Origin of the sequence: Bradyrhizobium sp. USDA 4541 (assembly GCF_024171085.1) — a bacterium.
Taxonomy (GTDB): Bacteria; Pseudomonadota; Alphaproteobacteria; order Rhizobiales; family Xanthobacteraceae; genus Bradyrhizobium; species Bradyrhizobium australafricanum.
Genome location: NZ_JALJZF010000001.1, coordinates 5,159,792 through 5,384,390, shown reverse-complemented (window position 1 = coordinate 5,384,390; position 224,599 = coordinate 5,159,792). Strand labels below are relative to the sequence as shown.

Annotated in this window: 224 protein-coding genes, 4 tRNA genes and 2 pseudogenes (1 of these 230 only partly in view); 79 read left to right on the top strand and 151 right to left on the bottom strand. The window is 63.5% G+C overall.

What is annotated here, in order from left to right; all coding sequences use genetic code 11:
* Nucleotides 1-130: 130 nt before the first annotated feature.
* Nucleotides 131-1,489 carry a PLP-dependent aminotransferase family protein gene (locus J2R80_RS25450; protein ID WP_253641032.1) on the top strand — a complete coding sequence of 453 codons (1,359 nt, stop codon included), beginning with the start codon at nt 131-133 and terminating at the stop codon, nt 1,487-1,489.
* Between the two features lie 176 nt (nt 1,490-1,665).
* Here the strand turns inward: J2R80_RS25450 and J2R80_RS25445 are convergent, their stop codons facing one another.
* The 5 genes from J2R80_RS25445 to J2R80_RS25425 all read right to left on the bottom strand — a co-directional run bounded on the left by J2R80_RS25445 (nt 1,666) and on the right by J2R80_RS25425 (nt 6,042).
* Complete coding sequence (locus J2R80_RS25445) at nt 1,666-2,322, bottom strand: carboxymuconolactone decarboxylase family protein (protein ID WP_028335490.1); 657 nt, start codon at nt 2,320-2,322, stop codon at nt 1,666-1,668.
* A gap of 80 nt (nt 2,323-2,402) precedes the next feature.
* Entirely contained in the window at nt 2,403-3,215 is an 813-nt protein-coding gene (blaOXA, locus tag J2R80_RS25440) for a class D beta-lactamase (RefSeq protein WP_141340976.1), read from the bottom strand.
* A gap of 133 nt (nt 3,216-3,348) precedes the next feature.
* The gene (locus J2R80_RS25435; protein ID WP_028335488.1) at nt 3,349-3,612 is read right to left on the bottom strand and encodes an EscU/YscU/HrcU family type III secretion system export apparatus switch protein; all 264 of its coding nucleotides are present in this window, start codon (nt 3,610-3,612) and stop codon (nt 3,349-3,351) included.
* On the bottom strand, nt 3,609-5,192 hold the full coding sequence (locus J2R80_RS25430) for a flagellar hook-length control protein FliK (protein ID WP_253639644.1): 1,584 nt from the start codon (nt 5,190-5,192) through the stop codon (nt 3,609-3,611). Before J2R80_RS25430 ends, J2R80_RS25435 begins: the two co-directional genes overlap by 4 nt.
* Before the next feature lie 64 nt (nt 5,193-5,256).
* Nucleotides 5,257-6,042: an ATP12 family chaperone protein gene (locus J2R80_RS25425; protein ID WP_253639643.1), complete on the bottom strand. Its 786-nt coding sequence runs from the start codon at nt 6,040-6,042 to the stop codon at nt 5,257-5,259.
* A gap of 70 nt (nt 6,043-6,112) precedes the next feature.
* On the opposite strand from J2R80_RS25425, the gene J2R80_RS25420 reads away from it, so the two are divergent.
* Nucleotides 6,113-6,568, top strand: coding sequence for a hypothetical protein (locus tag J2R80_RS25420; RefSeq protein WP_057015498.1), 456 nt, complete (start codon nt 6,113-6,115; stop codon nt 6,566-6,568).
* A gap of 114 nt (nt 6,569-6,682) precedes the next feature.
* Here the strand turns inward: J2R80_RS25420 and J2R80_RS25415 are convergent, their stop codons facing one another.
* From J2R80_RS25415 to J2R80_RS25385, 7 genes are all read right to left on the bottom strand, one after another.
* Nucleotides 6,683-7,990 carry an amidohydrolase family protein gene (locus J2R80_RS25415; RefSeq protein ID WP_375162661.1) on the bottom strand — a complete coding sequence of 436 codons (1,308 nt, stop codon included), beginning with the start codon at nt 7,988-7,990 and terminating at the stop codon, nt 6,683-6,685.
* Nucleotides 7,991-8,156: 166 nt separating this feature from the next.
* Nucleotides 8,157-8,720, bottom strand: coding sequence for an HdeD family acid-resistance protein (locus tag J2R80_RS25410; RefSeq protein ID WP_092090157.1), 564 nt, complete (start codon nt 8,718-8,720; stop codon nt 8,157-8,159).
* Nucleotides 8,721-8,816: 96 nt separating this feature from the next.
* Nucleotides 8,817-10,469, bottom strand: a complete 1,653-nt coding sequence (locus J2R80_RS25405; protein WP_253639641.1) for an MFS transporter — start codon at nt 10,467-10,469, stop codon at nt 8,817-8,819.
* A 70-nt stretch (nt 10,470-10,539) separates the two neighbouring features.
* On the bottom strand, nt 10,540-11,538 hold the full coding sequence (gene glsA, locus J2R80_RS25400) for a glutaminase A (RefSeq protein ID WP_253639640.1): 999 nt from the start codon (nt 11,536-11,538) through the stop codon (nt 10,540-10,542).
* Between the two features lie 783 nt (nt 11,539-12,321).
* Entirely contained in the window at nt 12,322-12,624 is a 303-nt protein-coding gene (locus J2R80_RS25395; protein WP_253639639.1) for a hypothetical protein, read from the bottom strand.
* Nucleotides 12,625-12,712: 88 nt separating this feature from the next.
* Nucleotides 12,713-13,927 carry an amidohydrolase family protein gene (locus J2R80_RS25390; protein WP_253639638.1) on the bottom strand — a complete coding sequence of 405 codons (1,215 nt, stop codon included), beginning with the start codon at nt 13,925-13,927 and terminating at the stop codon, nt 12,713-12,715.
* A 116-nt stretch (nt 13,928-14,043) separates the two neighbouring features.
* Nucleotides 14,044-15,336: an RluA family pseudouridine synthase gene (locus J2R80_RS25385; RefSeq protein WP_253639637.1), complete on the bottom strand. Its 1,293-nt coding sequence runs from the start codon at nt 15,334-15,336 to the stop codon at nt 14,044-14,046.
* Between the two features lie 167 nt (nt 15,337-15,503).
* Between J2R80_RS25385 and J2R80_RS25380 the strand changes: the two genes are divergently transcribed.
* Complete coding sequence (locus tag J2R80_RS25380; RefSeq protein WP_246786891.1) at nt 15,504-16,421, top strand: alpha/beta hydrolase; 918 nt, start codon at nt 15,504-15,506, stop codon at nt 16,419-16,421.
* A 292-nt stretch (nt 16,422-16,713) separates the two neighbouring features.
* On the opposite strand, the gene J2R80_RS25375 is transcribed toward J2R80_RS25380, so the two are convergent.
* Both J2R80_RS25375 and J2R80_RS25370 read right to left on the bottom strand, forming a co-directional pair.
* Complete coding sequence (locus J2R80_RS25375) at nt 16,714-18,048, bottom strand: replication-associated recombination protein A (RefSeq protein WP_141343263.1); 1,335 nt, start codon at nt 18,046-18,048, stop codon at nt 16,714-16,716.
* Nucleotides 18,045-19,403: a DegQ family serine endoprotease gene (locus J2R80_RS25370; protein WP_092090135.1), complete on the bottom strand. Its 1,359-nt coding sequence runs from the start codon at nt 19,401-19,403 to the stop codon at nt 18,045-18,047. The genes J2R80_RS25375 and J2R80_RS25370 overlap by 4 nt, the downstream gene beginning before the upstream one ends.
* 345 nt (nt 19,404-19,748) lie before the next feature.
* Between J2R80_RS25370 and J2R80_RS25365 the strand changes: the two genes are divergently transcribed.
* On the top strand, nt 19,749-21,347 hold the full coding sequence (locus J2R80_RS25365; RefSeq protein WP_253639636.1) for an OprO/OprP family phosphate-selective porin: 1,599 nt from the start codon (nt 19,749-19,751) through the stop codon (nt 21,345-21,347).
* 352 nt (nt 21,348-21,699) lie between these two features.
* Here the strand turns inward: J2R80_RS25365 and J2R80_RS25360 are convergent, their stop codons facing one another.
* Nucleotides 21,700-22,080 carry a helix-turn-helix domain-containing protein gene (locus J2R80_RS25360; RefSeq protein WP_253639635.1) on the bottom strand — a complete coding sequence of 127 codons (381 nt, stop codon included), beginning with the start codon at nt 22,078-22,080 and terminating at the stop codon, nt 21,700-21,702.
* 118 nt (nt 22,081-22,198) lie between these two features.
* Here J2R80_RS25360 and J2R80_RS25355 point away from each other — a divergent pair, with 118 nt between their 5' ends.
* The 3 genes from J2R80_RS25355 to J2R80_RS25345 all read left to right on the top strand — a co-directional run bounded on the left by J2R80_RS25355 (nt 22,199) and on the right by J2R80_RS25345 (nt 25,661).
* Complete coding sequence (locus J2R80_RS25355; protein ID WP_141343264.1) at nt 22,199-23,212, top strand: zinc-binding alcohol dehydrogenase family protein; 1,014 nt, start codon at nt 22,199-22,201, stop codon at nt 23,210-23,212.
* 188 nt (nt 23,213-23,400) lie between these two features.
* On the top strand, nt 23,401-24,480 hold the full coding sequence (locus tag J2R80_RS25350; RefSeq protein ID WP_076831366.1) for a phosphotransferase: 1,080 nt from the start codon (nt 23,401-23,403) through the stop codon (nt 24,478-24,480).
* A 53-nt stretch (nt 24,481-24,533) separates the two neighbouring features.
* Nucleotides 24,534-25,661 carry a hypothetical protein gene (locus J2R80_RS25345; protein WP_253639634.1) on the top strand — a complete coding sequence of 376 codons (1,128 nt, stop codon included), beginning with the start codon at nt 24,534-24,536 and terminating at the stop codon, nt 25,659-25,661.
* 102 nt (nt 25,662-25,763) lie between these two features.
* On the opposite strand, the gene J2R80_RS25340 is transcribed toward J2R80_RS25345, so the two are convergent.
* The 33 genes from J2R80_RS25340 to rpsL form a co-directional block, all read right to left on the bottom strand.
* A complete protein-coding gene (locus J2R80_RS25340) occupies nt 25,764-26,060 on the bottom strand; it encodes a DUF1330 domain-containing protein (RefSeq protein WP_253639633.1) in 297 nt (98 codons plus the stop codon).
* 6 nt (nt 26,061-26,066) lie between these two features.
* Nucleotides 26,067-26,861 (bottom strand): SDR family NAD(P)-dependent oxidoreductase, encoded by a 795-nt coding sequence (locus J2R80_RS25335; RefSeq protein ID WP_253639632.1) that lies wholly within the window; start codon nt 26,859-26,861, stop codon nt 26,067-26,069.
* Nucleotides 26,862-27,152: 291 nt separating this feature from the next.
* Nucleotides 27,153-27,569, bottom strand: coding sequence for a 50S ribosomal protein L17 (gene rplQ, locus J2R80_RS25330; RefSeq protein ID WP_016843769.1), 417 nt, complete (start codon nt 27,567-27,569; stop codon nt 27,153-27,155).
* Nucleotides 27,570-27,779: 210 nt separating this feature from the next.
* On the bottom strand, nt 27,780-28,811 hold the full coding sequence (locus tag J2R80_RS25325) for a DNA-directed RNA polymerase subunit alpha (protein ID WP_035631062.1): 1,032 nt from the start codon (nt 28,809-28,811) through the stop codon (nt 27,780-27,782).
* A gap of 119 nt (nt 28,812-28,930) precedes the next feature.
* Nucleotides 28,931-29,320: a 30S ribosomal protein S11 gene (rpsK, locus tag J2R80_RS25320; protein WP_006021048.1), complete on the bottom strand. Its 390-nt coding sequence runs from the start codon at nt 29,318-29,320 to the stop codon at nt 28,931-28,933.
* A 114-nt stretch (nt 29,321-29,434) separates the two neighbouring features.
* Nucleotides 29,435-29,803, bottom strand: a complete 369-nt coding sequence (gene rpsM, locus J2R80_RS25315) for a 30S ribosomal protein S13 (protein WP_057019544.1) — start codon at nt 29,801-29,803, stop codon at nt 29,435-29,437.
* A gap of 189 nt (nt 29,804-29,992) precedes the next feature.
* Entirely contained in the window at nt 29,993-30,877 is an 885-nt protein-coding gene (locus J2R80_RS25310) for an adenylate kinase (RefSeq protein ID WP_253639631.1), read from the bottom strand.
* A gap of 71 nt (nt 30,878-30,948) precedes the next feature.
* On the bottom strand, nt 30,949-32,283 hold the full coding sequence (gene secY, locus J2R80_RS25305) for a preprotein translocase subunit SecY (protein ID WP_016843764.1): 1,335 nt from the start codon (nt 32,281-32,283) through the stop codon (nt 30,949-30,951).
* A gap of 155 nt (nt 32,284-32,438) precedes the next feature.
* Nucleotides 32,439-32,924: a 50S ribosomal protein L15 gene (rplO, locus tag J2R80_RS25300; protein ID WP_092082428.1), complete on the bottom strand. Its 486-nt coding sequence runs from the start codon at nt 32,922-32,924 to the stop codon at nt 32,439-32,441.
* A 21-nt stretch (nt 32,925-32,945) separates the two neighbouring features.
* Nucleotides 32,946-33,137, bottom strand: a complete 192-nt coding sequence (gene rpmD / locus J2R80_RS25295) for a 50S ribosomal protein L30 (protein ID WP_028335461.1) — start codon at nt 33,135-33,137, stop codon at nt 32,946-32,948.
* A 39-nt stretch (nt 33,138-33,176) separates the two neighbouring features.
* Nucleotides 33,177-33,752: a 30S ribosomal protein S5 gene (gene rpsE, locus J2R80_RS25290; protein WP_016843761.1), complete on the bottom strand. Its 576-nt coding sequence runs from the start codon at nt 33,750-33,752 to the stop codon at nt 33,177-33,179.
* A gap of 58 nt (nt 33,753-33,810) precedes the next feature.
* Nucleotides 33,811-34,170, bottom strand: a complete 360-nt coding sequence (gene rplR / locus J2R80_RS25285) for a 50S ribosomal protein L18 (protein ID WP_016843760.1) — start codon at nt 34,168-34,170, stop codon at nt 33,811-33,813.
* 11 nt (nt 34,171-34,181) lie between these two features.
* A complete protein-coding gene (gene rplF / locus J2R80_RS25280) occupies nt 34,182-34,715 on the bottom strand; it encodes a 50S ribosomal protein L6 (RefSeq protein ID WP_092114986.1) in 534 nt (177 codons plus the stop codon).
* A 14-nt stretch (nt 34,716-34,729) separates the two neighbouring features.
* Nucleotides 34,730-35,128 carry a 30S ribosomal protein S8 gene (rpsH, locus tag J2R80_RS25275; RefSeq protein ID WP_018272133.1) on the bottom strand — a complete coding sequence of 133 codons (399 nt, stop codon included), beginning with the start codon at nt 35,126-35,128 and terminating at the stop codon, nt 34,730-34,732.
* Between the two features lie 15 nt (nt 35,129-35,143).
* Entirely contained in the window at nt 35,144-35,449 is a 306-nt protein-coding gene (gene rpsN, locus J2R80_RS25270; RefSeq protein WP_016843757.1) for a 30S ribosomal protein S14, read from the bottom strand.
* 46 nt (nt 35,450-35,495) lie between these two features.
* On the bottom strand, nt 35,496-36,053 hold the full coding sequence (gene rplE / locus J2R80_RS25265; protein ID WP_016843756.1) for a 50S ribosomal protein L5: 558 nt from the start codon (nt 36,051-36,053) through the stop codon (nt 35,496-35,498).
* On the bottom strand, nt 36,046-36,360 hold the full coding sequence (rplX, locus tag J2R80_RS25260; RefSeq protein WP_016843755.1) for a 50S ribosomal protein L24: 315 nt from the start codon (nt 36,358-36,360) through the stop codon (nt 36,046-36,048). The genes rplE and rplX overlap by 8 nt, the downstream gene beginning before the upstream one ends.
* Entirely contained in the window at nt 36,360-36,728 is a 369-nt protein-coding gene (gene rplN, locus J2R80_RS25255) for a 50S ribosomal protein L14 (RefSeq protein ID WP_011473865.1), read from the bottom strand. Before rplN ends, rplX begins: the two co-directional genes overlap by 1 nt.
* Nucleotides 36,729-36,803: 75 nt before the next feature.
* Entirely contained in the window at nt 36,804-37,052 is a 249-nt protein-coding gene (gene rpsQ / locus J2R80_RS25250) for a 30S ribosomal protein S17 (RefSeq protein WP_016843754.1), read from the bottom strand.
* Nucleotides 37,053-37,062: 10 nt separating this feature from the next.
* A complete protein-coding gene (gene rpmC / locus J2R80_RS25245; protein WP_016843753.1) occupies nt 37,063-37,269 on the bottom strand; it encodes a 50S ribosomal protein L29 in 207 nt (68 codons plus the stop codon).
* Nucleotides 37,270-37,274: 5 nt separating this feature from the next.
* Nucleotides 37,275-37,688: a 50S ribosomal protein L16 gene (gene rplP / locus J2R80_RS25240; RefSeq protein WP_016843752.1), complete on the bottom strand. Its 414-nt coding sequence runs from the start codon at nt 37,686-37,688 to the stop codon at nt 37,275-37,277.
* A gap of 30 nt (nt 37,689-37,718) precedes the next feature.
* Nucleotides 37,719-38,420 carry a 30S ribosomal protein S3 gene (gene rpsC, locus J2R80_RS25235; RefSeq protein ID WP_016843751.1) on the bottom strand — a complete coding sequence of 234 codons (702 nt, stop codon included), beginning with the start codon at nt 38,418-38,420 and terminating at the stop codon, nt 37,719-37,721.
* Nucleotides 38,421-38,440: 20 nt separating this feature from the next.
* Entirely contained in the window at nt 38,441-38,827 is a 387-nt protein-coding gene (rplV, locus tag J2R80_RS25230; RefSeq protein WP_016843750.1) for a 50S ribosomal protein L22, read from the bottom strand.
* Between the two features lie 10 nt (nt 38,828-38,837).
* The gene (rpsS, locus tag J2R80_RS25225; protein ID WP_028335459.1) at nt 38,838-39,116 is read right to left on the bottom strand and encodes a 30S ribosomal protein S19; all 279 of its coding nucleotides are present in this window, start codon (nt 39,114-39,116) and stop codon (nt 38,838-38,840) included.
* Nucleotides 39,117-39,128: 12 nt separating this feature from the next.
* On the bottom strand, nt 39,129-39,962 hold the full coding sequence (rplB, locus tag J2R80_RS25220; protein WP_021081655.1) for a 50S ribosomal protein L2: 834 nt from the start codon (nt 39,960-39,962) through the stop codon (nt 39,129-39,131).
* A 12-nt stretch (nt 39,963-39,974) separates the two neighbouring features.
* Complete coding sequence (locus J2R80_RS25215; RefSeq protein WP_028339313.1) at nt 39,975-40,274, bottom strand: 50S ribosomal protein L23; 300 nt, start codon at nt 40,272-40,274, stop codon at nt 39,975-39,977.
* Nucleotides 40,271-40,891: a 50S ribosomal protein L4 gene (gene rplD / locus J2R80_RS25210; protein ID WP_016843745.1), complete on the bottom strand. Its 621-nt coding sequence runs from the start codon at nt 40,889-40,891 to the stop codon at nt 40,271-40,273. The genes J2R80_RS25215 and rplD overlap by 4 nt, the downstream gene beginning before the upstream one ends.
* Nucleotide 40,892: 1 nt before the next feature.
* Nucleotides 40,893-41,612 carry a 50S ribosomal protein L3 gene (gene rplC / locus J2R80_RS25205; RefSeq protein ID WP_057019547.1) on the bottom strand — a complete coding sequence of 240 codons (720 nt, stop codon included), beginning with the start codon at nt 41,610-41,612 and terminating at the stop codon, nt 40,893-40,895.
* 54 nt (nt 41,613-41,666) lie between these two features.
* On the bottom strand, nt 41,667-41,975 hold the full coding sequence (gene rpsJ, locus J2R80_RS25200) for a 30S ribosomal protein S10 (protein ID WP_002712302.1): 309 nt from the start codon (nt 41,973-41,975) through the stop codon (nt 41,667-41,669).
* A gap of 86 nt (nt 41,976-42,061) precedes the next feature.
* Nucleotides 42,062-43,252, bottom strand: coding sequence for an elongation factor Tu (tuf, locus tag J2R80_RS25195; protein WP_018272140.1), 1,191 nt, complete (start codon nt 43,250-43,252; stop codon nt 42,062-42,064).
* A 39-nt stretch (nt 43,253-43,291) separates the two neighbouring features.
* On the bottom strand, nt 43,292-45,364 hold the full coding sequence (fusA, locus tag J2R80_RS25190; RefSeq protein WP_057019548.1) for an elongation factor G: 2,073 nt from the start codon (nt 45,362-45,364) through the stop codon (nt 43,292-43,294).
* A gap of 30 nt (nt 45,365-45,394) precedes the next feature.
* On the bottom strand, nt 45,395-45,865 hold the full coding sequence (rpsG, locus tag J2R80_RS25185) for a 30S ribosomal protein S7 (RefSeq protein ID WP_016843741.1): 471 nt from the start codon (nt 45,863-45,865) through the stop codon (nt 45,395-45,397).
* Nucleotides 45,866-45,880: 15 nt separating this feature from the next.
* The gene (gene rpsL / locus J2R80_RS25180; RefSeq protein ID WP_006611834.1) at nt 45,881-46,252 is read right to left on the bottom strand and encodes a 30S ribosomal protein S12; all 372 of its coding nucleotides are present in this window, start codon (nt 46,250-46,252) and stop codon (nt 45,881-45,883) included.
* Between the two features lie 698 nt (nt 46,253-46,950).
* On the opposite strand from rpsL, the gene J2R80_RS25175 reads away from it, so the two are divergent.
* The gene (locus tag J2R80_RS25175; RefSeq protein ID WP_253639630.1) at nt 46,951-48,162 is read left to right on the top strand and encodes an NAD(P)/FAD-dependent oxidoreductase; all 1,212 of its coding nucleotides are present in this window, start codon (nt 46,951-46,953) and stop codon (nt 48,160-48,162) included.
* A gap of 40 nt (nt 48,163-48,202) precedes the next feature.
* Here the strand turns inward: J2R80_RS25175 and J2R80_RS25170 are convergent, their stop codons facing one another.
* From J2R80_RS25170 to rplJ, 6 genes are all read right to left on the bottom strand, one after another.
* Nucleotides 48,203-50,245 carry an ABC transporter ATP-binding protein gene (locus J2R80_RS25170; protein ID WP_253639629.1) on the bottom strand — a complete coding sequence of 681 codons (2,043 nt, stop codon included), beginning with the start codon at nt 50,243-50,245 and terminating at the stop codon, nt 48,203-48,205.
* A 226-nt stretch (nt 50,246-50,471) separates the two neighbouring features.
* Nucleotides 50,472-52,532 (bottom strand): FAD-dependent oxidoreductase, encoded by a 2,061-nt coding sequence (locus J2R80_RS25165; RefSeq protein ID WP_253639628.1) that lies wholly within the window; start codon nt 52,530-52,532, stop codon nt 50,472-50,474.
* Nucleotides 52,533-52,712: 180 nt separating this feature from the next.
* On the bottom strand, nt 52,713-56,915 hold the full coding sequence (rpoC, locus tag J2R80_RS25160; protein ID WP_057019552.1) for a DNA-directed RNA polymerase subunit beta': 4,203 nt from the start codon (nt 56,913-56,915) through the stop codon (nt 52,713-52,715).
* A gap of 127 nt (nt 56,916-57,042) precedes the next feature.
* A complete protein-coding gene (rpoB, locus tag J2R80_RS25155; protein ID WP_057019553.1) occupies nt 57,043-61,161 on the bottom strand; it encodes a DNA-directed RNA polymerase subunit beta in 4,119 nt (1,372 codons plus the stop codon).
* A gap of 441 nt (nt 61,162-61,602) precedes the next feature.
* Nucleotides 61,603-61,983, bottom strand: a complete 381-nt coding sequence (rplL, locus tag J2R80_RS25150) for a 50S ribosomal protein L7/L12 (RefSeq protein ID WP_028335453.1) — start codon at nt 61,981-61,983, stop codon at nt 61,603-61,605.
* A 52-nt stretch (nt 61,984-62,035) separates the two neighbouring features.
* Nucleotides 62,036-62,554, bottom strand: coding sequence for a 50S ribosomal protein L10 (rplJ, locus tag J2R80_RS25145; RefSeq protein ID WP_028335452.1), 519 nt, complete (start codon nt 62,552-62,554; stop codon nt 62,036-62,038).
* 407 nt (nt 62,555-62,961) lie between these two features.
* Between rplJ and J2R80_RS25140 the strand changes: the two genes are divergently transcribed.
* Genes J2R80_RS25140 through sigJ form a run of 3 tightly spaced genes read left to right on the top strand, consistent with a single transcriptional unit; the run spans nt 62,962 to nt 64,949 of the window.
* Nucleotides 62,962-63,549 (top strand): hypothetical protein, encoded by a 588-nt coding sequence (locus J2R80_RS25140; RefSeq protein ID WP_253639627.1) that lies wholly within the window; start codon nt 62,962-62,964, stop codon nt 63,547-63,549.
* Entirely contained in the window at nt 63,542-64,087 is a 546-nt protein-coding gene (locus tag J2R80_RS25135) for a hypothetical protein (RefSeq protein ID WP_253639626.1), read from the top strand. Before J2R80_RS25140 ends, J2R80_RS25135 begins: the two co-directional genes overlap by 8 nt.
* Complete coding sequence (gene sigJ / locus J2R80_RS25130) at nt 64,065-64,949, top strand: RNA polymerase sigma factor SigJ (RefSeq protein ID WP_253639625.1); 885 nt, start codon at nt 64,065-64,067, stop codon at nt 64,947-64,949. The genes J2R80_RS25135 and sigJ overlap by 23 nt, the downstream gene beginning before the upstream one ends.
* A gap of 8 nt (nt 64,950-64,957) precedes the next feature.
* Here the strand turns inward: sigJ and J2R80_RS25125 are convergent, their stop codons facing one another.
* The 7 genes and pseudogenes from J2R80_RS25125 to J2R80_RS25095 form a co-directional block, all read right to left on the bottom strand.
* Nucleotides 64,958-65,914: a 2-hydroxyacid dehydrogenase gene (locus J2R80_RS25125; protein ID WP_253639624.1), complete on the bottom strand. Its 957-nt coding sequence runs from the start codon at nt 65,912-65,914 to the stop codon at nt 64,958-64,960.
* A gap of 154 nt (nt 65,915-66,068) precedes the next feature.
* Entirely contained in the window at nt 66,069-66,761 is a 693-nt protein-coding gene (gene rplA, locus J2R80_RS25120) for a 50S ribosomal protein L1 (RefSeq protein WP_018272150.1), read from the bottom strand.
* Between the two features lie 6 nt (nt 66,762-66,767).
* Nucleotides 66,768-67,196, bottom strand: coding sequence for a 50S ribosomal protein L11 (gene rplK / locus J2R80_RS25115; RefSeq protein ID WP_016840552.1), 429 nt, complete (start codon nt 67,194-67,196; stop codon nt 66,768-66,770).
* 130 nt (nt 67,197-67,326) lie between these two features.
* On the bottom strand, nt 67,327-67,860 hold the full coding sequence (gene nusG / locus J2R80_RS25110; protein WP_021081670.1) for a transcription termination/antitermination protein NusG: 534 nt from the start codon (nt 67,858-67,860) through the stop codon (nt 67,327-67,329).
* Nucleotides 67,861-67,880: 20 nt separating this feature from the next.
* On the bottom strand, nt 67,881-68,072 hold the full coding sequence (gene secE / locus J2R80_RS25105) for a preprotein translocase subunit SecE (protein WP_028335448.1): 192 nt from the start codon (nt 68,070-68,072) through the stop codon (nt 67,881-67,883).
* A gap of 336 nt (nt 68,073-68,408) precedes the next feature.
* A complete protein-coding gene (locus J2R80_RS25100) occupies nt 68,409-69,476 on the bottom strand; it encodes an ATP-binding protein (protein WP_253639623.1) in 1,068 nt (355 codons plus the stop codon).
* Between the two features lie 264 nt (nt 69,477-69,740).
* A pseudogene (locus J2R80_RS25095) lies at nt 69,741-70,484 on the bottom strand (response regulator).
* A gap of 204 nt (nt 70,485-70,688) precedes the next feature.
* Between J2R80_RS25095 and J2R80_RS25090 the strand changes: the two are divergent.
* Complete coding sequence (locus J2R80_RS25090; protein WP_253639622.1) at nt 70,689-71,522, top strand: DUF3313 domain-containing protein; 834 nt, start codon at nt 70,689-70,691, stop codon at nt 71,520-71,522.
* Between the two features lie 5 nt (nt 71,523-71,527).
* Here the strand turns inward: J2R80_RS25090 and J2R80_RS25085 are convergent, their stop codons facing one another.
* Together J2R80_RS25085 and J2R80_RS25080 are read right to left on the bottom strand one after the other, a co-directional pair.
* Nucleotides 71,528-73,141 carry an acyl-CoA synthetase gene (locus tag J2R80_RS25085; RefSeq protein WP_253639621.1) on the bottom strand — a complete coding sequence of 538 codons (1,614 nt, stop codon included), beginning with the start codon at nt 73,139-73,141 and terminating at the stop codon, nt 71,528-71,530.
* 59 nt (nt 73,142-73,200) lie between these two features.
* On the bottom strand, nt 73,201-73,965 hold the full coding sequence (locus tag J2R80_RS25080; protein WP_253639620.1) for a FadR/GntR family transcriptional regulator: 765 nt from the start codon (nt 73,963-73,965) through the stop codon (nt 73,201-73,203).
* A 184-nt stretch (nt 73,966-74,149) separates the two neighbouring features.
* On the opposite strand from J2R80_RS25080, the gene J2R80_RS25075 reads away from it, so the two are divergent.
* The gene (locus J2R80_RS25075) at nt 74,150-75,355 is read left to right on the top strand and encodes an ABC transporter substrate-binding protein (protein WP_253608200.1); all 1,206 of its coding nucleotides are present in this window, start codon (nt 74,150-74,152) and stop codon (nt 75,353-75,355) included.
* 64 nt (nt 75,356-75,419) lie between these two features.
* On the opposite strand, the gene J2R80_RS25070 is transcribed toward J2R80_RS25075, so the two are convergent.
* A tRNA-Trp gene (locus J2R80_RS25070) sits at nt 75,420-75,495 on the bottom strand.
* 169 nt (nt 75,496-75,664) lie between these two features.
* On the opposite strand from J2R80_RS25070, the gene J2R80_RS25065 reads away from it, so the two are divergent.
* Nucleotides 75,665-76,888, top strand: a complete 1,224-nt coding sequence (locus tag J2R80_RS25065) for a serine hydrolase (protein ID WP_253639619.1) — start codon at nt 75,665-75,667, stop codon at nt 76,886-76,888.
* A gap of 116 nt (nt 76,889-77,004) precedes the next feature.
* Here J2R80_RS25065 and J2R80_RS25060 read toward each other — a convergent pair whose 3' ends face one another.
* Nucleotides 77,005-77,772, bottom strand: a complete 768-nt coding sequence (locus J2R80_RS25060; RefSeq protein ID WP_026192903.1) for an SDR family NAD(P)-dependent oxidoreductase — start codon at nt 77,770-77,772, stop codon at nt 77,005-77,007.
* Between the two features lie 76 nt (nt 77,773-77,848).
* Nucleotides 77,849-78,556: a histidine phosphatase family protein gene (locus J2R80_RS25055; RefSeq protein ID WP_057019561.1), complete on the bottom strand. Its 708-nt coding sequence runs from the start codon at nt 78,554-78,556 to the stop codon at nt 77,849-77,851.
* 152 nt (nt 78,557-78,708) lie between these two features.
* Here J2R80_RS25055 and J2R80_RS25050 point away from each other — a divergent pair, with 152 nt between their 5' ends.
* Together J2R80_RS25050 and argE are read left to right on the top strand one after the other, a co-directional pair.
* Nucleotides 78,709-79,494: an SDR family NAD(P)-dependent oxidoreductase gene (locus tag J2R80_RS25050; RefSeq protein WP_057019562.1), complete on the top strand. Its 786-nt coding sequence runs from the start codon at nt 78,709-78,711 to the stop codon at nt 79,492-79,494.
* Nucleotides 79,495-80,135: 641 nt separating this feature from the next.
* Complete coding sequence (argE, locus tag J2R80_RS25045) at nt 80,136-81,305, top strand: acetylornithine deacetylase (protein ID WP_253639618.1); 1,170 nt, start codon at nt 80,136-80,138, stop codon at nt 81,303-81,305.
* 32 nt (nt 81,306-81,337) lie between these two features.
* On the opposite strand, the gene J2R80_RS25040 is transcribed toward argE, so the two are convergent.
* The 3 genes from J2R80_RS25040 to J2R80_RS25030 all read right to left on the bottom strand — a co-directional run bounded on the left by J2R80_RS25040 (nt 81,338) and on the right by J2R80_RS25030 (nt 84,950).
* Nucleotides 81,338-82,252 (bottom strand): DMT family transporter, encoded by a 915-nt coding sequence (locus J2R80_RS25040; RefSeq protein WP_141342957.1) that lies wholly within the window; start codon nt 82,250-82,252, stop codon nt 81,338-81,340.
* Between the two features lie 271 nt (nt 82,253-82,523).
* A complete protein-coding gene (locus J2R80_RS25035) occupies nt 82,524-83,582 on the bottom strand; it encodes a phosphotransferase (RefSeq protein WP_253639617.1) in 1,059 nt (352 codons plus the stop codon).
* Between the two features lie 135 nt (nt 83,583-83,717).
* A complete protein-coding gene (locus tag J2R80_RS25030) occupies nt 83,718-84,950 on the bottom strand; it encodes an acyl-CoA dehydrogenase family protein (protein ID WP_168857056.1) in 1,233 nt (410 codons plus the stop codon).
* Nucleotides 84,951-85,279: 329 nt separating this feature from the next.
* Between J2R80_RS25030 and J2R80_RS25025 the strand changes: the two genes are divergently transcribed.
* Nucleotides 85,280-85,969: a TetR/AcrR family transcriptional regulator gene (locus J2R80_RS25025; protein ID WP_057019566.1), complete on the top strand. Its 690-nt coding sequence runs from the start codon at nt 85,280-85,282 to the stop codon at nt 85,967-85,969.
* A gap of 29 nt (nt 85,970-85,998) precedes the next feature.
* Here the strand turns inward: J2R80_RS25025 and J2R80_RS25020 are convergent, their stop codons facing one another.
* Both J2R80_RS25020 and J2R80_RS25015 read right to left on the bottom strand, forming a co-directional pair.
* Nucleotides 85,999-86,325: a RidA family protein gene (locus J2R80_RS25020; protein ID WP_253639616.1), complete on the bottom strand. Its 327-nt coding sequence runs from the start codon at nt 86,323-86,325 to the stop codon at nt 85,999-86,001.
* A gap of 246 nt (nt 86,326-86,571) precedes the next feature.
* Entirely contained in the window at nt 86,572-87,798 is a 1,227-nt protein-coding gene (locus tag J2R80_RS25015; RefSeq protein ID WP_253639615.1) for a CaiB/BaiF CoA-transferase family protein, read from the bottom strand.
* A 292-nt stretch (nt 87,799-88,090) separates the two neighbouring features.
* Between J2R80_RS25015 and J2R80_RS25010 the strand changes: the two genes are divergently transcribed.
* Nucleotides 88,091-88,342, top strand: coding sequence for a hypothetical protein (locus tag J2R80_RS25010; protein ID WP_253639614.1), 252 nt, complete (start codon nt 88,091-88,093; stop codon nt 88,340-88,342).
* On the opposite strand, the gene J2R80_RS25005 is transcribed toward J2R80_RS25010, so the two are convergent.
* From J2R80_RS25005 to J2R80_RS24985, 5 genes are all read right to left on the bottom strand, one after another.
* Nucleotides 88,339-89,394 carry an amidohydrolase gene (locus J2R80_RS25005; protein ID WP_253639613.1) on the bottom strand — a complete coding sequence of 352 codons (1,056 nt, stop codon included), beginning with the start codon at nt 89,392-89,394 and terminating at the stop codon, nt 88,339-88,341. The two genes, J2R80_RS25010 and J2R80_RS25005, sit on opposite strands and share 4 nt — an antisense overlap.
* A 97-nt stretch (nt 89,395-89,491) precedes the next feature.
* Nucleotides 89,492-92,155, bottom strand: coding sequence for a nitrate reductase (locus J2R80_RS25000; RefSeq protein ID WP_253639612.1), 2,664 nt, complete (start codon nt 92,153-92,155; stop codon nt 89,492-89,494).
* A gap of 11 nt (nt 92,156-92,166) precedes the next feature.
* On the bottom strand, nt 92,167-92,496 hold the full coding sequence (gene nirD, locus J2R80_RS24995) for a nitrite reductase small subunit NirD (protein WP_253639611.1): 330 nt from the start codon (nt 92,494-92,496) through the stop codon (nt 92,167-92,169).
* Nucleotides 92,493-94,952: a nitrite reductase large subunit NirB gene (nirB, locus tag J2R80_RS24990; protein WP_253639610.1), complete on the bottom strand. Its 2,460-nt coding sequence runs from the start codon at nt 94,950-94,952 to the stop codon at nt 92,493-92,495. Before nirB ends, nirD begins: the two co-directional genes overlap by 4 nt.
* Nucleotides 94,953-95,142: 190 nt before the next feature.
* Nucleotides 95,143-95,325, bottom strand: a complete 183-nt coding sequence (locus J2R80_RS24985; RefSeq protein WP_057019572.1) for a hypothetical protein — start codon at nt 95,323-95,325, stop codon at nt 95,143-95,145.
* A 261-nt stretch (nt 95,326-95,586) separates the two neighbouring features.
* On the opposite strand from J2R80_RS24985, the gene J2R80_RS24980 reads away from it, so the two are divergent.
* Together J2R80_RS24980 and J2R80_RS24975 are read left to right on the top strand one after the other, a co-directional pair.
* Nucleotides 95,587-96,846: an MFS transporter gene (locus J2R80_RS24980; RefSeq protein WP_076831717.1), complete on the top strand. Its 1,260-nt coding sequence runs from the start codon at nt 95,587-95,589 to the stop codon at nt 96,844-96,846.
* A gap of 63 nt (nt 96,847-96,909) precedes the next feature.
* Nucleotides 96,910-98,583 carry a protein kinase gene (locus J2R80_RS24975; protein WP_253639609.1) on the top strand — a complete coding sequence of 558 codons (1,674 nt, stop codon included), beginning with the start codon at nt 96,910-96,912 and terminating at the stop codon, nt 98,581-98,583.
* 162 nt (nt 98,584-98,745) lie between these two features.
* Here the strand turns inward: J2R80_RS24975 and J2R80_RS24970 are convergent, their stop codons facing one another.
* The 4 genes from J2R80_RS24970 to J2R80_RS24955 all read right to left on the bottom strand — a co-directional run bounded on the left by J2R80_RS24970 (nt 98,746) and on the right by J2R80_RS24955 (nt 102,376).
* Nucleotides 98,746-99,372, bottom strand: a complete 627-nt coding sequence (locus J2R80_RS24970) for a hypothetical protein (RefSeq protein ID WP_253639608.1) — start codon at nt 99,370-99,372, stop codon at nt 98,746-98,748.
* On the bottom strand, nt 99,369-99,863 hold the full coding sequence (locus J2R80_RS24965) for a c-type cytochrome (RefSeq protein WP_035631104.1): 495 nt from the start codon (nt 99,861-99,863) through the stop codon (nt 99,369-99,371). The genes J2R80_RS24970 and J2R80_RS24965 overlap by 4 nt, the downstream gene beginning before the upstream one ends.
* Before the next feature lie 134 nt (nt 99,864-99,997).
* Complete coding sequence (locus tag J2R80_RS24960) at nt 99,998-101,770, bottom strand: PQQ-dependent dehydrogenase, methanol/ethanol family (RefSeq protein ID WP_253639606.1); 1,773 nt, start codon at nt 101,768-101,770, stop codon at nt 99,998-100,000.
* Between the two features lie 135 nt (nt 101,771-101,905).
* Complete coding sequence (locus tag J2R80_RS24955) at nt 101,906-102,376, bottom strand: copper chaperone PCu(A)C (protein WP_253639605.1); 471 nt, start codon at nt 102,374-102,376, stop codon at nt 101,906-101,908.
* Nucleotides 102,377-102,656: 280 nt separating this feature from the next.
* Between J2R80_RS24955 and J2R80_RS24950 the strand changes: the two genes are divergently transcribed.
* Nucleotides 102,657-103,172 (top strand): phosphotransferase, encoded by a 516-nt coding sequence (locus tag J2R80_RS24950; protein WP_253639604.1) that lies wholly within the window; start codon nt 102,657-102,659, stop codon nt 103,170-103,172.
* 31 nt (nt 103,173-103,203) lie between these two features.
* Nucleotides 103,204-103,500: a hypothetical protein gene (locus J2R80_RS24945; RefSeq protein WP_253639603.1), complete on the top strand. Its 297-nt coding sequence runs from the start codon at nt 103,204-103,206 to the stop codon at nt 103,498-103,500.
* Between the two features lie 45 nt (nt 103,501-103,545).
* On the opposite strand, the gene J2R80_RS24940 is transcribed toward J2R80_RS24945, so the two are convergent.
* The 3 genes from J2R80_RS24940 to J2R80_RS24930 form a co-directional block, all read right to left on the bottom strand.
* Complete coding sequence (locus tag J2R80_RS24940; protein ID WP_168857061.1) at nt 103,546-103,728, bottom strand: hypothetical protein; 183 nt, start codon at nt 103,726-103,728, stop codon at nt 103,546-103,548.
* 88 nt (nt 103,729-103,816) lie between these two features.
* Nucleotides 103,817-104,272 carry a cupin domain-containing protein gene (locus tag J2R80_RS24935; RefSeq protein WP_253639602.1) on the bottom strand — a complete coding sequence of 152 codons (456 nt, stop codon included), beginning with the start codon at nt 104,270-104,272 and terminating at the stop codon, nt 103,817-103,819.
* A gap of 87 nt (nt 104,273-104,359) precedes the next feature.
* Entirely contained in the window at nt 104,360-104,917 is a 558-nt protein-coding gene (locus tag J2R80_RS24930; RefSeq protein ID WP_253639601.1) for a zinc-dependent metalloprotease, read from the bottom strand.
* A 621-nt stretch (nt 104,918-105,538) separates the two neighbouring features.
* On the opposite strand from J2R80_RS24930, the gene J2R80_RS24925 reads away from it, so the two are divergent.
* Nucleotides 105,539-107,377, top strand: a complete 1,839-nt coding sequence (locus J2R80_RS24925; protein ID WP_253639600.1) for a caspase family protein — start codon at nt 105,539-105,541, stop codon at nt 107,375-107,377.
* 178 nt (nt 107,378-107,555) lie between these two features.
* Here the strand turns inward: J2R80_RS24925 and J2R80_RS24920 are convergent, their stop codons facing one another.
* The 3 genes from J2R80_RS24920 to J2R80_RS24910 all read right to left on the bottom strand — a co-directional run bounded on the left by J2R80_RS24920 (nt 107,556) and on the right by J2R80_RS24910 (nt 111,869).
* Entirely contained in the window at nt 107,556-108,155 is a 600-nt protein-coding gene (locus J2R80_RS24920) for a DUF4384 domain-containing protein (RefSeq protein WP_253639599.1), read from the bottom strand.
* A 69-nt stretch (nt 108,156-108,224) separates the two neighbouring features.
* Nucleotides 108,225-110,003 (bottom strand): caspase family protein, encoded by a 1,779-nt coding sequence (locus tag J2R80_RS24915; RefSeq protein ID WP_253639598.1) that lies wholly within the window; start codon nt 110,001-110,003, stop codon nt 108,225-108,227.
* A gap of 141 nt (nt 110,004-110,144) precedes the next feature.
* The gene (locus tag J2R80_RS24910; RefSeq protein ID WP_076831460.1) at nt 110,145-111,869 is read right to left on the bottom strand and encodes a hypothetical protein; all 1,725 of its coding nucleotides are present in this window, start codon (nt 111,867-111,869) and stop codon (nt 110,145-110,147) included.
* 81 nt (nt 111,870-111,950) lie between these two features.
* Here J2R80_RS24910 and J2R80_RS24905 point away from each other — a divergent pair, with 81 nt between their 5' ends.
* Nucleotides 111,951-112,322, top strand: coding sequence for a hypothetical protein (locus J2R80_RS24905; RefSeq protein WP_233475560.1), 372 nt, complete (start codon nt 111,951-111,953; stop codon nt 112,320-112,322).
* 88 nt (nt 112,323-112,410) lie between these two features.
* Complete coding sequence (locus J2R80_RS24900) at nt 112,411-113,391, top strand: DUF4424 domain-containing protein (RefSeq protein WP_076831720.1); 981 nt, start codon at nt 112,411-112,413, stop codon at nt 113,389-113,391.
* Nucleotides 113,392-113,399: 8 nt separating this feature from the next.
* Here J2R80_RS24900 and J2R80_RS24895 read toward each other — a convergent pair whose 3' ends face one another.
* The 9 genes from J2R80_RS24895 to J2R80_RS24855 form a co-directional block, all read right to left on the bottom strand.
* A complete protein-coding gene (locus tag J2R80_RS24895) occupies nt 113,400-115,205 on the bottom strand; it encodes a serine/threonine-protein kinase (protein ID WP_253639597.1) in 1,806 nt (601 codons plus the stop codon).
* On the bottom strand, nt 115,202-115,978 hold the full coding sequence (locus J2R80_RS24890) for a PP2C family serine/threonine-protein phosphatase (RefSeq protein ID WP_253639596.1): 777 nt from the start codon (nt 115,976-115,978) through the stop codon (nt 115,202-115,204). Before J2R80_RS24890 ends, J2R80_RS24895 begins: the two co-directional genes overlap by 4 nt.
* A gap of 6 nt (nt 115,979-115,984) precedes the next feature.
* Nucleotides 115,985-116,686: a type VI secretion system-associated protein TagF gene (gene tagF / locus J2R80_RS24885; protein WP_168858792.1), complete on the bottom strand. Its 702-nt coding sequence runs from the start codon at nt 116,684-116,686 to the stop codon at nt 115,985-115,987.
* Complete coding sequence (gene tssM, locus J2R80_RS24880) at nt 116,683-120,234, bottom strand: type VI secretion system membrane subunit TssM (RefSeq protein ID WP_253639595.1); 3,552 nt, start codon at nt 120,232-120,234, stop codon at nt 116,683-116,685. Before tssM ends, tagF begins: the two co-directional genes overlap by 4 nt.
* Before the next feature lie 45 nt (nt 120,235-120,279).
* Nucleotides 120,280-121,515 carry a type VI secretion system protein TssL, long form gene (tssL, locus tag J2R80_RS24875; RefSeq protein ID WP_256527869.1) on the bottom strand — a complete coding sequence of 412 codons (1,236 nt, stop codon included), beginning with the start codon at nt 121,513-121,515 and terminating at the stop codon, nt 120,280-120,282.
* 287 nt (nt 121,516-121,802) lie between these two features.
* Complete coding sequence (tssK, locus tag J2R80_RS24870) at nt 121,803-123,140, bottom strand: type VI secretion system baseplate subunit TssK (protein ID WP_028335406.1); 1,338 nt, start codon at nt 123,138-123,140, stop codon at nt 121,803-121,805.
* A 48-nt stretch (nt 123,141-123,188) separates the two neighbouring features.
* Nucleotides 123,189-124,565 (bottom strand): type VI secretion system-associated FHA domain protein TagH, encoded by a 1,377-nt coding sequence (gene tagH / locus J2R80_RS24865; RefSeq protein WP_253639594.1) that lies wholly within the window; start codon nt 124,563-124,565, stop codon nt 123,189-123,191.
* A 12-nt stretch (nt 124,566-124,577) separates the two neighbouring features.
* Nucleotides 124,578-125,141, bottom strand: coding sequence for a DUF6931 family protein (locus J2R80_RS24860; RefSeq protein WP_253639593.1), 564 nt, complete (start codon nt 125,139-125,141; stop codon nt 124,578-124,580).
* 5 nt (nt 125,142-125,146) lie between these two features.
* Nucleotides 125,147-127,015, bottom strand: coding sequence for a type VI secretion system Vgr family protein (locus tag J2R80_RS24855; RefSeq protein WP_076831482.1), 1,869 nt, complete (start codon nt 127,013-127,015; stop codon nt 125,147-125,149).
* A gap of 348 nt (nt 127,016-127,363) precedes the next feature.
* On the opposite strand from J2R80_RS24855, the gene J2R80_RS24850 reads away from it, so the two are divergent.
* The 9 genes from J2R80_RS24850 (at nt 127,364) to J2R80_RS24810 (ending at nt 139,331) form a co-directional block, all read left to right on the top strand.
* A complete protein-coding gene (locus J2R80_RS24850; RefSeq protein WP_253639592.1) occupies nt 127,364-128,677 on the top strand; it encodes an ImpA family type VI secretion system protein in 1,314 nt (437 codons plus the stop codon).
* A gap of 128 nt (nt 128,678-128,805) precedes the next feature.
* Nucleotides 128,806-129,333 carry a type VI secretion system contractile sheath small subunit gene (gene tssB / locus J2R80_RS24845; protein ID WP_253639591.1) on the top strand — a complete coding sequence of 176 codons (528 nt, stop codon included), beginning with the start codon at nt 128,806-128,808 and terminating at the stop codon, nt 129,331-129,333.
* 17 nt (nt 129,334-129,350) lie between these two features.
* Nucleotides 129,351-130,853 carry a type VI secretion system contractile sheath large subunit gene (gene tssC / locus J2R80_RS24840; protein ID WP_057019596.1) on the top strand — a complete coding sequence of 501 codons (1,503 nt, stop codon included), beginning with the start codon at nt 129,351-129,353 and terminating at the stop codon, nt 130,851-130,853.
* Between the two features lie 52 nt (nt 130,854-130,905).
* Nucleotides 130,906-131,391, top strand: coding sequence for a type VI secretion system tube protein Hcp (locus J2R80_RS24835; protein WP_016843423.1), 486 nt, complete (start codon nt 130,906-130,908; stop codon nt 131,389-131,391).
* A gap of 68 nt (nt 131,392-131,459) precedes the next feature.
* Complete coding sequence (gene tssE / locus J2R80_RS24830; protein ID WP_092082332.1) at nt 131,460-132,008, top strand: type VI secretion system baseplate subunit TssE; 549 nt, start codon at nt 131,460-131,462, stop codon at nt 132,006-132,008.
* Nucleotide 132,009: 1 nt separating this feature from the next.
* Entirely contained in the window at nt 132,010-133,977 is a 1,968-nt protein-coding gene (tssF, locus tag J2R80_RS24825) for a type VI secretion system baseplate subunit TssF (RefSeq protein ID WP_253639590.1), read from the top strand.
* On the top strand, nt 133,941-135,005 hold the full coding sequence (gene tssG, locus J2R80_RS24820) for a type VI secretion system baseplate subunit TssG (protein ID WP_076831489.1): 1,065 nt from the start codon (nt 133,941-133,943) through the stop codon (nt 135,003-135,005). Before tssF ends, tssG begins: the two co-directional genes overlap by 37 nt.
* Before the next feature lie 97 nt (nt 135,006-135,102).
* The gene (gene tssH / locus J2R80_RS24815; protein WP_141339672.1) at nt 135,103-137,739 is read left to right on the top strand and encodes a type VI secretion system ATPase TssH; all 2,637 of its coding nucleotides are present in this window, start codon (nt 135,103-135,105) and stop codon (nt 137,737-137,739) included.
* 5 nt (nt 137,740-137,744) lie between these two features.
* Nucleotides 137,745-139,331, top strand: coding sequence for a class I SAM-dependent methyltransferase (locus tag J2R80_RS24810; protein WP_253639589.1), 1,587 nt, complete (start codon nt 137,745-137,747; stop codon nt 139,329-139,331).
* A gap of 56 nt (nt 139,332-139,387) precedes the next feature.
* Here J2R80_RS24810 and J2R80_RS24805 read toward each other — a convergent pair whose 3' ends face one another.
* Nucleotides 139,388-140,017 carry a hypothetical protein gene (locus J2R80_RS24805; protein WP_141339674.1) on the bottom strand — a complete coding sequence of 210 codons (630 nt, stop codon included), beginning with the start codon at nt 140,015-140,017 and terminating at the stop codon, nt 139,388-139,390.
* A 129-nt stretch (nt 140,018-140,146) separates the two neighbouring features.
* Between J2R80_RS24805 and J2R80_RS24800 the strand changes: the two genes are divergently transcribed.
* From J2R80_RS24800 to J2R80_RS24785, 4 genes are all read left to right on the top strand, one after another.
* Complete coding sequence (locus tag J2R80_RS24800; RefSeq protein WP_057019602.1) at nt 140,147-141,025, top strand: hypothetical protein; 879 nt, start codon at nt 140,147-140,149, stop codon at nt 141,023-141,025.
* A 126-nt stretch (nt 141,026-141,151) separates the two neighbouring features.
* Entirely contained in the window at nt 141,152-141,898 is a 747-nt protein-coding gene (locus J2R80_RS24795) for a type II toxin-antitoxin system VapC family toxin (protein WP_253639588.1), read from the top strand.
* A gap of 27 nt (nt 141,899-141,925) precedes the next feature.
* Nucleotides 141,926-142,237, top strand: a complete 312-nt coding sequence (locus J2R80_RS24790; protein ID WP_253639587.1) for a hypothetical protein — start codon at nt 141,926-141,928, stop codon at nt 142,235-142,237.
* A 27-nt stretch (nt 142,238-142,264) separates the two neighbouring features.
* Nucleotides 142,265-143,647 carry a hypothetical protein gene (locus J2R80_RS24785; RefSeq protein WP_253639586.1) on the top strand — a complete coding sequence of 461 codons (1,383 nt, stop codon included), beginning with the start codon at nt 142,265-142,267 and terminating at the stop codon, nt 143,645-143,647.
* A 17-nt stretch (nt 143,648-143,664) separates the two neighbouring features.
* Here the strand turns inward: J2R80_RS24785 and J2R80_RS24780 are convergent, their stop codons facing one another.
* A complete protein-coding gene (locus J2R80_RS24780) occupies nt 143,665-144,600 on the bottom strand; it encodes a hypothetical protein (RefSeq protein WP_253639585.1) in 936 nt (311 codons plus the stop codon).
* Nucleotides 144,601-144,704: 104 nt separating this feature from the next.
* Here J2R80_RS24780 and J2R80_RS24775 point away from each other — a divergent pair, with 104 nt between their 5' ends.
* The 11 genes from J2R80_RS24775 to J2R80_RS24725 all read left to right on the top strand — a co-directional run bounded on the left by J2R80_RS24775 (nt 144,705) and on the right by J2R80_RS24725 (nt 155,669).
* Nucleotides 144,705-144,992: a hypothetical protein gene (locus tag J2R80_RS24775; RefSeq protein ID WP_253639584.1), complete on the top strand. Its 288-nt coding sequence runs from the start codon at nt 144,705-144,707 to the stop codon at nt 144,990-144,992.
* A 426-nt stretch (nt 144,993-145,418) separates the two neighbouring features.
* The gene (locus J2R80_RS24770) at nt 145,419-146,366 is read left to right on the top strand and encodes a toprim domain-containing protein (protein ID WP_253639583.1); all 948 of its coding nucleotides are present in this window, start codon (nt 145,419-145,421) and stop codon (nt 146,364-146,366) included.
* Nucleotides 146,363-147,472 (top strand): AAA family ATPase, encoded by a 1,110-nt coding sequence (locus tag J2R80_RS24765; protein WP_253639582.1) that lies wholly within the window; start codon nt 146,363-146,365, stop codon nt 147,470-147,472. The genes J2R80_RS24770 and J2R80_RS24765 overlap by 4 nt, the downstream gene beginning before the upstream one ends.
* Nucleotides 147,473-147,747: 275 nt before the next feature.
* Nucleotides 147,748-148,542 carry a hypothetical protein gene (locus J2R80_RS24760; RefSeq protein WP_253639581.1) on the top strand — a complete coding sequence of 265 codons (795 nt, stop codon included), beginning with the start codon at nt 147,748-147,750 and terminating at the stop codon, nt 148,540-148,542.
* Between the two features lie 2 nt (nt 148,543-148,544).
* Nucleotides 148,545-149,495 carry a hypothetical protein gene (locus tag J2R80_RS24755; RefSeq protein WP_253639580.1) on the top strand — a complete coding sequence of 317 codons (951 nt, stop codon included), beginning with the start codon at nt 148,545-148,547 and terminating at the stop codon, nt 149,493-149,495.
* A 447-nt stretch (nt 149,496-149,942) separates the two neighbouring features.
* Nucleotides 149,943-150,311, top strand: coding sequence for a hypothetical protein (locus tag J2R80_RS24750; protein WP_253639579.1), 369 nt, complete (start codon nt 149,943-149,945; stop codon nt 150,309-150,311).
* Nucleotides 150,312-150,397: 86 nt separating this feature from the next.
* The gene (locus J2R80_RS24745; RefSeq protein ID WP_253639578.1) at nt 150,398-151,024 is read left to right on the top strand and encodes a hypothetical protein; all 627 of its coding nucleotides are present in this window, start codon (nt 150,398-150,400) and stop codon (nt 151,022-151,024) included.
* Nucleotides 151,021-151,281, top strand: a complete 261-nt coding sequence (locus tag J2R80_RS24740; RefSeq protein ID WP_253639577.1) for a hypothetical protein — start codon at nt 151,021-151,023, stop codon at nt 151,279-151,281. The genes J2R80_RS24745 and J2R80_RS24740 overlap by 4 nt, the downstream gene beginning before the upstream one ends.
* 9 nt (nt 151,282-151,290) lie before the next feature.
* Nucleotides 151,291-154,854, top strand: coding sequence for a hypothetical protein (locus tag J2R80_RS24735; RefSeq protein ID WP_253639576.1), 3,564 nt, complete (start codon nt 151,291-151,293; stop codon nt 154,852-154,854).
* A gap of 3 nt (nt 154,855-154,857) precedes the next feature.
* Nucleotides 154,858-155,190 carry a hypothetical protein gene (locus J2R80_RS24730; protein ID WP_253639575.1) on the top strand — a complete coding sequence of 111 codons (333 nt, stop codon included), beginning with the start codon at nt 154,858-154,860 and terminating at the stop codon, nt 155,188-155,190.
* A gap of 2 nt (nt 155,191-155,192) precedes the next feature.
* Nucleotides 155,193-155,669, top strand: a complete 477-nt coding sequence (locus J2R80_RS24725; RefSeq protein WP_253639574.1) for a DUF2513 domain-containing protein — start codon at nt 155,193-155,195, stop codon at nt 155,667-155,669.
* A gap of 21 nt (nt 155,670-155,690) precedes the next feature.
* Here the strand turns inward: J2R80_RS24725 and J2R80_RS24720 are convergent, their stop codons facing one another.
* The 7 genes from J2R80_RS24720 to J2R80_RS24695 form a co-directional block, all read right to left on the bottom strand.
* Nucleotides 155,691-156,317 (bottom strand): hypothetical protein, encoded by a 627-nt coding sequence (locus J2R80_RS24720; protein WP_253639573.1) that lies wholly within the window; start codon nt 156,315-156,317, stop codon nt 155,691-155,693.
* Between the two features lie 87 nt (nt 156,318-156,404).
* On the bottom strand, nt 156,405-156,986 hold the full coding sequence (locus J2R80_RS24715; RefSeq protein ID WP_253639572.1) for a hypothetical protein: 582 nt from the start codon (nt 156,984-156,986) through the stop codon (nt 156,405-156,407).
* Nucleotides 156,987-157,076: 90 nt separating this feature from the next.
* The gene (locus J2R80_RS24710; RefSeq protein WP_253604517.1) at nt 157,077-158,669 is read right to left on the bottom strand and encodes an IS66 family transposase; all 1,593 of its coding nucleotides are present in this window, start codon (nt 158,667-158,669) and stop codon (nt 157,077-157,079) included.
* A gap of 74 nt (nt 158,670-158,743) precedes the next feature.
* Entirely contained in the window at nt 158,744-159,088 is a 345-nt protein-coding gene (gene tnpB, locus J2R80_RS24705; protein ID WP_027583889.1) for an IS66 family insertion sequence element accessory protein TnpB, read from the bottom strand.
* Nucleotides 159,085-159,435 (bottom strand): transposase, encoded by a 351-nt coding sequence (locus J2R80_RS24700; RefSeq protein ID WP_253606702.1) that lies wholly within the window; start codon nt 159,433-159,435, stop codon nt 159,085-159,087. The genes tnpB and J2R80_RS24700 overlap by 4 nt, the downstream gene beginning before the upstream one ends.
* Nucleotides 159,436-159,554: 119 nt before the next feature.
* Nucleotides 159,555-159,752, bottom strand: a complete 198-nt coding sequence (locus tag J2R80_RS43775; RefSeq protein ID WP_375162660.1) for an HNH endonuclease — start codon at nt 159,750-159,752, stop codon at nt 159,555-159,557.
* Nucleotides 159,753-160,030: 278 nt separating this feature from the next.
* Nucleotides 160,031-160,300 carry a hypothetical protein gene (locus J2R80_RS24695; protein WP_253639571.1) on the bottom strand — a complete coding sequence of 90 codons (270 nt, stop codon included), beginning with the start codon at nt 160,298-160,300 and terminating at the stop codon, nt 160,031-160,033.
* Between the two features lie 160 nt (nt 160,301-160,460).
* Between J2R80_RS24695 and J2R80_RS24690 the strand changes: the two genes are divergently transcribed.
* Nucleotides 160,461-161,498 (top strand): hypothetical protein, encoded by a 1,038-nt coding sequence (locus tag J2R80_RS24690; RefSeq protein WP_253639570.1) that lies wholly within the window; start codon nt 160,461-160,463, stop codon nt 161,496-161,498.
* 89 nt (nt 161,499-161,587) lie between these two features.
* Here the strand turns inward: J2R80_RS24690 and J2R80_RS24685 are convergent, their stop codons facing one another.
* The 3 genes from J2R80_RS24685 to J2R80_RS24675 all read right to left on the bottom strand — a co-directional run bounded on the left by J2R80_RS24685 (nt 161,588) and on the right by J2R80_RS24675 (nt 164,924).
* Nucleotides 161,588-163,111, bottom strand: a complete 1,524-nt coding sequence (locus tag J2R80_RS24685) for a hypothetical protein (RefSeq protein WP_253639569.1) — start codon at nt 163,109-163,111, stop codon at nt 161,588-161,590.
* A gap of 167 nt (nt 163,112-163,278) precedes the next feature.
* Nucleotides 163,279-164,142, bottom strand: a complete 864-nt coding sequence (locus J2R80_RS24680; protein ID WP_253639568.1) for a hypothetical protein — start codon at nt 164,140-164,142, stop codon at nt 163,279-163,281.
* Nucleotides 164,143-164,144: 2 nt separating this feature from the next.
* Complete coding sequence (locus J2R80_RS24675; RefSeq protein WP_253639567.1) at nt 164,145-164,924, bottom strand: hypothetical protein; 780 nt, start codon at nt 164,922-164,924, stop codon at nt 164,145-164,147.
* 561 nt (nt 164,925-165,485) lie between these two features.
* Between J2R80_RS24675 and J2R80_RS24670 the strand changes: the two genes are divergently transcribed.
* The 4 genes from J2R80_RS24670 to J2R80_RS24655 all read left to right on the top strand — a co-directional run bounded on the left by J2R80_RS24670 (nt 165,486) and on the right by J2R80_RS24655 (nt 167,981).
* Nucleotides 165,486-165,722, top strand: coding sequence for a hypothetical protein (locus tag J2R80_RS24670; RefSeq protein WP_253639566.1), 237 nt, complete (start codon nt 165,486-165,488; stop codon nt 165,720-165,722).
* Nucleotides 165,719-165,988, top strand: a complete 270-nt coding sequence (locus tag J2R80_RS24665; protein WP_253639565.1) for a hypothetical protein — start codon at nt 165,719-165,721, stop codon at nt 165,986-165,988. Before J2R80_RS24670 ends, J2R80_RS24665 begins: the two co-directional genes overlap by 4 nt.
* A gap of 177 nt (nt 165,989-166,165) precedes the next feature.
* Nucleotides 166,166-166,744: a hypothetical protein gene (locus J2R80_RS24660; protein ID WP_253639564.1), complete on the top strand. Its 579-nt coding sequence runs from the start codon at nt 166,166-166,168 to the stop codon at nt 166,742-166,744.
* Between the two features lie 208 nt (nt 166,745-166,952).
* Nucleotides 166,953-167,981, top strand: a complete 1,029-nt coding sequence (locus J2R80_RS24655) for a site-specific integrase (protein ID WP_253639563.1) — start codon at nt 166,953-166,955, stop codon at nt 167,979-167,981.
* Between the two features lie 49 nt (nt 167,982-168,030).
* On the opposite strand, the gene J2R80_RS24650 is transcribed toward J2R80_RS24655, so the two are convergent.
* Nucleotides 168,031-168,104, bottom strand: a tRNA-Gly gene (locus J2R80_RS24650).
* 491 nt (nt 168,105-168,595) lie between these two features.
* Between J2R80_RS24650 and J2R80_RS24645 the strand changes: the two genes are divergently transcribed.
* A complete protein-coding gene (locus tag J2R80_RS24645) occupies nt 168,596-168,982 on the top strand; it encodes a YciI family protein (protein ID WP_076831500.1) in 387 nt (128 codons plus the stop codon).
* Between the two features lie 73 nt (nt 168,983-169,055).
* Here the strand turns inward: J2R80_RS24645 and J2R80_RS24640 are convergent, their stop codons facing one another.
* Nucleotides 169,056-169,463, bottom strand: coding sequence for a hypothetical protein (locus J2R80_RS24640; protein ID WP_026192921.1), 408 nt, complete (start codon nt 169,461-169,463; stop codon nt 169,056-169,058).
* 86 nt (nt 169,464-169,549) lie between these two features.
* Entirely contained in the window at nt 169,550-170,347 is a 798-nt protein-coding gene (locus J2R80_RS24635; protein WP_038383190.1) for a lytic transglycosylase domain-containing protein, read from the bottom strand.
* 345 nt (nt 170,348-170,692) lie between these two features.
* On the opposite strand from J2R80_RS24635, the gene J2R80_RS24630 reads away from it, so the two are divergent.
* The gene (locus J2R80_RS24630; RefSeq protein WP_253639562.1) at nt 170,693-170,923 is read left to right on the top strand and encodes a hypothetical protein; all 231 of its coding nucleotides are present in this window, start codon (nt 170,693-170,695) and stop codon (nt 170,921-170,923) included.
* A gap of 89 nt (nt 170,924-171,012) precedes the next feature.
* Here J2R80_RS24630 and J2R80_RS24625 read toward each other — a convergent pair whose 3' ends face one another.
* A complete protein-coding gene (locus J2R80_RS24625; protein ID WP_016843397.1) occupies nt 171,013-171,240 on the bottom strand; it encodes a hypothetical protein in 228 nt (75 codons plus the stop codon).
* 63 nt (nt 171,241-171,303) lie between these two features.
* Nucleotides 171,304-171,600, bottom strand: coding sequence for a hypothetical protein (locus J2R80_RS24620; RefSeq protein ID WP_076831506.1), 297 nt, complete (start codon nt 171,598-171,600; stop codon nt 171,304-171,306).
* 340 nt (nt 171,601-171,940) lie between these two features.
* Between J2R80_RS24620 and J2R80_RS24615 the strand changes: the two genes are divergently transcribed.
* From J2R80_RS24615 to J2R80_RS24600, 4 genes are all read left to right on the top strand, one after another.
* On the top strand, nt 171,941-172,336 hold the full coding sequence (locus tag J2R80_RS24615) for an NUDIX hydrolase (protein ID WP_026192922.1): 396 nt from the start codon (nt 171,941-171,943) through the stop codon (nt 172,334-172,336).
* A 141-nt stretch (nt 172,337-172,477) separates the two neighbouring features.
* Nucleotides 172,478-172,627 carry a hypothetical protein gene (locus J2R80_RS24610; RefSeq protein WP_253639561.1) on the top strand — a complete coding sequence of 50 codons (150 nt, stop codon included), beginning with the start codon at nt 172,478-172,480 and terminating at the stop codon, nt 172,625-172,627.
* An 861-nt stretch (nt 172,628-173,488) separates the two neighbouring features.
* Nucleotides 173,489-174,802 carry a chloride channel protein gene (locus tag J2R80_RS24605; protein WP_253639560.1) on the top strand — a complete coding sequence of 438 codons (1,314 nt, stop codon included), beginning with the start codon at nt 173,489-173,491 and terminating at the stop codon, nt 174,800-174,802.
* Nucleotides 174,803-175,142: 340 nt separating this feature from the next.
* Nucleotides 175,143-175,343 (top strand): hypothetical protein, encoded by a 201-nt coding sequence (locus J2R80_RS24600; RefSeq protein WP_253639559.1) that lies wholly within the window; start codon nt 175,143-175,145, stop codon nt 175,341-175,343.
* A 79-nt stretch (nt 175,344-175,422) separates the two neighbouring features.
* Here the strand turns inward: J2R80_RS24600 and J2R80_RS24595 are convergent, their stop codons facing one another.
* On the bottom strand, nt 175,423-176,613 hold the full coding sequence (locus J2R80_RS24595) for an adenylate/guanylate cyclase domain-containing protein (RefSeq protein WP_253639558.1): 1,191 nt from the start codon (nt 176,611-176,613) through the stop codon (nt 175,423-175,425).
* On the opposite strand from J2R80_RS24595, the gene J2R80_RS24590 reads away from it, so the two are divergent.
* The gene (locus J2R80_RS24590) at nt 176,612-176,758 is read left to right on the top strand and encodes a hypothetical protein (RefSeq protein ID WP_253639557.1); all 147 of its coding nucleotides are present in this window, start codon (nt 176,612-176,614) and stop codon (nt 176,756-176,758) included. The genes J2R80_RS24595 and J2R80_RS24590 overlap by 2 nt on opposite strands.
* Before the next feature lie 159 nt (nt 176,759-176,917).
* Here the strand turns inward: J2R80_RS24590 and J2R80_RS24585 are convergent, their stop codons facing one another.
* Together J2R80_RS24585 and J2R80_RS24580 are read right to left on the bottom strand one after the other, a co-directional pair.
* Nucleotides 176,918-178,162, bottom strand: a complete 1,245-nt coding sequence (locus J2R80_RS24585) for an amidohydrolase family protein (protein ID WP_253639556.1) — start codon at nt 178,160-178,162, stop codon at nt 176,918-176,920.
* A 22-nt stretch (nt 178,163-178,184) separates the two neighbouring features.
* Nucleotides 178,185-179,540 (bottom strand): MFS transporter, encoded by a 1,356-nt coding sequence (locus J2R80_RS24580; protein ID WP_253639555.1) that lies wholly within the window; start codon nt 179,538-179,540, stop codon nt 178,185-178,187.
* Nucleotides 179,541-179,657: 117 nt separating this feature from the next.
* Between J2R80_RS24580 and J2R80_RS24575 the strand changes: the two genes are divergently transcribed.
* Nucleotides 179,658-180,584, top strand: a complete 927-nt coding sequence (locus J2R80_RS24575; RefSeq protein WP_057019614.1) for a LysR family transcriptional regulator — start codon at nt 179,658-179,660, stop codon at nt 180,582-180,584.
* 165 nt (nt 180,585-180,749) lie between these two features.
* Entirely contained in the window at nt 180,750-181,610 is an 861-nt protein-coding gene (locus tag J2R80_RS24570; RefSeq protein WP_253639554.1) for a sterol desaturase family protein, read from the top strand.
* Nucleotides 181,611-181,650: 40 nt separating this feature from the next.
* On the opposite strand, the gene J2R80_RS24565 is transcribed toward J2R80_RS24570, so the two are convergent.
* Both J2R80_RS24565 and J2R80_RS24560 read right to left on the bottom strand, forming a co-directional pair.
* Nucleotides 181,651-182,886 (bottom strand): glycosyltransferase family 87 protein, encoded by a 1,236-nt coding sequence (locus J2R80_RS24565; RefSeq protein WP_253639553.1) that lies wholly within the window; start codon nt 182,884-182,886, stop codon nt 181,651-181,653.
* Nucleotides 182,887-183,331: 445 nt separating this feature from the next.
* Nucleotides 183,332-183,417, bottom strand: a tRNA-Tyr gene (locus J2R80_RS24560).
* A 308-nt stretch (nt 183,418-183,725) separates the two neighbouring features.
* Here J2R80_RS24560 and rlmB point away from each other — a divergent pair.
* Nucleotides 183,726-184,550, top strand: coding sequence for a 23S rRNA (guanosine(2251)-2'-O)-methyltransferase RlmB (rlmB, locus tag J2R80_RS24555; protein ID WP_229193471.1), 825 nt, complete (start codon nt 183,726-183,728; stop codon nt 184,548-184,550).
* A 704-nt stretch (nt 184,551-185,254) separates the two neighbouring features.
* Here the strand turns inward: rlmB and J2R80_RS24550 are convergent.
* From J2R80_RS24550 to J2R80_RS24540, 3 genes are all read right to left on the bottom strand, one after another.
* Entirely contained in the window at nt 185,255-185,674 is a 420-nt protein-coding gene (locus J2R80_RS24550) for a hypothetical protein (protein ID WP_253608096.1), read from the bottom strand.
* Between the two features lie 95 nt (nt 185,675-185,769).
* The gene (locus J2R80_RS24545) at nt 185,770-186,243 is read right to left on the bottom strand and encodes a hypothetical protein (RefSeq protein ID WP_057019618.1); all 474 of its coding nucleotides are present in this window, start codon (nt 186,241-186,243) and stop codon (nt 185,770-185,772) included.
* A 365-nt stretch (nt 186,244-186,608) separates the two neighbouring features.
* On the bottom strand, nt 186,609-187,349 hold the full coding sequence (locus J2R80_RS24540; protein ID WP_057019619.1) for an urease accessory protein: 741 nt from the start codon (nt 187,347-187,349) through the stop codon (nt 186,609-186,611).
* Between the two features lie 194 nt (nt 187,350-187,543).
* Between J2R80_RS24540 and J2R80_RS24535 the strand changes: the two genes are divergently transcribed.
* The 9 genes from J2R80_RS24535 (at nt 187,544) to J2R80_RS24495 (ending at nt 191,252) form a co-directional block, all read left to right on the top strand.
* Nucleotides 187,544-187,984, top strand: coding sequence for a hypothetical protein (locus tag J2R80_RS24535; RefSeq protein WP_168856707.1), 441 nt, complete (start codon nt 187,544-187,546; stop codon nt 187,982-187,984).
* A gap of 161 nt (nt 187,985-188,145) precedes the next feature.
* Nucleotides 188,146-188,220: transfer RNA gene (locus tag J2R80_RS24530), tRNA-Thr, on the top strand.
* A gap of 588 nt (nt 188,221-188,808) precedes the next feature.
* The gene (locus tag J2R80_RS24525) at nt 188,809-189,066 is read left to right on the top strand and encodes a hypothetical protein (RefSeq protein WP_253639552.1); all 258 of its coding nucleotides are present in this window, start codon (nt 188,809-188,811) and stop codon (nt 189,064-189,066) included.
* Between the two features lie 14 nt (nt 189,067-189,080).
* Entirely contained in the window at nt 189,081-189,314 is a 234-nt protein-coding gene (locus J2R80_RS24520; protein WP_253639551.1) for a hypothetical protein, read from the top strand.
* Nucleotides 189,315-189,382: 68 nt separating this feature from the next.
* Nucleotides 189,383-189,628 carry a hypothetical protein gene (locus J2R80_RS24515; protein ID WP_076831538.1) on the top strand — a complete coding sequence of 82 codons (246 nt, stop codon included), beginning with the start codon at nt 189,383-189,385 and terminating at the stop codon, nt 189,626-189,628.
* Nucleotides 189,629-189,803: 175 nt separating this feature from the next.
* Nucleotides 189,804-189,992, top strand: coding sequence for a hypothetical protein (locus J2R80_RS24510; RefSeq protein WP_057019624.1), 189 nt, complete (start codon nt 189,804-189,806; stop codon nt 189,990-189,992).
* Between the two features lie 55 nt (nt 189,993-190,047).
* Complete coding sequence (locus tag J2R80_RS24505) at nt 190,048-190,227, top strand: hypothetical protein (RefSeq protein ID WP_229193508.1); 180 nt, start codon at nt 190,048-190,050, stop codon at nt 190,225-190,227.
* Nucleotides 190,228-190,275: 48 nt separating this feature from the next.
* On the top strand, nt 190,276-190,584 hold the full coding sequence (locus J2R80_RS24500) for a hypothetical protein (protein WP_229193507.1): 309 nt from the start codon (nt 190,276-190,278) through the stop codon (nt 190,582-190,584).
* 134 nt (nt 190,585-190,718) lie between these two features.
* Nucleotides 190,719-191,252: a hypothetical protein gene (locus J2R80_RS24495; RefSeq protein WP_253639550.1), complete on the top strand. Its 534-nt coding sequence runs from the start codon at nt 190,719-190,721 to the stop codon at nt 191,250-191,252.
* Nucleotides 191,253-191,288: 36 nt separating this feature from the next.
* Here the strand turns inward: J2R80_RS24495 and J2R80_RS24490 are convergent, their stop codons facing one another.
* From J2R80_RS24490 to J2R80_RS24475, 4 genes and pseudogenes are all read right to left on the bottom strand, one after another.
* On the bottom strand, nt 191,289-192,449 hold the full coding sequence (locus J2R80_RS24490; protein WP_168856713.1) for a DUF2652 domain-containing protein: 1,161 nt from the start codon (nt 192,447-192,449) through the stop codon (nt 191,289-191,291).
* 118 nt (nt 192,450-192,567) lie between these two features.
* Nucleotides 192,568-193,328, bottom strand: a pseudogene (locus tag J2R80_RS24485) (IS5 family transposase).
* A 76-nt stretch (nt 193,329-193,404) separates the two neighbouring features.
* Nucleotides 193,405-194,253 (bottom strand): alpha/beta fold hydrolase, encoded by an 849-nt coding sequence (locus J2R80_RS24480; protein WP_253639549.1) that lies wholly within the window; start codon nt 194,251-194,253, stop codon nt 193,405-193,407.
* Nucleotides 194,250-194,618 carry a hypothetical protein gene (locus J2R80_RS24475; RefSeq protein WP_063790153.1) on the bottom strand — a complete coding sequence of 123 codons (369 nt, stop codon included), beginning with the start codon at nt 194,616-194,618 and terminating at the stop codon, nt 194,250-194,252. The genes J2R80_RS24480 and J2R80_RS24475 overlap by 4 nt, the downstream gene beginning before the upstream one ends.
* 510 nt (nt 194,619-195,128) lie before the next feature.
* Between J2R80_RS24475 and J2R80_RS24470 the strand changes: the two genes are divergently transcribed.
* Nucleotides 195,129-195,380 carry a hypothetical protein gene (locus J2R80_RS24470; protein WP_076831552.1) on the top strand — a complete coding sequence of 84 codons (252 nt, stop codon included), beginning with the start codon at nt 195,129-195,131 and terminating at the stop codon, nt 195,378-195,380.
* 65 nt (nt 195,381-195,445) lie between these two features.
* Here the strand turns inward: J2R80_RS24470 and J2R80_RS24465 are convergent, their stop codons facing one another.
* From J2R80_RS24465 to J2R80_RS24450, 4 genes are all read right to left on the bottom strand, one after another.
* Nucleotides 195,446-195,685, bottom strand: coding sequence for a DUF6719 family protein (locus J2R80_RS24465; RefSeq protein WP_057019632.1), 240 nt, complete (start codon nt 195,683-195,685; stop codon nt 195,446-195,448).
* 302 nt (nt 195,686-195,987) lie between these two features.
* Nucleotides 195,988-196,704 (bottom strand): outer membrane protein, encoded by a 717-nt coding sequence (locus J2R80_RS24460; RefSeq protein ID WP_253639548.1) that lies wholly within the window; start codon nt 196,702-196,704, stop codon nt 195,988-195,990.
* 361 nt (nt 196,705-197,065) lie between these two features.
* Nucleotides 197,066-197,491, bottom strand: a complete 426-nt coding sequence (locus J2R80_RS24455) for a hypothetical protein (RefSeq protein ID WP_057019634.1) — start codon at nt 197,489-197,491, stop codon at nt 197,066-197,068.
* Nucleotides 197,492-197,722: 231 nt separating this feature from the next.
* Entirely contained in the window at nt 197,723-198,043 is a 321-nt protein-coding gene (locus tag J2R80_RS24450; RefSeq protein WP_253639547.1) for a His-rich protein BRANT, read from the bottom strand.
* 283 nt (nt 198,044-198,326) lie between these two features.
* On the opposite strand from J2R80_RS24450, the gene J2R80_RS24445 reads away from it, so the two are divergent.
* The gene (locus J2R80_RS24445; RefSeq protein WP_057019636.1) at nt 198,327-198,875 is read left to right on the top strand and encodes a lipopolysaccharide assembly protein LapB; all 549 of its coding nucleotides are present in this window, start codon (nt 198,327-198,329) and stop codon (nt 198,873-198,875) included.
* Between the two features lie 181 nt (nt 198,876-199,056).
* Here the strand turns inward: J2R80_RS24445 and J2R80_RS24440 are convergent, their stop codons facing one another.
* The 14 genes from J2R80_RS24440 to J2R80_RS24375 all read right to left on the bottom strand — a co-directional run bounded on the left by J2R80_RS24440 (nt 199,057) and on the right by J2R80_RS24375 (nt 213,249).
* A complete protein-coding gene (locus J2R80_RS24440; RefSeq protein ID WP_057019637.1) occupies nt 199,057-199,335 on the bottom strand; it encodes a hypothetical protein in 279 nt (92 codons plus the stop codon).
* 148 nt (nt 199,336-199,483) lie between these two features.
* Entirely contained in the window at nt 199,484-200,233 is a 750-nt protein-coding gene (locus tag J2R80_RS24435; protein WP_253639546.1) for a cation transporter, read from the bottom strand.
* Nucleotides 200,234-200,384: 151 nt separating this feature from the next.
* Nucleotides 200,385-200,684: a copper-binding protein gene (locus J2R80_RS24430; RefSeq protein WP_253639545.1), complete on the bottom strand. Its 300-nt coding sequence runs from the start codon at nt 200,682-200,684 to the stop codon at nt 200,385-200,387.
* 29 nt (nt 200,685-200,713) lie between these two features.
* Entirely contained in the window at nt 200,714-201,187 is a 474-nt protein-coding gene (locus tag J2R80_RS24425) for a cupredoxin domain-containing protein (protein ID WP_253639544.1), read from the bottom strand.
* A 41-nt stretch (nt 201,188-201,228) separates the two neighbouring features.
* Nucleotides 201,229-202,584 carry a multicopper oxidase family protein gene (locus J2R80_RS24420; protein ID WP_253639543.1) on the bottom strand — a complete coding sequence of 452 codons (1,356 nt, stop codon included), beginning with the start codon at nt 202,582-202,584 and terminating at the stop codon, nt 201,229-201,231.
* Nucleotides 202,585-202,596: 12 nt separating this feature from the next.
* The gene (locus tag J2R80_RS24415) at nt 202,597-204,024 is read right to left on the bottom strand and encodes a TolC family protein (protein WP_253639542.1); all 1,428 of its coding nucleotides are present in this window, start codon (nt 204,022-204,024) and stop codon (nt 202,597-202,599) included.
* 9 nt (nt 204,025-204,033) lie between these two features.
* Nucleotides 204,034-204,345, bottom strand: coding sequence for a hypothetical protein (locus tag J2R80_RS24410; RefSeq protein WP_253639541.1), 312 nt, complete (start codon nt 204,343-204,345; stop codon nt 204,034-204,036).
* A gap of 77 nt (nt 204,346-204,422) precedes the next feature.
* Nucleotides 204,423-204,875 carry a hypothetical protein gene (locus J2R80_RS24405; protein WP_253639540.1) on the bottom strand — a complete coding sequence of 151 codons (453 nt, stop codon included), beginning with the start codon at nt 204,873-204,875 and terminating at the stop codon, nt 204,423-204,425.
* 123 nt (nt 204,876-204,998) lie between these two features.
* The gene (locus J2R80_RS24400; protein WP_253639539.1) at nt 204,999-208,166 is read right to left on the bottom strand and encodes an efflux RND transporter permease subunit; all 3,168 of its coding nucleotides are present in this window, start codon (nt 208,164-208,166) and stop codon (nt 204,999-205,001) included.
* Nucleotides 208,163-209,605, bottom strand: coding sequence for an efflux RND transporter periplasmic adaptor subunit (locus J2R80_RS24395; RefSeq protein ID WP_253639538.1), 1,443 nt, complete (start codon nt 209,603-209,605; stop codon nt 208,163-208,165). The genes J2R80_RS24400 and J2R80_RS24395 overlap by 4 nt, the downstream gene beginning before the upstream one ends.
* Nucleotides 209,606-209,616: 11 nt before the next feature.
* Entirely contained in the window at nt 209,617-210,018 is a 402-nt protein-coding gene (locus tag J2R80_RS24390; protein ID WP_253639537.1) for a FixH family protein, read from the bottom strand.
* Nucleotides 210,019-210,117: 99 nt separating this feature from the next.
* A complete protein-coding gene (locus tag J2R80_RS24385; protein WP_253639536.1) occupies nt 210,118-210,519 on the bottom strand; it encodes a hypothetical protein in 402 nt (133 codons plus the stop codon).
* Between the two features lie 87 nt (nt 210,520-210,606).
* Nucleotides 210,607-212,784, bottom strand: coding sequence for a xanthine dehydrogenase family protein molybdopterin-binding subunit (locus tag J2R80_RS24380; RefSeq protein WP_253639535.1), 2,178 nt, complete (start codon nt 212,782-212,784; stop codon nt 210,607-210,609).
* 3 nt (nt 212,785-212,787) lie between these two features.
* Entirely contained in the window at nt 212,788-213,249 is a 462-nt protein-coding gene (locus J2R80_RS24375; RefSeq protein ID WP_057019645.1) for a (2Fe-2S)-binding protein, read from the bottom strand.
* Nucleotides 213,250-213,430: 181 nt separating this feature from the next.
* Here J2R80_RS24375 and J2R80_RS24370 point away from each other — a divergent pair, with 181 nt between their 5' ends.
* The 3 genes from J2R80_RS24370 (at nt 213,431) to J2R80_RS24360 (ending at nt 215,187) form a co-directional block, all read left to right on the top strand.
* Nucleotides 213,431-214,312, top strand: coding sequence for a LysR substrate-binding domain-containing protein (locus J2R80_RS24370; RefSeq protein ID WP_092082252.1), 882 nt, complete (start codon nt 213,431-213,433; stop codon nt 214,310-214,312).
* A 134-nt stretch (nt 214,313-214,446) separates the two neighbouring features.
* Complete coding sequence (locus tag J2R80_RS24365; protein ID WP_253639534.1) at nt 214,447-214,656, top strand: hypothetical protein; 210 nt, start codon at nt 214,447-214,449, stop codon at nt 214,654-214,656.
* A gap of 24 nt (nt 214,657-214,680) precedes the next feature.
* A complete protein-coding gene (locus J2R80_RS24360; protein WP_253639533.1) occupies nt 214,681-215,187 on the top strand; it encodes a hypothetical protein in 507 nt (168 codons plus the stop codon).
* 78 nt (nt 215,188-215,265) lie between these two features.
* Here J2R80_RS24360 and J2R80_RS24355 read toward each other — a convergent pair whose 3' ends face one another.
* From J2R80_RS24355 to J2R80_RS24320, 8 genes are all read right to left on the bottom strand, one after another.
* Nucleotides 215,266-215,703, bottom strand: a complete 438-nt coding sequence (locus J2R80_RS24355) for a DUF5658 family protein (protein WP_057019648.1) — start codon at nt 215,701-215,703, stop codon at nt 215,266-215,268.
* A gap of 150 nt (nt 215,704-215,853) precedes the next feature.
* Nucleotides 215,854-216,018, bottom strand: coding sequence for a hypothetical protein (locus J2R80_RS24350; protein ID WP_168856726.1), 165 nt, complete (start codon nt 216,016-216,018; stop codon nt 215,854-215,856).
* 449 nt (nt 216,019-216,467) lie between these two features.
* Nucleotides 216,468-217,376, bottom strand: coding sequence for a heme o synthase (locus J2R80_RS24345; RefSeq protein WP_253639532.1), 909 nt, complete (start codon nt 217,374-217,376; stop codon nt 216,468-216,470).
* A gap of 140 nt (nt 217,377-217,516) precedes the next feature.
* Nucleotides 217,517-217,924 carry a cytochrome C oxidase subunit IV family protein gene (locus J2R80_RS24340; RefSeq protein WP_141343301.1) on the bottom strand — a complete coding sequence of 136 codons (408 nt, stop codon included), beginning with the start codon at nt 217,922-217,924 and terminating at the stop codon, nt 217,517-217,519.
* Nucleotides 217,925-217,932: 8 nt separating this feature from the next.
* Nucleotides 217,933-218,655: a heme-copper oxidase subunit III family protein gene (locus J2R80_RS24335; protein ID WP_057019651.1), complete on the bottom strand. Its 723-nt coding sequence runs from the start codon at nt 218,653-218,655 to the stop codon at nt 217,933-217,935.
* Between the two features lie 14 nt (nt 218,656-218,669).
* Nucleotides 218,670-219,374, bottom strand: a complete 705-nt coding sequence (locus J2R80_RS24330; RefSeq protein WP_253639531.1) for a cytochrome c oxidase subunit 3 — start codon at nt 219,372-219,374, stop codon at nt 218,670-218,672.
* The gene (gene ctaD / locus J2R80_RS24325) at nt 219,371-221,146 is read right to left on the bottom strand and encodes a cytochrome c oxidase subunit I (protein ID WP_057019653.1); all 1,776 of its coding nucleotides are present in this window, start codon (nt 221,144-221,146) and stop codon (nt 219,371-219,373) included. Before ctaD ends, J2R80_RS24330 begins: the two co-directional genes overlap by 4 nt.
* 83 nt (nt 221,147-221,229) lie before the next feature.
* Nucleotides 221,230-222,063 carry a cytochrome c oxidase subunit II gene (locus J2R80_RS24320; protein WP_076831602.1) on the bottom strand — a complete coding sequence of 278 codons (834 nt, stop codon included), beginning with the start codon at nt 222,061-222,063 and terminating at the stop codon, nt 221,230-221,232.
* 546 nt (nt 222,064-222,609) lie between these two features.
* Here J2R80_RS24320 and J2R80_RS24315 point away from each other — a divergent pair.
* Nucleotides 222,610-223,506 carry a DUF2189 domain-containing protein gene (locus J2R80_RS24315; RefSeq protein ID WP_026192934.1) on the top strand — a complete coding sequence of 299 codons (897 nt, stop codon included), beginning with the start codon at nt 222,610-222,612 and terminating at the stop codon, nt 223,504-223,506.
* 276 nt (nt 223,507-223,782) lie between these two features.
* Here J2R80_RS24315 and J2R80_RS24310 read toward each other — a convergent pair whose 3' ends face one another.
* On the bottom strand, nt 223,783-224,599 hold the 3' portion of the coding sequence (locus J2R80_RS24310; protein ID WP_057019655.1) for a S10 family peptidase. 800 nt of this gene lie beyond the right edge of the window; only the last 817 of its 1,617 coding nucleotides appear in the window; the start codon falls outside the window, past its right edge; its stop codon occupies nt 223,783-223,785.

Below are 224,599 nucleotides of genomic sequence, written 5' to 3'. Positions count from 1 at the left end.
ACCATAGCCGGCGGAGGCTCGCCAAGGCAGCTACAGATCAGTACAATATCGTAAAACTGTATGGGCAAAGGTAGGCATACACTTGCAACAGCAATCCGATGCGCCAAAGGCGACGCGGACCACCGACGTGATGAACGCGATCCGCGCCAAGGTGGCGAGCCGCGCGCTGGTCGCCGACGACCGCCTGCCCTCGATCCGCGGCCTGGCCACGACCATGGGCGTGTCGCCCTCCACCGTCGTCGAGGCCTATGACCGGCTGGTGGCCGAGGGCCTGATCCGCGCCCGGCCCGGCTCCGGCTTCTATGTCTCGTCCACGGCGCTGCCGCCGCTCGCGCTCGCAAAGGACGAGCCGCAGCGCGACCGCGCGGTGGATCCGTTCTGGGTGTCGCGGCAATCGCTCGATGCCGAGACTGGCGCGCTCAAACCCGGCTGCGGCTGGCTGCCCGCCGAGTGGATGCCGACCGAGGCGCTGCGGCGCGCGCTGCGCGGCCTCGCGCGGGCCGACGACGCGGTGCTCTCCGACTACGGCGCGACGCGCGGCTCGCTCACGCTGCGTCGGATCCTGATGGCGCGGTTTGCCGACGAGGGCCTCGAGGTGCCACCCGAGCAGCTCTTGCTGACCGCGTCCGGCACGCAGGCGATCGACCTCGTCTGCCGCTTCCTGCTGCGGCCGGGCGACACTGTGCTGGTCGACGATCCCTGCTATTTCAATTTCCGGGCGCTGCTGCGCGCGCATCAGGTTCGCATCGTCAGCGTGCCCTACACGGCATCGGGCCCCGATGTCGCAAGCTTCGAGGCGACACTGGCCGCCGAGCGGCCGCGGCTCTATGTCACCAACTCGGCGCTGCATAATCCGACCGGTGCGACGCTGTCGCCGCAGACCGCGCACCGCGTGCTGAATGCCGCCACCGCCCATGATCTCACCATCGTCGAGGACGACATCTTTGCGGACTTCGAGCCGGAGCCTTCGGCGCGGCTCGCCGCGCTCGATGGCCTGAGCCGCGTGATCCGGATCGGCAGCTTCTCCAAGACGCTGTCGGCATCGGTGCGCTGCGGCTTCATCGCCGCGCGGGCGGACTGGATCGAGGATCTCGTCGATCTCCAGGTCGCGACCGGCTTCGGCGGCCCGAGCGCGGTCGCCACCGAGATCATCGCCAGCGTGCTGTCGAGCGGTTTCTATCGCAAGCATGTCGAGGAGCTGCGCCGGCGCCTTGCCCGCGCCCGCCGCGACGTCGGCGACAAACTGCAGCGCATCGGCGTCACACCCTGGCTGATGCCGCGCGGCGGCTTCTATCTGTGGTGCCATCTGCCCGACGGGTGCGACTCCGCCGACGTGGCGCGGCTGGCGCTAACGGACAATGTCGTGCTGGCGCCCGGCAACGTGTTCAGCGCCTCGCAGACGGCCGCCGCCTTCATGCGCTTCAACGTCGCGCAATGCCGCGACCCGAAGCTGATGCCGACCTTGCAGCGAGCGATCGGGCGCCAATAGCGACGGCGCCCTACTCCCTCTCCCGCTCTTACGGGGAGAGGGTTGGGATGAGGGGCTGCTTCCTCTTGCACGGTGATAGCTGTGCCTGAGGAGAGTCCCCTCACCCGGAACGCATCTGCGATGCGTTCCGACCTCTCCCCGCACGCGGGGCGAGGTGAACGGAGTCCGCGCCGCCCCTACTTCTCACCAACCTTGAACGGCTCCTCCTTGCCAGGCGGCACGGTCTCCTCCGCCATCGCCAGGATCATCGCCACCATCACGTAATTGCCGGCGACCGCGGTGAGGTCGACGATCTGCTGATCGTTGAAAATCTTCTTGGCCCGCGCATAGGTCTCGTCGGAGACCTTCTTGGTCGTGGTCAGCTCGGTGACGAAGTCGTACACGACCGCCTCGTCGTCGGCCATCTTCGACGGCCGGTTGCCGGCCTTGAGCTCCGCGATGACGTCGGGTGGCAGGCCGGCCTTGGCGGCGAGCGGCGCGTGCGCGAACCACTCGACCTGCGAGCGCCACTGCCGGCCGATGATCAGGATCGCGAACTCGTTCAGCCGTGTCGGCACCGAGGTCTGCCAGCGCAGATAATAGAACAGATCGTAGAGCCGCTGGCCGAGCACCGGGCTCCGGATCATCGGATTGTAGGGACCGCCGATGCCGACGCTCGACACCTTCATGATCTGCTCGCCGAGCGGTTTTTGCAGGTCGCTGAGCTGCTCCATCGTGAGCTGCGGGAAGCGCGGCTCCTTGCTGGTGGCCGGCACCGAGAACACCGTCGCCGCGAGCCAGCCGCCGGCCGCGGCCAGCGTGAGCGACGAGAGCCAGACTGTTGCTGAATGCATGATTCCTCCGCTTGATTTTATCGGAGGATGCTAGTCGAGCTACGTAGCGCCAGCCAGCGATGAACACGCAGATCAGGTCATCACAGCGCGACGATATCGGTGAGGCATTGCTGCGTGACGCTCATCCGCGCATCGGTCTGCGCCTGCGTCTTGCAGTCCATGTTCATCGCGAACACCGTGATGTCGGTGCCCTTCTCGGCCCAGCCGACCAGCCAGCCGAGCGAGCCGTGCTCCTTGTCGGTGAGGCCGGTCTTGGCGCGAATGACGGCGTCGCCGACTTTCGTCACCGGGAGAATGTCGCACACCAGCTGCTGGCTGCGCTTGTCGACCGGCAGCACGCCGCGGCGCAGCCGGTCGAGGAAATCGATCTGCTGCACTGGATCGATCCGCAAATTGCCGGTCACCCAGAACTGGTCGATGCCGCCGCCGATGTCGCGGTTGCCGTAGTCGATGATCTCGAGATATTTCTTCATCCGCTCCTCGCCGATTCGGCGGGCGATCTCCTGGAACACCGGAAAGGCCGACACCGCGAGCGCGGAGCGCAGCGTGTGATCCTTGTTCCAGGCCTCGATGCTGCGGGTTGTGCCGTCCCACTTGAAGACGTCCTTGTCGGCGTCCTGCACCACCCCCGTCTCGAGCGCGATCAGCGCGTTCGGGATCTTGAAGGTCGAGGCCGGCAGCCTGCCCTCGCCCGAGCGGACCTTGTCGCTGGCGATGATCAGATAGTCCTCGACCTTGTAGCCGACGAAGGTGCCCTCGGTGCCGAGCTCGAAGAACCGCTTTTGCAGCTCCTCGCGAAACTCGCTGCGCTGGTAGGACACATTGGCGAAGCTGCGCGATGGCAGGATCGTAGCGGCAGCAAGCAGACCGAGCGCATGGCGGCGATGGATCACGACAAGTCCTGGGCAGGTTCGCATTGACGACGATGGTGGATGCCATCGTGGTGAAAGGATGGCAAGAAGACTCACTTGTCTGTCGCGTTTTCTTCACGCGAACCGGTGCCCGCTTCGCTCGAAAACGCGCCCGCTAGCGCGCCCGGCCCGACATCCGCAGCACGAACACCAGCACCTCGGCGACGGCCTTGTAGAGCTCGGCCGGAATCTCGTCGCCGAGCTCGACATTGGAGAGCGCGCCGGCCAACACCTCGTTCTCCTCGATCGGGATGTCGTTGGCCTTGGCGACCTCGATGATCTTGGCGCCGATCGCGCCCTTGCCTTTTGCCACCACGCGCGGCGCACCGGCGTGGTCGTAATGCAGCGCGACCGCGAGCTGGTTGTTGGCCTCGCTCATGATGCGCGGTCCAGGAAATGGCCGGCGCGGGCGGGTGCGGGTTGCGGCGGGGTGCCGTCGCGGATCTCGATGTCGCCGGGCGTGAGCTCGGCCCTGGTCAGCGCCCGGCTCAGCTCGGAAGCGCCGGCGCGCAGTTGCGCGGCGGTCGAGGGACGCTCGGCCCACATCCGCACCGAGGTGCGCTCGCCGTTCAGCGACACCAGCGCGTGCACCGGGCCGGCCGGCTCGATATCGAGCGTGAAGCGCGCGCGCCACACCCGCTTGGCGGCTTCGACCTCATTGCCGCCGCCGTCGCGGGAAATCTCGAACTGCGCCATCGCCGTGCCCTGCGGGGTCAGGAACGGGATCTCGAAATTCCAGCGCGGCAGCATGGCGTCGAGCTGCGGCCGCGTAGCGTCGCCGCGGTCCGGCAGCGAGGCGACCTGCAGCAGCGTCTGCCGCGCCAGCGCGGCGTCGGTGTTTTCCAGCAGGCGATGCGCGGCGGTCGCGAGTGGCGCGTTTGGGGCGATCGACGGCTCGGCGACGGCCTGCGCCGACGGCAGCGCACCGTGAAACGGCGGTGGCGGTGTGTTGTCGCGTACCGGCACCTCGCCCGGCAGCATCTCCCTCGGCGCGGCGCCTTGCCGTGCGGGGTTGCCGAGTTCGTGCAGCGCTTGCTGAATGAGATTGAGCGCGCCGCCGGAGGACGGGCCGGCATCGAGCGCATCCGCGAGCGCCCCTGCGAACCCTGTGGTGCCGCGGGTGACATCCTCGGCGACCGGCAGGCGGGCCTGCGGCAGCAAGATCTCCTGAACGTCGAGGTCTGGCGTGCCGGATGGCATGAGGCTCGGCGCCGTCGCGGCGCTGGCCTGCGCCGGTTGCTGGAGCGGTGTGGCGGACGCGGGCCTGCCGGCATCAGCGGTACCAAGCGAGGTCAGCGCCTGGCGCAGCACGATCAGCGCGGCCTTTAGATCGGGCGCGCTGCCGCTCGCGGGCGCAATGCCCGCCGCCACCGTCGCCTCGAACAGCAGGCCGGATTTCTGCAAGCCGGTCTTGACCGCATCGCCGCTCAAATTCTCGTCGAGACCGGTCTGCTGCGCCAGCACCTGCGCGATCGCGGCCTGCAGCTTCGGCGGCAGATTGGCCGAGGCGACCGCGGCGAGATTGGCGAACAGCGGCGCCTGGCTTCCCTGCACCGCCGCCGCGGTCTGCGCCGTCGCGGTGATGGTGACGCGCTCCAGCGGCGTCAATACAGCCTTCGGTGCCGTGGCGACCGGCTGGGCGGCATCGGTGGCGTTGGCCGCTGCCGGCGACAGCCGTACGGCATCGCCGGTGTCCGGCCCCGGCCCGACCAGCTGCAGGCGGATGCCGTCATTGGTCTGCGACACTGCGAGCTGCAGGTTCTGGCCCTGCTGCAGCGGCACCTCGGTCTGGACGTCGATCGACAGGCTCGCGATCGCGATCCGCACCAGATCGGCGGACAGCACTTTCAGCACCTGCGCATTGACGACGCTGCCGGCCTCAAGCTTGAGGTCCGGCGCAACGCCGTCCACCTCCTTCGAGGCGAGCACCGGCAGCACGGGATTGATGGCGAGTGCCATGTCGGAGGTCTCGGCCCTGCGCGAGGAACGTGCCGCAGGCTAGCCCGGCGCCGTAAACCCCTCGTTAACCGGCGGCCGGCTTGAGCTCCCTGAGCACGCCGGCGGCGGCCTTGAAATCGAGCTGGCGGGCGGCGCGGCGGACGGCGACCTCCTCGTCGACGCCCCATTTCTCGATGTTCCAGTCCTCGTCGACATGGGCGGCGGCCCAGACCTGGTCCTCGTCGCGGACGCCATGGGCGAGCGCCAGCGCCAGCAGCGCCGAGCCGGTCAGCGTCGTCACCACATGGAGCGCCGCGACCGACCATGGGTCGGTCGGGAACGCCGCCCGCGCCGCCTTGATCGCAGGCTCGGGCTGGCCGACATGCATCACCCCCTCGGCCATCACGAAATGGGCGCCGAGCGCGTCGGCGGCCCAGAACAGGATCGGATCCCAGTGCTGGGCCTCGCGCGCCACCAGCGTCTCTGGATGGCCGGCCCGGTAGAACAAGAGGTCGCTGCCGAGGAACTTGGCCGCATCGTCGGCGACCTCGTCGATGCGATCGATCACCCCCTCGATCACGCTGTTGGCAAGCCGCGTCAGCGGCATGGTCATGGGATCGATGGTCTCGCGCTGCGCATTCCATTCCGCCGCCACCGTGTCCGCAATGGCCCGCGTCGGCACCGCGATCGGCTTGCCGGACGGCGTGCGGATCGGCTTGCCGTCGAGCGTGATCGAAAATCCGCCATCGGCCTCGGCGACGCCGGCGCCGGTGTAGAATCGCTTGCGCTGGGGCGTGCGGATGTGGCGCCGCACCGCCTCCTGCGGATCGAACGGAGATTGTTCTGGGACATCGTCGAAAAGTTCGCGCATCGCGCCGGGTAGCTTTCGTTCATAGGGATTTCCCTGCAAGATATGTCAGGGGCAACGGCAAATAAAGCTGATGGGACGCGGCAAATTCCTTGCGGGTTTTTCGCTGGTTGCGGTGGTTTTCGCCTCCGCCACAGCCTGTGCCGGGTTCCGTTCGCCGGAATCCCTGATCCGCAACGTCTACGCTCATTATGGGCGAGGCAGCGCCGAATATTCCAACGGCCTGCCGCGCGACGAGGAAACGGCTCGCCGATTCTTCGATCCCACCCTGCGCGGTGCCTGGACCGCGCTGCACGATGCGCCCTACGATTTTCTGGTGCAGAGCCCGACCTGGCGGCTCGGCCCGATCTCGATCGCAATCCCGCGCCGGCAGTTCGACAAGGCCGACGTGACGGTGACATTCGACAATGAAGGCCGCGCCGTCACGCTCAACTTCATCGTCGTCAATGGTCCCGACGGCTGGGTGATTTCGGATGTCGAGAGCCCGCACGATTCCTTGCGGACGTTTCTGACGCAGTTTCGGCGGTAGTAGCTGCCCTTGCCCTTCCGGCGATCGCTGCTCCACCGGCCACGTCGGCAGCCATATCGGCTACAAGCCGATGCTTTGACGCTGCCGCTTGGCCCGCCTTGTGACTATGTCCGCCTACCTGTTCCGGTCACCACCAAGAAGATTCTTGTAGACCTTCCCATCTTTCATGATGACCAGGAAATTCTTCGCCGGATCCTCTATCAGCTTGATGTTGTCGATTGGATTGCCATCGACCAGCAGAAGGTCGGCCAACGCGCCTTCCTCCACCACGCCCAGCATGCCTGGATATGGATTTCGAAGCCCGGACAGACTGAGCAATTCGGCATTCGTCGATGTCGCCATGATGAGCGCTTCAGCCGGCGTGTACCATCGCGTGAGGGTCGTCAGCATGGCGCCTTGCCGGTCAGCGAGCGCTTTCGAGAACAAGACGTCGGTACCGAATGCCGTCTTCAACTTGTACTTCTTCGCAAAGCCGTAGACCCTGTCGGTGCCGGCAACAACCTGCCGCATCTTGTCCTGCTCCGCAGGTCCAAGGGCGCTGGCGCCCGACATATCGAGGAAGGGCTGGGTGCTCAGCCAAATTCCCTTCTCGGCCATCAGGCGGGCCGACGCGTCGTCCATCAAATGACCATGCTCGATACACTTGACCCCCGCTGCGATCGATCGCTGGATCGCGACCGTCGTGTAGGCGTGTACGACGGCATAAGTACCCCAATTCTCCGCAGCCTCGACCGCGGCGCGCAACTCCGGTTCAGTGAACGTGGACACATCGAGCGGGCTGAACGGCGACGCCACCCCACCGCCCGCCGTGAGCTTGACCTGCGTAGCCCCTTGCATGAGCTGCTCGCGCGCGCGCACGCGAACTTCATCCGGGCTGTCCGCGACCATGGCGCCGCCTATCCTCTCCATGCGGCTGAGCATGCCGCCGATTGTTCTGGGCAGATCGGACAGCGGCCGGAAGTCGCCATGGCCGCCGGTGATGGTGATCATGGCACCGGATGGGTAGATGCGAGGACCGACGACGAGACCTTCGTCGATCGCGCGCTTGAGGGAAAAGGCCGGGCCGCCCATGTCGCGAATGGTGGTGAAGCCACGCATGAGGGTGGCCGTTGCCTCGGCGGCCGCAAGAAGATTGATGTAACCGATGTCGCTGGCCATCACGGCCGCCGGCGTCGGGCGTACCAGCAATGCATGCCAGTGCGCGTCGATCAGCCCGGGCATCAGCACCCGTCCGTCGCCGGCAATCACCTGAGCGTCGGCCGCGATCGGCCCAGTCGAAATTTTCTCGATCTTGTTTTTCCGGATCAGCACATTGGACGGCCCGGACAGCGCGCCATTCCTGCCATCGAAAATTCGCACGTTCTGAAACAGCACGTCGCCATCCTGCTGAGCTTGCGCTGGCAGCAAGGCGATGAGGCTCATCACAATCGACGCAACCAGCGCCGAAACTCTCACGCCCTTCCTCAAACCTGACATGTCCACTCTCCGCCGATGGCGCATCGCGCGAGACCGTCATTGATCTCGCGAGGAGCCGACTTGATTTCAGACGATTAATGAGAGTTCTGCTGCTCCCTGGAGGATCGACGGCTTATTGAGCCGCTCTGGCGGCAGGCTGTAAAGCGTAACTCAGCCATCCGATGCCATGAGACAGCAGATCGATCCCCAGCAGCAGCCCGAGCACCCACAGTCCGGTCGCCGGAAATCCCGTCAGAATGACGAGGCCGGCCAGAACGCCAAACAGCCCGGATGCGAGCATGATCCAGCCGGACTGCTGCCAATGGCCGATGCCGACCAGCATGCGCACAATCCCGGAGACCAAAAGCATGAGACCGAGGGCATAGGTCAGGAGCAGCGCGCTCGCCACCGGTTGGCTGAGCAGAACGATTCCGCAGGCAAGGTAGAGCACCCCCAGCACAAGCTGCCACACGAATCCACCCCAGCCCTTGGTCCAGAAGGCGTGCAGGATTTCGAACCCGCCGGCAACGATGGCCGTCCAGCCGATAAAGATGGCGCTGATCACGGTGAAAAGCACGACATCTCCCAGGACAAGAAGGCCCGCGGCGATCATGACGAGGCCCAGCAGAACGCAGACCCATAAAGGCGGGCCAGGCAGGCCGCGGAGCATCGTGGAACTGTTCTCATAGGTAGCCATGTCGTCCTCCTTGATCCCTGGCAGCCATGGCACGGTCGCGCATCTGGCACCTCGTTATTGCAGAGACCTTCTTGCCCCGCGGCGCCCGACGTCCGATCAGGCCGATCGCTCGCCCTCGCCGGTCGCTCCGTCGTCCGGTATTTCGCCTGGCCGATAATTCGGCAGCCGTCCCGCGGGAATGACCGCAAGCAGTGCGAGGCCGGCCATGATCAGCAACCCGATCTTCAAAGCGCGCAGGCGAGCTTCGGTGTTGACCCGGACGGCTTCCTCGACCTGCTGTGGCGTACCGCTCGTGCCTTCGAGTACGCTGCGCAGCCGATCATTGCTGACGAAAGTGATGTTGCCGAGATCAACCTGGCTCTGAAGCTCCTTGGTCAGCACCGGACTGGCCGCAATCCTGCCGAGCGCGATCGTGCTCAAAAGACCGACCAGAAGAGCTCCGGCCACCGCGGTGCCAACGGCAGCCGCCAGATTCTGCGTGGTTCCGCGCAAAGACCCGACATCCCCCGCCAACGCCTTGGGCGAAGCAGTGACCAGAACGTTGAACAGCAGTGTCACCAGCGAGCCCTGGCCGATACCGAACAGCACGAGGCCAAGGAGAACGGGAATCTCGCTCCAGTCGTTGCGCACGACGAACGCGAGCCACAGCAACGCAACGGTGCAGAGCCCAAAACCGAAGCGTCCGATCTGGCGGGGCCTCAGCTTGTCGTAGAGATTGACGATCAGCATCGCCGAGAGAAAGACGGTCAGATTGAACGGCATCATCGCGATCGCCGTCGCGATTGGCGAACGTCCCTGCACGATCTGGATATAGAGCGGCACCGTGAAGTTCAGCGCGGCCTCGAGCGCCACGACCGCGAACAGCGCGTAGACCGCACACCTCTCCTCCGGCGAATCGATCACCTCCAACGCCAGCAAAGGCGTCCTCCCCGCGGCCTGCTGGCGATGCGTCCACATCAGGAATGCCTGCCCGAGCACTATGCCAAGCACGATCAGGACCGGTGCCGGCGAGACGCCCAGCAAGTCGAATGGCGCGTTAGGGGTCGCCAGGATCACGCCCCAACTGTTCAGATTATTGAAGCCGAAGCTGATGAAGATGATCGCGCTCGCGGCAAGAGCGACCCCGATCAGGTCGATCTGGACATCCGCGCGACCGCGGTCCGGCCGCAGGCTGAAACTCAGAGCGAAAGCGATCGCCGAGGCAACGATGATAACTCCAAACGCGGGGCGCCAGCCGATATAGGTGCCGAGCAACCCGCCGACGACGAATGCCAGCACGCCGGCGGCAGCCCGCGCCGAGCCCAACGCGCCAAGGGCCGTCGCCTGCTGGCGTCCGGCATAATTCTCGGCAATCAGCGCGACGAGCGAGGGCACGATCACCGCGCCCGCAGCGCCGCAAAGCGCCTGAGCGGAAATCATGACGGAGGCCGTAGGGCTGAACGTCATCGCAATCTGCGCTATCAGGAAAAGCACGACGGCACCGCGAAATACCTGCACCGCCCCGAACCTTTGGGCGAGCTTGGCGCCAAGCATCACGAACCCGGCGACAAGCATCGAGTACGCCACGATTCCAGTCGCGACCGTGGTCGGCGGCACGCCGAAGCTGGCCACCATTCCCCCCATCGCAACCGGCAACGACGCGACGTTGAACGACATGATCATCTGGCCGAACGCAATCGCGACCATGGGCACCCATGATGCGCGCTCTTCCTGATGAATGTCGCCGATCGAGATTGCTTGCGTTGCCATCGCGTCCTCCAACCTGCCCGACGTTGCGATCGATCGGGCCACGGCTCGACCGATCTTCAGTGCCTCTTGTTCACTCGTCCGGTTGGGACACGAACAGATCCATGCCCAGTCTTTGCGACAGGAACTTCGCGGCGAGCTGCCCTCGCACGCTGTTGCCGGCCGCATCCAGTGGCGGCCCGAAAGTGCCGAAACCACCCTTTCCCGGAGACACCGCGACGATGCCTCCACCAATGCCGCTTTTGCCGGGCAGACCGATGTCGTACAGCCAGTCGCCCGACGTCTCGTACAGTCCAGCAGTGACCATGACCGCCAACGCATAGTGGCACACGGCCGCATCGACCACCCGCTGCCGGGTCACGGGGTTCACCCCGCCGTCGGCCAGCGTCGCACCCATCACGGCGAGATCCCTGGCGCTCACATTCAGCGAACACTGCCGGGTGTAGAGATCGGTCGCCTGCCTGGCGTCGCAATAGATCTGGTCGTAGCTCTCCAGCAACCGCGCGATGCTTCGATTGCGAAAATTGGTCTTGGATGCCGATGCGTAGACTTCCTCGTTGAGCGAAAGCTTGCGGCCCGCGAAGCGCGAGAGACCGTCATGGATGAACCGCCATTGCTCGTCAGCGCTCGAGCCCGGCACAAGGCTTGTGGTCGCGATCGCGCCTGCGTTCACCATGGGGTTGGTGCGCCCGGCTCCATGCTCGATCGCCGCCAGTGAATTGAACGGCAGCCCGGTCGCGTTCGCGCCCAGTTTTGCACGAGCCTCTTCAGGGCCGATGGCCTCGCACACCAATGCGAATACGAATGGCTTCGATACACTCATGATCGAGAATTCGTATTCGACATCGCCCGCGCCGTAGACACGCCCGCTGGTACCGGCCACACAGACGCCGAACAGTTCACTCGGCACTCTGGCCAGGGCCGGATAAACCTGCGAATTGGTCCCTTCGCTGTTCGACTTGAAGCGCTGATGCGCTTGAGACACGAGCTCCTGCACCATCTCGGGTTCGGGCAAGTGCCCGGTCGAGATGTAGGGCCGCTCCGCTTGTTCCGCGATCGAAGGCGGCCGCATTGGCTGTCCTTCCGGATTTCGACCTTATTGCTTCAGGTCTTCTAGTCGGCAACCAGAAGTAGGCGCCCAAAAAACCACGGAGTCAACGATCCACTCCCACAGCCTTTGCAATGCTTGCGTTGGTCCAGAACACTTTACGACAAATGCGCTGAACGCATTGCGTATCGCGGAATCGCAGCGCCGTTGCGCGATGCACCTTCGATATAGTCATGCGACGTTTCGGCGCGGCTAGGTAAGCAAGATTGTCCAATCGCCCGCGGCGCAATTGAATCAAAAGAGAAGTCATCATGGCAGCAACGAGCGATTTCCATCATTGGCACGCGAGAGTACGATCATCGTGTGCGGATGTGAGCCCGCCGCTTGTCCAAGCAACACCGGCCCGCGGCGACGGTGGAATGACCGCATCACTTACAGAGTGAGGTTGATCATGGTGGCGCGCGCAAGCGACGGACAGCTTCTGTTGGTAAAGAAGCTTGGTGGGCTTATTGCTATCGTTGTCGGCTGCTTGCTGACAGCAGTCGGTGTGACATTCGAATCGACAAGCACAACTGTCGTCGGTGTCTTGCTTCTTGTGCTCGGGGCGGCCCTGCTCACGCTCAAGATCATGAGACGAAATCAAAGCGGTCCGTTTGGATAGCCAGACAGATTCGCACGGTCGACAGCCTTGAACCGGATCGCCGCGGCTCCGCCGGCCGATGCCGCTTGCCTGTTCGTACTCGCGCCGGCGCGACGACAATTCCGTCCATGCGTCAGCAAGGCTTGTCTAGCAGACCACGCCCTGCCCTAATCCCGGTGGTTGGCGCAGGATCGCGAATAGGCGGCACGCTCGGCCTGGTTCAGGCCGGCGGCGGCGGCCTCGTCGAGGCACCGGCTGACGCGGTCGCCGAACGAGCTGCGCGGCCGCGAACGCAGGCTCGGCTGCGTCGGCGCGTCCATCCTGGGGATGGCGGGCACCTCGATCCGCGGCGGCGGCGGGGGTTGGGGGACCGGCGGATCCCACGTCGAGCGGCCGGGCGCAAGGATTTGCGCGCTTGCCAGACCCATGGCCCAGAGCAGAATGCCGGCAACAATCAGGGATCGCTTCATAGCCTATATGTCGTGACGCGGCAGCAACGGTTCAAGTGAACGCACCAAGCGTCAATACTGTCCCCGAGATGCGAGTTCCCCGCCCTCGTCACGGTTTCTGGTAGATCACGTGACCGGCACGGATCGTGCTGCTCACTTTCACAAGATTGCCGACGTCGCCGAGCGGATCGCCGTCGAGCACCACGAGATCGGCGTCGAAGCCCTGCTCCACCCGTCCCTTCTTCGCGGCCTTGAAGAACCGCGCCGGATTGGTCGTCAGCGTGGCCAGCACCTGCCGCTCCGACAACACGCGGTGCATCAGCTGAAATTCCTGCGTGGTGTCGTACAGCGTGGTGAAACCGACATCGGTGCCGAACAGTACCGTGCCGCCATTCTCGGAAAACTGCTTGAGCTGGTTGACGGTCGAGGCCACCAGACGGTTGGTGACGTTCGGATCGAGCACCACGGTGGTGAACAGCGACAGTGTGGGAACGAGCGCAGTCCCCTGTGCCTTGAAACGCGCCAGCTGATCCGCGGTGTAGCTGGGTTCGCCGGGCGTGGTGTGCGCGAGCACGTCGACGCCGGACTCGATCACCGTTTCGACGCCGACCTTGTTCTGCGGATGTGCGAACACCGGCCTGCCCTGCGCATGCGCGACGTCGACAGCCGCTTTGGCGATTGCAGGGTCCATGTTGACAACGGGCTTGTCGCCCATGAACGCCCCGGTGAACAGCTTGATGCCGTCCTCACCCATGCCGAGCCAGTCGCGTGCCCATTTCGTGGCTTCCTCCGGCGTTGCGACTTCAGGAAGCTGCACTTCACGCGGGATGTAGACGGGGTGCCCGCCCTTCGGGAAGATGTTGCCGGCGAGCAGGATGTTGGGGCCGGCGACTTCGCCCACGACGATGCGCTTGCGCAGCGGCAACGTGTCGCTCGGATCGGAGCCGAGATCCCAGACCGTGGTAAAACCCCAGCGCGTCAGCATCTCCTGCATGTGCTGCGTCAGCGCCGCGGCCGGCGCTGCGCCGGCGTTGCGCCAGACTTTCTGCGTGAAATGGACATGGCTGTTCCAGAAGCCGGCGACGATGGTCTTGCCGCTGCAATCGATCACGCGGGCATCCGGCGGCACCTGGATGTCGCCGGACTTGCCGACCGCGCTGATGACGCCGTCGGTCACCACGATCACCGCATCCGGCAGCGCTTGCGCATCGGCCGATGCGTAGAGCGTGCCGCCGCGGAGCACGATGGTCTCGGCCTGTGCCGTCACCGCGGCGACAGCTGAGCTGATCAGGAAAAGCATGACGCGCAGCCAGGTGCCGATCATGGAGAGTCTCCGTTGCAGGCCGGCAAAAAGCCGGCGCGCGAAGATAGCCGCAAAGCGCGGAGCCGTTTGATCGTTGTTGCTGTCCGCGACGGATATTGGAGGCCGCGCCCCGTCCGTCACTCCTCCGGCGCGTTCTCTATCGGGTCGAACCGATCGGCCTCGAGCCCGAGCAGATTCCAGGATTGCAGCATGTGCGGCGGCAGCGGCGCGGTGGCATCGATCACGCCGCCCCTCGGGTGCGGAATCACGATACGGCGGGCGAGCAGATGCAGCCGGTTCTGCAAGCCGCCGGGCAGCTGCCAGTTCTCCTTGTTGAAATATTTCGGATCACCGACGATGGCATGATCGATATGCGCCATGTGGGCGCGCAATTGATGGGTGCGGCCGGTCACCGGCTTGAGCGAGACCCAGGCGAGCTTGGTCGCCGAGGTCTCGACCACGGCATAATAGGTCACGGCGTGGCTCGCGCCCTCGTCACCATGCTCGGCGATCCGCATGATGCTGTCCTCCTCGCTCTCCTCCTTGGCGAGATAGGTCGAGATGCGGCCCTGCTTCGGCTTCGGCACGCCGGCGACCAGCGCCCAGTAGATCTTGCGCGCGGAGCGATGGCGGAATGCGCCGGTGAGGTGCGTGGCAGCGAAACGCGTCTTGGCGACCAGAAGGCAGCCGGAGGTCTCCCGGTCGAGCCGATGCACCAGCCGCGGCTTCTGCCCCTTGGCGTCGCGCATCACCTCGAGCATCTGGTCGACATGGCGCGTCATGCCGGAGCCGCCCTGCACGGCGAGACCGGACGGCTTGTTCAGCACCAGCACGTCGTCGTCCTCGTACAGCGTCATGTCCTTCAGCGCCTGCAGCGTCTTCGCCTCGGCCTCGGAGAGCGTGCCTGATGTCTTCGGCGTATCGAGCCGCAACGGCGGGATGCGCACGCTCTGGCCCTCCTCCAGCCGGTCCTTGGAATCGGCGCGCTTGCCGTTGACCCTGAGTTCGCCCTTCCGGACGATGCGCTGGATGTGGGAGAACGACAGGCCGGGAAAGCGTGCCTCGAGGAAACGGTCGACGCGCATGCCGTTCTCGTCGGCGGTGACGACGACGGTCTGTACCTTGGTCGGCAGCGGCTGCTCGGCCGCGGGCTTCGTAGCGGCGGGCTCAGCCCGCTCCTGCCGGTCGCGACGCGACTCGGCAAAGCGCGGCGGCTTTCCGGCCGCACGATGCGCGAACGGACGCTCTCCAGACTTGCGCTCACCGAACTTGCGATCGTCCGGTTTGCGGGTGCGCTGCGCCGATCCGCTCTTGCCACGATCCTTACCACGATCCTTGCCGCGATCGCCGGCGCGGTCCCGGTCGCGGCCCTTGTCGCGCCCTTTGGCGCGGTCGCCCGGCGATGTAGTTCTCTTGATGCGGCGGCTCATGGTGATTTTTCGGCTCCAGACCTGCATTGTGCCTAGCGCAAATGCCGCGAATCGTCACGGCGAAATCGGTGTGAATCCGGTGCAACATCGGCCATGTTCGGCCGCATACGACAATCGACGGGGGCCCTGGAATGAGACTGGCGATATCGGCTTTGGCGGCGGCCCTGATGCTCACGGACCCTGCGCTCGCCCAGCAAAGTCCGATGCCCGAAGCCGCGATGCCGGAAGATCTGGCCTGGAAGCTCCTGGAACTCGGCCGCGTCATCGACCCGCCCAAGACCGCTGCACTCTACGCGCCGCTGCAACAGAAGGAGCCCTATCAGGGCGTCAAGGTCGAGCGCGACCTCAAATACGGCCCCGCCGACCGGCATCTGCTCGACGTGTTCACGCCGGAGACGGCGGCGCCCGCACGACCCGTGCTGATCTACATCCATGGCGGGGGCTTCGTCGCGGGCAACAAGCGCGCGCCCGGCAGCCCGTTCTACGACAACATCATGCTGTGGGCGGTCAAGAACGGCTTCGTTGGCGTCAATGCCACCTATCGCCTCGCGCCGGCCTTTCCGTGGCCGGCAGGCCCGGAGGACATGGGTGCGATCGTGCAGTGGGTTGCGGAAAACATCGCCTCCCGCGGCGGCGAGCCGAGGCGCATCTTCCTGATGGGCCAATCGGCCGGCGCGATCCATGTCGCGAGCTATGTCTCCCATGGCGAATTCCACAAGGTGAAGGGCGGCGGACTTGCCGGCGCGATCATGGTGTCGGGCATCTATGATCTGACGGCCTCGCCGGCCGGCGACGCCGAGCTCGCCTATTACGGCTCCGACCCCTCGCGCTATGCCGAACGCTCCTCGCTGCAAGGGCTGGTCGCGAGCCCAATCCCGTTCCTGATCACGGCGGCGGAGCTCGATCCGCCGCGCTTCGTCGAGCAGTTCGAGCTCATGAAGCAGGCCAACTGCAAGCGGCCGAGCGGCTGCGCCCGCAGCTTCATGCTGCCGCAGCACAGCCACATGTCGGAGGTCTATGCGATCAACACGCCGGACACGCGGCTGACGGACGAGATTTTGGAGTTCGTGAAGAGCGTCAAGTGACGCGCCAGCGCAATATGAGGTTATGGGCCGTCGCAGCGGGCGCTGGCAAAATATCGAAAACAAATGCAAAGGAGCCGGCGGCGATCGGCGTGGCACCAAGCAACTGGCACCAAGCAACTTGACACGTCGGGCAAATCAGGAATATATTTCTAATATTCCGAAGTTACGTAAGTATTCCTCGCCTGAAGGTGTTGCATATGGCATTGGCGAGCCTCCGCAACTGACGCTTCCACGCCGCAGGTGGAAACGGGAACGTGCGTTATTCGCGGCCGCGGCCCAATCTCGTCTTGCTCTAGCTCCCGCCCCGTTCCTTGCGCAGCCGCTGCCAGTAATCCAGCCGCTTGCGGATCTCGCGTTCGAAGCCGCGGTCGGGCGGATCGTAGAAGGTCTGGCGGCCCAGCGCTTCCGGGAAATAGTCCTGGCCGGAGAATGCGTCCGGCATGTCGTGATCATATTGATAGCCGGAGCCGTAGCCCTCCGACTTCATCAGCTTGGTCGGCGAATTCAAAATGTGCTTGGGCGGCAGCAGCGAGCCGCCCTGCTTCGCGGTCTGCATCGCCGCGCCGAACGCGGTGTAGACCGCGTTCGATTTCGGCGCGGTGGCGAGATAGACCACGGCCTGCGCGATCGCGAGCTCACCCTCCGGCGAGCCGAGGAAGTCGTAAGCATCCTTGGCGGCGTTGCAGACCGCCAGCGCCTGCGGATCGGCAAGGCCGATGTCCTCGACCGCCATGCGCACCACGCGCCGCGCCAGGAACAGCGGATCCTCGCCGGCATCGAACATGCGCGCCAGATAATACAGCGCCGCATCCGGATCGGAGCCGCGCACTGACTTGTGCAGCGCCGAGATCAGATTGTAATGGCCGTCGGCCGATTTGTCGTAGATCGGCGCCCGGCGTTGCAGGATGGCCTGCAACTGCTCGGCGTTGAACACCTCGCCCTTGCGGGCGGCGCGCCAGACCTCTTCGGCCAATGTCAGCGAGGCGCGGCCATCGCCATCGGCCATCCGCACCAGCACGGCGCGGGCTTCGGCATCGAGCGGCAGCGGCTTGCCCTCGATCTTCTCGGCATTGGCGAACAGTTTCTCGATCGCCGCCGTATCGAGCGAGTGAAACACCAGCACGCGGGCGCGCGACAGCAACGCCGCGTTGAGCTCGAAGGACGGGTTCTCCGTGGTGGCGCCGACCAGCACCACCGTGCCGTCCTCCATCACGGGCAGGAAGGAATCCTGCTGCGCGCGGTTGAAACGATGCACCTCGTCGACGAACAGGAGCGTGCCCTTGCCGGTCTCGCGGCGTGCACGCGCGGCATCGAACGCCTTCTTGAGATCGGCGACGCCGGAGAACACCGCGGAGATCTGCTCGAAATGCAGCTCGGTGGCGTCGGCCAGAAGCCGCGCCACCGTGGTCTTGCCGGTGCCGGGCGGCCCCCAGAACACCAGCGAGCCCAGCGTGCGCGTTTCCAGCATCCGCGTCAGCGCGCCGTCAGGGCCGAGGATGTGATCCTGGCCGACGACATCGGCCAGCGTGCGCGGACGCAGCCGGTCCGGCAGCGGGTGCGGCGCGTCCTGCTCCATCCCCGCCGCAGCAAAGAGGTTGCCGGCCTCTCGCGGTTGCTTGGGGCTCATCCGCCGAGCGTCACGTTGATCTGCTGGCCGCCGCGCACCAGCGTGATGCGCCAGACCCGCGTCCCCGTCTTCGATGCCTTCTCGAGGTCGCTGGTCCGCACGATCTTCTCGTTGTTGACCGCGAGGATGATGTCACCCTTCTGGAAGCCGACATTGGCCGCGGTGCCGTCACCGGCGAGATCAGTCACCACCACGCCCTCGGCACCGGCGTCGAGATGCAGTTCGTCGGCCAGCGCCGGCGAGATGTTGGCGACCCTCGCGCCCTGGAACGGCGAGCGCGCGGTCAGCACGATCTCGTCGCGGTTGGTGTCGGGCGCGGTCTCCAGCGGTATGGTGAGCTTCACCGGCTTGCCGGCGCGCTGCACCTCGATCTCCGCGTTGCCGCCGAGCGGACGGGTCGCGAAGCGGTAGTCGAACGCGTTGGGATCGTCGATCGGCGTGCCGTCGATCCCGACGATCAGGTCGGAGAGCTTCAGTCCGGCCTTCGCCGCCGGGCTGTTCGGCGCGACGTTGGCGACCAGCGCGCCAGACGGCAGCTTCAGCCCGAGCGTCTCGGCAATCTCCGGCGTCACCGCCTGCAGCCGCGCGCCGAGCCATGGCCGCTTCACATTCTTGCCGCCGCTCTTGGCGGAGGCCACCACGACGCGCACCATGTTGGCGGGGATCGCAAAGCCGATGCCCTGCGAGCCGCCGGAGCGCGAGAAGATCGCAGTGTTGATGCCGGCGAGCCGGCCGGTCATGTCGACCAGCGCGCCGCCGGAATTGCCGGGATTGATCGCGGCGTCGGTCTGAATGAAGAATTGATAATCCGTGATCCCGACTTGAGTGCGCGCCAGGGCCGAGATGATGCCGTGCGTCACGGTCTGGCCGACGCCGAACGGATTGCCGATCGCGAGCACGACGTCACCGACCTGCAGTTGGTCGGAATTGGCGAAGTCGAGGGTCGCGAACTTCTCCTTGTTGGTGTCCTTCAGGCGCAGCACCGCGAGGTCGGTACGGCTGTCCTTCAGCACGATCTCGGCCTCGTATTCGCGCTTGTCGGCGAGCGAGACCTTCACCTGATCGGCGCCCTCGATCACGTGATTGTTTGTGACTACGAGGCCGGAGCCGTCGACCATCACGCCGGAGCCCAGCGAGCGCTGCATCTGCTCGGGCTGCTGTCCCGGCACGCCGAAGAAGCGGCGAAAAATCGGGTCATCCAGAAATGGATTGCGGTTTTGCACGGTCTTGGCGGCGTAAACATTGACCACCGCCGGCTGCACCCGCTGCACGATCGGCGCATAGGACAATTGCAGCTCGGCCTGCGAGGACGGCACGCGGCGGTCCTGGGCCGCGGCTGCGGAAAGATTCCCCATGAAGGCCAACGTGCACAGAGCGGATACGGCAGCAAAGCGGACAGGTCGGAGCATTCTCACCTCTCGTGGAAACGCCGGAATATAGGCGTGTTCGCCGGGCAATTGAAGGGCGCCCGGCCGGATAACTGGCCCCCCGCCGTACCGGTGCACAACCCGCAGCGGCCGCGTTGAAGCGCGCCGCCAAGCTTCTATGATAGCTGTCATCTCACTGCGCCGCTCCGCTTGTTGCCTGCGGACCACAAGCGGAACTGCGATGCCCGGAAGCACTGTCGTGCGTCAGTCACGATACGCTCCTAGGACCGTTCAGTGAGTGAGTGGGGAATTCAAACACAACAGGGGTGCACAATGGGTGCAACAAAAGTCAGTGCAATCGCCATAGGCCTGGCAGGGGCGCTTGCCGCCTCGCCGGCCTATTCGCAATCGGCCGGAGGCGGCAGCGATGCGGAGATCGCGCTGCTGAAGCAGCAGCTGAAGATGCTCGAGCAGAAGCTCGACAAACTGCAGAAGCAGACCAACGCCAATACTGCAAGCGCAGCCAGCGCAAACGCCAATGCGAAGGCGGCGGATGCCAAGGCCGCGCGGGTGGCGACCGCCAACGCCGCGATCCCGGTGAAGGGCCCGGTCGCGCCGTCCGGCGTCGTGGTGACGATGCCGAACAACCGGCCGACGATCTGCACCGCGGACGAACAGAACTGCGTTGCGATCACGAGCCGCGTGCACTGGGATGTCGGCGGCTACGACTATCGCCCGAACACCGCAGGCACCTCACCGCAGAAGCTCGACAGCGGCGAGAACGTCCGCCGCGCGCGCATCGGCATCGTCGGCAAGTTCTTCGGTGACTGGAATTACTCACTGATCTACGATTTCGGCGGCTCGTCCGACGGCTTCGGCGGCGCGGCGCCGGGATCGCTGCCCGGCGGCGGCACCTCGGGCATCGAGAACGCGTATCTGAGCTACACCGGCTTCAAGCCGTTCGGCGGCAAGATGGCGATCGAAGGCGGCATCATGGACGTGCCGTGGACACTCGACGAAGCGACCAGCTCCAACGACATCCTGTTCATGGAGCGCGCCTCGGTCGGCATCATCGCACAGAACATCGCCGCCGGTGACTTCCGTTCGGCCGCCGGCACCCGCTGGTGGAACGACCAGTTCTGGATCGGCGGCTATGTCACCGGACCGACGTCGGGCGCCATCCACTCCGCGTCCTCCGCCTCGCCGGCCGGCACGTCCGAGCAGTATGGCGGGGTCATCCGCGTCGCCGGCAATCCGATCAGCGGCAAGAATTATTCGGTGCACATTGGCGCCGATGCGGAATGGCTGGTGCAGCCGCCGCGCAACCAGCTCACGCAGGCGCAGACGCTCACGCTCAGCGACCGGCCCGAGCTGCGCATCGATCCGACCACGCTGATCTCGACCGGTGCGATCGCCAATGTCTCCGGCGCGCAGGTCTACGGCGTCGAGGCGGCGGCGACCTATGGCCCGTTCATCGCGCAGGGCGAATATTACTGGTTCAATGTCGATCGCTCCGCGAACACCGGACTGCCGCCGTTCGGCGCGCCGAGCCTGAAGTTCGACGGCGGTTACGCGCAGGTCGGCTATGTGCTGACCGGCGAGAGCCACGCCTACAACCCGGCGACGGCCTCCTATAGCGGGATCAAGCCGCATGATCCGTTCTCGCTCGCGGGCGGCGGCTGGGGCGCCTGGGAAATCGCCGGCCGCGTCAGCACGATGGACCTCAACGATCAGATCGCGCAGGCGGTCGGCATCGCGGGTGGACGGCAGACCGTCTACACCGCCGCGCTGAACTGGTACGTCAACAACAACGTCCGCTTCATGCTGAACTATCTGCACGGCGATATCGCCAAGCAGGCCTCGGCGACCTCGGCTGCGGACGTCGGCTCGAAGTTCGACGCGGTCGCGCTGCGTACGCAGGTTGCGTTCTGATCTGATCGGAGCTGAGACCAACTCATAGACGGCCGGGGCATCGCTCCGGCCGTTTTCATCGAGCGTTTGGTTCACGCGTTTCTAGCTGAATGAGATCGGTCGAATATTGACCAGGACGGCGCCGCGCTCCCTCTCCCCGTTCTTACGGGGAGAAGGTTGGGGTGAGGGGCCCTCTCCGCGTATTCGGCAGCAGCTGCGCTTGCTGAGGCTCCCCCTCACCCGGAACGCATCTGACGATGCGTCATAGCCGAAGCACCGCTTCGGCGTTCTTGAGAACGGCCGCCGTAGGCGGCCTATGCCTCTCCCCGCACGCAGGGCGAGGTGAAGCGGAGCGCGTCGCGCGAACATGCTTTCAGGCCGCGCGCTTCGACTTCTTCACAATGACCTCCGGCGCCGGCGCGCAGGACAGCCGCTCCTGATGGCCCTCGCCCCAGGCTTTCAGAATACCGATCACCGGGCGCAGGCTCTCGCCGAGTTCGGAAAGCGTGTATTCGACCCGCGGCGGCACTTCGGCATAGACCTTGCGGATCACGAGGCCATCGTCCTCGAGCGCACGCAGCTGCTTGGTCAGCATGCGCTGGGTGATGCCGGGCATGCGCCGCCGCAACTCGCCGAAGCGCTGGGTGCCGGCCTGCAAATGATACAGGATCACGCCCTTCCATTTGCCGTCGATCAGGTCGAGCGCCGCCTCGACCGCGCAGCCCGGCCGGCGCGCGAAATTCTTCCGTTTCATGCAGTATTTTCCCAATAGTATACAAACAGGGACTAGTTCCCTGTTTTTACAGTACTTGCCAAATGGACGCCAGCGCGACAGTTAATCGGCAGGCAATCGCCCACCACGGAGACCAGGCATGAAGGCCGTCGGATACCAAAAATCGCTGCCGATCGAGGCGGCGGATTCGCTCGTCGATTTCGAGATCGCCAAGCCCGAGCCGAAGGGGCGCGACATCCGCGTCGCGGTGAAGGCCATCTCGGCCAATCCGGTCGACTACAAGGTGCGCAAGCGCGCGGCGCCGACCGACGGCGGATACAAGATCCTCGGCTTCGACGCGGCCGGCGTGGTCGACGCGGTCGGGCCCGACGTCTCGCTCTTCAAGCCCGGCGACGAGGTGTTTTACGCGGGCTCGATCCTACGCCAGGGCACCAATTCGGAATTTCATCTGGTCGATGAACGCATCGTCGGCAACAAGCCGGCGTCGCTGTCCTTCGCGCAGGCCGCCGCCCTGCCCCTGACCTCGATCACCGCGTGGGAGCTGCTGTTCGACCGGCTCGGCGCGGTGCCGGGCAAGAGCCTCGATCCGCGCACGCTTCTGATCATCGGCGGCGCCGGCGGTGTCGGCTCGATCCTGATCCAGCTTGCGCGCCGCCTCACCGGACTGACCGTGGTTGCGACAGCAACGCGGCCGGAGTCGCAAAAGTGGTGCCGCGATCTCGGCGCCCATGCGGTGATCGACCACTCGCAGCCGATGAAGGAGCAGATCGAGAGCTTGAGGCTGCCGCCGGTCGGCCTCGTCGCCAGCCTCACCTTCACCGACCAGCACTACAAGTCGATCGCCGACTTCATCGCGCCGCAGGGCAAGTTCGGCCTGATCGACGATCCGCCGGAATTCAACGTCGCCGCGTTCAAGGGCAAGGCGGTCTCGGTGCACTGGGAATCGATGTTCACGCGCTCCTCGTTCCAGACACCCGACATGATCGCGCAGCACCATCTGCTCAACGATGTCGCCGACCTGATCGACAAGGGCGTGCTGCGCAGCACGCTCGACCAGACCTTCGGTACCATCAACGCCGCCAACCTCAAGCGCGCCCACGCTCTGCTGGAAAGCGGCAAGTCACGCGGCAAGATCGTGCTCGAGGGCTGGTAAGGCTCCTCACGTCCGCTTCCTCATGCCCGGGCAACATCCCGGGCATGATATCCCCACAGGCCGGCGGGTGGTTTTTGCCAAAGCCGCCAGCGCCTGTATGATTTGCGCAACGATCACCCCGTCCTCAATCCGGCCGCGCAGGACGCGGCCGGAGCGGTGGTGACGCCCACGGGCATGGGAGGAAACCGATGAGTTTGCTCACGGCCGATCCGTCGCGGATCGATCCGGAGTGGATGACGCGGGCGCTGCGCGAAGCCGGTGTGATCGACCAGGTCAGGGTCGTCGATCTCGCCTGCAAGCCGGTCGGCAATGGCCTCGTCGGCGACAGCTATCGATTTCGTCTGACCTATGACGGCGACGAGCCGAACGCTCCTTTGAGCGTCGTCGGCAAATTCCCGGCCGCAGATCCCGACAGCCGCCGCTCCGGTTCCGCGCACACGCTTTACGTCCGCGAGGTCGCGTTCTATCGCGAACTGGCGGCGACCGTCGCCATTCACACCCCGCGGCCGATTCTTGCCGAAATCGATCCGGCGACCGACGACTTCACCCTGATCCTGGAGGACCTCGCGCCCGCACGTCCGGGCGATCAGCTCGCCGGATGCTCGATCGCCGACAGCCAGATCGCCATGACCGAGGCCGCGGCGTTGCATGCGCCGCGATGGAATGACCCGAGCCTCGATGCGGTGCAATGCTTCGTGATGGCCGCAAGCCGGCGCAGAGACCTTCGCTCGGTGCTGCCCGGCATCATCGGTCACTACAAGGAGCGATATCGCGGCGTGATCGAGCCGGAATTCCTTGATCTGATCGACCGGCTTCCGGACGCGCTATTGCGCTACCAGTCCGATCGATCGGCGCCGCGAACGCTCCAGCACGCAGATTTCCGGCTCGACAACATGCTGTTCGACGTCCGCGGCAATACCCATCCGATGGCGACGCTGGACTGGCAGACGCTGACAGTGGGCCCGGCAATCGTCGACGTCGCCTATTTCCTCTCGGCCGGCATCGACCCGATCGAACGGCGGCTTCATGAAGCCGACCTGGTGCGGTTCTATCATTCGGAACTGATCCGGCGCGGCGTGCGGGACTATGACTGGGATCGTTGCTGGCGGGATTACCGGCGCTACACGCTGCACGGCATCATGATGGGCGTCGTCTCCGCGCTCAGCGTCCAGCGCTCCGAGCGAGGCGACGCGCTGTTCCTGAAAATGACCCGCGGCGCCTGCGCGCAAGCGCTGGACCACGACAGCTTTTCATACTGGCAGGACTGACGCGCTTTCGAGCGAAGTGGATACAACCCGTCAGGACATCGAAAGGGATCGGCGTGCTCAACAAACTGGACGACTTCCCCATCCACCAGACGCCGGAGCCGATCGCGGTTCCCTCGACCAGCGACCGCAATGTCTATGACCGGACCTGGTTCAACGGCTACACCGCCGACGGCGCGTATTATTTCGGGATCGGCATTGCGATCTACCCGCACCGCAAGATCCTCGATTGCGCCTTCAGCGTCGTGGAGCGCGGCGGACGGCAGCACTGCTTTTACGGTTCGCGGCGCGCCCCGCTCGAGCGCACCGAGATGCAGGTCGGTCCGTTCAGGCTCGAAGTGCTCGAGCCGATGCTGCGGACCCGGGTCGTGCTCGACGACAATGCGACGGGCCTCGCCTGCGACCTGACCTTCTCCGCGCGCACCGCCGCGATCCAGGAAGCGCGCCAGACGCTTTGGTCGGGCGACCGCCGCGCGATGGATTCGACCCGGTTCGACCAGTTCGGCCGCTGGAGCGGCGTCATCAGCCACCCCGACGGCGGGATCAAGGTCGACGATCGCACCTGCTACGGCACCAAGGATCGCTCCTGGGGCGTGCGCAATGTCGGCGAACGCGACGTCGGAGGCGCGCCGATGCCGCCGCCGAGCGTGTTCTTCCTCTGGGCGCCGCTGGTCTGGGACGACCACATCTCGCACACGATCTTCTTCGACGGGACGCAGGGCGAGGCGCTGGTCCGCGAGGGCATCACCGCGCCGCTCTACCGATGCGAGGCCGAGATTCCCGGCGTGGTCGACGGCCTCGACCGCCGCATGGCGACCGCGCAGCATCGCGTCAAATACGTGCCGCACACCCGGCTCGCGCAGTCGGCTGAAATCGACCTCGTCGATATCGACGGCCACACCACGACCATCGCGCTCGACCCGATCCTCAAATTCCAGATGAAGGGGCTCGGCTACGGCCATCCGCAGTGGGGCCAGGGCATGTGGAAGGGCGAGCTCGAGATCGGCGGCGAGTCGTTCGATCCATCGACGCTCGACCCGCTGGCCCGCGAGAATGTGCACGTCCAGCAGGTGGTCCGCGCCCGCCAGGGCGGCCAGACCGGAATTGGCGTGCTGGAGCAGGTTTGCTTCGGTCCCTACCGTCCCGCAGGCTTCAGCGAATTCCTGGACGGCGCGAAGGGATAGCTAGAGCGTTTTCGAGCGAAGTGGATACCGGTTCGCGTGAAGAAAACGCGTCAAAACAAGAATCTAGAGCCCCGTTCCGATTCCATCGGAACGGGAAAAGCTCTAGATCGCCGGCACGCCCTCGACGAACAGCAGGCGTCGCTCCAGCGCGGTTGCGCGAAGCTTCAACGCTTCGGCATATTCCGGTGACGCATACCATTCGCGCAGGCGCGCCATGGTCGGAAATTCGACGATGACGATCGCGTTCGGTGGTGGACCGCCCTCCACCACCTCGACCGTGCCGCCGCGCACGACGTAGCGCCCGCCAAATTGTGCGATGGTGTTCGCCGCCAGCGTCCGATAGGCCTCGAACGCCGCGGCGTCGCGCATCTCGACCTCGGAGATCACATAGGCCGGCATGCGGCCTCATGCGATGGTGTTGACGATGCCGCCTTCGGCGCGCAACGCGGCGCCGTTGGTCGCCGATGCCTGCCTGGAGCAGACATAGACCACGAGATTGGCGATCTCCTCGGTGCTGGCAAAGCGCTGCAGCAGCGAGGTCGGCCGGTGCTGCTTGACGAAGTTGGAGGCCGCCTCCTCGACCGATTGGCCGTTCTGCTTGGCGAGATCCTTGACGAAGGTCTCGACGCCTTCGGACATGGTCGGTCCGGGCAGCACCGAGTTGACGGTCACGGCGGTGCCTTTGGTCAGCTCGGCGAGCCCGCGCGCGATCGCAAGCTGCGCGGTCTTGGTCATGCCGTAATGGATCATCTCGATCGGAATGTTGAGGCCGGACTCGGAGGAGATGAAGACGATGCGGCCCCAGTTGCGCTTCAGCATGCCCTGCATGTAGCCGCGCGACAGCCGCACGCCCGACATCACATTGACCTCGTAGAAGCGGCTCCAGTCCTCGTCGGGAATGTCGAAGAACGGCTTCGGCTCGAAGATGCCGGCATTGTTGACGAGGATGTCGACGTCCGGCAGCGCCGCGAGCAGCGCCTTGCAGCCCGCCGCGGTCGAGACGTCGGCGGCAATGCCGCGGAGCTTTGCGTCCGGTACTGCCTTCGTGATCGCGGCAATCGCGGCATCGACCTTGGCCTGACCGCGGCCGTTGACGACGACCTCGGCGCCGGTCTCGGCCAGCCCCCTTGCGATGGCATTGCCAATGCCCGCGGTCGAGCCGGTCACCAGCGCAGTCTTTCCGGAAAGGTCGATTTTCATCTGTCATCTCCATTGATGTCGACGGACATATCGGGCGCGGCATGCAGCGCCGCAATTGCATCTCACCGATGCGTGAGGAAGCAGAACACACCTCGTCGTCCTGGCGAAAGCCAGGGGACCCATTACCACCGCAGGTGATTATGAGAAGGATTTGAGCCCCAGCGTCGCGCAACAATTTAGATTTGGGGTAATGGGTCCTGGCTTTCGCCAGGACGACGGGGATGGAGCGTGGCCACCAAATAAAAACGGCGCCCGAAGGCGCCGCTTTCAAAACCTGGCTCGAAGCGGGGCTTACGCCGCCTCGGCTTCCTTGTCCTGCGCCGGACCGGAGTCCTGGCCCTTGGCGTCGACGTCGCGGTCGACGAACTCGATCACGGCCATCGCCGCGTTGTCGCCGTAGCGGAAGCCGGCCTTGATGATGCGGGTGTAGCCGCCCTGGCGGTCCTTGTAGCGGGTCGCCAGCGTGTCGAACAGCTTCTTGACCTGGTCGACGTCGCGCAGCTCCGAAATCGCCTGGCGGCGCAGGGCGAGGCCGCCCTTCTTGCCGAGGGTGACGAGCTTCTCGACGATCGGCCGCAGCTCCTTGGCCTTCGGCAGCGTGGTGACGATCTGCTCGTGCTTGATCAACGCGGCCGCCATGTTGGCGAACATCGCACGCCGGTGCTCGGCGGTGCGGTTGAGCTTCCGATGAACCTTGCCGTGACGCATTGACTTATTCCTTCTTCAATTCTGCCGCGGTGGTTCAGCGACAAGTTTTGCAGGTGGGCATCCTGCGTTCGCCCGCAAAAGCGCCTTAGCGCGCTTTTGCTATCTCGTTTGAGCATGATCCTCGCCGGAAAACCGCTCCGCACTTTTCCGGGATCATGCTGCGTAAAAAATCGTGGCCGGAAGTTTTCCGGCCACGACGGTGGAATCGGATCAGTAGTGATCCTCGAAGCGCTTGGCGAGCTCGTCGATGTTCTCCGGCGGCCAGCCCGGCACTTCCATGCCGAGGTGCAGACCCATCTGGGCCAGCACTTCCTTGATCTCGTTCAGCGACTTGCGGCCGAAGTTCGGGGTGCGGAGCATTTCCGCTTCCGACTTCTGCACGAGGTCGCCGATGTAGACGATGTTGTCGTTCTTCAGGCAGTTTGCCGAACGCACCGACAGCTCGAGCTCGTCGACCTTCTTGAGGAACGCCGGGTTGAACGCGAGATCGGGGATGATCTCCTGCGTGACTTCCTTGCGCGGCTCTTCGAAATTGACGAACACGTTGAGCTGATCCTGCAGGATGCGCGCGGCGTAGGCCACCGCGTCCTCCGGCGTGATCGCGCCGTTGGTCTCGATCGTCATGGTCAGCTTGTCGTAGTCGAGGATCTGGCCCTCGCGGGTGTTCTCGACCTTGTAGGACACCTTGCGGACCGGCGAGAACAGGCTGTCGACCGGGATCAGGCCGATCGGAGCATCCTCGGGACGGTTGCGCTCGGCGGCGACATAGCCCTTGCCGGTCGTGACCGTGAACTCCATGCGGATCTCGGCGCCGTCGTCCAGCGTGCAGAGCTGCAGGTCGGGGTTGAGCACCGTGACATCGCCGACGGTCTGGATGTCGCCGGCGGTGACGGCGCCCGGGCCCTGCTTCTTCACGACCATGCGCTTCGGGCCTTCGCCCTGCATCTTGATCGAGATGTCCTTGATGTTGAGGACGATGTCGGTGACGTCTTCACGGACACCGGCGATCGAGGAGAACTCGTGCAACACGCCGTCGATATGCACCGACTGCACCGCCGCGCCCTGCAGCGAGGACAACAGGATGCGGCGCAGCGCGTTGCCGAGCGTCTGGCCGAAGCCACGCTCGAGCGGTTCGGCGACCACGGTGGCGAACCGGCTCGCGTCCGAGCCCGGCGTCACCTGCAGCTTGTTCGGTCGAATGAGTTCTTGCCAATTTTTCTGGATCGTCACTGTTTCACCCATTTGCCGGTCACAGGGCCAAATCGAATGGCCGAACCCGGCGTTGGAGATCGCGGATCAGTCCGCGCGGTCAATTCCAAAAACCATCGCAGGGCGGCCAGAGGCCGCCCACGACTTACAGATCAAACGCGCCGACGCTTGCGCGGACGGCAGCCATTGTGCGGGATGGTGGTCACGTCGCGGATCGAGGTGACGGTGAAGCCCGCAGCCTGCAGCGCACGGAGCGCCGACTCACGGCCCGAACCCGGGCCGGCCACTTCAACCTCCAGCGTGCGCATGCCGTGTTCCTGCGCCTTCTTGGAGACGTCTTCGGCCGCGACCTGCGCGGCATAGGGGGTCGACTTGCGCGAGCCCTTGAAGCCCATGGTGCCGGCCGACGACCAGGCAATGGTGTTGCCCTGCGCGTCGGTGATGGTGATGGTCGTGTTGTTGAACGACGAATTCACGTGCGCGATGCCGGAGGCGATGTTCTTGCGTTCGCGGCGGCGTACGCGGGTGGCTTCCTTGCCCATTTCAAACCTTTCCTGTGATCTCGACGCCGCCGTAGTGCCAGCGGCTACACCTCAAAACGCAAATGGCGAGTAGCGAATTTCCATTCGCTACTCCTCACTAGCAATTCGCAAAACTTATTTCTTCTTGCCGGCGATCGCCTTGGCCGGCCCCTTGCGCGTGCGCGCATTGGTGTGGGTGCGCTGGCCGCGCACCGGCAGACCGCGGCGATGACGCAGGCCGCGGTAGCAGCCGAGGTCCATCAGCCGCTTGATGTTGATGCCGACCTCGCGACGGAGGTCGCCCTCGACCAGGTAGTCGCGGTCGATCACTTCGCGGATCTGCAGGACTTCCTGGTCGGTCAACTGGTTGACGCGACGGTCCAGCGGGATCTTGACCTTCTCGATGATGTCGGCCGCGTTCTTCTGGCCGATGCCATGGATGTACTGAAGCGCGATCAGGACGCGCTTGTTGGTGGGAATGTTGACGCCGGCAATACGGGCCACGGACTTCTCTCCTGTCGCCGATCCATCACGGATACGGGCTTCTCAAGTGCTTGCTCTCTCGGGCTTGTGTCCACAAACGCGAACACGACGCCCTCCCCTCATGTCCTTCGGGGCCCGGCATCGTCATCAAACTATCCAACTTGGATGCGGGGCTTATTAAAGGATTCATGTCGGTTTCGTCAACCGCTCCTAGCGTTTAGCTCGCTTTTTCGTGAGCTTTTTTGCCACCTTTTTGGCGGTCTTTGCTCCCTTGCGGGCTTTCGCGGCGCGGGCGGCCTTCTTTACCGCCTTCTTCGCGGCTTTCTTCACGGTTTTCTTGGCCGCTTTGGCCTTGGAGGGCGCCTTGGCAGCCTTCCGGGCCGATTTGGCGGCCTTTTGGGCTGGTTTAGCTGCCTTCCGGGCCGGCTTCTTGCTGGCCTTCATGGCCGCCTTGGCGGCCTTTTTACCCGCCTTCGGGGCGTGATCCTCGTGATCCTTCGGTTCCAGCGCGCCGAGTGCGGTCAGGATCCGGTTGATCTCGCGCGTGACGTGCTCGATGGTCATCATGCCATCGACCGTCAGGAGCTTCCGCCGCTCCGAATAATAGTGAATCAGCGGCTCCGTCAGCGAACGGTACTGCGCCAGGCGCTTGGTCAGCACTTCCGGCGTGTCGTCGAGGCGGACTTCCTCGCCGCGCGCGCGGGTTTCCTCGGCACGCTTCTCAACGCGGGCGAGCAGCGCGCTCTCGTTGACGCGGAGCTCAACCACCGCGTCGAGCTTGAGGTGCTTTTTCCGGAGCAGATCGTCGAGCGCCTCGGCCTGCGGCACAGTGCGCGGGAAGCCGTCGAGAATGAACCCCTTCTTGGCATCGGGCTCCTCGATCCGGTCGGCGATGATTCCCACCACGACCTCGTCTGGAACCAGGCCGCCATTGGCCATGATCTCCTTGGCCTGTAGGCCGACCGGCGTGCCCGCGGCCACCGCAGCGCGCAGCATCTCACCGGTCGAGAGCTGGACGATGCCGTGCTTGTGCACCAGCCGCTGCGCCTGGGTTCCCTTGCCCGAGCCCGGCGGCCCCAAAAGGATCAATCTCATATCTGTTTCGCCCCCCGGCTAGGTGGGCGACGTTCGCACACCTGTGTTTTGAGTTCGAAGCCGAGCCGCGATCAGCGGCGGCGGCCTCCCCTGAGCTTCGACTTCCTGATCAACCCCTCATACTGATGAGCGAGCAGATAGCCCTGCACCTGCGACACCGTATCCATCGTCACGCTGACGACGATCAACAGCGAGGTGCCGCCAAAGTAGAACGGGACCGATGCGTAGGAAATCAGAATTTCAGGAATCAGGCAGACGATCGCGAGATAGACCGCGCCGAGCACCGTGATGCGCGACAGCACATAGTCGATGTACTCGGCGGTGCGCTCGCCGGGCCGGATGCCCGGGATGAAGCCGCCATGCTTCTTCAGATTGTCCGCGGTCTCGGTCGGATTGAACACGATCGCGGTGTAGAAGAACGCGAAGAACACGATCAGCGCGAGATACATGAACAGGAACAGCGGCCGGCCGTGGCTGAGCTGGGTCGTGATCCACTGGAACCATTCCGGCCCCTTGCCGGCGTTGAAGTTCGCCACCGTGGTCGGCAGCAGTAGCAGCGACGAGGCGAAGATCGGCGGAATCACGCCCGAGGTGTTGAGCTTGAGCGGCAGATGCGAGGACTGGCCCTCGAACATCTTGTTGCCGACCTGGCGCTTCGGGTACTGGATCAAAAGCCGGCGCTGCGCGCGCTCCATGAACACGATGAAGGCGATCACGGCGACCGCCATCACGATGACGATCAGGATCAGCCCGGTCGACATCGCACCCTGGCGGCCCAGTTCCAGCATGTTGGCGAGCGCCGACGGCAGCTCGGCGACGATGCCGGCCAGGATGATCAGCGAGATACCGTTGCCGATGCCGCGCGAGGTGATCTGCTCGCCGAGCCACATCAGGAACATGGTGCCGCCGGTCAGCGTGATCGCGGTCGAGATCCGGAAGAACATGCCGGGGTCGCTGACGACATTGCCGGCACCTTCGAGGCCGATCGCGATGCCGTAGGACTGGAACAGCGCCAAGATCACCGTCAGATAGCGGGTGTACTGGTTCAGCGTCTTGCGGCCCGCCTCGCCTTCCTTCTTGAGCGCCTCGAGCTGCGGCGACACGGTGGTCAGCAGCTGCACGATGATCGATGCCGAGATGTACGGCATGATATTCAGCGCGAAGATCGCCATGCGGTGGATGCCGCCGCCGGCGAACATGTTGAACATGCCGAGGATGCCGCCGGACTGGCTGCGGAACACCTGCTCCCAGATGTTGGGATCGATGCCGGGCAGCGGGATGTAGGTGCCGAGCCGATAAACAAGCAGCGCACCCAGGGTGAACCAGATGCGCTTCTTCAGCTCGTCGGCTTTCGCCAGCTGTCCGAAATTGAGGTTGGCGGCAAGTTGTTCGGCTGCTGAGACCATGTTTCGGCTTTCTCCCGGAGCCCCATTCGCCGGCGCCCCAAAGAGACCAATTCCCTGGGCGCCGGCAGACACCGGACATTATCTGGTGCTCGGCCTCGATAAGTCCATCATTCGATCTGCGGATTGCCCGCGCGTCGCGGGCAATGACGCAGATGTTACGCCGCCTCGCCTTCTTCCTTGGCGGGGGCCAGGATCTTGACCGAGCCGCCGGCCTTCTCGACCGCGGCAATGGCCGACTTGGAAGCGCCGTGCACCTCGATGGTCAGCTTGGTCTTGATCTCGCCGCGGCCGAGCAGCCGCAGGCCGTCCTTGGCGCGGCGCAGCACGCCGGCCTTGACCAGCGATTCGGCGTTCACCGTCGCGCTCGCATCGACCAGCTTGTTGTCGATCGCTTCCTGCAGACGGTCGAGATTGATCTCGGCGAAGTCGAGCCGGAAGATGTTGTTGAAGCCGCGCTTCGGCAGACGGCGATGCATCGGCATCTGGCCGCCTTCGAAACCCTTGATGCGGACGCCCGAACGCGCGGTCTGGCCCTTGCCGCCGCGGCCCGAGGTCTTGCCCTTGCCGGAACCGATGCCACGGCCGACACGCATGCGCTTCTTGCGCGAGCCGGCGTTGTCGGCGATATCGCTGAGCTTCATCGCCCTTCTCCTTATCTCTGCTTACTCGCCGACGACGCGGACGAGATGCTGAACCTTGCTGATCATGCCGCGAACTTCAGGGGTATCCTGCAGCTCGGCAACCCGGCCGATCTTGTTGAGCTTGAGGCCGATCAGCGTCGAACGCTGCGAGTGATGGCGGCGGATTGCGCTGCCGATCTGCTCGACCTTGATGGTCTTGCTGGCCTTGGCCATGACAGTAACTCCGAATAGCGCTTCGAGAAGCGCGCGTTGTTATTCCGCCACCACTTCGGCGTCGCCGCCGACGCGGCGCGACTGCAGGGTGGAGACCTTGATGTTGCGGCGTGCCGCCACCGAGCGCGGCGAATCCTGATGCTTCAGCGCGTCGAACGTCGCGCGAACCATGTTGTAGGGATTCGACGAGCCGATCGACTTCGCCACCACGTCCTGGATGCCGAGCGTCTCGAACACCGCGCGCATCGGGCCGCCGGCGATGATGCCGGTACCGGCCGGAGCGGCACGCAGGTAGACGCGGCCGGCGCCGTGGCGGCCGGCGATGTCGTGATGCAGCGTGCGGCCTTCGCGAAGCGCGACGCGCGTCAGGTTGCGCTTCGCCGATTCGGTCGCCTTGCGGATCGCTTCCGGAACTTCGCGCGCCTTGCCGTGGCCGAACCCGACCCGGCCCTTCTGGTCGCCGATCACGACCAGCGCCGCAAAGCCGAAACGCTTGCCGCCCTTGACGACTTTCGCCACGCGATTGATGTGGACGAGCTTGTCGACGAACTCGCTGTCGCGCTCCTCGCGCTCCCTGCTCCGTTCGCGTCCGCCGCGTTCGCGTTCACCTGCCATGGTGTTTTCCAATCTCTAGGAGGCCTTGCGCCTCTTTCCTCGTCATCGTTCGTAAAGTTTAGAAGCTCAATCCGCCTTCGCGCGCCGCATCCGCGAGCGCCTTGACGCGCCCGTGATAGATGTAGGCGCCGCGATCGAACACGACTTCCTTGACACCCTTCTGCGCCGCGCGCTCGGCGAGCAACTTGCCGACCGCCTTCGCCGCATCGATGTCGGCGCCGGTCTTGCCGGCGTCGCGCATGGTCTTCTCCAGCGACGAGGCGGAGGCGAGCGTCTCGCCCTTCTGGTCGTCGATGACCTGGGCGTAGATGTGCTTGGACGAGCGGAACACCGACAGCCGCGGACGGCCGCCTGCCGAGCGGCGAAGCGCAAGGCGCACGCGCTGCTTGCGCCGGGCATTCGTAACCTTGAGTGACATGACCGGCTCCGTTACTTCTTCTTGCCTTCCTTGCGGAAGATGAATTCGTTGGCGTACTTCACGCCCTTGCCCTTGTAGGGCTCCGGCGGACGGTAGGCGCGGATCTCGGCGGCGACCTGGCCGACGCGCTGCGGATCGTTGCCGGTGATCGTGATCTCGGTCGGCTTCGGCACCGCGATGGTGATGCCTTCCGGGATCGCGTACACCACGTCGTGGCTGTAGCCGAGCGCGAGCTGCAGGTTCTTGCCCTGCATCGCGGCGCGGTAGCCGACGCCGGTGATCTCGAGCTTCTTCTCGAAGCCCTTGGTGACGCCCTCGACGAGGTTGGCGACCTGCGCGCGCGCGGTGCCGTACATCGCCTGCGCGCGGTTGGTCTTGACCCGCGGAGCGACCTTGACCTGGCCGTTCTCGAACTTCACCTCGACGTCGTCATGCACGACGAACTGAAGCTGGCCCTTCGGCCCCTTCACCTTCACGGTCTGGCCCTCGACGCTTGCCGTCACACCCGACGGGATCGCCACCGGCCTTTTGCCGATACGTGACATCGTAAAATCCTTCCTCAGAACACCGTGAAGAGAACTTCGCCGCCCACGTTGGCGTCGCGCGCCTGGTGGTCAGCCATGATTCCCTTCGGCGTCGACAACACCGAAATGCCGAGACCGTTGTTCACGCGCGGCAGGTTCTTCACCGAGGCGTAAACGCGGCGGCCCGGCTTCGACACCCGCTCGATCTCGCGGATGACGGGCTCGCCGTCGAAATACTTCAGCTCGATCTCGAGCTCGCTGCGGCCCGAGGCATGCTCGACGCTGGCGTAGCCGCGGATGTAACCCTCGGACTTCAGCACCTCGAGCACGTTGGCGCGCATCTTCGAGCCGGGGCTCGAGACCTTGGACTTGGAGCGCATCTGCGCGTTGCGGATGCGGGTGATGAGATCGCTGATCGGATCGTGCGTAGACATTGTTCCGACCCTCCCTTACCAGCTCGACTTCACGAGGCCGGGAACCAGGCCCTTGGAGCCGAGTTCACGCAGCGCGATGCGCGAGAGCTTGTTCTTGCGATAGTTCGAGCGCGGACGCCCGGTCAGCTCGCAACGGTTGCGGATGCGCGTCGGCGACGAGTTGCGCGGCATCTCGGCGAGCTTCAGCGTCGCCGCGAAGCGCTCTTCCATCGGCTTGGTCTTGTCGGCGATGATCGCCTTCAGCTTCTCGCGGCGCGGGCCGGCGTTCTTCGCCATCCGCTTGCGCCGGTTGTTCTTCTCGACTGAACTCTTCTTTGCCATGCTTGGCTCCTGGGTATCCGCGTTTGAGTGGCTTTGGCTCAGCTACTCACTGCCGGAACGGGAAATTGAAAGCGGTCAACAAGGCACGCGCCTCGTCGTCGGTCTTGGCGGTGGTGCAGACCGTGATGTCCATGCCACGCGCTTCCGAGACCTTGTCGAAGTCGATCTCGGGGAAAATGATGTGCTCCTTGATGCCGAGCGAATAGTTGCCACGGCCGTCGAAGCTCTTCGGGTTCAGGCCGCGGAAGTCGCGGACGCGGGGCAGCGCCACGTTCACCAGGCGGTCGATGAACTCGTACATATGGGTCTTGCGCAGCGTGACCTTGCAGCCGATCGGCTGGTTCTCACGCAGCTTGAAGGTCGCGATCGCGATCCGCGAATAGGTCACGATCGCCTTCTGGCCGGCGATCTGGGTCAGCTCGGCGGCGGCGGTCTCGGCCTTCTTGCGATCGTTGACGGAGTCGCCCACGCCCATGTTGAGCACGACCTTGTCGAGGCGCGGCACCTGCATCACGTTGGCATAACCGAACTTCTCGGTCATCATGCCGCGGATCTTCTTGTCATACTCCGCGCGCAGACGCGGCGTGTAAGCTGTATCAGCCATCGATCTCTGCTCCCGAGCTCTTGGCAACACGAACCTTCTTGCCATCGGCCTGAATCTTGAACCCGATGCGGGTCGGCTTTCCGTCCTTGCCGACATACGCAATGTTCGAAAGGTCGATCGGCATCTCCTTGGAGATGATGCCGCCTTCCTGGGTCTGGGTCTGCTTCTGGTGACGCTTCACCATGTTGATGCCGCGAACGAGAGCCTTGTTCTCGTCCGGACGCACCTCGAACACCTCGCCGGTGCGACCCTTGTCGCGGCCGGTGAGCACCATCACCTTGTCGCCCTTGCGGATCTTGGCAGCCATCACAGCACCTCCGGCGCGAGCGAAATGATCTTCATGTGGTTCTTGGCGCGCAGCTCGCGCGGCACCGGCCCGAAGATACGGGTGCCGACCGGCTCGGACTGATTGTTGATCAGCACGGCGGCGTTGCGGTCGAAGCGGATGACCGAACCGTCGGCGCGGCGGATGTCCTTGCGGACCCGGACCACGACGGCCTTCATCACGTCGCCCTTCTTCACCTTGCCACGCGGAATGGCTTCCTTGATCGACACAACGATAACGTCGCCCACGGTGGCATAGCGGCGCTTGGAACCTCCAAGAACCTTGATGCACATGACACGGCGTGCGCCTGAATTATCGGCCACGTCGAGGTTGGTCTGCATCTGAATCATTGATGCACCTCGTCCTCTTTCTGCGCTTTAGCGCGCTCAAAATTTCCCTGAATTCCCTCGGCCAGGCCGAAGTAATCAGGCCGTTTTCTTGTGTTCGCCCCGGACCACGGTCCAGCGCTTCAGCTTCGAGATCGGCTTCGATTCCTCGATCCAGACCATGTCGCCCGGCTTGAACTGGTTGTTCTCGTCGTGCGCGTGGTAGTTCTTGGAACGGCGGATCGTCTTCTTGTAGATCGGGTGGGTGAAGCGGCGATCGACGCGCACCACGATGGTCTTGGCTTGCTTGTCGCTGACGACCACGCCCTGCAGAGTACGTTTCGGCATAGCTGGCCCCTTACTTCTTCTTCGCGCGCTGCTGGGCAGCGATGGTCTTGATACGAGCGATATCGCGGCGGGCTTCCCGCATCCGCGAGGTGTTCTCCAGCTGCCCGGTGGCGCGCTGGAAACGCAGGTTGAAGCGTTCCTTCTTCAAATTCAGGATCGCGTCTTCCCGCTGGTCGTCGCTCATCGCGCGAATGTCTTCAACTTTCATCTCGGCCATGGCGATTACTCCGCAATGCGCGCAACGAAGCGCGTCTTGATCGGCAGCTTGGCGGCGGCGAGCGACAGCGCTTCCTTCGCGGTCTGCACCGGCACGCCGTCGATCTCGAACATCACGCGGCCCGGCTTGATCCGGACCACCCACAATTCCGGGGCACCCTTGCCGGAGCCCATGCGGACTTCGGCGGGCTTCTTCGACACCGGCACGTCCGGGAACACGCGGATCCAGACGCGGCCGGCGCGCTTCATGTGACGGGTCAGCGCGCGGCGGGCGGCTTCGATCTGACGGGCGGTGACGCGCTCAGGCTCCATCGCCTTCAGGCCGAACTGGCCGAACGCCAACGTCGCGCCAGAGGTCGCAACGCCGTGGATACGGCCCTTATGCGCCTTCCGGAACTTCGTTTTCTTAGGTTGCATCATGGCTTTAAGCCCTCAAATTCCTGCTTTGCCTCAAGCGGCGTCGCGGCGCGAACGCGGCGTGCTGTCGCCTTCGGCCATCTTCTTGTCCTGGGCCATCGGATCGTGCTCGAGGATCTCGCCCTTGAAGATCCAGACCTTGACGCCGCAGGTGCCGAAGGTCGTGAACGCAGTGGCAACGCCGTAGTCGACGTCGGCGCGCAGCGTGTGCAGCGGCACGCGACCTTCGCGGTACCACTCCATGCGCGCGATTTCGGCGCCGCCGAGACGGCCCGAGCAGTTGATGCGGATGCCACCGGCACCGAGACGCATCGCCGACTGCACGGCGCGCTTCATGGCGCGGCGGAACGCGACGCGGCGCTCGAGCTGCTGGGCGATCGATTCAGCGACCAGGGTCGCGTCGAGCTCAGGCTTGCGGATTTCGACGATGTTGATCACGACGTCCGACGAGGTGATGTCGGCAACCTTCTTGCGCAGCTTGTCGATGTCGGCGCCCTTCTTGCCGATCACGACGCCCGGACGGGCCGAATGGATCGTCACGCGGCACTTCTTGTGCGGACGCTCGATCACGATGCGGGCGACGGCCGCCTGCTTGAGCTCCTTGTGCAGGATCTCGCGGATCTTGACGTCCTCGTGCAGCAGCTTGCCGTATTCCTGCTTGCCGGCGAACCAACGGGAGTCCCAGGTCCGGTTGATGCCGAGACGCAGCCCGATTGGATTGATCTTTTGACCCATCGTCTTCTCCTGCGCCCTTCTTAGGCGCTTGCCTCGGCCTCGACCTGACGAACCACGATGGTCAGGTGCGAGAACGGTTTGAACACACGGCCCGAACGGCCACGGCCGCGCGGAGCAAAACGCTTCATCACGATGCCATTGCCGACATGCGCCTCGGCGACGACCAGATCGTCAACCTCGAGGTCATGGTTGTTCTCGGCGTTCGCGATCGCCGATTCCAGGCACTTCTTGACATCGACCGCGATCCGCTTGCGCGAGAACTGCAGGTCGGCGAGCGCAGCGGACGCCTTGCGGCCGCGGATCAGCTGCGCCACCAGGTTGAGCTTCTGCGGGCTGACGCGCAGCATGCGGGCGACGGCCTTGGCCTCATTGTCCGCGAGGCTACGTTCGCGCTTTGGTTTGCTCATCGGTTAATCCTCAAGCCTTCTTGGCTTTCTTGTCGCCCGAATGGCCGTGGAAGGTCCGAGTCGGCGAGAACTCGCCGAACTTGTGACCCACCATTTCCTCGTTGATTGCCACCGGCACGTGCTTGTGGCCGTTATAGACGCCGAACGTCAGGCCGACGAACTGCGGCAGGATGGTCGAGCGGCGGCTCCAGATCTTGATGACGTCGTGACGGCCGGACGAGCGCGCGGCATCTGCCTTCTTGAGCAGAGAACCCTCGACGAACGGGCCTTTCCAGACTGAACGAACCATGTCCGGCGTTCCTTACTTCTTCCGCTTGTGGCGGCTGAGGAGAATGAATTTGTTGGTCGACTTGTTGGTGCGGGTCTTCTTGCCCTTGGTCGGCTTGCCCCACGGAGTAACCGGGTGGCGACCGCCCGAGGTACGACCTTCACCACCGCCGTGCGGGTGATCGATCGGGTTCATGACGACGCCGCGGTTGTGCGGACGCCAGCCGAGCCAGCGGGTACGACCGGCCTTGCCGATCGAGATGTTCATGTGATCGGGGTTGGAGACCGCGCCGATCGTGCCGCGGCAACGGCCGTGCACCAGACGCTGCTCGCCCGAGTTCAGGCGGACGATCACGTAGTCCTGGTCGCGGCCGACGATCTGGGCGTAGGTGCCGGCGGAGCGCGCCAGCTGACCGCCCTTGCCGATCTTCAGCTCGATGTTGTGCACGATCGTGCCGACCGGCATGTTGCCGAGCGGCATGACGTTGCCCGGCTTGACGTCGACATAGTTGCCGGCGACGACGGTGTCGCCTGCCGCCAGGCGCTGCGGCGCCAGGATGTAGGCCAGCTCACCGTCCTGATACTTGATCAGCGCGATGAACGCGGTGCGGTTCGGATCATACTCGAGCCGCTCCACGACCGCCGGCATGTCCACCTTGTCGCGGCGGAAGTCGACGGTGCGGTAGGCCTTCTTGTGGCCGCCGCCGCGGAAACGCACGGTGATGCGACCGGTGTTGTTGCGACCGCCGTTGCCGAGCTTGCCCTCGGTCAGGGTCTTCACCGGCTTGCCCTTGTAGAGCGCCGAACGATCGACCATGACCAGCTGGCGCTGGCCCGGCGTCGTGGGATTGTAGGTTTTCAATGCCATCGTCGTTGCGCCTTATAGTCCGGTAGTCACGTCGATGCGGTGGCCCTCTTCCAGGGTCACGATCGCGCGCTTGGTGTCCGACTGCGAGCCGAGATTGCCGCGGAACACCTTGGTCTTGCCCTTGCGAACGAGAGTGTTGACGCTCTTCACCTTGACGTCGAACAGCTTCTCGACCGCTTCCTTGATCTGCGGCTTGGTCGCCTTGCCTGCGACCTTGAACATCACCTTGTTGTGCTCGGAGGCGAGCGTCGCCTTTTCCGTCACGACGGGAGAGATGATGACGTCGTAGTGGCGCGGATCGATGTTCTTCATTTGAAGCGCGCCTCCAGCGCATCAACCGCAGCCTTGGTCAGCACCAGCTTCTGGCGGCGGAGAATGTCGTAGACGTTGATGCCCTGGATCGGCAGCACGTCGATGTTCGGAATGTTCCGGGCCGCGGTCGCGAAACCGGCGTTCAGCTCGGCGCCGTCGATGATCAGCGCGTTGGTCAGTCCGAGGCCGGAGAAGTGGCCGAGCAGCGCCTTGGTCTTGGCGGCCTCGAGCTGCGCATTGTCGATCACGATCAGCCCGCCGTCCTTGGCCTTGGCCGAGAGCGCATGCTTGAGCGCGAGCGCGCGCACCTTCTTCGGAAGGTCGGTCGCATGGGAGCGAACGACCGGACCGAACGCACGGCCACCGCCGCGGAACTGCGGCACGCGGGCCGAGCCGTGACGGGCGCCGCCGGTGCCCTTCTGCTTGTACATCTTCTTGCCGGTGCGCCAGATCTCGGCGCGGCCCTTGGCCTTGTGGGTGCCGGCCTGACGCTTGTTCAGCTGCCACTGCACGCAGCGCTGGATGATGTCGGCGCGCGGCTCGAGACCGAAGATCGCGTCCGAGAGCTCGACGGATCCGGCGTCCTTGCCTTCAAGGGTCGTGACTTTCAATTCCATCTCACACGCCCTCCTTCTCGGCCACAGCCTCGGCAGCTTCGCCACCTGCAACCTTGAACTTGCCGGGCTTCGGGGCGTCCTTCGGCAGCGGCTTCTTGACCGCGTCGCGCACCGAGATCCAGCCGCCCTTGGAGCCGGGAACGGCGCCTTCGACGAGGATCAGGCCGCGCTCGACGTCGGTCGAAACCACGCGCAGATTGAGCGTGGTGATGCGGTCGACGCCCATGTGACCGGGCATCTTCTTGTTCTTGAAGGTCTTGCCGGGGTCCTGACGGCCACCGGTCGAACCGATCGAACGGTGCGAGATCGACACACCGTGGGTGGCGCGCAGACCGCCGAAATTCCAGCGCTTCATGCCGCCGGCGAAGCCCTTACCGATCGAGGTACCGGTCACGTCGACGAACTGGCCGACCACGAAATGGTCCGCCTGGATTTCCGCGCCGACCGGGATCAGCGCGTCCTCGGACACGCGGAACTCGGCGACCTTGCGCTTCGGCTCGACCTTGGAGACCGCGAACTGGCCACGTTCGGCCTTGGGCATGTACACGGTCTTGCGGGCGCCCGAGCCGAGCTGAAGAGCGACATAGCCGTTCTTCTCGGTCGTGCGGTGGCCCAGCACCTGGCAGTTGCCCAACTTCAGCACGGTCACAGGGATATGCTCGCCGGTCTCCGTAAAGACCCGCGTCATCCCGACCTTTTGTGCGATCACTCCGGAGCGCATCGGCGTGCTTCCTGTCTTTCTGTCCGCAAGCGGCGGACGTAAAAATCCAAAACCTTAGAGCTTGATCTCGACGTCGACACCGGCGGCCAGGTCGAGCTTCATCAGCGCATCGACGGTCTGCGGGGTCGGGTCGACAATGTCGAGGAGGCGCTTGTGGGTGCGCATCTCGAATTGCTCGCGGCTCTTCTTGTCAACGTGCGGCGAACGGTTGACGGTGAACTTCTCGATGCGGGTCGGCAGCGGAATCGGTCCGCGAACCTGCGCACCGGTGCGCTTCGCCGTGTTCACGATCTCGCGGGTCGACGTATCGAGGATTCGATGGTCGAACGCCTTGAGACGGATGCGAATATTTTGGCCGTTCATTGCCGTATTCTTTCTTTAGTGAGTGGCGAGTAGCGAATAGCGAATGGAGTGACCCACTCGCTACTCGCCATTCCCTATTCGCGTAGTTACTCGATGATCGCGGCGACGACGCCGGCGCCGACGGTGCGGCCGCCTTCGCGGATCGCGAAGCGCAGCTTCTCTTCCATCGCGATCGGCACGATCAGGTGCACTTCCATCGCGATGTTGTCGCCCGGCATCACCATCTCGGTGCCTTCCGGCAGGTGCACGACACCGGTCACGTCGGTGGTGCGGAAGTAGAACTGCGGACGGTAGTTGGTGAAGAACGGGGTGTGGCGACCGCCCTCTTCCTTGGTGAGGATGTAAGCCTCAGCCTTGAACTTGGTGTGCGGCTTGACCGAACCGGGCTTGCACAGCACCTGGCCACGCTCGACTTCCTCGCGCTTGGTGCCGCGGAGCAGCGCACCGATGTTGTCGCCGGCCTGGCCCTGATCGAGCAGCTTGCGGAACATTTCGACGCCGGTGACGATGGTCTTCTGGGTGTCGCGGATACCGACGATTTCGATTTCCTCGCCGACCTTGATCACGCCGCGCTCGACACGGCCGGTGACGACGGTGCCGCGGCCCGAGATCGAGAACACGTCTTCAACCGGCATCAGGAACGGCTGGTCGATCGGACGCTCCGGCTGCGGGATGTACTCGTCGACGTTGCGCATCAGCTCGAGGATGGCGTCGTGGCCGAGCTTCTTGTCCTTGTCTTCGAGGGCGGCGAGCGCCGAGCCCTTGATGATCGGGATCTTGTCGCCCGGGAATTCGTACTTCGAGAGCAGCTCGCGGACTTCGAGCTCGACGAGCTCGAGCAGCTCCGGATCGTCGACCATGTCGCACTTGTTGAGGAACACGACGAGCGCGGGCACGCCGACCTGGCGGGCGAGCAGGATGTGCTCGCGGGTCTGCGGCATCGGGCCGTCAGCAGCCGACACGACCAGGATCGCGCCGTCCATCTGGGCGGCACCGGTGATCATGTTCTTCACGTAGTCGGCGTGGCCGGGGCAGTCGACGTGGGCGTAGTGGCGGTTGGTCGTCTCGTACTCGACGTGAGCGGTCGAGATCGTGATGCCGCGGGCCTTCTCTTCCGGCGCCTTGTCGATCTGGTCGTACGCGGTGAACGTCGCGCCGCCGGTTTCTGCGAGCACCTTGGTGATCGCTGCGGTCAGCGAGGTCTTGCCATGGTCGACGTGACCGATGGTGCCGATGTTGCAGTGGGGCTTGTTACGTTCGAATTTAGCTTTGGCCATTTGACTCTCCGTTCAATCGTTGACTGCCATCAACGACAATCAGGCAAACTTCTTCTGGACTTCAGCCGACACGTTCGCCGGGGCTTCGGCGTAGTGATCGAACTGCATGGTGAAGGTCGCGCGACCCTGGCTCATCGAGCGCAGGTTGTTCACGTAACCGAACATGTTCATGAGCGGCACCATCGCGTTGATGACGTTGGCGTTGCCGCGCATGTCTTGGCCCTGGATCTGGCCACGCCGGGAATTCAGGTCGCCGATGACCGAACCGGTGTAGTCTTCCGGGGTCACCACCTCGACCTTCATGATCGGCTCGAGCAGAACGGACTTGCCCTTCGTCAACGCTTCGCGGAACGCAGCCCGCGATGCGATTTCGAACGCCAGTGCCGACGAGTCGACGTCGTGATACTTGCCGTCGACCAGCTGCACCTTGACGTCCACCACCGGGAAGCCGGCAACGACACCGGAGCCCATCACGCTGTTGAGGCCCTTTTCGACGCCGGGGATGTATTCCTTCGGCACCGCGCCGCCGACGATCTTCGATTCGAACTCATAGCCCTTGCCGGGCTCGTTCGGCTCGACGACGATCGACACTTCGGCGAACTGACCGGTACCGCCGGTCTGCTTCTTGTGGGTGTACTTGACTTCGGCCTTCTTGGTCACGCGCTCGCGGAACGCCACCTGCGGCGCGCCGATGTTGGCGTCGACCTTGTAGGTGCGCTTGAGAATGTCGACCTTGATGTCGAGATGCAGTTCGCCCATGCCCTTGAGAATGGTCTGGCCGGACTCCTGGTCGGTCGACACGCGGAACGACGGATCTTCCGCGGCGAGCTTGGCAAGCGCCACGCCGAGCTTTTCCTGGTCGGCCTTCGACTTCGGCTCGATCGCGATCTCGATCACCGGCTCCGGGAATTCCATCTTCTCGAGGATCACCGGCTTGTCGGGATCGCACAGCGTGTCACCGGTGCGCGCTTCCTTCAGGCCAGCCAGCGCGACGATGTCGCCGGCATAGGCTTCCTTGATGTCTTCGCGGTTGTTCGCATGCATCAGCAGCATGCGGCCGATACGCTCTTTCTTCTCGCGGGTCGAGTTCACCACGCCGGTGCCCGACTGCAGGATGCCGGAATAGATGCGGCAGAAGGTGATGGTGCCGACGAAGGGGTCGTCCATGATCTTGAACGCGAGCAGCGCCAGCGGCTCCTTGTCGTCCGCCTTGCGCACGACTTCGTTGCCCTCATCGTCGGTGCCCTTGATCGCGGGCACGTCGATCGGCGACGGCAGATAGTCGACGACGGCGTCGAGCAGCGGCTGCACGCCCTTGTTCTTGAACGCGGAGCCGCACAGCACGGGATAGAACGCGCCGGTCAGCACGGCCTTGCGGATCAGGCGCTTCAGGGTCGCCTCGTCCGGCTCCTTGCCGTCGAGGAAGGCAGCCAAAGCGTCGTCGTCGAGCTCGACGGCGGCTTCCACCATCTTCTCGCGATATTCCTTGGCCTGCTCGACCAGATCTTCCGGAATGTCGACATAGTCGAACTTGGCGCCGAGCGATTCATCGTTCCAGATGACGCCCTTCATCTTCACGAGGTCGACGAGACCCTTGAAGTTGTTCTCGGCACCGATCGGCAGCTGGATCGCGATCGGCTTGGCGCCGAGGCGGTCGACGATGTCGGACAGGCACTTGAAGAAGTCGGCGCCGGTCTTGTCCATCTTGTTGGCGAAGACGATGCGCGGAACCTTGTACTTGTCGCCCTGGCGCCAGACGGTCTCGGTCTGCGGCTCGACGCCCTGGTTGGAGTCGAGAACGCAAACGGCGCCGTCGAGCACGCGCAGCGAACGCTCGACCTCGATGGTGAAGTCGACGTGGCCGGGGGTGTCGATGATGTTCAGGCGCTTGCCGTTCCAGAACGCGGTAGTCGCAGCCGAGGTGATCGTGATGCCACGCTCCTGCTCCTGCTCCATCCAGTCCATCGTCGCGGCACCTTCGTGCACTTCGCCGATCTTGTGGCTCTTGCCGGTGTAATACAGGATACGCTCGGTGGTCGTGGTCTTGCCGGCGTCGATATGCGCCATGATACCGAAGTTGCGGTAGTCCTCGATGGCATGTTGGCGGGGCATGAGACTGTTCCTTAAATTCCGTTGTTCGCCTTACCAGCGATAGTGCGAGAACGCGCGGTTGGCTTCCGCCATCCGGTGCACGTCTTCCCGCTTCTTGACGGCATTGCCGCGATTGTTCGAGGCGTCGAGCAGCTCAGCCGAGAGACGCTCCGTCATGGTCTTCTCGTTGCGCTCGCGGGCGGCCGAGATCAGCCAGCGGATGCCGAGCGCCTGACGGCGCACCGAACGGACTTCGACCGGAACCTGGTAGGTCGCGCCGCCGACGCGGCGGGAACGAACCTCGATGGTCGGCATCACGTTCTCGAGCGCCTGCTCGAACACGCCGAGCGGGTTCTGCTTGGTCTTGGCCTCGATCATGCCGAGCGCACCGTAGACGATGTTTTCGGCAACCGACTTCTTCCCGGCGTACATCACCGAGTTCATGAACTTCGTAATGATGATGTTCCCGAACTTCGGATCCGGAAGAACTTCACGCTTCTCGGCAGAATGGCGACGCGACATCTGATCGGTTCCCGCTTACTTCGGACGCTTCGCGCCGTACTTCGAACGACGCTGCTTACGGTTCTTGACGCCCTGGGTATCCAGCACGCCGCGGAGGATGTGGTAGCGCACACCGGGCAAGTCCTTGACGCGGCCGCCGCGGATCATGACCACCGAGTGCTCCTGCAGATTATGGCCCTCACCCGGGATGTAGCCGATCACCTCGAAGCCGTTGGTCAGGCGCACCTTGGCGACCTTACGAAGCGCCGAGTTCGGCTTCTTCGGGGTCGTGGTGTAGACGCGCGTGCACACGCCGCGCTTCTGCGGCGACTGCTGCAGCGCCGGCACCTTCTTACGCGACTTCTGCACTTCACGCGGATTTGCGATCAGCTGGTTGATCGTCGGCATGCAGCCTTCACCCTTTAGTTCGCGCGAAAACCTTGAATGGCTCCGCAAATTTCTTCTCAGGACTAGCCGTCCCGCACGGCCCGCTCGACACGGAACAATCAACCGCGCAAAGCGAAATCGCGCCAACCACTCATCGCTGAGCGGAAAGCGCATCGACGCCACAGAGGACCGCGATCCCGAACCGTTCAGCGTTCGCTGTTCGGTCCGCCACCGAGGTCATGCATCCGAATTCACTCTCAAGAGGACGTGCTCAAGAGAACTAATATCGTCCTGGCATTGCCTAGCTATCATCGACAGCGTTTGAGCGGCATTCGTCGAGGTTGGTGCCCGTCCGGCTCCTCAAAAAGGACCTTCGGGTGTTCCGTTCCGACGCTGGCGTAGCTCACCGCCTGTCGTTAAGTGGGCGCCTTGTATAATCGAGAGATAGTGAAGTCAAGCAAAACGACAAGCAAAGAAACGCCTCTGGCACTTGCGGATTTCGCATTTCACCGAGGTTCGGCGCAAGGCGAAATGTGACGGCCGACCGACCTCCCGCGCACTTCATCCGAATCTTCGGGCGCGCGCGGAATCATATTACATCCGGGTAAAATATGAATAGAAACAACTCTCCCCAAGTTAGTCCCGAAGGCAAACTTCGAAACTAAGCCTTTATTTGCCATTCGCAGCGCAAAAATCGGGGTCACAGCCACGGAATTCTCATGCGGTACACCGACATCGCGATCATCGGCGGCGGTCTTGCGGGCTCGACCGCAACCGCCATGCTCGGCCGTGCCGGGATACCGACGATCCTGATCGACCCCCACCGGGTCTACCCGTTCGATTTCCGTGTCGAAAAGATCGGCGGCGACCTCCAGCTCGAGCGATTCGCCAGGACCGGCCTCGCCGAGTCGGTGCTCCGCTCGGCGACGCTGGACGGCGAGAACTGGATCGCGCGATTCGGCCGGTTGCTCGACCGGCAGCCGAGCCGGCAATACGGCATCATGTACGACGCGCTGATTGCGGCGATTCGGAACGAAATCGCCGGGCCGGCGGAATTCATCTGCGACAAGGTGATCAATGTCGCGACCAGTTCCGAGCGGCAGCGGCTCGTGCTTGCCAATGGCGAGGAGATCTCGGCGCGCCTTGTGGTGCTTGCCAACGGCCTGAACGTCGGGTTGCGCCGGATGCTCGGCATCGAGCGGCTGGTCACGAGCTTCTGCCATTCGATCTCGCTCGGCTTCGATTTCGTCCCCGTCGGCCGCCCCGCCTTCCCGTTCGCGGCCATGACCTACTTCTCGGAGCGGCCGAGCGATCGCATCCCCTACATCACGCTGTTTCCGATCGGAAGCCGGATGCGCGCCAACCTCTTCACCTATCGCAAGGCCGACGATCCCTGGCTGCGGGCGATGCGGCGCAATCCGGTGGAGACGCTGAACGCCGCACTGCCGCGGCTGCGCCGGCTCACCGGCGAGTTCGACATCGCCGGCGATATCAAGATCAGGCCCGCCGACATCTTTGTCAGCACCGGCTATCGGCAGGCCGGCGTGGTGCTGGTCGGTGATGCCTTCGCCAGCACCTGCCCCGTCACCGGCACCGGTACCGACAAGGTGTTCACCGACGTCACCCAGCTCTGCAACGTCCACATCCCGGCCTGGCTGTCGACCGACGGCATGGGCGAGGAGAAGATCACCGCGTTCTACGACGATCCGGTCAAGACCGCCTGCGACGCCTGGTCGAACGCCAAGGCATTCAGCTTCCGCGAGGTGTCGGTCGGCAGCGGGCCCTCGTGGCAGGCCCAGCGCTGGGCGCGCTTTTTCGGCTATCTCGGCCGCGGCTGGCTGCGCCGGCTGCACAACCCTGCGGCGGCGGCGTCAACGACGCAGCCGGCCAACCACTTCCGGCAACGTCCGCACGCCGCGGACCGGGCGTAACGAAAAATCTGGCGCTCGACCATCGCCCGCGACGCGGGCCTCACGCCTCCTCATCCTCGTCTTCGTCCTCCTCATCATCATCGTCATCATCGTCATCATCCGCGTCGTCGGCGTCCTCGTCGTGATTCAGATGTCCCTGGTCGTCCCACAGCTTGCGATAGACGCCATTGCGGGCCAGCAGCTCCTCGTGCGAGCCGCGTTCGATCGCCCTGCCGCCGGAGATCACGATGATCTCGTCCATCTCGACCACCGAAGTCAGGCGATGCGTCGACCAGATCATGGTGCGGCCCTCGGCGACCTTGAGCAGCGTGCGATTGATCGCAGCCTCCGTGGTCTGGTCGAGCGCCGAAGTCGCCTCGTCGAGCAGCAGCACGGACGGGTTACGGATGATCGCGCGCGCGATCGCGATGCGCTGGCGCTGGCCGCCCGACAAGGTATCGCCGCGCTCGCCGACCGGCGTGTCGTAGCGCTGCGGCAGGCTCATGATGTAGCGATGGATCTCGGCCTTGCGGGCAGCGTCCTCGACCTCCGCGTCGGTCGCGCCTTCCTTGCCGAGCCGGATGTTCTCGCGGATCGACATGTTGAACAGCATGTTCTCCTGGAACACGACCGCCATGTTGGCCCGCAGCGACTCGCGCGTCACCCGGCGGATATCGACGCCGTCGACGGCGACGCGGCCCTCGTCCGGCACGTAGAGCCGCAGGATCAGGTTGATCAGCGTGCTCTTGCCCGAGCCGCTGGGACCGACGATCGCAATGCTCTTGCCGGCATTGAGCTTGAGGCTGAGATTGTCGAGCACCGGCGTCTGTGCCCCCTCATACTGGAAGGTGACGCGATCGAAGGAGATGTCGTTGGTGATGCGCGGCAGATCCGGCGCGCCGGGACGGTCGGCGCCGCGGGTCGGCTCGTCGAGCAGTTCCTGGATGTGCCGCACCGCCGCCGCCGACTGGATCGACACCGGGATGAAATGCATCAGATGGGCGATGTTGTACGACACCTCCCAGAACGCACTCTCGAAGGTCACGAAGGTGCCGACGGTGATCTGCCCCTTGGTGGCGAGATAGGCGCCGATCGCCAGCACCACGAGGTGGAGCAGCAGCACCGCGATGGTGACGGTGCGCTCCACCATGGTCGACAGGAACATGGCTGACGCGGCCTTGGCCCGGACGTCGCGGTTGCGCATCGTGAACCAGCCGAGCGCCCGGCGCTGCAGATTGAACGCCTTCACCACCGCCTGCGCGGCGACGTTCTCCTGCACGGTTCCGAGCAGCGCGGCCTCGTTCTGCTTCTGCTCGTAATTGGCTTGCACCGCCTTCGGCGTCAGGATGCGCGGCCCGATCAGGGTGATCGGAAACACCAGCAAGGCGACCACGGCAAGCTGCCAGTTCAGGAACAGCATCAGGATGATGCCTGCGACCAGCTCGAGGCCCGGCAGCGCCGCGCTGTTGGCGAAGGTCTTGACCGAGCCCTCGAACGCCGACAGATCGATCGAGAAGCGCGACAGGATCTCGCCGCGCTTGGTGCGCGCGAAATAGGCCGACGGCAGGTTCTGGACATGGTCGAACAGCCGCGTCCGCACGTCGGCGATGATGCCGGCGCCCAGCCGCGCATCCCAGCGCTCGTACCAGACCGCGATGATCGAGGTGACGATGCCGGCAACCGCGAGCACGCCGAGGATCTTGTAGAGGGCCCCGAAATCCTCCTCGCCGAGCGCGTCGTCGATCAGGAATTTCAGGCTGAGCGGCATGATGACATTGAACAACGTCTCGACCAGCACGCCGAAGGCGACGCAGGCGAACGGCTTCCTGTAGTTCGCCAGGATCGGCCTGACGAAGCCAAAGATCGTGGAGAGCGCGCCGGCGGCTTCCTTGGCGGTGAAGACGACGAGGTCCTCGTCATCATCGTCGTCATCGAGCTCGAACTCGTCGTCCGCGTCGTCTTCCTCTTCGTCGTCAGCCGGCGCCGCGGACGGCTTCGTGGAGGCGGCCGCCGCGGGCGGACCGGACGCGGGCTTCTTCTTCAGCTCGGGATCGTCGGCCGCCGCTCTCGTCGGATCGTCTGATGCAGGAGGTCTTGGCGCCATGAAACCAACCGATGCTCCACGGCCGGCATGACCGCAAATCGAAACCGCAGCTGATAACACTGCGCCCGTAATCCTATGCGATCACGACGAATTCGGCAAAGCGTTTGGAACGGCCGACGCGTCGCGGCGCGCTCGCGCGGATTCGCGGAGCAAAGCATTGCCGCCGTTTGACAGCTGGTTGACACGAGGCCGGTCGGCTCGCGGCAAAAGCTTCCGGTCGGTCCCGCTAGTCGTCGAGGTCGGCTTCGACCTTGTCGAAGAAGGAATAGCGCAGGCTGTCGGAGTCGGCGTACCACTGCCCCGGCCCCTTGTTCGCGGCCAGCGTCAATGTCCACAGCGCATCGGTGCAGTCGCGGCGATGCATCGACAGGTCGAAGCCGTTGCCGAAGAACAATTCCGACCACTCCCACCAGGTGCCGAGCTTCTTCACCCCGCGCAGCAGGTCGTAGCGATCGATCACTGCCGCCGCCATGTCGGAGGTCACCGACGCGAACACGACGCCGGTCTTGACCACGCGGTTGAGCTCGCGCACCCCGCGCACGACCTGCTTCTCGCCAAGATGGCACAGCGAGGTCTCGAACACGAAGTCGAACTCGTTGGTCTTGAACGGCATGTCGGCGATCGAGCCGAGCTTGTTGTACTTCTTGAGCGCCTTCGGCGTCTTGCCGTGGATGTAGCGGTTGTTCTCGATGCCCCAGGCATCGATGCCACGTTCGCGCAGCGCGCCGACCAGTTCGCCGCTGGCGGAGCCGGCGATCAGCAGCTTGTAGCCCTTCGCCCTGCCCCAGACCGTCTTGATCAGGTCCGTCAGATAGGCCGGGTCGGTGAAGTTGCGCCAGACCTCGCTGTAGGGGCCGACGCCACGATAATTGTCGAAATAGCTGCGGTCGATCCTGTCGGACAGCGAGTTCTCGTCCTGCGCGCGGGTACGGCGCAGCCGCATCATCTCGGTGACGATGATGTCGGTCGCGGCATCGGAGGAATCGAGCAGTCCATTCAGCGTCGAATCGAACAGATAGTCGCCGACCACCACGATGCCGGGATGCTCCTTCGGCTCGGGCCGGTGGTTGGTCATGACGTCGCGCACCGGCAGGCCGCCCGGCAGCGCGTTGACCGACGACAGCCAGCGATGGATCTTGCCTTCCAGGAAATGCTCGCGCGCATCGCCGAGCGAGGCCGGCAGCGACTTCAACGCGGCATCGATCAGCTCCTGGTCGCTGAGATTGGCGAAGGCCAGCGCATCCGAGCCCGCGATCAGCCAGTTCAGCACGCCGTGCTTGCCGACATCGTGGCGCGCGCCCTCATTGTAGACGCAGCAGCCGCCGAACGCTTCCGACATGAACCAGGCGCCCGGGATCTTCTCGCCCCAGAACGGCTCGTCGAACAGGATCGAGACCCGCAGATAATGCGCGGGCCGGTCGAAATAGGCGACGTGCTTGACCATCGACTTGCGCAGCTGTTCGCCGTCCCAGCGCATGGTCGCGAGCCAGGAGTGCGGCAGGCAGACCAGCACGAGATCGAAGTCGCGCGTCTCCGGCCCCTTGCCGTTCATCATGTTGAGCTGGTAGCGGCCGCCAGCGGTCTTGCCGACCTTGAGCACACGATGGTTGAGCTGGATGTCGGCGCTGACTTCCGAGCGTAGACAATCGATCAGCTGCTCGTTGCCGTTCTGGATCGAATACAGGCCGATATAGCCGTCGACGTCCATCACGTAGTTCTTCAGCGCGTTGAGGCCGTTGGTGTTGTGGCTCTCGGTCGCGATGTCGGAACGCGCCATCACCTTGAAGAAACGCTTGGCGGTCGCGTCCTCGACCTCCTCGTCGAGGACCTGCTCGGCGGTCTTGTAGGCCCACGGGTGTTCGTTGTCGTGGGCGCCGACGCCCTCGTAATATTCGATCGGCGACACCAGGTCGCTGCAGCGCTTGCGGAACGCCTCGATCGCGGCCGCGGTCTTCGCCCCGTATTTGCGGCGCATGCCGGGAACGTCGGCAAGCAACTCGCCGTCGAGCTGCACCTGCTCGGCGTCCATCGGGATCGTCTGCAGGCCGAAATGCTGGATCAGCTCGCGCAGCGGGTCCGGCCCCGTCATCGAGTAATCATAGATCTCGGCGACGCCGGCCTCATACATCGCGGGCGCGGTGTCGAATTTGCGCGTGACGATCTTGCCGCCGAGGCGGTTCGACGCCTCGAAGATGGTAACGCGGCAGAGGTCGCCGAGTTTGCGCTTCAAATACCAGGCGCTCATCAGCCCCCCGGGGCCGCCGCCTACGATAGCCAAGTCGAGCATATGGATTCCGTCGTCTCCGGCGCGAGCCAAACAGCCGGTCTAAGTCATCCCAGCAAAGGCACTTTTTTGCCTGAAGGAAAGATGAACAAACTGCGTCCCTGCACCGCAGCAAGCAAAGAAAGCAGCAAAAAGGCCGGCTAAACGCCGGCCTTCTCGCCATACCCGTAGTCTTGCGGATGCCTATTCGGCGGGCGGCAGCGCCAGCGGCTCCGCTTCCGGAGCCGTCGGCACGATCGCCGCCTGCTGCTTCTCGCGCTCGTCGAGGATCAGCTTGTCGCGCTTGACCGCGACCTCGCGGATCCGCGCCATCGAGGCGCCGGTGCCGGCCGGGATCAGGCGGCCGACAATGACGTTCTCCTTGAGGCCCTCGAGCGGGTCCACCTTGCCGTTGACGGCAGCTTCGGTGAGCACGCGCGTGGTCTCCTGGAACGACGCCGCCGAGAAGAAGGAGCGGGTCTGCAGGCTCGCCTTGGTGATGCCGAGCAGAACCGGCGTACCCGTGGCGGGCTTCTTGCCCTCCTCCTTGGCCTTGGTGTTGAGCGCGTCGAACTCGATCTTGTCGACCTGCTCGCCCGAGATCATGTCGGTGTCGCCCTGATCGGTGACCTCGACCTTCTGCAGCATCTGACGGACAATCACCTCGATGTGCTTGTCGTTGATGAGCACGCCCTGCAACCGGTAGACCTCCTGGATTTCGTTGACCAGATAGGCAGCGAGCTCCTCGATGCCCTTGATCGCCAGGATGTCGTGCGGCGCCGGATTGCCTTCGACGATGAAATCGCCCTTTTCGACGATGTCGCCGTCCTGAAGGTGGATGTGCTTGCCCTTCGGGATCAGGTACTCGCGCGGCTCCTCGGTCTTGTCCATCGGCTCGATCGAGATGCGGCGCTTGTTCTTGTAGTCGCGGCCGAAGCGGATCGTTCCCGCGGTCTCCGCGATGATCGCCGCATCCTTCGGCTTGCGAGCCTCGAACAGTTCCGCCACCCGCGGCAGACCGCCGGTGATGTCACGCGTCTTGGCGCTCTCGGTCGAGATACGCGCCAGGATGTCGCCCGGCATCACCTTCCCGCCGGTGTCGACCGACAGAATGGCGTCGACCGACAGCATGTAGCGGGCATCGCCGCCACGCGCGAGCTTCATCACCTTGCCGTCCTTGCCCTTGACCACGATGGCCGGACGCAGGTCCGAACCGCCGCGCGTCGTGCGCCAGTCGATGACCACGCGCTTGGCGATACCGGTCGACTCGTCGAGCGTTTCCGAGATCGACTGTCCCTCGACCAGATCCTCGAAACCGATCGTGCCCTCGACCTCGCTCAGCACCGGGCGGGTATAGGGATCCCACTCGGCGATGCGCTGGCCGCGCTTGACCATATCGCCTTCGTCGACGTGCATCTTCGAACCGTACTGAATACGGTGGGTCGCACGCTCGGTGCCGTCGGCATCGACGATCGCAACGACCATGTTGCGCACCATCGCGATCAGGCTGCCTTCGCTGTTGCGGGCGATCGCCTTGTTCTTGATCACGATCTTGCCGTCGAAGTTCGATTCGACGAACGACTGCTCGTTGAGCTGGGCGGCGCCGCCGATGTGGAACGTGCGCATCGTCAGCTGCGTGCCGGGCTCACCGATCGATTGTGCCGCGATGACGCCGACGGCCTCACCGTGGTTGACCGGGGTGCCGCGGGCCAGGTCGCGGCCGTAGCACTTGGCGCAGATGCCGTTGATCAGCTCGCAGGTCAGCGCCGAGCGGATCTTCACTTCCTGGATGCCGGCCTGCTGGATCGCGTCGACGTGGCTCTCCTCCATCAAGGTGTCACGCTTGATGACGACCTCGTTGGTGGCGGGATCGCGCACGTCATCGCAGGCCACGCGGCCCAGGATGCGCGAGCCGAGCGAGGCGACCACGGTGCCGGCGTCGACGATGGCGCGCATCTTGATGCCGAGCGTGGTGCCGCAGTCGGTCTGCGTGATGATGCAGTCCTGCGCGACGTCGACCAGACGGCGGGTCAGGTAGCCCGAGTTCGCGGTCTTCAACGCGGTGTCCGCGAGGCCCTTGCGGGCGCCGTGGGTCGAGTTGAAGTACTCGAGCACCGACAGACCTTCCTTGAAGTTGGAAATGATCGGCGTCTCGATGATCTCGCCCGACGGCTTGGCCATCAGGCCGCGCATGCCGGCGAGCTGGCGCATCTGGGCCGGCGAACCACGCGCACCGGAGTGCGCCATCATGTAGATCGAGTTGATGTCGGCATCCGCGCCCGCCGCCGTCTTCTTGGTGGACGAGATCTCCTTCATCATCGCCTTGGCGACTTCTTCACCGGCCTTCGACCAGGCGTCGACGACCTTGTTGTACTTCTCGCCGTGGGTGATCAGGCCGTCATTGTACTGCTGCTCGAAATCCTTCGCCAGCGTACGGGTCTGATCGACGATCTTCCACTTCGACGCCGGCACGACCATGTCGTCCTTGCCGAACGAGATGCCCGCCTTGAAGGCGTTGTAGAAGCCGAGCGCCATGATTCGGTCGCAGAAGATCACCGTCTCCTTCTGACCGCAGTGCCGGTAGACCTGATCGATCACGCCGGAGATCTCGCGCTTGGTCATCAGCTTGTTGATGATGTCGTACGAGATCTTCGGGTTCTTCGGCAGCAGGTTGCCGAGCATGACGCGGCCCGCGGTGGTTTCGATCCAGCGCTTGGAGTGCTTGCCTTCCTCGTCGAGGCCTTCCCACCGGTACTTGATCTTGGTGTGGAGGTGGATGACCTTCGAATGCAGGGCGTGCTCGAGCTCGGCCATGTCGCCGAAGATCTTGCCCTCGCCGGGCAGGCCTTCGCGCATGATCGAGACGTAGTAGAGGCCGAGCACGATGTCCTGCGACGGCACGATGATCGGCTGGCCGTTCGCCGGATGCAGGATGTTGTTGGTCGACATCATCAGGACGCGCGCTTCCAGCTGCGCTTCGAGCGACAGCGGAACGTGCACGGCCATCTGGTCGCCGTCGAAGTCGGCGTTGAAGGCGGCGCAGACCAGCGGATGCAGCTGGATCGCCTTGCCCTCGATCAGCACCGGCTCGAACGCCTGGATGCCCAGGCGATGCAGCGTCGGCGCGCGGTTGAGCAGCACCGGATGCTCGCGGATCACCTCGTCGAGGATATCCCAGACCTCCGGACGCTCCTTCTCGACCAGCTTCTTGGCCTGCTTCACCGTGGTGGACAGACCCTTGGCGTCGAGCCGCGAGTAGATGAACGGCTTGAACAGCTCGAGCGCCATCTTCTTCGGCAGGCCGCACTGATGCAGGCGCAGCTCGGGACCGACCACGATCACCGAACGGCCGGAATAGTCGACGCGCTTGCCGAGCAGGTTCTGGCGGAACCGGCCCTGCTTGCCCTTCAGCATGTCGGCGAGCGACTTCAGCGGACGCTTGTTGGCGCCGGTGATGACGCGGCCGCGGCGGCCGTTGTCGAACAGTGCGTCGACGGCCTCCTGCAGCATGCGCTTTTCGTTGCGGATGATGATGTCGGGCGCACGCAGCTCCATCAGCCGCTTCAGGCGGTTGTTGCGGTTGATGACGCGGCGGTACAGGTCGTTGAGGTCCGAGGTCGCAAACCGGCCACCGTCGAGCGGCACCAGCGGACGCAGGTCCGGCGGAATCACCGGCACGACCGTCATGATCATCCATTCCGGCTTGTTGCCGGAAACGCGGAAAGCCTCGACGATCTTCAGACGCTTGGCGAGCTTCTTGTGCTTGATGTCGGAGTCGGTCTCCGCCATGTCGGCACGCAGCGTCGCCTCGAGCTTCTCGAGCTCGAGCCCCTTGAGCAGCTCGCGGATCGCCTCCGCGCCGATCATGGCGGTGAAGGAATCCTGGCCGTACTCGTCCTGCGCCTTCAGATACTCGTCTTCCGACAGCAGCTGACGGTCCTTCAGCGCGGTGAGACCCGGCTCGAGCACGACGTAGTATTCGAAGTACAGGATCCGCTCGAGATCCTTCAGCGTCATGTCGAGCAGGAGGCCGATGCGCGAGGGCAGCGACTTCAGGAACCAGATGTGGGCGACCGGCGCCGCCAGCTCGATATGGCCCATGCGCTCGCGCCGGACGCGCGACAGCGTCACCTCGACCGAGCACTTCTCGCAGATGATGCCCTTGTACTTCATCCGCTTGTACTTGCCGCACAAGCACTCGTAGTCCTTGATCGGCCCGAAGATGCGCGCGCAGAACAGGCCGTCACGCTCCGGCTTGAAGGTGCGGTAGTTGATGGTCTCCGGCTTCTTGATCTCGCCGTAGGACCAGGACAGAATCTTCTCCGGAGACGCGATCGAAATCCGGATCTGGTCGAAGACCTGGGCCGGGGTCGTCGGATTGAAAAGATTCATAATCTCTTGATTCATGGTCTTCTCCTCGCGTGCCGATCGTCACCGGCAGCAAATTCGAAACTTTTATTCAGCGCGCGCCCCGCCCAACGTCCGAGCGGAGTGCGAAGGCCCGGCGCGTTTGGCGCCGGGCATGATCACAGCGTTACTCGGCCGCTTCCGACGTCGACGCCGGTCCCACCTTGGAATTGTGCAGGTCGACGTTGAGGCCGAGCGAGCGCATTTCCTTGACCAGCACGTTGAACGATTCCGGAATACCGGCCTCGAAGGTGTCGTCGCCGCGCACGATCGCCTCGTACACCTTGGTACGGCCGGCGACGTCGTCCGACTTCACGGTCAGCATCTCCTGCAGCGTGTAGGCGGCGCCGTAGGCTTCCAGCGCCCAGACCTCCATTTCGCCGAAGCGCTGGCCGCCGAACTGCGCCTTGCCGCCCAGCGGCTGCTGGGTGACGAGCGAGTACGGACCGATCGAACGCGCGTGGATCTTGTCGTCCACGAGATGGTGCAGCTTGAGCATGTAGATGTAGCCCATCGTCACCTTACGATCGAACTGATCGCCGGTACGGCCGTCATAAACGGTCGACTGGCCGGAGGCGTCGAAGCCCGCGAGCTTCAGCATCTCCTCGATGTCGGCTTCCTTGGCGCCGTCGAACACCGGCGTTGCGATCGGCACGCCGTGGCTCAGATTGCGGCCGAGTTCGACCAGCTCGTTGTCGTTCAGCGACTTGATGGTTTCATCCTCGCCGTAGATCTTCTTCAGGGTCTCGCGCAGCGGCTTGAGATCCTGCTTGTGATAATAGGCGTCGATGGTCTGCCCGATGCGCTTGCCGAGGCCGGCGCAGGCCCAACCGAGATGGGTCTCAAGGATCTGACCGACGTTCATGCGCGAAGGCACGCCGAGCGGATTGAGCACGATGTCGGCGTGCGTTCCGTCCTCGAGGAACGGCATGTCCTCGATCGGCACGATCTTCGACACCACACCCTTATTGCCGTGACGGCCGGCCATCTTGTCGCCGGGCTGGATCTTGCGCTTCACCGCGACGAAGACCTTGACCATCTTCATCACGCCGGGCGGCAGCTCGTCGCCACGCTGCAGCTTCTCGACCTTGTCGAGGAAGCGCTGCTCGAGGCCCTTCTTCGACTCGTCGTACTGCTTCCGCATGGCCTCGATCTCGGCCATCAGCTTGTCGTTCGGCGAGGCGAACAGCCACCACTGCGACTTCGGATACTCGTCGAGCACCGCGCGGGTGATCTTGGTATCCTTCTTGAAGCCCTTCGGGCCGGCGATGCCCTGGCGGTTCTCCAGCAGCTCGGCGAGGCGGTTGTAGACGTTGCGGTCCAGGATCGCCTGCTCGTCGTCGCGGTCCTTGGCCAGACGCTCGATCTCCTCGCGCTCGATCGCCAGCGCACGCTCGTCCTTGTCGACGCCGTGGCGGTTGAACACGCGGACTTCCACGATGGTGCCCTGCACGCCCGGAGGCACGCGCAGCGAGGTGTCGCGGACGTCGGAGGCCTTCTCGCCGAAGATGGCGCGCAGCAGCTTCTCTTCCGGCGTCATCGGGCTCTCGCCCTTCGGCGTGATCTTGCCGACCAGGATGTCGCCAGCGCGGACTTCCGCACCGATGTAGACGATACCGGCTTCGTCGAGGTTCTTCAGCGCTTCTTCCGAGACGTTCGGGATGTCGCGGGTGATTTCCTCAGGACCGAGCTTGGTGTCGCGGGCCATCACCTCGAACTCTTCGATGTGAATCGAGGTGAAGACGTCGTCCTTCACGATCCGCTCGGAGAGCAGGATCGAGTCTTCGAAGTTGTAGCCGTTCCACGGCATGAACGCGACCAGCACGTTGCGGCCGAGCGCGAGCTCGCCGAGATCGGTCGACGGACCGTCGGCGATGATGTCGCCCTTCTTGACGATGTCGCCGACCTTCACCAGCGGACGCTGGTTGATGCAGGTCGACTGGTTGGAGCGCTGGTACTTCATCAGCCGGTAGATATCGACGCCCGACTTGGTCGGATCGAGATCCTCGGTGGCGCGGATCACGACGCGGGTGGCGTCGATCTGGTCGATCACGCCGGAGCGGCGCGCGGCAATCGCCGCGCCCGAGTCACGGGCGACCACGCCTTCCATGCCGGTGCCGACGAACGGCGCCTCGGCGCGAACCAGCGGCACCGCCTGGCGCTGCATGTTCGAGCCCATCAGCGCGCGGTTGGCGTCGTCGTTCTCGAGGAACGGGATCAGCGCCGCGGCGACCGAAACCAGCTGCTTCGGCGACACGTCCATGTAGTCGACCTTGTCCGGCGTCACCGGCAGCACTTCGCCGGCGTGACGGCAGACCACGAGGTCGTCGGTGAAGCGGCCCTTGGCATCGAGCGGCACGTTGGCCTGCGCGACGCGGTAGCGGCCCTCTTCCATCGCCGACAGATAGATCACCTCGTCGGTGACCCGGCCGTCCTTGATCTTGCGATAGGGCGTCTCGACAAAGCCGTACTTGTTGACGCGCGCGAACGTCGCCAGCGAGTTGATCAGGCCGATGTTCGGACCTTCCGGCGTCTCGATCGGGCAGATGCGGCCGTAATGCGTCGGATGCACGTCGCGGACTTCGAAGCCGGCGCGCTCGCGGGTCAGGCCGCCCGGGCCAAGCGCCGACAGGCGCCGCTTGTGGGTGATCTCCGACAGCGGGTTGGTCTGGTCCATGAACTGCGACAGCTGCGAGGAGCCGAAGAACTCGCGCACCGCGGCAGCCGCGGGCTTGGCGTTGATCAGGTCCTGCGGCATCACGGTGTCGATATCGACGCTCGACATGCGCTCCTTGATCGCGCGCTCCATGCGGAGCAGGCCGATCCGGTACTGGTTCTCCATGAGCTCGCCGACCGAGCGCACCCGGCGGTTGCCAAGGTGGTCGATGTCGTCGATCTCGCCCTTGCCGTCGCGCAGGTCGACCAGCGTCTTGATGACCGCCAGGATGTCTTCCTTGCGCAGCGTGCGATGGGTATCGGGCGCATCGAGCTCGAGGCGCATGTTCATCTTGACGCGGCCGACCGCGGAGAGGTCGTAGCGCTCGGCGTCGAAGAACAGCGACTGGAACATCGCCTGCGCCGAATCCAGCGTCGGCGGCTCGCCCGGACGCATCACCCGGTAGATGTCGAACAGCGCGTCCTCGCGCGTCATGTTCTTGTCGGCAGACAGCGTGTTGCGGATGTAGGCGCCGACATTGACGTGGTCGATGTCGAGCAGCGGCAGGTCCTTGTAACCCTGCTCGTTCAGCACCTTGAGCGACTTCTCGGTGATCTCCTCGCCGGCTTCGGCGTAGATCTCACCGGTCTTTGGATTGACGAGATCCTCGGCGAGATAGTTGCCGACGAGCTCCTCGTCCGACATGCGCAGCGCCTTCAGGCCCTTCTCCTGAAGCTGGCGCGCCTGGCGCACGGTCAGCTTCTTGCCGGCCTCGAGCACCACCTTGCCGGTGTCGGCGTCGATCAGGTCGTTGACGGTCGAATAGCCGCGGAAGCGGTTGGCATCGAACGGCACGCGCCATCCGTCCTTGGTCCGCTTGTAGGTGATCTTCTTGTAGAAGGTCGACAGGATCTGCTCGCCGTCGAGACCGAGCGCGTACATCAGCGAGGTCACGGGCAGCTTGCGGCGGCGGTCGATGCGCGCGAACACGATGTCCTTGGCGTCGAACTCGATGTCGAGCCAGGAACCGCGATACGGAATCACGCGCGCGGCAAACAGCAGCTTGCCGGACGAATGGGTCTTGCCCTTGTCGTGGTCGAAGAACACGCCCGGCGAACGGTGCATCTGCGAGACGATGACGCGCTCGGTGCCGTTGACGACGAAGGTGCCGTTCATCGTCATGAGCGGGATATCGCCCATGTAGACGTCCTGCTCCTTGATGTCCTTCACCGACTTGGCGCCGGTTTCCTCGTCGATATCGAACACGATGAGGCGCAGCGTCACCTTGAGCGGCGCAGCGAAGGTCATGCCGCGCTGGCGGCACTCGTCGACGTCATATTTCGGCTGTTCGAACTCGTAGCGGACGAATTCGAGCATCGAGGTGCCGGAGAAATCCGAGATCGGGAACACCGAGCGGAACACCGCCTGCAGGCCCTCGTCGAGCCGACCGCCGGTCGGCTCGTCGACCATCAGGAACTGGTCATAGGACGCCTTCTGAACCTCGATGAGGTTCGGCATCTCGGCGACTTCCTTGATGTGACCGAAAAACTTGCGTACGCGTTTGCGACCGGTGAATGTCTGCTGCGCCATCGTGGCCTCTCATTTTCGTCGCCTTTGTGGGGCGAACCTTCCGGGAGCGACTGCCATCGGCCCCGGGTTGAATTTCGAATCGTCTCGAAGGAACGAAGCGCAAAGTCAGGAATTAAATCCCCGTCCCGGCCCCGACCACCTCCAAAACGCAAAACAACGCGCGGGGCGCATCACTGCACCCGCTCGTCCAAACGCTCCGCTTTACGGACTGAAAAAGCCCGAAATCTGACTGTCTCCCAACGGCTTCCGCCGAGGACCCTGCCGTCCCCGCCGCCTACCGTGTTTTTCCGCTGCCAACCCGATATGGGATGGCAATAAAGGAGATTCGAGGGTTAAGTCCACGGATCCCCACACTTTTTTGTGTCCGGCGCGCCACGCGACAACCTGTCGCACGCCGTTTGCATGGCCCGGGAGCGCCCTGCGGCGCTCCCGGATCGCGCATTACTTGAGCTCGACCTTGGCGCCAGCCTTCTCGAGCTGGGCCTTGATCTTGTCGGCTTCTTCCTTGTTGACGCCTTCCTTGACGGGCTTCGGAGCGCCTTCGACGAGGTCCTTGGCTTCCTTCAGGCCCAGGCCGGTGATGGCGCGGACTTCCTTGATGACTTCGATCTTCTTGTCGCCGGCCCCAGCCAGCACGACGGTGAAGTCGGTCTTCTCTTCAGCCGGAGCAGCGGCACCGCCACCACCAGCAGCCGGGCCGGCAACCGCAACGGCGGCAGCGGCGGACACGCCCCACTTTTCTTCGAGGAGCTTGGCGAGTTCGGCCGCTTCGAGCACGGTGAGGCTCGAGAGGTCGTCGACGATTTTCTGCAAGTCAGCCATTGTTCAGTTCCTTAAACGTTTGGTTCGAACCAGGTTTGAGATTAGCGAAGGGTCAGGCCGCTTCGCCCTTTGAGGCATGAGCCTGAATGACGCGTGCGAGCTTGGCCGCGGGCGCGTTGGAGAGCTGAGCAAGCTTGGTCGCCGGCGCCACGAGGAGGCCAACGATCTTGCCGCGCAGTTCGTCGAGCGACGGCAGTGAGGCAAGCGCCTTCACGCTGTCGACATTCAGGACGGTTTTACCCATCGAGCCGCCGAGGATGACGAACTTCTCGTTCGCCTTGGCGAATTCGATGGCAACCTTTGGCGCCGCAACCGGATCGTTCGAAGTAGCGATCACGGTCGGTCCCTTCAGCAGGGAGCCGATGGCAGCGACGTCAGTGCCTTCAAGAGCAATTTTGGCGAGACGGTTCTTCGAGACCTTCACCGACGCGCCCGCCTGCTTCATCTGCATGCGCAGCTTCTGCATCTGGGCCACGGTGAGGCCGGAATAGTGAGCAACGATCGCAACCGACGTGGTCTTGAAGACCTCGTTAAGTTGTTCGACCGACTCTTTTTTTGCCGCTCGTTCCACAGCAAGCTCTTTCCGGTTGGCGGCCTTTCCGCGAAGGCAGGACCGCCGGGTTGCACCCATCGTCCCGCCCTAAACCTGATCCTTGGGGCGCAAGACCCTTCGGACATGCCGGGCAAGACGACATCTAGAAGCCTGCCCTCCCAGAGCCTTGCGGCCATGGGCTGTCGAGGTTCGAACCAAACCAGCCTCCCGGCCGCGAACTGATCGCGACGTGGAGTGCAAAATCCGGTCTTCACCCGTCTATGCAGGCCATGCGATTAAGCCGTTGAAAACACGAAGCTCTCGCGGGCGCCTGCAGTCTTGGACAGGATCGAGGCACTTCAGCACGCTGAAGGCCCCTGCTCTCATTCCTCTGAAGGCGATGGGTCTCCTTCCTTTCGAGCATCCTTGCGGGCATGCGGAAAGGAATGATCTCCTATCATCACAGGTTTTCGGATTGCGAGCACGGACATGCCAGCAAGTGCCAGCACGCCCGGAAGGCGCTATGTAGCCCGTCCTGCCCTGCTTGCCAAGGGCAAATTTCAGACCAGTTCGGCGATCTGCCCGGCCCAGCGAAAAATTTCTTCCCCGAGGCGTCACGCTCCAATGCCGTCGCTCGTCTGGCGCTGGAGGCTCGCATGAAACGATGGATTGCAGGAATTCTCGCCCTCTTCAACCTCGCCAATGGGCTGGTGATGCTGTCGGCCGGTTCCCTCTGGTGGTCGCTCGTGCCCCGCGCAGCCGATACCGGTCCGTTCAACCCTCATTTGGTCCAGGACGTCGGCATTGCCTTCATCGCGGCCGGGCTCGGCCTGGCGGCGCGAGCCTTGTGGCCGGCCTGGTGGCCGGCAGCGGTCGCGGGCGCCGCGTTCCTGGCCGGCCACGGCCTGCTGCATCTCGTGATGATCGCCGGCGGCCACGACCACCATGCCGCATCCGATCTGGTGGCGGTCGTCCTGCCGGCGGCGCTCGCCCTCTATTCCGCCCTGCCAAATCAAGGAGAACGACATGCGTAGCTTCATCGCGCGCCGCATGCTGCGCGCCTATTCCAGGCGCTACGGCTACGACACCACCTATCTCGAGATCATGCTGAAGGAATCGCCCGCCGCGTTCTTCAAATTCGCCGGCGCGATGAAGGCCGCCGCCTACCGCGCGGTCGCGCCGGTTGAGGCCTTCTATGCCGCCAAGCTGACCGGCGCGCTGGCGGAAGATTGCGGTCCCTGTGCGCAACTGGTCGTGGACATGGCGATCGGAGCGGAAATGGCGGAACAGCAGGTCACCGCCGTGCTCCGTCGTGACGTTGCCGCCATGACCGCGGACACCGCGCTCGGCTTCCACTTCGCCGACGCCATCGTGCAGCGCTCGACCGACGATGACGCCTGCCGCGACGCCGTTCGCGCGCGCTGGGGCGAAAAAGGCGTGATCGAGCTCGCCATGGCCCTACAAATCGGCCGGATATTCCCCATGATGAAGCTGGCGCTGGGATATGCCAGGGAGTGTCGCCGCGTGACCGTGGCCGGCCATCAGATCGATGTCATCAAGCAGGCTGCCTGAGCGCGACCCGCTGGCGCCGTATCGGGCGCGGCTGACCGGGCTTGCCTATCGCATGCTCGGTAGCCGCGGCGATGCCGACGATGTGGTCCAGGACGCCTGGCTGCGGTTCGCCGCGGTCGACGACGTTCGCAATCCCGAGGCGTTCCTCGTCACGGTGGTGACCCGGCTTTGTCTTGACCGGCTGAAGAGCGCCCGCGCCCAGCGCGAGGTCTATGTCGGTGCCTGGTTGCCCGAGCCGGTGTTCGACGAGGCGCTGTCGGCCGAGGCGGCGACCGAACTCGCCGACGATCTCTCCTTCGCGCTGATGCTGGCGCTCGACGCCCTGACGCCGCTCGAGCGCGCCGCGTTCCTGCTGCACGACGTGTTCGACCGGCCGTTCGCGGAAGTCGCCCGCACCCTCGAGCGCAGCGAGGCGGCCTGCCGGCAGCTCGCCGCGCGCGCCCGCCGATCGGTCCGCGACAACCGCCCTGTTCCCGCCGAGCCGCCCGAAGGCCACGCACGGCTGCTGACGGCATTCTGCAAGGCCGCGGCCAGCGGCGACGTCTCCGCCCTCGCCAACCTGCTGCGCGAGGATGCCATCGCGATCACCGACGGCGGCGGCCGCAAGCTGGCGGCGCTGAAGCCGATCAAGGGGGCAGAGAAGATCGTCCGCTTCATCATCGGTATCGCCGGCAAGAACGCCGGCAGCGAGGTTCGCGTCGAACCGATGATGGTCAATGGCAGCGCGGGCGCGCTGATCTTCCTCGATGGCGAAGTCGACCACACACTGAGCATGGCGATCGAGGGCGAGACCGGCCGGATCGCGGCGATCTACATCGTCCGCAACCCGGACAAGCTGCGCCACGCGCCGCGCCGGAGCTGAAGCTCCGGTCAGGCCGCCGTCGCCACCGGATAGGCGAGCGGCTTGCCGGCAAAGAACGCGTCGAGATTGGCCAGCACGCAATCCTGCATGGCGACGTGCGATTCCAGCGTGTGGCCGCCGAGATGCGGCGACAGCACCACGTTCGGCAACGCCGTCAGCGCATCGGGCGCATGCGGCTCCCTCGCGAACACGTCGAGGCCGGCACCGGCGATCACGCCGTCGGTCAACGCTGCGACCAGCGCCTTCTCGTCGATGACCGAGCCGCGCGCGATGTTGACGACGAACCCGTCGCTGCCGAGCCGGCGCAGGATGTCGGCATTGACCGCATGCTCGGTCTCGGCGCCGGCGCGGACGGCCACCAGCAGCACGCTGCACCAATCGGCGAGCGCTTCCAGCGTCGGAAAGGATTGATAGGGCACGTCGTGCTTCGAGCGGCTGAAATAGCCGACCTCGGTCTCGAAGGCCGCGACGCGGGCGGCGATCTTGCGGCCGATCTCGCCCATGCCGTAGACGCCGACCTTGCGGCCGCGCATGCCGGCCTGCGGCCGCATCATCGGCGACGGCTTTGCACCGGCCCAGTCGCCGCTCCGCACGTAATTGTCAGCCACCAGCAACCGCCGCACCGACGCCAGCATCAAGGTCACCGCCGTGTCGGCGACGGAGGCCGCATTGGCCCCCGGGCTGTGGCCGACCGCGATGCCGCGCCTGGCGGCAGCGGCGAGATCGACGCCGTCATAGCCGGTGCCGTAGCAGACGATCGCGGCGAGCTTCGGCAGCATGTCGATGGCCTCCGCGCCGAGCGCGGTGCCGCCCGCGGTGATCATGGCGCGGATATCGGCGAGCTCGGCCGCCGGGAACGCTTCGTCCAATCGTTTGCCCGCCGCATTCAGCAGCTCATAGCGCTCGCCGAAGCGGATCAGCTGGGCCTTGGGAAAGCGTGAATAGACCAGGACCTTATCGGGCATTGTTGTTCTTTCTTGCGAGAGGCTTCAGATCTTGTCTTGGCGCGTTTTTTTCACGCGAACCGGTAGCCACTTCGCTCGAAAACGCTTTGGCAAAACAAAGGGCGGAACCGGTTGCCCGGTCCCGCCCCTCTTTATCTCGTCACGGCCAGAGACCTCAGCCGAGGATCGTGCCCGGCTCGACCTTCACGCCCGGGCCCATGGTGGAGGAAACCGCCACGCGCTGGATGTAGGTGCCCTTGGAACCCGCCGGCTTCGCCTTGGAGACCGCGTCCGCAAGCGCCTTGACGTTCTCGACCAGCTTGTCCTCGGAGAACGAGGCCTTGCCGATGCCGGCCTGCACGATGCCGGCCTTCTCGACGCGGAACTCGACCGAGCCGCCCTTGGCGCCCTTCACGGCGTTGGTGACGTCCATGGTCACGGTGCCGATCTTCGGGTTCGGCATCATGCCGCGCGGACCGAGCACCTTACCGAGGCGGCCGACCAGGGGCATCATGTCGGGCGTGGCGATACAACGATCGAAATCGATCGCGCCGCCCTGCACCTTCTCGACCAGGTCTTCCGCACCGACGACGTCAGCACCGGCGGCCTTGGCTTCCTCAGCCTTGGCGCCGCGCGCGAACACGCCGACACGAAGCGTACGGCCGGTTCCGTTCGGCAGGTTGACGACGCCGCGGACCATCTGGTCGGCGTGGCGCGGGTCGACGCCGAGATTGATCGCGATCTCGATCGTCTCGTCGAACTTCGACTTGGCGCGCTCCTTGACCATCTTGATGGCATCCGCGAGCGGATAGAGCTTCTCGCGATCGACGCCCTCGCGGGCCTTCTTCAAACGCTTTCCGATTGACATGGCCCGTTACCCCGCAACTTCCAGACCCATCGAACGGGCAGAGCCCTCGACCATCTTCATGGCCGATTCGATGGTGTCGCAATTCAAGTCCTTCATCTTCTTCTCGGCGATCTCGCGCACTTGCGCCTTGGTCACCTGGCCGGCCTTGTCACGGCCCGGCGCCTTCGATCCGGACTGGATCTTGGCGGCCTGCTTGAGGAAGTAGGACATCGGAGGGGTCTTCATCTCGAAGGTGAAGGACCGGTCCGCATAGATGGTGATGATCACCGGGATCGGGGTGTTCTTCTCTTCCTTCTGGGTCTGCGCGTTGAACGCCTTGCAGAACTCCATGATGTTGAGACCGCGCTGACCAAGCGCGGGGCCGATCGGGGGCGAAGGATTCGCCGCACCGGCCGGGACCTGAAGCTTCAGGTATCCGGTCACTTTCTTTGCCATTTATCACTCCTGTTGTGCCGGACGTGCCGGCGGTTTCAGGTTCCGTGGTTCGGTTGAAGGGGCTGGCGACCGCCTCCTCCCTCCCACGGCCTCTCGACTTGACGCGAGGCAGATACCCCGCGCCGTCCGGTCAGACCACCTTTTCGACCTGACCGAATTCCAGTTCCACGGGCGTCGCGCGGCCGAAGATCGACACCGCGACCTTGACGCGCGAGCGCGCCTCGTCGATTTCTTCCACCACGCCGGAGAACGAAGCGAACGGGCCGTCGGCCACGCGTACGTTCTCCCCGATCTCGAACGACACCGACGCCTTCGGACGCTCCACGCCCTCCTGCACCTGGTGCAGGATCCGCATCGCCTCCGCTTCCGAGATCGGCATCGGCTTGTTTTCCGCGCCGAGGAAGCCGGTCACCTTCGGGGTGTTCTTGATCAGATGGAACGCCTCGTCGGTCAGCTTCATCTTCACCAGTACATAGCCCGGGAAGAACTTGCGCTCGGCGTCGATCTTGCGGCCGCGGCGCACCTCTGTGACCTTCTCGGTCGGCACTAGAATCTGCTCGAACAGTTCTTCCAGCCCACGCTGCTTGGCCTGCTCGCGGATCGATTCCTGAACCTTCTTCTCGAAGTTCGAATAGGCGTGGACGATGTACCAGCGCTTGTCCATCAATTGAGTTCCCATGCTCATCAGTGGATGCCCAGTATCAGGGTAATCAGATAGCGGATGATCTGATCTGCGGCGAAGAAGAAGACTGAGGCCAGCGCCACCATCACGAACACCATGATGGTGGTGATGGTCGTCTCGCGGCGCGTCGGCCAGGTGACCTTGGCGGTCTCCGAGCGCACTTCCTGCAGGAATTTGAACGGGCTGAAAGCCATCGTGAGATCCGCGTCCGTCTCCGGACGATTGCAACGTTTCAAGGAATCCGAACAGCCGACCTTGCGGACCCAGCCCTCGTTTGGAAGGTTGAGCCGATAAACGAGCTCGAATGTTCGGGGAATTAGGCCGCGCCGGATATCCGCCATCAAAGCGGGCCGGCTGCGAGTGGCGAGTATCTACTGCGAGACCGGCCAAACGTCAAGGTCGGCGGGGTCGGGTCCGGCTCCCGCCCGGTTCGGGCAAATCGGGCATTGGTCTCTCCAAATCAAGGGCTTAGCCGGCGCCCTGCGATCCCCTGGCGTCCTGGCGGGATCAGCGTCGTTCGTCTCGCCCCTCTAGGCCAGGCCGGGTTTTGGCGGCAGCAGCATCGATACGAGCAGTCCGCTCGGCTCCCGCAGGCTCAACGCGATGCTGCCGCCATGGCGCTTGGCGATATCCTGCGCGATCGATAGTCCCAGCCCGAAGCCCCCCTCCTGCCGGGCGCTGTCGGCCTTGAAGAAGGGCTCGAACACCTTGTCGTGCAGCGCAGGTGGGATGCCCGGACCGTCATCCGCCACCTCGATCTCGATGTGGCCAGCCTCCATGGGGCGAAGCGTCACCGCGACCTTGCTGCCGTGCTTGACCGCATTCTCCACGATTTTGGTGGCGGCGCGCGACAGCGCGCGGGGCCGGCAGGCATAAGGCAGACGCGCCGGCCCGGCATAGGATACCGCGTGGCCCATGTCGGCGAAGTCCGAACAGATGGTCTGCAGGAAGCTCGGCAGGTCGATGAACGACGCCGCCTCCGAGCGGGCATCCTCGCGCAGATACTCCAGGGTCTCGTTGATCATGCGCGTCATCTTGGCGATATCGCCCAGCATCGCCGGGCGCAGGGTGTCGTCGCCGACGCGCTCGGTGCGCAGCCTGAGCCGGGTCAGCGGCGTCCGCAGGTCATGACTGATGGCGGCGAGCATGCGGGTGCGGTCGTCGAGCAGCGCTGCGATACGTGTGCGCATGTCGTTCAGCGCGTCGGCGACCTGGGCGATCTCGAGCGGACCGCGCCGGCGCAACACCTCGGGAGCCCGCGGCGAGCGGCCGAACGAGGTCGCGGCACGCGCGACATCGGCCAGCGGCGCGATCACCCAACGCACCGCATAGACCGACAGCAGCAGCATCGAGATCAGCACGATGATCGTGCCCCCGGCCAGCGGGCGGAGCAAAGTGGACCAAAGGCCGCCTTTGACCGCAACGTCGGCCATCAGCGCGTGGCCATCGTCGAGTCTCACGATCACCTGTGACGACGAGCCTGCGGGATGGCGCAGATCCTCCATCAATTCAATTCGGGGCTCGGCAGCCACTTGCCGGAACGCTCGCATGGAAAACGACCGCGTCTCTGCGGCTGTTCGAGGCACCAGTTCGCCCAAGGCGACGCGCCTGACGTCGAGACCGCCGCGCCTGGCTGCGGCCAGCAGTTCATCCGCGTCTGCCGGCGTCTTCGTGGAACGCACAAGCTGCGTGATCTCCGCGACCCGCCCGGCAAGAAACTTCTGCGTGTCGGTGATCGAGGGAGAATCGAATGAAAATGATGGTCACCGCCGCGAGCGTGATGCCGATCAGTTCCGAGAGCGCGAAGAGGCTCATGAGTTGCGCAGCGACGCTGCGCGGCATCAGCCGCTGCGCCCATCCCATCATATCTGCTCGACCGCAGGCGTGAAGAGGTAGCCGCCGAGCCGCACCGTCTTGATCATCGAGCGGTCCTTCGGATCCGGTTCGATCTTCTGCCTGATGCGGCTGATATGAACGTCGACGCTGCGCTCGACTGAGGCGATCAGGCCGCCGAAGGCCTGCTCGATCAATTGCTCGCGTGACAGCACCTGCCCAGGATGCGGCAGAACGCCAGCAGCAGATCGAACTCGGCGCCGGTCAGCGTGATCCGGACGCCCGCGGGGTCATGCAGCTCACGGGTGGTGGGGTTGATGCGCCATCCGGCAAAGGTCAGCGGACGCGGCCGTGACCGCGACGTGGCGCCGCTCTCGACGCGGCGCAGCAGCGCCCGGATGCGGGCGACCAGTTCGCGCGAATTGAACGGCTTGGTGACGTAGTCATCGGCACCGAGCTCGAGGCCGAGGATGCGGTCGATGTCCTCGCCCCGCGCGGTGAGCATGATGATCGGAATCGAAGACGACATGCGCAGGCGCCGGCAGATGCTCAGCCCATCCTCGCCCGGCAGCATCACGTCGAGTACGACGAGATCAAAGCTCTCGCGCTTGCAGCGCATCCATCTCCACGGCCGAGCCGACCAGCACCGGTCGGAAGCCGTTGTCCTCAAGCACCTCGGCCAGCATGCGCGCGATATCGGCATCGTCCTCGACGCAGAGGATGCGTGCGTTGGTGACGGGGAAAGCCACGAGGTCGTATTCCAGGATTTGCATCACGGCATTTTAGAGGCCTCGGCCCCGGATGCGCAGTGCGCAAATATAGCGTTTTGTTAAGCCTGCACGGCCAAATGTGGCTCAAATAGGTCGCGCGGTTTCGCGAGCTACATCTGACTTAATATCTCTTAATCCCGACCCCGGCGGCCCTGCTCTATCGTGACCTTCGATCGTTCGTGGGATGAGCGGTCGTTCGAGGGGTACATGAGAATCGAATTTCTGCCGGGCGCTGCGGTTCTGGTGGCGTTGTTGTCGGGCTGTGCCAGCGCACCGATGACGCGGGGCGGGTCATTGGCATCCTACGACAATCTCACGCCGTCCGACGGAGTGCTGGCGAAATCGCTGGTTCGCGTCAACAAGGACGAGGTCCTCGCTGCGAAGACGGTGCGGATCGTCCCGACGACCTTCTCGCAGGCAGCGTCGCCGACGCTGTCCCAGGAGCAGCGGCACCTGGTGGCCAACGCGATCGATCGTTCGCTGTGCGTCGGCCTGAGCGAGCGCCTTCAGGTCGTTCGTCCCGATCAGCCTGCGGATTTGTCCGTGCACGCGCTTGTCACCCAGGCGGCGCCCACCGACGAGGTCGCGGCGGGCACTTCCAAGGTGGTCAGCTTCCTGCCGAGCGCGTTCGGCGCAGGCGTGCCGGTGCCGGTGCCGCGGTTGCCGGTCGGGCTTGGCAGCTTGACCGTCGAAGCCGAGGTGCGCGATCAGGTCAGCCGCCAGCAGGCGGCGATGATCTGGGCCCGCGGGGCGAATTCGTTCACCAACTCACCGATGGTCTCGAGCGCCGGTGACGCCTACGATCTCGCCCCTTCCTTCAGCGACGACTTCAGCAAGCTCGTCGTCACCGGCGCGACGCCATTCGGAAAGGCGCCGGAGCCGCCATCGTTCGACAAGATTGGCGCAACGTTCGGCGGCAAGCCGAAATACGCGGCCTGCGAGGCGTTCGGCCGCAGTCCCGGCCTGGTCGGAATGGCCGCCGGCAAGCTTGGCTTGCCGCCGGAATGGTCGGACAACGCGCCGGCGACAGCTGGCCAATAGACAGCCTAGCCGGCGAAGCTCTTCTGCACCGCCTGATCGAGCGTGGCGCCACCGACATAGCGCTGGCGCAGCTCGCGCTTGAGCAGCTTGCCGCTCGGATTCTTCGGCAAGGCATCCACGAAGATGACCTGCTTCGGCACCTTGAAATGGGCCATCGACGCCGCGCAATGCTTGATGACCGCCTCGGCCTCGAGGCTCGCGCCGGCCTTGACCACGACGATCGCGGTCACCGCCTCGATCCAGCGCGGATCTGGCAGCCCGACCACCGCGACCTCCGACACCGAAGGCAGCCGGTAGATCATCTCCTCGACCTCGCGGCTCGCGACATTCTCGCCGCCGCTCTTGATCATGTCCTTCACCCGATCGACGACGGTGACGTAGCCGTCGGCATCGACGGTCGCGAGGTCGCCGGAATGAAACCAGCCGCCGGCGAACGCGGCCGCGGTCTTGACCGGATCGTTGTAATAGCCGGACAACAGATGCGGCGAGCGGTGCACGATCTCGCCGACCTCCGCGACCTCGACGTCGGTCATATCGGGCCTGACCACCCGCGTCTCGACATTGATCGCGGGCTTGCCGGCCGAGCCCGCCTTCGGCAGCTGGTCCTCCGGCGAAAGCACGGTCGCGAGCGGCGCGATCTCGGTCTGGCCGTAGAAATTCCAGAACTTCACCTCGGGCAGCCGGCGCTGCAATTCGAGCAGCACCTCGACCGGCATGATCGAGGCGCCGTAATAGCCCTTGCGCAGGGTCGACAGGTCGGTGCGGTCGAACGCGCCCGAGCGCAGCATCGCGATCCAGATCGTCGGCGGCGCGAAGAACGAATTGATCTTGTGGGCCGCGATCAGCGCCAGGACATTGTCGGGCACCGGCTTGCCGGTAATGAGGCTGGTGGCGCCGAGATAGATCGCGGGCCCGAGGAAAACGTCGAGCTGCGCGCAGTGATAGAGCGGCAGCGCGTGCAGCACCGTGTCGTCGGTCACCATGCCGCCGTCGATGATGCAGCTGACATACTGCCACATGACGGCTTCGTGGGTGAGGATCGCGCCCTTCGGCAGCGACTCGGTGCCGCTGGTGTAGATGACCTGCGCGGGATCTCGGCTGTCCACCGATGCCTCCGGCGCCGACGCGTCGCCGTGCAACAGGCTGTCGAACGTCGTGATGCCGTTGGGCGCGGTGGCCGGATCCTCGCCGGGCAGCCAGACCAGGGTCTCGACCGCCGAGCCCTTGGCGGCCGCAGCGTGCGCCGTCTTCACGAAATCGGGGCCGACCGCGAGCAGCTTGGCGCCGGAATTGGCGAGGATGAAATTGATCTCGTCCGGATTGAGCATGAAGTTGATCGGCACCAGGATGGCGCCGATCCGGGCCACCGCAAAGCGTAGCGCGGCGAAGCCGTGCGAGTTGCGCGACAGCACCGCGACGCGATCGCCCTTCGCAACGCCGAGCGCGAGCAAGCCGCGGCCGAGCCGATTGCAGATCGCGTCCATCTCCGCAAAGCTCCAGCTCACCTCGCCGCAGATCAGCGCGGTCTTGCCGGGGTAGCGCTTCGCCGACCGGCGCAGCAGATCGCCGATGCTGTGCCCGCGGGCGCGCTGGATGGTTGCTGCGATGTCTCCGCTCATTTGTCCCTCCTGAATGTGCTTGTTGTCGTTGTTTTCGTCTTGTCTTGGCCGCGCCGTCGCTATTGCCGGGCGGCGTAAGCGTGTTCCATGTAGGTGTGCTCGACCGAGCGATCGAGCGAGGCGATCTTCTCGAAACCGCGCCGCCAGTCCTGCAGGTGCCGCCGCGTCCACAGCACGCCGGCCTCCTTGTCGCGCCGCTTGATCGCGTCGAGCAGATGATGGTGCGCCTCGACCAGCCGCGCGCCGCCCTCAGGCACGCCGCCCACGATCATCTCGGTGGTCGGAAAGAACAGTTGCGCGGCGGGCTCGCGCGCCAGCTGCAGCACGCGGTTCTGCGAGGCCTTGGCCATCAGCGCATGGAATTCCGCATCGAGCTCGGCAAGCGCAGCGGGATTGCCGACGACAGCTGCGCTGCGCTCGAGATTGCCGGCGAGCTCGGCGATGTTCTCCTCGGTCGCGCGCTCCACCGCGCCCTCGACGCTCGCGACCTCCAGCGTCATCGAGGTCTCGAACAATTCGCGGAACGTCACCTCGTGCAGAATCAGCGCGCGGGACAGTCGCGTCGCGAGCTTGTTGTAGCGCGGCAGGCAGGCCTGCAGCCGGCGGCTGGAATCGCGGCGGATCAGCCCGCCCTCCTCGAGCACGCGAATGCCCTCGCGCACCGTCGAGCGGTTGACGCCGAACTGCGCAACCAGCTGCTGCTCGGTGCCGATCGGCTCGCCCGGCTTGATCCGCCCGTTGATGATCTCGCGTTCGATCGCGTCGGCGACCTTCTGATAGGCCGGCGCGACATCGATACGCCGGAACAGCGGCGTGGTGGGCATCTTCAGCTCCCCCGGACCCCGATTGTCGTTTGTCGGACAAAAGATAGGCGAAGGCCCTTGGGGCGTCAAACGGGCAAAATTCGGCCTGATTGTCGCACCCGAGCGGTCGGAATTGACACCGGAACCGGGCAAATCTAGCTTTGTCGGACAAACTGACAAGAACACCTCGGGGAGGCACACCATCATGAAATCCATCGTCACGAGTCTGTCCGCCGCCGGCCTGATCGCGGCTGTGCTGGCAGGGCCGGCGCTCGCCCAGCAGGCGCCGCTCAAGATCGGCGTGCTCACGGATTTCCAGTCGGTCTATTCGGACATCGGCGGCGCCGGCAATGTCGAGGCCACCAAGATGGCGATCGAGGAGTTCGGCGGGTCGATGTTCGGCAAGCCGATCGAGCTCGTCACCGCCGACGCCCTCAACAAGGCCGACGTCGCCGCCACCATCACCCGCAAATGGTACGAGGCCGAGAATGTCGACATGATCATCGACATGCCGACCTCGGCGACCGCGCTCGCCGGCATGGAGATGTCGAAGCAGTTCGAGAAGATCATGATCGTGACGGATGCGGCGAGCTCCGACATCACCGGCAAGTCCTGCTCGCCCTACACGCTGCACTGGACTTACGACACCTACGCCAACGCCCACACCGTCGGCAGCGCGATCGTGAAGAACGGCGGCGATACCTGGTTCTTCATCACCGCCGACTATCTGTTCGGCCATTCGATCGAACGCGACACCGGCGACGTGGTCCGCGCCGCCGGCGGCAAGGTGCTCGGCAGCGCGCGGCATCCGCTCAACACGCCGGACTTCTCGTCCTTTCTGCTGCAGGCGCAGGCCTCGAAGGCCAAGATCATCGGCATGGCCAATGGCGGCGCCGACACCATCAACACCATCAAGCAGGCCTCCGAATTCGGCATCGTCGCGGGCGGGCAGAACCTCGCCGGCATCGTGATGTTCATCTCGGATATCCACAGCCTCGGGCTCAAGCTCGCGCAGGGCCTGATCATCACCGAGGCCTACTACTGGGATCTCAACGACCGCACCCGCGCCTTCGGCAAGCGCTTCTTCGAGCGCATGAAGCGGATGCCGACGATGAACCAGGCCGCGACCTACAGCGCCACCCTGCACTACCTCAACGCGGTGAAGGCCGCCGGCACCAAGGAGACCAGGCCGGTGCTGGCCAAGATGCGCGCGACCCCGGTCCGCGACGCCTTCACTGACAACGGCGTGGTGCGCGAGGACGGCCGCATGGTGCACTCGATGTTCCTGTTCGAGGTCAAGAAGCCCGAGGAATCGAAGGCGCCGTGGGATTACTACAAGGTGCTCGCCGAAGTGCCCGGCGACCAGGCGTTCCGGCCGCTGAAGGACGGCGGCTGCCCGCTCATCAAGTAGGCGAACAGGATTATGGCCGGGGTCCGGGACCTCGGCCAAGGCATTCAAATGATTGGGAAAAGGCTGGCAGGAGTGGCAGGGCTCGAACCTGCGACCCCCGGTTTTGGAGACCGGTGCTCTACCAATTGAGCTACACTCCTGCAGGGAACCCGCGTCGCCGCCGGTTCGCGCCGTTTCAAGCACAGGGCATGGCCGGTTTGCAAGGGCGAAGCGGTGAAGCTTCTGTTCATTGCAAAACTTCTGCGCCAGACTTCGGCGATCACCCCGTGTCGGCACCTCGCCGCAAGAATCAAGAACCAGGGAGAGACCATGAACGCTCAAACCGCCACCAAGCACGCCGCCAGCCCGACCACCCCGTCCCTTCCCCTCGCCAAGCCCGAATCGATCGGGCTGTCGAGCGTGCGGCTGCAGGCGATGTCCGACACCTTCCGCCGCGAGGTCGACAAGGGAACCGTGCCCGGCGTGACGGTGCTGGTGGCGCGGCGCGGCCAGATCGGCTGGTTCGACGCGATCGGCCGGCAAAGCCCGACCGCCTCGGCGCCGATGGCGCATGACACGATCTTCCGCATCTTCTCGATGACCAAGCCGATCGTCTCGATCGGCATCATGCAGCTGCTGGAGGACGGCCACTTCCTGCTCAACGACCCCGTGGCGAGGTTCATCCCCGAATTCGCCGAGACCAAGGTCGGCGTCGAGAACAACGGCAAGCTCGAGCTGGTACCCGTGCAGCGGCAGATGACGATCCAGGACCTGCTTCGCCACACGTCTGGGCTTACTTATGACCACACCGGCAACGGCCCGGTGCAGCAGCTCTACCAGCAGTCGCGGCTGCGCAGCCGCAAGATCACCAATGCCGAGCACGCCACCATGCTCGCCGGCATGCCGCTGGTTTGCCAGCCCGGCGCCGAGTGGAATTACAGCCGCTCCACCGACATACTCGGCCGCATCATCGAGGTCGTCAGCGGCAAGACGCTCGGCGCGTACCTCACTGAGCACATCCTCTCGCCGCTGCAGATGACCGAGACCGCCTTCCACACCGGGGAAGCCAATGCCGGCCGCCTCGCCGAGGCCTTTGCCAACGATCCCTGGACCAACGACAAGGTGCAGCTGTTCAACATGCTGGAGAAGCCGGCGATGGAATCCGGCGGCGGCGGCCTGGTTTCGACCACGATGGATTATGCCCGCTTCGCGCAGATGCTGCTGAACGGCGGCTCGCTCGACGGTACCAGGATCATCGGCCGCAAGACGCTCGAATTCATGGCCTCCGATCACCTCGGCGGCGGCGTGAAGATCCAGGGCACGCTGGTGTCGCCCGGCCACAGTTTTGGCCTCGGCTTCGCCGTGCGCATGCAGCAGGGCATCGCGCCGTTCTCCGGCTCGGTCGGCCAGTACTTCTGGAGCGGCATGGCCGGCACGTTCTTCTGGATCGATCCGAGCGAAGACCTGATCGCGGTCTTCATGATGCAGGGCCCGGGCCAGCGCGAATATACCCGCTCGCTGGTGCGCAACGGGGTGTACGCGGCGGTGGAGTAGTCCGTCATTCCGGGGCGCGAACCTAAGATGCGCAATCGCGCATCGGGGAATCTCGCGAAACAACATCGAGATTCCGGGTTCAGCCCTGCGGGCTGCCCCGGAATGACGAGTGATGCTCAGCTGATCGTCGCGCCGCCGTCGATCACGATGGTCTGGCCGGTCATGAAGTCGCCGGCCCGCGAGCCCATCATCACGGCGGCGCCAGCGATCTCGTCCGGCACGCCGATCCGCAGCAGCGGCGAGCGCGCGGTCGAGGCCTTCAGATTGTCCGGATTGTCCCACAGCGCTTTCGCAAAGTCGGTCTTGATCAGGCCCGGCGCGATGCAGTTCACGCGGATATTGTGCTTGCCATATTCGCAGGCGAGGTTGCGCGCGAGCTGCATGTCGGCAGCCTTGGAGATCGCGTAGGCGCCGAGGATGGTCGAGCCCTTCAGGCCGCCGATCGAGGACACGATGATGATCGAGCCGTCCTTGCGCTCGATCATCTGCGGCACCACCATCGAGATCAGCCAGTTGTTGGCGACGATGTTGTTGTCGAGAATCTTGCGGAACTGATCGTCGGAGATGCCGGCGAGCGGACCGTAGTAAGGATTGGACGCCGCGTTGCAGACCAGCACGTCGATCTTGCCGAAGGCGCGGTTGCTCTCGTCGACCAGGTTCTGCAGGTTTTCCTTCGACGAGATGTTGGCCGCGATCGCAACCGCGGTGCCCTTGCCGTAGCTGTCGTTGATCTCCTTCGCCACCTGCTCGCAGACGTCAGCCTTGCGCGAGGAGATCACGACCTTGGCGCCGTGCTCGGCCATGCGCTCGGCGATCGCGCGTCCGATGCCGCGCGTCGAGCCGGTGATGACGGCGACTTTTCCCTTCATGTCGAACAAGGTCATGTTTCTCTCCCTGATGTTACGGTGTTTAAATTCTGCGGTGAGCTTAAGCAGCGTCGTGGGGTTGCGATAGCAGCAATCACGCAAGCTTGCTCGCCGGCCTGACTTCAGGCCCGGACGGCTGATGCATAGCGGCGTGGCGCGGATCGGCAATCCAAGGCTGCTGGTTCACCATCGGCAAGCGCCAGGTCGACAGGCCTGCGCTTGCGATGTGATCGAGCCGCGTCACCGAGACATTATCGATATCGAACGACAGCCCCCTGTCCGGCTGGCCGCCGAGCGCCAGCCCGACCGCGGCCTTGATCACGCCGCCATGGCCGACGGCGATGATATTCCTGCCCGCTTCCGCCGCGGTGATCCGCACAATGGTGCGGCAGACGCGAGTGTAGAGATCCATGTAGCTCTCGCCGCCGGGCGCGGGATCGTTGACGTCGGCGAACCAGGCCGTACCCGGCGGACGGCTGGCGAGAAACGCGGCGCGGTTCATGCCCTGCCATTGGCCGAGATGCTGCTCGGCGAAGTCGCGTTCCTGCGTCATGCTTTCCGGTTTTGGAAACCCGGCAGCCCAGATCGCGTCCGCGGTCTTGTGCGTGCGTTTCAAATTGCTCGAATACCAGACCGCATCGCGCGGCAGCATCTTGGCGACCGCCTCGAACACTTCGACATCGCCGGTGTCGCAGTCGATATCCTCCTGTCCGTAGATGTTGCCGCCGTCGCTGCGCACCGGCGCGTGGCGAACCCACCACCACCGCGTCACCGTCACGTCAGGCTTGTCTGGATTGGACATCGGATGAGCCCTTCAATAGTGTCCCGTCTCGCTGTACGTCACGCCGCACATCGTCTCAAGTGCTTCGGACGTTTGAAATTTTGTTTGAATTCCGTCGCGCGGCAGACGCGCCAAGGACCACCCGAACTAATCACGTGAACAGGGAGAAACCCATGGGCCGCCTCGAAGGCAAATCCGTCATCATCACCGGCGCAGGCAGCGGCATCGGCCGCGCCGCCTCGCTGCTGTTCACCAGGGAAGGCGCCAAGCTGATCGCGGTCGATCGCACCGAGGGCGTCAACGAGACCGCCAAGCTGGTGCGCGATGCCGGCGGCACTGTCGAGGCCGTCACCGCCGATGCCGGCTCGGAGAGCGACGTGAAGGCCTTCATCGAGAAGGCGGTTTCGAAGTATGGCAAGCTCGATGCGATCTGGGCCAATGCCGGCGTCAGCGGCGGCCTCGTCCCGCTCGCCGACCAGACCGTCGAACATTGGCAGGAAGTGCTGCGCGTCAATCTGATCGGCCCGTTCCTCGCGATCAAGCATTCGATTCCGCATATGACGAAGCAAGGCTCCGGCTCGATCGTCTGCACCGCCTCCGTCGCGGGCCTGAAGTCGGGGGCCAGCGGACATCCCTACGGCGCGAGCAAGGCCGGCGTCATCAGCCTGGTGCAGACCACCGCCTACTCGCTCTCCGGCACCGGCGTGCGCATCAATGCGGTGTGCCCGGGCCTGATTGAAACCGGCATGACCAAACCGGTGTTCGATCGCGCCAAGGAGCGCGGCACCGCCGACAAGATCGGCCAGCTCAATCCGCTCAAGCGCGCCGGCCAGCCGCACGAGCTCGCCGCGATGGGATTGTTCCTGGCAAGCGATGATGCGTCCTACGTCAACGGCCAGGCCATCCCGGTCGACGGCGGCCTCACCGCATCGATGCCCTATACGGGCAAGCCGATCTAGCGAGGGCAGTCTCCAGTGGTTATCCCGGCTGCGGCCCCGATGGCTCCACATTCACGACCGTCGTCCCGGCGAAGGCCGGGACCCATAACCACAGGGTCGAGTAGTTGAAGAAGGCTGTTGCCCCAGCGTCGCGCATTCATTGGCATTTGGGGTAATGGGTCCCGGCCTTCGCCGGGACGACGCTGGAGATGGTTCGCATTCAAGTGCCAAACAATGCGGTGTCATCACCTGCGCATACGCATGCGGGTGATCCAGTACTCCAGAGACGTCTGTGCTTGAGCCGAGAGGCCGCGGCGTACTGAATCGCCCGGTCCGAGCCGGGCGATGACAGCCGAGAATGGGGAACAGTTTCGCATTCTCGCGACATAAATCGTCCGAGTCTTGCCTTTCGTTCCGCGCTAGGTCCGCGCAACGCGCGCGACTGATAGCTCCACGAAACCCATCATCTCACCGCGCCGCGCGGATATGTTTGATGGGTTTCGCTTCGCTCTACCCATCTACACGCCTGGACCTCCAATAACCGCTGGCAACGGTCCGAATATTGCTTGGCCTCGGCAGGCCCACCAGCTGTTATACTTCGCTGGTAGGATCGCCCGCACACTCGTCATTCCTCGCACAATCCCCTCGCAAACGAACAGGCAATGCAAAATCAACGTCCCGACCGCATCCGCAAGCTCTTGGCCGACCTCGTCGCCTTCGACACCGTCAGCGACCGCAGCAATCTGCCCCTGATCGACTACATCGAGCGCTACCTCGCCTCGCTTGGCCTCACGGGACAGCGCATCGTCGATGAAACCGGGCAGAAGTCCTCGTTGTGGGTCACGGTCGGCCCCGAGGACAAGGCCGGACTGGTGCTGTCGGGGCATACCGATGTCGTGCCGGTTGTGGGACAGGACTGGAGCCACAACCCGTTCGAGCTCATCGAGCGCGACGGCCGGCTGTACGGCCGCGGCACCACCGACATGAAGGGCTTTGTCGCCGTCTGCCTCGCGATGGTTCCCGAGATGCTCGCGGCCGATCTGAAGACGCCGATCAATCTTGCGATCTCCTATGACGAGGAGATCGGTTGCGTCGGCGTGCGTCCGATGCTGCGCGAGGTCGCGCGCAAGCCGATCAAGCCGCTCGGCTGTTTCGTCGGCGAGCCGACCCAGATGCAGGTGATCATCGGTCACAAGGGCAAGCATGGCGTGCGCGCCACGTTCCGCGGGCTCGCCCGCCATTCCTCGATCGCGCCCGACGGCGTCAACGCCATCGAATATGCCGCCGACCTGATCGCCGAAATCCGCCGTCGCGCCGTGCTGCTGGCGGCGGATGCCGAGCGAGACAGCCTCTACGATGTCCCGCACTCGACCCTGCTCACCAGCATCGTGCATGGCGGCGCCGCGCTGAACATCGTGCCGGACCAATGCGTGGTGGAATTCGAGTGCCGCGGCATCGGCATCACCGAGTCGAGAGAGGTGACGGACGCGATCATCGCCTGGGCCAAGGCCGAGATCGAGCCTGACATGCGCAAGCGGCATCCGGACTGCGGCATCGACTTCGAGGAGATCCTCGACTACCCCGCACTCGACACCGCGGCGGACGCCGCGATCGTCACGCTCGCCAAGCAATTTGCCGGCCGCAACGACCACGCCAAGGTTGCCTTCGGCACCGAGGCCAGCCTGTTCGTCAGCATGGCGGACGTGCCGTCCGTTGTGGTCGGCCCCGGCTCGATCGCACAGGCGCATACGCCGGATGAGTTCGTCGAGATGTCGCAGCTCGAGGCGTGCGGCGCATTCGTCGCACGGCTGATCGCGCATTGCGCGAAGTGATTTGCAAATGATTGCGTAGGATCACGGATGCCTCACAGCCCATCCGGCGGCAGGCCCGGTCCGGTCGCGGCCGGACGGAGCTTGTCGCGCTTGCGCTCGCGGTAGAAGGCATAGAGGCCGGAGGCCACGATGATCGCGGCGCCCGCGAGCATTGGACCATCGGGCTTGTGGCCGAAGGCGAGATAGCCTGTCAGCATCGCCCACGGCAGCGCGGTATAGCGGAACGGCGCCACCGCCGAGATGTCGCCGGTGCGCAGCGACACGATGATGCACTGATAACCGATCAGGATCAGGACCGCGGCCAATATGAGCAGGCCGAGCGCGGTGCCGGACGGCGGCCGCCAGCCGCCGAGCGGGACAAGGACGACAGCACCCGCCGTCGTCACGGTCACGGTGGTGAGCAGCGTGATGAACACGGTCGGCAGCTCTTTCGGGATACGGCGGGTGGCGAGATCGCGCACCGCGCAGAAGCCGACCGACGCCAGCGCCAAGAGCGCAGCCTGGCTAAAGCCTTCCGCACCGGGCCGAACGATGACAAGCACGCCGATGAAGCCGGCCGCAATCGCAAGCCAGCGCCGCCAGCCGACCGGCTCGCCGAACACCAGCGCCGCACCGAGCGTGATGACCAGCGGCAGCGCCTGGAAGATCGCCGAGGCGTTGGCGAGCGGGATCTGCGCGATCGCGGAGAGATAGGTTAGCGTGCCGCCGATCTCGCCAAGGACGCGCAGCCCGACCGGCCAGATCAGCAGCACGCTGAAACTGCGCAGCGCGTCACGGTACCAGGCGAGCGCCGCGACCAGCACCATCGCAACCAGGCCGCGCACCAGCAGGATCTCGCCGATGTTGAGCTCCGCCGACACCGCCTTGGTGATGGTGTCGTTGACCGTGAAGCTGGCCATGGCCGCAGCCATGAACAGGCTGCCGCGAAGATTGGAGGAAAGGGTCAAAATGAAGATGTCCGATCAGGACCAGGGCGGGCGTTGACCGGACTGACTTGCCAAAGCGGCAGCGCGAACTCAAGTCACAGATGGCTACAATGCGGAAACATGCCGCACCTTGCAGCGGCGGCGCCGCATCAACGGCGACAAATGTGTTTGCGGAGACTCCCCTCACGCGGATCGCATCTGGCGATGCGATCCTACCTCTCCCCGCAGGCGGGGCGAGGTGAAGCGGACGCAAGGCGGCGCGAACCCTGCGGGATCGCGCCGCTTTCCTGAATCAGGTTGCGCCGGCCTTCTGCGCGTATTCCCATGACGCCTGCGACAGCGGCACGGTGCGCTTGGCCGACTCGAGGGCCTTGGCATTCGCCGCGGTGCCGTCGCGAACCCGGCCCGCGATGCCCTGCGTGATGCCGGCAAGGCGGAACAGATTGTAGGAGAAATACCAGTTCAGGTCCGGCACCGGGATGCCGGTCACGTCGCAATAGATCTGCGCCGCTTCATCCTGGCTCGGAATGTTCAATGCCTTGAGATCGGCATTGACGAGGCCCGGCATGGTCCACTGCATCAACAGGTAGGTGAAGTCGGCCATGGGATCGCCGAGCGTCGACAATTCCCAGTCCAGCACCGCCTGCACCCGCGGCTCGGTGGCGTGGAAGATCATGTTGTCGAGGCGATAGTCGCCATGAACGATCGAGACGCGCTTCTGCTCCGGAACGGTTTTCGGCAGCCACTCGGCGAGCTTCTCGAATTCGGGAATGTGCTGGGTTTCGGAGGCGCGGTACTGCTTGGTCCAGCGATCGACCTGCCGCGCAAAATAATTGCCGGGCTTGCCGAAATCGCCGAGGCCGATCGTCTCGGGATTGAACAGATGAAGCTTGGCCAGCGTCTCGATCTTGCTGGCGAAGATCTTTCGGCGCGCGTCGGGCTCCTGGCTCGGCAGCGTCGGATCCCAGAACACCCGCCCCTCTTCCATCGACATGATGTAGAAGGCCGAGCCGATCACCGCATCGTCGGTGCACAGGGCGTAGGCTTTCGCGACCGGGAAATTCTGCTTGCCAAGCGCCGCGATCACGCGGAACTCGCGATCGACCGCATGCGCCGACGGCAACAATTTACCGAACGGCTTGCGCCGCATCACGTAGTTGCGGCCGGGGGTCTCGAGCTTGTAGGTCGGGTTGGACTGGCCACCCTTGAACTGCAGGACCGTGAGCGGGCCCTGATAGCCTTCGACGTGTTCCCTCATCCAGGCGTCGAGACTGGCCTCGTTGATACGATGGCGCTCCTCGACTTCCCTTGTGCCGGAAAATTCTTCGTCTTTCCTGACGCCGTCCGCCACGATGACGCTCCCTCAACTCGATTTTTCAAGGAGCGCGTCGGGGCGCTCCCTCAATCAGGCTGGCACGCCAGCCTGATCTCTCTTTTTCATTCTGAGCACGATGTGCGCGTGAACGCCATGCGTTCCGCATCATGCTCAGTGCGACGTGTTTGCATACTTCCGAAGTTCAAGTCTGGCAATGGCGCGGTTGTGCACCTCGTCCGGACCGTCGGCGAGACGGAGCGTGCGGATGTGGGCATAGGCGCGGGCGAGGCCTGCGTCGTCGGAGACGCCGCCGCCGCCAAAGGCCTGGATCGCCTGGTCGATGATCTTGAGCGCCATGTTGGGAGCTGCGACCTTGATCATCGCGATCTCGGCCTGTGCGGTCTTGTTGCCGACCTTGTCCATCATGTCGGCGGCCTTAAGGCAGAGCAGACGGTTCATCTCGATGTCGGTGCGGGCATCGCCGATGCGCTGCTCCCAGACCGAATGCTCGATGATCTTCTTGCCGAACGCGGTGCGCGAGGCGAGCCGCTTCACCATCTTCTCCAGCGCCTCCTCGGCCTGGCCGATGGTGCGCATGCAGTGATGGATGCGGCCCGGACCGAGACGGCCCTGGGCGATCTCGAAGCCGCGGCCTTCGCCGAGCAGGATGTTTTCCTTCGGCACGCGGACGTTCTCGAGCAGCACCTGGGCGTGGCCGTGCGGCGCATCGTCGAAGCCGAACACCGGCAGCATCTTCTCGACCTTGATGCCGGGGGTATCGAGCGGCACCAGGATCTGCGACTGCTGCTGATGCTTGGCGGCGTTGAAGTCGGTCTTGCCCATCAGGATCGCGATCTTGCAACGAGGATCGCCGACGCCCGACGACCACCATTTGCGGCCGTTGATGACGTAGTGATCGCCGTCCTTCTCGATCCGGGTCTCGATGTTGGTGGCGTCGGACGAAGCGACCGCCGGCTCGGTCATCAGGAAGGCGGAGCGGATCTCGCCGTCCATCAGCGGGCGCAGCCATTTGCGCTTCTGCTCCTTGGTGCCGTAGCGGATGAACACTTCCATGTTGCCGGTATCGGGAGCGGAGCAGTTGAACACTTCCGAAGCCCAGGAGATGCGACCCATCTCTTCCGACAGCAGCGCGTATTCGAGATTGGTCAATCCCGCGCCGTGGAATTCATCGTCCTCATGCGAGGACGGCGGCATGAACATGTTCCAGAGGCCTTCGGCCTTCGCCTTCTTCTTCAGATCCTCGAGGATCGGGATCACCTTCCAGCGCGGGCCCTCGGCATCCTGCTTGTCGTAGATCGGCACGGCGGGCCGAACGTGCGTTTTCATGAAGGCCTGAACGCGCTCCAGCCACTCCTTCTGTTTGGGCGACATCGTGAAATCCATGGGACGCTCCTCGTTTCCTAGACTTGGGCCGCTGACCTGGGCCGATGACCTGGGCCGTAGCCATTTGCCGACATTGTTGACCCCGCCTCCGCGGCTCGCAAGGGCGTTCGCGAAAGGGCGGCGGCGGTGTGCCAGAATGCTGCCCCGCGATCTGCGGATTGACATTTCCGACCGTTCAAACGATAGTTTCATACAAATGTTTGAAATGCAACCTTGCGTTCGTCATTCCGGGGCAGCCCGCAGGGCTGAACCCGGAATCCGGAAATTGTGGAGCGAGATTCCGGGTTCGATGCTGCGCATCGCCCCGGAATGACCGGAGGCTCTCAGCCATGGCCAGCGACCAGACCCGATCCGCCATTCTCGCCGCCGCCGAGCGGCTCTATGCCGACCGCGGCTTCGGCGACGTCACGCTGCGCGACATCGTCGCGGAAGCGAACGTCAACCTCGCGGCGGTGAACTATCATTTCGGCTCCAAGGACGAATTGATCGCGGAGCTGTTCGTCACCCGCAGCATCCAGACCAACCGCGAGCGCCTCAACGAACTGCGGGCGGCGGAGGAAAAAGGCGGCGGCCGCGCCGCGATCGAGGACATCATGCGCGCCCTCGTCGGCCCCACCCTGCGCGGCTGCCTCGGGCCGGATCGCGAGGGCTCGACCGCGGCGCGGTTCATGATCCGCGCCTCGATCGAATCCGTGCCGCCGATCCGCCGCATCAAGAATCGCGAGGTCGATCACCTGCGCAAGTTCGCCGCGGCGATGCGCCGCGCGATGCCGGCCAGCAGCGACACCGAGCTCTATTGGGGCCTGCACTTCGCGCTCGCGATGGCGCATCACACCATCCGCGAGAAGGAACGCCTGCTGCGGCTGTCGGAAGGCAAATGCGATCTGGACGACGTCCGCGGCATCATCGATCGCGTGGTCACGGTCTCGGTGATGGCGCTGACGATGGGCGACGTGCCGAGCAAGCCGGCGCCGCGACCGGTCGCGATGCACGGGCGGCTGACGCGGCAGGATTTGTGAAGCGAGGGCGCCGCTGCGGCGCTCTGCCCTTACACCATCGCGATGCAGTCGATCTCGACGTCGAACGGCCCGGTCCATTCCGGGATGCAGACGAAGATCCGCGCCGGCACGTTGCACTTCATCACATTGTCGAGCGTGGCGCCGGCCGCCTCGAGGCATTGCTTGAGCTGCTCCATGACCAGCTCGCTTTGCCGCTCGATCGACGCGCCGGCGGCGAACTCGCCGGTCGCGGGATCGAACGGCGGCAGGCCGGAGACGAACACCATGTTGCCGGCCCGGGTCACCGGCGATGCCGGCGCCTTCCAGCGCTCCAGCCAACTCGAGATCGGTTCGACGCGGACCACTTCACGTTTCATGATTGGCACCTTCGATGAGGATCGATGGCGCCAACCTAGCAGGCGGATGTCAATGATGCTTCGATGCTGGTCGAAGTGTTGTTGCGGAATGACGACCCTGGTCCCGTCACCCTGAGGAGCGCGCCCTTGCGCGCGTCTCGAAGGGTCGACGGCCACCAGCGGGGCCGTTCATCCTTCGAGGCTCGCAAGAGATCGCACCTCAGGATGACGGAGAAACTCCACCGCCCGCGGCCTCGAAGTCAGTGCCTACAGAATCCCCTGCGCCTTCAGTCCCTCGATCTTGGCGTCGTCATAGCCGATGGTCGCCAGGATCTCCTTGGTGTCGGCCCCCAACAGCGGCGGGGCGCGGTATTCGGTGATCGGCGTGCCCGAGAAGGTCAGCGCGTTGCGGATCAGCGACAGGTTCGGCTCGAACGGATGATCGACCTTGACCCGCATGCCGCGCGACTGCACGTGCGGATCGCTGAACACCTGCTCGAAATTGTTGATCGGGCCCGACGGCACGCCGGCCTCCTCGAGCTTCTCCAGCCAGTAGGCCACCGGATGCTTCAGGAACAGCCCGGCGAAGATCGCCATGATCTCCTTGCCGTGCACGACGCGGTCGTTGTTCTTGACGAAGCGCTTGTCGTTCGCGAGCTCGGGCTCGCCGAGCACGGCGCAGGTGCGCTGGAACTGGCCGTCATTGCCGACCACCAGCATCAGCTCGCCATCAGTGCAGCGGAACACGCCGGCCGGCATGCCGCCATTGCCCCAGGTGCCGCGGCGCGGCGGGGTCTTGCCATTGACGAGGTAGATCTGCAGCCAGTGCGACAGCGATGCGATCACCGTGTCGAACAGGCAGACGTCGATATGCTGTCCTTCCCCGTTGTTGGCGTCGCGATGGTAGAGCGCCGAGAGGATGCCGATCGAGGTGTTCATGCCGGTCATGTAGTCGACGATCGAGGGGCCGACCTTCATCGGGCCCTCGCCGGGCTCGCCGTCGATATGGCCGGTGACGCTCATCAGGCCGCCCATCGCCTGCAGGATCGCATCATAGCCCGCGCGCGGCGCGTAAGGTCCGGTCTGGCCGAAACCTGTCACCGAGCAATAGATGATACCGGGGTTGAGCTGCTTGATGGTCTCGTAGTCGAGACCGTAACGCTTGAGGTCGCCGACCTTGTAGTTCTCCATCATCACGTCGGCCGTCTTGGCGAGCTCGCGGATGATCGCCTGCCCTTCCGGCTTGGCGATGTTGACGGTGACCGACTTCTTGTTGCGGTTGGCGCAGAGGTAGAACGAGTTGTTGTTGTTCTGCTTGCCTTCGGGATCGGTGAGATAGGGCGGGCCGAAGGCGCGGGCGTCGTCGCCGCCGCCGGGCCGCTCGATCTTGATCACCTCGGCGCCGAGATCCGCCAGCATCTGGGCCGACAGCGGGCCCGCGAGCACCCGCGTCAGGTCGAGAATCTTGATGCCCGAGAGTGGCAGAGCCGACATGAACCTTCCTCCAAATCTTGCGATATCTTGATTGTGTCGCACCGGGCCGCTGCCCGCGCGCGCTCAAGCCTGCCGATACACCATTTTGGTGTGACGAGCACTGCATTGTCGGCATGAAGCCATCCCCGGGCGGCCTATGTGCGGCGCACCGGCGGTATTTGGCCGGAACCGGCCGGCCCGGATCGCGGGCCAGAGCGGTGCGGCTCCGATTGCCGCCACGCGAAATTGTGAAGATGACCGACACCGATTTGCCTCAGCGTCAGCGGTATTTTGCCGCGACGAGGAGGAAAACATGCGGACGATCACGACAGTCGGGCTGCTGCTGACGCTGCTTGCGGTCGCGATGCCGGCGGTGGACGCGCGCGGCGGCCACGGCCATGGCGGCGGGCACGCGATGCACGGCATGCACGTGGGCGGCGCCACTGGCGCCGGCAGTTTTGCCGACGACAAGCGCCACGGCAACGACCCCTACACCAAGGCGGCCTCCGACGAAGAGGACCGCCTGCTCAACAGCAAGCTGAAGAGCATCTGCCGCGGCTGCTAGGACGACGTCCAGCGAAGCCGCGCCAGGATCGCGCGGCCCATGATCCAGTCCTTGTCGCTATCGCTGAGGAACGGAAGCTCCTCGGTGAATTGCGTCACGCGCTGCCGGTAAGTGGCCCGGGCGAATGAGTTGGTTAGATCGGTCCCCCAGTGGCAGCGCTCCGGGCCGTAGGCGTCGAACAGGCGGTGGATGTGCGGGATCACGTCGCGGAATGGATATCGCTCAGTCGAAATCAGCGGGACCGACGACAACTTCACCGATACATTCGCATATTTTGCGAGCGCGGCCGCCTGGACGATAGCCTCCGGCACCATGTTGTTTTCCGATGAGCCGGGACGAGGGCGAAGTCCCGCGCCGACGCCCATGTGATCGATGATGAGCGTAAGTTGCGGGTGCCGCTCGGCGATGCGGGCGAACAGCGACGTCTGCCCCTCAGTGAGAAACATCACCGGCAGGCGGGCCTTCTCCGCCGCCGGCCAGAACCAGTCCGCGGTTCCGTCTGTCAGCCACGCCGCTTCGCCGGGGCCGACGTTCAACCTCACGCCCAGTACGCCGGGCTGGTCGCGCCAAGTCGCAAGCCGTGCCGCGCGGTCGGGCTTGTCGAGGGCGACACGCGCCATGATGGCGAAGCGGCCCGGGTACCGTCTGACTGCCTCCTGGGCATAATCGATGCGCTCACCTTCAAGCGACACTGGCGGAACGATGACAACGCGATCGACGCCAGCCTCGTCCATCAGTGGAATGACTCGCTCGATGGTGAAGGGCTCCGGGAGCTGCGGCTTGGCACCGGGGAGCCAGGGTCTCTCCGGAGTGCTTGCCGGCCACAGGTGAACCTGCGAATCGACGATCACTCGTTTTTGCTGCGCGACTGCTACAGTGGCGCGTTGCATTGACAGCGCGACACCGGTCGCGACGGCGCCGGTCAGAAGATGACGGCGTGAAGGCATGTAATGTCCTTCCTGTTCTATGGCTTTGGTCACGACATGATGGTGATCGGCACGGCGCGCCTCAGCAGGGGTAACCGCAAACTGGCTCGCAATATTGAAGATCACATCAGGAAATTGCGGCCGTAGAAATAGGGCTCACGGTCAATTTGCGCCGCAACAATCTTGAATCGCGCATTTCTCGGCTGGGCCCTGGCGCGGCGACCTACGACGCGATCGCCTGCCGCGGCTGCGCGGTGGCGCCGATCAGCTTGCCGATCTCGGGCTTGCAGCCGCCGCAATTGGTGCCGGCCTTCAGACAGCGGCCGATCGCATCGACGCTGTCGGCGCCCTTTTTGATCTCGGCGGTGATCTGGTGCCGTCCGACGCTGAAACAGGAGCAGACGATCGGGCCGACATCCTCGCCCGCGCCGAACGGCCTTCCCGCGAGCAGCGACATCCGCGCATTGGCCGACAATTGCTGCTCGGCGAACAGCCCGGTCAGCCAGGCGCGCGACGGCAGCGCGTGATCGGGCGCGATGAACACGCAGCCCTCGAGCCCGCCGTCGCGCACCGCCGCGTAGCGAAAGCGTCCCGCCGCGGGATCGCGATAGGCGATCCACTCGATCTCGACACCGTCGAGGCCGAGCTGCGCCCTCGCCCAGTCGCGCCAGCTCTCCGGGCGAGTGTCGAGCGCGAGCTCCAGCCGCGTGCAATCACCGGCCTTGCCGTAAACCCAATAGCCGCTTGCCGGACGCCTGATCGCGTCGCGGCTCAGGATGAAGGCGTGCCATTTCGGCGTATAGGGATCGGCCTTGACCGGCGTGTGCTTGGACTCCGGCTGGCCGGACACTGGATCTGTCGCCGGATTGACCAGCGCGTTGACGCGCCCCTCGCCGGCGAACTCCGCGTTCCAGTGCATCGGCACGAACACGCAGCCGCGGCGCTGGTCGGCGCTGACCACGACGCGCGCGATCATCTCGCCCCAGCTGCTGGTCAGCCGCACCAATCCCTCGTTTTGCAGCCCGGCCTGCCGCGCATCCTCGGGGTGAAACTCGGCATAGGGCTCGAACACATGCGCCAGCAGCCGGCCGGTTTTGCCGGTCCGGGTCATGGTGTGCCACTGATCGCGCACGCGGCCGGTGTTGAGCACCAGGGGAAAGTCGCGGCTGGTGGCGTGGCGCGCCGCGCGCGGCGCCACCGGTACGAAGCGCGCCTTGCGGTCCGGCGTGAAGAATTGCTGGCTCTCGAACATCCGCGACGTGCCGGCCGGATGGTCCGACGTCACCGGCCACTGCACCGGCGCCAGCGCGTCATAGGCGGTATCGTCCAGCGCCGCCAGCGCCGAGATGTCGAAATCGCGCCGGCCGCTATTCTCGAAGCCGGACAGTTCGGCGTGCTCGCGGAACACCTCGGCCACCGAGGCATAATCGAAGCCGGAATATCCCATCCGGGCGGCGACGTCGCAGATGATGCGCCAGTCGGCGCGCGCCTCGCCCGGCGCTGCGAGAAACGGCCGCTGCCGCGAGATCCGGCGCTCAGAATTGGTGACGGTGCCGTCCTTCTCGCCCCACGCCAGTGCCGGCAGCAGCACGTCCGCATGGCGCGTGGTGTCGGTGTCGCGCATGCAATCCGTCACCACGACGAGCTCGCAGGCGTCGAGCGCGGCGCGCGCGCGATCGGCATCCGGCAGGCTCACCACCGGATTGGTCGAGATGATCCACACCGCCTTGATGCGGCCGTCGGCGATCGCGTCGAACATGTCGACCGCTTTCAGCCCGGCCTTCTCCGCGATCACTGGCGCACGCCAGAACCGCTGCACCAGCTCGCGATGCGCGGGATTCTCGATCTCCATATGCGCGGCGAGCTGGTTGGCGAGCCCGCCGACCTCGCGGCCGCCCATCGCGTTGGGCTGGCCGGTCAGCGAGAACGGCCCCATGCCGGGACGGCCGATGCGTCCAGTCAAGAGATGGCAATTGATGATGGCGTTGACCTTGTCGACGCCGCTCGACGACTGGTTGATGCCTTGCGAATACAGCGTGACGACGCGCTCGGTGCGCGTGAACCAGTCGAAGAACAGCCCGACCGCGCCTTCGGTCAGGCCGCAGGTCGCCGCGGTCTGCGCCACGGTCTGGCCGCCGACCTGCTTCAGCGCGTCGACCACACCCGTCGTGCAATTGCCGACAAAGCCACGGTCGACCGCGTTGCTGCCGGCGAGAAAGGCGAACAGGCCGTTGAACAGCACGGAATCGCTGCCCGAGCGCAGCGGCAGATGCAGATCGGCGCCCTCGCAGGTCGCGGTGCGGCGCGGATCGATCACCACGATCTTGCAGGCCGGATTCTTCTCCTTCGCCGCCAGCATGCGCTGGTGCAGGATCGGATGGCACCAGGCGGCGTTGGAGCCCACCAGCACGAGTAAGTCCGCCTGCTCGAGATCCTCATAGCAGCCCGGCACGGTGTCGCTGCCGAACGCGCGCTTGTGCCCCGCGACGCTGGAGGCCATGCACAGCCGCGAATTGGTGTCGATATTGGCGGTGCCGACGAAGCCCTTGGTGAGCTTGTTGATGACGTAATAGTCCTCGGTCAGCAGTTGGCCGGAAACATAGAACGCGACCGCGTCGGGCCCGTGCTCCCTGATGATCCTGCTAAAGCCATCGGCGACACGATCGAGCGCGTCGTCCCACGCCGCCGGCGCGCCGTCCACCATCGGCTCGAGCAGACGCCCATCGAGATCGATGGTCTCGGCGAGCGCCGAGCCCTTGCTGCAGAGCCGGCCGAAATTGGCCGGATGCTGCTTGTCGCCCTCGACCTGGACGGCGCCCGCCGCGTCTTTCGACACGATGACGCCACAGCCGACACCGCAATAGGGACACGTGGTCTTGACGGACATTGCCTGACCGCTCAGCTCACCGCCGCCGCCTGCCGCACCGACAGCCAGACAACGCCGTTCTCGACCTTGGCCGGGTGGGTATACGTGCAGCCTTCGTCGGGCGCGACCGCCTGCCCGCTCGCCAGCTCGATGACGAAGTTATGCAGCGGACAGGTCACGCGCTTGTTGTGCACGATGCCCTGCGACAGCGGCCCGCCCTTGTGCGGGCAGCGGTCGTCGAGCGCGAACACCTCGTCGCTCTCGGTCCGGAACACCGCGATGTTACCGCCCGGCGTGCGCACCACGCGCGAGCCGAGCCGCGGAATGTCGGTCAATGCGCCGATTTCGATCCACTGGGTCATGCGAGCTCCAATTCGGCGAGAGGCGCGAACTCGTTGCGATCGACGCCGCGGCTGGCACGCTCGGCCCACGGATCGGTCTGCGCGAACTGCTGCGAATAGGCAAAGCGGGCGAACAGCGCCTTGCGGTTCGCAACGTCGTCGATCACCCGCTTCCTGATCTGCTCGAGACCGACGCGGTCGCACCATTTGTACATGCGCTCGAGATACCAGCCCTCCTCGCGGTAGAACTGGGTCAGCGCCACGATCACCTCGAGGCATTCGTCCTCGGTCTCGACCTTGGTCAGGAACTCGGTGCCCTTGATGTGCAGTCCGGCGGCACCGGCGAAATGGATCTCGTAACCGGAATCGACGCAGACCACGCCGACGTCCTTGCAGGTCGCTTCCGCGCAGTTGCGCGGGCAGCCGGAGACGCCGAGCTTGACCTTGGCCGGCGTCCACGAGCCCCACATGAACTTCTCGAGCTTGACGCCGAGGCCGGTGGAATCCTGGGTGCCGAAGCGACACCATTCGGAGCCGACGCAGGTCTTCACCGTGCGCAGGCCCTTGGCGTAGGCGTGGCCCGACACCATGCCGGCGTCGTTGAGGTCGGCCCACACCGCCGGCAGGTCCTCCTTCTTGACGCCGAGCAGGTCGATGCGCTGGCCGCCGGTGACCTTCACCGTCGGGATGTTGAACTTCTCGGCGACGTCGGCGATCGCGCGCAGCTCGCTCGGCGTCGTGACGCCGCCCCACATCCGCGGCACGACCGAATAGGTGCCGTCCTTCTGGATGTTGGCGTGGACGCGCTCGTTGATGAAGCGCGACTGCTGGTCGTCGCGATATTCGCCGGGCCAGGTCGCGAGCAGATAGTAATTCAGCGCCGGACGGCAGGAGTGGCAGCCGTTCAGGGTCTTCCACTCCATGAAGCGCATGACCGCGGGAATGGTCTTGAGCTGCTGCTCGACGATCACGCGGCGAACGTCGTCGTGGCTGTGATCGGTGCATTTGCACAGCGGCTTGACCTTCGGCGCCGCCGAATAGTCGCCGCCGAGCGTGAACGCCAGCACCTGCTCGACAAGGCCGGTGCAGGAGCCGCAGGACGACGATGCCTTGGTATGGGCGCGGACGTCGTCGAGCGTGAACAGCTTCTTCTCGCTGATCGCCTTGACGATGGCACCTTTGCAGACGCCGTTGCAGCCGCAGATCTCGGTCTCGTCGCTCATCGCGGCAACCGAGCTCTGGCCGCTGACGCCGCCATCGCCGAGATTGGCGGCGCCGAACACCAGGCGCTCGCGCATATGCGAGACGTCGGTGCCGTCACGCAGGTGCTGGAAGTACCAGGGGCCGTCGATGGTGTCGCCATAGAGCACGGCGCCGACGATCTTCTTGTCCTTCAGGATGATGCGCTTGTAGACGCCGCGGTTGGCGTCCTGCAGCACGATCTCCTCCTTGTCCGGCCCCGGCGCGAAGTCGCCGGCGGAGAACAGGTCGATGCCGGTGACCTTCAGCTTGGTCGAGGTGACCGAGCCGTCATAGGTGGCAAACCCCTTCATCGCGAGGTGGTTGGCGCAGACCTTGGCCTGGTCGAACAGCGGCGCGACGAGACCGTAGGTCTGGCGGCGGTGCTGCACGCACTCGCCGACCGCGTAGATGCGGCCGTCATAGGTCTGCATGGTGTCGGAAACGACGATGCCGCGCTCGCAGTAGAGCCCGGCCTTCTTGGCGAGCTCAAAATTCGGACGGATGCCGACCGCCATCACCACGAGATCGGCCGGCAGCTCGGTGCCGTCGCCGAACCGCACGCCGGTGACGCGGTCCTCGCCCAGGATGGCCTGGGTCTGCGCCGGCATCTTGAACACCATGCCGCGCTCTTCCAGCGACTTGCGCAACAGGCCGCCGGCCACCGGATCGAGCTGACGCTCCATCAGCGTGTCGAGCAGATGCACGACCGTGACGTTCATGCCGCGCTTCATCAGCCCATTGGCGGCCTCGAGGCCCAACAGGCCGCCGCCGATCACCACCGCGTTGCGATAGTCGGTCGAGGCCTTGATCATGCGATCGACGTCATAGATGTCGCGGAAGCCGATCACGCCCGGCAGGTCCTTGCCCGGCAGCGGCAGCATGATCGGGTTTGAGCCCGTCGCGATCAAGAGGCGGTCATAGGGCACCCGCTCGCCGGCCTCGGTGACGACTTCGCAGGTCCGGCGATCGATCATGGTGATCGTCTCGCCCTTGCGCAGCGTGATGTTGTTGTCCTCGTACCAGTCGACGGTGTTGAGCATGATGTCGTCGACGGTCTTCTCGCCGGCGAGCACCGGCGACAGCAGGATGCGGTTGTAATTGCCGTAGGGCTCGGAGCCGAACACCGTGATGTCGTAGAGATCGGGCGCGCGCTCCAGCAGCGCCTCGACCGTCCGGATGCCGGCCATCCCGTTGCCGATCACCACGAGCTTCTGCTTGGTCACTTTGTCGAGCATGGTCTGCCTTTCAATTCCGACGGCGCTGCGCAGCGACGCGGCGTGCGTCGTTGATGGGCACCGATAAAGGTTTGGAGTTGTAGGAAGCCCAGCCGCGGGCGCAGACCGTCTTCGATGACGACCGATGTTCCGTTATTGATTGATATTCAAAACGCGTGCCAACTCGTGGCGGGCTAATCCGGCTGCAAAATCAAAAGGTTTCCGGCCGATCAAAATCCACCGGTCCGCGCGCCGCGCCGACAGCCGGCCGAAATTTTAGCCACGCCGATGATCTCTTGTGCATCACAGCATCGCCGGCCGCGATGCGATCGCGAAATCGCATTTGATGCGCGATCGCAGGGACTTGGCGCATCGCACAAAAAAGCACCAGCATGCACGTTTGCGCGGCGGCACTTGCCGCAAGCCACGCCACGCGCGGCGGCGGAACGCTGTTCGCGATTGCGCGGCAACGTCTTGCGACTGCACGGCAAAGCGACACGACCTGATCGATGGCACGGTAATTGCTGACCCCAGCTGTTGACGGAGTGCGTCTCAACGACGAGCGCACTCCCATTCACCAACATTCCATTTGTCTGCGCCTGAGGTGGCCGCGCTTTCGCGGCTGCCTCCGCCGCATCAACGCGAGATGCTTGCGATGAAGCTAGCCGAGTTCAAGAAGGCAGGTCACTGGCCGACACTGCTTGCCGCGTTCCTGTACTTCGACATCAGTTTCATGGCGTGGGTCGCGCTCGGACCGCTGATCGTCTACATCGCGCGAGACATGAATCTGGCCGTGAACGAGAAGTTCACCCTGGTCGCCATTCCCGTGCTGGCCGGCGCGCTGCTGCGCGTGCCGATGGGCATTCTCGCCGACATCATCGGCGCCAAGCGCACCGGCATCATCGCCCAGCTCGTCGTGATCGCCGCGACTGCTGCGGTGTGGCACTTCGGGCTGACCAGCAAGCTCGCGATCGAGCTGTTCGGGCTTGCGCTCGGCGTCGGCGGCGCCTCGTTCGCCGTCGCCCTGCCCCAGGCGAGCCGCTGGTATCCGCCGCAATATCAGGGCGTGGTGATGGGGATTGCCGGTGCCGGCAATATGGGCGTCGTGCTCGACACGCTGCTCGCGCCGACCATTGCCGAGCATTGGGGCTGGCAGGCCGTGTTCGGCTGCCTGCTTATTCCGATGCTGATGGTGCTCGCCTATTACGCGGTCGCAGCCAAGGACGCGCCGGGCGAGCGCAAGAAGGTCTCGCTGCAGGCCTACGGCGCACTGCTGAAGGATTCCGACAGCCGCTGGTTCATGTTCTTCTACTTCATCACCTTCGGCGGCTTCGTCGGCCTCGCCAACGCGCTGCCGCTCTATTTCACCGTGCAGTATCATGTCTCCGGCGTCGCGGCCGGCATGCTGGTCGCGCTGATCGTCGCGTTCGGCTCGGGATTCCGTCCCGTCGGCGGCATGATCGCCGACCGGATCGGCGGCATCCGTTCGCTGTCGATCCTGTTCGGTGTCGTGGTCGCGGCCTATCTCGTCATTGCCTTCATGCCGGAGGGCCCGACGGCGCCGACGCAGGCCGGTTGGGCGTTGACCGAACTGCCGCGCATCGCCTGGATCTCGGTGCTGCTGTTCTCGATCGGCGTGCTGGCGCTCGGCATGGGCAACGGCGCGGTATTCCAGCTGATCCCGCTGCGCTTCCGTCACGAGATCGGCCTGATGACCGGGCTGGTCGGTTGCGCCGGCGGCGTCGGCGGCTTCTTCCTCGCCCAGACGCTCGGCGCCGCCAAGGGCATGACCGGCGGCTTCGGCGCCGGCTTCCTGTTCTTCGGCGGGCTGGCGTTGCTTGGCTTCATCGGACTTGCCATGGTCAAGGTTCGCTGGCGCACCACCTGGGGCGCGGTATCGGGAGCGCGCGTCTGAGGACTCCGCTCCGCAACGTGACGGGGCTCGGACGTGGCGAACGGTTCGCAACGGGACTTGGGGGTGCGCGTCGGCTTCGCCAGCGAGACCGGCAAGCGCGCCGCCAATGAGGACTATGTCGCGGCCTGCTTGGGCCAGCCGGGCTCGCTGCATCGCGACGTGGTTGCCGCGGTCGCCGACGGCGTCGGCGGCCACAAGGGCGGACGCGAGGCCGCGGAGGTCGCGGTCCGCAGCTTCATCGACGCCTATTATTCGTTGCCCGAGACGCTCGGCGTCCGCCGCCGCGCCGCGCGGGCGCTGGAAGCCGCCAACAGCTGGATCCACGGCCAGGGCCGCGTCGATGCCGCGCGCAGCGGCATGGCCTGCGCGTTCTCCTCGATCATCCTGTCACGGCGGCAATGCCATGTGATCCATATCGGCGACACCCGTGCCTATCGCCTGAGCGACGGCCGGCTGGAACGCCTGACGCAGGACCATATCGCCGGCCGCGGCGACCTCGCCCACATGCTAAGCCGCGCCATCGGTTTCGAGGAGTTCGCCCGCTTCGACTACACGTCCCTCGGGCTCCGGCAGCATGATCGCCTGCTGATCTGCAGCGACGGGGTTCACGGCGCGCTCGGCGATTTGCGTCTCCAGCAATTGCTGGAGGAACGCACGCCGCCCGACGAGTCCGCGCGCAGCATCGTCGACGCCGCCCTCGCGGCCGGCAGCAGCGACAACACGACCGCGCTGGTGCTCGACGTCGTCGACCTGCCGCCGGCGGACCGCGACGACCTTACCCACGCGATCGCGACGCTGCCGATCCTCGATTTGCCGGTGACCGGCGATACGATCGACGATTTCAGCCTCGGCGACGTCTTGTCCGACGGGCGCTACAGCCGCCTGTTCAAGGCGATCGACAAGCGCGCCAGCCGCGAAGTGGTGCTGAAGTTTCCACATCCGCGGGTCGCGAGCGAAGGCTCCTACCGCCTCGCCTTCGTGCGCGAGGCCTGGGTCGCCGCGCGTGTGCGCAGCCTCTGGATCGGCGAAATCATCGAGGTGCCGGCGGAGCGGCAGACCAGGCTCTATTCGGCGATGCCGCTCTACCAGGGCGAAACACTGGAGCAACGGCTTGGTCGCGCGCCGCGGCTGTCGCTCACCGACGGCATCGCGATCGCAACCAAGCTGGTGCGTGCGGCCACCGCGCTGCACCGCGCCGGCATCATCCATCGCGACATCAAGCCGGACAACGTGATCCTGCTGAAGGACGGCGGGTTGCGCCTTGTCGATCTCGGCGTCGCGCGGGTGCCGCTCTTGGAGGATTTTCCCGCCGAGGACATTCCGGGCACCGCGAGCTACATGGCGCCCGAACTGTTCGGCGGCAAGGCCGGCGACGAGGCCTCCGACCTGTTCGCGCTCGGCGTCACGGTCTACCGCATGTTCACCGCGAACTATCCGTTCGGCGAGATCGAGCCGTTCTCGCGGCCGCGCTTCGGCAAGCCCGCGCCGCTGTCGCGCTACCGGCCGGATCTGCCGGCCTGGCTCGACGCGGTGATCGGCAAGGCGCTCAGCGTCGACCCGGCACAACGCTTCGGCGATGCCATCGAATTCGCGCACGAACTGGAAAACGGCGCGACCTGGGCCGGCCCCGCCGTCACCACCCGCAAATCGCTGCACGACCGCGATCCCGTGACCTTCTGGAAGGTGCTGTGCGCGATCCTGGCCCTGATCGTCGTGGTGCTGCTGGCTCGGCATTAGACTAGCTCCGTCATGCCCGGCCTTGTGCCGGGCATCCACGTCTTCGCTGCAATCGCGTAAGAAAAGACGTGGATGGCCGGGACAAGCCCGGCCATGACGAAAAGAAAGAGAGTCATTTTAGATCAGTTAGGCAGCTGAAATTTGGCTATTTCAGTTTGCAGCTCAGGACCCGGCGCGGCGGATCGTGATGCGGGTCTCGTCGGTCATGTCCTTGAGCTCCTTGTTCGGCTCGCGGTAGAGATGGCGCTCGATCTCGACCGTGCGGCCGTCGATCGTCTTGGTGCATTTCTCGTCGACAAATACGCCGCCGACCTCCTGCTTGTCGGCGCCCGGCTGTGCCTTGGAACAGGTCCAGCCGTCCTCGCCATAGCGCGACCTCGCCTGCAGGCCGAGCAGGAAGGCCTTCTTGCGCAGATAGAGCCGCGCCTTCGGATCGGTCTCGATCATCAGCGCCGCGATCTTGGCGTCCTTGTCGATCATGACGGTGAGGATCGCGGGATGGCCGCCGACCATGGTGCCTTCCCGCCCACTCTCGCGATCGTACTCGAAGCGGATGCCGCGCAGCTGGTCCCGTCCGGCCTGGCAAGCCTGCCATTGCGCCCAGTCAGCCAATCTGTGGGTCTTCTCGCCGACGCAAGTCAGGTTGATGTAGCCCGCGTCCGGCACGCTGCTGATCGCCATTCCGACGCTGATGTCGCGCAGGTCTCCCGCGGTCGCCATCGCCGGCACCGCTGCCATGACGGTGACAGCGAAGACCAAGCCACGGATTGCCGATCCTTGCTTGCTCATGGCTTTGCCTTCTCGCTCTGATCGGACGGCGCGGCGGCGTGGCCGGCCTCCTTGTAGATGTTGCAGACCCGCGAGCCATCGCCGAAGAACGCGATGCATTCATCGTAGGTCGGCTCGCCCTTGCCCTTGACGCGGGCGAGCACGTAGTCGGCGACGGCCTCGATCTCGTTCGGCCGCAGGAACACATTCGCTTCGGGCGGCATGCGGTCCGCGACGTCCTGCCGGGTCATCTCGTAGCATTTCGTGGTGTCGTAGGAGCCGCGCACGAAGAACGGCATGCCGGTGCCCGGCCGGCCGCACGTCACGGTCTCGATGATCTGCTCGCGGGTCAGCTCGGTCTTGCGCAGCGACAGCGCGTCGCCGCCATAGCCGCCGCCGCCATTGCCGTGCCATTTGTGGCAGCCGACGCAATTGCCGCGCTTGAACACCGCCTTGCCCGCATCGGTCGGATCGCTCGCCGACTGCGCTTGCGCGGTACCGATAAATCCCATCACCAGCGCGCAGCCGAGCCACGTGCCAACCAGCGATATTTTTTTCATTTGTCTTGTTTCTTGTCTTTTTTCTTGTCTTTCTCGGCCAAATCGACGCGGGAGGCCTCGGTGAGAGGCCTCCCGCGCTTGCGACGTCAAAGGGCGAACACGTAGAGCATCGAGCCCGGCTGCATCCGCTTCAGCTCGGGCGTGGCATCGATGAACCACTTGTCCCAGGCACCGCCGAGGCCGACCAGGATCGCGACATACTGCTTGCCGTCCACCGAGAACGTCATCGGAGGCGCATTGACGCCGCCGCCGGTGTTGAACTGCCAGAGCTGCTGCAGCGATTTCGCGTCGTAGGCGATCACCTCGCCGGACGGCTGTCCGGAGAACACGAGGTCGGGCGTCGCCAGGATGCCGCCGAGGTTCGGGAATTCGGTCTCCGCCTTCCCTGCCACCTTGCCGGTGGTGACGTCGATCGCGGTGACGCTGCCGGTGATCTTGACCGGCTGGCTCGGTCCGCCGCCCGTGAAGAACTCGCGCTTCTTCAACTTGTCCGGCGTCGTCTCCTCGACCGTGATCCGGTTGCAGCTCTCGATCACCGGGATGTACCAGAGCTTCAGGTTCGGATTATACGCGGTCGGCGGCCAGTTCTTGCCGCCCATGTTGCCGGGGCAGATGTCCGTCACCTTGTTGGTGCGGCTTGGCGTCACCGCCGCGTTGTAGCGCTGCACGCCCTGCTTCGGATCATACTCCACCGGCTTGCCGGATTCGGGGTCGAGACCCTTGGTCCAGGTCACCTTCTTGACGAACGGCAGACCCCAGATGAACTTGCCGCTGTTGCGGTCGATCGCGTAGGCAAAGCCGTTGCGGTCGGCCTCGAGCGCGAGCTTCTGCGTCGTGTTGTTCGGACCGGGGACGTCGACCAGCACGTTCTCCGCCACGCTGTCATAGTCGTAGGGATCGTTCGGCGTGTGCTGGTAGTGCCACTTGATCTTGCCGGTGTCGGCATCGAGACCAAGCGAGGAGTCGGTGTAGAGGTTGTCGCCGGGCCGATACTCGTTGTCCCAGTCCGGTCCGGGATTGCCGACGCCCCAGACGATGGTGTTGGTCGAGGGGTCAAAGCTGCCGGTGACCCAGGTCGATCCGCCGCCGCTCGCCTTGGCGTCCTTGTCGTCCTTCCAGGTCTCGTGACCCGCCTCGTCCTTGCCCGGGATCGTGTGGGTGCGCCACACTTCCTTCTGGCTCTTCAGGTCGGTCGCCGCGATCCAGCCGCGAATGCCGTATTCGGCGCCGGCCACGCCCGTGATCGCCATGTCCTTGACGATCAGCGGTGCGCCGGTGATCACCTCGCCCTTGTCGGGATCGGCGACCTGGCGCTGCCAGGCGACCTGCCCGGTCTCCTTGTTGGTCGCGATCAGGCGGCCGTCGAGCGTGTGCGAGACGACGAGGTTGCCCCACAATGCGACGCCGCGGTTGTCGACGCCGCAGCAGGCGACTGCGCCGGCCCAGTCATGGTCGGTCTTCGGATCCATCTTCCAGAGCAGCACGCCTTTGCCGCCATGCGCATCGATCTTGTAGACCGAACCCCAGCCGTCGGTGACGTACATGAAGCCGTTCTCGACGATCGGCGTCCCCTCCAGGCCGCCATGCGACCAGATTCCGCCGCCCTCGACGCCGCCGAGATGCATGGTCCAGGCGACCTTGAGGTTCTTGACGTTGTCCTTGTTGATATCGGCCAGCGACGAGAAGCGCGTCGCCGAATAGTTCTTGTGGTGGTGCAGCCAGTTGCCTGCTTCCTTGTCAGCATTGAGCAGACGGTCCTGGCCGACATCGTCGGCGAGCGCGAAAGAGCCCGCGAAGGTCGCTGCGGATGCTACTGCCGCGGCGAGGATATGCGACTTTACCCAATTCAACCTTGTCATGAGTTCATTTCCTCCGGATCTAGCATTCTTCATTGATCGAACCGCCCGTCACACACGGGCGATCACGCGAGAAGCCTTGAGTCCCGGCGCATGGCTGTGCACCACCCGCCGTCTTGTTGGGTCACTTGCGTGAGGTCACTTCTGGACCTGTACCTCCGTCTCGATGGTGCCTGCTTTCTGAAAAACGATCGCGCATTTGAAGGTCTCGCCCGGCGTGAGCGCCTGACGCATCTGCAGCAGCATGACGTGATAACCGTCACGCTTCAGCTCGAGCATTGCCTTTGCCGGCACTGGTATATTGGATATCGAGCGCATCGCCGGTGCGCCTTCGCCGCGATCCACAGTATGACGCTCGGAAAAATTCGCAACCGGGCAGCGGACACGAAGCAGCGCATCGGCGCTGTCGGCCTCGTTCTTGATCGTCATCGTCAACGGTAGGTCCCCGCCCGCTTTGTCGACCGCCGGCACGCGCGCGTCCACAATCTGCAAGGACTCGTTCGCGGCGGCGTTATGCACCACTCCGAACGTGCTGATCAGGCAGAATAATGGCAACGCGATCCATGATCGGCACGCAACGGCGCAATGCAACTCCCGCTCGAACGACATCAAGTTCTCTCCCAACATGATTTTTGCAGCATTGTTTCATGCTTCGTCGTGCGCTGCCAGCAATAGATCGCGAACGCTGCATCAACGCGATTTTGGGCACGCATAGCGGCCATGCTAACTTCCTGCGCATGAGTGCTCGATAAACTTCCGCCGGCACAGCGCGACGCAGCACATGCCGCACTGCGTCAGGTGATCGGCACCGCGGCGATCGACGCGGTCAGTTCGGTCTCGGGCGGCGCAACGTCGGCGCAATTGTTCCGGATCGATGCAGGCGGCGAGAATGATTTGCTCCGAATTCGAAGGAATGCCGAACCCGCTGCGCAATCCGTTTCAGTATGTGTCGCTCAGGATCGCCGCCGAGGCCGGCATCGCGCCGCGACTCCATCATGTCGACGAGGCCTCGCGCGTCGCGGTGATGGATTTTGTGCAGCGGCAGCCGCTCGGCCGCTATCCCGGCGGCCTGCCGGCGCTGGCGAAGGCGCTCGGCGAATTGCTGGCGCGCCTGCAGGCGACGCCGACCTTTCCCGCTTTCGTGCGCTACCCCGACATCGTGGCCCGGCTCTGGGCCCATGTCGGCCGCACCGGCCTGTTCGCGCCCGGCGTGCTTGAGCGCTGCAACGCGCACCTCGCGCGCATCCGCGCGGCCTATGCCTGGGATGAGGCCAACTCGGTGTCGAGCCACAACGACTCGCTCCCCGCCAACATCCTGTTCGACGGCAATAGGCTCTGGATGATCGACTGGGAATCCGTTCTATCGCACCGATCCGCTGGTCGATCTTGCGATTGTCGGCGATAGCCTGGCGCGGACGCCGGAGCTGGAAAGCATCTTGCATCGTGCCTGGCTCGGCCGCCCGCTCGACGAGCCGCTCCGCGCACGGTTCGCACATGTCCGCGCGCTCACCCGGCTCTACTATGCCGGCGTGCTGCTCAGCGCATCCGCGACGGCGCCGCGCACCATACCCGATACGAGCCTTGCCGCACCGACGCTCGCCGAGCTCGCAGAGGCCACACGCGCCGGCCGGCTCAAGGCCGGCACGCCGGCGGCCAAGCACGTGCTGGGCAAGATGTTCGTCGCCTCGTTCCTGACCGAGGTCGCGACGCCCGGTTTCGATCTTTCGGTCTGACGTTCAACCCGGCGGATCGAACGTCGACGGAAACTGCGGCGCAGCTCACTGCGGCACCGGGTGCAGCCTTGCGAGCTGGTCGAGCGACAATTCGGCCTCGCGATCGCTCAGGGGAAAACGCACGATCACGTCCTGACGCGCCAGCTGGCCCCACAGCGCATCCGACGACCATTTCTGCGGCTCGGGTCCGCGCGGACCGTCGACCCAGATGAAATACCATTCCGCCATGGAGGCGACCAAAGCTCCTCGCCGGAACATTGGTCCTTCGCCGGCCAATCCGCAACGCCCGATTTCGTACGCGGCGCGACAGGTGGGGCTATTCGTACGGCGTGCCGTCCTTGTGCAGGAAGCGGCCGTCGGAGCTCGGGCTCATCATGTCGATGTCGGAGCAGGTGATGACGTCGGCGCGCGAGCGCGAGCCGACCTCGAGATAGGTCGCCGTCATCTGCGACCTGTTGATCAGATGATGCCCGTTGCCGGAGTTCTTCGGAAACGCCGCGCAATCGCCGGCCCGCAGCACCGTCTCACCGCCGTCCTCCACCAGAACCACTTCGCCCGCGAGCACATAGACGAACTCGTCCTCATCCGAATGCCAGTGGCGCTGGCTCGACCAGTTGCCGGGCGGCAGCCGCATCAGGTTGACGCCGAAGTCGGCGAGCCCGCCGGCATCACCGAGACGCTGCCGCACCCGCTCGGCGCACGGCGCGGCGAACTCCGCCGGATAGCCGGTCCCGTTGCGTTCCGGCACGTTTGCAAGGTCGACCCTGGGCATGGCGTCTCTCCGGCGGTTGGCGGGCGAACGAGCGATCGGGCCGACTGCAATTGGTTTCATGGAAGGCGGCAGCAGGAAGTTCCGAGGTCAGCCGCCAAATCGCTGCACCAGTTTTGAACCTTTGGCCGTGCTTATCTGCTGACCGGTCAAATCGCTTCCCACGCTCAATCCCTTCGTCATCAAGTTGCTGCGCAGGGCGGCCTGCTTCTCATCGGCGTAATCTACGTCGACGTGGTCGAGACTCATCAAATGCCCAAGTTCATGGGCCCACGCGCGTCCGTTGGCAAAGTCATTGCCATACCATTGGACAAAGCTTGCCGGCTCGGGATCGCTATGAAGGTACGAGCCGCCACCGGCCGAGAGATTGACTATCGGATTGACGAGATAGATGTGGACCGCATTGTCGGGAGCATGCCGGAAACTGAGAACATCCAGCACGCGCTGATCATTGTTGCGCGCGCTCTTCGCCATATCGAGCGGCTTATCTTCCACGTAATCATTGATCACGAACGCGATCTTGGCCTTCGCCCAGATCTTATTGACTACATCCAGTGCCTTTTTGGCGGTCTCGCCAGTCCATTTTTGCGGCTCGGCGACACCTTTCTCGGCAAATGGCGTAATGTAGATTTTCAGCGGAATAGACATGTGCGTCTCCAGAGATTTCGACGACACCTGCGGTGGGCGTCCACACGTCGACGTCCGGATCCCGAGGACGCAGATTTCGATTCTTTCGGGACTCGCACGTCTCAGCTCGAACGGATCGGCGTTGCTTCCAGATAGACGCAGTTCGCGCTCCTATGGAAGAGGCCCGAGGCTGCGACAAACGGCCGAGACGACCGGGCTGAACCTTGTCGACGCCACCGAGACTAACAACGCGGCCGTCACACGCTGACGATCCGGCACGAGCATCGCTTGAGCATGCGAGTTCAATTCCGAGATCACTATCGAGAGATGGAACTTCGCTTGGCGAAGCCCAGGCGGATGCCGGCACTGCCAGCCATTCCGGCGCTAACGATAAAAGACAGATATTTCAATATCTTACAGGTCAATCGGCATTTGTTCGGCCGTGCACCACCGGCCCTACACGCTTCGGTGTATCCTTGAACAATCTCGCTGCCCCGGACGACAACATCAGGAATGGATTGGACTCAAGTTTGTTCTCTACGGAGGTATGCCGGCGCCCGTAACGCTTGACGCAGTGGAGTTTGCGCGCGGCCACCTTCGATAAAGCTGCCGTTGTTTCGAGCCGATTTTTGGACGTTCGCCATGCGCTACACGCTCCTCCGAGTTCTTGTTGTTCTTGCTGCTTCGGTTCTCCTGGCGTCTCAGCCAGCCTGGGCAACGAAGCGAGTGGCTTTGGTGGTCGGCAATTCGAACTATCAAAATGCGCCACTACTTCCGAATCCTGCCAATGATGCCACCGCTATCGCCGCGACCTTGAAGGGCGCCGGGTTCGATTTGGTGGAGTCTCGGCTGAACCTGACCTCGAGCGACATGCGGCGGGCACTGAGGGATTTCGCCGATCAAGCTCGCGATGCAGACATCGCCATCGTCTACTATGCAGGTCACGGAATCGAGATCGACGGGACGAATTACCTTATTCCGACGGATGCCAGGCTTGAACGCGACACTGATATCTATGACGAGGCCTTCTCGCTCGATCGCGTCCTGCTGGCCATCGAGCCCGCCAAACAGCTCCGCGTCGTGATCGTTGACGCCTGCCGCAACAATCCATTCGCCGACACGATGAAACGAACCGTCGCTTCGCGCGCGATCAGCCGCGGGCTCGCCCGGGTAGAACCCGCCGTATCCAATACGCTGATCGCGTTTGCGGCGAAGGCCGGACTGACCGCGCTCGACGGCAACAGCACGAACAGTCCCTACGCGACAGCGCTGGTGAAATATATCGCAAAGCCTGGACTGGACCTGCGCAGGGCTTTCGGCTTCGTCCGCGATGATGTCTTGCAAGCGACCGGCAACCGACAGGAGCCTTATGTTTACGGCTCACTGGGCGGTGAGGACGTTGCCCTCGTGCCAAAGGCAGAAGAGCCGGCGCCGCCGCCGGCTAACGCCTCGTCGGAGATTCGTCGCGACTACGAATTGGCCCTGCAACTGGGTAACAAGGCCGCTATGAGCGCGTTCCTCGCCCAGCACCCCGACGGCTATTACTCAAATCTGGCCAAGCTTCAGCTCAATCAGATCGACGCGGAGGACGCACGCGTTACCGCCACCCGGAAAGCGCAGGAAGCGGAGCAGCAGAAGGCTCGGCTTGCGTCCGAAGGTGCCCAGCGAGCGGAGCAGGAAAAGGCGGCCGCAGAATTCAAGGCCGCGGAGGATGCCCGTATCGCGGCAGAAAGAACAAAGCAGGCGGCGCAGGACCAAGCTGCCGAGGCTGAACGGAAGCGGACCGCATCCCAAACCTCAACGGTCGCCATGCTTTCCGCGAACGGACCCGCGCCCGACAGCGCCAAGCCGGATAATATTGCAACCGCTACCCCATCGCAGAATAGCGAGGGCGCGAAGGTTGCCGCCCTGAACACGGCGCCGCCGCAGGAGGATCTTGCCAAATCGGTGCAGAGCGAATTGAGCCGGGTTGGTTGTTTCACAGGCTCCATCGACGGTGAGTGGAACGCGGCCTCGCGTCGCTCCCTGACCTTGTTCAACCGGCACGCCGGAACCAAATTTGACGTCAAGCTTGCAAGCCTCGATGCGCTCGATGCGATCAAGCTGAAGCCGGCCCGGGTTTGCCCGCTGATCTGCGAACATGGCTACAAGGCCGACGGCGACCAGTGCCGCAAGATCACCTGCGCCGAGGGCTCGTTCCTGAACGAGGATAACGAATGCGAGAAGCGGCGCGGGAAAAAGCCGGTGGCGAAGCGCAACACGGATGAGCGGCCGTCGCGCGCCGATCGTCCGGTCCGTGAGAGGCCCGAGCCGCAAGCCGACACTCCCCGACGACAGGCGACTGCGAGACCCTCGGGTGGCAGCGGCCAGATCGTGTGTGATGCTTATCTATGCCGCCCGGTCCGTCGCGGATGTCATCTCGATTACCGTGGCGGCGGAGGTCCCGGCGGCGGTACCGGCAATGTTGAGGTCTGCAACTAGGACGGCCACGGCGGCGCGCTCGAGATCGGGCCTCATGCCCGGGGGCAACGGAGCCAAACCGCAGGGCCCTGCATGCAAGAAGCCGAACAGCAGCCTCCGCCACAAGGATATTCACCACATGATCGCGCGGGACGGTCTCCTCGACCGCCCGGGCAGCCTGAGCAATGCGATCGCTGACCTACTTGATGGAGTATGATTTGATGTCGAACGACCAATTGTTCGGCAATAGTCTTCCGCCGCCGCTGTCCGGTATCCGCAGCTGACTGGTCCAATCCGACAGATAGCTCAACGTGTCGGCCGGCCCCTGAAGCTTGCGCTGAATGTCCGGCAGATCGAGCAATTGCACGCGTCGCTCGCTCAGGATCGCAACGATGACGGCGGACCCGGCCGGCGGCGCGACGACATATTCAAATCCACGTTGCTGTGCCGCCGGGGTCGGAACGATGAATTGGACGCCAGGCTTGACAAGATTCATGTCGGGTCCGACCGACTGCGCCAATAGCTCGGCAGTCGGGAAGATCTGGGACATCCGCCCTTCCGCATCAACATCCACCAGCATCAGATAGCCCGGCTTCCTGGCGGTTACGCCGAATGACACCTTGCCGCCAATGTTGACGGTTGGACCCGGCAGGATTTCAAGCGCCACGCCGGCGGCATTTGCCGGGCCGCGCGGGGCCTGTACGCGCCAGAGCAACGGAGCATTCGTCGCACCTGCCGATGGAGCGGCCGATGGCGGCGGCGTCGCCCACGCGGCCCCGCCTCCTGCCAGCAGCAGCACGATCGCGAACCAGGATTGCTTGCGGGAAACCAGTTTCGCTGGCGACATGACCGGGCTGTCACAGCTTCGTCAGGGAACGCTGAAAAAGCCGATTGACGCGATCCGCGCGTCCGCCGGCAGGTAGCGCTCCAGACTCTTGATCACCTGCCCCGAGGCACGGCGCCGGTTGAGCTGCATCAGGACCGTCTCCAGATCAACCATCCGCTGCTGCGAGGTTACCGCGACGATCTGCTCGGCGCCGAACGGCTCGCCTACCCGAAGAGGCAGCCGCAGATTTGCTGACCGAGCCATCGCGGCATCGGAACCCACCGGATACAGCATCTGGATGGTTCCATCACCGGACACGTTGAATAGCAGCACCGCCCGCGAACCGACGTCGGACAATTCGACCTCGACGGTCTGTCCGCTGCGCTGCTGTCGGTCATCCGGCCAAATACGCATCAGCTGCGGCGACTGCGTCGCCATGCGCTTCAGCTCCCGAATTGCCGCGGTTCGGTTGACCACTGTCGTCAAACCGCCAACGTCGACGCCATAGGCGACCACGTCGCCCCAGGCGATCACATCATGGGATACGGGGTCCCAGATCAGGTCGGGATTATCAGTCGGTTGAACGGCCTGCACGCTGGCGTCCTGCGGCTTGACGCTGGTGAAATAGCCCATCTTGCCGTCAAGCGCTGCCAAGCGGATCGGCGTGGTGAGGCGGAAGGGCGGCAGTGCGGCACTGGGCGCGGCCGGGGCGGTCGCAGCGGCACTGGTTGGACCGGTTTGCGACTTGGCCGTAACGGCCGGCGGCGGAGGGGTCTGCTTCTCGGCGGACGCGACGGTAGCGACCTGGCCGGAGGCAGCTCTCGCCGCCGTCCCCTGGATCAGCACCACGCCGCGGGTCAGTTCGAACGCGACCTCGGTTTCCGGCATCTGTGCCGGCGACGATACCGTCACGATATTCTGGCGCTGGTCGGACAGTTGATAGACCACCTGCCGAACATTGCTGAAAAGCTCTTTCAGGGTCACCTTGCCATCATGATTGATGTCCGCGTTGCCCTCCACGGCGCGCGCAACGGCATAACTCAGGGCGCCGCGCAGGCCATCGATCCCCGGAATCCGCACTTCCGGCGCTTTGGTGTGCCGATCGACCGCGGCGATGAACGCGGTGTGGTCGAGATCGAGTTCGGACTTCGGGTCGTCGCTGCTCGACACCGGCTTCAATTCATCGACCAGCAGCGTGTAGCGGGGCACCTGCCGAAAACTCATCTCAGCCGCCCGCGGATCGATATCGCGCACCATTCCGCCGCCATGGCAGGTATCCGCGACGAAAATCACCCTTGCGCCGCGCAATTCGAACTGCCGGATGAAATGGTTGAATTCGCTTCCCAGAATGCGCTCGACAGATCCTGCCGGCGTGGTCGCGAATTCGGGCAGCAAGAACACGTTCTCCATTCCGTCCGGTTCGGAGCCCTTGATCCGCTCCGGCTCCTGCGTGCCGTGGCCTGCGATCGACAGGAAGACGAGATCGTTGCTCTTGGTCCGCTCCACCAGTGAGCTGATTTCGCGCAGCACGCTCGCCCTGTCCGCCTGTGCATTAGTCAGCTCGACCACATCGCTGACGCCCATGGTCCTCAGGCTCGACACGATGTCATTGGCGTCGGCGACCGCGCCCTTCAATTTGCGTACATGCTGGTAGTCGTCGATCCCGATGACGAGCGCCCGGAGCGCCGCACCGTCGGGATTGCTTATCGACAGTTCACCCGCCGCATGCGCGCGCTGGAGTGGCAGGCCGATCAACGCGGCGAGCAGGATGGCGGCACACAGCCAACCGGTCCTTCGATCAAAGCCCCTGAGCGTTCGCATCGCGATCCACCTCGATATCAAGCAGGTCCGCCCTGGAACCGCACCGGCAAGGCAGAGCGGCAGGAATGCCGTCCGGACCTCCGGAAACCAGCGCGCAGGCGGTGATCCATGTTCATCTGTAGCCTTGGCAAGACCTCAGGTTCAGCGCCGTTTGTTCGCCGTCTTGCGGCCTGTCGGCGCCTCGGTCTCCTGATAGGCGTTCGCGGAAACGGTCGTCTGATCGTCTGCGAACGCCCGAAAGCGGACCGGAACGTAACCGCGCGCAAGCAGGCTCGCGAGCGGGTAGACGTTGCGGCAGACCCGACCGTTGCAGCCACCCGTCGAGGATTCCATGACCTCGGCCTTGCGATCCGGGGTGAACCGCAGGAACAACATCACGTGGGAACCCGGTTTGTTCAGGGCGTCACCAGGCTTGAGGTCCCAGGGGTTGGTCACCGGCGCGGCGATCGCGGGAATGGCAGCGGTCGTGTAATGGACGGATAGTCCCCACGTGGCACTGACGAACGCCGAACAGTCGACACCCGCCACATCCGGCCGTGGCTCGTTACGGGTGCAGACATTGCCCGCCAGGGTCCCGCCGTCGATCCGCTGCCGGAAATTCGCGAGCGAACCGTGGCAGCCCCAGCAATAGGGCACACCCCGCACTTCCTGGTTTACCTTGCCCTGCAGATACCACGGCCGGCGAATACGGCTGAAACCGGAGCATTGGCTGTCGGGATCGCTGCCGTAGTTCGCCGGTGTCAGCTTCCACTGGATGCCCTCAAAGGCGAAGGCCGTCTCGATCGCCTGCTGACGATTGGACGGCCGCACGGCGGCGGTCGCATTGAACTTGATATCCGGCCGCGCCGCCGCCGGCGCGGCCGCCGTGCGCGACGGCCTGACGTCAATGACGGATACCTTCCCCAGGGGGCGGAAGCCGACACCAACCACCTCGACGCCATCCGGCTTGGTACGCAGAAAATAGACGTCGCCGTCGCCCGAGACGGTGACGAACCGCCGGGTCACGGGCGTGTTCTCCAGCGGCAGCTCGTAGATACCCTCAAGGCGTCCGTTCGCGGCATAGCGTGCGACGAAGGTGGAGGCATTCTTGCCCGACGGCGGAATGTCCTCGGCCAGCACGTAGAAGCGGTCGCTGTTGTCGATCTCGAGAAACTCCACGGTGCCGAGCTGGTTGCGGACGCGCAGGCCGAGCTGACCGATGGTCTCGTTGGAGACCATGGTCTGGATTTCGACCCGAACGCCGGCATTGCCCTTGTCGGGAATGATATCGGCGATCACCGATCCCTTGCTGCGCGAGGCGATATATTGCCGATCGGGCTGTCGCGTCGTCCTCACGATGGCCGCGCGCGTATTCTGATCCAGCAAGTCGGTCGGGCTGCTCAGCGCCTGCGAGCCCATCTGTGCGAAGGCCGAAATGGCGACCTGGTCGTCGGTTCCGCGGGATGAGACTTCCTCCAGTTGGATCTCGTCGCCGCCCAGCCCGCGTGTGGACTGTCCTGGTGCCGCCTTCAGCATTCGCACACCGCCGTCCCAAACCATGATGTCGTCGTTATGGACGACGAGGTCGGTGGGCTGGACGTCGCCAGGCATCTTCAGGATGTCGGGAGCAGTGTTCGGTTGCTTGGGGTCGAACTGCAGAATGCGGCCATTGATTTGATCGAGCACAAACAGATTTCCCTGTCCGTCAGCGCTGAGCGCTTGCGGGCCCGCGAGTTCGACGTCCTGGCTGGCCGCGACGATCCCCACCATGGATGCAGCCGAACCGCCGGCAAAGCTTCGCACGACCGCATCGTCGGCCCGTGCCCCGGTGGCCGCTATGGCAGTGCCAACGATAGAGAGCCAGATCCAGCTAGATCGACGAAGCATATCCGCCTCAATGTAACCGAACCGAATGCGGCGTCAGTCCGACTAATCCAAGACTGCCTAATCCAAGACTGCGCGAGTGCAGTGTCAATTGGTGGCGAGCAACCCCGATCCCGTTCAACTCTTTCACTGGACGGTGATAGTCCGAACTCCTTCAGCCTGCAGTGCAAAATCATGGCCAGAAACAGATTTGAGCAAGTCAGCGAAATCCAGCCCGACGCGATTACGCTGGTTTTGAGACGCGACAATGCCGGCGCCTCCGGGTCAATCGTGTTGCCGGCCGCCGCAAGCGGAGGTCGCCTGAGCAGCGACCAGGTCAGCGCCCATATGCCCGCCCAGGATGCCTTTCGCGGCGCAATCCGTCTCGCCAATGACATGAAGCTCGCGATCGTGGTTTGCGACCCCGATGGCGTCTGGAAGCCGGAATGGGGCGACCTTTATCAGGCGATCGATTGACCCGCACGGGCAGACGCTGCGGCGCCGCATGGAGGCCGGCATGGCAAATGGAGCGTTAAGCGGGCTGTCGTTGAGGTCGCGAGCCTTGATGATCGTCCTGTTGGCCGCAACCGGCTGGCCTGCGCGGGCGAACGATTCGGCAGCCGAATTGTCCATCGGCGGGCTGCAATTCGTCCGCACCAAGGACGTGGCCATGGCGAGCGAGGAGCTTCGTATCGGGCTGGACCGGGTCAGCGTTCGCTACCAATTCGTCAACCAGACGAGCAAGCCGGTTGCGCTCACTGTCGCCTTTCCGCTGCCGGACATCGACCTGTCCGAAGCCGAGAGCATTGCGCTTCCATCGAGCGATCCGGTCAACTTCGTCGAGTTCGAGACGAGGATCGACGGCAACCCGGTGCCGCTGGCCATCGACCAGCGCGCCATGGTCGGCAACAAGGATGTCACCGCCCTCCTCCGTCAGTTCAAGCTGCCTTTGCTGCCGCTCGGTGATCGGGAGATACGGGTGGCCGACCTGCCGGCGACAACCCGCACGAAGCTGATCGATGATGGCCTTCTGATGCCTGCCGGCATGAGCGACAACGGTCGCCAGCAATACACGCCCGGCTGGATAACCAGGACGTCGGCTGTTCGCGAGCAAGTGTTCCCAGCAGCGCATACCGTCACGGTCGAACATCAATATCGCCCGAGCGTCGGCTCCAGCCCTGACACGGTCCTGCGCGCGGGCCTACGTCGCAGCGCGGCGCTAGGCCCGGAGGTCGAGCGATACCGGAGAGACTATTGCATTACGGATGCGTTCCTTGCCGAATTGGACAAGCGCACAGGCGACAGCCAGGCCAATACCGCAAAACTGCAGGAGCGGCGCATTTCCTACGTGCTCAAGACGGGTGCGAACTGGGCGGGTCCAATCCGGTCCTTCACGTTGACGATCGATCCGGGCGGCGACGATCGCCTGGTCAGTTTTTGTCCAGGGCGACTCAAGCCGGCATCTGCCGACAATTCGCGGCAGTTCACGGCGAGCGACTTCAAGCCGGATGCCGACCTGAAGATCTTGATGATCGGCAAGTTCTGAACGGCAGCTCAATTGGTGAGCATCACATAGCGTCCAGCCGCGGTGATGGTCACGTTGCCGCGTTGAGCTTCGCTGGTTGCCTGCAGGAAGAATGTGTCGGCAGCCATCGGTCGCGGCTGGCGCAATGAATCCAGAACCCGCGGGGCTGCGACGGCCAACAGGAGTTGCGGACCGGTCGTACGCTCCATCGGCAGGGCAAAGGAAAGCGAGTCGACGCCCGGCTTCAGGAGGTAGGACAGGCTCCGCACCTCGCCGCGATCCGAGACCATGAGCAGTTCAACCACCCGGTTGGCAAAATTCTCGACGGTCCCATTAAGGGTCTCGCCGGCCTTCAGCTCCGTCGCCGACAGGTTGATGCGGGGCGCACGCGCTTGATCGCTTCCGACCTGACTGAGGAATTTGACGGCCGGACATTGTGCCTGATTCACCTGCCTGACGCCGACCGACGCCTCAAATCCCTGCTCCTTTCGAAACGCCTTGTCGAAGGTATCGAACGGGGCGGTCGAGGCGCCGAAGCCTTCAATGACGGCTGCGCTTGAGCTCACGGCAACAGGCAGGATGAAGAAGCAGTCGCCGCCCGCATATTGGGCAACATATTTGCGGATGCGCTCGGCTCGACCCGGCCCGTCGGGGGACGGAGACGGCGTCACCGTCGGCTGAGACGGCAACTTCACCGGCTCCTGACGCGCCGGCGGTGGCGGAGCAGGCTCGCTCGGCGGCGCGGATGTCCCGGCGAGTTTCGGAGGCGGCGGCAAAGCCGCCAAGCCCGATGTCCTCCAGACGAATTTATAGAAGGTGTACCCGCCGCCCCCCAGCAGAAGCAGCAGCCCCGCGACGCAAGCGCTGAGCCAGATGCGGCGGGAGTTCCGCGTGGTTGATGGCACCCGCTCCTGCTGCGCAGACGTCCCGGCTTCCGGCTTCCCCAATGGATCGAAGCCGTAGAGCGGCGCGGCGGACGGCTGCGCCGAACCCGCCGGCGTCCAGTTGGCGACTTCCGCCATGGTCGGGCGCAACGCCGGGTCCGGCTGCAGCATCCTCTCGAGAAGCGGCCTGATGCGCATATCCACCGCGCCGAGATCGGGCACGCGCCGACGCTTCTCGACCAGTTGAAACTGGCTCCCGCCCATATCGAGCTTCTGTCCGGTCAGGGCATGGAACAGCACGAGACCAAAGCTGTAGACGTCGGATTTCGCGGTGACATCATTGCCGTACAAGCCGACCTGTTCCGGCGACGCGTAATTGTCCTTGCCGGCGAAGCCGGAGCCGATGATGGTTTTGTCACCCATCTGCGTCGACCGGGCGATCCCGAAGTCGATGATCTTGGCCCGCCTTACATCATCGAGCGGCACGATGATGTTGTCGGGGGAGACATCGCGATGGATAATGCCGTGCTCGTGAGCGGCCTGAAGGCCCGATGCGACCCGCCGCATCAATTTGATCAGCGCTTCGAAGGTCAGCGGCCCATCGTCGAGCATGTTCGACAGCGAGCGTCCGTTCACAAACTCCATCGCCAGATACGGGCGCTGCAGTGCGGGCTCGACCGTGAACAGGAAGTAGCGAACGATTGCTTCGTGCGGAAGATTGTGAAGCGCAGCCGCCTCCCGGCGGAACAGCGCAAGCGCCGCCTCGTTGTCGACCATGTCGGGGAGCAGCATCTTGACCGCGACGGGCGATCCGGTCTGGATCTCGCGGCATCGGTAGACCTCCCCCATGCCGCCTGCCCCGATCATCGCCTCGATCTCGTAAATGCCGTTGAGCCGGGTGCCGGCCGGCACACCGCGGTAGGATGACCGAAACGGATCGTTCGCGGTCATGGTCGCGGCTCCTGATCAAGCGGCGTCCTCGTCGGCTCTGAGGATCGTGGCGCGAGCAATCGCACGATCACGATCGTGACGTTGTCGAGTCCGCCGCGATCAAGTGCGAGCGCGAGCATGTCGTCGCAGGCGGCCTGGGCAAGGCGGGTGGCCGCGTGCTGCTCGATCTCGTCGTCCCGCACGTGCCGGGTCAAGCCGTCACTGCAAATCACGAAGATATCTTCCGGTTCGGCCGGACCGGTCACCACCTCGAGCTCGGGGTCGGCGACGACACCGACAGCACGGGTGATGGCATTGCTCGGCCAGTCCTGGACCTCTTCGCGCGACAGCGCGCCATCGGCGATCAGCTCCTCCAACTCGCTGTGATCGTGCGACACCTGTGTGATGCCGTGGCGGTTGACCAGGTACACCCGGCTGTCACCCGCCCAGATGCAGGCATAATGGCCGTCGCGTACGAGCAGGACTGCCGTTGTGGTCCCTACAATGGCACCCTGCCTTTCATGGCTGAGTGCCAGGATCTGCTGGTTGGCGCTGAACAGACGCGCCTCGCATTGCGCCAACAGGTCCGCCGCGGAGTCCGGCGCGCCGATGGAATCAAGCGCCTCCACCACGATGCGGCTGGCAAGATCGCCCGCCTCGTGACCGCCCATGCCGTCAGCGACGGCCCACAGGCCGACGTCGGTCCTTACCAGGCACGCATCCTCGTTCCGCGCCCGCACCCGCCCGGCGTGAGTGACGCTACCGACATCGAACAAGGAGGGGACGTGTGCCATCGCGTGTCATCCCGTCCCGGCCACTTCGCGGCCAACGTCGCCGGTCAGCAGCGTCGAATAGCGAAACGGATCCGGCAATCCGCGGCAACAGAGTGCGACCGGCGAAAACCCTTCGCCCCCGGCGGTCCACCAGAAGCTAGCCGCGGCATAGACTTGAGGGTTGGCGCCGCAGAGCCTGCCGAACGACCCGGCAAACCCGTCGACCGTCGAAACCATTCCCAGCGTCGCGTCGCTCAGCGACACGACCGGCGGTCCATCAGTCCCCGGCGTCCGCAGACGCGGAAGCGCGAGACGATCCAGTGCATCGGAGATCTGCTCGAACGTCGCAGCCCGGTCCAGGGTCGAGAGCAGGAACGTCTCCACTTGCCCATACCACTCGTCCTGCGGATCGATGTGCGGCGGCGACAGCGCGGCGTCACCATCCGGCACCGCATGCAGCGTCAACGGATAGTATCGCCCCACACCGTCAAGCGAGGGCATGATCGCTCCTGCGACGGTGGTGCCGCAGATCGCGGCGCCAAGCCAGAATCGCCAAATCGGCGCGGTCAGGAATGCTTCCTGCCAGCCGGCGCCGAGTTGATGGCGGCTCGCGGAGATGGCTGCCTGCACCCACGGCTCCCAGACTTCCAGGAAGCTGCGCGGCGTCGCGATCGCGATGAAATCACGCTTCGCGCCGATCTTGCCGAATAAGCCGCATCGCATGGTCATATTCCGGTCGGGCAACGAAACTCGCGGAGCACTGACAGGTTTAACGGATTGCGCAGCGATCCGGTCGAAATCTGATAGTTGAGCTCGCGTCCGGCAACAATGAACGTTGCGCTGGCGGATTCCGCCTTGGCGACCAGCGAACCAGCCTCCAGCATTCGGAACAATGACCAGGGACCGATGCGCTCGAGTACGGATGGCGAGCCGGTCTCGTTGCTGACCGAAATTGCCGTCCGCGGCGATGGGCCGGGCCAGAGCACCGTCGTCGGTGAATTGCTCTGCGGTGGCGGCGGCGGAGGAGCGGGTTGCGGCGCGCCAAACATGGAGGGGGTTGTGGCTGGTCCTGGTGTGGTTGGGCTCGTGATCGTCGTACCGCCGATCTCGGTCTTCACTGTAATGCCCGGTCCCGCCGCAGCCGGCGGCCGGATCGCAAAGGACACCGCCGGCACACCGCCGCCAGTCTGGAAAAAGGCATCGCGGATATAGGCGGCGTTCTGGAACTGCTTTAGCGTATCAGGCGAGAACGATCGGCCGACGGGGCTCTCCTTCCGCCAGACCCATTCGGATCGCGACGTATCCGCATAAGGCGCCAGGAACTGAGTAAAGAACTTGTCCATGACACCGTTCGGGCTGAACAGTTTGGCAAAGTCCGCGAGCGGGACTTCCTGACCGCTGCTCCGTACGAACGGGTAGCGGTTGGTCACCGTCTGCTGACAGACCGGCGTGACCTGATCGCGCAACGACTGCAGGATCTGACCGGCCGTGGAGGCGGCGATGCTGCCTTCGAACTCCCCAGCCGCCGCCCGCAGCATATCGGAAAATGGTGGCGGCATACGCGAGGCATTGTTGCGCAGCGCCGCAACCTGGGTCTGAAGCCCCGCCGTTGCTTGCGCCGTCAGCTGCGGATTCTCGACCATCAGCGTCAGATTCTGCGCGATGTCGTTCAGGTTTGCGATCGTCGAGTCGATCGGCCGGCGGGTGCTCTCCCCTTCAAGCACTGCATGGTAGGGTTTGAACTGCGACTCGATCGCCGCACCGGGCGTACCATCCTGGGCGTTGTTGAACAGCGCCGGCGCGGTCACTGCGGGCGGCGCGGCCGGCGTGCCGCCGCTCGCCGGCTTCGGGCGTTCCTTGGTCAGCATCGTCTCATCGCGCACCGACTCCAGGATTTGCCGCATCGGCGAAGTCGGCGCCGAAAGCGCCCTCAGCACCTCGTATTTCGGCTTGTCCGCGAGCAATTTCTTCAGACGCAGACTGCCGAGCGCGGTCCGCCACGTCGTCACGAACTCATTGGAGTAGATGCTGAGCAGATCGCCAGCCAGATTGTCATACTGCTGGTCGATTGCCGACTGCTGGCCGGCGTCACCCAAGACCCAGCGCTCCCGCTTCATGCGCTCTGACAATCCGGGCAGTCGAGCGATGAACTTCTGATTGAAGCCGTTGTAGGTGAAGAACTCGGGCACCCGCACATTGTCCAGGGGCTGCCCAGTCGTGGTTTCGAAGACAACTGCCACGTCCGGACCACCTCGGCGGCTGGCGATCCAGTCGCCGGCGGTCGATCCACGAGCCTCCGACTTCAGGAACTCGTAGGCGCGTTGCGACACGCTGAGGCGCGCCAATGAATTCTGGGCCTGCTTGATCAGGCGTCCGTCAAGCTCGACCAGCGGCGGCTGCTCGGTTTCGAGGTCGAACATGGCGACGAGATTTTCATCGAGCAGACGCCGTCCCTCCGCGTTGGTCGCGCCGGGATAGAGGTTGTCCGCCCAGTCGCGCTGCATCCAGGAACGGATGAGCTCGCGGTCCGGGGATTGCAGGCCGCCGAGCATCAGGTAGACCTTCAGCGCCTCATAGACGAAGGCAGGCTCGTTGATGCGCGCATTGAGCTGCTCTTCCAACCGGTACAGCAAGCGAGGCCGGAACATGCGCTCAAGCGCGGTGTGATAGGCCGCCTTCGCGGGCGACAACAGGCGCGCGTGCTGACTGAGCCCGTAGCGCGCCGACAGTGCTACCGGCTCATTCCGTGAGGCATAGCCGGCCGGGGCGTTCCGCAGCCGATAGAGCAGCGGCAGCACCTTGTCGAGATCGTGATCGGCGATCAGCGTTTGCTTGATGAGCGGCGCCCCGGCGGCCGCATACTCGTTGTCCGCCTGCAAGCTCTGCTCGATCAGGTCGGAGTTGCGCTTGTAGCTGGTCAGCCACGCACCGACCAGTCCGATCGCCACCAAACCTATCAGCGACAGCGCCGCGGTCTTGAGGATCAAGGCGCGGCGCACCGCAGCGCGGTCAGTCGAGACCCAGTCGGCCTCGCCGATGATGACCTTCGAAATCAAATCGGCAAGGAAAAAGCTCTTGCCGGTTCCGGAGTACGATCCGGCACCGACTTCCTCCGCGCCGAACGTACGCGCCAACGATCCGATCAATTGATCGATCGGCGTACCCTGCTGGGTGCCCGACGTGAAATAGAACCCACGCAGATTGGCATTCACGTGATACCGTGTCGGCTCAAAAATCTGGTTGAGGAAATCGTGGATTTGCGGCTTGAGCCGCGCCATCTGCGCCGGGAAGCCGAACAACTGCACCCGGTGCTGCGGCGTCGGCTCGTCCTGCAGACGATCGAGTGTTTCCTCGCTCAGACGCTCCAGCAGGCGATCGAACTCGACCGGGACCTGCCCCACCAGATTCTGGGTCTTGTCGGCGGTCTGGAACGTGGCCCCCCAGACCTGGCGCCGGCCGGCCTCGCCGAGATAGGCGAAATATTCGGTGAAACCGGCAACGAGATCGGCCTTGGTGAACAGCGCGTAGACCGGGAAGCTCACTTTCAGCCTTTGATGCAGTTCGAGGAGCCGCATCCTGATGGCATCGGCATGAAGCGCGAGTTCCTGCTTCGGCAGCGTCAGCACGTCCTCCAGACTGATCGCGACGAGAACGCCGTTGATCGGCTGGCGCGACCGATTTTTTTTCAGGATGTCCAGGAAGGACAGCCAGCTTTCCTTGTCGGCTTTGCTGTTCGAATCCTGGGTCGTGTAGCGACCGGCGGTATCGATCAGCACCGCTTCCTCGGTAAACCACCAATCGCAGTAGCGAGTCCCGCCGACGCCGGCGATCGCCGCCGGCGTCGCCCCGCGCGCGAGCGGAAACTTGAGTCCCGAATTGACCAGCGCGGTGGTCTTTCCCGCACCGGGCGGGCCGATAATGACGTACCAGGGTAGATCGTAGAGATATCCGGACTTGTTGCCGCTCGCGGTCTTGAGCGTTGCGAGCGCATCCTTCATGCGCTCCTTGAGCACCGGCTCGTCGCTGACAGCCTGGTCCGCAGCGCTGACGCCGTCGGCGATCTCTTTGGCATTCTTGCGTCGCTTGAAGAAATGAAGGCCGGTGATGCCTGCCGCCGCCGCGCCGAGCAGCAGGATCGCGATCTGGCGAACGATGTGATTTTCCAACGGATGCCAGTCGCCGAAAGCAACGAAGGGACCGGCAAGGTAGATCACTGCTCCAAGCGAGCTGAGCCCGACTCCATAGAGAACGATGCGTAGAATGTCCTTGGCGAGCATATTGACCGGTACCTGTCGCTTATCGCGTGAGCTTCTGGCGTCCGCCTATTCGCTACGTTCGATGAAGATTTCGACCCGACGGTTTTTGGCACGCCCCTCGGGTGTCGAATTGCTGGCAATTGGTGAATCCGACCCCTTGCCGTCGACATCGACGCGCGAACCATCGGCCAAGCCGGGCTTCAGCGCGGCGGCAACCGCCTTGGCGCGCTCGACCGACAATTCGAAATTCGAGGGGAAACGCACGGTGCGGATCGGCGAGCTGTCGGTATGGCCAACCACCCGGATTCGCCCCGGCTCCTTGTCGAGCGTCGCCGCGACGCGGGCCGCGATCGGCTTGAAACCATCCAGGATGGTTGCCTGGCCCGATGCAAACAGTGCGAGATCGCACACCCTGATCACGATGAAGCTCGCCGTCTGATCCGCGGTCATGGCGCACGCCGTCTTCTCCTGTGCAAGCGCGTTGCGAATGCGCTGCAGCTGGGTGATGCGGTCCGGCGGTGGCGGCGGAGGCGGTGGTGGCGGCGGCGCAACGACGCGGCGCTTGAGCTCGATCGGATCGCCGGGATGCAGTGCCAGCGCGACTTGCGCAGCATTCTCCGCACGGCCAGCCAGCAACGTTCGCAGAACGAAATAGGATCCGGTTAACAGCGCAGCGACCACCGCCGCCACCAGCCAAACCGGAATGCGCAAGTGCTTCCGCCGACCGGCCAAGGCCTGTCCGCGCCAGTGCGGCGACAGATCGTTGGTCGGCTTGGGCCGAACCCGGCGCAGCGTTTCATAGAGGTTGCGCTGGATCACCTGGAGGTTCGCAAGTCCGCCCGGCGACGTCCGGTGGATTCCCTGGAATCCGAGCGCAAGGCAGGCGTGCTGAAGCTCGAGCACCGGATAGTTGACGAGCGGATCAGTCTTCAAATGGTCGAGAATCTCGAAGAAGCGTACGCCGCCCACGCGCTCGCCGAAGAACCGGCTGAGCATCGAGTATTGGGCCCAGACGTGCCGGTCGTCGGTCGGAATGTGCTGCACAATATCGTCGGCGGTCGCGCACAGGATATACTTCGCCGTATTGGCCTGGTGCTCGGAAATGCCCGCCGAGCGGATATCCTTCTCGAAGAACTTGATGGCGTCGGCGACCTGCTCCATCAGGCTCGCGAATGACGCCCGCATCAGCGCGACGCGCAGCCGGCCGAGCAACTGCAGCAAAGGGCCGCCGGCGCGCATTACCGGATTGGCGTTTGGCGCAACCAGATCGTCGACACGCAACGGCGGTCCGGGCGGCAGCATCGGTTGCGGCGCCTGAGCCTGCGCCGGTGTCGAAATCCATTCCTCCGAGGGCTGGCTGGTCGGCGGGGCGGCGTAGCTTGCGCCCTGCGGTGTGGGAGAAAACGAGGGCGGTGGCGAAGGGCCACCCGGCGAAGCCATGGGCGATGGCGAGTACGCCGGACGGCTGGCAGGTCCCTCGCCTGCTGGAGGTTGAGGGGCCGGAGCCGGCGGCATCTTCCCGCCAGGGTTCGGACGGATGATGGTCCGCTCACCCCGACCGAAAGGATTAACCGGCTTGTCCCTGTCGGTCATGGCCGCTCTTCCAGGATGGCCCAAAGGTACAACTCAAGCTCCGGCCAGTCGCCGGAAAAATGCATGCCGATCGAGGCCGCGGTGCTGAACTCGGGCCACAGCGGCGACTTGCGATCGAGATAGAAATAGACGTGGTCTGTGATGGCTCGGATGTGCGGTGGCGGTGTCGGCAGATGCACCAGGGTCAAACCCGGCAGGTTTGCGTGCACGATCTCGGTCATTTTTGTGTTGGGCCCGACCTTGAACAGGTGCGGGAATTCATTCTGAATCTCCACGAGAGGCCGCCGCGCGGCGACCTCCAGCACCAAGGTCGCATTTCGGAACAACGCGCGATCGCGGATCGGCGATACAAATGCGTTCTGGGCGCGTTCGATGATCTCCAGACGAATCGCCCGCCTGCCCAGCCGCGCGCTCAGGAAATCCTGGATGTCGCGGACCAGGGGCGTGAAGACGTATTCGAGGTTGTCGTGATCGTATGCCGGGTAGTCCCGTGCGCGTCGTTCGGTGGTCGCGAAGGTCGCAAGCTCACCGGCAAACCTCAGCAATTCCTCGTAGAGCCGTTCCGGATGTACACTGCCGGATCGTTTGAAATGAGTCAGCACCGGAATGGTCCGGTTCAGTACCTGCAGCACCAGATAGTCGACGCTCTGCAAACCGCCGCCGGACGACGGATCGACTGCGTAGCGCGCAAGCTCGTCGAGCTTGGTCTCGACCCAGCCGATGATTCGATTGAGCCAGCCATCGACAACCGGATGCGCGGCGCAGACCAGCATCGGCGGCACAAACTTGTCGTCGAACAGGATGTTCTTGTCGCGCACTTCGAGGATGCGAGCGATGCCGAGACCCATGTATCCCGGCTTGCTCGTCTTGCGCAGCTCGAACGACAGGCGTGGATAGACAACGTCAATTTCTTCTTCGATGCGCAGCGCCGAGGTTGAATCGATAAACGTTTCGGCAGTCCGAACGTAGCGACTTGCGCTGTCGGTGCGATCCTCATCCACCTCCCGCGTATTGGGAGCCGCGACCGGCATCATCAGCCAGACGATCTGGCCTGCGGCCGAATCCGGCACTTCGATGGCTTCCGGGATCGGACTGTCGGCAGGAATATCGAACGGCGTTCCATCCGGCATGACGCCGGTCGCACTGCGCACGGCGAATTTGCTCTGCTGGGTAAGATCGTTATCGATCTCGAGCTGGGCAAAGCCCCAGGGGTACGGTGTCGTGTAACGAACGCGCTTTTCCAGCAGATGCTCGAGATAGCGATCGTTCTGCTGCAGATGATGCGGCCGCAGGAACAGGCCTTCCGACCAGAAAACTTTGCTGTACCAAGACATTCCTACATCCACTTGGCAATGATCGGCGACTGCATCGTCACCGACAGTTCACTTTGACCCCGACTTGTCTGCGCGGTCGTAATATTCGGAGAAATGCAGCATGAAGGTATCGATCGGCGCGCTCTCGTCGCGACCGAGATGCGCGTTCCAGCGCGTCAAAAATTCATCCCAGAGCTTGCTCTTGTTCGAGCCAAACAAGGACCTTGCGCCGCGCTGAAGCTCGAGCTCGCGCGCCATCAGCGTCGGATCGATGCTGGCGATTAGTCCCCGGACGGCATGCTGCATTGCCGCATAGGTCTTCAATTGATGGGATTTGAGGTCCTTGAAGCCCTGGGCGAAGGCATGCGGCGCATCGAGGTAACTGCGGGTCGGCGGCCCGAACAGGATACGCATCGCGTCTTCCGCGGTCGGCGAGAATTTCAGCGGATTGTTCTCGATGGCCTGGATGGTGGTTTGGCTGGTGCTGCGCGTCAGCTGCTTGGCCTGGGTGCGCGCCTGCAGCAGGGCCATCAAATTTTCCACCGTCATGCGCAGGATGACGCCGAGCTGTTCCGCGAGTTCAGCTTCGGTCTTGTCGGCAAAGAAACCGTCCGGCAGCCCGGCAGCACGTGCGACCTGGCGCGCAAACTCCGGATTGCCGATCGACGCGGCCGTGGCCGGTGCCGGCTCGGCCAGTTGCGGCGGCGGCGCTCCCACATGCCCTGCCGGTGAAGGCGCCGGCGGTGGCGGGGCAGCCGCTTCGTCGTCGGCCCATACCGACGGTCGGCGCGGCGTCGGCATCGCGTGCAGCACGTCGACCGGCGGTTTTGGCGTGGCGACCGGACCGGCTGCCCAGCTCATGTCGTCGTGCAGCGGCGGCTCGCGTTGAGGCATCTGCGACGAATGGCGGACAGGATCCACACCCGCCGCGGGAACGCTCGCTGCCCAGTCCAGGAATTCCGGATTGACGGGCCGCGCGGCCTCGCGCGGTTTTCGCAACTGCTGCGGGTCGATTGGCGGCGGCACGTCGCGACCGGGAGCCCACAGTTCGTAGTAATCGGCGTGCTGCTGAGCGAGCGGAGCTTGCTGCTGCGCACCATGGCTCGGAGTGTCCTCGGCAGGCTCATCCAGGTCCAGCGAAACGCCAATGACATAGTGGCCGATGACGAGCCGATCGCCGTTGCGCAGCCGATGCGCTCCCCGCATACGCTGGTCGGCACCATTGAGAAAGGTGCCGTTGGTCGAGACGTCGTGCAGCCAGTAGCCGCCGTCGCGATAATGGACCTCGCAATGCTTCCCCGAAATCATCCGTGCCGGATCGGGCAATGTCCAATCGAGATGGCGGTCCCGGCCAATGTCGACCGAACGCCTTCCGGTGACGGTAAATGACACAGGGCCGCCGTCTGGAAGGTTCGGCTCGTTCTCGATGTTGAAGCGAAGCACCATCACATCGTCTCGTCAGCGTGGAGGGCGCGGTTCGCCGCGTGCCAATTGAATACCATCCTCCAGGCAGGCCGTCATTATCCGGTCCCTGGACTCACGGGTAAGCCGGCAGAGGCCGATCAAAAGGGCTGCGCGAACCGCTCGCGCCGTCTGATCCGGCTTGGCTTCGACCGGCGCAAATTCCGCGGGAACCACGCTTCCGCCGGACCAACCCGCCGCCAGCGCCAGCCAGGTCGCCGGCTGCTCGAGATCGTTGGCATTGCCGACCGCCAAAGCCTTGTTGCGCGATTGCTCGTCCGGCTGCCGGACCCAGGTCTCGGCGAAATTGAGCGACCTGCCTTCATTGCCGTCGAAATGGTCGAACATCTGGCGCAACGAGCGACAGCCCCAGGCGACGGCCACGCGCCTGGGGAGCAGATACGCGCAGAAGGACACAGCCTGGTGCCAGTTGCTCGCATCGGCCGCCTCCTGCAGGAAATCCAACGACAGTTTGTCCGGAGCGGCTTTGCCGACGTCGTAGCGCGCCAGCGGATAGGCTTCGAAGAGATCGCGGACTGTGCTGAACCGAACCTGATTCATGGCTGTCAGCCGACAATGGTTGGCGTGCCGTGGGCAACCAATGGGCCGCCGGCGGCGAGCGCCATGGCGGCCTGCGCGGTCATGGTGATGGTTGGGGCGTTGATGACGATGCCGGCTGGAGACAGGATGATCTGGCTTGGACCAACCTGCAGGGTGATATTGACGTTGGCCGAAAGGGTGATGCTCAGGCCCGCATCGACGGACTGATCCATCGCCAGCTTGACGTGCTGACCGCCCAATTGGATATCAAGCTTGTCGTTGCCGTTCTTGAGCGTGGTCTTGCGGGTATCGCCGCCGAACGCCGCCTCACCGATGGTCCTGGTCTCGGTGTCGCGGACCGTGACGTCGTAGTCCTTCTCGGCGTGCAGGGTGATCTTCTCGGACCCCTTCTTGTCCTCGAAGTTCCATTCGTTGTAGCCGCCTCCTCCCTTGGTCGAGTCGGATTTCAGACCCGCGATCGTCTTCTTGGACGGCAGGTCGTACGGCAGCTTGTATTCATCGTTGTATACGGTCCCTATCACCAGGGGCCGGTCGGGATCCCCTTCCAGGAATTCCACCACCACCTCCTGCCCGACGCGCGGGATGATCTGACCGCCCCAGCGCTTGCCGGACCAGACTTGCGCCACGCGCAACCGGCACGACCGCTTCTTCTTCCGATCCCAGAAAAAGCGAACATAGATTTCGCCCAGCGACTCGACGTCGATTTCCTCGCTCGAATTGTCGTCCTTGGTCACCACCTTGGCTGTCTGAATGCCGTTGATCCTCGGCTTCGGCGTCGTCATGGGAGATCGAAACGGCCGATCGCTCGGCAGAAATTCGTAGCTGCCGAAGTAGACGTGCTGCCCGGCGTCGCCGGGGCCGCCAGTGCGATAGGATTCGATGGAAAACGAGTGAGCTGCCCGTACCACGAGATATTCGACGTTCTGCGAGTCTTTCGAGTGCTTCTCGAGCTTGGTTAGTCCGCCCGGAAACAGATTGACGGCGTCGCCGTTGCCCCGGCGGCGCCGATCCATCGCCTGCTCGGCCTGGAGCTGGATCTTCGCGTATCGCTCGCCGTCGGATTTTTCCTTGAACTTGCCGGGATAGTCGTAGAACTCCATCTCGGATCGTGTGTAGTGCTCGGAGCCCTTGGCGTCGCTGATCATCTGTGCGTTGGGCTTCTGGTAGTTGTAATCGTTGAGCTCGATCTTCCCGGTGCGGAACCGGCGCTCGGACGCCCATTCATAAATATGCTGCTCGCCGCGACGATCGGAGCCGGTAAGCGGGATGTAGGGGATCTTCGCGAGACCGTTGATTGGACTGTGCGAGGACTTGGAATCGGCCAGCACCAGCGTGTGCTTGCCGCCTTCATGCTTGAAGAAGTAGTAGATCCCGTGCTGCTCCATCAACCGGCACACGAAATCCAGATCGGTCTCGCGATATTGAACGCAGTATTCGAGCTTTGGACATGAGCCCTCTTCGGTAAGCTTGGACTCATAATCCGTGAAGCCGCGCTCGTTGAAGACCTCCTTGATGATGTCGGGCGCCTTCTTGTCCTGAAAGATCCGGCAATCGGTGGTCCGCGACAGCAGCCACAACCAGGGCCTCAGCACGATCCGGTAGCTGAAATAGTCGTTCTTCACCCCCAGCCATTGGGCTTCCGTGAGAATGCCGCTGAACTCGCGTTCCTTCTCGTGCAATTTGATGGTGAGGGTGCACTGCTTGCCGATGGCCCGATCGAAGTCGAGATCGGCTTCCTCGCTGAGACATTCGATGCGGTATTCGAACAGTTCACTCAGACCTTCGGCGGCCTCGAACCGGGCAAAAACCAGAACGTCCTTGCCAAGGGGGGTCTTGAGCTCGCAGAGGCGGGTATCCTGGGTAAGCTGGCCCATGTGGGCGTTAAACTCCCTCGTTGACCGCACGAGCTGCGCAATCGGCGCATCAGGCGGTCAAGCACGAACGACCGAAATCCGAGCCGTCCATCGGTGGGATGGCCGGCAAGTCCGCTCGGTGTCACTCTCCTGACGCGGCAACGCACCCGCCCGGGGAAGCCACTGCGGCACTCATGTAGTCGGTTCCAAGCGCTTGCTGGTTCACGGGAAACCGCCACCATCGCGGGAATGAACCGAGGCCGGCGTTGATCTGACCTACCAGTCAATCGGATCATGATCCCCCGCGTGATCCGCGAGATGTCATGACCTGGTCGAGGGGCCAGGGCCTCGCAGACGGATCCTCTTTGCATGCTCGACGTCGCATCCCTGACCCAGCCCATCGGCCCCGACGATCCCTGCGGGCCCGACCTCGATGCGGCCGGCGACGTCCAGTACCTGAACTTCTTCGCAGCTGCGGAATCGCTGCTGCCGATGTCGTATTTCGAGGTCGTCAACGCGAATGGAGAGCGCGGACGCTTCGACCCGAAGGCCATCGATATTGCCGGCCAGTTCGCCGCTGCGCAGCCCCTGTTGGCTCGCACCCGCGATCTGCGCCTGACCATGCTGCTCGCCAAATTTTCCATCCTGAACCGCGATCTCGACGGCTTCCTCAGCTGCCTGCGGGCAACCAGCCTGCTGCTCCGCGAACAATGGGAAGCGGTTCACCCGAGGGGCGAGGACGGCGACTATGCCTTTCGTGCGGTCACCATCGAGGCGATCGACGTGTTTCCGACGGTGATCAACCCGCTCCAATTCCTTCCCCTGATCGAAAATCGACGGCACGGCAGCCTCAACTACCGAGCCTATCAGATTGCCAAGGGCGAAATTCCCGCCGGCGATGCCGATGTCGACATGCCAGATCTCGGAACCATCGAGCGCATCGTCGCCGAGACCGATCTCGACACCCTCAAGGCGGTGAGCGCCCGCTGTTCGGCGGTCGCTGCCGAGATTGCCGGCATCAAATCGGTTTGGCACGAAAAGTTGAACTCGGGGCAACCCATCAGTCTCGACAGGCTGGCGGGCGTCGCGAACGGCTTGTCCAGCTGGCTCGCAGCTCTGGTGACCGCACGCGATCCGGCCGCAGCTGCCTCATCCCCGGAGGAGACCGCCCAAGACGGCCCACAGCCTCCGATCGAAATCGCCGGCGCAGTCACGTCACCCGGACAGGCATCCGCGGCGCTGGCGGCGGCTGCCGACTACTTCGCTCGGAAGGAACCGTCGAGCCCGGCGCTGTTGCTGGTGCGGCAGGCGCAGGACATGGTTGGCAAATCGTTTATCGAAGTGATGCGGATGCTGATGCCGGCCCACGTGGAAACCGCCGCCATCAATATCGGTCGCGACAAAGTCTTCGACCTGCCGATCGAGCGCATGGCGGAATTCGCCACCTCGCTCCCATCCGCGGCCGAAAATGAGGCTCAAGGTACTGTTTTTGCAGCCGAAAACAGAGCCCAGGCGTTGGACTTACTGAGCAAAGTCGCGTCGTTCTTCCGGGCCGCGGAGCCGTCCAGCCCGATCCCGTTCCTGGTCGATCGCGCACGTGAACTCGCACAGCGAGACTTCCTCAGCCTGCTGAACGAAGTGCTGCCGGAGGGCGCTCTGAAGGCGATCGCTAAATCGAATTGAACCCGCCTTCCGTTCGACGGGACTAACTGAACGGAAGGAAGCTCCGCCGACGAAACACCGAGGCACTTCCCTGCCTGCGTCGCGCAAGTCGGCTTCCGCAGAGATTTTTTTGTGAAGAGGGCAACCCAATGGCAACCGACAGCGGTCAAAAATTCATTCGCCGAAACCGCGCACCGCGCGTGCACATCACTTACGAAGATCCCTACGACGCCGAGCGGCTGATCGAACTGCCGTTCGTCATGGGCGTCCTGTCCGATCTTTCCGGCAACAACCCCGGCATCGAGAAGGCGAAGGTCGAGGAGCGCAAGTTCCTCGAGTTCGACATGGACAATTTCGACAACCGCATGGCGGCGATCCAGCCCGGCGTGACGGCGCGCGTCGCCAACCGTCTCAGCGACGGGTCCGACGAAAAGATCTCCGTCAACCTGCGCTTCAACAAGATATCCGACTTCACGCCGGTGGCGGTCGCCCGCCAGGTGCCGGCGACGGCCAAGCTGCTCGAAGCGCGTGAACAGCTCGCCAACCTGCTGCGCTACATGGATGGCAAGGTGGGTGCCGAGGACCAGCTGAAGAAGCTCCTCGCCGATCCTCAACTGATGGCCGCACTGCGCGAGCGCGCGACCAGCCAGTCCACCGAATCCGACAGCAACAGCTAAGGGAAGGAATGGGGACCATGGCAAAAGAAGCAATCCACAAAGAGACCACCGCCAAGGTCGGGACCGTCGAGGCTGACGAGTTCGCCGCCCTGCTGAAGCAAAGCTTCAAGCCGCGCACCGAACGTGCGGCGACCGAAGTCGAGAACGCGGTGTCCACGCTCGTTCAGGAAGCGCTGAAGGATACGAGCGTCATCAAGTCGGACGTGCTCGACACCATCGAGGAGATGATCGCGCGGATCGATCAGAAGCTGACCGCGCAGATGAACGAGATCCTGCACGCGCCCGAATTCCAGGCGATCGAAAGTGCCTGGCGCGGCCTCCACTACCTCGTCTTCAACTCCGAGACCGACGCCAACCTCAAGATCCGGGTGATGAACGTCTCCAAGAACGAGCTGTATCGGAACCTGCGGCTCTATCCCGATGCGCGCTGGGACCAGAGCCCGCTGTTCAAGCAGATCTACGAGTACGAATTTGGCCAGTTGGGCGGCGAGCCGTTCGGCTGCCTGATCGGCGACTACTATTTCAGCCACCTCCCCACCGACGTGCAGTTGCTCCGCGATCTCAGCAAGATCGCCGGCGCCGCGCACGCCCCCTTCTTCAGCGGCGCCGAGCCTACGCTGATGGGAATGGACTCGTGGACCGAACTGTCCAACCCTCGCGACATCGGCAAGGTGTTCGACACGCCGGAATACGCCGCATGGAAGGGACTGCGCGATCAGGACGACTCGCGCTATCTCGGTCTGTGCATGCCGCGCGCACTGGGCCGCCTCCCCTACGGCGCCAAATCGGAGCCGGTGGAAGAGTTCGCCTTCGAAGAAGAGACGGACGGGCACACCGGTGACAAATACGGCTGGATCAACGCCGCCTATGCGATGGCGGTCAACATCAACCGCGCCTTCAAGGAGTTCGGCTGGTGCACGCGCATCCGCGGCGTCCAGTCCGGCGGCGAGGTCATCAACCTGCCGACGCATACGTTCCCGACCGACGACGGTGGCGTCGACCTGAAATGCCCGACCGAGATCGCCATCAGCGATCGTCGCGAGCACGAGCTTGCAAAGGCGGGACTGATCCCGCTGATCCATCGCAAGAACACCGACAAGGCCGCCTTCATCGGCGCCCAGTCGCTCTATAAGCCGAAGAAGTATTTCGGCGACAAGGGCGTGGATGCAACCGCGTCCGACAACCTGTCGTCACGCCTGCCCTACATGTTCGCAGTATCCCGCTTTGCGCATTATCTGAAGTGCATGGTTCGCGACAAGATCGGATCCATGAAGGAAAAGGATGAGCTGACGGTCTGGCTGCAGACCTGGATCAACGAATACGTTGATGCCAATCCGGCCTTGTCGTCAGAAGCTCAGAAAGCGCGCAAGCCGCTGGCCGCTGCGAAGGTTGAGGTCATAGCAAACGAGGAGAACCCGGGATATTACAACGCGCGCTTCTTTCTCCGTCCACACTTTCAACTGGAAGCGATGGACGTCGGTCTCAGTCTCGTTTCGCGCCTGCCAGGCCCGAGCTCCTGACGCCGCGCTATTGCAACCGTCACTCATCAGAGAATTTTGAAAGGGCTATGCTATGGCTGTCGACATCTTTTTGAAACTCGATCCGATCAAGGGCGAGTCGCTCGACGACAAACACAAGGACGAAATCGACATTTTGAGCTGGTCGTTCGGCGAGAGCCAAAGCGGCACGTTCCACAGCGGGTCGGGCGGCGGCGCCGGCAAGGTCGCGGTTCAAGACCTCCACTTCACGCACTTCGTGGACAAGGCGACACCCGAGCTTTTCAAGGTCTGCGCCAATGGAAAGCACATCGACAGCGCCATCCTCACGGTACGCAAGGCCGGTGAACACCCGCTCGAATATCTCAAGATCGAGATGAAGCACGTTCTGGTTTCCAGCGTCTCGACGGGCGGATCGCACGGCGAGGATCGCCTCACCGAAAACGTCAGCCTGAACTTCCAGAAGGTCAAAATGACCTACAAGACCCAGACCGAAAAAGGCGGCGCCGGCGCGTCTCCGGTGTTCGGATGGGACGTTGCGGCCAACAAGGAATGGGCCTGATCGCAGGCTTCCTGCCCGGCGCCGGTTGCCAATAGCGGCAATCGGCGCCGGCTGTACGGGGACCGTCAATGACCGTTACGCCAAGGAAGGACCGGCTCTCTCCGCCATTGATGCTGGCCTTTCGTGCGGCTCATGATGCTCGCGATGCGCGCAAGGCACTCGAACTGCGCGATCAGTTCGGCGAGCGAGTGATAGCGGGACGGCGCAGCGCTGGTCGTTTCCCGATCTCGGAGACGCTGCTAAGGCGCGAGGTTTCGCAGGACGTCGAAACACTCCTCAATACCATTGCCCTCGAATCGACGCTTGACCTGACCGGTCGCGGCTGCGTCCGCACCTCGATCCTGAACTATGGTTTCCCCGATATCGCAAACCGTTCGATCGACGAAGTCACCGACGAGGAGCTTAGCGATGCCCTGCGCATGTCGCTCACGACCTACGAGCCGAGACTCGATCGCAAGTCCATCCGGGTGCGGCGCGACACCTCCGTGGGCGCCGAGCAGCTCAAACTGCGCTTTGTCGTGCATTCCGACCTGAAATGCGAACCGCTCAACGTGCCCGTGGAATTCGTCGCAGACGTCGACCTCGACAGCGGCGATATACAGATCAACCGATTATAGCATGAACCGCGAATTCCTCGACTTCTACAATCGTGAACTGTCGCTGCTGTACGAGCACGCGGAAGGTTTTGCCGAGGAATATCCTGGTATCGCCGAGCGCCTCGGCGGTCTGGTCCGCGACCGCTCGGATCCGATGATCTCAGGCCTGCTAGAGGGCGCTGCATTTCTCGCCGCGCGTGTCCAGCTCAAGCTCAAGCACGAGTTTCCGGAATTCACCGCGAACCTGCTTGAGCAGTTGGTTCCGAATTATCTCGCGCCGACTCCGTCCGCCATGCTGGTCAAGATTCAGCCGACCTACGCCGATCCGGCGTTGCGCGACGGCAAGAAGATCGCGCGAGGCGCCTATTTCGACGCGAGCTATCGCGAAAGGGAACGGAGCCTCGCCTGTCGATTCCGGCTTTGCCGCGATATCGTGCTTTGGCCCTTTGACGTCACCGGCGCCGAATATTTTGCGACCGCGGGCGCGTTGCAGGCCCTCGGGATTCCAGTCGGCGGAGAGGTCATCGCCGGACTCAGGCTCTCCTTGACACACCGTACCGCCGCGCGGCTCGACGAGGAGCCGGCGGACGCGGAGACTCGCAACAAACCGGAGACCTGGTTCGCCGGCTGCCGCACCAGCGAACTGCCCATCTACCTGACCGGCGCCGAGTCGGATGCCATCGCACTCTACGAACAACTGACCTCGAATTGCGTCGGGCTTTATTTTCGCTATCTCGACGATTTCGGCGATCCGGTCGTCATCCGGGCTCCGAACGACTGTGTGCAGCAGGTCGGCTTCAGCGAGAACGAATCCCTGTTTCCGAACGACAACCGGGTCTTTCGCGGCTCGGAGTTGTTGCGGGAATATTTCGTGTTTCCGCGCAAGTTCCTTGGCGTCAATCTGGCGCAGCTTCGCGCTGTGATGCCGCGGTTGCGCAGCAAATCCATCGATATCGTCTTCGCGTTCGATGAACACAACTCGCGTCTCGCCGCCTCGGTCCGGGCGGATACGTTCAGTCTCTACACCGCCCCGGCGATCAACCTGTTCGAAAAGACCAGTGATCGCATCCCGATCAAGTCGAACACCTACGAATACCACGTGGTGCCCGACCGAAGCCGCTACCTCGAATACGAGCCGCACCAGGTGCTGGAGGTTTACGCGCACTTTCCGGCGGAAAAGGACAAGCGGCGCGTGCGTCCGCTGTACTCCGCCGCCGTCGACAGGACGGCCGGATTGGTCGAGGGACTTTATTACACGGTTCGTCGGCTGCCGCGGCGGCGCACCGTCGAAGAGAAGACCTATGGCGCGGCCTCGGACTATACCGGGACGGACATGTTCCTCTCGCTGCTCGAGCCCGGCGACCCGAGCGGCGACGGATCCGCCGCCGAGCTGAGCGTCCGCGCGCTGTGCTCCAACCGGCATCTCACGGAACATCTGCCGGTCGGCCAGGGCGGAGCCGACTTTCGCCTGCTGGACGACACCTCGCTCGAGCTGATGTGCATCGCCGGCCCCACCCGACCACGCGAGCCGGTGGTGGCGCAGTTGCGCAGCCGCAGCGAGATCGCCAATAGCGGCGTCGTCAGCTGGCGCCTGATCAACATGCTGAGTTTGAACTATCTCGGCCTCGTGGAACGCAGCGGCGGCAAGAACGCCGGAGCACTGCGGGAGATGCTGTCCTTATTCGCCGACCAGTTCGACGATGCGACGGAACGAAAGATTCGTGGCGTGCGCAGCGTCGAGAGCAGGCCCGTGGTGCGGCGGGTGCGTGAGCGTACCGGCAGCGGCGCGGCGCGCGGCCTGGAGATCACGGTCACGCTTGACGAGAAGGCATTCGAGGGCAGCGGCGTGTTCCTGCTCGGAGCTGTGCTGGAACGCTTCTTCGCCGACTATTCAGGCTTCAACACCTTCACCCAGACCGTCATCTCGACCCCGGAGCGCGGCGAGATCATGCGTTGGCCGGCCCGCATGGGCACCCGGAGGCCGCTGTGACGCTGATCGACCAGATGAAGGCCGAGCCCTGGCGGTTCGATTTCTTTCAGACGCTCCGCCAGCTCGAGCGATGCAATCCGGATCGACCGCGGATCGGCGACAGTGCAGCGCGTCGCGAGGAGTTTGTGGACCTCGGTCAAACCCCCTATCTGGAATTTCCCGCCTCCAATCTGAGCTCGGTCGACGATCGTGATGGCAGGCTCAAAATTCTGGTCAAATTCCTCGGCCTGCTCGGACCGCAGGGCGCGCTGCCGCTGGCTACCACCGATGAGAGCGTCGGCTGGCAGTTGATGCGGGACGACGCTTTCCCCCGTTTTCTCGACCTGCTGAACGGACGCTTTCTGCAGTTGTTCTTTCGAGCCTGGGCAGACGCACGGCCGATCGCCCAGCATGATCGGCCATCAGACGACCGCTTCATCGCTTATGTCGGCTCCTTCGCCGGCCTCGGCTCCGATATTTTTGCCAATCGGGATACCGTGCCTGACATGGCGAAGCTGAGCTTCGCCGGGCTGGTTTCACCGAGAGCGAAATCCGCATCACGACTGGCGCGGCTGCTGCAAGGGCTGTTCGATGTCAGGGTCGAGATCGACGAGTTCGTCGGCACGTGGCTCCCATTCGACCCAAGCCATTGCAGCCGGCTCGGCGGGACGCACGCCAAGCTTGGTCACGACGCGCTCCTGGGCTCGCGTGTGTTCAGCGTCGAAGACAAGATCAGGGTTCGCGTGTTCGTGAAGGATTTTGCTCAATACGAGCAGTTCCTGCCCACCGAAGCGCCGAACCTGTCCGAGCCCCTGGCTGACGCCATCTACTTCTACATCGGCGACGAACTCGAGTGGGAGGTGGAACTTGCCATTCCGGCGGGAGCGGTTGTCCCGATGAAGCTCGGGCAGAGCGGACGCCTTGGATGGACCAGCTGGGTTTCGCCGAACTGGGCCTCGACCGAGGAGTATCGGCGCGATGCACGCTTTCACCTTGCCGAGCGTCTCAGAGCCCGGCGCAACGCTGCGACTGTTCAGCAGCCGATTTGAACCTAAGCATCGCTCCGATTGTCCTAACATCATGGGAATTCGAGCCGATTTCCGCGACGACCCGGCATCGCCCGGGGATTGAGCAGGAGGCGCCATCGTGACCGATATCAGCCTTGAGGCCGTGACTGGCAAACTGAACCGGGCCGGCTACGATGCCTTCATACAGGCCCTGCGCCACGCCAAGAGCGTCAGCAACCGTAACGTGGAGCTTGCGCACTGGCTGTTTCACATCCTGCAACAGGAGCGGACCGACCTCAGCCTGTCGGTGGATCACTACAAGCTCGACCGCGCGCGGCTGCTGTCGGACCTCGCAGGCGTCATCAACGGTTTCCGCAAGAACGAAACCGACATGCCGGGCGTCGCCAATTCGGTCATCGATATTCTCGACCGTGGCTGGCACTACGCCACGCTGTTCTTCGGCGAGACCCAGATCCGCACCGGACATCTCCTGGTCGCCGGATTGAAATCGAACGAGATCCGTCGTGCGCTCAACAACATCTCGCAGGAATTCGCCAAGATAAATGTCGACGCATTGGCTGCGGAGCACCGCGCCATCTGGGCAGGCTCCGAGGAGGAGACCATGCGTCCGATGGACGGCTCCGGATTGGCCGGTGCCGGTACTGACGGTACGGACCGGGCGAATCCCAAGGGGACGACGCCGCTCGACCGGTTCTCCCAGGATCTGACCGCCAAGGCCCGATCGGGCCAGATGGACCCGATCCTCGGTCGAGACGACGAAATCCGCCAATTGATCGACGTGCTGATGCGCCGGAGGCAAAACAATCCGATCCTCACCGGCGAGGCCGGCGTCGGCAAGACCGCCGTGGTCGAGGGATTTGCCCAGCGCATTGCCGCCGGCGAGGTGCCGCCGCCGCTGCGCAACGTCAGGCTCTGCGCGCTGGATATCGGCCTGATGCAGGCCGGTGCCTCGATGAAGGGCGAGTTCGAGCAGCGCCTGCGCTCGGTGATCGACGAGGTACAGAACTCGCCTACCCCGATTATCCTGTTCATCGACGAAGCGCACACGCTGATCGGGGCCGGTGGCGCCGCCGGCACCGGCGACGCGGCCAATCTCCTCAAGCCTCCCCTCGCCCGCGGCACGCTGCGGACCATCGCCGCCACCACCTGGGCAGAGTATCGCCAGTACATCGAAAAGGACCCCGCACTCACACGGCGCTTTCAGCCGATCCAGGTCGATGAGCCGGATGTCGAGACCTGTTGCATCATGCTGCGCGGTCTCCTGGGCCCGATGGAGAAGCACCACGGCGTTCGCATCTCGGACGCCGCGATCGTGACTGCGGTCAACCTGTCGCATCGCTACATTCCGTCCCGACAGCTGCCGGACAAGGCGGTCAGCTTGCTGGACACGGCTTCGGCCCGAGTAGCCATCAGTCAAAGCGCGACGCCGGCCCTGATCGAGGACGCTCGCGTCGCGATCGCGGCCCGCGAGGCCGAGCGATCGGCGCTGGTCAGCGACGGCGATCTCGGGGACGAGAACAGCGAGCGCATCACCACAATCGACGGCGACATAGCGACGCTGAAGGCCAAGCTGTCCGGCCTGGAGGCCGACTGGGCCAAGGAACAGGAGCTCGTCAAGGACATCCGCAGCATTCGCGAAATCCTCTCCGAGAACGGCGACGAAGATCGAGCGACGAAGCGCGTCGAGTTGCGCGGCAAGTTCGAGACACTGGAAGGCATCAATCCGGAAAAGCGGATGATCTATGCCCATGTCGACCAGCAGTCGGTGGCCTCTGTCGTGTCCGACTGGACCGGTATCCCGACCGGCAGAATGATGCGCGACGAGATCGAAACCGTCCTGAAGCTACCCGAAATTCTCAATCGACGCGTGGTCGGCCAGTCCCACGGGCTGACGATGATTGCGAAACGAATCGAGACCAGCCGCGCCAAGTTGGACAACCCGTCCAAGCCGATCGGCGTTTTCATGCTGGCCGGACCGTCCGGCGTGGGTAAGACAGAAACCGCCCTCGCGCTTGCCGAAACCCTTTATGGCGGTGAGCAGAACATGATCACGATCAACATGTCGGAGTTCCAGGAGGCCCATACGGTCTCGACCTTGAAGGGCGCACCTCCGGGTTACGTCGGCTATGGTGAAGGCGGCCGGCTCACCGAAGCGGTCCGGCGCAAGCCCTACAGCGTTATCCTGCTCGACGAGGTGGAGAAGGCCCATCCCGACGTCCATGAGATCTTCTTCCAGGTGTTCGACAAGGGAGTCATGGAGGACGGCAACGGTCGGCGAATCGATTTCAAGAACACATTGATCATTCTGACCACGAACGTCGGCACCGATCTCATCATGAGCCTGGCGCGCGATCCGAAGTATCGCAACGAGCCGGAAGAACTCGCCAGGCTGCTGCGGCCGGAATTGCTGAAGGTGTTCCCTGCCGCGTTGCTTGGGCGCATCGTCTCGATCCCCTACTTTCCGCTTTCGGACGAGATGCTTGCCGGCATCGTCAGATTGCAGCTCGACCGGATCGGACAGCGCCTCCGCGATAATCACAAGGCTGCCTTCGGCTACGACGATGCAGTCGTCGAGCACATCGTATCCCGCTGCAACGATCCGGACTCCGGCGGGCGGATGATCGACAACATCATCACCAACACGTTGCTGCCCGAACTGTCGCGCGAATTCCTGAGCAAGTCTCTCGCCAAGGAGGAGGTCAAGCAGACGCGCGTCTCGATCGTGAACGACAAGTTTGCATATTCGTGGAACTGACTGCGATGAACATCCAGACCGAGCACCGCCAGCCGACCACCGGCACCACACCATACGATGAGGTGTATTATCCCGGGCATGTCTACGGGCTCACGCACCCGAACCATCTGGCAACGATCGCTACGGTCTACGGCATGCAGCCGGCTCCGGTCGAGCGCTGCAGGGTCCTGGAGCTCGGCTGCGGCGTTGGCGGCAATCTGTTGCCGATGGCTTTTCAATATCCGGACAGCGAGTTCATCGGTATCGACCTGAGCGGCGTCACGATCGAACGCGGACAGCGGAACATCGCCGCATTGGGCTTGAGCAACATCAGGCTTCTGCATTGCGACATCATGGATGTCGACGCGGCCTTCGGACAGTTCGACTACATCATCGCCCATGGCGTGTATTCATGGGTACCACCGATCGTGCGCGAGAAGATGATGTCCATCTTCAAACGGAATTTGGCGCCACAGGGGCTCTGCTACGTCAGTTACAACGCGCACCCGTTCTCGCATCTTCGCGACATGGTCCGCGACATGATGCGCTACCACACCCGGCGCATCACCGGGATGAAGGAGAAAGTGGGACAAGCTCGCGCCATCGTGAAATTTCTCAGCGAAGGATCGAAGTCCAGCTCGGTGCACGGTACAGTCATGCGCGACCAGTGCAACCGCGTGCTCAAGGCTCCGGACGAGTTGCTTTTTCACGATGATCTCGATTCTGGCGCGACGGCGTTCCTGCTGCACGAAGTCGTCGAAGACGCCGGCCGACATGGGCTGCAATATCTGAGCGACGCCGATTTCTCACGACGCTATCTTGCCGGTTACACCGAAGAGGTCCGCGCCACGCTGCAGCGCTTTCCCGAAAGCGAGTTCATGGCGCGCGATCAGTATCAGGACTTCATCGACGGCAACGGGTTTCGGCGTACGTTGCTCTGCCACGAAGGCATCTCCCTTGACCGCAAGGTCGATCTCGACTTCATCACCGCCTTCTATCTGCTGAGCACCACCAGCCCACGTCGCCCCGACGCCTGCCTGACCGACGATTCCGAGATGGAATTTGAAAATCAGGACGGCAGCCGAATCACCGTGACCAATCCGCTCCTGAAGGCCGCACATCTTTGTCTCGGCCGGGCCTGGCCGCGCGCACTCTCGTTCACTGAACTGCTCGATGGCGCCCGGACGCTGCTGGAAGGCCGGCAAACAGCCGATGACCAACGGATATTGACGGAAGCGCTCTATATCCTGGCCTGCAGCGGCGAGGTCTCCTTTCTGAAATCACGGCCGTTTCTCGTGAAAGAAGTCACGGATTGTCCGCAGGCGAGTCTGCTCGCCCGCAGACAGGCGCAGAGCGGCCCGCTGGTCACCAATCTGCTTCACCAAACCGTGCAGTTGGAGGACGACAGGACGCGCCACTTTCTGCAACTGCTCGACGGCTCCCGGACGATCGAGCAAATCACAGCCGAAATGACTGAAATCTTCGGACCGACCATCCAGGTCAAGCAATTGGATGATGCCGGGCAGCCCGCCGAGCCGTTGCTGCTGTCAACCCGACAAAGCGTTGACCGTTCGCTGGCGACGGTCGGCAAACTGGGTTTGCTGGTGGCCTGAGGACGGGCGGCAAGGAGCCGGCCCGTCATTTTGTGGAGCGGACGCCCCACGTCCCATCAGCCGTCGTGGGTGTATTGTTGGCCGAGCAGCCACCCGGTGAGAATGCCGCCGGGTCCGCTGGCATAGACCGCGCTAAGGCCGACACCGGCGCGCAGCATCTGCCATTCATGCTCGCCGACCCAGGGAATGCCGGGATCACCCTTCTGATATTGCGACAGCAACGTTCGGGCGACTTCCGCGGCATTGGCGTAGATCGGGCCGTTCGCCCAGCGGGGTCGCGGCAGGCCCGTCATGCGGCAGTAGAGCGCGGTACAGACATAGGCGGACGCCTCCTCCGCATTGCCGTCAAGGCCGGTACGCAGCAGATCGTAAGCCGCATGCAAGGCCTCGTGGACGATATAGGCTTCGTCCATTCGCCCCGTCGCCGACACGACCTCCAGCGTATTCGCCGCGACGACCGTACCGTCCGCCCGGGTCCGCGCGACGTCGTTATATTGTGCCGCAACATTTGCCGCGAGGTCCGTCGGAACTCTGACGCTGACCTGTCCCAACCGGATCGCGCGAGCGACGTGATGGAACGTTTGCGGTGCAATCGTCACGTGGCTGCCACGGATCGGAAACCGGAAGCGAATGCGTGCGACCGCCGGGCCATTGAGTACGTCTAGCACCCTGCTCCGAAGTGACATCGGATCGTCCTTGCTGTTGACACTGCTCCACGAATGGTGGTCGGCGTTTCCGGTTGGGAGGTTCAGTTGAACCCGGCCCCGGCCGGATCAGACAAATCGGGGACTGGCTTTCACTCGGAGGGCAGCCCCGTGACGACCACCGACCCGACCACGACCGACACTTACCGCAAGATCGCGGCGCGGCTGACCATGCTCCGGCCGCAGATCGATCTGTCGAAATATTTCGCGGGGCCGAATCCCAATGTCCGCCTCTATGACGAGAAGGCCTATATCCGACGCCAATTGGAGAAGTATGGCGTCGCGGCCGCGACGAGCACGCTCGACGGCGTCACGTTCCTGCCCAAGGACTGGGAAGACCTGATCAAGACGCTGCGCATTGCCAAGACATCGGACGGATTCGACGCCTTCGCCGAAGGCAAAAGCCCGGAGAAGCCGTCGCATTGGGCCCTCGACCTGTCGATGGCAGCCACAATCGGCAAGGGATTCCGGGAGATCTGGCGCCCAAAACTATCCGACCGGCCGCTCTCGACGCGAGACCTTCCGGGCCGGCACGGCTTCGGGCTCGGGCGCGGCCGAGGGCAATGGAGCGACGACTATAGCGCGCAGTTCGGCAAGGACCCGCAGCCGCAGGACATCACGTCGCTGCATTTCGCGGTAGCGCCGGACCGGGTCAATGTTCACATCGACGAGACCGGCTTCGTGTTTGAGGGCGCAGACGGCGCCCTCACGGTCGGACCGAATTTCGGCCACCACGCCGTCAATGAACTGTTCTGGAAGAGCAATCCTCACCTGCCGCGCTGGGCGATCGATCACATCGACCTGATCCTGCCGAACAGCGCCAACGATTTTTCGCGATTTGGCGTTTCGGTCGACCTGTATCAACGCAAGGACTTGCGCGTCACCGTCACCGGCTCCTGCGGCATTTTCGGAGGATTCGAGTGCTCGGGAACGTTAAGCGTCAGTGGAACGCATGATCTGCTTGGCTCCAAGCCGAAAGGCGCGCGCTGACGATCGCATGTCTGCGATCGAGGGTGCGGCAGAGCCGCTTGAACCGGCGCTTCAGCAGACGCGACTGAGGGATAGGCTCGCCGACGCAAAATGCGTCCTACAGTTTATGCCAATGGTGTTGTTGCAATGGCGCCCTTAAAGCCCCCCGTCTGGCTCGATACCAATATTCTTATAGACATACAGAACGGGCAAAGAGCTGCGGCGAGCACCGCCGAGAAAGCGCTCAGCCGACGCTTCGAGAATGAAATTCTCAATCTGGCCAAGGACGGTCACGAGGTTCTGATCTCACCGCGGGTCAAGTTTGAATTTCTAAAGGGAGCGCGTGCTCAGTCCGGCGAAAAATTGCTCACTGACTTGCGGATCGTCGAAGACAAAATGATGACCCAGGTGCCCCGCGCGCAAGTTTGGAAGTGGGGCAATGAGGGTTTGAATCACGGGCTTTCCGCGTTCGATTCCGATGTTGTTGCCCAGGTCAGGGCAGGCGGAGTGGCTCGCGGCATCAAGAATCCGGTGTTGCTGACCAGGGACAGCGGAGGAACGCTCATTGCGATGCGCAGGAGAGGCGTTCAAGCGCTCGACTTCCGGGCACCGGAGGTGAGATTGAAGGTCCCGCGGAACACACCGACCCCGCCAGAGGTCCCGCCGCCGCCGGCAGGCTCCGTCGCTGGCGGAGGATTTTGGAGCGCGGCCAAGGCCGGCTTCAAGGCGGGTTTAAAGGAGGCTTTCAAGGCCGAGAACATCGCTGCGATGATCCCCGATCTGGTCCTTATGGTGGCTGACAAGGTCGCGGCCCGAGAGGCACTCAAGAACATTCAAGTCAAGTTCATCAAGGAGGGGTTTGCAAAGGGCGTTGCAGCGGGCATCATGGGTTGATCCGAGGAGGAAGTTGCATCAAATCTGATGAACCGCATCACCGCGTTCAGAGTTCAAGGTCTGGAAGACCCTGCTGGCATCCTGACGCGCGCAACCATTCTGCAAGTGGCCGAAGCGTACGAAAACTATGCGGTGGTGATTGGATTTCAGTTCAGCTCTGCCAAGGACCTGAAATGGAAGCGCGAGATGGTCGCCAAGGGCTCCAAGATTCTGCATCAGTATGGATACTATTTCGGAACCGATCCGCAGGCGCTATTTGAGTACGAGTTCATCGACAAGCTAGCGTGGACGCTTCAGCCGACCACCAATGCGATAGTTGAGCCCGCAATCCGCCACTGAAAACGATCATATTGCTGGTGATTGCTCATGCCGCAATTGAAAGACAAAGTAGGACGGTTTGCCGCCACGGGTCGCAGCTGCCAAAACTGGAAGCAGGACCAGGAACTGGTCATCTCGCTGCTCAACAAGATCGCCATTTCCGACGGAGGAGCCGAGACCACGCTCAAACCGCAAATGGTCGTGACGGGTCACGCCAGCGACAGCCTTTACAACTCGATCCTGTATTTCCAGAAAAAGAACTTCCCGGGCACGCCGGACGGCTATATCCGGCCTGGTGGGCCAACCTTCACTCGGCTCGTTGATCTCGCGACCAAGGCAGCCGCCAAGCCTCCTCCTCCCAAGGGTCAATGGGACGGGATCGCGACGCCATCCGTCGATGCCGCACTTCGCAAGGGTCTGCTCGACGATTCCAAGCTGGACTATGGGGAAGTCGTCGACATTATCAGGGCGACCGTCACGGACGGCATGGTCACCGCATTCGAGCTGGACGACCTGACCACTATTGCAAACACCTCCAGAACGCTTTCTCCGACTTCGAAGAAGCTCATCACGCTCTTCGTCGGCGACGAAAAGAAGAAGTGGCTCGGGGTTGGACCGTACGACCTCAACTCGGATCAAAAGAAGCTCGCCGCGGAGATGGTCTGCGATTTCCTCAAGAACACGAGGACCACATTCTTTCCGAAGCTCGACCCGCACCGCGTCGGGATAGGCATTCTCAGGCGAATTGCGAAGCCGAGCCTCATAGATCAGGATCAAGCGAGCATGTGCGGCCCCTCCGCGCTGATGTTCAGCTACGCATCCGACAAGCCGGGGCAATATGCGCGGTTCGCCATCGATCTGTATCAGAAGGGGCAGGCGAACCTCGGCCGCCTGCTGATCAAGCCGGGAAAGGACGTGAAAAACTACACGCCGCCCTACTCGCTGGACCACGTCGATTGGCTGACTTGCGCCTCCATTCGCGACTCCGAAAATTGGTTCCTCGATTTTGACGACACCGGCAGAATAAGCGACGTCGCGGGGATCACCTTGCCGAGCGAAATGGAGCAATGGTTCCGCAAGGCCGGATACCAGGACGTGCGCGAGGAGACCAATCTGAAATTCAGCAAAGGCATCGACAGCGTCAACGAAGCCAACGCCCTGCTCGCCAGTGGATACCGCGTATGCCTGTTCATAAGCGCCAACATGATCGAATATGACGACCAGTCGGATGAAGGCTCGGTGTTGACGCGGCACTGGGTCGTCTTGCGTGACAGGATACAAGTGTCGAACGGAAACGTGACGACAACGATCTTCACATGGGGCAAAGGAGATTACGCGATCCCGCATCCGGGCAAGGGTGGCGCTCGGAAGCCTCTCTCGATTGGGGACTTCCTTATGAATTATTACGGGTACATTGCTGCCAAAGCGTGAGTGGAGAACAAGCGCTCTCACCACGCGTTGAGGTCGGTGACGAGTTGCTTGTCCAGGGACAAGCTTTCCATGCCGCTGGAAAGCAAAATGCCCCTTCGATTATGGTGCCCACTCCCGGGAATGTTCCGCTTGTGGTGCAGGAAGTGACCGACCTCGTGCGCCATGACGCCAATGAACGCCTCGCCATAGTCGAACACGGGTGGATTGCCCTGATCGACAACCACGAAGACCAGTTCGTCGGGCAGATACTCTCCAGCCGCCTCGTTATCCATTGCGTCATAGTCGCCGACGAGAAAACACGTGAGATCGGCGCCGCGCACCTTGAACGGGACGATCTCCTTGCGGAAAACATCCCGCGAGATTTTTGGCCCCAGGGCTTTCCGGACCGTCATCCAAGTCGCCTCTGCCGGGGTGAAGAAGATATTTGCCTGAGCCCCGAACGTCCAGTTCAGCTTGGTGAGGAACCAGGGCACGTCGTCCGGCGTCCATTTCGTGGCGTTGATCAGATTGCCGGATTGATCGAGGTACTTGAGGAATTTGAACGCGATCGTGAAATCCTTGCGCGGCAGAATGGCGACATCCAACTTGATGCTTGTGCTGCCGCGTACGGCTTTAAGCTCGGGAATGCCTTTATCCTTGGGCGAGACCTTGAGGCCGCGCGCAGGGCCGTCCGGCCGTGCAGTGGCATACAGCGCTGTACGCAGACGCAGCAACTGGTCGTCGCGCTCCTGGCCTTTTTGCTCCCTGAAGCGGGTCTTAATGTATTCCTGAGCGACACGTTCGACGTCATCGAGCCGCACATCCTCGACCAGTAATCGATTGCGATCATACGACAGGCCAACGTCCTTGCTGTCGCGAAGGCAGACCAGGTTGAAGCCTCCCCGAGGAACGATCATGAAATTTTGCGCAGGGTACACACCCGAATTCTGCAGGAACTGAACGAAGCTCGGCATGGCTCCCCCCACCCCTGATCCACGGACGGGATCTCGCCCGGTCCATCGGGATCATCGTGTCCGGTTGAGCGAGCAAGATAGCGGAAATTGGCCTTGCGAGGCAGTTGATTTCGCTTGGTGTCGTTGAGCAGCAAGGGCGAATGCCGACTCAAGTGGAGCGCATTTCGAAGAAGATCTTTCCGGCTGCGGGCTTGCGCCCTGAGCTGACCTTCACGTCGTTTGGCCGGCATGGCGGGACCACCGAGGCGAGCACGTCCGGCCCCACAAGAACGCGACTGATGAAGAACGGCCAATGGTCATCGACCAAAGCGATGGCGCACGACCTTCATCATGACGACGAGGCCAAGCTGGACGCACAGATGAAGCGGCGCAAGCAGGCGGCCGGAAAGTGAACGTTTGTCGGAATGGATTCCTGCGCTCTTGTCGGAATGGAAATCAAATATTCCGATAAGTGCCTGAAATTATTGGAGCGGGTGAAGGGAATCGAACCCTCGTATTCAGCTTGGAAGGCTACAGGCAATTGAGAACATTCAATGCCATAGCTGCAAAACCGGCACTTTATCGCACCAATCAACTCAATCGGTTACAGCCAATTCGCAAAACCGCTCAGATCGATTTTCCGCAGCACCACCGGGCCTAGAAAAGCGAAGCCGGCGCCGAGGGGCCAACCTCTGCACCGGCGGGATCGTCTTGGAATGCTCGCCCCCGGAACGTGACATAGCAGCCGCCCAAGCGCAACACCTCCAGCACCAATTCGGCCTATCCGCTGCCACCGCGACACTGCTCGCCGGGCTGGCCTTCGACGCGGGACGCCAGCGATGAGCACGCGCGACGAAGCCGATCGCATCGGCACCGCCCTGAAGGGCCGCAGGACCGGCGCAGGCTGGATGGTATGCTGCCCCGTCCCGACCCACGGAAAGGGCCGCGGGGACCGTTCTCCTTCGCTGTCGATCCATGGCGGCGACGGCAAGCTGTTGCTGAAATGTTTTGCCGGCTGTTCGTTCGATGACATCCTCGACGAACTGCGGGCCCGCAACCTGGTCGATGCGCCCCGGATCAGCACCGCGCGCGCAGCCTTGGCCCGCGTGGCGCCTGAGCCGGCTGAGCATAAACCCGATCCTGCTGCCCTGCACATCATCGACGACTGCGAGCCACCGCAGGACACCCCCGCGGAGGAATATCTGCAGCGGCGTGGCCTTCCCGTCCTGCCGAAATCGCTCCTGTTTCATCGGCCGTCGCTTTCGCTGGTGGCCGTAGTTCAGCGCCCGGACGGATTAGCCGTAGCTTTGCAGCGTACAATGCTGACGCCGGATGGGGAAAAGGCCTCGGTGCCTTCCCGATGTTCTCTTTGGGAACGTCGGATTAACCCCTGCAAGATCACGATGGGCGCCCTCGGCGCCGGTGCTGTTCGGCTCGGTCCTGCCGCAGAGACGATGGGCCTTGCCGAAGGCGTCGAGACGGCACTCTCCGCACAGATCCTGGCGGGAATGCCGGTGTGGGCATCCCTCGGCGCTTCACGACTTCATCGGGTCGAAGTTCCAGAAACGGTTCGCGAATTGCACATCTTCGCGGACAATGATCAGCCCGGCATCGCGGCCGCCAAACGTGCAGCTGAGGCATATCAGCGAGGCGACCGGCGTGTCCTTATTCGAACTCCGCCGGACGCGTTCAAGGATTACAACGATTTCCTGCTGGCGTTGGCTGACTATGACGGAGATGGAGATCGATTGCTTGCAACGTTCCCTGAAAAGGACGCTGCCGCGTGAACATCATCCCCGGAGAAAAGATATTCACCTTAGAAACCGCCGCTCCAGTGCAGTTGGCCCAACTCAGCACCATCACGCCAGTAGCATGGAAGGGCACCGAGCCCGTTAAGCAACGATGGCTTGCTCACGCGAGAATTCCATCGGGGGATTTGACGATCGGCGCCGGCAATGGTGGTGCTGGCAAGACTGAAATCTTCGTGCAGCTCCTGGTCTATGTTGCCGCGGGCTTGGCTGATTGGCTCGGCTGCACGATCGAGAACGGCGTGGCACTGTTCCTTTCCTGCGAGGAGCCCGAAAGCAACATCCGCGACCGCGTTGAGCGCATTTGCAAGCACCGGGGAGTTGATCCTCACAGCCTTGAAAACCTGCATCTGGTCTTTCCAGACCTAGAACAAACCTGGCTGGTTCATGCTGGCGGGGATGGCCGCCTGACCAGAGCTCCACTGCTCGATAGTTTGGAAAGCTGGATCAGAAAATATCGCCCTGCACTAGTCGTGATTGACTCCATCGCGGCCGTTTTCGATGGCGAAGCCATCGCTCGCCGGCAAGTGCGAGCTTTCCTCGCAATGCTGCGAAAGATCGCCAGAGAGCACGACACCGCCATCGTCCTCTTAGATCACCCGAGCGTGCGCGGCATGGCGGATGGGTCCGGCACTGCAAACTCGGTCGACTGGCGGAACTCCGTGCGGTCGATGTTGAGCCTGACCGAGCCGGACAAGGATGACCGGGACGCGCGCTTGCTCGAGGTGACAAAGAGTAATCGCGGGCGCAAGGGCGAGAAGATCAACCTGCGCTGGGATGGCCTCACCTTCGTTCCTGAAGGTTTGAGCGGTGCTCCCTCGCACCATCGCGCGGCCGCTGAACGGGACGTCGACGAGCTGTTCCTGCGGATCCTTGATAAGCGCAATGCGCAGCGCCGTCCGGTGCGCCCTCACCCAGGACGCGGATACGCGCCAGCCGAGTTCGTGAACGATCCGGATGCTGCAGGCGTTGCAGATAAGGCCTTCGTCGCCGCGATGGAACGTCTGTACACCGCCGGTAAGATCACCACCATCACCACGGGCCCCAAGAGCCGAGCCACGAGCCACATTGAGCGGGTGCGGTGATGGTATCCCGCTGCACTTCGATCCCCCCTTCGATCCCCCTTCAATCGGTTCGATCCCCCCTTCGATCAGGTGTTGTATCCCCCATTCAAACGCCTTCGATCCCCCCTTCGATCGGATGTGTTCAATCCCCCCACACCCCTAAGGGCGTTGGAAGCGCCCAACGCGGCCCTTTGGGCGGGCCGCAGGCGCTCCCCTCGCCTGTTGTTCCGGGTCCTGTCACACCGCCGGAGCAACGCGGCAGGACTGAGCAAGCGCCATCTCCAGTCAGGCGGGGTTTGCAAAAGGGTGAAATTGAAACTGAAGCTGTGAAGAGTGGGAGCGAAACCGCTAGCGGGAAAGGGGAATTTGCGCATTGGGGTGCTGGTGAAATTTCACCTGAGTTTCAGGCTGGTAAAATCGGCGAGGTAAAATCGGTCGATCGGTTCGCCGCGGTGCTAAGGGTCGACGTCGCCGCTTTGCGGCAGGATGTCCGGACCGCGGCCGACCATGCGCTCCTCGCGGTGGCGATCCGGCGGGACGACCGCAAGGCTGTAGCCGACGGCAAGCGATGGCTGAAAGTCATCCTGCAGGCAGAACGGAGCGCCCGGCAGGTTTCCCGGCTGAAGGCGGAGGCTCTCGCAAAGAGCACCGTGTCCAGGGATGGCCAAGCCGCCAACCTCGAACTGCTCGAGATCACCATTCAGCAGTCGGTGGATTTCTCAACCAACCTCCGCGAGGTGCATGTCCAGCGCGCCCATGCCCGGCTGTCTGCCGGCGGAGGATCCGACCAAGACCGGCTCGCGGCCGTTCTGATCGAGCGGCTGGCCCGGATCTGGTCGCGCTACACCAACCGGCCCGCGCCCGGCGGCGCGTCGGGCCCATTCGTCGACTTCGTTGTGGCCGCATGGAGCCATCTCGGCCTTTCCGAGTTCATAGGCCGGAATGGTGAGCCTCAGCCGCTGGCCGACGCGATCGGCAACCGCATCGTGAAATTCCACAGGAGGCACAATCGCGATCAAAATAATCAGGCATTGTGCCATAAGCCGCCGCGCCGCGACCGTGCATCATCTCGCCCAACAAATCGGAGGTGAGCATGGCGCTCTTCAAGAGTTCGATCGCAACGTTGGAAACTCAAGCGCAGAACGCGCAGGAGGAGTTGGCGGCAGCCGAGGCCGCGTTTAGCAGCGCAATGCAGGCGATGGAGCAGCCGCCGATCGAGCTTTCGGACGACCAGGTTGGCGATCTCGTCAGCGTCAAGAACTTGGCCGAGGTCCGCTTGGTCAAAGCTCGAGCTTCCGTCCGCCGTACCGAAGTCGCGCTCAGCGAAGCGCGCGCGGCAGCCGCGGAGAAAGAGCGCCGGGAAAGCCTGGCTCGCGTCAACGCCATGGGCGCCAATGCACAGAAGCTGCTCGAGGCTTTCCTCGCCTCGACCAATAAGGAAGCGCAGAAGGTGCTGCGCACGATGGCGCAGGCCGAGCTCGCGCGCGAAGAGCTCAACAAAAAGCTGCCTGAAGATCAGCGGATTGAGCCGTTCGAGCTGGCGGTGCTGATGTCGCCGACAATTCCGCGGCAGGATATTTCCCGGACCCGCGAATTGCATTGGCTCAACCCTCACGGCGGCAGGCCTTACGGTCCGGAATTCGCCCGCAAGATCAAGGACAATGGCAACGGCACCGCGTACCTCTCGAGTCCCGGCACCGACTACAGCGCGGGCCACACCACAAACATCACCAAACGCCAGTACTTCGACCGCGTCCGCTTTTCCGATTGGGTGCGCGGCACTGGCGCGTCGTCCCTAGCAGAGGTCTTGGCGTTGCCGGGCCTTCGCGGTGGCGTTCCCGGTTGGCGGCCGATGGATCGGGCATCGCCCGAGAGCATCCTGCAGGAGCTGGACCGAATCGAAAGCGCCGAGGCGCCGGCGGAACGTGCGCCCGAAGTTAAGGAGCTGCTCGAGCCGGTCAGCCCGGTCTTCAGCACCGTCGAGGAGCTGAAGGCGTGGGAGGCCGAGCAGGCCGCCCAGGCCAAAGCAGACAAAGCCGCCTGATCTCACAGCACGACAAAGGAAACAGCCATGAACCAGCAGATGCCATCGGCAGGTCAGATCTACGCTCAGCGACGGGCGAACGCCGAAGCTCGCCGAGCCGGCAGCACCAGTCTTGACGTGGGACTGGGCATCGTCAGAGCGGCGTCACCTCCGTCTAGCAGTCACGCCGCCGTCGGTCTCGATCGCCGAGCGATCTACGCTAGGCGCCGGCAGGAAGCGCAGGAGCGCGGTCGCGCGGCCGGTTACATCCGATGAGCAGGCTTAGGTTGGGAGACATGGTGCGGGCGCGCCTGTGGCTTTCAACCTGCGCGGGGTCGGCGCGTTCTTGGTGGTGCCGTCGGTCCCCGCGCAAATTTCGGTCGATGTCATGGTCGTCGGCCCAAAGCCGCCGCGCGCCTTTTCTGACCGGTTGGCGCGCGGCGGCCATCACCAAAGGAGGAAGTCCAAATGACGAGCGATCCAGTGAACCGTAACGTCACACGCGGCTGGCTCCGCACCATGGCGCAGACGATCTGGCAAGGTGGCAAGAAAAGACCAGCCGTTATCTCGACGCAGACGGCCGAGCGGTTGATCGGCAGCGGCAAGGACCAGGAATTGCACAGGCTCGTGAAACGTGAAGGCATCTCGCTCTCCGAGGCGATCAAGCGAGTGCAGCAGGCCGTCGCCAGCAAGCCTTGCTCGGTGGCACCGAGAAAGGCCGCCGCCCCATCGAGCTCGGCGGAACTGATCACCACGCCGCGCCCGGCCGACGCCGGAAACTGGGCTCGGGCGATCGCAGGCGTCAACGCCGAGTTCAAAGTGGGCTCGCCCCGATGATCGCGGGTCCTCCCTGGCGCTCGCTTAGTGCGGGGGAGCTCAGGGCTCGATTGGCCTAGCGCGGCAGATGTTTTCGAAGGTGAACGATGAACGATGCAGGCCTGAGTTTGAGCGCATTGGCCAAGGTGCTTCGCCGCGCCAAAAGCGGTCTCCATAAACTCGCGAAAACCGGGAAAATCCCGCAACTTCCGAACGGTCGCTACGATCTCGCGGCTGTCCAGCGGGCACTCGACGGCAATCTTGAGCCCAGCCGGGCGAAGCGTTCTCAGGGTGAACAAAATTCGGTTGATCCAGGTGAACAGGTGAACAGCTCGGCACTCCGCTCCAAGAAGGAAGCCAAACAGGCCGTGACCATGATCCAGGAGGTGCTGGAGACTGAGGGCGCATACCACGGCAAGATCGATTTCAATGCGGCCAGAACCGCCGAACTCATCCTGAAGGCGCGGGCCCGGTACATAGAAATAGAGCATCAGGCGAAGCGCCTGGTCGACGCCAATGTCGTCAAGGAGTCGGCGTTCGGGTTCGCCCGGGAATACCGGGACGCTCTGATGAATTGGCCGAGCCAAATCGGAGCAATGCTTGCTCACGAAATCGGCAGCGATCCGGTCGTGACCATGATCGCGCTTGAAAAGTATGTCCGTCAGCATTTGACCGAGATCTCTACCGCGGCCGAGGTGCGAGCCAAGGTCGAAGAAGCAATAGAGCGCGATTGATGCTCGTCATCCCTCCGACATGGCGCCAGCCTTTGGTCCCTGCCGAACGCATCATCCTTGAGGGACTGATCCGCGCCGGCGGCTCGCTCTCCTTTCCCGAGGCCGACGAAGACACCGACATCGATACCATCAAGTTACTCACGATGCTCACCGCCATGGCGATCGACGGCAATGTCGAGATCGACCATGGCGAAACCCTCAACACCTACACGATTACCGACGCAGGCCGTGCCTTGCTCGATAGCCGGCCGCAATAGGAGGCATCATTGGCTGACCGCATTGTTCAACGCATCTCGCTCGAAGGAGCGGAGGATGTACAGGCCAAGCTCAAGAAAACGGGAGAGGTCGGCGCGAAGGCACTCGCCGCGACCAACCGGACGATCGAGGACTCCAACTCCGGCCTCGGGAAGTACGGCGACGTGTTCGCCTCTCTCAACGGCAAGACGGAGGGATCGAAACAGAACATCGAGCGCGTAAAAAAGGTGGTCGAAACCATCCGGCCGGCGGCCGAAAAAGCCGGCCTGGAGCTCGATGGCCTCGGTGAGTTCGGCAAGCTCGGCCGCGGCAATATCATTGCCTTGGGCGCAGCCATCACCACCACGTTCGTTACGGCGATGGAAAAGGCTGGAGATACCGCGCGGTCGCAGGCGCAGCGGCTCGGCGCGTTCACCGGCTCGGCGCAAAATGGCGTGGCGGCTTATAAAGAGTTGCAAAAGACGGCTGGGGAGTTGAAGGTTCCCACGTCGACCTTGACCAATCCCTTCGAGCAGATCACGCGCACCCACCAGCGTTTCGGCGGCAAGCTTTCCGGCGCCGAGCAGACGAACGCGCTTAAGTCATTGTTTACTGGCGCCGAAGCCGACCGCGTCGAAGATGAGCAGGCCAACCCGGCTATTAGGACGTTTCTGACCGGATTGCGCGAGGGTGGCCGGCTGACGCCGGAGCTGGCGACTGGGCTGGGCGACATCATGCCGACGCTGATGAAACGTCTGCTGCAGGATCTGCAAACCAGGCTGCCCAACGCAAACGTTTATAGTGCTCCTGAGACATTGAGATCGCTGGGCAACATCCTGCCTCAGCTTGAAGAAGATCAGCGGACCACACAGAGCACCTTCGGCACCGGCATCAGCCAGGCGATCGCGCACCTCAAAGCGGAAGCGTCAAAGCTCGGCGACTCGCTGAACGGCACGCAGATCGTATCGACAGCGATCGACGGTGCGGCGAAATTCCTGGGTGCCACGGCAGAGGGTATCAAGGCAGTCAAAGAAGCCCGGCACGAAAGCGATTTCAAGGACGATCTCAGGCCAAACCCTCAGGCTGTACGGGCAACCAGTCGATACCGCGGCCCGGGTGATGTGCCATTGTCGCCGGATGAACTTGGGACGCCTGGTGTCATCGCTCAGCCAGTCAACAAGATCTTAGGCGGTGAAGGTGACCAAACCGTCGCAGCCGCGAACATGGATCATGCGGCCAAGTCTGCAGAAAACCTCTCCAGCGCGCTGGATAGGACCGCTGACAGCGCTGACGCGGTCACGAATCGAGATAATGCGTTAAACCAGGACAAGGCCATTGCCGCCGCAAATGCAAAGCTCGCAGCAGAGCAAGCTGGCCTGGATGAAAAGTACCAGCCGGAAGCGTTGGACCTTCAGTTAGGTCGAGATCAGCTCGCCGTCCAGAATGCTGCCCTTGCCAAGCAGAGTGCTCAGATCGGCGTACAAGATGCAACGAAGAATAAGGAGCTGGCCGATCTTGCTCCGGAGCAGGCAGAAAATGCCGCGCGCAACGCCGAAAGTCGATATTCAAAGGCGCTGAAAAACCTTCGCCAACTTGAGGGATACGACACAAGCGCAATCCAGGATGATCCGCTCAAGGACGCCCGCAACGAGCTGAGGGACGCTGACACGGCTCGGAGGGTAGCCGACGTCAATCGTCGGTACGCCTATTTAGAGCCACAAAAAGCGGAACTGGCACAGCAGAAGGCGCAGACAGATCTGACGTCTGCTGACTATCTCCAGCGCGAATCTGACCTCAAGTTCACGAAGGACAACGAGGGCCGCAAGCTCTCGAGCGAAGTGACGTCGCTGCGCTATATGGACGCGCAGCTGAAGCAGGAAACTACGATTGCTGAGCTTACCGCTGATCAGAAGGACATTCTCGCTAAATTTCTTTCGACGCTGGAGAAGGGCCAGAACGGCTCGCAGAAGTCAGAGGGGCAATCGTCTTCGGCAAAATCAACCAGCACTCAGACGCAATCAGGCGATGCTCGCAGCAGCACAGGCTCGGCAAGTTCTGCGCAGTCCAGCTCGGCGCCGCCGGCGGGTCGCGATCTAGTTGGTTCTGATGGCGTCGTCAACATCCCCCAAGGCGCGACCCAGGAAGAGATCAACAAGGCATTCGCGAAGCAGCGCGCCGCCCAGCCACGGGCACCGATCGCGCCCACTGAAGCCACTCGGCCAGGGTTCTATTGTGTAGGGCCTGGCCAGCCAGAGTATCCGATACCAGAGCAGCCCAGCGAGCCGAGAAACCAATACGAGTTTGAGAAGGAGAAGCTCGACGCGCAGGAGTTCTCGGCTGCTGATGGCAAGGTTCATCAGGATTTCACCAAAGGCATCCGTCGACAGATGGGTGTCGATGGCTACACCACCAATCATCCGCTGTTCAGCGACAGGCCGTACAGCCCGGACGAGGACAAGCTCGTTCCGATTAAGCCTCAGCGCGGGATTGTTCCTCACCCGAAAGGAGGAAAAGCCGACCTCAGCGAGCGGATGACTATCCCGTTCGCGGAAGGTGAAGAGGGGCCGTATCGCTATCGATATGAGCCTAGCCCGAATTACGAGCCGCCCACTCTGGGCGGCTATGGCGCTGACGGGACGCCCTTCTTTCGCGCGAAGCCAAACAAGGATCAGCCATATCCACGCTTGCGCGAGAAGCCGTTCTTCTCAGATAGACCGTACAGTCCCTTGGAAGACACGTTCGATTTCAAAGGGTCGGGTACGCAGGGCGATTCTGCGCCGATCTACGATACCGGACAGAACCAGCCAATCACTTTCCCGCAATACAATCAGTATCGGCGCGACACGCTTCCGGTGCCGCTCCCGCAACCGCGGCCGCCGGAAGCCGGTCCCGGACAGCAAAGCTCGCTGCCATCGACGCAGGAAGTGGCAGCGCTCGGCGATGCGTTCCGAAGCCTGATCGAGGGCATCGCTTCATCGATCAACAGCGCCAAGCAGCAGGACAACGCTGTCACCAATCCGGAGGCTATGGGCATCCGCGGCGAGGGTGAGAATGGCAGCGGATCGGAAGATGTAGCTGGTCTCGGCGAGACCACAGACAAAGTCGAGCAGAGCTTGGACGATCTGGCTCAAGCGGTCTCAGAGGCTGCCAACACGATCAAGAGCGATGCTGTAACCGATGAGCCGACCTATGCAGCGACGGGCGGTCTGATCACGGGCCCTGGATCGAGGACATCAGATTCAATTCCGGCGATGTTGTCGAGAGATGAGTTCGTAGTGAACGCGGATGCGGCGCAGAAACACCTTGGGCTGCTGCACGCGATCAACAATGGGAAAGAGATCGGATTCAAGCATCTCGCGGTCGGCGGCCCGGTCGGATTCATGGACGATGTCGGATTGCCCCACGTCAGTGCGCGCGATGTCGTCGGTGCCGGCGGTGCAGAAGAGGCCTCACACCCCGTTAACATCCACTTTTCGGATGGTCGGTCCATTGGCGGCCTATCTGCACGCAGAAGTGTGGTCGACGATCTAAAGCGCGAGGCGGCGATGTCGCAACTCGCTAGTGGCGGGACTGCGCCGTCGTGGGTTGGGACGTGACGAATGGACAATCTTGACCATCAGCAATTCATCGAGACTTGGCGACTGCTCGGGGAACGATTGTTTGTCTTGAAGTCGATCATTCTGTCGCATCCTCGCGGGCTCGCGGAGTGCTTCATCGTTGAGCGCGAACGAAACGGCTCTCGCGAAATGGAGCTGACGCTTCGAGAGGAGATCCGGCAGATCGGCGAGGCGGTGAAGGTTAGCGCCGATCTCGTTCAATCAGCAGACAGGTTCGTTACCGACTGCCTTGAATGGTGTGACGCCATCCAGGCGGCACAGCAAGCGGAAGCGAAGCAATCGCTGCAGCGGATCGCACCGGCTGGGAGCGCTTGAAAATGCCAGGTCACGCTCCCGAATCCACTTTTGTTCAGGTTGAAGGCCTACCTCAGACATTTACGATCTCCGCTGAACTTCTCAGGGGGATCAAGATGCAGCGTGACATGGAAGTCATTCGGAAAGTCCTCCGGGCTATCCAACAGAAAAAGGATTTGGAGGTGCGAACGCTGAAGGTCGGGGGTCTCGATGATTTCACGGTCGGGTATCATCTCATGCTGCTTCGCAAGGCTGGATACGTCGACGGTCCGGACCCAAAGATCACGAACGGAATGCCATTCGTGCCGGTCCGGGACCTTACCTGGGAAGGCCATGAGTTTGCAGGCGCAATCCTGTCTGACGACTCCACTTGGGAGAAAGTTAAGGCCGCGCTTGGTCCAGAAAAGCTCATTACGATGCCGCTCAACGTGATCCAGGCAATTGCCACGAAAGCTCTCACTGATTGGGGCCTCGATAAATTGCACAAGATAATAAGCTGAGGATGGTCGAGCGTAACCCTCTCAAGAGAGTCGATATTCAGCCGCCGCTCGCACGATCCTTTCGAGCGTTTTGCCCCATAGGTCTCGGGCATTGGCTTTGGACCTTCCGTGATTTCTGACAGCGACCATCAGCGCCCATCGATCATCATTCTGGCTGGCCGGTTTCTTCATCTGCTGCAGGCTAATCGAAACCTGGGCCCACCATTGCTCGCAACCTTCAACCGCCTGGAGCATTCTTACAGCTAACCGGATCGAATGCGTCGGATCTGATTGTAGCTCTGGCGATGAGAAAAACAGATCGGTGTATGAGTTCACCATTACTGCTGCATCGCCGCTTCGATCTTCTTCGGACGCCACGTCGCAACCGAGCGTCTCGACCATGGTCGACGCATCATTAAGCAAACGCAGCGCGTCCGCCAACTCCGGCCAATGACGAACTTCAGGTATTGTATCCACGAGCTCAAGGTGTCCCTTAAGATGGACGTAGCGCCAGTAACCAACCGGGGGAGCCCAACCCTTGTCGATCACCAGCCGACACGTTCCTCGTTCTGCAAGGAGTAGATCGTCGGGGGGCGGAAATTTGAACGGCTGAATGGCGGCCCAATTTGCGAGCGCCTCATCGAGTATTGTGCTGTATGTGGCTGTCATTTTGTGTTCGTTGCCTCTCCGGAAAGGGCTTAAGTCTCATGCAACGGTGGGAGTGCAAGCGAGGTGTTTTACGGGTAGAAGCAACCTTCAAGCAACTTCACCAGCGATCACGTCATAGGCTTGCATGCCTGTGATTGTATTGCGATGTTTGTCGACAACTCCAATATCGGCAAATAGCTGGATGCGCGCGACGAGGAATGTTCGACCTCGGATGCTCTCCTCACGCAACTTGATCTCGTGGACGTCTGGTGTCGGCGATGTATCGCTAACGATGGAGTTCCCTATTAAGTACGAAAGGAACATTGGTCGCTTGCCCAAGATTGCATTCAAGAGGAAGGGGGTAAATTCGCCAAGGCCTCGCTCAGCGACAGCGAAGGAGTGGCCGATCTTCGCTAGGAATCGCGCAAATTCATCGACGTGGACGCCGCCCTGATTGAGGCCAATGCGCTTTTTGCGAGCCGCTCTCGCGACGTTTCGCGCCTTCGTCCACATCCGTCCGTCGCTCATTCCATCCATGAACGCGTCCTTGATACCGTTGTCGTCAGGATGTCGATGGAAGTAGATCTCGGGGGGCCGCCATTTGATCACGGTGATCAAATTCGGATGTGCCTCTATAGGAACGTCGACTTTCTCCCTACCACCTTCGTCATCCAAGGTGATGACCGGCAAAGTAGCGGGCCATTTCTTCTTCGAGTGTTGCTCTCGACGAACGCCCAGATGAGCTCGAGAATAGCCATAGTAAGCGGCAAGCTGAGGCCGTCAGGCTGCGTGGTTCCATGGCATAAGCGCGTCGATTTGGCTGCTCGGCCAGCCGTTGGCGATACGCTGAAGTGTTAAGGCGAGCCAGGCGAACGGATCGACGTTGTTCATTTTCGCCGTCTGCAGCAGCGTTGCGATGGTCGCCCAGGTTCGTCCGCCGCCGTCGCTGCCAGCGAAGAGGCTATTCTTTCTCGTGATTGTTAGTGGCCTGATGGCGCGTTCGACGACGTTGGAGTCGAGCTCGATGCGACCATCGGTCAGGAAGCGTTCGAAGATGGCACGGCGCGAGACGGCATAGCGGATCGCCTCAGCCAGTTTTGATTTGCCGGAGATCCGCCGCAAGGTCTGCTGCCAGAGATCGAAGAGATCTGCGACGATCGCCGCGGAGGCTTGCCGGCGCGCGGCAACGCGAGCGTCGGGGCTTTGACCGCGCACGGTCTTCTCGACCTGCCAGAGCCTTGCCATCCGCTCGACCGTCGCCGTTGCCACTTCCGAGCTCCCTGCAACATGCAGCTCGTAGAACTTGCGTCTGCAGTGTGACCAGCAGCCAGCCAATGTGATGCCATCATTGCCGCGATCGGATCGCGCGAGCTTGTTATAGGCGGCATAGCCATCCACTTGCAGGATGCCGCGATAACCATTGAGATGGCGGACCGCGCATTCGCCGGAGCGGCTGTCTTCGAAGCGATAAGCCACCATCGGGGGACCGCTGCGGCCAAAGGTTCGGTCATCCCGGGCATAGGCCCATAAGTAGGCCGTCTTTGTCGATCCGGAGCCCGGAGCGAGCGTCGGCAAAGTGGTTTCGTCGGCAAAGACCCGTTCGGCCTTCTTGACCTCGCTGAAGATGTAGTCGGCCACGATCTCGAGCTCGAAGCCGAGCTTGCCCATCCATTGCGCCATCAGCTGGCGGTCGAGCTCGACATGATCGCGGGCGTAGATAGCCTCCTGCCGGTAGAGCGGCAGGCCATCGGCATATTTGGCGACGGCTATCTGGGCCAGAAGCGCTTCCGTCGGAATGCCTCCTTCAATGATATGGGCCGGGGCCGGCGCCTGGATGACGCCGTCCGCGTTCTTGAAGGCATACCTGGGACGGCGCGTGACGATCACCCGGAACTTCGCCGGCACCACATCCAGGCGCTCCGACACGTCCTCGCCGATCAGCACCTTCTGCTTGCCGGCATGCTCAGCCAGCTCTTCCGGCTCAATGACGGTTTCGATCCGTTCCAGATGGGGCGCAAAGCCCTTGCGCCGACGCGGTGCACGCTTGCCATCCGCCTGCGCACGGCCCTTGCTGACCTGGGCCTTGATCGCGGCGATGCCGGTCTCGATCTCCTCGAAGACGAGGGCCTGCTGTTCATCGTCGCCGTTCGCCGAGCCGAGCTTCTCCGATCGTCGGCCGAACCGGGCGCGGTCGAAGGCCTTCAGGATTTGCGTCAGCCGCTCGATGCGCGCATCGGCATCGGCGTTGCGGGCCTTGAGATCGGCGACTTCGCTCTCCAGAGCATCGGCGCGGGCCGCTTTCTCGGCCATGGCAAGCACCATGGCTTTCAGCGTCTCTACGTCATTCGGGAGGCTGAGATCGGGCGGCGTCATTGACCCGACCAGAGCACATTTTGCCCCGGTTCTCTTGCCCTTTCAGGCCGCTGATTCACTTCGCCGCAGTGCTTTTACCCAACAATCTCCGGCGGCTTGACCGCCGCGGTCCGGACCCGCTTCCAGTCCATCCCATCCACCAGTGCCATCAACTGCGCAGCATTCAGCTGCACCCGATGATGCCCGATCCGCGGCCAGCAGAACCTCGCCTTCTCAAGCCGTTTTAAATAGAGGCACACGCCGGAGCCATCCCACCATACGATCTTTATTCGGTCGGCTCTTTTGGCGCGGAACACATAAAGCGCACCGTCGAACGGATCTGAGCCGGCATCGCGCACCAGCGCAACAAGGCCATCGATACCCTTGCGGAAGTCGACTGGATGGCTCGCCAGGAACACCTTCACGCCGGAGGGGATCATGCCGAACGGACCGCCCGGATCACCCGCTGCAACTGCGCCTCGTCGACGTCCACGCCGGCGCGCACGATCACCTCGCCAATGGCAATCTCGATCACCGCGCCTGCCACAGGCGCCACCACACCCTCGCAACTCGAGTGCCGTGAGCGATAACGCCGCCGCTCGGCCCGAGCGTCACGGCGCCAGGCGAACAGCTGCGACGGGTGAATGCCGATCCGGCGGGCGATCGCCGAGACGCTCGCGCCAGGCTCCAGCGCCTCCATCACGACTTGGGCCTTAAACTCGTCCGACCAGCGTCGGCGAAGCTGCCGCGGCGCTCCCTCAAGACGGTCGGCGACCGCTTCGATCATATGGAAGGTTCTAGTTCCAGAACTAGGCGCAGACATAGAAGCTCACATCGGCTCACAAACTTAGCAGCCGATAGCCGATCGTTCACCCCCTCCGCCAGACGGGGTCTCCTTGCCGCTTACTAGCCATATACTCCGCTGAGAACTCGTCCTTCTAGCGCGCTAGTCTGTTGTTCGCACGAGTGACAACTAGCACCCGGTAATTCGAGCCGACCACCGAGGCCACCAGGGATTATGTGCTCTGTTCGGAGACCGAGACCTTCGCCGTCTGAACTGCAATAGATGCATTGCCCCACAGAGGGGTAGACGCGCTTCTGCATTCGCCGTTCGGCGATCTCAGTCACGGTTTTAGTTTCCCTTTATCCTTAAGCCCGATCTCAACTGGGCCTGCGGATCGTTTCGCCCTAGCTTTTCTCAAGCTTCAGGCGAGAGCAAGAGCCGGAGTTTTACGGGGCCCGAAAGTGTGAACTGGTTCACAAATGGCCGGCGGCCCGGCTGCTAGATCGTATCGCGCTGGGGGATTTCAGGGGCCCAGTCACAGGCGCCGTCGGGACAGCTCATTTCGAGCCCGGCGGCGTAGCTTTTTCAAAAGGCCTAGTCATCTCAGAGCATCCATCACGCGGCTCATGGCCGGATGTGTGCGGTTTTTGACTTTAATCCAGTGCGGGGAGCGGCCGCCGCGGTAAGGCCGGTCAGCACGCTTGGAAACCAGGCCCTCGAATCCGAACTCGCAGACCTTGCGGAAGACGTCTGGGCTGATCTCGCCGCGCTCATATGGTCCGAGAAAAAGATGCCCCTCGCGGCGGCGTTCCAAAGAGCCGCAGGTTCGTCTTGGGGCAGCTTCGCGCGAAGGCTTGAGGTGGGACATAAAGATGGTCACCGAGCGGAATAAGCGGCAATAGCGCTGACCGTATTTATCGCCCCTAGGTTCGCGCACCGGTTGAGTGTATGGCTTCAAGGGTGCAATCGGGGGCCGTGCTTCGTGAGGTAATATTTCAAATGTGTCCATAGAACAGGGAGAGATGATTATGTCCCGGAATTGCTCTATCGCAGTCGCCGCCATCTCGTCGATTTTCGCAACCGCCGCTCCCGCGTTAGCGGAGTGTGACCCAGCAAAATTTCTCAAGTATGAAGAAATCAAGTATTCAAAGGATATCGCGACCCAGTTTTTCTACTTGGACACTCTATCGAAAGCGGAGCGCGATAAGGTCGATACGGGCGGAGGATTTGTATACGACGGGATACCAATGAATGGACACGCAACGGTGGACGTTGCCTCGTCGTTGAGTAAACAGCTACGCATTGATTTCTCCAATTCGGAGAAGACGTGGTACACGATCTCCAAGCTTTCCAGCACGGGAAAGGACGCATATCTAGGATGCTTACGAGACTCGCGCGATAATTTCTACCTCGCTATTGTCGGTGACGCGATGAAAACCGATGAATTTTTCGTGCAAATAAATTCTACGCCAAGGCAGCCGCTGCCGCTTAGACAACCGATCTCTGTCGAAGTGACTCACGGCGAACACATTGGCGGTGACAAGTTTATCACAAGCACCAAAAGCGCTCAGCTTAAAATTCGCAGAGATCTAAGCCAAGAAACCATCATCTCGGTGAAAGTGGGTGACGGCGACTATCAGAGTATCGATCTCCCACCCGTCCCAGCTTCAATAGCGGTTCATCGTCGCGAATCCACGCATCAGGACGGGGACGTTTACGGAGGGTCTTCTGATCTAAGCCACGACCTTTGCATCAATCTACCAAACGAGGAACAAGACGCTGCGATAATCCCGGATAGTTTTGCGACTCATTTCAACTACGTCGAGAACAATATGGGCTCGATCCTTTTCGATTATGCCGGGCACCATCCTTCAGTAACTTCTAGGAGCGCGTGCGCAAAAGTTTGGTGGCATCTTAGTAGCCAACAGGGACGCGTGCACGGCACCGCCTGGATCAGCGTGCAGGTCGCGAAAGTTGTCCCCCCTAAGGTGGCTCCTTATTCTCCCTCGCAACAGAAGAGCGTTGGTTCAAAAAGTAGTTCAAAGAGAAGGGTTTCCAACCCGTGACCATTTCTTTGGCTTCGAAAGAGCGGAGTAGCCCCGGCGATTCACTCGCTGGGGCTAGGCAGGACGGAGCCGCCTGCCGGTGGTGAGTGTCAGGCGTACATTGAATCCTCTGACCATAAGCCGATGTGCGCGGTCTCGTGCCGGGTCATTTTCCCGTCATCGAAGACCGCCACATCGAGAGAGTACGGCGACTTGGCGCTGCCGTACTCACCTGTTGGGAATATTTCGGTGTGCTGCTTGGTGAACTCCCGGATCCGCTGCGGTACATCCTCTCTCCGCACGCGGCGCTCCCCCAGTGCAATGTAGATGTTGGCGACCACGTCGAAACGGTCTTGATCCGACAGATATCGTGGAGTGAGGCTGTAGAACAAAGAAAAATCACCCGGCTGCTCTACATAAACCGGGATAGAAGCATCCGCTCCGACGTTTTCGATACGAGCGGAGCGCGTGATGTCCATCAGCGGCGCTATGCCCATTCTGCTCTGCATCGTTCCCAAACTCCTTCCGTTCACGTTCTCGAGGACAAAACGGTTGAACTCCGGATCGGTCAGGCGTAGGTGCCGCCATTGCACGCTGTTCATTGCCCGGTTCGGGCCCCGTGTGATATTCTCAACTGACACGTTTGTGATTAGCGCGCGCTTTGCCAACTCGATCATTTTTGGCGCAATCGGCTTGACCGTCTTTTGGCTTAGCAGGTTGCAGGTCTTGCATTGGCGTGTGCCGTTGAACCGGTAATAAGTGTTGCCGATCGTATATTCGTGCCCCCGCTTGCAGTGTGTCCTGGCAGCCATCTTTGCCTTAAACCCGGCTAACCGCGCAGCGTGTTTGTTGGTGTGCAGCAGTGGCGTGACGATCGCATCCCAATCCGGGTGCTCCGCGCGGTACCGATCAAATGAATGATGCTGCTTGCCGACTGGCATCACGATAGTCTTAAGGGTCTGCCCCTCTGTAAGCTTCCGTAGAATTTCCGCAGCTTCGACCTCGGAAAGGTCTTTGCATAGCCTGCAGATGTGGTGTCGAAACCCTTTGCCTGTGAGCATCACCGCGATGTTCTCCGGCGTCAGCCGGTGGCCGGCCTTGCAATGTGTCCTCTGCGGCCGTCCAACGCTGATGCCGACGTGCACGGCCAGCTTTTTCGCAGTGGGAACCTCCTCGGCGGTGAAGCGACGGGGGCGCCATTCAAGGTCGTTGCGACAGACCAGGCACGCGCGAGGATTCCAGCTCGTCACGCCTTCAGGCATCAAGCTCTTGTCGAATGTCTCTGGTGTCAGTTCATGTCCGCGCGTGCAATGAGAGCGTGTCTGTCGCGAAAACGCCGGAGCAGCGGCTTTCTTCTTGTTGGCGTTGAGCAACGCCACCTGCTCGAAGCGCGCCGACCACTCTGGATTTTTTTTTCGGTAGGCCTCAAGTCCCATCTGCTTGGCGTAGCTCAATCCGAGATCTTTGATCACGGCGCCGGCCTGCATTTTCGCGTCGATGTCTAAGACGTCCGCAGGGGTTAGCTCCATGCAGATGCGACACTGCCGCCAAGGATACTTGTGCCCTCTGGGCTGCACGATCCTCGTATTCTCGGGCGTCATCGCGTGGCCGTAGTTGCAGTGCGACTTAGACATGAGACTTTCCTCCATCGTGCGCGGAATGCGCACACGGGAGCCGAATCCTGAATCGCGTCGGCTGGGTGTTCTGATCGAGTCGGAATAGCCGCGAAAATGGAGCGCCGCCGGCGCCAAGCGAGCTTGCTTTGCCTTAGACGTTAACGGCCGAAAGCTAACTCGTGGCCTTAGAGCGGGTCTATATGCTCAGCAACGTACTTCCGCTCTCGGAGGAAGTTCTGTCGCTCCTCGTCATCGGCCCAGTTTACGATGTGCGATTCGCCCGAAAGTACATCTCGAGCAAAATCGACAGCCTCGGCGTCACCCGCTGTTCTCGGGCGGATGATCGAATAGGCTTCGCAAGGTTGTGGACCCGAGCCGCGAGCTATCAGAGCATGTCGAATGTCACTAAACATATAAGCCATGAATCCGGCCCTCTCTCTGAGCAGTTTTGGCCGTTGCGTATTGAAGTCAATCGCCTCGAACAAATAGAGCTTCCCGTTCTGCTGTGAGAAGCTTGGCTCATAGACAGTGTGCGAACCTCGAATTTGCTGCTTCTTTCTGATCGGATGCCTCACAGAGAGTGTCGGCTGCTCTCCCAGAATTTCCCAAGCGCGGAAGGCCTTGTCTAAGTCGAGAGATAGATCGCGCTCGACCTCGCTCTCAATCGCCAGTTCAAATGCCTCCATGACAGGGGCGTCAGAAACGAGAAGGTCGTAGAGGAACTTGCTGACTGATTTGGCGTCGTCATCACCAATGTCAGAAACATCACCGCCTGGCACAACTAAGTAATTCGAGGTTGTCGCAGCTAGAATATCATCAATGTCTTCAGCATCGATTTGCTCACGCCAGTACTGCAGCCACTGCCGATAGACATCGGCGTACTTGAAATTCTGAAGTCTTCGCCCGTCGACGGTGCCATCATCACGCTCGCCTGCAAAACGTGCTGCCCATGTTCCGTTGGCGCGAACTATCACGCCCACGTTCTTCGGCTCGTTCCGAATGGGGTCCTCGACGTATTTTGCTACCCAGTATTTCGCTTGCGTGCTCATCTTCATCGTCCCGTCTGAGGTGGCGCGACTGGATTTGATATTGGAATCGGAGGAAGCGGAGGCAACGGCGCGGGCTGTGGCAGTTTAGGAAATTGTCCAATGTTGTTCTTGATGATTGAATCTATATTGTTGCGGCGGTGTTTAAGAAAATCTATGGTTACCGTTCTCTTGTCGGCTGGGTACCCGATCGCGCAGATTTCTGCTACCGCTTGTTCGATAAAGTAGTCTGGCAGCGCTTTAAATCGGGCCGCCCAATACTCGAAACCGCTCATGCTTGAGATCTCTGCTTTCAAGCAATGAAACGTGAAGCCCAGGCCTCCCGAATTGAGGGCGATCATTGGGTCGATTGTTGTTTTCAGGGGCAGAAACGCCCGACTGTGGTCAAATATCTGAACGCGACCGGTCGTCCGATCGTAAGCTAAGTTCCTTTTGTGCCGGTCTGGGTTCATGACCAGCACGTCAAACATCAAGATACCCCAGCAAAGCTCCGTGTTGGTAGCAACGAGCGTACCGATCGGTGTTGGCGGAAGTGATTGCCCCACTAGATTAAAATTGAGCGAGCAAAAGTAGTCTTCCCCTCCATTTTCGATCAGAGCTCCGGGCGGGCACGGGAGAAACAGCCCACGCGCGAGCAAATTGCAAAGCACTTCGTTTCTCACGATGTTGGGTTCGTCTGCATTGGCCTTCTTCGCGACCGTGGCCAATCCGACGTGGACTGAGTCAGATACGCCGTCGTTGAGTGGACTTCCAACCGCCCAAATCTTGTATTTGCTGGCGGACATTTCCTCTTCCTTCCGTATCCTCGTTGGCCGGTTTTATTGATCAAGACGGACAATCCGAGGCCGTCGCCGGATTCGAGGCGTCGGCCGCGCTACCTCTTCCGCTGTAGGAATGTGCACCTTGCGCCGTCCCCGCGCAGGTGGCGGCGCCGGAAGTGCCGACTCAACTAAACGTCGAATCGCCTCTGCTCGTGATGGAAGATCGGGCTGCTTCCGGCGCCAGTCGTCGATTGCGTTCAGAAACGCGCTCGGGACCCGCATCTCGAAGCGTTCAGTTTTTTCGTCAACCATGGGGCCTTGACCGTAATGTACGTACATCGTATTGTACGTAGTGTACGGCAAGACGAAGCGGCCCGCAACGGCGATTGCAGCGCCGAAGCGGGCCTAACCCAGCACAGGAGTTGAGGTCCTATGACACAGGCTAAGACCACAGATACCACATCCCGAAGACGCTTTCTCGCCGCCGCGGCCGGCGCCGCCATTGTCCCCACGGCGGCCGTAGCAGCGTCGGCGGACGCTGCCTTGGAGGCCGCTGCAGCGGCGGTCCCAGAGGCGGATCGCGCCATGAGCGCGCTGCTCGACGCCCATGGGGACGACGCCGTCGACCGCTCCGACTATCTGGCCTCTGAGAAGGAGCGTTATGGCCACCTCGAAATGCTCGCCACGGTGCCTGCGATCGGCACCGCCGGCCTTCTGGCGAAGGCCAGGACGTTGCAGGTCCGGAGCGTCATGGACGACGTTTACCGCTCGCAGGAGATCGCCCTGTCGCTTGCGGAGGATCTGGGAGGGCTGCTGTCATGAGGACCGCAACCCGCCGGCGCGCGCCGCAGTGCCTCGCCACCACGATCAGGAAGGTCGAGCCGATGGGCGCAGGAATGGTGAGGCTGTACTTCGCCGTCGAGCAGGACGGCACCTGGGACGACCGGGCGGTTATCGAGATGCCCTGTGTCTCGATCGCCAGCAACTTCGCCTTCGCCGTCGACGCCGTGCGCGCGATCGCGGCGGACCCTGACGCTAATCCGGAGCCGACCAAGCTCGGCCTGCCGTACCTCGGTACCGTGAACTGACAGCGGCGCGCCGCACGCTGGAGATGCCCGGGCCAGCCCCGGGCATCCAAAGCGCTCGCGTTGCCCTGCTGGAACCGCCCGGATTATCCCCCGGCGGCTCTTTGCATTCATTTGACATCTAATCGCGAAGCAGGCAACCATTAATGTCATCTGACATTTAATAGGACTTGCCGGACTATGTCTAAGGTCCAACAACCAGTTGAGCGTTTCCTCGCGAAATCAGAAAAAAGCGAGCATCCTTTCTATTGGTTTTTGTCCTTCGGGCGGAAGCCCCTCTTCACTCCCGCCAACGTCATCAAGCTGGCGCCGGGCCTTACTGCGACGACGCTCCAAAACTGGGCGAATAGAGATGTGGTGAATGCTCTTCTCCAGATGAAGGAAGAGCGAGGGCGTCGCTATTTTGATTCGCTGGCGACTGCGCGAATTGTTTTCGGGCATCGTTTGATCACCGAGTTCAAGCTTCAACCTGTTCATGCGATGCTTGTTTGCGAGTTGGCGTGGGTCAACGTCCTCAAGCAATTCTTCGAGGGCATCATCCCGGAAGGCGCGGCCGAAGAAGAGCGGTATCCTGTCGATTGGGATCGGCTTGAGCGCTACTGGGCCCTTTATGCATTCGGCCGCTCCATTGCAGTGAGCCGTGAAAACCTAGGCGAAGCAATCATAGACTTCGGCAATGCGATTGTTCTCCCGCATGGTCGCGACATGCTTGATCTGGCGGTTCGGGCGAAGCAGCTCTTTAACGAAAGCAACGAGTGAGCTGACACAATGGCAGCAGCCCGCAACCCCCCTCTCCGTCGTCGCCTTGGCGCGTGCGCGGCTGCACTCGAAGCTCGAGGCCTGAAACCGTCCGCCGTTGACATTCTGCCGAGCGGCACAATCCGCTTTCATCTTTCCGTTGGGAAAACGATGGACAGCACGCCAGAAAATGATCTCGACCGGGAGCTAGCTGAATTCGAGGCTCGCCATGAAGGTTGATCTCAAGGGAATTAAGAAGGCCAAGTCGAAGGGAAAGATCTACTACTATGCATGGCGCGGCGGCCCTCGTCTCACCGGCCAGCCGGGCACACCCGAATTCATCGCCTCCTATAACGAGGCAATCGAGAGCCGCAAGGCAGTCAGCACCGATAGGTTTAGCTCCGTCGTAGTGCAGTACAAGGCGTCCGGCGACTATAAGAAGCTCGCGGATTCGACCAAGTCGAATTGGTCTCCGTGGCTTGATCGAATTTCCCTCTACTTCGGGGATCTGCGCATCGCGCAGTTTGACCGCCCAGAGAAAATCCGGCCTATCATTCGCCGATGGCGTAATCAGTGGACCGACAAGCCGCGAACTGCCGACTACGGCATGCAGGTTTTGTCGCGGGTGTTGAGCTATGCCGTCGACCCGCTCGCGAAGATCGCGTCCAATCCCTGCGAAGGTATCAAGCAACTCTACACAGCAGACCGGTCGGAGATTATCTGGACCGACGCGGACATCATCCAACTCAAGGCGAAATGCTCGCCGGAGATCGCCCTCGCCGTAGATCTTGCAGCTCACACCGGCTTGCGCCAGGGCGATCTGTTGCGCCTCTCATGGTCGCATATCCGGCAAAACCATATCGAAATCACCACCGGCAAATCCAAGCACCGCCGAACGGCCTATATCCCGCTCTACGACGACTTGCGCGCCGTGCTGGCGCGCATCCCCAAGGTATCGACCACGGTGCTGACCAGCAGCCACCGACGCCCATGGGCGGGCTTCGGAAGTGCTTTCGATCGCGCCAAGAAAGCCGCGGGCATGGGCGAGTTGGACCTGCACTTCCATGACCTGCGCGGCACCGCAGTCACCAAGCTCTACATCGCCAATCTGCCGATCCGCGTCATCGCTGAGATCGTGGCGTGGGAGGAGAAGCAGGTCGAGAAGATCATCCGCCGATATGTAGGGCGTGAGGCGGCAACCAGGGCCCTCATAGAGCAGATCAACGCTGCTCGTCGCGGGGATGAAAAGAGAACTTAACTTGGAAAACCGACAGCAAAACCAACGGGGCAAAAGTGAGCTAAGTGCTTGGAGCGGGTACCGGGAATCGAACCCGGGTATTCAGCTTGGAAGGCTGCTGCTCTACCATTGAGCTACACCCGCATCTCGGGTTCACCTAACACGGCCGGGCGGCGGCCTCAACTGCCCCGGCGTGCGTTCTGTTCTCCGGTAAACGAAACCATTTCGCCGCAATCCGGCCGGTTTTCCGGCGCGGCCGGGCCGGAGGCGGCCTTAACAGCGCGGATTCGGCACCTATATTCGAAGTCCCATCAACAAAGAAAGGAGGTGATCTAGTGTCTTGTCTCAAGCGCTGTCACCTCGCTGGGATCGCCCGCTAGGCCCTGAGCAATCAGCCTGGCATCGGGGCGCTCTCAGCCCTGGACCAGCGAGACATCAAAATCGGGGGCGCGGCGGAAGCTCATCCGCCGCGCCTTTTTGCTGTCTTGGCCTGTGCGATTCGCCGCCGCCATGCCGGACGGCGGGATACCTTGTCGCAACACAGAGACCGTCCGATCCGCTACAGATGAAATGTCGGCTCGGATCGCCGCGGGACGTCCTTGGGCCAGTCGCATCAGAAATAAGGAGCACATCAGATGCTTTATGCCATCCTGGCCTATCACGTCGAAGCCGAGGTCAAATCGTGGAACGCCGAGGAGGACGCTGCCGTGATGACGGGTCTGCGCGAGGTCCATCAACGGCTGAAGGGCAAGCTCGGTCCGGCTGCGCGGCTCGGCGATACCCGCAATGCCAGCACGCTGCGTGGGCCCGGCCACGGCATGGTGATCGACGGGCCGTTCTCCGAAACCAAGGAGCAATTGCTCGGCTTCTACGTGATCGATTGCACCGATGAGGCGGAGGCGATCGCCGCGGCGCGCGACCTGCGCAGCGTCAACCCGTCGGCGGTCTACGAGATCCGCGCGCTGAAGCTCTACATCCCCGGCGCGCCATTTCCGGAGACCGCGGGCCCGCGAGACGCGTAGCGCGTGTCCCCGCGCAAACGGCTTTGGCGCTTGTCGCGAGGGAAAACCGCTTCGCACGTTTCCGGATCATGCCTTAGCGGCTGGAGCGCTTCGGCAGCTTCGGGAGTTTGCTCGGGTCGAACTTCGGCAGCGGCAGATCCGGCGGCGGCTCGGGTGCCACCTCCTGGCTCGGAATCAGCGTCACCTCGAAGGCGAGATCGGGCACGGCATCCGCCCTGCCCGTGCAGGTCGCGATCGCGCCGGTCCAGATGCCCTCGAGCCGCACCACGAGGTCGTCGGTGCCGAACACGGTCGTGCCGTCCCTGGAGTGCCGCTGCGTGGTGAGCACCGCGGAGAAGCGCTCACCGTCGACCTCATAGGTGCCGCTGTAGAGCATGACCGCGTCGCTGCCCCACAGCCTGCCATCGGCGACGTGCACGATGCCGGTGCCGTCCGCAAGCGACGTTCGAAACCACGCCGCGTAGGTGCCGTTCTTGAGCATGGAGCCGGTCTCCATCTGCTCCGTTTCACAGCGCACGATCTGGGCACCGTTGCGTTAACAGGCGATGAAGGAACTCGCGCCTGCGCTCATTGGCCGTCAATCTGCCGTCCCATGATGGCGATCGCCTTCTGGTAGACGCCTGCCGCGTTCCACGCCTCGATCGCGGCGAAGTTGGGTTCCCCGGGCTGATAGCCGGCGCCGGCGCGCCAGCCATGGGCGCGCAGGAAGTTCGCCGTCGAGCTCAGCGCGTTGGCCGCGACGTCGAGATTGCCGGTGCCGTAGGCGAGGACGTTCTTCGGCATGAACTGGGTCTGGCCGATCTCGCCATGCATCGAGCCGCGCGTGCTTCCGGACAACGTGCCGCGGTCGACGAGCTTCAGCGCTGCATAGAGCTGGTCGGTGAAGAACTCCGGACGGCGGCAGTCATAGGCAAGCGTCGCGATCGAGGACAGCATGTTCTGGTTGCCGCGCTGGCTGCCAAAACCGCTCTCCATGCCCCAGATCGCGATCAACGGTCCCGGCGGCACGCCATAGCGCTGCTGGATCGAGGCGAACAGCGCCGCCTGCGACTGCTTCAGCGATCGGCCGCGCGCCACGATGGTCGCAGATCCCCGCTTGGCCATGAACTGCTCGAGCGACAGGCCGAAGCTGCGCTGGCCGCGATCCGCGGCAATCGTCGCACTGGCATAATGGGTCTGCATCAGCGCGGCGATCGCGGTGGCGCCGATGCCCTTGGCGCTCGCCTCGCCCGAGAACTGCTGCTTCCAGGCTTCGAACCCGCCGGGCCCGTTGCCGCACTGCGCCGCGTTCGCCTCAGCCCCCAGCGTTGCAACCATCACGACGATGGCGAGCGCCGACGTCGCAACCTGCCAGCCCCTGATCATCCGAAACCTCCTCCGCAAATATGCCGCCGCCCTCGCGGGCGCGGCGCTGACGATGGCCGGATGGACATGACCCGGCGATGAACGGCCCGCCTCAGATTCGGCCTCGGACCGTCACGATATGTCGCTGGCAGCGGATTGGCCATCCCGCCCGCCTCAGGCAGGCCGGGACATTTGGCCCCTGCGCCCGGAAGGCGTCACGCGCCGGGCATGACGACGAACACGGCGTGCGTGACGATGCGGATCGCGCATGAGACCCGCGAAATCCGGTGGTGAACGGCGTGCGATGTAGTAGGTTCTCGGCGGGGACGGCGGTCCCGCTGTCCTCCAACTTGGGAGGCGATGGCTATGATGAAGACCCTGTCACTTCTAGCGGTCCTGCCCTTTATCGGCGTCCTGTCGATGTCGACGAGCCACGCCGCATCCACATGCTCGACCAGCAATTTCGGCATCTCTGCAGTACCGTGCGGGAAGCGGTATGCGGTCAACTACGAAGCCTGCCGGAAATACGTGATCGAGCATGGCGCATCGCCCGCCGAATCCTGGTGGTACTGCAGCAGTCAAGGCTACGCGAAATAGTCGGCACTTCCTGAGCGAGGCTTTTCGCCGCCGCGGACAGCGCGTCGAGCTGCCGCGACGTCGAACACGCGTGCCTGCCGGTCAGCATGTTAAGGCACGTCGCCTCTTCTCACTGGACCGACGGTCTGCGGCCGGTTGAGGAAGAACTCGCGATTGCCGAGCGCGGCCTCCGCATACTGGTCGATCGCCACGATGATCGCCTGCACGTGGTGAAAGCACCAGCCTTCCCGCGTCGCCATGTGCCGGACCTCGGCCAGCGCCTTGATCCAGGGCGCGTGGTCATCGCTGTCGTGGAAATACCGAAGCGGCTCTCTCATCTTTTCCTCCGGCACATCACGTCTTGCAGCTCGGCGCGCAGCCGCCGCGTCCCGAGCACTCGGTCATGCACGCGCTTCGCCGGCGGCCAGCTCCCGCTTCGCCGGGCGAATGAAGGCTGACGTCGCGGCGCGACGGCGCGGTGCAACGCTCGCATGCACGATGATCGGATCGCGGTCGCCCAGGACCTCCCGCTCCTCGACCAGGCGGCTCATGACCAGCCGCATCTTCAAGAGGTCCCCGGCGACGAAGGCGCAGTCCTCATCGCGGTTGATCTGCTGGCGCATGATGGCTTCGGCCTCGAGCATGCTGACGCGCAGCGCCCTGATCTGCCTGCGAATTTCGCTGATGCGGTTGTCCATGGCGTCCTCCAATTCCCGGTGGAGGGCAATTAGAACAAAACAAGAACATCAAGTCAAGCAGTGAAAGCTGCCCGCCATGGTTATCGTTATCACGACGCACCCGGGTGAGTTGCAGTCACCGGCCGTAACAGCTTTCACGAATTCAACGTGAGGTACCGGACATCAAGCGAGATCAAGAAGCCGCGGCCGACCGCGCGCAGCGAAGATCGCAGCCGTCAAAGACAAACAGCCGATATACGACTGTGGAACAATGTGGCATCGAACTTGTCTACACAAATAGACAAGTTAAAATGGGTCGATTCTATTTCGATCATTGCGCAGCAAATGCCCAAGTACTCCAATGCCCAAGTCCTCCAAGCTGGTAGCCGCGAAGCGCGGCAAGGTTCTACTGGTTAGACGCCGATCTGACGGGCTGTGGATGTTTCCCGGCGGGCGCAGGCGCGCGCGAGAAACCGGGAAGGATTGCCTCAAGCGCGAGATCAAGGAGGAGCTGCCGAAGCTCAAGCTCGGCAGGCTTAGCCTGTGGAAGGAAGTGACGGCCAGGAACAAGCGTTCTGGCCGCAGGATGAGCGACGCGATCTTCATCGCCAAGAACGCCAAGGGCCGACTGGCGATCGGCGACAAGAAGGAGATCGACCGCGCCGCCTGGCAGAAGCCGCGGGGCCTTCGCCTGACACCGACCTCGCGCTACATCCGCGACCGGCTGTTTCCGAGAAAGCAGCGCCGCCGGAGATAGCGGCGGGGTCATCGCTGCTTGAAAGCGCCGCGCTTCCACCCCAAAGAAACGGCCCCAGCGAGGGGGTACAAGCTGGGGCCGCGAGTTTACCTTGATCGTCCAGACACTGCCGGCAGGGACAGCACCGAACCTGTGACAATCATGCTCCGCCGCGTCGGTTCCTGGACGGCGCGCCTGGACGCGATCCCGGAAGGATGGGCCGTGAGCCTCATGCAGCGGCAGCTCACGGCCGAGCACATCTCGGTGCTCAACATGATGCTTGGCGAAGCGCGGCGACATGGGATGTCCTGATTCCCCAAGGCGAATGTCCTGATGGGTGCGGCCCCCTCTCTGGTGCCCCATCATGATCGTCGGATACGCATCCGCAGACCAAGAGTTCCACCGCAGGAACACCGTACTGATCCGGATTTCTGGACAGATAGGACGGTCGTAATACCAACCCTGCCGGCGTTACCGTTCTTTGCAGAGCATTTTTTCACGGCTGAGTTTTTACAGACCTATTATGACCGGCAGAAAAGGGCCGCCGATGCGACGGCCCTTTTCGATTCAGTGCCCATGTCTTCGCGCGGCAATGATCCCGGTGACGCACCCAAATCGGTACCAGGCAAAGAACGAGGCCGCCAACCGGCGGCCTCCTTGTTGAGTGGCCCCAGCAACCTATGGGGGCCTGGGAGGGCAGGCGCTGGGGCCGTCTACCGGCCCGGTTGGCGCAGTCGGGCCAGGTGAGCTTCCATCAAATGAACAGAGCAACGGCAACCATTGCGATTGGGCAAAGTCCCAATACGACGATGCCCGCTCGAACAATCACTTCGGACATGACATGCGCCCTTCAATGGGGCGATCAAAATACGCCGCAGCGGAAGCCGCGCAAAGTGCAGTTTGTGCCAGATTTTCCGCGTCCCTCAATCATGCGTCACGGGGGGAAAGTACGCGCCAAGGCGGAGTCGTTGAGACAGCAAAACTCACGCGCGAGCCTCCTGGAGATCGCCGAAAAGTGAGGCCTCAGGCGGTATCGCGGATTTCGGCCCTGGAGTTTGGCGGCTGCGCCGGCACACCGTGCTGATTTCTTCAGCTTCGCATACCGCCGACGCGTGCTAGGAATGACGTGATCCGCTGCATATCGGACCACGACATGAGCCAGAACTCGTCAGAATGACCTTCCCCTCCAACCGCCAGAGGCGGCTGTTCAGACTGGTCTCCGCGCGTTGGCAGCGCCGCGCCCTGTTCTTGCTGGGCGGCATTGCGGTCGGCGCGGCGGCCGTCGCGCTGGCACAGCTCGCCGATCTGGCGCAGATCGCGTTCGGCGCGGTGGTATCCCGTTTCCATTATGCCTCGCTGGTGCTGACGCCGGCCGGGTTCGCGCTGTCGGTGTTTCTGACCAACCGCTTCTTTCAGAACGCGCAAGGCAGCGGAATCCCGCAGGCGATCGCCGCACGCCATCTGACCGATCAGACCGCGCGCGAAAGCCTGGTTTCGCTGCGCGTTGCGGCCGGCAAGATCCTGCTGACGCTGTTTGGCCTGTTGTGTGGCGCGTCGGTCGGGCGCGAGGGACCGACGGTGCAGATCGGCGCCTCGATCATGTTTGCGCTCGGCCGCTTCTCGCCGCGGCGCCAACCCGGCCTGATCCTTGCCGGCGCGGCCGCAGGTGTCGCGGCCGCCTTCAACACCCCGCTGGCCGGGATCGTGTTCGGCATCGAGGAAATGAGCCGTGCCTTCGAGACGAGAACCAGCAGCCTGATCATCGGCGCGGTGATCGCCGCCGGCCTGACCTCGCTCGCGCTGATGGGCAACTATACGTATTTCGGCACCAGCGCGACGGCCCTGCGCAACGGCACCGACTGGCTCGCGGTCCCGCTCTGCGGCATTGCCGGAGGTCTTGCGGGCGGCCTGTTCAGTCGCATCCTGATCACAATGGCACGCGGGTTTGCCACTCCGGTCGGAAGCGCGATCAAGCGTTATCCAGTCGGTTTTGCCGCAATCTGCGGATTAGCGGCTGCGATTTGCGGGATTGCGTCCGACGGTGCGATCTATGGCACGGGATATCAGCAGGTCAAATCCGCGCTCGAAGCCGGCGCACAATTGCCGGCGAGCTTCAGCGTCTGGAAATTCCTCGCGACCACGTTCGCCTCGATCAGCGGCATGCCGGGCGGCATCTTCGCGCCCTCGCTCGCGGTCGGTGCCGGGCTCGGCTCCAACATCGCGCCGCTGTTTCACGGCGCGCCGCTGTCGGCCATCATGCTGCTCGGCATGGTCTCCTATTTCGCCGGCGTAGTTCAGGCACCGATCACCGCCTTCGTGATCGTCACCGAGATGACCGACAATCACGCGATGGTCGTGCCCTTGATGACCGCGGCCCTGATTGCGCACGCGAGCTCGCGCCTGATCTGCAAGGAAGGCGTCTATCACGCCCTCGCCAAGGGCTTCGTCGAGCGCGCTGCGCCGGCGCAGAAGATCACCTCGATCTGAATTCCCGGCACCACGGGAAAACGGCCCCGGCATCTCGCGTTGCCGGGGCCGTCCGATTCCCATGCTCACGGCGAACCGCCGGTGTCGATAATCAGGGCGGAGCCCTCTGGGCCTTGAAAAATTTCCTTAATGAAAAAGCCTGCCCAGCATTCGAAGATTCACGCTATCCGGCGTTCCGGAAAACAACACGTGTGAATCCAGCTTGAATAAATTTCGTCTGGAACAAACGGAATGTTTCAGTGACTCTTCATGCGTGAACGCCAGTTCCGGGTTCCTCGGGGAGCGGACTTGTCGCGGCGACGTTGGTCTATGGGCAATCCCTGAGAAAGGGGGAAGCACCATGGTCGAGAACGTCATGACCAACGCCGGCTATTGGCGGGATCGAGCCGCCAAGACACGTGCCAAGGCGGAGTTGTTCAGATACCAAAACTCACGCGCGAATCTTCTGAAGATCGCCGAAGAGTACGATCGTCTGGCCAACTATGCCGAGCAGCAATTACTGCGCGCACCGACAGTAAACCTGTCCGGCCGATCTCTTTAACGGCAGGAGCCTTTGGACATTGGGCCGTCTTAGCCGGGTGCGTGCGCCGCACGTCACGCTGCTTTCGGCCAATGGCGCCTCAGCCGCGATACGCAAACAGCTCGATCGGCTCGCTGAAACCGCGCACCAAATGCTCGCCGACATGCTCGAGCGCGATATCGTGCGAGACCAGATCGGCGAAGGCGCGCGACAGCAGCACGTTTCGTCCCAACTGCTTGGTCAGAGCCTCGAGCCGCGAGGCCATGTTCACCGCGGGGCCGATCACCGTGAAGTCGAGCCGGCTGCGCGATCCGATATTGCCGTACATGACGTCGCCGACATGGACGCCGATGCCGTAATTCATCGGCGCCCGGCCCATCATGCTGTTCTTTTCGCTCAGCGCCGCCATCGCCTGCCGCGCCTCGGACACCGCGTGCAGCAGGTTGGCGCAGGCCCTGGGATCGCTGAGCGGGAAAATCGCAAGCAGACCGTCGCCGATGAATTTCAGGATTTCCCCGCCGTGCCGCGCAATCGGCTCCGACATCGCGTCGAAATAGTCGTTGAGGAGATCGATGACATCGTCGCGCGGCCAGGAGTCCGAGATCCGGGTGAAGTCCCTGAGGTCGCAGATCATGATCGCGGCGCGGACCGTGGTGCCGCTGCCCCGCCGCGTCGCACCCGCCAGGATCATCTCGCCAGCATGGGTGCCGACATAGGTCTCGAGCAGCGTCCGCGCCAGGCGGTTCTTCATCCGGATTTCGCTGACCAGCGCCAGCACCGGCAGCACCTTGCGCAGCTCGGCGATGTCAGCGTCATCGAAACCGCCGGACCGGTCGGTCGCGAAGGTCACGACATGCCGCTTGCCGAGCGTATGCAGCAGCGGCCACGCCACATAGTCGGTCAGGCCTTGCGCGCGCATCTCGTCAAAGAGCGCATGCGTGCGGCCAGGCGCCCGTTCGAGCCGCTCGCGCACTTCGCCAGCGCCCTGGTGGATTTCGTAGACCGGGCTGCCGATATATTCCGAGCGCTCCCTGACCTCGTAGTCGACCCGCGTGATCTCGGCCTCGCGCTTGCCGTCGCCCCAGATGATCCGGGCGCCGAGCCATTGCGGATGCTGGATCAGCAGATTCATCGTCGCCCGCTTGAGCGGGATGCCCCTGCCCTGCAACCGGATGCAAAGCTCGGCGAAGATATTGTCGATGAAGCGCTCGTCGCGGGTCTCGTTGGTCAGCCAGGCCACCACGTCGCCGCCAGACTGCGGCGTGACGGACTCGATGGTGGGGGCGTTCATGGCTTGCTCCGGAGCGGCAGGTGGGATCGGCACGCGATATGTCGTGCTTCTGCCCGGCAACGTCAACGCCACCAGCGGTAACGTGATCGGGCGTACCGGTGGTCAGGAATGCCCGCCCTGTCCTGCACTGCGCGTGGTGTGGTGAGGACGGACGCACTGCCAAAATATCGAGAACAACCCCATGCAAAGGTGCCGGCGGACACGGCAACTGTCCGGCGACACCGCAACTTGACTCGTCGGGCAAATCAGCGGTACGATTCCATTATTCAGAAATCGTATCGATTCAGCCTACCCCCTTCCCGCCCTACCCGTCCAGCCGGTCGACCTCGGCCTTGCCGGCCTTCATCACCAGCGGGATGTGCTCGCCTTGGCCGAGCAGGCAACCCACGTCGCGCAGCGGGTTGCCCTCGACTACCAGCAGGTCGGCGAACGCCTCCGGCGCGATGCGGCCGAGCTTGCCTTCCATGCCGAGCACCTCGGCGCCGATGATGGTCGCGCTGGCGATCACTGCCTGCGGGCCGATCAGCTCGGCGCGGATCCGGAACTCGTCGCTCTGCAGCCGCTGCGACGGTCCGAGCAGATCGGTGCCAAATCCCATCTTGACCCCGGCCTCGCGGTAGATCGCGAGCGAGCGCAGCCCGGCGTCGCGAACGTCGGCGATCTTGGCGACGCTCGCCGCAGGCAGGCCGTACTTCGCGCCCTCATTGGCCAGCGCCTCATAGGTGACCAGGGTCGGCACCACATAGGCGCCCTGCTCGGCCATCAACCGCGCGGTCGGAAGGTCGATCAGATTGCCGTGCTCGATGGTGCGCACGCCGCAGCGTATTGCCCGCTCGATCGCCTCCGCCGTGTAGGCATGCGCCAGCACATAGGTGTGCCGCGCTCTCGCCTCCGCGACGATGGCGCGGATCTCGTCCTCGGAATAGCCGTAGGCGCCGATCGGATCGGTCGGCGACGCAACGCCGCCGGACGCCATGATCTTGATCTGGTCGGCGCCCATCTGCAGCTCCTCGCGCACCGCCTTGCGCACCGCATCGACGCCGTCGACGACGCGCGCGATGGCGCCGACCCGCACGCAGCAGGAGCAGGTCGGGTCGGCAAGATAGTCCGAGCGGGCGCGCCCGTCGCCGTGGCCGCCGGTCTGGCTGAGCGCGCGGCCGGAGACGAACAGCCGCGGGCCATCAGTGAGACCGGTGTCGATCGCCTGCTTCAGCGCATAGCCGGCGCCGCCGGCATCGCGCACGGTGGTGAAGCCGCGCTTCAGCATCCCGCGCAACAGCATGGTCGAGCGCAGCGTCACCAGCACGTTGGCCATCCGCGCCTGCTGCGACAAATCGAGCTCGACCGCGACCGCATGCACATGCAGGTCGATCAGGCCGGGCATCAGCGTCTTGCCCTTGAGGTCGATGACCCGATCGGCGGAAGCCTCGATCGGCCGGTCCGACACCTCCTTGATCAGGCGGTCCTCCACCAACACGTGGTGGCCTTCAAGCAGATCGGACCGCAGCGGATCGAGCAGCGCGGCATTCTTGAAGAGGGTCGTAGCCATGATGATCTCCCAGGCGCCGCGATCACGCGGCTTCGCTTGCGATGTCTTCCAGCGACCGGCCGCGCGTCGGCACGCCCATCAGCACCACGGTCAGCGCGCCAATCAGGAGGACGGACGTGGTGACGCCGAACACGCCGGCAAAGCCGAAATTCGGGTAGAGGTAGCCGACCAGGATCGGCGCCACGATCGCGCCGATGCGGCCGATCGCGGAGGCAAGCCCGGCACCCGTGGTCCGGATCGATGTCGGAAACACTTCGGCCGTGTAGGCATAGACGCCCGCATAGGTGCCGTTCATGAAGAACGACAGCAGCAGGCCGGCCGCCATGATCTCCGCATCGCTCTTGGCAAAGGCGAGCCCGAGCGCGCTGACGCCGCCGAGCAGCATATAGGTCGCAATCGTCGCCTGCCGTCCGATCCGCTCATTGAAAATGGCGGCGGTGAAATAGCCCGGCACCTGCGCACAATACATCGCGAGCGAATAGCCAAAACTCTTGGTGATGCTCATGCCGTTCTGCACCAAGAGGCCGGGAATCCAGACGAAGAAGGAATAGTAGCTGAAGGTGATCGACAGCCACATGATCCAGGTCATGGTGGTGATGCGCGCCTGCCGGCCGGCGAGCAGCGCGGCAAAATTGCTCACCAGCGTTCCCGACGAGGCGACTGGCGCGGCTGGCTCGGCTACCGCCGGCGGCAGCGCGCGGCCCTCGCGCGCGAAGCCGGCCTCGATCCTGTCGAGCACCGCTTCGGCCTCCTTCGCCCTGCCCCGGCTTTCCAGCCAGCGCGGCGATTCCGGCAGCGATCTCCGCCACCACAGCAGCATCACGACCGGTATAGCCGTGATGACGAGCACGATGCGCCAGCCGTTCTCATAGGCGGGCACGATGAAATAGCCGAGCAAGGCGGCGGCGACGAAGCCGAACGAGAAGAAGCCCGCCAGCGTGCCGGTGAAGGCGCCGCGGTAACGCCGCGCCACGAACTCGGCGAGGTACGGCGCGATGATCGCGCTCTCCGCGCCGGTGCCCATGCCGGCGACGACGCGGGCGGCAAAGAACGCCGGCCAGCTATCCACCGCCGCGCTGACCAGCGAGGCCGCGCTGTAGAGCGCGAGCGCCGACATCATCACCGCGCGGCGGCCGATCAGGTCGCCCAGCGTCCCCGCGAGCAGCGCGCCGAACAGATAACCGACGAAGGTGCTGCTGCCGAGCACGCCGGTCTCGACATTGGTCAGCCCCCAGGCGGTGCGCAGCACCGGCAGGATGAACGCCAGCACCGCGGCATCCATCGCGTCAAAGAGATAGCCGAGGCCGCCCATCAGCAGCAGGTGCACGTGGAACCGCGCGAACGGCAGGCGCTCGATGCGCGCCGAGATCATCGACATGAAAGTCCCCCTCGCCCCGCAGCGGCACGCGCCACAGGGGCAGCCGGGGAATGATAGACAAACCAATATTATCCGAATAATTTATAATCGTTATCTGGCACATCACTCTTGTGAATATTGCTCGTGTCCTTCCGCACGCTCGACCTCAACCTGCTGAAAGTCTTCGAGGCGCTGATGACCGAGGGCAGCGTCACGCGCGCCGCCAGCGCGCTGACCATGACGCAGCCCGCGGTCAGCAACGCGCTCGCGCGGCTGCGCGACGCGCTGGGCGATCCCCTGTTCGTGCGCAGCTCGAGCGGGATCCGCCCGACGCAGCGCGCCGTGGCGCTGTGGCAGCCGATCGGCGATGCCCTTGAACATGTCCGCCACGCCCTCGATGAGGACGCCTTCGATCCGCGACAGACCCAGGCCGAATTCATCCTGTCGATGTCCGACTACGTGGCCTCGCTGGTGATGCCGCGGCTGCTCAACCGCTTCAGCGAAGTGGCGCCGTCCGCGCGCATCCACACCGTGCCCAACACCATCCTGGAGATCGGCGATCGGCTCGAGGACAACCGGGTCGATTGCGTGCTGAGCGTCTATGTCAACGAGGCGCAGCAGCCGCCGGCCGTGATCCGCTCCCGCTCGCTGTGGACCGTCGAATATGCCTGCATGATGCGGCGGGACCATCCGCTGGCCAGGCAGAAGCGGCTCAACACCCGGAGCTTCCTTGCCGCCAAGCATGTCGATGTCAGCCTCGCCGGCAAGACGCTGCCGACCTACGACCAGTTTCTCGCCTCGCGCGGGCTGTCGCGCAATCTGGTCGCGACCGTCAACCACTACAATGCCGCCTACGAGATCGTGCGCCAGTCCGACCTGATCGCCGTGCTGCCGCGCGATCTCAGCGCCCAGTCCCGCCACGCGCCCCATCTGCACGCCATGCCGGTGCCGCTGCCGGCGCCGCCGCGCATCGTCAGCCTGTTCTGGCACCAGCGCAACGACACCGTCCCCGCGCAACGCTGGCTGCGCGAGACGCTGGTGGAGATGTTCGCAAGGATGGAGTGACGCGGTGGGCTTGGGGCATGCGGACGAACCCGGCTCCCGGACACCGGTGATCCCCGTAGCGGCACGGGGATGCTGATTAACGCTCCCACAACCCGGGTTTGGTTTCCGATTGACGCCATCGGGGACCGGGGTGGTAGGCTGTCGCCATTTCATGTGGCCATTTGAATGCGCGAGTTATTGGAACAATATCAGCTTTTGCTGGCGCCCCTGATCTTCGTGCCGTTCGAGCAACTCTTTGCAGCGAGGCAGCAGAAGATCTTCAGGCGTGGTCTTTCGACCGATATGGCCTTCCTGTTTCTCAACGGCTGGCTGGTGTTCGTCGGCGTGACCGCGATCATCGCACTGGCGACGCTGGTCAATCAATCGATCCTGCCCTCGGCCGTCAAGCAGGCGGTCAGCGATCTCCCGTATTGGGCTCAGGCGCCCATCGCGATCGTGATCGGGGACCTCGGCATCTACTGGACCCACCGCATCCTGCATGTCGTGCCCGCCATGTGGCGCATCCATGCCGTTCATCACGCCGTCGAAGAGCTGGACTGGCTCGCCGCGATCCACCAGCACCCGCTTGACGTGACCTTCATGAAGGTTGGTTCGCTGTTTCCGCTGTTCGCGCTCGGTTTCTCCGCGGAGGCGATCGGGACCTATCTTGCGATCTACTACTGGCAGTCCTGGCTCGCGCACGCCAACCTGCGCCTGGGCTACGGCCCGCTACGCCACGTCCTGGTATCGCCGGAGTTTCATCACTGGCACCACAGCAGCGAGCAGGAAGCCAGGGACAAGAACTACGCCGGGCTGTTCTCGTTCTACGATGTGCTGTTCGGCAGCCTCTATCTTCCGGAAGGGCAGAAGCCGACGGCATTCGGCGTCGATCATCCGATGCCCACGAGATACCTGGCGCTTTTGGCCTATCCATTTTTCGCCTGGGCCTCGATGCTCAAGCGCGACGATCCGTCGGGCACCAGGCGCCCGGTTGGCGCGGAGGCTGTGCCCGGCACGGCAACGCCGCCGGCGCACCAGGACGGCTGATCGTGATGATCTTCGCCGCGGACTGTTCGCGATCAGGACACTAGCCTCCAACGGTTGCAGATTTTCGCAATCCCTCGCCTGTAGCTGTCTCGCCGGCCTCTTGCCGGTATCTCGTCCAGATCAGCGCGATCACGGTTGCGCACATCATGGGGCCGAGAGGCATGCGCACGAACGGGAAAGCGTATCCCAATACGAAGACGACGCTGACAGCGATCCGGAAGGCGCTTCGACCCGAACGCGACGCGAGGCGGCCCGCGCTGGCGTTCATGAGAAAGAGCAACGCGACCACCAGGATCGGCATATCGTAGATCGCGAAGTAAGGAGAAATCAGCGGCGTTGCCGCCAGGAGGCTCGCGGCCTTTACGGCGAAGCTGACATGGCTGCGCCAAATGATCAGCACCCCGATCGCAACTACCGATGCGATGGCGACGTGGACCGCCATCGCCAAACCGTAGCCAAGGCCGGCGTCTCTCAAGAGCCCGTACACACTCTGCAGTTTGTACCATGGCAGCGCGCCACTGAGGTGGAATTGCGTCGTGGCGAAGGTGGCGGCGGCGCGGAATCCATCGAAGGTATCCCAACCGAAGATCAGCCCGGCGAGCAGCAGGAGGACCGGAATTACCAGAGCGGCGGTGATGACGACGCGCCAACGTCCGGTGGCGATCAGCACGAAGGGAAGCAGCACGCCATACTGAGGTTTGAAGATGAGCAGCGCGATCAGGATTCCACTGAGAAGCGGACGCCTGTCCAATGTCAGCAGGATGCCGCCGAGCAGCGATGCGGCGAGCAGTGCGCTTTGGCCGGAAATGAAGTCGTAGAATACTGGCGGAGCAGCGAGTGCCAGCAGCAGCGCGGCGGAGCGCGGCCGGATGGCATGAACGACGAGCAGCCAGCAAGACAGCTTCGCTGCGCTCCACACCCAGAACGCGATCGGAAACGGCAGCAGCGCCAGCGGCGCCACAACCAGGAAAAACACCGGAGGATAAAAGAACGGAACCGGTACCTGATCGTAAGGATACGGAGCGTGATTGAGGGATTGCAGCCGGAGAACGAGTTGCTGATGCAGCTGCTCCCAATCGTAGGCCGCCGCCGCATGGCCTTCGAGCGCCATCGCGCCCGCGCCCCAGAAACATGAAAAATCGATTCCGGCCTGGCCGCCACCACCGACAAATGCCGGTATCGAAACCAGGATCGAGACCCCGAGCAAGACAGCGCAGGCAACCATCAGCGCCGGGTCATCTCCTGCAGAAGCGTCCCAGTGCAAAATTTTCTTCATATCCTCTGAAACGTCTCAATCATGAAATGGCGCAATCTACCATTGCACTCGCGGGCCGAGCAACGGAACGCCGGCGGCGGCTGGAGCTGTTTGCGCGGATAGGGTGAAGAAGCGGGTGTCGAATGGATGAGAGGGCTGTGGCCTAGCTTCGCTCACGTCGCTACGATGGAGTTTTCCGGGCTTGCCGAGCCGTGGGTCGCGAAGCGCCTCATGCCTCGCCGATACAGCCCGCCGTCGCCCTTCGGGCTATGGCGTGGCAGCCTTCACTCACTTCACTACGATGGAGTTTTCCCGGCCTGCCGAGCCGTAGCTCGCGAAGCGACTCATGCCTCGCCGATACAGCCCGCCATCGCCCTTCGGGCTATGGCGTGGCAGCCTTCGCTCACTTCGCTACGATGGAGTTTTCCCGGCCCGCCGAGCCGTAGCTCGCGAAGCGAGCGAAGGCTGGTGGGGGAGGCAGGACTCGAACCTGCGAAGCCATGAGGCGGCTGATTTACAGTCAGCTCCCTTTGCCACTCGGGACACTCCCCCGTCCAACAGCATCAGACCGGCCGCGCGAGTGGCGGCGGACCGGTCATCGAAATGACGCTGATAACCGGCCGACCCGAAGCGGGTGCGCGGTCGGGCGCGTTTATGGGGGAAGGCGGTCCCCAAAGTCAACCAAGCCAACCGCCTATTTGGGATACTTTTGCAGGCTCGGGCGATCTCTGTTCCAAAGTCGTGAGCCTTGCGGCTAGATTCTTGTTTTGTCGCGTTTTCTTCACGCGAACCGGCCCCCACTTCGCTCGAAAACGCTGTGTAAAATTGCCAATATTCAGGAGCCGTGACACAAGCCTCACATGAGCGATCGCGACCGCAAACCCAATTTCCGAGGCAAGGGCGGTAAACCCTTCCAAAAAGGGCCGAAATTCGGCCGCCCGCCGGCCCGGCGGGAACGCGAATCCGGTTCCGACGGGCCGGTGATTCTGTACGGCTGGCACACCGTGTCGGCCGCACTTGCCAACCCCGACCGCCATATCCGCAAGCTTTACCTCACCGAGAACGCGGCCAAGCGCCTCGCCGACGAAGACATCGCGACCCGCGTCACCCCCGAGATCGTCCGGCCCAGCGAGATCGACCGGCGCCTCACCCCCGATGCGGTGCATCAGGGCCTCCTGGCGGAGGCCGATCCCCTGCCCTCGCCCGGCATCGACACGCTGGCGCTGGAGGGCATCGTGCTGGTGCTCGACCAGATCACCGATCCGCACAATGTCGGCGCTATCCTGCGCTCGGCCGCGGCGTTCGCGGTGAAGGCGATCGTCACCACCGCCCGTCACAGCCCGGAGGCGACCGGCGTGCTGGCGAAGTCCGCCTCCGGCGCGCTCGAGCTGGTGCCAATGGTCACCGTGCAGAACCTGGCGCGCGCGCTGAACGAGTTGAACGAGCGCGGCTTCCAGACCGTCGGCCTCGACAGCGAGGGCACCGAGGATCTCGGCAAGGCCGCGCTGCAAGCGCCGCTCGCGCTGGTGCTCGGCGCCGAAGGCAAGGGCTTGCGGCAATTGACGCGCGAGACCTGCCGCCTCGTCGCCCGCCTCGACATGCCCGGCGAGATCAAGAGCCTCAACGTCTCGAACGCGTGTGTGCTCGCGCTCTATATCGGCGCCAGCCGGCTCGGGCTGATGTGAATCGGGATAGGGGGGAGCCTCGCAGCCCCTCCCCTCCCACACCACCGTACATACGGGTCCGTATACGGCGGTTCGCTGGATTAAGCGGCAAGAGTTGTTCTGTTGCCGCCGTAGTTTGGGTGTCAGCAATCGTCGCGCCAGCTTCGACTCCTCTGATCAGCGTCAGTCAGGGTTTCACCCCTTCCCGCCGTTCCGAGGCCAGTTGCCCGGAATTCAGTCGCATGGCCGATGCGATATCGCTGCATCTACTCGTCACTTCCAGCGTTCAGGCCTTCGGCGAAACTCGTTCCGCCTACTATGCCCTCTGCTGACTTCTGCACTGCGGTCAGATCGCCTTACGACGACCTCAGTCTCGTTGCCGAGACGCAGCGCAGATCTCCCGAGGTAAGATCGACCGCCTTCGCCGCACGCCCGCCGGATTTACCACCCCGGCCCTTGATGACCGTGGACTTCGCGATCACGTGCTCGCTCGTCCGGCCGGGTAGGCCTCGTTATCCGGTTTTTGTCCATCGGGCCGCGGCTTTGCTCCACGCTTCCTTCAGACCCCACCTCGCGATGACGCCCTTGCGCTTCGCTAATCCTTCACCGTCATCAGGCTGGATAGAGGACTTCCACCTCCAAGCTGCCGGTCATGCTCGGCACACACGACAAACGCCCGCTCGCGTGACGCGAACGGGCGCTGATGTCTCGAACTGACGATCGGATCAGTAGTAGCGGCGCAGCACCGGATGGCCGTAGCGGCCGTAGCGATAGCCGTAGTGCGAACGATAGCCGTAGTGATGGCGGTAACCGTAGTGACGGTAGCCATAGCGGCGATAGCCGTAATACGGGCGACCATAGCCTTCGCGGTAGTACGGACGCGGTGCCCAGTTGCCCGGACCGGTGTAGGTCGGTCCCTGGTTGACGTAATAGTATTGCTGCGCCGCGCTGGGATAAGCGGCATCCGGGTCGGGCAGACGTTCGACGGCGCCGTAACCGTAACCGTAGCCGTAGCCACCGCAACCACCGCAGCCGTAATTCACGACGGGCGCGGAATAGCCGCAAGGGTTGAAACCGCACGCCATTGCGGGCGCGGCCACCATGACGGCCACCGCCGCAATCAGTCCTTTGATCATTTGACGCATTACTCTCTCCTGTAGGTCTCTCTGTTCGTCGCGTAGCTCTTGATGGCTATTCAGGATCCCCGTTTCGCGGGGCTCTTGATTTCGGGCAGTCGATTTCAGAATCCTCGGGGTCGCGGTGGCCGCGGGAACGGGCGCGGCAGCGGCCGCGGCCCGTTGAACTCCGGCGCGTAGATCACCGGCGGCGGATCGACCGGCACGTTGGACTGTGCCGGCAGCGGAGCCGATTCCGCGCCCCACGATTGATGGTAGCTCTCGGCCGGCTTGGGCAGGCGGCGGTTGGCCGGCGGCTCGATCTCGAGGCGGCCGTAACCCGGCATGCGGCCGAGGCTCGGATAATAGTGGCCGACATTCGGCTGGGGATCGATCGGGCGGCCGCCATAGACGGTCGGCACCATCGACTCGTTGCGAGCGAGCCCCATCGCGCTTTCGACCACGGCGTAGGAGGCGTCGACGCCGTTAATGATGATCGGCACGCCGGGCCGCACCGGCACGACAATGTCGAAGCCGCCGCCGGCCAGCGCCGTCGAGCTCATCGCAGCCAATATCGCCAGCGCAAGACTTGCGCGCATGTTCACCCAGCGTCCCGAATTGTTCCACCACAACCTAATCCAACGGCTTGGCGGAAGGGTTAAGGACGCCGGCCAAACTGCCGGTAAGCCTAACGCGTAAGCATCGGCATCCGGTCAATGCGGCCGTGCGGAATCAGAAATCGTTAACGGGCGCCGAAGTGCCCCCTCTCCCCGTTCTTACGGGGAGAGGGTTGGGGTGAGGGGCTCCGCGGATACGGTGATAGCTACGTTTACGGAGAGTCCCCCTCACCCGGAACGCATCTGACGATGCGTTCCGACCTCTCCCCGCACGCGGGGCGAGGTGACGCAGACTCTGTCGCTCAAATCGACGCAACGTCATCTTGCTTCGGGAAGCCGCCGACCCGTCAGGTGAAGGCGTTCTCGACGATCGCGTGGACGCCGATCGCGATCGTGACCGCGCCGACCGCCATTTGCAGGCCGCGATTGGCCCAGGTCAGCCAGCGCGCCGAAGCTGCCAGCGGCACCGCGATCACGCTGGACAGCACGCCCATGCCGATCATGGAGCCGATGCCGAACAGCGCGACATAGCCGAGCCCGATCACCGGACTTGGGGCCTGCGACACCGTCAGCACCAGGAGCGCCGCCGAGCCGGCCATGCCGTGCATCAGGCCGACCAGGAGCGTGCGCCAGCGGAAGCCGTGCGCATGGCTGTGCGCGGCGCGGACGTGCGGCACGGTGGACGCACGCGCCACGGTGGACGCAAGCGCCACGGTGGATGCGGCTTCACCGGCATGGCTGTGGGCGTGGAAGTGCGTGGTGCCGTCGCCGTGCGAATGGGTGTGGAAGTGCACGCGGTCGCGCCACAGCCGCCACCACACATGCGCGCCGAGGCCGACCAGCATGATACCGACCGCGGTCTCGATCGGCTGTGCGACCGTTTCCGGGATCGCGCGCCCGAGCAGGATCGCGGCGCCGGCAAAGATGAACAAAGTGAGCGTGTGGCCAAGTCCCCAGGTCAGCCCGTGCTTGACGATGTCACCGACATGGCTGCGGCGGGCCGCGATGCTCGATACCGCCGCGATATGATCCGGCTCCAGCGCATGCTGCATGCCGAGCAGAAAGCCAAGACTCAAAATTCCGAACATCAATCCCCCGCGTCGGCACCGACATCAGTCCGTTCACCGCTGTACACGCAATTCTCGTCAAAGGCAGCATGCTCCGGAACGCATCATGCGCACGAACCTGGTGAACTTCACACTGCTTTGAACACAGGGCAAGGCCGCGCTGGAACAGGCACGGCACCGCGAGATTAGCTCTCGACGACGAGAGGAGATTTCGCATGACACAATTCAAAATCCTCGGCGCAGCAGCCCTGCTCGCCTCGGCGCTGGCGAGCCCGGCGATGGCGCAACAGACGATCGGCACCCCCGCGCGCTGCTCGAACGCCTGGCCGGACGCCCGATGCCAGGCGATGGCACCGGCCACCACCCGCACCGCCTATCACCAGCGCATCGATCGGCGGGACCGAGGCTGGCAGGGCAGCTACAACCGCTATGACCCCGGCCCGTTCGCGCCTGTCGACGCAGCGGCCCGCGTGGCCGGTGGCGTCGTCGGCGGCGCGGTCGGCACGGCGGCTGCGGTCGCCACCGCCCCGTTCGGCGGCCCCGACTATGCCCGCGCCCCGATCGGCGGCGCCGAATATGCGCGGCAGAACGGCTTTGTCTGCACCCCCGGCACCTGGTTCCGCGGCAGCGACGGCCGCCAGCATCCCTGCCAGTAGCTCAGCTGATTAGGCCGACGGCGCAAAAGGCGGCCCGCGGGCCGCCTTTTGTTGTCGGGCCGATACGGGGGCGCGATCGCTTCTCGCCTGCTCGGTTCAACCTTGGTTCTGGCTCTGGCGCGCCAAGTCTGCTATGCGAGCGCGCAAATCATTCCCAATTCGCCGGCTTAGCTCAGCGGTAGAGCAGCAGTTTTGTAAACTGAAGGTCGGGGGTTCAATCCCCTCAGCCGGCACCAATTGGCTTGGATTTCCGCTGGCTTGGATTTCCGCCATCTGGCCGCCGCGACACAGCTTCAGTCTGCCGAGATCGACCGTCGACCGCAGCAGCCCCGCCAGCTCGCAGGCGAATACGGCAGTTCCGAGCATGGGGAAGCGTGCTTCGACGCTGCAGCGCTGTCCAGAGCATGCTTCTTCGATGCCGACGCCGAAGCAGTCCGCTGCTGCAAATCCCTTGATGACCCCGTGAACGCCGACCGTCCTGCGGCCGATGCTGCCTTCAAACCGAAGTGCCTGGGCATCGCGTCCTCCATCAGATATGCGCGGCCTACGCCGCGTCGTTCCCGGTGCGATTCGAACACGTCGTCGCGATTCAATCAAAGCGCATCGCCTGATTGCCCACAATGTACAGAGCGAGCCGTAGTATTCCGGTCGCCGGGAGTGCCACGTCGTCGATCGCGCTCACCGCTAGCCAATGCAACGACCCTGCGCTTCGCAATGTTTTGCAGGAAGCGCTAGCGAGAACGTTGAGTCATCTCGCAACGACTACTTGTGATTTTGTTCCCGCTGGCTATTGTTCCGGCACTTTCATCTTTGGGAATTTCAGAATGAAGATTGTTTTCTGCACCGTGATTGTCCTGTCCACACTGGCCGTCGCTCCGGCGAGCGCCAGGGAGCGCAATGACAGCCCTCACTCCCAGGCCTGCATGGCCAAGAACGGCTTCAATCTCGACATGTGGCGCGCTCACTCCGCGGGCACCGACGCGCAGGTCCTGAGGTACATTCAGTGTCAGGATCGGGTGTCCGCGGCACAGGCCAAGGCGATCGGCATTCGCAACCATAACTTCAGCGCGGGCTATCGATGATGCTCGAGGGTGAGATGAAAATCGGACTCGCCCTCGCTTTCCTTGCCATCGGCTGCATCCCGGCAAGCGCCGCAGGCTGGACCTGCTCCGCCCCGGGTCTGATCTCCGGGTCGTACGATGGCGGCGATAGCGCCTACATCCATCTCACCGGCTTCCCGAACGGCAACAACTATCCTGTCGCGAAGAAGGGCAGCCGGGCCACCGGCACGACGAAGAACGGCACCCGCTTCGTCTGCACCCAACGCTAAGGCACATCGCCAATCCTGATCGGCCTGAAATTATCGCCGACCAGACTTCACCATTTTGAGGAATCACCATGAGATTGCTGATCTTGCTCGCAACTTTCGCCGCCACCATTTCGGCGGCCACCGCCGAAACCGCTGTCGAGCGCCAATGCGCGTCGGGCAAATGCACCTGCACCTACATCGCGTCGACCTGCAAGACCTGGAATCGCACCCATGGCGGCGACCTCGCCATCTGCGACAGCTACCGCGAGAGCTGCCTGCAGAGCGGCCGGTGGGACGACAGGAATCGCCACATCGACGTGGTGGTGAAGCGCTGAGGCAGTTCGCCCTTTCCGAACCGGCGCTGCGCCGCAGGGCCGGTTCGGAAAGCCGCTGCGACACTCCCCTGGCAGGAATCGTGGGATCCTTCCCGTAGGATCACCCATCCCTCGCCTTGCTTCTGTTCTTGCGGCCCCAAACGGGGTATGCAGAATGCGGGGTGGGACTCTGCCAATGACCTATTTGATCCTTGCCCGAGATGGCACCAGCCGAATCGTGCTGAAGCGCGACAGCGAAGACGCGGCCGAGAAGAAGGCTCGCGAGCTGAAGGAGATGGGCTGGTTCGAAGTCGAGGTCCGCGAGGACAAGACGGCGCCGGTCACGTCGGCTCCCCCGGCGGATCGTCCACCGACGCTGCAATGACGCTTTGATGAACCTTTGCCGGGTGGCCCTTACAGATATGTGAGGAGCCGCCACCATGTCCGACACAGCACATTACCGCTTCCAATCCGATCAGGCGCGACGGCTGGCCCGGCAGGTGACCGACGCCGCGGTGCGCGAGAAGCTGCTCGAAATGGCCGAGGAATATGGCCGCTACGCCGACCTGATCGAGGCCCGCAGCATCGAGCGGGTACCCGCTGCGGTAGCGGCCCATTAGGCTGGCCCCCGCCCCGTTCCGGACGGCTTACCGGTTCGTCCTCTCCTGATGCTCGTCCTCAAGGTGAGGCCAAATCCGCTCGACAACGCCCTGAGGATTTGTTCGGAACGTTATGCCCTTTCACGCGATTTTCCTCGCATGAGGGTCCGCGAATCCGACCGCAATCTGCTGCTTCTGGGCACGTTCACGCTGCTCAGCGTGGCCGCTGCCGGCCTCGTCGCCCTGTTCGATCCGGCGCCCGCGCCGGCGAACCCCGCACCCCGGCCGGCCGCGAATCAAGCATCGGCGGACGGTCAGCCTCCGGTCCGGATCGTCGGTACCCCGTTCGTCCCGAACACCAATCCCCGTCAACGCTGACCGTCCACGCCCGCGCGGCGTGTCACAATTATGTCACCGCGCCTACCAAACAGGCGTCTTCGTCAACCATCATGATGGCGAGCGCTTGATTCCGCGCGGTTGCTTTGCTGGAATCCGCGCGCTCAGGGTGCGCCATGAAGTGGATGAAAGAACGCGATCTCCTGATCGCGCAGACAATGGCTTTCGTACAGTCGGTGAAGGGCAAGCTGCCCGACGCCGAGCTGCCGGCGCCTGCCCCACGGACGGCGGCGGCGCCTGCCGCCCAGCCGACCGCCACGCCGCCTGCCGCTACACCTGCCCCCGCCGCCGCGTTGCCGATCGCCGCTGAACAGGCCTTGGCCGAGGCGGTCGCCACGCTCAGCGTCAAGGCTGAGGTGCGGGCTGCGGTCGTGCCGCCTCCGCTTCCGGCGCCGACCGTGATCGAGGGCCTGCCCCCCGCTCCGTCGCCTTTGGCGGTGACGGTCGTCGAAGTCCCGCCTCAACCGGCGCAGCTGCCGCACTTTGCCAGGCTCGACATCAGCGGCGACTTCGGATCCGAGGTGCGGGAGCGGGTTGCGAATTTCCGCGCCCAGCAGCAGCGCTTCCTGAAGGAGCGCGAGGAATATTGCACCACGACCATGGCCAAGGTCCGCGCCGCGATCAACGAGCTGCCGCGCTCGGGCAAGTAACGCAGCCCCATGAGACCCCGGACTGTGCGTTGGGCATCAGCCGCGCGCGCCCGACTTCACCGGCTCGGTCAGGAAGCGTCCGCTCGATCGCGTCAATGCCGGCTCCTCCACTGCATCGAGGGCGGGCTGCTCCCCTTCCAGCATGGATCGCAATCCGGCGATCGCCTTGGTCATGCGTTCGGCGTATTTCACCGCGGCGCCGTCGACGAACTCTCGATCCTTTGGCTTAGGTTTGGCGACCCGCAGCTCCAGATGCGTCATTCCGTTTGGACCGTCCAGAACGGCGCGAGTCATCACGATCCGCGGCGCGCCGGGAATCGGAAGCGTGATGCCCACCGTGAAATAATCGGGCGGGCGCCAATCGAGCATCTCCTCAACGACGGTATGGTTGCCGTGCATGCAGTGGTTCCTGGTGCCGGGACCGCGTCGTCCCTTGCCGGAATCCTCGACGATGGTGTCGGCGTCCCACCATTTCTGCCATTGCCCGGGCACGGTGAAAAACTCCCAAACCGTCTGCCGCGGCGCGGCGATGTCGAATTCCAGCATGACGTAGGCATCGTCGCGCGTCACCTGCATCCGGGTTTGCGCGTCTTCCTGCCGCCACGCCGCTTCCAGATCGCGCGCCCACAGCGTCACGTCGCCGATGACGTCGATGGTTTCGCGATGGGCGATGAGACCCTGCGCGACCGGATCGACACCCATCGCGCGGATGGCCGCGTCGCTGTAGAGCGCGTAGGCGCGCCCGCCGATCTTCTCAGCAACCGTGTTCTTGAGCAGCCGGTGGACCAGAATGACGTCGCGCCCGGCGAGCTCCTCCCTGCCGCCCATCTTCTGCTTCACCATCTCGCCATGATGGATAACGAACTTGAAATCGAGATCGCCCATCGCGACGCAGGCCTGACACTCGCAAGTCGAGGCCTGGCGCACGCTGCGCAGGCGCCGGCGGAATTTGAAATAGGCGCCCTCGATCGCGTCCTGCAGCAGCGAGCCGTCGATCGTCTCGGCGGTGGTGTAGACGAACGCGGCGTCGCCTTCGAACTTGGCGAGGCGGAACGGCGGGCGCAGCGCTTTCACCACCGTATCCATGAAATCGGCGATGATATCCTGCGCATGGTCGAGCTCGACCGCCGCGAGGAAGTTGGTATAGCCGGAGATGTCGGCAATCGCGAAATAGGCCGCTTCAGCCTTCGGAAGCATGGGGACCTCCTGCGCAACCGGTTCACGCCCAATCGGGCGGACGCGCAGTCTGTCATACCGCGCCGCCCGAGGTCGAGGACCAAAGCAACCCTGGGCGTGCGCTAGGACCGATCGACATTCATTGCATCCAGATCATTGCGGCAGCGAGATGGATGAAGCCGGTAAAGTTGTCAGATCGCCTGTCATAACGGGTTGCCAAGCGTCGGAAGTGTTTGAGCTGGCAAAAGCAGCGCTCGATGCGGTTGCGCTGTTTGTATGCGTCGGCGTCGTGCGGAATGATGATCCTGCGGGTGCGGTTTGACGGGATCACCGCCGTTGCGCCGATTTCCGCGATGATCGCACGCAGGGCGTTGCTGTCATAGGCCTTGTCGGCGAGCACGGCATCGCCGCTTTGGCCGTGGAGCAGTGCCGGCGCCTGGGTGATGTCATTAACTTGCCCAGCCGTGACGATGAAGCGGAGCGGACGGCCGAGCGCATCAGCCAGCATGTGGATCTTGGTGGTCAGTCCACCTCGGGAACGCCCCAGCGCCTGATCTTTGGCCCCCCTTTTCCGCTCGTCGCCTGCTGGTGGGCGCGAACGATGGTGCTGTCGATCATCAGATACTGGTTGTCGCGATCGGCGGTCAGAGCAGCGAACACGCGCTCCCAGACGCCGGCATGGCACCAGCGGCTGAAGCGCTGATGCACCGTTTTCCACTTGCCGTACCGTTCCGGCAGGTCGCTCCAGTGTGCGCCCGATCGCAAAACCCACAAACATCCGTTGACGAACAGTCGATTGTCCGCAGCCGTACGTCCCGGGTCGCCAGCTTTCCCCGGCAGCAGTGGCGCAATCCTCGCCCATTGCGCCTCCGTCAGCTCATATCGTTTCGCCGCCACCATCTGCTCCGTGTCTCGAATCACGGAACTCTATGAATCAGCGATCAAACCGCTTGGGAATCCTGAATGTCGATCGGTCCTAGCGGCCGCCGATCTTCTCCAGCGCCGGCAGCAGGTGCGTGAGAAATTCGCCCGGATTCTCGCTCATCGGGAAATGGCCGAGGCCCTTCATGATGGTGGCCTCAGCTCCCGCAATGCTGTTCGCCACCGCCAGCGTCTCTTCCGGCGTGCAGGAATAGTCGTACTCGCCCGACAACAGAAACAGCGGGCAACGTCTGGTGTCGATGTCGGCGATGCGGGCGCGGATGTCGCCGTCGACCTTGTAGAAATAGAGGTCGCCCTTGAACACGCCGGGCCCGCTCTGCATGTAATGCCACAGCGTCTCCCACCGCTCCTTGTCGGGCGCGTCGGGGCCGAGGAGGCCCGAGACGATGGCGGCGGCGACCTCGCCGCCATGCACGTCCGGCCGGTGCAGGAAATTCAGGTCGTAATAGGGATCGACATGCGCGCCGGCCTGCAGGCCGATGATGGCGCGGAAACGTTCGGGATGCTCGAGCGCGAGATGCAGCGCGATCCGGCCGCCGATCGAGCAGCCGATCACGATCGGCCTGTCGAGGTCGAGCGCGTCCATCACCGCCAGGATCATGGTCGTATATTGCGCGGAGGTGAGCTGGTACTCCTCGTCGTGCCAGCCCTGCGGCGGCGACGACTTGCCGTGCCAGGGCATGTCGAAGGCGATGACGCGATGGTTGCGCGTGACGCGCGCATCGTTCATCAGGCCGCGATATTGCCGCCCGTCCGCGCCCGCGGTGTGCAGGCAGAGCAGCGGCGTGCCCTCGCCCGCCTCCTCGACATAGACGCGGTGGGCCCGGCCGAACAGCTCCAGATGCATGTAGCGGCCGACGATCGGTTCGAACCTGGCGCTCATGCGGCCACTCCCTCGCGGCGCAGCTTGCCGAGCGCCTCCTTGAAGTAGCGCAGGTTCGCCATGAAGATCTGCAGCTCGCCCTCAGCCTTCAGCACGCGGCGCTTGATCAGCGCCATCAGGTCGTTCGAGCCCGGCGGCGGCCGCTTTTCGCAGAACCGGTCCCACTCCGCCTGCGAGGTGCGCAGCGCAAACGACGACGAGGGCATCACGAACGGGCCCTTCGTCACCGCGACGATCCGGCCCTCATGGATCGCGATCAGCCAGGCGGCCGCGCCGATCTCGAGCAGGAATGTCGTGGTGAGGTAGCGGCCGCGCCGCACCAGGCCGGCGTCGCCGTTGACCCGTTCCTTCAGCGTGTCGATCATATCAGCTCCCCCCGATCGCGGCCCGTCCGCGCAGGGCGCGGCGGGCGCTTGTTCTGCCGGCAATGATGGGAGGAATGCCGGTGCCGTCAATCTCCAGCGGCGCCGCGCGGCTCCGGCGTTTTCGCGTGGCCGCCACATACAGATTTTGGCGAGAGCCGGGTGATCTAAAGCCAGGATATCTAAAGCCAGGACCAGACCAGCGCCACATTGGCGGCGCAGGCCGCGAGCAGCGCAACCGCAAGCGCGAGCTGCACGCGTTCGTAAGGGGGCTGGTGGATTGCTCTCATGGGCCGGAGCATCCGGCGATTCTACCCGGAGAGTCCCGGGGATTCTTTTTTCGGGGGTTTACCACCCGTTAAGGACTCAAGGCCCTTCCGCGAAAGAACCGAAATGACTCATATTTTCAGATGCTTGCCGCGGATGCTCGCTCACGGTTCCGTGACCGGAACGGCGATATTGCCTGAAACCCAAAACGGGGGCTGGCGTTGTCGGTTGTTTGGGGAACGACGAATGCCGTACGCGCTGTTTTATCAGGACGCCAAGCTGAGCAAGGCCTACCCGACCGAGGCGGATGTCTGGACACTGGCCAGGAAATCCGGCCTGGTGGTGGATGCCATCTCCGGAGAGGAGGAGTCCGCGCCGCGCCCGGTGCTGGATAACGACTACGAAATCCGGCCCTGTCAGCTCGAGCCGAACGAGGATCCGGCCAAGAACAAGGCCGATGCCGATCGCGAAGCACGCCTGGAGCCGCGGTTGAACTGATCAGACGGCAGGCTGGCCGGCGCGCAGCGGCGGGCCGAGGATGCAATCGGTGCGGTCGCCCGCGCCTACGGCGTGGCCGTCGCCAGCGAGGCCTGTTCGGCGGCGACCGAAACGCAAATCTTCCGCCGATGCAGACCCCGGATCGCGCCGGTCACCTTGAGCACCTTGCCAGCCGAGCAGGACGCATCCTGCACGAACACGACCTCATAGGGCGCGAGCGCCAGGGGTTCGGATTTGAGGATAGTCTGGGCAAGGCACGGCACGGAGACCGCAGAGAGGATCAGCCCTAACGCAAAACTACGCATGTTCGTTTGTCCACCAGCCCGGCGATCGCATAATAGCGCAGCACGATGAAAGTTCCGTGCAATGCAGGAATTATTTTTTGCATTGCACGATCAGGCCTGAACATCAGGTGAATGTGGGGTCGTAGCCCGGATGGAGCGGAGCGAAATCCGGGACTTCGTTCGTCGGATCGGCTGCCCCGGTTACACTGCGCTCCATCCGGGCTACGGGTTCACCGCATCCGTCGTCATTCCGGGGCGAGCGGCTGGCCAACAAAAAAGGCCGACCCGAAGGCCGGCCTTTCATTGATGCGATCAAGCCGCGATCAGTAGCGGGAGCCGACCGGGCCACCCCAGCCGAAGCGGTAGTTGACCCCGAGCTTGACGGTATGTTCGTCGTTCCGGAAGCTCGTCCCGACGAGGTCGGCCGGGCCGCTGGTGAAGTTGGTCTTGCCGAAATTGTAGTACTGGTACTCGGCCTTCGCCGACCAGTTCGGGGCGAACATGTATTCGAGGCCCGCGCCGACCGTGTAGCCGTCCTTGTGGCCGCCATCGGTGGTGAAGGACGCCGGCACGCCGCCGACCGACGCGGTGATGTTGTTGTTGTCGCGCCAGGCATAACCGCCCTTGGCGTAGAGCAGCGCCGGACCCCAGGTGTAGCCGAGGCGGCCGGTCACCGAACCGATCTGGTCGGTGTTGCCGGTCACCAGCGTTCCGCCCGGGAGCAGCACGCCATTGTTCGAGGAGCTGGGCAGCCAGGAATACTGCGCCTCGGCGCCCATCACCCAGTTCGGGGCGAACTGATAGTCGAAGCCGCCCTGCACGCCACCCATGAAGCGCGCGTCGCTGCCCATCAGGTTGTTGCCGTCGGTGAACGCGCCGCCGACATGGCCGCCAATATAGAAACCGGTCCAGTTGTAGACGACGGCGGGGGCGGTATAGGGCGGCGGTGCCTTGGTATAGGTGCGGGCCGGCATGTCAGCCGCAAACGCAGGGCCCGCAAGGGCGCCCAGCGCGACTGTGCCGAGCAAAAACTTCTTCATTTCTGATCCCCGTTACTAACGCTGCGCTGTAAAGCCAAACAACGTGACCTCAATTAGGTTGCTTTGGGGCAATGCCGCACCCGTGATGTTTCCGAGCTGTGACAGGGTCGCAACAACGCCCGTTTGTTCCCTGGCACAGAAGGTTTTTTTCACCGGTTAAGCAGCCGCATCTCGGCTGGATGTAAGTCGCAGACGGCTAAAGTGAAGTTCAACGCTCCCCGAAAAGTGATCGGAGTTCGCTAACGTTTCGATCAGGCTTGCGACAAGCCGCCGCGCAGAAGCGAGATCAGATCGCGCTCCTGCTTCTTGTTCGGGCATCATCCTTTCGGAAAAACCGCTTCACACTTTTCCGGATCATGCCTTAGCGCGGCATCTTTTCCAGTTCCGGAAATGCCGCGTAGGACGCGCCGGCGCAGGGCTCGGCGGGGTTGTCGAGGATGCGGTCGAGCCGGCCGTCGACAAACAGGACACCGCGCTCCCGGGCGGCGCGGTAATTGCCGTCGGTATCCTTCGCGCTGTAGCGCAGGCACACGACGTAGCGCAGCCGGCCGCCGACCGTACGCTGCGCCGGCTCGGCGATAGCAGCCTCGCGGACCCCGACCGGATTGTTCAGGTAGGTCCGCATGAAGGCTAGGATCTGGTCGCGGTAGCGGTCCGGGAACGGCTGGTTGGCGACGCCACGGTCATCGGTGAAGGTGGTCGGCCCGCCGCCGTCGTCGCTGGTGAGGCAGCCGGCGAGCGGAAGCGAGAGCAGCAGGATGGCTGCCAGTTGTGATGAAATCCGCAAACGACGCTGTTCCCTGTGTCCCCGGAGGCCGTCTCATAGACTGCCGGGCGGCCGAAGGGAATTCGCAACTCGGTTATTCCTCGCCCGGGTTCACAACCGGAGCCAGACGCACTCCGGCCCGTCGCCATTGGGGAAGCAATGGACGGACGGGCCGGTTCTGCATCCAAAAGGCGCAGCGGGGCAATGTGGATCGAAACTACGCCCCTCGGATCAGATTCAACCGCGCTTGGGTCAGCCGCGTTTGGCCGGCGCGACGTGCTTGGTCGCGACCTTCGCGTGGACGTGCTTGGTCGCATGCTTCGGCGACTTCACCTTCAGCATGCCCATGTGCTTGTGGTGGCGGTGATGGCGATAGTGCTTGTGGTGCATCATGGCGTTGGCGTTGCGCACCTTCGACGGCAGCTGCTCGCTCTTGATCACGGGAGCGGCCTTGGTTGCCGGGGCAGTCGTGGTCGCCGGCGCGGGCGTTGCGGCCTTGCCGGTCTCGACGGCGAGCGCGGGCGCTGCGATCACGGACATGGCGAGCAGCGCGGCGGAAATCGTCTTCAGCATGATGGTCCTCCTCGTCGGGATCGAGAGGTCTCCGGCCGGATGGTCGGCCTCACCGATCAATGCACGTGACCTTATGGGCCGCGCACTGAACCCGTTCTGAAGGACCCTGACGGACTTCATTCATGTGCATGACATCTCTGTCATGTTCTCCTCTCCGCCGGAAAAGCAGGATCACGCAATCGTGGAATCGGCCGGGAATGTTCTGCACCCCTGGGTGTTCAAGTCATCAGGCTTCGGTGTAAGATTACCGAGCACGATCAGGAACGATCAGGAGCAACCAGGAATGAGCAGGAAGACGAAGTTTTTGGGCCTCGCAGTGCTCTCGATGACGCTCGCCTCCGGGCCGGTCATCTCGGCCTACGCCGCGGGCAGCGACAATCCCTCGCCGCCGGCTTCCGACAGCGGCAGCAGCAAGGGCAAGAAGGCGAAGAAGGACAAGAGCTCCGCGATCGACGATCAGAAGTTCCTGGCCGGCTATCGCGCCGCCTACACCACGATCTACGACAAGCACGACTATACCGCCGCGATCGAGCAGCTGAAGGCGCTCAGCCAGGATGATCGCGCCGACGTCGCCAACCTGATCGGCTACTCCTATCGCAAGCTCGGCGACTACAAGGTCTCGCAGATCTGGTACGAGCGCGCGCTGAAGGCCGATCCGGCCCATGTCCGCACCTGGCAGTATTACGGCCTCTGGCAGGTCGAACAGGGCAACCGCGATCAGGCGCAGTACCACCTGAACCGCATCGCCCAGCTCGCCGGCACCAACAGCGACGAATATCGCTCGCTCGCCGCAGCGCTGGAGAAGCCCCCGGGCACCGGCCTGGTTTACTGAGTTAAGGCAACCGCTTCCTACATCGAGCCGGCGTGGTCACGACGACTGCGCCGGCTTTTTGCTGCGCCATAGGATGGGTGGAGCGCAGCGAAACCCATCCTGCTTCCGCGCGGATCAGAGGTGATAGGTATCGCTTCGCTCCACCCATCCCACGGATCAGCATAATCGTTACGGATGGAGATTACGGATAATGCTCGAGGCGACGATCGGGCTTTTGCGGGCGGCTCGCCCCCACTGTGTTGCCCGCGGCGCCGGCATCCGGCTTGGCCGGACGCGCGGCCTTCTCGACCGGCGGCCCGCTGTTGCCGGTCTTCTTGGCGCTGTTCAGCGCCTCGCCGGTGGTGGTCACGTTGGCGGCCTGCCCGGCCCCCGCCGAGCCGGCCGAAGGGCCGGAGCTTTGCGCCAACACGGTTCCCGATAGCACCAATGCCGCCATCAGTATTGCCGCGTTGATTGTCATGGAGCGGGCCTTCTGTGCGCGCGAATGATGCACAGCAACGCGCCGCTGCCATGGACGTTCCCACGGAGCCATCATTTAAGGTAAATGCGCGGCGAATTTCCGCCCTGCCGCGGCCTGTCGCAGGAAGCACCGCGCGCTTGCGGCCTCCTCAGCCATGCGCCGCTGACGGGTTGCATAGCGCCGCCTCGCGATATTCGGCCCATGCCTGCCGCAGGATTTGCACCGACGAGGTGAGGAATATCGTCGCCATCACGGTGGCGACGGCAAGGTCAGGCCAGGCCGAGACCGATCCCCACACGCCGAGAGCCGCCGCCATCACGATGAGATTTCCGATCGCGTCGTTGCGCGAGCAGAGCCAGACCGAGCGGATATTGGCATCGCCGTCCTTGTACGGCAGCAGAAGCAGAACCGAGCCTAGATTGGCCGCGAGTGCCAACGCGCCGATGGCGCCCATCACCTCGGCCTTCGGCACGCCGAGCACGAACGTCTGGTAGACGGTCGAGCCGAACACCCACAGCGCCATCAAGCTCAGCGACGCGCCCTTCAATAGCGCGGCCGAGGCGCGCACGCGCAGGCTGGCACCGATCACCGCAAGGCTCAGTCCATAGGTGACCGTATCGGCAAGGAAGTCGAGCGCATCGGCCTTGAGCGCCTGCGATCCGGCAAGCTGACCCGCGATCATCTCGGTCAGGAACATCGCGCCATTGATGCCAATCACCGTCCAGAGCACGCGCTTGTAGCGCGGATCGAGACCGTCAAAGACGGGAACGCCGCCTGAGCAGCCGCACGAATCGGCCGCGCGATCGCGGTCCCCTGCCCGCACGCGAGCCTTGATCGGCAGCGTCAGCGGCGGTGGTGCGCAGCATTCGGTCGTGTTCTGCCCGCAGCAATCGTTCATGGCTCGTCCTTGCAGACGACAGGATAAGGCCAGCCACGCAACGCATTCAAGCCGATCCATCCGGCACAACTCCGGCGATCATGCGTCGCGGGTTCAAGGGCTGCCGGCTGCGTTTATCCGACAGCCCAACCTGTTGATGCGGGCCGTCGCCTCACTTCGCCTTCTGGATCGCGGTGACGGTGTAGCCGCCGTCGCCCTCCTGGGCCTCGAACCGGACCTTGTCGCCGACCTTGACCTGCTTCAGCAGCGCCGGATCCTTGACCCGGTAAACCATCGTCATCGGCTCGTCCATGCCAAGGCTCTTGGCCGGACCGTGCTTGAGCGTGATCTTGCCCGCGCCCTCGTCGATCTTCTTGACCTCGCCATTGATCGCGGCGGCCTGCGCGAGCGCCGCGCCCAGGGTCAGAGCCAGCGCGAACGCGGCGCCGGCAAGTTGGATCATCCTGTTCATCATTGTTGTGCTTTCTTTCGTTGCAGGTTTCATTTCACGATGACGCGGCCGGTCATCCCGTAGTCGCGGTGATCCGGGATCAGGCAGGAATATTCAAACGTTCCGGCCTTGGTGAACTTCCAGACGATCTCCGCGCTCTTCTTCGGTGCGAGGCGAACGCCGTTCGGATCGTCATGCTCCATGTGCGGATGCTTCTTCATCACTTCGGCATGCTTCAGATTCTCTTCGGTGGTCGCGAGCAGGAATTCGTGATCCTCGGTGCCGGCATTGCGGATCACGAAGCGGATCTGCTCGCCGCGCTTGACCTCGATGCGGAACGGCGTGAACTCCATCTCCTTCATCTCGACCTCGACCGTGCGCGAGGGCTTGCTCGGATCGCCGGGCTCGCCGGCCGAATAGGATTCGTGGCCGTGCTTCTCGTGACCACGCGACGGCACTGCGGTGACCGACAGCGCAATCAGCGCGATGCCGATGCTGGTGAGTTGCTTCACTGGATTCTCCATTCTGTGTTTGATGCTTGTCGTTGGTGAGTGAGCTGGATCCGCTACATCTTCATTCCCTTCATCGATGGCTTGCCTTTTCGCCCGGGCGCCGCCGGCGGCTGGGGCGCGGGCTCGGTGGCGGGCGCCTCGACCTCATAGGCAACCGTGCCCGGCGGATATTTGTACGGTCCGGGGTCGGCGTAATCGTCGCGGCCGAGCCCCTCGCGGATCTTCATCACCGTGAACATGCCGCCCATCTCGATCGGCCCGAATTGTCCGGTGCCGGTCATCATCGGCAGCGTGTTGTCGGGCGCGGGCATCTCCATGTTGCCCATCGCCATGCCGGTCGATCCCATCACCATCGCGTCGGGCGCGAGCTTGCCGACCGCCTTGGCCAGATCCTGGCGCGACACGCCGATGAAGTTTCTGACGTCGTGGCCCATCGCGTTCATGGTGTGGTGCGACTTGTGGCAGTGGAACGCCCAGTCGCCCGGATTGTCGGCGAGCATGTCGAACGCCCTGACCGCGCCGACCGGCACGTCGGTCGTGGTCTCCGGATACTGCGCGCTCTCCGGCACCCAGCCGCCGTCGGTGCAGGTCACCGCGAAATTATGCCCATGCACATGGATCGGATGGTTGGTCATGGTCAGGTTGCCGATCCGCACGCGGATCCTGTCGCCGAGACGGATCGGCATCGGATCGATGCCGGGATAGACGCGGCTGTTCCAGGTCCACATGTTGAAGTCGGTCATCTCATTGACCTTCGGCAGATAGGTGCCGGGGTCGATCAGGTAGCTGCTCATGATGAAGACGAAGTCGCGGTCGACTGGCCGGAATGCCGGATCGCGCGGGTGCACGATGAACATGCCCATCATGCCCATCGCCATCTGCACCATCTCGTCGGAATGCGGGTGGTACATGAAGGTCCCGCTGTGCTTCATCTCGAACTCGTAGACGAAGGTCTTGCCCGGCTTGATGTGCGGCTGGTTGAGTCCGCCGACGCCATCCATGCCTGACGGCACGATCATGCCGTGCCAGTGCACCGTGGTGTGCTCCGGCAGTTTGTTGGTGACGAAGATGCGGACCTTGTCGCCCTCGACCGCCTCGATGGTTGGCCCCGGTGCCTGGCCGTTATAGCCCCAGAGATTGGCCTTCATGCCGTCGGCGAATTCGCGCACCACGGGCTCGGCGACGAGATGGAATTCCTTCCAGTCGCCGTTCATCCGCCACGGCAGCGACCAGCCATTGAGCGTGACCACCGGCCGGTAGTCCGGCCCGCTGGCGGGATGTAGCGGCGGCTGCATCACCACCTTGTCCATGGTCGGCGCTTCGGGAATGGCGGCGGCCTGGACGCGGCCGCTGACCGCGCTCGCCGTGACCAGCGCCGCGCCGCCCAGAAATCCTCGTCGAGAAAACATGTGCTGCTCCATTCAATGACCGCCGCCGGCCGCGGGCTGCGCGGCCGAGGCGATGGAAGACGGTGTCGATGCTGCGCCGGCCGAGCCGCCGCCGTTGATCGCGGTCTGCAGCTCGGATTGCGCCAGAAGGAAGTCGCGCCTGGCGTCGATCGCCGCGCGCAGCGAGGCGAGCCGCTGCCGCGCTTCGGTCAGCAGCGCGAACACGTCGACCTGCATGCTGGAGAAGCGCAGCTGCATCTCCTCGGTGATGATCTGCCGCAACGGCAGCACCTCGCGCTGGTAATGGCGCGCGATGTCGTAGGTCGAGCGATAAACGCGGTAGGCGTCGCGCGCCTCGGAGCGGACGTTGACCGCCTTCTCGGTCAGGCGGTTCATCGCCTGGCGGTAGGTCTCCGCCGCCTGCCGTACTCGCACCTCGCCGCCGTCGAAGATCGGAATCTGGAACTGGACGTCGAAGCCGCGCTCCCTGAACGGCGGGGCTTCGGGATCGTGCGTACGCTTGTCGATGCCGGCGACATCGAGCAGCGTGACGAAACGCGTCGCCTCGGTGAGATCGAGCGCCTTGGCGAGCGCGACGATTTCCATCCGTGCGATCTGCAGGTCGACGCGATGGCCGACCGCGGCGATCTCGATCGACGGCTGTTCCAATGGCAGCTTCGGCAGCAATGGCAACTTGCCGGGGATTCGGAATCCGAGATCGCCGTCCCACAATCCGAGCAGGCGCGCCAGCCGCTCGCGCGAACTCGCCGCATTCTGCCGCGCGCTGGCGAGGTCGGCGGTGATCTCGGCGTAGAACACCTGCTCGCGGGCCTGGTCGAGCTTGTTCATGCCGCCGGTCTCGCCGAGCTTTTTCGCAAGCTGCGCGGTCGACTCCGCGGTCGCCTTCGCATCCGTCAGCAGCGCGACCGTCTCGTTCGCGGCCACCGCCGCGACTTGGCTGCGCCGCACCTCGGCGGCAAGCCGCAAGGTGGCGAGCGCGGCCTTGAGCTGCGCCTGGCGGAAGCGCTCGCGCGCGATCTCGGAGCGGGCCGGAAGGGTCGCGAGCGCCAGGATGTCGCCGACCACCTGCCGCTCGACCTCGCTGGCGCCGTTGCCGCTGATGCGGGAGACCGAGAAGGTCGGGTTCGGCGGCAGGCTGTCGGCGACGTAATCGGTCTCCGCCAGCGCCAGTTCGTTATAGGCGGCCTGCAGCCCCTTGTTGTTCAAGAGCGCAACCTGCACGGCGGCATCCGCCGTCAAATTGCGCGCGAGCAGCCGCTTCACTGCGGCGTCGACGGTCGCGGCCTCATCCACCGACCGCACGAAGGCGACGTCCTTGCCGATCGCCTGCTCGGTCACCTCGGAGACGACGCCCATACCGCTGTCGGGCGAGAACGACGCGCATCCCGCGAGCGCGGATGACGCAAGCAGCAGGATCGGCACGATGATCCGATGTCGCATGGCGCCCTCCTACTGGTCCGGCTTGGCCGGCGGCGTCACGCCGTCATTGCGCTCGCGCCAGGGCTGCGGCGTCGATGGACGCAGGCTGCTGTAGGGCGCGATCGTCGAGCGGTAGCCGACGCCGGCCGTCCCCGCCGCCGGGTTTGCCGGATCGCCTCCGACGACGACCGGCCGGCCGTCGGCCATGCAGCCGGCGAGCGGTGCAGATGCGAGGATGGCGGCGGCCATCCGCGGCAGCAATGTGGGTGGCGCGCGCCAGCCGAGCCTGTTGCCAAGCCTGGTGGCCACGGCGGCGAGCCTCGCCCCGAGATGCGAATACATGGATCTGTCCCGATCATCCGATGAATAACAGGCGTGCGCACGCAAGCGTGCGGCACCGCCACGATGTCAGCGAACGATCAGGCGATGGGGGGACGATAGAGGCGCGGAGGCGCCTCGCTCCGCAGGCTCTGATAAGCCTCGGAAAGACGCGTGGCGATCGGGTGCAAGGGAGCAGCGACGAATGGAAGATCGGCCGGCAGCGCCGACACGCACATCAGCGCGCAGCACGGCCCCGGCGAACTCTTGCCGTCGTGGCTATGCTTCACAGGCGGCGCAGCATCATCGGCTGCGTGTTGCATGTGCATGCCGCCAAGATCGTGGGCGGCATGATCGTGCGTGACGGCTTCGGCATGCGCCATCGACGCCGCGTGAACATGCGCCGCGGCGGCGGGCTGGACCTCATCGGTCAGGCACGGAAACGGCGCGCCGAACGCGAGCGCAAAGGACGGCGCGAGCACGCAGAACAGATAGGCCAGGATGATGGAACATCCCGCCCGAACCCGCCCTGTCCTCGTCAATCGCACCAGCACCCGCTTCGCGTCTCCGACCGCCGCAAGCTAACCGCAAATCAGCTGCAAACCGCCATCAGCTATATACCCCCTCGGGGTATCATTCAACCCGATCTGAAACTACCAACAGGCGTCATGTTTCCATCACATCCTTGCCTGCTGGCGCGCGGCCCAGGAAGCAACTTCGCGTGCCGACACTCTCGCTTCGATCTTGATGCCCTTCACGACGGCGAAGATCGCGGGAATCACGATCAGCGTCAGCAGCGTCGACGAGATCATACCGCCGATCATGGGCACCGCGATGCGCTGCATGATCTCCGAGCCGGTGCCGGTGCTCCACATGATCGGCAACAGCCCGGCCATGATCGCGACCACCGTCATCATCTTCGGCCGGACGCGCTCGACCGCGCCCGCGATGATCGCGCGATTGAGGTCGTCACGATCGATCGTGCGTCCCTCGGCCGCGCGGCGCGCCGTGACCTCGCCCAGCGCCTGGTTGAGATACATCAGCATCACGACGCCGGTCTCGGCGGCAACGCCGGCGAGCGCGATGAAGCCGACCGCGACCGCAACCGACAGGTTGAAGCCGAGCGCCCACATCAGCCAGAAGCCGCCGACCAGCGCGAACGGCAGCGACAGCATCACGATCATCGTCTCCGCCACCGAGCGGAAATTGAGGTAGAGCAGCAGGAAGATGATCGACAGCGTCACCGGCACCACGATCCTGAGCCGCGCAGCGGCGCGTTCGAGATATTCGTACTGCCCGCTCCAGACCACGTAGGTTCCGGGCGGAAACTGCACGCCGGCCTGCACCGCGCGCTCCGCGTCCGCGACATAGCCGCCGAGATCGCGATCGCGGATGTCGACATAGATGTAGGTCGCGAGTTGCCCGTTCTCGGTCCGGATCGTGGTCGGCCCGCGCGCCGGCGCGATGTCGGCGACCTCGCCGAGCGGCACCGCGCCGCCCGCCGGCATCGGCACCAGGATGTCGCTGGCGATCGCGCCCGGATTGTCGCGCAAATCGCGCGGATAGCGCATGTTGACGGTGAAGCGCTGGCGTCCCTCGACCGTCGTCGTCACGCTCTGCCCGCCGAGCGCGGTCGCGATGGTGTCCTGCACGTCCTGCACCGCGATGCCGTAGCGCGACAAGGCCTCACGCTTCGGCGTGATCTCGAGATAGTAGCCGCCGAGGCTGCGCTCGGCATAGGCCGACGAGGTGCCGGGCACGCCCCTCACCACCTGCTCGACCTGGCGGGCGAGCTTGTCGATCACGGCAAGATCGGCACCGATCACCTTGACGCCGACCGGCGTCCGAATCCCGGTCGAGAGCATGTCGATGCGCGCCTTGATCGGCATGGTCCAGGCGTTGGAGACGCCGGGGAATTGCAGCGCCTTGTCCATCTCCGCGATCAGGCGGTCGAGCGTGAGGCCGGCGCGCCATTGCTGTTTCGGCTTCAGATTGATGATGGTCTCGAACATCTCCGACGGCGCCGGATCGGTTGCGGTCGCGGCGCGGCCGGCCTTGCCGTAGACCGAGGCGACCTCCGGAAAGCTGCGGATGATGCGGTCCTGCATCTGCAGCAGCTCGGCCGCCTTGGTCACCGAAATCCCCGGCAGCGTGGTCGGCATATAGAGCAGCGTGCCCTCATTGAGGTCGGGCATGAACTCGGTGCCGAGCTGCCGCGCCGGCCAGATCGAGACGGCGACGGCGCCGAGCGCCAGCAGGATCACCAGCGTCTTCGCCCGCAACACGGCGTGGATGACCGGACGGTAGATCCAGATCAGGAAACGGTTGATCGGATTTCTGTGCTCAGGGACGATCCTGCCGCGGACGAAGATCACCATCAGCGCCGGCACCAGCGTCACCGACAACAGCGCCGCCGCCGCCATCGCAAACGTCTTGGTGAACGCAAGCGGCGAGAACAGCCGCCCCTCCTGCGATTCCAGCGTGAAGATCGGCATGAAGGACACGGTGATGATCAGCAGGCTGAAGAACAGCGCCGGCCCCACCTCCGCCGCGGCCTCGATCAGGATCGCGACCCGCGACCTGTCGGGCTCGGCTCGCTCCAGGTGCTTGTGCGCGTTCTCGATCATCACGATCGCCGCATCGATCATGGCGCCGATCGCGATCGCGATGCCGCCGAGGCTCATGATGTTGGAGCCGATGCCGAGCAGCTTCATCGCGCCGAACGCCATCAAGACGCCGACCGGCAGCATCAGGATCGCGACCAGCGCGCTGCGGACATGCAGCAGGAACAGGATGCAGACCAGCGCGACCACCGCGCTCTCCTCCAGCAATGTGCGCTTCAGCGTGTCGATCGCCGCATAGATCAGATTGGACCGGTCGTAGACCGGCACGATCTCGACCGACTTCGGCAAGCTGCTCGCGATCTCCCTGAAACGCTTCTTGACGTTCTCGATCACGTCGAGCGCGTTGACGCCGAAGCGTTGCAGCACGATACCGCTCGCGACCTCGCCCTCGCCGTTCAGTTCAGTGATGCCGCGCCGCTCGTCGGGGCCGAGCTCGACGCGGGCGACGTCGCGCAGCAGCACCGGCGTGCCGCTATCGGTCTTCAGCACGATGTTGCCGAGATCGTTGATGTCCTTCAGATAGCCCTTGCCGCGGATGACATATTCGAACTCGGAGAGCTCGACGGTGCGGCCGCCGACATCGGCGTTGCTGGCACGAATCGCGTCGCGCATCCGCTGCATGGTGATGCCGCGATCGCGCATCCGCTGCGGATCGAGGATCACATTGTACTGCTTGACGAAGCCGCCGACGCTGGCGACCTCGGCCACGCCTTCGGCCTTGGCAAGCGCGAATTTCAGGTTCCAGTCCTGGATCGTGCGGGTGTCGGCAAGGTTCAGCTCTTTCGACATCACGGCATACTGGTAGACCCAGCCGACCCCGGTCGCATCGGGCCCGATGGTCGGTGAGACGCCGGCCGGCAGCCGCGACGCCGCGCCGTTGAGGAATTCGAGCACGCGCGAGCGCGCCCAGTAGATATCCGTGCCGTCCTCGAAGATGACATAGACGAAGGAGACGCCGAAGAACGAGAAGCCGCGCACGACCTTCGACTTCGGCACCGTCAGCATCGCCGTGGTCAGGGGATAGGTGACCTGGTCCTCGATCACCTGCGGCGCCTGGCCGGGATATTCGGTGTAGACGATGACCTGGGTGTCGGAGAGATCGGGGATCGCATCGAGCGGCAGATGCAGCAGCGCGTAGAGGCCCGCGGCTGCCGCGAAGCCGGTGCCGAACAGCACCAGCAGCAGGTTACGCGCCGACCAGGCGATGACACGGGCAATCATCGCCGGTCTCCCGTCTTGTCGCCCTCGCCCGCCTGGGCAGCACCGGCCTCGGCAAAGCCCTTGATCGCCGCCTTCAGGTTGCTTTCGGCATCGATCAGAAACGTCGCTGATGTCACGACCGCATCGCCTTCGGCGATGCCGTCGCGGATTTCGACATAGCCCTCGCCGCGCCGCCCGAGCTTGACCTCGCGCGGCTCGAACCGCCCGTTGCCGCGGTCGATCAGCACGCTCTGGCGGCTCCCGGTGTCGAGGATGGAATTATCAGCTACCGCAAGTACCGGCGCCGGGCTGCCGGTGTCGATCTCCGCGTCGACATACATGTCCGGCAGCAGTGCGAGGTCGGCATTCTGCAATTCGATCCGCACCCGCGCGGTGCGCGTCTCCTTGTTGACCTGCGGATAGATCACGCTGATCCGGCCGACGAAACTACGGCCGGGATAGCTGCGCGCCCGCACGGACACGTTCTGCCCGACCACGATATTGCCGAGATCGCGCTCGGCAACGTCGACCAATGCCCACACGACAGAGACGTCGGCAATCCGAAACAGCACGTCGCCTTGCTGCGCGCGCATGCCCTCGATGGCGGCACGCTGAAGCACGATGCCGTCGCGCGGCGACAGCCACTGGATCGCGATCGGAACGGTCCGGCTCTTCTCCATCTCGGCGATGACGGGTTCGGGAACGTCGAGATTGGTCAGCCGCTGCTTGGAGCCGCGTCCGTAGGGCTCGATGTTCGCAGTCGCCTTCGACGTGATGGTCGCGACATATTCGGCCGCAGCGGACGATATTGCCGGGCTGTAGATCTCCATCAACGGCTGGCCCTTCGTCACACGGCTGCCGGTCGTGACGTCGGCGACTTTCTGCACATAGCTCTCGGCGCGCATTGCGATCACCGACACCCGCCGTTCGTCGAGCTGGATCGTGCCGGGTGCGCGGACCAGCGTACGGATGCGGCGCATCTGCGCGGGCTCGGACTTGACGCCGCTGCGCTGGATCCTGCCGGGCGACAGCGTGATCGAACCGTCGTCGCTGTCATCGCCGTCATAGACGGCGATGTAATCCATCCCCATGGAGTCCTTCTTCGGCACCGGCGAGGTGTCGGGAAGTCCCATGGGATTGCGATAATATTTCACCTTGCGCTCGCCTTTCGCGGCGGGCGCGCTCACGTCTGCCGATTGCCCGGGCCCGCCGGCACCGCCGTCGTCATCGGCAAACACCGGCAGATAGTCGCGCCCGTCAGGCGTCTTCTTCGGTGTCGCCGAATAGAGCGACTTGCCGTCGGGATCGCGGTAGTAGATCGGCGCAGCAGTCTCCGCCGCCCGCGCGACGGCGACGATCGCAGCGGTCACCGGCCGCGGCGGCAGGTTGCGGCCAATCCATGCGGCGCCTGCCGCTGCCGCGATCGCAGCGGCAGCGCCGGCCCATGTTAAGGCGCCCATTGCTCGGCGGCTCATTGCTCGGCCGTGACGACGAGCTTGTTCTCGAGCGCGCCGGTCTCGCCCTGCACCTTGGCGCCGAGCGACAATTGCCAGCGGCCGGCCATGCCGAAAGTCGCCTTGAACCGGTAGGTGCCGGGCTCGGTGCCCGGCATCGGCGTCACCTTGGTGGCCATCTCCTGCATGCCGTCGGGCGCCATGTCGAGCCGGGTCGAGAAGATGACCGCATCGGGCACGGCTTTCCCGCTCGTCTTGTCGACCAGCCGCACCGTGACGATGCGGTCGGCACCCGCCTTGACGGTCGGCTGCACCAGCTGGAATTCGTAGTTCTTGATCTCGGCGTGGGCAGACATGCCCGTCATGGCAACGCCGATCAGCGCGGCGGCGGTGGCGCGCGCCAGGTGGAAAGACTTCATGGTGATGATCCTCGATACGTCTGATGAGCCGCGTGAGCGGCATGCAAAGGCACGCGCGCCATTGGCGCACGCGTCAGCGATCAGGCGCTGGCGCGCCCGTCAGACGGTGGTTCGAGGCGGATGGTCGGGAGGTTTGGCGCCAAGGCCGTCGAGCAGACGGTCGTCATGGGCGGCGATCCGGCTGCGCAGCGGATCGCGCTCGATCAGCGACATGGCGCCGGCGGGCACCGGCAGCGAAACGCTCAACATGCAGAGCGCGAGGAACGGACAGTCGTCGCAGCCCTTGCTCTTGCCCTGGTCCGGACAGCACGGCATGTCGTCGGCCAGCGCCTGCTCGGACATCGCCTGTCCAGACATGGCGTGATCGTCCGGCATCGCCTGCATCGCAGCGGCCGAGGCATCCGGCATCATCCGGGCAAATGCCTGCGCCACGGGCGCGAGCAACAGCCCGGCCGCGACGAGCAGCAGAATCCAGAGATTGGCGAGCCGCCTCAGATGCATGCCCGCTTCTCGCACGGATCAGTGCACGGCGCAAATCCGTCCGGCTTCACGATCGCGCCAGCACCCGGGGGAGGCTCTCACTCGCCCCTAGGTCTGCTTCAATACCGCCGGATCGACCGGCATCTTGCGCAGCCGCTTGCCGGTCGCCGCGAAGATCGCGTTGCTGATCGCCGGCACGATGCCCGAGGTTCCGGTCTCGCCCATGCCGCCCGGCGGCTCAGTGCTCGGCACGATATGGACCTCGATCGCCGGCGCCTGATCGATGCGCAGCATCTGGTAGCTGTCGAAATTGCTCTGCTCGACGCGGCCGTCCTTGAGCGTGATCTCGCCGTAGAGCGCCGCCGTGACGCCGAAATTGATGCCACTCTGGAGCTGCGCCTGCACCGTGTCGGGATTGACCACGGTGCCGCAATCCATCGCACAGACGACGCGGTGGACACGGACCGAGCCGTCCTTGGCGACCTCGACCTCGGCGACCTGCGCGAGGTAGCTGCCGAACACGAATTGCAGCGACACGCCGCGTCCGCGCCCGGCCGGCAGCTTGCCACCCCAGCCTGCCTTGGCCGCCGCGAGCTCGAGCGCCGCCTTGGCGCGCGGCGATTTGCCGAGCAGCGCGCGGCGGTAGTCGACCGGATCCTGCTTCGCCGCCGCCGCCAGCTCGTCGATCACGCTTTCGGTGACGAACACGTTGTGCGAGGGCCCGACGCTGCGCCAGAACGCCGTCGGGATGCCCGGTGGTTCGACCCGGACATATTCGACATGGAAGTTCGGAATGTCGTAGACGAGATCGATCGCGCCCTCGGTCGTGTCGGGATCGAGCCCGTTGCGGAACGCCGGCGGCGCCCATCGCGCCAGCACCGACGAGCCGGCGAAGCGGTTGTTCCAGGCAACCGGCTTGCCAGATGCATCGAGGCCGACCGCAATCCGGTCGCACCAGTAGGGCCGGTACATGTCGTGCTGGATGTCCTCCTCGCGGGTCCACACCACCTTGACCGGCGTATCGACCTGCTTGGCGATCTGCACGGCGCGAATGACACCGTCGACCTCGAGCCTGCGGCCGAAGCCGCCGCCGAGCAGATGATTGTGCACCACCACCTTCTCCGGTGGCATGTTCAGCACCTTCGCGGCCACCGCCTGCGCACGCGAGAGCGCCTGGCTGCCGACCCAGATCTCGCAACCGTCGGAACGCACATGCACGGTGCAGTTCATCGGCTCCATCGTGGCATGGGCGAGGAACGGCAGTTGATAGGTCGCCTCGACTTTCGTCGCCGCGCCCGCCATCGCCTTGTCGGCGTCGCCGATATTTTGCGCGACCGTGCCCGGCTTGGTGGTGGCGGCTTCGAGCTCGCGCGCGATGTCCGATGTGGCGAGCTTGGCGTGAGGGCCCTCGTCCCACTCGATCGTGAGCGCCGCCAGACCCTTTTTCGCCGCCCCCATGTGGTCGGCCACCACCGCGACGGCGTCGTCGAGCGTCACGATCTGGCGCACGCCCTTGACGGCTTTTGCCGCCGCATCATCGACGCGCTTCACCCGCCCGCCGAACACCGGCGACTGCGCCAGCGTCGCGACCTTCACCCCGGGCGGCCGTGCGTCGATGCCGTAGACCGCCGTGCCGTTGATCTTGGAGGGTGTATCGAGCCGCTTGGCCGGCGTGCCGATCAGCTTGAACTCGGACGGGCTCTTCAGCGTGACATTCTCCGGCACCGGCATCTGCGCCGCGTCAGTCGCGAGTTCACCGTAACCCAGCTTGCGTCCGGAGGCCGCGTGATGCACCTCGCCGTTCTCGGCGCGGCATGTCCCCGGCTCGACGTTCCAGCGTTTCGCCGCGGCCGCGACCAGCATCGCCTTCGCGGTGGCGCCGGCTTTCCGCATCGGCTGCCAGGCGCCGCGCATTGCGTTCGAATTGCCGGTGGCCTGCACGCCGAGCAGCGGGTTGGCGTAGAGCTTGTCGCTCGGCGGCGCGTGTTCGAGCCGGACCTGCGTCAGGCCGATCTCGAGCTCCTCGGCGATCAACATCGGGATCGAGGTGTAGGTGCCCTGCCCCATCTCGACATAGGGCATGGTCAACACGACCTTGCCGTCGCCGCCAATCCGGACGAAGGCGTTCGGCGCGAAGCCGTCGGAGGCCGCCGCCTCGCTCTCGCGGCCCGCGAACGGCAGGCTCACGCTGAGCAGCAGACCGCCGCCCGCGATCGCGCCGGCGCGGAGGAAATTGCGCCGCGACAGGTCGGCAGCGCGCTCAGACAGATTGTCGATCAGCGTCATGGCTCAACCTCCCGACTGCGCGGCTTGCTTGATGGCTTCGCGAATGCGCACATAGGTGCCGCAGCGGCAGATATTGCCCGACATCGCTTCATCGATATCGGCATCGGTCGGCTTCGGCTTGCCCGCGAGCAGCGCGGAGGCCGACATGATCTGCCCCGACTGGCAGTAACCGCATTGCGGCACCTCATGCGCGAGCCAGGCGTCCTGGATCTTCTTGCCCGCCGGCGTCATGCCGACCGCCTCGATGGTCGTGATCCTGGAGTCGCCGATGCTGTCGATGGTCGTGATGCAGGAGCGCACCGCCGTGTCGTCGAGATGCACCGTGCAGGCGCCGCACAGCGCCATGCCGCAGCCGAACTTGGTGCCGGTCATGCCGAGCACGTCGCGCAGCACCCAGAGCAGCGGCGTGTCGCCATCGGCATCGACCGAATGACTGGTCCCATTGATCGTGATCTGGAAGGGCATCGTGACACTCCTGTCTGGTTCAGGCTCCGGCGGGATTGCGTCCCTCCGGGCGAAATCGGCAGCATTTCGAAGCAACCGGACGCATCATCGCGCCGATTGCTTACTTATGGTAATAAATATAGTTCCGGCACCCCATAAGTAGCGCCTTGATGCGCAATGAAATAACCATTGGTTTATAATCATGGATCGACTGACCAGCATGTCCGTGTTCGCCCGCGTCGCCGATCTCGGCTCCTTCACCGCGGCGGCCAAGGAGCTGCGGATGTCGCCGACCATGATCGGCAAGCATATCCGATTTCTCGAGGACCGGCTCGGCTCGCAATTGATCAACCGGTCGACCCGGCGGCAGGGCCTCACCGAGCTCGGCCGCAGCTATCTCGATCACTGCAAGCAATTGCTTGAACAGGCCGAGGCCGGCGATGCGCTGGTCGAGGAAGCCCTGAGCGCGCCGCGCGGCAAGCTCCGCATCGCGACCTCGGTCGCCTTCGGGTCGTACAGCCTGGCGCCCGCGCTGGTGCGCTTCATGAAGAAATATCCGGAAGTCTCGGTCGACCTCATCCTCAGCGACAGGATGGTCGATCTGCTCGAGGAAGGGCTGGATGCGGCGATCCGGGTCGGCACGCTGACCGACTCCACCATGATGTCGCGCTCGCTGTCGCCCTATACAGGCGTGGTGTGCGCCGCGCCGAGCTATCTCGCCGAACGCGGCACGCCAACCCATCCGGCCGATCTCGCCCGCCATGAATGCCTGCGCTACCCCGGCTGGTCGGACGGGCAGCGATGGACATTCTCGGGGCCGGAGGGCGAAGTGCATGTCGATGTCGCGAGCCGCCTCTTCATCAACAGCGCGTTCGGCATCCGCTATGCGGCGCTGGCGGGCGCCGGCATCGTGCTGATGCGCGACGAGCTGCTGGCTGACGATATCGCCGCGGGACGGCTGCAGGTCCTGCTGCCGAACTACACGACGCAGAGCCGCGCGCGCCAGATCCTGTGGCCGAAGCATCGCAAGATGACGCCGAAGCTGCGCGCGCTGATCGACTTCATCGTGGAGACGTACGGCTGAGACAGATCGCCGCGGCCAAACCGCTCAACGCGACTGGCCAAGGTTGTGACGTCGCGACGGAGCGCGTAGGATGAGAACGTGCAATGAGGCCGTCGCGCCGATGCCGGGCGGCTTCCGTTCAAGTGAGGCGCGACATGCTGCCTGCCGAGGTTTGGACGCGCCTTCCCATTTCGAGAATTGAAGATCCGAGCGACGCCGTTCGCGGCGCGGGCCTTGACGCGACCCAGATGTCCAGCGGTCATCTCTCGGGCAGTCTCGTCTTTTCGAACTCGGACGGCATCGAGTACAGCGGGCTGATCGACGGAGCACAGCGCCGCGCCCACCGGATCGACCGGTGGACGTAGCCGAATTTAGCAGGAGATACACTGATGCTTGACTTGAAGCGTACTACGATGCTTGCAGCGTCCATCCTCACCGCCTCGATCATTGCGGCAATACCGCTTGAATCGGCGTCCGCAGTACTGCTCGGCGCGATGCCGATCGGTAATCACGTCGCGCAATCATCCGACGTCGTTGCAGTCCGCGCGGCCGGCCGCCGTGGCGGCGCAGCGGTCGGTCCCCGCGGCGGTGCCGTCGTTCACCGTGGTGGCGCAGCCGTTGGGCCGCGCGGTGGCGCCTATCGCGGCCGCACCGCCGTCGTCGGGCCCCGCGGCAACGTCGCGGTTCGCGGCCGGACGGTGGTGGGAGGCGGCGGATGGGCGCGTCCGGGCCGGTATTACTGGCCAAGGGGCGGCGCAATCGCAGCCGGCGCTGCCATCGGGGTCGTGACGGCGGCAACGGCCGCGGCATGGGCCGGTGCCGCGCCGGCGCCCGGCATGTGCTGGTACTATACCGATCCGTCCCGCACGCAAGGATTCTGGGACTACTGCCAGTAATCGCCGTAGCGAGCGAACCGATATGAAGCCAGCGATGTCTCGCGCCTGCCCTGGCGGAGGCACCACTGGTGTTCCTCGCTACTTCGTGCTTGCGATGATCAGAAGATTATTGAGTACGGGCGTGGAGCAAAACGCCGCTACGATCGCGATATTGTAGGGGTTGTTGCTGCGCCAAAGCAGCCACATCATGAAATAGGTCAGACCGAGCTTCGGAATAAGCCACCAGGGGCCGAGCCATGTCTGAGCGACATGCATGAACGGGTTCAACTCGCCGAGGCCGAGATTCAGGATCGTGTTGGTGGTGTAGAGATCGGCGATGCCAAGAAGCAGGACGGACAGCACGAGGAGCGTCTTGGCGAGGTAACGTGGCCCCAGAATAATCTCGTAAGCAAATGCGGCGCCCCCCGGGACGTTTCGCTTGAACCACGACTGCGCGGCATCATTGGTCGCGAAAATCTTCAGATGCTCCGGCTCGCCAACGGGCTTGCTTGTGTCGGTATAGACCCAGACCTTCATTCGATTGCTCAAATATCTCTTTTCAAATCACAAAAAAGCATCATCTGCCGAGATGGTCATCTCGGGAGACCAAGGTAGCTCTGCCGTCGCCGTGAGGATAATTCCGGAGAGTGGCGTTGCGTTGGCCTCGAGGTGCCGCTTCAGGGCGGTTCAATCGTTGCGGCGCTTCAGGTCCAAGCGTCCGATGCGTTCATCAATCAGTCGATTTAGTTTCTCGTCCCGCCGTGAATTCTTCCTAAACAGCCCGCCATGCAGCCGATAGGCAAGAAGGAGCAGGACAATGGCAGTGCCCCCGAGATAGTAGGACCAGTCCATTCTTGAACCGCGCCTGGTTGCTGCAACGGCCGAAGCTTAGGGCGAGCCTGTCCTACTTGTCCAACGCTATCCCGTGCGCCGCACCTGCCCGGGCCAAATGGATTGGCCTGATTTATGCTTGGAAATGGCCGCATACGGAGGACGCGCGATGAGGCGGGACCTTTTGGTTATTTGCGGCGGAATGCTGGCCACGGGCGCCATCGCCTGGATCCTGTTGGGCAACCCGGCGAGCGGGCCACATATGCACGGGCTCCAGACGATGTCGGCAGACCAAGACTTGAGACTCGTCTCCCAGCGAAGTCCATATATGCGGGACGAGCGCTAGGGCCGTTCCTGGCGGGTGCCTGCGAACTTCAATCACTGAGCTGCCCGGCAGCGCAAGCCCGCTCGGCAACAACATTCGATTTTTCCGAACAACGCCCAGCGGCTGTCGATTCGAATGCGTCCAGTCAGTGGGACTGAGCGTAGGGTGCAGCATTCATCAGCAGCCCCCCAAAAAGCAGGACCAGATAGAGCATCGAAAACACGAACAAGCGACGAGCAGGCCGCCTTTCCTTGTCGTCGCTCCGGCGCAACTGCCATGCGAGAAAAATCATGATCGCTCCCAGCGTCGCCGCGGCCGCGCCGTAGACGGCTCCCGCGAACCCCAGCGCACAAGGCAGCAGTGAGATCGGAACCAAAAGCACGCAATAGAGAAGAATCTGGCGCTTTGTTTCTGTCTTGCCAGCCACGACCGGCAACATCGGCACACCGGCACGGGCATATTCTCCAGCAAGATTGAGCGACAGTGCCCAGAAGTGGGGTGGCGTCCAAAGGAAGATGATCAGAAACAGGATGAGCGGCTCGAGCCCGACATATCCGGTGACCGCAGCCCAGCCAATCACCGGAGGGAGCGCGCCGGCGGCACCGCCAATGACGATATTCTGCGGCGTTCGGCGTTTGAGCCACATCGTGTAGACGACGACGTAGAAGAAGATAGTGAAAGCAAGCAGCGCAGCAGCGGCCATGTTCAGCAAGGTGCCGAGGGCCAGGACGGCGCACGTGCCGAGCATCAATCCGAAGGCCAATGCTTCCGGGCGCGATACGCGGCCGCTGGGAATTGGACGGATGGCGGTACGCGCCATCACCGCATCGATGTCGGCGTCGTACCACATATTGAGCGCAGCTGCGGCGCCAGCTCCCGCGGCTATGCAGAGAAGAGCAGCGAAACCGGTGAAGGGATCGATGCCGCCTGGTGCGACCATGAGACCGACCAGTGCGGTAAAGACGACCAGCGACATCACGCGCGGTTTCGTCAGTGCGACGTAATCTCCGATGTTGGCATAGCTCCGGCGAAGAATTGAACGATTGATTTGCACGAGACTAATTCCTCGTCGGTTCGAAAAAGCCATCGGCCAAAGGCCTGCTTCGCAGGGTTCCGGACGATGTGGCGAGTCCTCCGCCTTCAGGACGCTTTGCCTTGTCCAGCATGACCCACGCGGTCGTGGCCGTCCATTTCTTAGCTTGCTGACGCGAAGAACATCACCCGAAGCAGATGCGTATAGTCGGATTCGAACATCATGATCCCGACAAAAACCAGCACCAGCACCGGCGGCAACAGGATGGCGTAGGCCAACGCCAACCGCTCCCAGGCCATGTGCATGAACACAGCGACGATCAGGCCGGCCTTCAGCACCATGAACAGCAGGATCAGCGACCATCGCAGGTGGCCGTGGATACCAAAATAGTCGACGAGATAGGAGCAGGTGCTGAGCACGAACAACCATCCCCAGACCACGAGATAGAGCTTGATCGGGTGCTGCTGGCCCTCTGCATGCGCGGCGCCCGATGCCACCGCACCATGCACATAGCTGCGTAGCGTATGCTGTGCTGCCTGCCCTTCCACATGTACCGCTGCTTCTGTCATGCGCGACCTCACCAGAGATAAAAGAAGGCAAAGATGAACACCCAGACCAGATCGACGAAATGCCAGTACAGGCCCATGATTTCGACGATCTCGTAATAGCCCTTGCGGCTCGTGAAAAAGCCGCGCCGCTCGACGTCGAAGTCTCCCCGCCAAACCTTTCGCGCGATGGCGATCAGGAAGATCACGCCGATGGTCACGTGCGTGCCGTGGAAGCCGGTGATCATGAAGAAGGAAGCGCCAAATTGCGGTGCGCCCCACGGGTTGCCCCAGGGCCGCACGCCCTCCATGATCAGCTTGGTCCATTCGAAAGCCTGCATTCCGACGAACGTCGCGCCAAATGCCGCGGTGGCCAGCATCAAGGCTGCCGTTTTGACGCGATCCCGGCGGTAACCGAAGTTGACGGCCATCGCCATCGTCCCGCTGCTGCTGATCAGGATGAAGGTCATGATCGCGATCAGGATGAGCGGGATGTGCTGACCGCCGATATTGAGCGCGAATACTTCGCTGGGGTTGGGCCACGGCACGGTCGTCGACATTCGCGCCGTCATGTACGACAGCAGGAAGCAGCTGAAGATGAAGGTGTCGCTCAGAAGGAAGATCCACATCATGGCCTTCCCCCAGGACACGTTCTTGAACGCGCGCTGGTCCGAGGCCCAGTCGGCGGCGATGCCGCGCAATCCGGGTATCGTTCCGGGCAGCGCCTTGGGGGTTGCGAGTGTGGTTTCGGTCATCGCTTCCTGCCTCGCTAGGTGAGCAACTGGCGACAGATGTCGACGAAATTGTCTGTCCAGCCCGTCAGCAGACCGAGCAGGACCAGCCAGACCAACAACAGGAAATGCCAGTAGATGGTACAAAGCTCGACGCTCAGGCGCATCTGCGTCATCGGCGCGCCACGCCACAGTTTTACGGTCGCCCTGCCGAGCGCCACCAGGCCGCCGGTCAGGTGCAGCCCGTGGAGCGCGGTGATCAGATAGAAGAAGGAATTGGCCGGATTCGACGCCATGGCATAGCCGGCGATGTTGAGCTGCTGCCACACCACGAGCTGCCCGATCAGGAACATCACGGCCGATGCACCGCCGACCAACAGGCCCGCGATCAGGCCCTCATGGTCGTCGCGGCGCGCGGCCATCAGCGCCCATTGCAGCGCCATGCTGCTGATGACGAGGACGCCGGTGTTGAACCACACCAGCCTCGGCAGCGGCAACTCGCGCCAGTCCACCATGGTGGTGCGCATCGAGTAGGCGCTGATCAGGAGCGCGAACAGCGAACCGACCACCGCGAGAAAAACACCGAGGCCGATTTTCGCCGCCGGCACCGAAGAGCCGAGATCGCCGCGAAGATCCACCGCAATGCCCTGCTCCAGCCACGGCTTGGCGGCCAGCCGTTGCTGCGAGAGCCACCATCCCGTGATCGCTGCAATCGTAGCAATGAACAGGACGATGGCACTCACGGATGGGCTCCCTGGGCCAGCACCTTGGCCGGCGGTTCATTCTGCGGGATGAAGTCCCTCGCGGAACCGGGCACGCTGTAATCGTAGGCCCAGCGATAGACGACGGGGAGCTCCTTGCCCCAGTTGCCGTGCCCCGGCGGGGTCTCCGGCGTCTGCCATTCCAGCGAGGTGGCACCCCAGGGATTGCCGCCCGCCTCTTTTCCCTTGAACAGGCTCCAGACCAGATTGAACAGGAAGACGAGCTGAGCGAAGCCGACAATCAGCGCCGCCACGCTCATGAACGCATTGAGGTCATGGGCGGAGGCCGGGACGAACGAGGTCTCGCCGATGTCGTGATAGCGGCGCGGCATCCCGAGCAGGCCGAGATAGTGCATCGGGAAGAACACCGCATAGGCCCCGATGAACGTCACCCAGAAGTGGAAGCGTCCGAGCGCGTCATTGAGCATCCGCCCGGTGACCTTCGGATACCAATGATAGATCCCGCCGAACACGGCCATGATCGGCGCAATCCCCATCACCATGTGGAAGTGCGCGACGACGAACATCGTATCCGACAGTGGAACGTCGACGACAACGTTGCCGAGGAACAGCCCGGTCAGGCCGCCATTGACGAAGGTGACGATGAAGCCGAGCGCAAACAGCATCGGCACGGTTAGATGGATGTCACCGCGCCAAAGGGTCAACACCCAGTTGTAGACCTTGATCGCGGTCGGGACCGCGATGATGAGCGTCGTGGTGGCGAAGAAGAACCCGAAATACGGGTGCATGCCGCTGACATACATGTGGTGCGCCCACACGACGAAGCTCAGCGCCCCGATCGCCACGATCGCCCAGACCATCATGCGATAGCCGAAGATGTTCTTGCGCGCGTGCGTACTGATCAGATCCGAGATGATGCCGAACGCCGGCAGCGCGACGATGTAGACTTCGGGGTGGCCGAAGAACCAGAACAAATGCTGGAACAGGATCGGGCTGCCGCCGCCATACTTGGTCAGCTGGCCCATCTCGACCAGTGTCGGCATGAAGAAGCTGGTTCCAAGGAGGCGGTCCAGCAGCAGCATCACCGAGGCCACGAACAGCGCCGGGAACGCCAGCAGGGCCATCACGGTCGCGGTGAAGATGCCCCACACCGTCAAGGGCATGCGCATCAAGGTCATGCCGCGTGTGCGGGCCTGCAATACTGTTACCACGTAATTGAGCCCGCCCATCGTGAAGCCGATGATGAACAGGATCAGCGAGGCCAGCATGAGAACGATGCCCCAGTCCTGCCCGGGGGTACCGGAGAGAATCGCCTGGGGTGGATAAAGCGTCCAACCGGCGCCGGTCGGCCCGCCCGGCACGAAGAACGTCGCGGCCAGCACCAGCACCGCGAGCAGGTAGACCCAATAGCTCAGCATGTTCACGTAAGGGAAGACCATGTCCCGCGCGCCAACCATCAGCGGGATGAGGTAGTTGCCGAAGCCGCCAAGGAACAACGCCGTGAGCAGGTAGATCACCATGATCATGCCGTGCATGGTGATGAACTGAAGGTACTGGTTGGCATCGATAAAGGAGAACGTGCCGGGAAACCCCAGTTGCAGCCGCATCATCCACGACAGCACCAGCGCAACCATTCCGATCGACATCGCCGTGATCGAGTACTGGACGGCGATCACCTTGGCGTCTTGCGAAAAGACGTACCTCGTCCACCAGCTGTGCGGATGATACAGCTCGACCTCACCTACTTCGGCGGGCGGGATGCCTGCGACCTCATCAAACGGGATATCGACCATCGGAATACCCTCCTTGGTCTTCCGCTCAGCGACGAGTTCACTTCATATCCGGCCGAACATCCGGCCGATCCTCGTCGGCATGTTCATTCGCTGCCAGTCTTGTACGCGGCCTTCGCGACGTTCCGCTGGCCGGACAAGGCGGCGAACGTGTGCTGCTTGTCCAGCCACGCGTGATATTCCTTCTCTTCTTCCACGACGACCTTGCTGCGCATCTGTGCGTGCGCGGCACCGCAAAGCTCCGCGCAGAGGACGTCGAAGGTTCCGGTCCGGGTCGGCGTGAGCCAGTAGTAGGTCACCGAGCCAGGGATCATATCCATCTTCGCCCGGAACTCGGGCACGTAGAAATCATGCAGGACGTCGATCGAGCGGAGCAGCACCTTCACCGGCTTCCCGACCGGCAGATGCAGATCCTCGTTTTGCACGACGATGTCGTCCTGCCCGTTCGGATCATTGGGATTCAACCCGAGTGGATTGTCGGAGCTGATCAGGCGCGCATCTGACGTGCCGAGCCGGCCGTCCTTTCCCGGAAGCCGATAACTCCACATCCACTGTTGTCCGACGACCTCGACGTCGGTCGCGTCGGCGGGAACGGTGACGAACTGGTGCCAGACGATGAGGCCCGGCGCCAGCATGGCGACGACGCCGATCGCGGTGCCGATGCTGAGCCACCATTCGAGCTTCTTGTTCTCGGGATTGTAGTGGGCGCGCCGTCCCTCGGTGTGGTGAAAGCGCAGGACGCAATAGGCCATGAACACGATCACCGCGCAGAACACCGCTCCGGTGATCCAGAATGTCAGGTTGATCGTGTGGTCGATATAGCTCCAGTTCGAGGCAATCGGGGTCCACCACCAGGGGCTGTAGAGGTGGAACAGCACCGAGGCGACGGCAACCAGGAGCAGTAAAATCGCTACAGCCATCCCTCATTCCTCCTTGCCATTGAAGGCTGCGGAGACGAACGAAAGGGCGGAGCTCACGTCAGAGGGATGGTCTCACATTCACCATCACCGTGGCTTTTGCCTCGCCCATTCTGCCGGTCGCGATGCTGGGACATGACAAAAACTCAACGTCACGGCCGCAACCTCATCGGAGCTGGGGGCGTCAAGCATCAACATGGTACCCATCGAGCCAGACGTCAATAGAGGAGTAATGCCCGCCGCTGTCCGGCGCGTGTTGGCGGGAATGCATTGGATGCCGCGAACACTGATCGGCCCTCCCCAATCGCATGGTGCATCGCAAGACCTCGTTTGTGCATCTGCACAATTCTCCCGACCGCATTCGCCACCTTGCTTCTGCCGCGCATCGGACTAGTTTTACTTGACCGGTTGCGACAGGCGTCGTCCGGCAAGCTCCTTCTGGTTGAATCTGATTTGCCGGACTCAGTCGCGATTTTCGCGCATGAGGCGGATGTGCGTGTGTTGATGGCGCTCCGTTCCCCTGCGGCCACAAGCAAGGAGACCGGAACCATGACCACGGTGTTCGCACGACCCAAGCTGCAATTGTTTGGCGTCTCTACCGCCTTCGTCGTTCGCAAGATCAGCCTTTCCGACCTGGGCGACGCGTTGCGCCTCGGCTGGGAAGACTTCAAGGCCATCCCGACCCACGCAATCGTCCTGTGCGTGATGTATCCCGTGCTCGGACTTGTCCTGTTCAGACTTGTGCTTGGCTATTCGGTGCTGCCGCTGCTGTTTCCGCTCGCCGCCGGCTTCGCCCTGATCGGTCCTTTCGCCGGCCTCGGCCTCTACGAACTGAGCCGACGGCGCGAACGCGGAGAGGAGCCAGGAGCCTGGGATGCAATGCAGGTGCTGCGCGCGCCGTCGTTCGGCGCCATGTTCGAACTTGGCGTTCTTCTGTTCGTTCTGTTCGGGGTCTGGATCGCCACCGCGGACGCGATCTACATCATGACGTTCGGCTATGCGCCGGCTGCGAGCATCCCTGATTTCGCAAAGCGCGTGTTGACGACGCCCGAAGGCTGGTCGCTCATCATCGTCGGATGCGGCGTCGGCTTCCTTTTCGCCTTGGTTGCCCTATGCGTCAGCGTCGTCTCCTTTCCACTGATGCTCGACCGTCATGCGACCGCGATCGATGCGATCCGCACCTCGATACGGGCCGTGATGATGAATCCAATTGAGATGGCCGCGTGGGGATTGATCGTTGCGGTATTGCTGGCGGTGGGCTCACTGCCATTCTTCGTCGGTCTCTGCGTCGTTCTGCCGGTGCTTGGTCATGCGACCTGGCATCTTTACAGGAAGGTGGTCGAGCCTGACCGGAATCCTCCGCAAGAAGAGCCCCGCCCGCCGATCGGTCACCGCTACGCGGCCGATTTCCCGGCCTCCCTCTTCCCGTGGAGCCGTGAGCGCTAAGCGTTTTCGCGCGAAGCATGTCGCGCAATTCAGTGTCGTCCCGGCCTAGTGCGCAATTGCGCACGGGGGCCGGGACGACGAAGGTGGATGTCGGCCGTGTCACACTATCGATGTCGTCCTGGCGAAAGCCAGGACCCATTACCCCAAACGGAATTTGTTGCGCGACGCCGGGGCCGCGATCCCGTTCACAATCGAATTTGGTGGTTATAGGTCCTGGCTTCGCCAGGACGACGACCGTATTTGCAGCGACGGCGCAATCCACACCGCCACATCCCCTTACCTCATCAGCGCCTCGACCTCCTTGCGGAACGCCTGGCGCGAGCCGTCGCGGGAGTAGAACATGTGGCCGCCGGGATAGACCGCGAGCCTGGTGCGGCCCGGGCCCGCGAAGGCCGGCAACTGATCGAGGATGATCTTCGAGGCGAAGTACGGCGTGGCGAGATCGAACAGGCCGTGGCCGACCAGGAGTTTCAGGTTGGGGTCGAGCGCCAGCGCCTGGCGAAGCTGCGTCACCGACTCCGCCGGACTGATGCCGTGACCGAACTCCCAGGCCTTGTTCACGCTTTCGCTGAGCAGATGATAGGAGCCGTCCGGCCGCCAGTTCAGCTTGCGCGTGGTGAGGTCGACGGCGGCGCTGGTCAAGGGCGCCATCAGCGGATCGCCGGACGGATCGTTGAAACGGAAATAGCTGGAATCCGGATAAGGATCGAAGCCCTCGATGGAGGCGTCGTAGCGGCCGGTCACCTTGCCGTTCTTGCGATCGAACTCGCGGCGGAATTCGCCGATGTCGAAACGGCCGGCGAGCCTGCGGCTCACCACCTGATCGATGCCGGTCAGGCTAGCGACCTTGTCGGCGAGCCGCGTGGTGGCCTCGGTGTCGGCCTGCCCCTTGACGAGGTCGAGCAGGAAATCGCCGCGCGCGTAGCTCTCGACGTCGGCGAGATCCTCACGCGTCACCGGGCCCTTTGCCTGTCGCGCGACCGCCGCCATGGTCGGCAGGCTTGCGACATATTGCAGGAGGCTGGAGCCGGTATATTCGCGGAAATCGAGCACCGGCGAGATCAGCACCAGGCCACGGACGCCGACGCCCTGC

Excerpts from the sequence above, each read along its gene's own strand:
- J2R80_RS25450 (WP_253641032.1), top strand. The coding sequence starts at position 131 with ATGAACGCGATCCGCGCCAAGGTGGCGAGCCGCGCGCTGGTCGCCGAC.
- J2R80_RS25445 (WP_028335490.1), bottom strand. The coding sequence starts at position 2,322 with ATGCATTCAGCAACAGTCTGGCTCTCGTCGCTCACGCTGGCCGCGGCC.
- J2R80_RS25435 (WP_028335488.1), bottom strand. The coding sequence starts at position 3,612 with ATGAGCGAGGCCAACAACCAGCTCGCGGTCGCGCTGCATTACGACCAC.
- J2R80_RS25430 (WP_253639644.1), bottom strand. The coding sequence starts at position 5,192 with ATGGCACTCGCCATCAATCCCGTGCTGCCGGTGCTCGCCTCGAAGGAG.
- J2R80_RS25425 (WP_253639643.1), bottom strand. The coding sequence starts at position 6,042 with ATGCGCGAACTTTTCGACGATGTCCCAGAACAATCTCCGTTCGATCCG.
- J2R80_RS25420 (WP_057015498.1), top strand. The coding sequence starts at position 6,113 with ATGGGACGCGGCAAATTCCTTGCGGGTTTTTCGCTGGTTGCGGTGGTT.
- J2R80_RS25415 (WP_375162661.1), bottom strand. The coding sequence starts at position 7,990 with ATGAGCCTCATCGCCTTGCTGCCAGCGCAAGCTCAGCAGGATGGCGAC.
- J2R80_RS25410 (WP_092090157.1), bottom strand. The coding sequence starts at position 8,720 with ATGGCTACCTATGAGAACAGTTCCACGATGCTCCGCGGCCTGCCTGGC.
- J2R80_RS25405 (WP_253639641.1), bottom strand. The coding sequence starts at position 10,469 with ATGGCAACGCAAGCAATCTCGATCGGCGACATTCATCAGGAAGAGCGC.
- glsA (WP_253639640.1), bottom strand. The coding sequence starts at position 11,538 with ATGCGGCCGCCTTCGATCGCGGAACAAGCGGAGCGGCCCTACATCTCG.
- J2R80_RS25395 (WP_253639639.1), bottom strand. The coding sequence starts at position 12,624 with ATGAAGCGATCCCTGATTGTTGCCGGCATTCTGCTCTGGGCCATGGGT.
- J2R80_RS25390 (WP_253639638.1), bottom strand. The coding sequence starts at position 13,927 with ATGATCGGCACCTGGCTGCGCGTCATGCTTTTCCTGATCAGCTCAGCT.
- J2R80_RS25385 (WP_253639637.1), bottom strand. The coding sequence starts at position 15,336 with ATGAGCCGCCGCATCAAGAGAACTACATCGCCGGGCGACCGCGCCAAA.
- J2R80_RS25380 (WP_246786891.1), top strand. The coding sequence starts at position 15,504 with ATGCTCACGGACCCTGCGCTCGCCCAGCAAAGTCCGATGCCCGAAGCC.
- J2R80_RS25375 (WP_141343263.1), bottom strand. The coding sequence starts at position 18,048 with ATGAGCCCCAAGCAACCGCGAGAGGCCGGCAACCTCTTTGCTGCGGCG.
- J2R80_RS25370 (WP_092090135.1), bottom strand. The coding sequence starts at position 19,403 with ATGGGGAATCTTTCCGCAGCCGCGGCCCAGGACCGCCGCGTGCCGTCC.
- J2R80_RS25365 (WP_253639636.1), top strand. The coding sequence starts at position 19,749 with ATGGGTGCAACAAAAGTCAGTGCAATCGCCATAGGCCTGGCAGGGGCG.
- J2R80_RS25360 (WP_253639635.1), bottom strand. The coding sequence starts at position 22,080 with ATGAAACGGAAGAATTTCGCGCGCCGGCCGGGCTGCGCGGTCGAGGCG.
- J2R80_RS25355 (WP_141343264.1), top strand. The coding sequence starts at position 22,199 with ATGAAGGCCGTCGGATACCAAAAATCGCTGCCGATCGAGGCGGCGGAT.
- J2R80_RS25350 (WP_076831366.1), top strand. The coding sequence starts at position 23,401 with ATGAGTTTGCTCACGGCCGATCCGTCGCGGATCGATCCGGAGTGGATG.
- J2R80_RS25340 (WP_253639633.1), bottom strand. The coding sequence starts at position 26,060 with ATGCCGGCCTATGTGATCTCCGAGGTCGAGATGCGCGACGCCGCGGCG.
- J2R80_RS25335 (WP_253639632.1), bottom strand. The coding sequence starts at position 26,861 with ATGAAAATCGACCTTTCCGGAAAGACTGCGCTGGTGACCGGCTCGACC.
- rplQ (WP_016843769.1), bottom strand. The coding sequence starts at position 27,569 with ATGCGTCACGGCAAGGTTCATCGGAAGCTCAACCGCACCGCCGAGCAC.
- J2R80_RS25325 (WP_035631062.1), bottom strand. The coding sequence starts at position 28,811 with ATGGGTGAAACAGTGACGATCCAGAAAAATTGGCAAGAACTCATTCGA.
- rpsK (WP_006021048.1), bottom strand. The coding sequence starts at position 29,320 with ATGGGCAAGGAAGCCACCCGCGTACGCCGCCGCGAACGCAAGAACATC.
- J2R80_RS25310 (WP_253639631.1), bottom strand. The coding sequence starts at position 30,877 with ATGAGATTGATCCTTTTGGGGCCGCCGGGCTCGGGCAAGGGAACCCAG.
- secY (WP_016843764.1), bottom strand. The coding sequence starts at position 32,283 with ATGGTCTCAGCAGCCGAACAACTTGCCGCCAACCTCAATTTCGGACAG.
- rplO (WP_092082428.1), bottom strand. The coding sequence starts at position 32,924 with ATGAAGCTCAGCGATATCGCCGACAACGCCGGCTCGCGCAAGAAGCGC.
- rpmD (WP_028335461.1), bottom strand. The coding sequence starts at position 33,137 with ATGGCCAAGGCCAGCAAGACCATCAAGGTCGAGCAGATCGGCAGCGCA.
- rpsE (WP_016843761.1), bottom strand. The coding sequence starts at position 33,752 with ATGGCAGGTGAACGCGAACGCGGCGGACGCGAACGGAGCAGGGAGCGC.
- rplR (WP_016843760.1), bottom strand. The coding sequence starts at position 34,170 with ATGTCACTCAAGGTTACGAATGCCCGGCGCAAGCAGCGCGTGCGCCTT.
- rplF (WP_092114986.1), bottom strand. The coding sequence starts at position 34,715 with ATGTCACGTATCGGCAAAAGGCCGGTGGCGATCCCGTCGGGTGTGACG.
- rpsH (WP_018272133.1), bottom strand. The coding sequence starts at position 35,128 with ATGTCTACGCACGATCCGATCAGCGATCTCATCACCCGCATCCGCAAC.
- rpsN (WP_016843757.1), bottom strand. The coding sequence starts at position 35,449 with ATGGCAAAGAAGAGTTCAGTCGAGAAGAACAACCGGCGCAAGCGGATG.
- rplE (WP_016843756.1), bottom strand. The coding sequence starts at position 36,053 with ATGGCTGATACAGCTTACACGCCGCGTCTGCGCGCGGAGTATGACAAG.
- rplX (WP_016843755.1), bottom strand. The coding sequence starts at position 36,360 with ATGGCTGCCAAGATCCGCAAGGGCGACAAGGTGATGGTGCTCACCGGC.
- rplN (WP_011473865.1), bottom strand. The coding sequence starts at position 36,728 with ATGATTCAGATGCAGACCAACCTCGACGTGGCCGATAATTCAGGCGCA.
- rpsQ (WP_016843754.1), bottom strand. The coding sequence starts at position 37,052 with ATGCCGAAACGTACTCTGCAGGGCGTGGTCGTCAGCGACAAGCAAGCC.
- rpmC (WP_016843753.1), bottom strand. The coding sequence starts at position 37,269 with ATGGCCGAGATGAAAGTTGAAGACATTCGCGCGATGAGCGACGACCAG.
- rplP (WP_016843752.1), bottom strand. The coding sequence starts at position 37,688 with ATGATGCAACCTAAGAAAACGAAGTTCCGGAAGGCGCATAAGGGCCGT.
- rpsC (WP_016843751.1), bottom strand. The coding sequence starts at position 38,420 with ATGGGTCAAAAGATCAATCCAATCGGGCTGCGTCTCGGCATCAACCGG.
- rplV (WP_016843750.1), bottom strand. The coding sequence starts at position 38,827 with ATGAGCAAACCAAAGCGCGAACGTAGCCTCGCGGACAATGAGGCCAAG.
- rpsS (WP_028335459.1), bottom strand. The coding sequence starts at position 39,116 with ATGGTTCGTTCAGTCTGGAAAGGCCCGTTCGTCGAGGGTTCTCTGCTC.
- rplB (WP_021081655.1), bottom strand. The coding sequence starts at position 39,962 with ATGGCATTGAAAACCTACAATCCCACGACGCCGGGCCAGCGCCAGCTG.
- J2R80_RS25215 (WP_028339313.1), bottom strand. The coding sequence starts at position 40,274 with ATGAAGAACATCGATCCGCGCCACTACGACGTCATCATCTCTCCCGTC.
- rplD (WP_016843745.1), bottom strand. The coding sequence starts at position 40,891 with ATGGAATTGAAAGTCACGACCCTTGAAGGCAAGGACGCCGGATCCGTC.
- rplC (WP_057019547.1), bottom strand. The coding sequence starts at position 41,612 with ATGCGCTCCGGAGTGATCGCACAAAAGGTCGGGATGACGCGGGTCTTT.
- rpsJ (WP_002712302.1), bottom strand. The coding sequence starts at position 41,975 with ATGAACGGCCAAAATATTCGCATCCGTCTCAAGGCGTTCGACCATCGA.
- tuf (WP_018272140.1), bottom strand. The coding sequence starts at position 43,252 with ATGGCCAAAGCTAAATTCGAACGTAACAAGCCCCACTGCAACATCGGC.
- fusA (WP_057019548.1), bottom strand. The coding sequence starts at position 45,364 with ATGCCCCGCCAACATGCCATCGAGGACTACCGCAACTTCGGTATCATG.
- rpsG (WP_016843741.1), bottom strand. The coding sequence starts at position 45,865 with ATGTCGCGTCGCCATTCTGCCGAGAAGCGTGAAGTTCTTCCGGATCCG.
- rpsL (WP_006611834.1), bottom strand. The coding sequence starts at position 46,252 with ATGCCGACGATCAACCAGCTGATCGCAAATCCGCGTGAAGTGCAGAAG.
- J2R80_RS25175 (WP_253639630.1), top strand. The coding sequence starts at position 46,951 with ATGCGGTACACCGACATCGCGATCATCGGCGGCGGTCTTGCGGGCTCG.
- J2R80_RS25170 (WP_253639629.1), bottom strand. The coding sequence starts at position 50,245 with ATGGCGCCAAGACCTCCTGCATCAGACGATCCGACGAGAGCGGCGGCC.
- J2R80_RS25165 (WP_253639628.1), bottom strand. The coding sequence starts at position 52,532 with ATGCTCGACTTGGCTATCGTAGGCGGCGGCCCCGGGGGGCTGATGAGC.
- rpoC (WP_057019552.1), bottom strand. The coding sequence starts at position 56,915 with ATGAATCAAGAGATTATGAATCTTTTCAATCCGACGACCCCGGCCCAG.
- rpoB (WP_057019553.1), bottom strand. The coding sequence starts at position 61,161 with ATGGCGCAGCAGACATTCACCGGTCGCAAACGCGTACGCAAGTTTTTC.
- rplL (WP_028335453.1), bottom strand. The coding sequence starts at position 61,983 with ATGGCTGACTTGCAGAAAATCGTCGACGACCTCTCGAGCCTCACCGTG.
- J2R80_RS25140 (WP_253639627.1), top strand. The coding sequence starts at position 62,962 with ATGATCTCCTATCATCACAGGTTTTCGGATTGCGAGCACGGACATGCC.
- J2R80_RS25135 (WP_253639626.1), top strand. The coding sequence starts at position 63,542 with ATGCGTAGCTTCATCGCGCGCCGCATGCTGCGCGCCTATTCCAGGCGC.
- sigJ (WP_253639625.1), top strand. The coding sequence starts at position 64,065 with ATGTCATCAAGCAGGCTGCCTGAGCGCGACCCGCTGGCGCCGTATCGG.
- J2R80_RS25125 (WP_253639624.1), bottom strand. The coding sequence starts at position 65,914 with ATGCCCGATAAGGTCCTGGTCTATTCACGCTTTCCCAAGGCCCAGCTG.
- rplA (WP_018272150.1), bottom strand. The coding sequence starts at position 66,761 with ATGTCAATCGGAAAGCGTTTGAAGAAGGCCCGCGAGGGCGTCGATCGC.
- rplK (WP_016840552.1), bottom strand. The coding sequence starts at position 67,196 with ATGGCAAAGAAAGTGACCGGATACCTGAAGCTTCAGGTCCCGGCCGGT.
- nusG (WP_021081670.1), bottom strand. The coding sequence starts at position 67,860 with ATGGACAAGCGCTGGTACATCGTCCACGCCTATTCGAACTTCGAGAAG.
- secE (WP_028335448.1), bottom strand. The coding sequence starts at position 68,072 with ATGGCTTTCAGCCCGTTCAAATTCCTGCAGGAAGTGCGCTCGGAGACC.
- J2R80_RS25090 (WP_253639622.1), top strand. The coding sequence starts at position 70,689 with ATGAGAATCGAATTTCTGCCGGGCGCTGCGGTTCTGGTGGCGTTGTTG.
- J2R80_RS25085 (WP_253639621.1), bottom strand. The coding sequence starts at position 73,141 with ATGAGCGGAGACATCGCAGCAACCATCCAGCGCGCCCGCGGGCACAGC.
- J2R80_RS25080 (WP_253639620.1), bottom strand. The coding sequence starts at position 73,965 with ATGCCCACCACGCCGCTGTTCCGGCGTATCGATGTCGCGCCGGCCTAT.
- J2R80_RS25075 (WP_253608200.1), top strand. The coding sequence starts at position 74,150 with ATGAAATCCATCGTCACGAGTCTGTCCGCCGCCGGCCTGATCGCGGCT.
- J2R80_RS25065 (WP_253639619.1), top strand. The coding sequence starts at position 75,665 with ATGAACGCTCAAACCGCCACCAAGCACGCCGCCAGCCCGACCACCCCG.
- J2R80_RS25060 (WP_026192903.1), bottom strand. The coding sequence starts at position 77,772 with ATGACCTTGTTCGACATGAAGGGAAAAGTCGCCGTCATCACCGGCTCG.
- J2R80_RS25055 (WP_057019561.1), bottom strand. The coding sequence starts at position 78,556 with ATGTCCAATCCAGACAAGCCTGACGTGACGGTGACGCGGTGGTGGTGG.
- J2R80_RS25050 (WP_057019562.1), top strand. The coding sequence starts at position 78,709 with ATGGGCCGCCTCGAAGGCAAATCCGTCATCATCACCGGCGCAGGCAGC.
- argE (WP_253639618.1), top strand. The coding sequence starts at position 80,136 with ATGCAAAATCAACGTCCCGACCGCATCCGCAAGCTCTTGGCCGACCTC.
- J2R80_RS25030 (WP_168857056.1), bottom strand. The coding sequence starts at position 84,950 with ATGGATTTCACGATGTCGCCCAAACAGAAGGAGTGGCTGGAGCGCGTT.
- J2R80_RS25025 (WP_057019566.1), top strand. The coding sequence starts at position 85,280 with ATGGCCAGCGACCAGACCCGATCCGCCATTCTCGCCGCCGCCGAGCGG.
- J2R80_RS25020 (WP_253639616.1), bottom strand. The coding sequence starts at position 86,325 with ATGAAACGTGAAGTGGTCCGCGTCGAACCGATCTCGAGTTGGCTGGAG.
- J2R80_RS25015 (WP_253639615.1), bottom strand. The coding sequence starts at position 87,798 with ATGTCGGCTCTGCCACTCTCGGGCATCAAGATTCTCGACCTGACGCGG.
- J2R80_RS25010 (WP_253639614.1), top strand. The coding sequence starts at position 88,091 with ATGCGGACGATCACGACAGTCGGGCTGCTGCTGACGCTGCTTGCGGTC.
- J2R80_RS25000 (WP_253639612.1), bottom strand. The coding sequence starts at position 92,155 with ATGTCCGTCAAGACCACGTGTCCCTATTGCGGTGTCGGCTGTGGCGTC.
- nirD (WP_253639611.1), bottom strand. The coding sequence starts at position 92,496 with ATGACCCAGTGGATCGAAATCGGCGCATTGACCGACATTCCGCGGCTC.
- nirB (WP_253639610.1), bottom strand. The coding sequence starts at position 94,952 with ATGCTCGACAAAGTGACCAAGCAGAAGCTCGTGGTGATCGGCAACGGG.
- J2R80_RS24985 (WP_057019572.1), bottom strand. The coding sequence starts at position 95,325 with ATGCTGGTGCTTTTTTGTGCGATGCGCCAAGTCCCTGCGATCGCGCAT.
- J2R80_RS24980 (WP_076831717.1), top strand. The coding sequence starts at position 95,587 with ATGAAGCTAGCCGAGTTCAAGAAGGCAGGTCACTGGCCGACACTGCTT.
- J2R80_RS24970 (WP_253639608.1), bottom strand. The coding sequence starts at position 99,372 with ATGAGCAAGCAAGGATCGGCAATCCGTGGCTTGGTCTTCGCTGTCACC.
- J2R80_RS24965 (WP_035631104.1), bottom strand. The coding sequence starts at position 99,863 with ATGGGATTTATCGGTACCGCGCAAGCGCAGTCGGCGAGCGATCCGACC.
- J2R80_RS24960 (WP_253639606.1), bottom strand. The coding sequence starts at position 101,770 with ATGACAAGGTTGAATTGGGTAAAGTCGCATATCCTCGCCGCGGCAGTA.
- J2R80_RS24955 (WP_253639605.1), bottom strand. The coding sequence starts at position 102,376 with ATGTCGTTCGAGCGGGAGTTGCATTGCGCCGTTGCGTGCCGATCATGG.
- J2R80_RS24950 (WP_253639604.1), top strand. The coding sequence starts at position 102,657 with ATGATTTGCTCCGAATTCGAAGGAATGCCGAACCCGCTGCGCAATCCG.
- J2R80_RS24940 (WP_168857061.1), bottom strand. The coding sequence starts at position 103,728 with ATGGCGGAATGGTATTTCATCTGGGTCGACGGTCCGCGCGGACCCGAG.
- J2R80_RS24935 (WP_253639602.1), bottom strand. The coding sequence starts at position 104,272 with ATGCCCAGGGTCGACCTTGCAAACGTGCCGGAACGCAACGGGACCGGC.
- J2R80_RS24930 (WP_253639601.1), bottom strand. The coding sequence starts at position 104,917 with ATGTCTATTCCGCTGAAAATCTACATTACGCCATTTGCCGAGAAAGGT.
- J2R80_RS24925 (WP_253639600.1), top strand. The coding sequence starts at position 105,539 with ATGCGCTACACGCTCCTCCGAGTTCTTGTTGTTCTTGCTGCTTCGGTT.
- J2R80_RS24915 (WP_253639598.1), bottom strand. The coding sequence starts at position 110,003 with ATGCGAACGCTCAGGGGCTTTGATCGAAGGACCGGTTGGCTGTGTGCC.
- J2R80_RS24910 (WP_076831460.1), bottom strand. The coding sequence starts at position 111,869 with ATGCTTCGTCGATCTAGCTGGATCTGGCTCTCTATCGTTGGCACTGCC.
- J2R80_RS24900 (WP_076831720.1), top strand. The coding sequence starts at position 112,411 with ATGATCGTCCTGTTGGCCGCAACCGGCTGGCCTGCGCGGGCGAACGAT.
- J2R80_RS24895 (WP_253639597.1), bottom strand. The coding sequence starts at position 115,205 with ATGACCGCGAACGATCCGTTTCGGTCATCCTACCGCGGTGTGCCGGCC.
- J2R80_RS24890 (WP_253639596.1), bottom strand. The coding sequence starts at position 115,978 with ATGGCACACGTCCCCTCCTTGTTCGATGTCGGTAGCGTCACTCACGCC.
- tagF (WP_168858792.1), bottom strand. The coding sequence starts at position 116,686 with ATGACCATGCGATGCGGCTTATTCGGCAAGATCGGCGCGAAGCGTGAT.
- tssM (WP_253639595.1), bottom strand. The coding sequence starts at position 120,234 with ATGCTCGCCAAGGACATTCTACGCATCGTTCTCTATGGAGTCGGGCTC.
- tssL (WP_256527869.1), bottom strand. The coding sequence starts at position 121,515 with ATGCTGCCGCCCGGACCGCCGTTGCGTGTCGACGATCTGGTTGCGCCA.
- tssK (WP_028335406.1), bottom strand. The coding sequence starts at position 123,140 with ATGTCTTGGTACAGCAAAGTTTTCTGGTCGGAAGGCCTGTTCCTGCGG.
- tagH (WP_253639594.1), bottom strand. The coding sequence starts at position 124,565 with ATGGTGCTTCGCTTCAACATCGAGAACGAGCCGAACCTTCCAGACGGC.
- J2R80_RS24860 (WP_253639593.1), bottom strand. The coding sequence starts at position 125,141 with ATGAATCAGGTTCGGTTCAGCACAGTCCGCGATCTCTTCGAAGCCTAT.
- J2R80_RS24855 (WP_076831482.1), bottom strand. The coding sequence starts at position 127,015 with ATGGGCCAGCTTACCCAGGATACCCGCCTCTGCGAGCTCAAGACCCCC.
- J2R80_RS24850 (WP_253639592.1), top strand. The coding sequence starts at position 127,364 with ATGCTCGACGTCGCATCCCTGACCCAGCCCATCGGCCCCGACGATCCC.
- tssB (WP_253639591.1), top strand. The coding sequence starts at position 128,806 with ATGGCAACCGACAGCGGTCAAAAATTCATTCGCCGAAACCGCGCACCG.
- tssC (WP_057019596.1), top strand. The coding sequence starts at position 129,351 with ATGGCAAAAGAAGCAATCCACAAAGAGACCACCGCCAAGGTCGGGACC.
- J2R80_RS24835 (WP_016843423.1), top strand. The coding sequence starts at position 130,906 with ATGGCTGTCGACATCTTTTTGAAACTCGATCCGATCAAGGGCGAGTCG.
- tssE (WP_092082332.1), top strand. The coding sequence starts at position 131,460 with ATGACCGTTACGCCAAGGAAGGACCGGCTCTCTCCGCCATTGATGCTG.
- tssF (WP_253639590.1), top strand. The coding sequence starts at position 132,010 with ATGAACCGCGAATTCCTCGACTTCTACAATCGTGAACTGTCGCTGCTG.
- J2R80_RS24810 (WP_253639589.1), top strand. The coding sequence starts at position 137,745 with ATGAACATCCAGACCGAGCACCGCCAGCCGACCACCGGCACCACACCA.
- J2R80_RS24805 (WP_141339674.1), bottom strand. The coding sequence starts at position 140,017 with ATGTCACTTCGGAGCAGGGTGCTAGACGTACTCAATGGCCCGGCGGTC.
- J2R80_RS24795 (WP_253639588.1), top strand. The coding sequence starts at position 141,152 with ATGGCGCCCTTAAAGCCCCCCGTCTGGCTCGATACCAATATTCTTATA.
- J2R80_RS24790 (WP_253639587.1), top strand. The coding sequence starts at position 141,926 with ATGAACCGCATCACCGCGTTCAGAGTTCAAGGTCTGGAAGACCCTGCT.
- J2R80_RS24785 (WP_253639586.1), top strand. The coding sequence starts at position 142,265 with ATGCCGCAATTGAAAGACAAAGTAGGACGGTTTGCCGCCACGGGTCGC.
- J2R80_RS24780 (WP_253639585.1), bottom strand. The coding sequence starts at position 144,600 with ATGCCGAGCTTCGTTCAGTTCCTGCAGAATTCGGGTGTGTACCCTGCG.
- J2R80_RS24770 (WP_253639583.1), top strand. The coding sequence starts at position 145,419 with ATGAGCACGCGCGACGAAGCCGATCGCATCGGCACCGCCCTGAAGGGC.
- J2R80_RS24755 (WP_253639580.1), top strand. The coding sequence starts at position 148,545 with ATGGCGCTCTTCAAGAGTTCGATCGCAACGTTGGAAACTCAAGCGCAG.
- J2R80_RS24750 (WP_253639579.1), top strand. The coding sequence starts at position 149,943 with ATGACGAGCGATCCAGTGAACCGTAACGTCACACGCGGCTGGCTCCGC.
- J2R80_RS24745 (WP_253639578.1), top strand. The coding sequence starts at position 150,398 with ATGAACGATGCAGGCCTGAGTTTGAGCGCATTGGCCAAGGTGCTTCGC.
- J2R80_RS24730 (WP_253639575.1), top strand. The coding sequence starts at position 154,858 with ATGGACAATCTTGACCATCAGCAATTCATCGAGACTTGGCGACTGCTC.
- J2R80_RS24725 (WP_253639574.1), top strand. The coding sequence starts at position 155,193 with ATGCCAGGTCACGCTCCCGAATCCACTTTTGTTCAGGTTGAAGGCCTA.
- J2R80_RS24720 (WP_253639573.1), bottom strand. The coding sequence starts at position 156,317 with ATGACAGCCACATACAGCACAATACTCGATGAGGCGCTCGCAAATTGG.
- J2R80_RS24710 (WP_253604517.1), bottom strand. The coding sequence starts at position 158,669 with ATGACGCCGCCCGATCTCAGCCTCCCGAATGACGTAGAGACGCTGAAA.
- tnpB (WP_027583889.1), bottom strand. The coding sequence starts at position 159,088 with ATGATCCCCTCCGGCGTGAAGGTGTTCCTGGCGAGCCATCCAGTCGAC.
- J2R80_RS24700 (WP_253606702.1), bottom strand. The coding sequence starts at position 159,435 with ATGATCGAAGCGGTCGCCGACCGTCTTGAGGGAGCGCCGCGGCAGCTT.
- J2R80_RS43775 (WP_375162660.1), bottom strand. The coding sequence starts at position 159,752 with ATGCAGAAGCGCGTCTACCCCTCTGTGGGGCAATGCATCTATTGCAGT.
- J2R80_RS24695 (WP_253639571.1), bottom strand. The coding sequence starts at position 160,300 with ATGTCCCACCTCAAGCCTTCGCGCGAAGCTGCCCCAAGACGAACCTGC.
- J2R80_RS24690 (WP_253639570.1), top strand. The coding sequence starts at position 160,461 with ATGTCCCGGAATTGCTCTATCGCAGTCGCCGCCATCTCGTCGATTTTC.
- J2R80_RS24685 (WP_253639569.1), bottom strand. The coding sequence starts at position 163,111 with ATGTCTAAGTCGCACTGCAACTACGGCCACGCGATGACGCCCGAGAAT.
- J2R80_RS24680 (WP_253639568.1), bottom strand. The coding sequence starts at position 164,142 with ATGAGCACGCAAGCGAAATACTGGGTAGCAAAATACGTCGAGGACCCC.
- J2R80_RS24675 (WP_253639567.1), bottom strand. The coding sequence starts at position 164,924 with ATGTCCGCCAGCAAATACAAGATTTGGGCGGTTGGAAGTCCACTCAAC.
- J2R80_RS24670 (WP_253639566.1), top strand. The coding sequence starts at position 165,486 with ATGAGCGCGCTGCTCGACGCCCATGGGGACGACGCCGTCGACCGCTCC.
- J2R80_RS24665 (WP_253639565.1), top strand. The coding sequence starts at position 165,719 with ATGAGGACCGCAACCCGCCGGCGCGCGCCGCAGTGCCTCGCCACCACG.
- J2R80_RS24660 (WP_253639564.1), top strand. The coding sequence starts at position 166,166 with ATGTCTAAGGTCCAACAACCAGTTGAGCGTTTCCTCGCGAAATCAGAA.
- J2R80_RS24655 (WP_253639563.1), top strand. The coding sequence starts at position 166,953 with ATGAAGGTTGATCTCAAGGGAATTAAGAAGGCCAAGTCGAAGGGAAAG.
- J2R80_RS24645 (WP_076831500.1), top strand. The coding sequence starts at position 168,596 with ATGCTTTATGCCATCCTGGCCTATCACGTCGAAGCCGAGGTCAAATCG.
- J2R80_RS24640 (WP_026192921.1), bottom strand. The coding sequence starts at position 169,463 with ATGCTCAAGAACGGCACCTACGCGGCGTGGTTTCGAACGTCGCTTGCG.
- J2R80_RS24635 (WP_038383190.1), bottom strand. The coding sequence starts at position 170,347 with ATGATCAGGGGCTGGCAGGTTGCGACGTCGGCGCTCGCCATCGTCGTG.
- J2R80_RS24630 (WP_253639562.1), top strand. The coding sequence starts at position 170,693 with ATGATGAAGACCCTGTCACTTCTAGCGGTCCTGCCCTTTATCGGCGTC.
- J2R80_RS24625 (WP_016843397.1), bottom strand. The coding sequence starts at position 171,240 with ATGAGAGAGCCGCTTCGGTATTTCCACGACAGCGATGACCACGCGCCC.
- J2R80_RS24620 (WP_076831506.1), bottom strand. The coding sequence starts at position 171,600 with ATGGACAACCGCATCAGCGAAATTCGCAGGCAGATCAGGGCGCTGCGC.
- J2R80_RS24615 (WP_026192922.1), top strand. The coding sequence starts at position 171,941 with ATGCCCAAGTCCTCCAAGCTGGTAGCCGCGAAGCGCGGCAAGGTTCTA.
- J2R80_RS24610 (WP_253639561.1), top strand. The coding sequence starts at position 172,478 with ATGCTCCGCCGCGTCGGTTCCTGGACGGCGCGCCTGGACGCGATCCCG.
- J2R80_RS24605 (WP_253639560.1), top strand. The coding sequence starts at position 173,489 with ATGACCTTCCCCTCCAACCGCCAGAGGCGGCTGTTCAGACTGGTCTCC.
- J2R80_RS24600 (WP_253639559.1), top strand. The coding sequence starts at position 175,143 with ATGGTCGAGAACGTCATGACCAACGCCGGCTATTGGCGGGATCGAGCC.
- J2R80_RS24590 (WP_253639557.1), top strand. The coding sequence starts at position 176,612 with ATGGCTTGCTCCGGAGCGGCAGGTGGGATCGGCACGCGATATGTCGTG.
- J2R80_RS24595 (WP_253639558.1), bottom strand. The coding sequence starts at position 176,613 with ATGAACGCCCCCACCATCGAGTCCGTCACGCCGCAGTCTGGCGGCGAC.
- J2R80_RS24585 (WP_253639556.1), bottom strand. The coding sequence starts at position 178,162 with ATGGCTACGACCCTCTTCAAGAATGCCGCGCTGCTCGATCCGCTGCGG.
- J2R80_RS24580 (WP_253639555.1), bottom strand. The coding sequence starts at position 179,540 with ATGTCGATGATCTCGGCGCGCATCGAGCGCCTGCCGTTCGCGCGGTTC.
- J2R80_RS24570 (WP_253639554.1), top strand. The coding sequence starts at position 180,750 with ATGCGCGAGTTATTGGAACAATATCAGCTTTTGCTGGCGCCCCTGATC.
- J2R80_RS24565 (WP_253639553.1), bottom strand. The coding sequence starts at position 182,886 with ATGAAGAAAATTTTGCACTGGGACGCTTCTGCAGGAGATGACCCGGCG.
- rlmB (WP_229193471.1), top strand. The coding sequence starts at position 183,726 with ATGAGCGATCGCGACCGCAAACCCAATTTCCGAGGCAAGGGCGGTAAA.
- J2R80_RS24550 (WP_253608096.1), bottom strand. The coding sequence starts at position 185,674 with ATGCGTCAAATGATCAAAGGACTGATTGCGGCGGTGGCCGTCATGGTG.
- J2R80_RS24545 (WP_057019618.1), bottom strand. The coding sequence starts at position 186,243 with ATGCGCGCAAGTCTTGCGCTGGCGATATTGGCTGCGATGAGCTCGACG.
- J2R80_RS24540 (WP_057019619.1), bottom strand. The coding sequence starts at position 187,349 with ATGTTCGGAATTTTGAGTCTTGGCTTTCTGCTCGGCATGCAGCATGCG.
- J2R80_RS24535 (WP_168856707.1), top strand. The coding sequence starts at position 187,544 with ATGACACAATTCAAAATCCTCGGCGCAGCAGCCCTGCTCGCCTCGGCG.
- J2R80_RS24525 (WP_253639552.1), top strand. The coding sequence starts at position 188,809 with ATGAAGATTGTTTTCTGCACCGTGATTGTCCTGTCCACACTGGCCGTC.
- J2R80_RS24520 (WP_253639551.1), top strand. The coding sequence starts at position 189,081 with ATGAAAATCGGACTCGCCCTCGCTTTCCTTGCCATCGGCTGCATCCCG.
- J2R80_RS24515 (WP_076831538.1), top strand. The coding sequence starts at position 189,383 with ATGAGATTGCTGATCTTGCTCGCAACTTTCGCCGCCACCATTTCGGCG.
- J2R80_RS24510 (WP_057019624.1), top strand. The coding sequence starts at position 189,804 with ATGACCTATTTGATCCTTGCCCGAGATGGCACCAGCCGAATCGTGCTG.
- J2R80_RS24505 (WP_229193508.1), top strand. The coding sequence starts at position 190,048 with ATGTCCGACACAGCACATTACCGCTTCCAATCCGATCAGGCGCGACGG.
- J2R80_RS24500 (WP_229193507.1), top strand. The coding sequence starts at position 190,276 with ATGCTCGTCCTCAAGGTGAGGCCAAATCCGCTCGACAACGCCCTGAGG.
- J2R80_RS24495 (WP_253639550.1), top strand. The coding sequence starts at position 190,719 with ATGAAGTGGATGAAAGAACGCGATCTCCTGATCGCGCAGACAATGGCT.
- J2R80_RS24490 (WP_168856713.1), bottom strand. The coding sequence starts at position 192,449 with ATGCTTCCGAAGGCTGAAGCGGCCTATTTCGCGATTGCCGACATCTCC.
- J2R80_RS24480 (WP_253639549.1), bottom strand. The coding sequence starts at position 194,253 with ATGAGCGCCAGGTTCGAACCGATCGTCGGCCGCTACATGCATCTGGAG.
- J2R80_RS24475 (WP_063790153.1), bottom strand. The coding sequence starts at position 194,618 with ATGATCGACACGCTGAAGGAACGGGTCAACGGCGACGCCGGCCTGGTG.
- J2R80_RS24470 (WP_076831552.1), top strand. The coding sequence starts at position 195,129 with ATGCCGTACGCGCTGTTTTATCAGGACGCCAAGCTGAGCAAGGCCTAC.
- J2R80_RS24465 (WP_057019632.1), bottom strand. The coding sequence starts at position 195,685 with ATGCGTAGTTTTGCGTTAGGGCTGATCCTCTCTGCGGTCTCCGTGCCG.
- J2R80_RS24460 (WP_253639548.1), bottom strand. The coding sequence starts at position 196,704 with ATGAAGAAGTTTTTGCTCGGCACAGTCGCGCTGGGCGCCCTTGCGGGC.
- J2R80_RS24450 (WP_253639547.1), bottom strand. The coding sequence starts at position 198,043 with ATGCTGAAGACGATTTCCGCCGCGCTGCTCGCCATGTCCGTGATCGCA.
- J2R80_RS24445 (WP_057019636.1), top strand. The coding sequence starts at position 198,327 with ATGAGCAGGAAGACGAAGTTTTTGGGCCTCGCAGTGCTCTCGATGACG.
- J2R80_RS24440 (WP_057019637.1), bottom strand. The coding sequence starts at position 199,335 with ATGACAATCAACGCGGCAATACTGATGGCGGCATTGGTGCTATCGGGA.
- J2R80_RS24435 (WP_253639546.1), bottom strand. The coding sequence starts at position 200,233 with ATGAACGATTGCTGCGGGCAGAACACGACCGAATGCTGCGCACCACCG.
- J2R80_RS24430 (WP_253639545.1), bottom strand. The coding sequence starts at position 200,684 with ATGAACAGGATGATCCAACTTGCCGGCGCCGCGTTCGCGCTGGCTCTG.
- J2R80_RS24425 (WP_253639544.1), bottom strand. The coding sequence starts at position 201,187 with ATGGAGAATCCAGTGAAGCAACTCACCAGCATCGGCATCGCGCTGATT.
- J2R80_RS24420 (WP_253639543.1), bottom strand. The coding sequence starts at position 202,584 with ATGTTTTCTCGACGAGGATTTCTGGGCGGCGCGGCGCTGGTCACGGCG.
- J2R80_RS24415 (WP_253639542.1), bottom strand. The coding sequence starts at position 204,024 with ATGCGACATCGGATCATCGTGCCGATCCTGCTGCTTGCGTCATCCGCG.
- J2R80_RS24410 (WP_253639541.1), bottom strand. The coding sequence starts at position 204,345 with ATGTATTCGCATCTCGGGGCGAGGCTCGCCGCCGTGGCCACCAGGCTT.
- J2R80_RS24400 (WP_253639539.1), bottom strand. The coding sequence starts at position 208,166 with ATGATTGCCCGTGTCATCGCCTGGTCGGCGCGTAACCTGCTGCTGGTG.
- J2R80_RS24395 (WP_253639538.1), bottom strand. The coding sequence starts at position 209,605 with ATGGGCGCCTTAACATGGGCCGGCGCTGCCGCTGCGATCGCGGCAGCG.
- J2R80_RS24390 (WP_253639537.1), bottom strand. The coding sequence starts at position 210,018 with ATGAAGTCTTTCCACCTGGCGCGCGCCACCGCCGCCGCGCTGATCGGC.
- J2R80_RS24385 (WP_253639536.1), bottom strand. The coding sequence starts at position 210,519 with ATGCATCTGAGGCGGCTCGCCAATCTCTGGATTCTGCTGCTCGTCGCG.
- J2R80_RS24380 (WP_253639535.1), bottom strand. The coding sequence starts at position 212,784 with ATGACGCTGATCGACAATCTGTCTGAGCGCGCTGCCGACCTGTCGCGG.
- J2R80_RS24375 (WP_057019645.1), bottom strand. The coding sequence starts at position 213,249 with ATGCCCTTCCAGATCACGATCAATGGGACCAGTCATTCGGTCGATGCC.
- J2R80_RS24370 (WP_092082252.1), top strand. The coding sequence starts at position 213,431 with ATGGATCGACTGACCAGCATGTCCGTGTTCGCCCGCGTCGCCGATCTC.
- J2R80_RS24365 (WP_253639534.1), top strand. The coding sequence starts at position 214,447 with ATGCTGCCTGCCGAGGTTTGGACGCGCCTTCCCATTTCGAGAATTGAA.
- J2R80_RS24360 (WP_253639533.1), top strand. The coding sequence starts at position 214,681 with ATGCTTGACTTGAAGCGTACTACGATGCTTGCAGCGTCCATCCTCACC.
- J2R80_RS24355 (WP_057019648.1), bottom strand. The coding sequence starts at position 215,703 with ATGAAGGTCTGGGTCTATACCGACACAAGCAAGCCCGTTGGCGAGCCG.
- J2R80_RS24350 (WP_168856726.1), bottom strand. The coding sequence starts at position 216,018 with ATGGACTGGTCCTACTATCTCGGGGGCACTGCCATTGTCCTGCTCCTT.
- J2R80_RS24340 (WP_141343301.1), bottom strand. The coding sequence starts at position 217,924 with ATGACAGAAGCAGCGGTACATGTGGAAGGGCAGGCAGCACAGCATACG.
- J2R80_RS24335 (WP_057019651.1), bottom strand. The coding sequence starts at position 218,655 with ATGACCGAAACCACACTCGCAACCCCCAAGGCGCTGCCCGGAACGATA.
- ctaD (WP_057019653.1), bottom strand. The coding sequence starts at position 221,146 with ATGGTCGATATCCCGTTTGATGAGGTCGCAGGCATCCCGCCCGCCGAA.
- J2R80_RS24320 (WP_076831602.1), bottom strand. The coding sequence starts at position 222,063 with ATGGCTGTAGCGATTTTACTGCTCCTGGTTGCCGTCGCCTCGGTGCTG.
- J2R80_RS24315 (WP_026192934.1), top strand. The coding sequence starts at position 222,610 with ATGACCACGGTGTTCGCACGACCCAAGCTGCAATTGTTTGGCGTCTCT.